Source organism: Streptomyces sp. NPDC002868, from assembly GCF_055563295.1.
In genome coordinates this window covers 1-219,513 of record NZ_JBVHDR010000009.1, presented here as the reverse complement: position 1 = coordinate 219,513, position 219,513 = coordinate 1, and the positions used below count along the sequence as shown (strand labels likewise).

At 69.8% G+C, this 219,513-nt stretch carries 216 protein-coding genes, 1 tRNA gene, 7 pseudogenes and 1 riboswitch (1 of these 225 only partly in view); of the genes and pseudogenes, 116 read left to right on the top strand and 108 right to left on the bottom strand.

All coding sequences use genetic code 11. The features are described 5' to 3' along the window. The 6 genes from ACZ3H8_RS26320 to ACZ3H8_RS26295 form a co-directional block, all read right to left on the bottom strand. Positions 1 to 85 carry the 5' end (the start) of an acyl-CoA dehydrogenase family protein gene (locus ACZ3H8_RS26320; RefSeq protein WP_467405849.1) on the bottom strand. The gene continues 1,046 nt to the left of window position 1, outside the view, so 85 of the gene's 1,131 nt are visible here — the first part of the coding sequence; it begins with the start codon at positions 83 to 85; its stop codon lies off the left edge, out of view. Next, the gene (locus ACZ3H8_RS26315; protein WP_467405847.1) at positions 82 to 2,565 is read right to left on the bottom strand and encodes an acetyl/propionyl/methylcrotonyl-CoA carboxylase subunit alpha; all 2,484 of its coding nucleotides are present in this window, start codon (positions 2,563 to 2,565) and stop codon (positions 82 to 84) included. Before ACZ3H8_RS26315 ends, ACZ3H8_RS26320 begins: the two co-directional genes overlap by 4 nt. Positions 2,566 to 2,575: 10 nt before the next feature. Beyond that, positions 2,576 to 4,174: an acyl-CoA carboxylase subunit beta gene (locus tag ACZ3H8_RS26310; protein ID WP_467405844.1), complete on the bottom strand. Its 1,599-nt coding sequence runs from the start codon at positions 4,172 to 4,174 to the stop codon at positions 2,576 to 2,578. Then, a complete protein-coding gene (locus ACZ3H8_RS26305; protein WP_467405843.1) occupies positions 4,171 to 5,892 on the bottom strand; it encodes an acyclic terpene utilization AtuA family protein in 1,722 nt (573 codons plus the stop codon). The genes ACZ3H8_RS26310 and ACZ3H8_RS26305 overlap by 4 nt, the downstream gene beginning before the upstream one ends. Next, positions 5,889 to 6,683 (bottom strand): TIGR03084 family metal-binding protein, encoded by a 795-nt coding sequence (locus ACZ3H8_RS26300; protein WP_467405840.1) that lies wholly within the window; start codon positions 6,681 to 6,683, stop codon positions 5,889 to 5,891. Before ACZ3H8_RS26300 ends, ACZ3H8_RS26305 begins: the two co-directional genes overlap by 4 nt. Positions 6,684 to 6,760: 77 nt before the next feature. After that, complete coding sequence (locus ACZ3H8_RS26295) at positions 6,761 to 7,723, bottom strand: EamA family transporter (protein ID WP_467405839.1); 963 nt, start codon at positions 7,721 to 7,723, stop codon at positions 6,761 to 6,763. Between the two features lie 110 nt (positions 7,724 to 7,833). On the opposite strand from ACZ3H8_RS26295, the gene ACZ3H8_RS26290 reads away from it, so the two are divergent. The 3 genes and pseudogenes from ACZ3H8_RS26290 to ACZ3H8_RS26280 all read left to right on the top strand — a co-directional run bounded on the left by ACZ3H8_RS26290 (position 7,834) and on the right by ACZ3H8_RS26280 (position 9,506). Further along, positions 7,834 to 8,721, top strand: coding sequence for a LysR family transcriptional regulator (locus tag ACZ3H8_RS26290; protein WP_467405836.1), 888 nt, complete (start codon positions 7,834 to 7,836; stop codon positions 8,719 to 8,721). Positions 8,722 to 8,781: 60 nt separating this feature from the next. Further along, a pseudogene (locus ACZ3H8_RS26285) lies at positions 8,782 to 9,075 on the top strand (hypothetical protein); the annotation flags it as partial. Then, on the top strand, positions 9,072 to 9,506 hold the full coding sequence (locus ACZ3H8_RS26280; RefSeq protein ID WP_467405835.1) for a pyridoxamine 5'-phosphate oxidase family protein: 435 nt from the start codon (positions 9,072 to 9,074) through the stop codon (positions 9,504 to 9,506). The pseudogene ACZ3H8_RS26285 and the gene ACZ3H8_RS26280, both read left to right, overlap by 4 nt. Here ACZ3H8_RS26280 and ACZ3H8_RS26275 read toward each other — a convergent pair. After that, positions 9,493 to 12,345, bottom strand: a complete 2,853-nt coding sequence (locus ACZ3H8_RS26275; RefSeq protein ID WP_467405833.1) for an FAD-binding and (Fe-S)-binding domain-containing protein — start codon at positions 12,343 to 12,345, stop codon at positions 9,493 to 9,495. The genes ACZ3H8_RS26280 and ACZ3H8_RS26275 overlap by 14 nt on opposite strands. A 335-nt stretch (positions 12,346 to 12,680) precedes the next feature. On the opposite strand from ACZ3H8_RS26275, the gene ACZ3H8_RS26270 reads away from it, so the two are divergent. The 3 genes from ACZ3H8_RS26270 (at position 12,681) to ACZ3H8_RS26260 (ending at position 14,951) form a co-directional block, all read left to right on the top strand. Next, positions 12,681 to 13,247, top strand: coding sequence for a GTP-binding protein (locus ACZ3H8_RS26270; RefSeq protein ID WP_467406139.1), 567 nt, complete (start codon positions 12,681 to 12,683; stop codon positions 13,245 to 13,247). Between the two features lie 82 nt (positions 13,248 to 13,329). Further along, complete coding sequence (serC, locus tag ACZ3H8_RS26265) at positions 13,330 to 14,448, top strand: phosphoserine transaminase (RefSeq protein ID WP_467405831.1); 1,119 nt, start codon at positions 13,330 to 13,332, stop codon at positions 14,446 to 14,448. A gap of 113 nt (positions 14,449 to 14,561) precedes the next feature. Then, positions 14,562 to 14,951, top strand: a complete 390-nt coding sequence (locus ACZ3H8_RS26260) for a PPOX class F420-dependent oxidoreductase (RefSeq protein WP_467405829.1) — start codon at positions 14,562 to 14,564, stop codon at positions 14,949 to 14,951. Positions 14,952 to 15,019: 68 nt separating this feature from the next. Here the strand turns inward: ACZ3H8_RS26260 and ACZ3H8_RS26255 are convergent, their stop codons facing one another. Then, entirely contained in the window at positions 15,020 to 15,991 is a 972-nt protein-coding gene (locus ACZ3H8_RS26255; RefSeq protein ID WP_467405827.1) for a WD40 repeat domain-containing protein, read from the bottom strand. A gap of 124 nt (positions 15,992 to 16,115) precedes the next feature. On the opposite strand from ACZ3H8_RS26255, the gene ACZ3H8_RS26250 reads away from it, so the two are divergent. Continuing rightward, positions 16,116 to 16,817, top strand: coding sequence for a GDSL-type esterase/lipase family protein (locus ACZ3H8_RS26250; protein WP_467405825.1), 702 nt, complete (start codon positions 16,116 to 16,118; stop codon positions 16,815 to 16,817). Between the two features lie 68 nt (positions 16,818 to 16,885). Here the strand turns inward: ACZ3H8_RS26250 and ACZ3H8_RS26245 are convergent, their stop codons facing one another. Continuing rightward, a complete protein-coding gene (locus ACZ3H8_RS26245) occupies positions 16,886 to 17,353 on the bottom strand; it encodes a hypothetical protein (protein ID WP_307662713.1) in 468 nt (155 codons plus the stop codon). Positions 17,354 to 17,583: 230 nt separating this feature from the next. Further along, positions 17,584 to 18,096, bottom strand: a complete 513-nt coding sequence (locus ACZ3H8_RS26240) for a carboxymuconolactone decarboxylase family protein (protein ID WP_467405822.1) — start codon at positions 18,094 to 18,096, stop codon at positions 17,584 to 17,586. A 24-nt stretch (positions 18,097 to 18,120) separates the two neighbouring features. Between ACZ3H8_RS26240 and ACZ3H8_RS26235 the strand changes: the two genes are divergently transcribed. The 3 genes from ACZ3H8_RS26235 (at position 18,121) to ACZ3H8_RS26225 (ending at position 20,358) form a co-directional block, all read left to right on the top strand. After that, positions 18,121 to 18,636, top strand: coding sequence for a MarR family winged helix-turn-helix transcriptional regulator (locus tag ACZ3H8_RS26235; RefSeq protein WP_467405819.1), 516 nt, complete (start codon positions 18,121 to 18,123; stop codon positions 18,634 to 18,636). 91 nt (positions 18,637 to 18,727) lie between these two features. Continuing rightward, a complete protein-coding gene (locus ACZ3H8_RS26230) occupies positions 18,728 to 19,318 on the top strand; it encodes a Uma2 family endonuclease (protein ID WP_467405817.1) in 591 nt (196 codons plus the stop codon). A gap of 50 nt (positions 19,319 to 19,368) precedes the next feature. Next, positions 19,369 to 20,358 (top strand): aldo/keto reductase, encoded by a 990-nt coding sequence (locus tag ACZ3H8_RS26225; protein WP_467405815.1) that lies wholly within the window; start codon positions 19,369 to 19,371, stop codon positions 20,356 to 20,358. 139 nt (positions 20,359 to 20,497) lie between these two features. Here the strand turns inward: ACZ3H8_RS26225 and thpR are convergent, their stop codons facing one another. The 3 genes from thpR to ACZ3H8_RS26210 all read right to left on the bottom strand — a co-directional run bounded on the left by thpR (position 20,498) and on the right by ACZ3H8_RS26210 (position 23,001). After that, positions 20,498 to 21,067: an RNA 2',3'-cyclic phosphodiesterase gene (gene thpR / locus ACZ3H8_RS26220; RefSeq protein WP_467405812.1), complete on the bottom strand. Its 570-nt coding sequence runs from the start codon at positions 21,065 to 21,067 to the stop codon at positions 20,498 to 20,500. Positions 21,068 to 21,206: 139 nt separating this feature from the next. Beyond that, positions 21,207 to 22,529 (bottom strand): MFS transporter, encoded by a 1,323-nt coding sequence (locus ACZ3H8_RS26215; RefSeq protein ID WP_467405810.1) that lies wholly within the window; start codon positions 22,527 to 22,529, stop codon positions 21,207 to 21,209. Between the two features lie 28 nt (positions 22,530 to 22,557). After that, positions 22,558 to 23,001: a MarR family winged helix-turn-helix transcriptional regulator gene (locus tag ACZ3H8_RS26210; protein WP_307662706.1), complete on the bottom strand. Its 444-nt coding sequence runs from the start codon at positions 22,999 to 23,001 to the stop codon at positions 22,558 to 22,560. 140 nt (positions 23,002 to 23,141) lie between these two features. On the opposite strand from ACZ3H8_RS26210, the gene ACZ3H8_RS26205 reads away from it, so the two are divergent. Continuing rightward, the gene (locus tag ACZ3H8_RS26205) at positions 23,142 to 23,324 is read left to right on the top strand and encodes a ribbon-helix-helix protein, CopG family (RefSeq protein ID WP_307662705.1); all 183 of its coding nucleotides are present in this window, start codon (positions 23,142 to 23,144) and stop codon (positions 23,322 to 23,324) included. A 24-nt stretch (positions 23,325 to 23,348) separates the two neighbouring features. On the opposite strand, the gene ACZ3H8_RS26200 is transcribed toward ACZ3H8_RS26205, so the two are convergent. Continuing rightward, positions 23,349 to 24,797 (bottom strand): NCS2 family permease, encoded by a 1,449-nt coding sequence (locus tag ACZ3H8_RS26200; protein ID WP_467406137.1) that lies wholly within the window; start codon positions 24,795 to 24,797, stop codon positions 23,349 to 23,351. A 184-nt stretch (positions 24,798 to 24,981) separates the two neighbouring features. Between ACZ3H8_RS26200 and ACZ3H8_RS26195 the strand changes: the two genes are divergently transcribed. Beyond that, positions 24,982 to 25,290: a DUF2530 domain-containing protein gene (locus tag ACZ3H8_RS26195; protein ID WP_467405807.1), complete on the top strand. Its 309-nt coding sequence runs from the start codon at positions 24,982 to 24,984 to the stop codon at positions 25,288 to 25,290. A gap of 117 nt (positions 25,291 to 25,407) precedes the next feature. After that, positions 25,408 to 27,867: an HAD-IC family P-type ATPase gene (locus tag ACZ3H8_RS26190; RefSeq protein WP_467405805.1), complete on the top strand. Its 2,460-nt coding sequence runs from the start codon at positions 25,408 to 25,410 to the stop codon at positions 27,865 to 27,867. Between the two features lie 9 nt (positions 27,868 to 27,876). Here the strand turns inward: ACZ3H8_RS26190 and ACZ3H8_RS26185 are convergent, their stop codons facing one another. After that, positions 27,877 to 28,800 (bottom strand): LysR substrate-binding domain-containing protein, encoded by a 924-nt coding sequence (locus ACZ3H8_RS26185; RefSeq protein ID WP_467405803.1) that lies wholly within the window; start codon positions 28,798 to 28,800, stop codon positions 27,877 to 27,879. 81 nt (positions 28,801 to 28,881) lie between these two features. Here ACZ3H8_RS26185 and ACZ3H8_RS26180 point away from each other — a divergent pair, with 81 nt between their 5' ends. Then, the gene (locus ACZ3H8_RS26180) at positions 28,882 to 29,880 is read left to right on the top strand and encodes a DMT family transporter (RefSeq protein WP_467405801.1); all 999 of its coding nucleotides are present in this window, start codon (positions 28,882 to 28,884) and stop codon (positions 29,878 to 29,880) included. 92 nt (positions 29,881 to 29,972) lie between these two features. Here the strand turns inward: ACZ3H8_RS26180 and ACZ3H8_RS26175 are convergent, their stop codons facing one another. The 3 genes from ACZ3H8_RS26175 to ACZ3H8_RS26165 all read right to left on the bottom strand — a co-directional run bounded on the left by ACZ3H8_RS26175 (position 29,973) and on the right by ACZ3H8_RS26165 (position 35,029). Beyond that, positions 29,973 to 30,623, bottom strand: coding sequence for a formylglycine-generating enzyme family protein (locus ACZ3H8_RS26175; RefSeq protein WP_467405798.1), 651 nt, complete (start codon positions 30,621 to 30,623; stop codon positions 29,973 to 29,975). 97 nt (positions 30,624 to 30,720) lie between these two features. Beyond that, positions 30,721 to 33,879: a sacsin N-terminal ATP-binding-like domain-containing protein gene (locus ACZ3H8_RS26170; RefSeq protein WP_467405796.1), complete on the bottom strand. Its 3,159-nt coding sequence runs from the start codon at positions 33,877 to 33,879 to the stop codon at positions 30,721 to 30,723. 214 nt (positions 33,880 to 34,093) lie between these two features. Further along, positions 34,094 to 35,029 (bottom strand): DUF3027 domain-containing protein, encoded by a 936-nt coding sequence (locus tag ACZ3H8_RS26165; protein ID WP_467405793.1) that lies wholly within the window; start codon positions 35,027 to 35,029, stop codon positions 34,094 to 34,096. Between the two features lie 302 nt (positions 35,030 to 35,331). Here ACZ3H8_RS26165 and ACZ3H8_RS26160 point away from each other — a divergent pair, with 302 nt between their 5' ends. From ACZ3H8_RS26160 to ACZ3H8_RS26145, 4 genes are all read left to right on the top strand, one after another. Further along, entirely contained in the window at positions 35,332 to 36,681 is a 1,350-nt protein-coding gene (locus ACZ3H8_RS26160; RefSeq protein WP_467405792.1) for an MFS transporter, read from the top strand. A gap of 420 nt (positions 36,682 to 37,101) precedes the next feature. After that, a complete protein-coding gene (locus tag ACZ3H8_RS26155; protein ID WP_307662697.1) occupies positions 37,102 to 37,581 on the top strand; it encodes a DUF2771 domain-containing protein in 480 nt (159 codons plus the stop codon). Positions 37,582 to 37,597: 16 nt separating this feature from the next. Beyond that, a complete protein-coding gene (locus tag ACZ3H8_RS26150; protein ID WP_467405789.1) occupies positions 37,598 to 38,290 on the top strand; it encodes a futalosine hydrolase in 693 nt (230 codons plus the stop codon). Beyond that, positions 38,283 to 39,128, top strand: coding sequence for a 1,4-dihydroxy-6-naphthoate synthase (locus tag ACZ3H8_RS26145; protein ID WP_467405788.1), 846 nt, complete (start codon positions 38,283 to 38,285; stop codon positions 39,126 to 39,128). Before ACZ3H8_RS26150 ends, ACZ3H8_RS26145 begins: the two co-directional genes overlap by 8 nt. 3 nt (positions 39,129 to 39,131) lie before the next feature. Here the strand turns inward: ACZ3H8_RS26145 and ACZ3H8_RS26140 are convergent, their stop codons facing one another. Beyond that, positions 39,132 to 39,515, bottom strand: coding sequence for a cold-shock protein (locus ACZ3H8_RS26140; RefSeq protein ID WP_307662694.1), 384 nt, complete (start codon positions 39,513 to 39,515; stop codon positions 39,132 to 39,134). A 180-nt stretch (positions 39,516 to 39,695) separates the two neighbouring features. Here ACZ3H8_RS26140 and ACZ3H8_RS26135 point away from each other — a divergent pair, with 180 nt between their 5' ends. After that, complete coding sequence (locus tag ACZ3H8_RS26135; RefSeq protein ID WP_307662693.1) at positions 39,696 to 39,932, top strand: hypothetical protein; 237 nt, start codon at positions 39,696 to 39,698, stop codon at positions 39,930 to 39,932. Here ACZ3H8_RS26135 and ACZ3H8_RS26130 read toward each other — a convergent pair. Continuing rightward, positions 39,911 to 40,578 (bottom strand): annotated as a pseudogene (locus tag ACZ3H8_RS26130) (HAD family hydrolase). The gene ACZ3H8_RS26135 and the pseudogene ACZ3H8_RS26130 sit on opposite strands and share 22 nt — an antisense overlap. A 97-nt stretch (positions 40,579 to 40,675) precedes the next feature. On the opposite strand from ACZ3H8_RS26130, the gene ACZ3H8_RS26125 reads away from it, so the two are divergent. Genes ACZ3H8_RS26125 through ACZ3H8_RS26110 form a run of 4 tightly spaced genes read left to right on the top strand, consistent with a single transcriptional unit; the run spans position 40,676 to position 44,621 of the window. Further along, positions 40,676 to 41,683 (top strand): FecCD family ABC transporter permease, encoded by a 1,008-nt coding sequence (locus ACZ3H8_RS26125; protein WP_467405785.1) that lies wholly within the window; start codon positions 40,676 to 40,678, stop codon positions 41,681 to 41,683. Beyond that, positions 41,680 to 42,786 (top strand): FecCD family ABC transporter permease, encoded by a 1,107-nt coding sequence (locus ACZ3H8_RS26120; RefSeq protein ID WP_467405782.1) that lies wholly within the window; start codon positions 41,680 to 41,682, stop codon positions 42,784 to 42,786. Before ACZ3H8_RS26125 ends, ACZ3H8_RS26120 begins: the two co-directional genes overlap by 4 nt. Further along, a complete protein-coding gene (locus ACZ3H8_RS26115) occupies positions 42,783 to 43,625 on the top strand; it encodes an ABC transporter ATP-binding protein (RefSeq protein ID WP_467405780.1) in 843 nt (280 codons plus the stop codon). The genes ACZ3H8_RS26120 and ACZ3H8_RS26115 overlap by 4 nt, the downstream gene beginning before the upstream one ends. A 15-nt stretch (positions 43,626 to 43,640) precedes the next feature. Then, positions 43,641 to 44,621 carry an ABC transporter substrate-binding protein gene (locus ACZ3H8_RS26110; RefSeq protein ID WP_467405777.1) on the top strand — a complete coding sequence of 327 codons (981 nt, stop codon included), beginning with the start codon at positions 43,641 to 43,643 and terminating at the stop codon, positions 44,619 to 44,621. Between the two features lie 7 nt (positions 44,622 to 44,628). On the opposite strand, the gene ACZ3H8_RS26105 is transcribed toward ACZ3H8_RS26110, so the two are convergent. Further along, the gene (locus ACZ3H8_RS26105) at positions 44,629 to 45,648 is read right to left on the bottom strand and encodes a hypothetical protein (protein WP_467405775.1); all 1,020 of its coding nucleotides are present in this window, start codon (positions 45,646 to 45,648) and stop codon (positions 44,629 to 44,631) included. 102 nt (positions 45,649 to 45,750) lie between these two features. Between ACZ3H8_RS26105 and ACZ3H8_RS26100 the strand changes: the two genes are divergently transcribed. Further along, the gene (locus ACZ3H8_RS26100) at positions 45,751 to 48,291 is read left to right on the top strand and encodes a helicase-associated domain-containing protein (protein ID WP_467406135.1); all 2,541 of its coding nucleotides are present in this window, start codon (positions 45,751 to 45,753) and stop codon (positions 48,289 to 48,291) included. On the opposite strand, the gene ACZ3H8_RS26095 is transcribed toward ACZ3H8_RS26100, so the two are convergent. After that, positions 48,254 to 48,775 (bottom strand): VanZ family protein, encoded by a 522-nt coding sequence (locus tag ACZ3H8_RS26095; RefSeq protein ID WP_467405772.1) that lies wholly within the window; start codon positions 48,773 to 48,775, stop codon positions 48,254 to 48,256. The two genes, ACZ3H8_RS26100 and ACZ3H8_RS26095, sit on opposite strands and share 38 nt — an antisense overlap. 127 nt (positions 48,776 to 48,902) lie before the next feature. Between ACZ3H8_RS26095 and ACZ3H8_RS26090 the strand changes: the two genes are divergently transcribed. Next, a complete protein-coding gene (locus ACZ3H8_RS26090; protein ID WP_467405771.1) occupies positions 48,903 to 50,546 on the top strand; it encodes a DNA repair helicase XPB in 1,644 nt (547 codons plus the stop codon). 19 nt (positions 50,547 to 50,565) lie between these two features. On the opposite strand, the gene ACZ3H8_RS26085 is transcribed toward ACZ3H8_RS26090, so the two are convergent. From ACZ3H8_RS26085 to ACZ3H8_RS26075, 3 genes are all read right to left on the bottom strand, one after another. Continuing rightward, positions 50,566 to 50,901: a hypothetical protein gene (locus tag ACZ3H8_RS26085; RefSeq protein WP_467405768.1), complete on the bottom strand. Its 336-nt coding sequence runs from the start codon at positions 50,899 to 50,901 to the stop codon at positions 50,566 to 50,568. Between the two features lie 49 nt (positions 50,902 to 50,950). After that, positions 50,951 to 52,057 carry a glycosyltransferase 87 family protein gene (locus tag ACZ3H8_RS26080; protein ID WP_467406133.1) on the bottom strand — a complete coding sequence of 369 codons (1,107 nt, stop codon included), beginning with the start codon at positions 52,055 to 52,057 and terminating at the stop codon, positions 50,951 to 50,953. Between the two features lie 172 nt (positions 52,058 to 52,229). Further along, positions 52,230 to 52,424: a hypothetical protein gene (locus tag ACZ3H8_RS26075; protein ID WP_467405767.1), complete on the bottom strand. Its 195-nt coding sequence runs from the start codon at positions 52,422 to 52,424 to the stop codon at positions 52,230 to 52,232. Between the two features lie 264 nt (positions 52,425 to 52,688). Between ACZ3H8_RS26075 and ACZ3H8_RS26070 the strand changes: the two genes are divergently transcribed. Continuing rightward, positions 52,689 to 54,815: a HelD family protein gene (locus ACZ3H8_RS26070; protein ID WP_467406130.1), complete on the top strand. Its 2,127-nt coding sequence runs from the start codon at positions 52,689 to 52,691 to the stop codon at positions 54,813 to 54,815. 160 nt (positions 54,816 to 54,975) lie between these two features. On the opposite strand, the gene ACZ3H8_RS26065 is transcribed toward ACZ3H8_RS26070, so the two are convergent. Then, positions 54,976 to 55,593, bottom strand: a complete 618-nt coding sequence (locus ACZ3H8_RS26065) for a hypothetical protein (RefSeq protein ID WP_467405764.1) — start codon at positions 55,591 to 55,593, stop codon at positions 54,976 to 54,978. A 313-nt stretch (positions 55,594 to 55,906) separates the two neighbouring features. Next, the gene (locus tag ACZ3H8_RS26060) at positions 55,907 to 56,593 is read right to left on the bottom strand and encodes a copper homeostasis protein CutC (protein WP_467405762.1); all 687 of its coding nucleotides are present in this window, start codon (positions 56,591 to 56,593) and stop codon (positions 55,907 to 55,909) included. Positions 56,594 to 56,735: 142 nt separating this feature from the next. On the opposite strand from ACZ3H8_RS26060, the gene ACZ3H8_RS26055 reads away from it, so the two are divergent. Further along, on the top strand, positions 56,736 to 57,383 hold the full coding sequence (locus ACZ3H8_RS26055) for an HD domain-containing protein (protein ID WP_467405759.1): 648 nt from the start codon (positions 56,736 to 56,738) through the stop codon (positions 57,381 to 57,383). Between the two features lie 5 nt (positions 57,384 to 57,388). Here ACZ3H8_RS26055 and ACZ3H8_RS26050 read toward each other — a convergent pair whose 3' ends face one another. Next, a complete protein-coding gene (locus ACZ3H8_RS26050) occupies positions 57,389 to 57,652 on the bottom strand; it encodes a DUF4031 domain-containing protein (RefSeq protein WP_356225667.1) in 264 nt (87 codons plus the stop codon). Continuing rightward, complete coding sequence (locus tag ACZ3H8_RS26045; protein WP_467405756.1) at positions 57,649 to 58,005, bottom strand: hypothetical protein; 357 nt, start codon at positions 58,003 to 58,005, stop codon at positions 57,649 to 57,651. The genes ACZ3H8_RS26050 and ACZ3H8_RS26045 overlap by 4 nt, the downstream gene beginning before the upstream one ends. Before the next feature lie 80 nt (positions 58,006 to 58,085). Here ACZ3H8_RS26045 and ACZ3H8_RS26040 point away from each other — a divergent pair, with 80 nt between their 5' ends. The 5 genes from ACZ3H8_RS26040 (at position 58,086) to ACZ3H8_RS26020 (ending at position 62,522) form a co-directional block, all read left to right on the top strand. Next, positions 58,086 to 59,003: a MurR/RpiR family transcriptional regulator gene (locus ACZ3H8_RS26040; RefSeq protein WP_467405753.1), complete on the top strand. Its 918-nt coding sequence runs from the start codon at positions 58,086 to 58,088 to the stop codon at positions 59,001 to 59,003. A 44-nt stretch (positions 59,004 to 59,047) separates the two neighbouring features. Next, positions 59,048 to 59,986: an N-acetylmuramic acid 6-phosphate etherase gene (gene murQ / locus ACZ3H8_RS26035; protein ID WP_398987058.1), complete on the top strand. Its 939-nt coding sequence runs from the start codon at positions 59,048 to 59,050 to the stop codon at positions 59,984 to 59,986. Positions 59,987 to 60,017: 31 nt separating this feature from the next. After that, entirely contained in the window at positions 60,018 to 61,565 is a 1,548-nt protein-coding gene (locus tag ACZ3H8_RS26030) for a PTS transporter subunit EIIC (RefSeq protein WP_467405749.1), read from the top strand. 304 nt (positions 61,566 to 61,869) lie between these two features. Continuing rightward, positions 61,870 to 62,190, top strand: a complete 321-nt coding sequence (locus ACZ3H8_RS26025; RefSeq protein ID WP_467406128.1) for a type II toxin-antitoxin system RelE/ParE family toxin — start codon at positions 61,870 to 61,872, stop codon at positions 62,188 to 62,190. Then, positions 62,187 to 62,522, top strand: coding sequence for a helix-turn-helix domain-containing protein (locus ACZ3H8_RS26020; RefSeq protein WP_467405747.1), 336 nt, complete (start codon positions 62,187 to 62,189; stop codon positions 62,520 to 62,522). The genes ACZ3H8_RS26025 and ACZ3H8_RS26020 overlap by 4 nt, the downstream gene beginning before the upstream one ends. Positions 62,523 to 62,746: 224 nt before the next feature. On the opposite strand, the gene ACZ3H8_RS26015 is transcribed toward ACZ3H8_RS26020, so the two are convergent. After that, a complete protein-coding gene (locus ACZ3H8_RS26015) occupies positions 62,747 to 62,950 on the bottom strand; it encodes a hypothetical protein (RefSeq protein WP_467406159.1) in 204 nt (67 codons plus the stop codon). Then, entirely contained in the window at positions 62,947 to 63,165 is a 219-nt protein-coding gene (locus ACZ3H8_RS26010; RefSeq protein ID WP_215094929.1) for a hypothetical protein, read from the bottom strand. Before ACZ3H8_RS26010 ends, ACZ3H8_RS26015 begins: the two co-directional genes overlap by 4 nt. Positions 63,166 to 63,278: 113 nt before the next feature. Between ACZ3H8_RS26010 and ACZ3H8_RS26005 the strand changes: the two genes are divergently transcribed. Continuing rightward, positions 63,279 to 64,121 (top strand): helix-turn-helix domain-containing protein, encoded by an 843-nt coding sequence (locus ACZ3H8_RS26005; RefSeq protein ID WP_467405744.1) that lies wholly within the window; start codon positions 63,279 to 63,281, stop codon positions 64,119 to 64,121. Further along, complete coding sequence (locus ACZ3H8_RS26000; RefSeq protein ID WP_467405741.1) at positions 64,102 to 64,311, top strand: DUF397 domain-containing protein; 210 nt, start codon at positions 64,102 to 64,104, stop codon at positions 64,309 to 64,311. The genes ACZ3H8_RS26005 and ACZ3H8_RS26000 overlap by 20 nt, the downstream gene beginning before the upstream one ends. Here ACZ3H8_RS26000 and ACZ3H8_RS25995 read toward each other — a convergent pair. Beyond that, positions 64,308 to 64,430 (bottom strand): alpha/beta hydrolase, encoded by a 123-nt coding sequence (locus tag ACZ3H8_RS25995; RefSeq protein WP_467405739.1) that lies wholly within the window; start codon positions 64,428 to 64,430, stop codon positions 64,308 to 64,310. The two genes, ACZ3H8_RS26000 and ACZ3H8_RS25995, sit on opposite strands and share 4 nt — an antisense overlap. Before the next feature lie 55 nt (positions 64,431 to 64,485). Here ACZ3H8_RS25995 and ACZ3H8_RS25990 point away from each other — a divergent pair, with 55 nt between their 5' ends. Together ACZ3H8_RS25990 and ACZ3H8_RS25985 are read left to right on the top strand one after the other, a co-directional pair. Beyond that, positions 64,486 to 65,067 (top strand): helix-turn-helix domain-containing protein, encoded by a 582-nt coding sequence (locus ACZ3H8_RS25990; RefSeq protein ID WP_467405738.1) that lies wholly within the window; start codon positions 64,486 to 64,488, stop codon positions 65,065 to 65,067. Continuing rightward, a complete protein-coding gene (locus ACZ3H8_RS25985; protein ID WP_467405735.1) occupies positions 65,064 to 66,398 on the top strand; it encodes an MFS transporter in 1,335 nt (444 codons plus the stop codon). Before ACZ3H8_RS25990 ends, ACZ3H8_RS25985 begins: the two co-directional genes overlap by 4 nt. A 19-nt stretch (positions 66,399 to 66,417) precedes the next feature. On the opposite strand, the gene groL is transcribed toward ACZ3H8_RS25985, so the two are convergent. The 4 genes from groL to thrC all read right to left on the bottom strand — a co-directional run bounded on the left by groL (position 66,418) and on the right by thrC (position 70,614). Beyond that, complete coding sequence (groL, locus tag ACZ3H8_RS25980; protein ID WP_467405734.1) at positions 66,418 to 68,040, bottom strand: chaperonin GroEL; 1,623 nt, start codon at positions 68,038 to 68,040, stop codon at positions 66,418 to 66,420. A gap of 374 nt (positions 68,041 to 68,414) precedes the next feature. Next, positions 68,415 to 68,618 (bottom strand): cold-shock protein, encoded by a 204-nt coding sequence (locus ACZ3H8_RS25975; RefSeq protein ID WP_005315736.1) that lies wholly within the window; start codon positions 68,616 to 68,618, stop codon positions 68,415 to 68,417. 400 nt (positions 68,619 to 69,018) lie between these two features. Next, entirely contained in the window at positions 69,019 to 69,297 is a 279-nt protein-coding gene (locus ACZ3H8_RS25970) for a MoaD/ThiS family protein (RefSeq protein ID WP_307662670.1), read from the bottom strand. A gap of 33 nt (positions 69,298 to 69,330) precedes the next feature. Continuing rightward, positions 69,331 to 70,614 (bottom strand): threonine synthase, encoded by a 1,284-nt coding sequence (gene thrC / locus ACZ3H8_RS25965; protein ID WP_467405731.1) that lies wholly within the window; start codon positions 70,612 to 70,614, stop codon positions 69,331 to 69,333. Positions 70,615 to 70,631: 17 nt separating this feature from the next. Beyond that, a riboswitch (SAM riboswitch) is annotated at positions 70,632 to 70,759 on the bottom strand. Positions 70,760 to 70,902: 143 nt separating this feature from the next. On the opposite strand from thrC, the gene ACZ3H8_RS25960 reads away from it, so the two are divergent. Both ACZ3H8_RS25960 and ACZ3H8_RS25955 read left to right on the top strand, forming a co-directional pair. Continuing rightward, a complete protein-coding gene (locus tag ACZ3H8_RS25960) occupies positions 70,903 to 71,841 on the top strand; it encodes a glucosyl-3-phosphoglycerate synthase (protein WP_467405730.1) in 939 nt (312 codons plus the stop codon). A gap of 129 nt (positions 71,842 to 71,970) precedes the next feature. Further along, positions 71,971 to 73,365 carry an alpha,alpha-trehalose-phosphate synthase (UDP-forming) gene (locus tag ACZ3H8_RS25955; RefSeq protein WP_467405729.1) on the top strand — a complete coding sequence of 465 codons (1,395 nt, stop codon included), beginning with the start codon at positions 71,971 to 71,973 and terminating at the stop codon, positions 73,363 to 73,365. Positions 73,366 to 73,463: 98 nt separating this feature from the next. On the opposite strand, the gene otsB is transcribed toward ACZ3H8_RS25955, so the two are convergent. Genes otsB through ACZ3H8_RS25940 form a run of 3 tightly spaced genes read right to left on the bottom strand, consistent with a single transcriptional unit; the run spans position 73,464 to position 75,859 of the window. Continuing rightward, complete coding sequence (gene otsB / locus ACZ3H8_RS25950) at positions 73,464 to 74,312, bottom strand: trehalose-phosphatase (RefSeq protein WP_467405726.1); 849 nt, start codon at positions 74,310 to 74,312, stop codon at positions 73,464 to 73,466. Between the two features lie 9 nt (positions 74,313 to 74,321). Beyond that, entirely contained in the window at positions 74,322 to 74,594 is a 273-nt protein-coding gene (locus ACZ3H8_RS25945; RefSeq protein WP_467405725.1) for a DUF3263 domain-containing protein, read from the bottom strand. A 41-nt stretch (positions 74,595 to 74,635) separates the two neighbouring features. Continuing rightward, positions 74,636 to 75,859 carry an ABC transporter substrate-binding protein gene (locus tag ACZ3H8_RS25940; protein WP_467406126.1) on the bottom strand — a complete coding sequence of 408 codons (1,224 nt, stop codon included), beginning with the start codon at positions 75,857 to 75,859 and terminating at the stop codon, positions 74,636 to 74,638. Between the two features lie 302 nt (positions 75,860 to 76,161). Between ACZ3H8_RS25940 and ACZ3H8_RS25935 the strand changes: the two genes are divergently transcribed. From ACZ3H8_RS25935 to ACZ3H8_RS25915, 5 genes are all read left to right on the top strand, one after another. Next, a complete protein-coding gene (locus ACZ3H8_RS25935; protein ID WP_467405723.1) occupies positions 76,162 to 77,055 on the top strand; it encodes an SIS domain-containing protein in 894 nt (297 codons plus the stop codon). A 769-nt stretch (positions 77,056 to 77,824) separates the two neighbouring features. After that, entirely contained in the window at positions 77,825 to 78,763 is a 939-nt protein-coding gene (locus ACZ3H8_RS25930; RefSeq protein ID WP_467405721.1) for an ROK family protein, read from the top strand. Then, entirely contained in the window at positions 78,763 to 79,926 is a 1,164-nt protein-coding gene (gene nagA / locus ACZ3H8_RS25925; protein WP_467405719.1) for an N-acetylglucosamine-6-phosphate deacetylase, read from the top strand. The genes ACZ3H8_RS25930 and nagA overlap by 1 nt, the downstream gene beginning before the upstream one ends. A gap of 117 nt (positions 79,927 to 80,043) precedes the next feature. After that, positions 80,044 to 80,970 carry a 1-phosphofructokinase family hexose kinase gene (locus ACZ3H8_RS25920; protein ID WP_467406123.1) on the top strand — a complete coding sequence of 309 codons (927 nt, stop codon included), beginning with the start codon at positions 80,044 to 80,046 and terminating at the stop codon, positions 80,968 to 80,970. A 54-nt stretch (positions 80,971 to 81,024) separates the two neighbouring features. Continuing rightward, positions 81,025 to 81,900, top strand: a complete 876-nt coding sequence (locus tag ACZ3H8_RS25915) for a class II fructose-bisphosphate aldolase (RefSeq protein ID WP_467405717.1) — start codon at positions 81,025 to 81,027, stop codon at positions 81,898 to 81,900. On the opposite strand, the gene ACZ3H8_RS25910 is transcribed toward ACZ3H8_RS25915, so the two are convergent. Both ACZ3H8_RS25910 and cdgB read right to left on the bottom strand, forming a co-directional pair. Further along, positions 81,887 to 82,840 (bottom strand): CBM35 domain-containing protein, encoded by a 954-nt coding sequence (locus ACZ3H8_RS25910; RefSeq protein WP_467405714.1) that lies wholly within the window; start codon positions 82,838 to 82,840, stop codon positions 81,887 to 81,889. The two genes, ACZ3H8_RS25915 and ACZ3H8_RS25910, sit on opposite strands and share 14 nt — an antisense overlap. 88 nt (positions 82,841 to 82,928) lie before the next feature. Beyond that, entirely contained in the window at positions 82,929 to 84,569 is a 1,641-nt protein-coding gene (gene cdgB / locus ACZ3H8_RS25905; protein ID WP_467405712.1) for a diguanylate cyclase CdgB, read from the bottom strand. A gap of 360 nt (positions 84,570 to 84,929) precedes the next feature. Between cdgB and ACZ3H8_RS25900 the strand changes: the two genes are divergently transcribed. Continuing rightward, positions 84,930 to 85,484, top strand: coding sequence for a flavin reductase family protein (locus ACZ3H8_RS25900; protein WP_467405710.1), 555 nt, complete (start codon positions 84,930 to 84,932; stop codon positions 85,482 to 85,484). A 54-nt stretch (positions 85,485 to 85,538) separates the two neighbouring features. Here the strand turns inward: ACZ3H8_RS25900 and arfB are convergent, their stop codons facing one another. Next, positions 85,539 to 85,967 (bottom strand): alternative ribosome rescue aminoacyl-tRNA hydrolase ArfB, encoded by a 429-nt coding sequence (gene arfB, locus ACZ3H8_RS25895; protein ID WP_307662655.1) that lies wholly within the window; start codon positions 85,965 to 85,967, stop codon positions 85,539 to 85,541. Between the two features lie 181 nt (positions 85,968 to 86,148). Between arfB and ACZ3H8_RS25890 the strand changes: the two genes are divergently transcribed. After that, complete coding sequence (locus ACZ3H8_RS25890; protein ID WP_467405707.1) at positions 86,149 to 86,724, top strand: TerD family protein; 576 nt, start codon at positions 86,149 to 86,151, stop codon at positions 86,722 to 86,724. A 72-nt stretch (positions 86,725 to 86,796) separates the two neighbouring features. Here the strand turns inward: ACZ3H8_RS25890 and ACZ3H8_RS25885 are convergent, their stop codons facing one another. Beyond that, entirely contained in the window at positions 86,797 to 88,218 is a 1,422-nt protein-coding gene (locus tag ACZ3H8_RS25885) for a M1 family metallopeptidase (protein ID WP_467405705.1), read from the bottom strand. 116 nt (positions 88,219 to 88,334) lie between these two features. On the opposite strand from ACZ3H8_RS25885, the gene ACZ3H8_RS25880 reads away from it, so the two are divergent. Beyond that, the gene (locus ACZ3H8_RS25880) at positions 88,335 to 88,832 is read left to right on the top strand and encodes a hypothetical protein (RefSeq protein WP_467405703.1); all 498 of its coding nucleotides are present in this window, start codon (positions 88,335 to 88,337) and stop codon (positions 88,830 to 88,832) included. Between the two features lie 111 nt (positions 88,833 to 88,943). Then, the gene (locus ACZ3H8_RS25875; RefSeq protein WP_467405701.1) at positions 88,944 to 89,942 is read left to right on the top strand and encodes a zinc-binding dehydrogenase; all 999 of its coding nucleotides are present in this window, start codon (positions 88,944 to 88,946) and stop codon (positions 89,940 to 89,942) included. A gap of 38 nt (positions 89,943 to 89,980) precedes the next feature. Here the strand turns inward: ACZ3H8_RS25875 and ACZ3H8_RS25870 are convergent, their stop codons facing one another. Both ACZ3H8_RS25870 and ACZ3H8_RS25865 read right to left on the bottom strand, forming a co-directional pair. Continuing rightward, complete coding sequence (locus ACZ3H8_RS25870) at positions 89,981 to 90,451, bottom strand: GNAT family N-acetyltransferase (protein ID WP_467405699.1); 471 nt, start codon at positions 90,449 to 90,451, stop codon at positions 89,981 to 89,983. Between the two features lie 25 nt (positions 90,452 to 90,476). After that, the gene (locus ACZ3H8_RS25865) at positions 90,477 to 91,379 is read right to left on the bottom strand and encodes an aminoglycoside phosphotransferase family protein (protein ID WP_467406121.1); all 903 of its coding nucleotides are present in this window, start codon (positions 91,377 to 91,379) and stop codon (positions 90,477 to 90,479) included. Between the two features lie 112 nt (positions 91,380 to 91,491). Between ACZ3H8_RS25865 and ACZ3H8_RS25860 the strand changes: the two genes are divergently transcribed. Continuing rightward, a complete protein-coding gene (locus ACZ3H8_RS25860) occupies positions 91,492 to 92,889 on the top strand; it encodes an NAD(P)/FAD-dependent oxidoreductase (RefSeq protein WP_467405696.1) in 1,398 nt (465 codons plus the stop codon). Positions 92,890 to 93,045: 156 nt separating this feature from the next. Here ACZ3H8_RS25860 and ACZ3H8_RS25855 read toward each other — a convergent pair whose 3' ends face one another. Next, a complete protein-coding gene (locus ACZ3H8_RS25855; protein ID WP_467405695.1) occupies positions 93,046 to 94,281 on the bottom strand; it encodes an FG-GAP repeat domain-containing protein in 1,236 nt (411 codons plus the stop codon). 403 nt (positions 94,282 to 94,684) lie between these two features. Between ACZ3H8_RS25855 and ACZ3H8_RS25850 the strand changes: the two genes are divergently transcribed. Continuing rightward, positions 94,685 to 96,088, top strand: coding sequence for an MFS transporter (locus ACZ3H8_RS25850; protein WP_467405693.1), 1,404 nt, complete (start codon positions 94,685 to 94,687; stop codon positions 96,086 to 96,088). Positions 96,089 to 96,282: 194 nt separating this feature from the next. On the opposite strand, the gene ACZ3H8_RS25845 is transcribed toward ACZ3H8_RS25850, so the two are convergent. Together ACZ3H8_RS25845 and ACZ3H8_RS25840 are read right to left on the bottom strand one after the other, a co-directional pair. Continuing rightward, positions 96,283 to 96,681, bottom strand: coding sequence for a DUF7489 domain-containing protein (locus ACZ3H8_RS25845; RefSeq protein ID WP_467405690.1), 399 nt, complete (start codon positions 96,679 to 96,681; stop codon positions 96,283 to 96,285). A gap of 439 nt (positions 96,682 to 97,120) precedes the next feature. After that, a complete protein-coding gene (locus ACZ3H8_RS25840) occupies positions 97,121 to 97,390 on the bottom strand; it encodes a hypothetical protein (RefSeq protein ID WP_467405689.1) in 270 nt (89 codons plus the stop codon). 611 nt (positions 97,391 to 98,001) lie between these two features. Here ACZ3H8_RS25840 and ACZ3H8_RS25835 point away from each other — a divergent pair. After that, on the top strand, positions 98,002 to 98,427 hold the full coding sequence (locus ACZ3H8_RS25835) for a hypothetical protein (protein WP_467405687.1): 426 nt from the start codon (positions 98,002 to 98,004) through the stop codon (positions 98,425 to 98,427). 217 nt (positions 98,428 to 98,644) lie between these two features. On the opposite strand, the gene ACZ3H8_RS25830 is transcribed toward ACZ3H8_RS25835, so the two are convergent. Next, positions 98,645 to 99,442 carry an 8-oxoguanine DNA glycosylase OGG fold protein gene (locus ACZ3H8_RS25830; RefSeq protein WP_467405685.1) on the bottom strand — a complete coding sequence of 266 codons (798 nt, stop codon included), beginning with the start codon at positions 99,440 to 99,442 and terminating at the stop codon, positions 98,645 to 98,647. A gap of 802 nt (positions 99,443 to 100,244) precedes the next feature. On the opposite strand from ACZ3H8_RS25830, the gene ACZ3H8_RS25825 reads away from it, so the two are divergent. Further along, positions 100,245 to 101,993, top strand: a complete 1,749-nt coding sequence (locus ACZ3H8_RS25825) for an ATP-dependent nuclease (RefSeq protein WP_467405683.1) — start codon at positions 100,245 to 100,247, stop codon at positions 101,991 to 101,993. A 58-nt stretch (positions 101,994 to 102,051) separates the two neighbouring features. Here the strand turns inward: ACZ3H8_RS25825 and ACZ3H8_RS25820 are convergent, their stop codons facing one another. Continuing rightward, on the bottom strand, positions 102,052 to 102,288 hold the full coding sequence (locus ACZ3H8_RS25820; RefSeq protein WP_467406157.1) for a hypothetical protein: 237 nt from the start codon (positions 102,286 to 102,288) through the stop codon (positions 102,052 to 102,054). Between the two features lie 659 nt (positions 102,289 to 102,947). Between ACZ3H8_RS25820 and ACZ3H8_RS25815 the strand changes: the two genes are divergently transcribed. Both ACZ3H8_RS25815 and ACZ3H8_RS25810 read left to right on the top strand, forming a co-directional pair. Next, a complete protein-coding gene (locus tag ACZ3H8_RS25815) occupies positions 102,948 to 104,747 on the top strand; it encodes an IS481 family transposase (protein ID WP_467406119.1) in 1,800 nt (599 codons plus the stop codon). A gap of 192 nt (positions 104,748 to 104,939) precedes the next feature. Then, positions 104,940 to 105,048 (top strand): annotated as a pseudogene (locus ACZ3H8_RS25810) (helix-turn-helix domain-containing protein); the annotation flags it as partial. A 42-nt stretch (positions 105,049 to 105,090) separates the two neighbouring features. Here ACZ3H8_RS25810 and ACZ3H8_RS25805 read toward each other — a convergent pair. Beyond that, positions 105,091 to 105,639, bottom strand: a complete 549-nt coding sequence (locus tag ACZ3H8_RS25805; protein ID WP_467405680.1) for a tellurite resistance TerB family protein — start codon at positions 105,637 to 105,639, stop codon at positions 105,091 to 105,093. Between the two features lie 99 nt (positions 105,640 to 105,738). On the opposite strand from ACZ3H8_RS25805, the pseudogene ACZ3H8_RS25800 reads away from it, so the two are divergent. Beyond that, positions 105,739 to 106,815 (top strand): annotated as a pseudogene (locus tag ACZ3H8_RS25800) (tyrosine-type recombinase/integrase); the annotation flags it as partial. A 1,851-nt stretch (positions 106,816 to 108,666) separates the two neighbouring features. Here ACZ3H8_RS25800 and ACZ3H8_RS25795 read toward each other — a convergent pair. Further along, positions 108,667 to 110,181 carry a peptide deformylase gene (locus ACZ3H8_RS25795; RefSeq protein WP_467405678.1) on the bottom strand — a complete coding sequence of 505 codons (1,515 nt, stop codon included), beginning with the start codon at positions 110,179 to 110,181 and terminating at the stop codon, positions 108,667 to 108,669. 224 nt (positions 110,182 to 110,405) lie between these two features. Then, a complete protein-coding gene (locus tag ACZ3H8_RS25790) occupies positions 110,406 to 110,783 on the bottom strand; it encodes a GntR family transcriptional regulator (protein WP_467405676.1) in 378 nt (125 codons plus the stop codon). A gap of 166 nt (positions 110,784 to 110,949) precedes the next feature. Between ACZ3H8_RS25790 and ACZ3H8_RS25785 the strand changes: the two genes are divergently transcribed. Genes ACZ3H8_RS25785 through ACZ3H8_RS25765 form a run of 5 tightly spaced genes read left to right on the top strand, consistent with a single transcriptional unit; the run spans position 110,950 to position 114,809 of the window. Beyond that, a complete protein-coding gene (locus ACZ3H8_RS25785) occupies positions 110,950 to 111,327 on the top strand; it encodes a hypothetical protein (RefSeq protein WP_467405674.1) in 378 nt (125 codons plus the stop codon). Continuing rightward, positions 111,324 to 112,055 carry a helix-turn-helix domain-containing protein gene (locus ACZ3H8_RS25780; RefSeq protein WP_467405672.1) on the top strand — a complete coding sequence of 244 codons (732 nt, stop codon included), beginning with the start codon at positions 111,324 to 111,326 and terminating at the stop codon, positions 112,053 to 112,055. The genes ACZ3H8_RS25785 and ACZ3H8_RS25780 overlap by 4 nt, the downstream gene beginning before the upstream one ends. Before the next feature lie 26 nt (positions 112,056 to 112,081). Continuing rightward, entirely contained in the window at positions 112,082 to 113,464 is a 1,383-nt protein-coding gene (gene repSA / locus ACZ3H8_RS25775; protein ID WP_467406117.1) for a replication initiator protein RepSA, read from the top strand. Between the two features lie 2 nt (positions 113,465 to 113,466). Next, positions 113,467 to 113,676 (top strand): helix-turn-helix domain-containing protein, encoded by a 210-nt coding sequence (locus ACZ3H8_RS25770; protein ID WP_467405670.1) that lies wholly within the window; start codon positions 113,467 to 113,469, stop codon positions 113,674 to 113,676. Further along, positions 113,676 to 114,809 (top strand): tyrosine-type recombinase/integrase, encoded by a 1,134-nt coding sequence (locus tag ACZ3H8_RS25765; RefSeq protein ID WP_467405668.1) that lies wholly within the window; start codon positions 113,676 to 113,678, stop codon positions 114,807 to 114,809. The genes ACZ3H8_RS25770 and ACZ3H8_RS25765 overlap by 1 nt, the downstream gene beginning before the upstream one ends. Before the next feature lie 89 nt (positions 114,810 to 114,898). Here the strand turns inward: ACZ3H8_RS25765 and ACZ3H8_RS25760 are convergent. Continuing rightward, a tRNA-Thr gene (locus ACZ3H8_RS25760) sits at positions 114,899 to 114,972 on the bottom strand. 176 nt (positions 114,973 to 115,148) lie between these two features. On the opposite strand from ACZ3H8_RS25760, the gene ACZ3H8_RS25755 reads away from it, so the two are divergent. The 3 genes from ACZ3H8_RS25755 to ACZ3H8_RS25745 all read left to right on the top strand — a co-directional run bounded on the left by ACZ3H8_RS25755 (position 115,149) and on the right by ACZ3H8_RS25745 (position 117,704). Further along, positions 115,149 to 116,285: an ABC transporter ATP-binding protein gene (locus ACZ3H8_RS25755; RefSeq protein ID WP_467405666.1), complete on the top strand. Its 1,137-nt coding sequence runs from the start codon at positions 115,149 to 115,151 to the stop codon at positions 116,283 to 116,285. 211 nt (positions 116,286 to 116,496) lie between these two features. Further along, positions 116,497 to 116,919: a hypothetical protein gene (locus ACZ3H8_RS25750; protein WP_307662627.1), complete on the top strand. Its 423-nt coding sequence runs from the start codon at positions 116,497 to 116,499 to the stop codon at positions 116,917 to 116,919. A gap of 62 nt (positions 116,920 to 116,981) precedes the next feature. Then, entirely contained in the window at positions 116,982 to 117,704 is a 723-nt protein-coding gene (locus ACZ3H8_RS25745; protein ID WP_467405664.1) for a nucleotidyltransferase family protein, read from the top strand. A gap of 103 nt (positions 117,705 to 117,807) precedes the next feature. Here the strand turns inward: ACZ3H8_RS25745 and ACZ3H8_RS25740 are convergent, their stop codons facing one another. The 6 genes from ACZ3H8_RS25740 to ACZ3H8_RS25715 form a co-directional block, all read right to left on the bottom strand. After that, entirely contained in the window at positions 117,808 to 119,598 is a 1,791-nt protein-coding gene (locus ACZ3H8_RS25740) for a DoxX family protein (protein WP_467405662.1), read from the bottom strand. 142 nt (positions 119,599 to 119,740) lie between these two features. Next, complete coding sequence (rlmB, locus tag ACZ3H8_RS25735; protein WP_356228850.1) at positions 119,741 to 120,691, bottom strand: 23S rRNA (guanosine(2251)-2'-O)-methyltransferase RlmB; 951 nt, start codon at positions 120,689 to 120,691, stop codon at positions 119,741 to 119,743. 115 nt (positions 120,692 to 120,806) lie between these two features. Further along, positions 120,807 to 122,207 carry a cysteine--tRNA ligase gene (gene cysS / locus ACZ3H8_RS25730; protein ID WP_467405659.1) on the bottom strand — a complete coding sequence of 467 codons (1,401 nt, stop codon included), beginning with the start codon at positions 122,205 to 122,207 and terminating at the stop codon, positions 120,807 to 120,809. A 150-nt stretch (positions 122,208 to 122,357) separates the two neighbouring features. Then, positions 122,358 to 122,843 (bottom strand): 2-C-methyl-D-erythritol 2,4-cyclodiphosphate synthase, encoded by a 486-nt coding sequence (gene ispF / locus ACZ3H8_RS25725; RefSeq protein ID WP_467405658.1) that lies wholly within the window; start codon positions 122,841 to 122,843, stop codon positions 122,358 to 122,360. Beyond that, positions 122,833 to 123,579 (bottom strand): 2-C-methyl-D-erythritol 4-phosphate cytidylyltransferase, encoded by a 747-nt coding sequence (gene ispD / locus ACZ3H8_RS25720; RefSeq protein WP_467405655.1) that lies wholly within the window; start codon positions 123,577 to 123,579, stop codon positions 122,833 to 122,835. Before ispD ends, ispF begins: the two co-directional genes overlap by 11 nt. A gap of 281 nt (positions 123,580 to 123,860) precedes the next feature. Continuing rightward, positions 123,861 to 124,343 carry a CarD family transcriptional regulator gene (locus ACZ3H8_RS25715; RefSeq protein ID WP_003953493.1) on the bottom strand — a complete coding sequence of 161 codons (483 nt, stop codon included), beginning with the start codon at positions 124,341 to 124,343 and terminating at the stop codon, positions 123,861 to 123,863. A gap of 587 nt (positions 124,344 to 124,930) precedes the next feature. On the opposite strand from ACZ3H8_RS25715, the gene ACZ3H8_RS25710 reads away from it, so the two are divergent. After that, positions 124,931 to 125,620 carry a DUF461 domain-containing protein gene (locus ACZ3H8_RS25710; protein ID WP_467405654.1) on the top strand — a complete coding sequence of 230 codons (690 nt, stop codon included), beginning with the start codon at positions 124,931 to 124,933 and terminating at the stop codon, positions 125,618 to 125,620. A gap of 70 nt (positions 125,621 to 125,690) precedes the next feature. On the opposite strand, the pseudogene ACZ3H8_RS25705 reads toward ACZ3H8_RS25710, so the two are convergent. From ACZ3H8_RS25705 to phoR, 3 genes and pseudogenes are all read right to left on the bottom strand, one after another. Then, positions 125,691 to 125,762, bottom strand: a pseudogene (locus ACZ3H8_RS25705) (DNA-binding response regulator); the annotation flags it as partial. A 110-nt stretch (positions 125,763 to 125,872) separates the two neighbouring features. Then, entirely contained in the window at positions 125,873 to 126,544 is a 672-nt protein-coding gene (gene phoP / locus ACZ3H8_RS25700) for a two-component system response regulator PhoP (RefSeq protein WP_466295925.1), read from the bottom strand. A gap of 5 nt (positions 126,545 to 126,549) precedes the next feature. Continuing rightward, positions 126,550 to 127,824, bottom strand: coding sequence for a two-component system sensor histidine kinase PhoR (gene phoR / locus ACZ3H8_RS25695; protein ID WP_467405651.1), 1,275 nt, complete (start codon positions 127,822 to 127,824; stop codon positions 126,550 to 126,552). 211 nt (positions 127,825 to 128,035) lie between these two features. On the opposite strand from phoR, the gene phoU reads away from it, so the two are divergent. The 3 genes and pseudogenes from phoU to ACZ3H8_RS25680 form a co-directional block, all read left to right on the top strand. After that, positions 128,036 to 128,713: a phosphate signaling complex protein PhoU gene (phoU, locus tag ACZ3H8_RS25690; RefSeq protein WP_356228839.1), complete on the top strand. Its 678-nt coding sequence runs from the start codon at positions 128,036 to 128,038 to the stop codon at positions 128,711 to 128,713. A 114-nt stretch (positions 128,714 to 128,827) separates the two neighbouring features. Beyond that, entirely contained in the window at positions 128,828 to 128,977 is a 150-nt protein-coding gene (locus ACZ3H8_RS25685) for a hypothetical protein (RefSeq protein WP_307662617.1), read from the top strand. A gap of 419 nt (positions 128,978 to 129,396) precedes the next feature. Further along, positions 129,397 to 129,627 (top strand): annotated as a pseudogene (locus ACZ3H8_RS25680) (transposase); the annotation flags it as partial. Positions 129,628 to 129,633: 6 nt separating this feature from the next. Here ACZ3H8_RS25680 and ACZ3H8_RS25675 read toward each other — a convergent pair. The 3 genes from ACZ3H8_RS25675 to ACZ3H8_RS25665 form a co-directional block, all read right to left on the bottom strand. Further along, positions 129,634 to 130,260: a hypothetical protein gene (locus ACZ3H8_RS25675; RefSeq protein ID WP_467405649.1), complete on the bottom strand. Its 627-nt coding sequence runs from the start codon at positions 130,258 to 130,260 to the stop codon at positions 129,634 to 129,636. A gap of 379 nt (positions 130,261 to 130,639) precedes the next feature. Then, complete coding sequence (locus ACZ3H8_RS25670; protein ID WP_467405646.1) at positions 130,640 to 131,212, bottom strand: GNAT family N-acetyltransferase; 573 nt, start codon at positions 131,210 to 131,212, stop codon at positions 130,640 to 130,642. After that, entirely contained in the window at positions 131,209 to 131,982 is a 774-nt protein-coding gene (locus ACZ3H8_RS25665; RefSeq protein WP_467405644.1) for a GntR family transcriptional regulator, read from the bottom strand. Before ACZ3H8_RS25665 ends, ACZ3H8_RS25670 begins: the two co-directional genes overlap by 4 nt. A 469-nt stretch (positions 131,983 to 132,451) precedes the next feature. On the opposite strand from ACZ3H8_RS25665, the gene ACZ3H8_RS25660 reads away from it, so the two are divergent. The 10 genes from ACZ3H8_RS25660 to ACZ3H8_RS25615 all read left to right on the top strand — a co-directional run bounded on the left by ACZ3H8_RS25660 (position 132,452) and on the right by ACZ3H8_RS25615 (position 141,318). After that, positions 132,452 to 132,715 (top strand): DUF6284 family protein, encoded by a 264-nt coding sequence (locus tag ACZ3H8_RS25660; protein ID WP_467405641.1) that lies wholly within the window; start codon positions 132,452 to 132,454, stop codon positions 132,713 to 132,715. Beyond that, positions 132,712 to 133,581, top strand: a complete 870-nt coding sequence (locus ACZ3H8_RS25655) for a DUF2637 domain-containing protein (RefSeq protein WP_467405638.1) — start codon at positions 132,712 to 132,714, stop codon at positions 133,579 to 133,581. Before ACZ3H8_RS25660 ends, ACZ3H8_RS25655 begins: the two co-directional genes overlap by 4 nt. Continuing rightward, a complete protein-coding gene (locus ACZ3H8_RS25650) occupies positions 133,581 to 133,964 on the top strand; it encodes an RRQRL motif-containing zinc-binding protein (protein WP_467405636.1) in 384 nt (127 codons plus the stop codon). Before ACZ3H8_RS25655 ends, ACZ3H8_RS25650 begins: the two co-directional genes overlap by 1 nt. Before the next feature lie 28 nt (positions 133,965 to 133,992). After that, positions 133,993 to 134,232, top strand: coding sequence for a hypothetical protein (locus ACZ3H8_RS25645; protein ID WP_467405633.1), 240 nt, complete (start codon positions 133,993 to 133,995; stop codon positions 134,230 to 134,232). 74 nt (positions 134,233 to 134,306) lie between these two features. Continuing rightward, the gene (locus tag ACZ3H8_RS25640) at positions 134,307 to 134,693 is read left to right on the top strand and encodes a DUF6251 family protein (RefSeq protein WP_467405630.1); all 387 of its coding nucleotides are present in this window, start codon (positions 134,307 to 134,309) and stop codon (positions 134,691 to 134,693) included. A 341-nt stretch (positions 134,694 to 135,034) separates the two neighbouring features. Beyond that, complete coding sequence (locus tag ACZ3H8_RS25635) at positions 135,035 to 136,879, top strand: MarR family transcriptional regulator (RefSeq protein ID WP_467405627.1); 1,845 nt, start codon at positions 135,035 to 135,037, stop codon at positions 136,877 to 136,879. Between the two features lie 89 nt (positions 136,880 to 136,968). Next, positions 136,969 to 137,829 carry a bifunctional DNA primase/polymerase gene (locus ACZ3H8_RS25630; RefSeq protein ID WP_467405625.1) on the top strand — a complete coding sequence of 287 codons (861 nt, stop codon included), beginning with the start codon at positions 136,969 to 136,971 and terminating at the stop codon, positions 137,827 to 137,829. Positions 137,830 to 137,831: 2 nt separating this feature from the next. Beyond that, on the top strand, positions 137,832 to 139,307 hold the full coding sequence (locus tag ACZ3H8_RS25625) for an ATP-binding protein (protein WP_467405622.1): 1,476 nt from the start codon (positions 137,832 to 137,834) through the stop codon (positions 139,305 to 139,307). Positions 139,308 to 139,762: 455 nt separating this feature from the next. Beyond that, positions 139,763 to 140,008, top strand: a complete 246-nt coding sequence (locus tag ACZ3H8_RS25620; protein WP_467405620.1) for a helix-turn-helix transcriptional regulator — start codon at positions 139,763 to 139,765, stop codon at positions 140,006 to 140,008. Positions 140,009 to 140,082: 74 nt separating this feature from the next. Next, positions 140,083 to 141,318: a tyrosine-type recombinase/integrase gene (locus tag ACZ3H8_RS25615; protein ID WP_467405617.1), complete on the top strand. Its 1,236-nt coding sequence runs from the start codon at positions 140,083 to 140,085 to the stop codon at positions 141,316 to 141,318. A 78-nt stretch (positions 141,319 to 141,396) separates the two neighbouring features. On the opposite strand, the gene ACZ3H8_RS25610 is transcribed toward ACZ3H8_RS25615, so the two are convergent. After that, complete coding sequence (locus tag ACZ3H8_RS25610; RefSeq protein ID WP_467405614.1) at positions 141,397 to 142,158, bottom strand: phosphoglyceromutase; 762 nt, start codon at positions 142,156 to 142,158, stop codon at positions 141,397 to 141,399. Between the two features lie 122 nt (positions 142,159 to 142,280). Here ACZ3H8_RS25610 and ACZ3H8_RS25605 point away from each other — a divergent pair, with 122 nt between their 5' ends. Continuing rightward, positions 142,281 to 143,603, top strand: coding sequence for an MDR family MFS transporter (locus ACZ3H8_RS25605; protein ID WP_467405611.1), 1,323 nt, complete (start codon positions 142,281 to 142,283; stop codon positions 143,601 to 143,603). 36 nt (positions 143,604 to 143,639) lie between these two features. Here ACZ3H8_RS25605 and ACZ3H8_RS25600 read toward each other — a convergent pair whose 3' ends face one another. The 3 genes from ACZ3H8_RS25600 to mshA form a co-directional block, all read right to left on the bottom strand. Then, entirely contained in the window at positions 143,640 to 145,334 is a 1,695-nt protein-coding gene (locus ACZ3H8_RS25600) for a glycosyl hydrolase family 28-related protein (RefSeq protein ID WP_467405608.1), read from the bottom strand. Between the two features lie 138 nt (positions 145,335 to 145,472). Beyond that, a complete protein-coding gene (locus ACZ3H8_RS25595) occupies positions 145,473 to 145,988 on the bottom strand; it encodes a type III secretion system chaperone family protein (protein ID WP_307662613.1) in 516 nt (171 codons plus the stop codon). Further along, positions 145,981 to 147,321 carry a D-inositol-3-phosphate glycosyltransferase gene (mshA, locus tag ACZ3H8_RS25590; RefSeq protein ID WP_467405605.1) on the bottom strand — a complete coding sequence of 447 codons (1,341 nt, stop codon included), beginning with the start codon at positions 147,319 to 147,321 and terminating at the stop codon, positions 145,981 to 145,983. Before mshA ends, ACZ3H8_RS25595 begins: the two co-directional genes overlap by 8 nt. A 156-nt stretch (positions 147,322 to 147,477) precedes the next feature. On the opposite strand from mshA, the gene ACZ3H8_RS25585 reads away from it, so the two are divergent. The 3 genes from ACZ3H8_RS25585 (at position 147,478) to ACZ3H8_RS25575 (ending at position 150,999) form a co-directional block, all read left to right on the top strand. Continuing rightward, positions 147,478 to 148,260, top strand: coding sequence for a class I SAM-dependent methyltransferase (locus tag ACZ3H8_RS25585; RefSeq protein WP_467405603.1), 783 nt, complete (start codon positions 147,478 to 147,480; stop codon positions 148,258 to 148,260). Between the two features lie 207 nt (positions 148,261 to 148,467). After that, entirely contained in the window at positions 148,468 to 149,526 is a 1,059-nt protein-coding gene (locus ACZ3H8_RS25580) for a C40 family peptidase (RefSeq protein WP_467405600.1), read from the top strand. A gap of 234 nt (positions 149,527 to 149,760) precedes the next feature. Further along, positions 149,761 to 150,999 carry a PP2C family protein-serine/threonine phosphatase gene (locus tag ACZ3H8_RS25575; protein ID WP_467405597.1) on the top strand — a complete coding sequence of 413 codons (1,239 nt, stop codon included), beginning with the start codon at positions 149,761 to 149,763 and terminating at the stop codon, positions 150,997 to 150,999. 57 nt (positions 151,000 to 151,056) lie between these two features. Here ACZ3H8_RS25575 and ACZ3H8_RS25570 read toward each other — a convergent pair whose 3' ends face one another. From ACZ3H8_RS25570 to ACZ3H8_RS25560, 3 genes are all read right to left on the bottom strand, one after another. Continuing rightward, entirely contained in the window at positions 151,057 to 151,395 is a 339-nt protein-coding gene (locus tag ACZ3H8_RS25570; RefSeq protein WP_398987188.1) for a DUF2516 family protein, read from the bottom strand. A 257-nt stretch (positions 151,396 to 151,652) separates the two neighbouring features. Next, on the bottom strand, positions 151,653 to 152,258 hold the full coding sequence (locus tag ACZ3H8_RS25565; protein WP_467405595.1) for a hypothetical protein: 606 nt from the start codon (positions 152,256 to 152,258) through the stop codon (positions 151,653 to 151,655). 32 nt (positions 152,259 to 152,290) lie between these two features. Then, complete coding sequence (locus tag ACZ3H8_RS25560; RefSeq protein WP_307662606.1) at positions 152,291 to 152,728, bottom strand: helix-turn-helix domain-containing protein; 438 nt, start codon at positions 152,726 to 152,728, stop codon at positions 152,291 to 152,293. A 72-nt stretch (positions 152,729 to 152,800) separates the two neighbouring features. Here ACZ3H8_RS25560 and ACZ3H8_RS25555 point away from each other — a divergent pair. After that, positions 152,801 to 152,944, top strand: a pseudogene (locus ACZ3H8_RS25555) (GNAT family N-acetyltransferase); the annotation flags it as partial. Between the two features lie 60 nt (positions 152,945 to 153,004). Here ACZ3H8_RS25555 and ACZ3H8_RS25550 read toward each other — a convergent pair. Beyond that, entirely contained in the window at positions 153,005 to 154,414 is a 1,410-nt protein-coding gene (locus ACZ3H8_RS25550) for an alpha/beta hydrolase family protein (protein WP_467405592.1), read from the bottom strand. Between the two features lie 158 nt (positions 154,415 to 154,572). Further along, entirely contained in the window at positions 154,573 to 155,223 is a 651-nt protein-coding gene (locus tag ACZ3H8_RS25545; protein WP_467405589.1) for a TMEM175 family protein, read from the bottom strand. Between the two features lie 218 nt (positions 155,224 to 155,441). On the opposite strand from ACZ3H8_RS25545, the gene ACZ3H8_RS25540 reads away from it, so the two are divergent. Then, a complete protein-coding gene (locus tag ACZ3H8_RS25540; RefSeq protein ID WP_467405587.1) occupies positions 155,442 to 156,038 on the top strand; it encodes a dihydrofolate reductase family protein in 597 nt (198 codons plus the stop codon). Between the two features lie 126 nt (positions 156,039 to 156,164). Then, positions 156,165 to 156,521, top strand: a complete 357-nt coding sequence (locus tag ACZ3H8_RS25535; RefSeq protein WP_467405584.1) for a YciI family protein — start codon at positions 156,165 to 156,167, stop codon at positions 156,519 to 156,521. On the opposite strand, the gene ACZ3H8_RS25530 is transcribed toward ACZ3H8_RS25535, so the two are convergent. Then, complete coding sequence (locus ACZ3H8_RS25530; protein WP_467405583.1) at positions 156,522 to 156,683, bottom strand: hypothetical protein; 162 nt, start codon at positions 156,681 to 156,683, stop codon at positions 156,522 to 156,524. It abuts the gene before it with no gap. 31 nt (positions 156,684 to 156,714) lie between these two features. Next, on the bottom strand, positions 156,715 to 157,170 hold the full coding sequence (locus ACZ3H8_RS25525; protein WP_467405581.1) for a carboxymuconolactone decarboxylase family protein: 456 nt from the start codon (positions 157,168 to 157,170) through the stop codon (positions 156,715 to 156,717). Between the two features lie 153 nt (positions 157,171 to 157,323). On the opposite strand from ACZ3H8_RS25525, the gene ACZ3H8_RS25520 reads away from it, so the two are divergent. Beyond that, positions 157,324 to 157,830, top strand: a complete 507-nt coding sequence (locus ACZ3H8_RS25520; RefSeq protein ID WP_467405578.1) for a DinB family protein — start codon at positions 157,324 to 157,326, stop codon at positions 157,828 to 157,830. Positions 157,831 to 157,850: 20 nt separating this feature from the next. Here the strand turns inward: ACZ3H8_RS25520 and ACZ3H8_RS25515 are convergent, their stop codons facing one another. Together ACZ3H8_RS25515 and ACZ3H8_RS25510 are read right to left on the bottom strand one after the other, a co-directional pair. Beyond that, on the bottom strand, positions 157,851 to 159,863 hold the full coding sequence (locus ACZ3H8_RS25515) for a HelD family protein (RefSeq protein ID WP_467405577.1): 2,013 nt from the start codon (positions 159,861 to 159,863) through the stop codon (positions 157,851 to 157,853). 65 nt (positions 159,864 to 159,928) lie between these two features. Further along, a complete protein-coding gene (locus tag ACZ3H8_RS25510; RefSeq protein ID WP_467405574.1) occupies positions 159,929 to 160,537 on the bottom strand; it encodes a TetR family transcriptional regulator in 609 nt (202 codons plus the stop codon). Positions 160,538 to 160,664: 127 nt separating this feature from the next. Between ACZ3H8_RS25510 and ACZ3H8_RS25505 the strand changes: the two genes are divergently transcribed. Continuing rightward, positions 160,665 to 161,636, top strand: a complete 972-nt coding sequence (locus ACZ3H8_RS25505) for a zinc-binding dehydrogenase (protein WP_467405572.1) — start codon at positions 160,665 to 160,667, stop codon at positions 161,634 to 161,636. A gap of 47 nt (positions 161,637 to 161,683) precedes the next feature. On the opposite strand, the gene ACZ3H8_RS25500 is transcribed toward ACZ3H8_RS25505, so the two are convergent. After that, positions 161,684 to 162,535 carry a TetR/AcrR family transcriptional regulator gene (locus tag ACZ3H8_RS25500; protein WP_467405569.1) on the bottom strand — a complete coding sequence of 284 codons (852 nt, stop codon included), beginning with the start codon at positions 162,533 to 162,535 and terminating at the stop codon, positions 161,684 to 161,686. A 114-nt stretch (positions 162,536 to 162,649) separates the two neighbouring features. Here ACZ3H8_RS25500 and ACZ3H8_RS25495 point away from each other — a divergent pair, with 114 nt between their 5' ends. Continuing rightward, on the top strand, positions 162,650 to 163,582 hold the full coding sequence (locus ACZ3H8_RS25495) for an ATP-binding cassette domain-containing protein (protein WP_467405567.1): 933 nt from the start codon (positions 162,650 to 162,652) through the stop codon (positions 163,580 to 163,582). Next, positions 163,575 to 164,330 carry an ABC transporter permease gene (locus ACZ3H8_RS25490; RefSeq protein WP_467405564.1) on the top strand — a complete coding sequence of 252 codons (756 nt, stop codon included), beginning with the start codon at positions 163,575 to 163,577 and terminating at the stop codon, positions 164,328 to 164,330. Before ACZ3H8_RS25495 ends, ACZ3H8_RS25490 begins: the two co-directional genes overlap by 8 nt. A gap of 378 nt (positions 164,331 to 164,708) precedes the next feature. Here ACZ3H8_RS25490 and ACZ3H8_RS25485 read toward each other — a convergent pair whose 3' ends face one another. Then, complete coding sequence (locus tag ACZ3H8_RS25485) at positions 164,709 to 165,611, bottom strand: winged helix-turn-helix domain-containing protein (RefSeq protein ID WP_467405563.1); 903 nt, start codon at positions 165,609 to 165,611, stop codon at positions 164,709 to 164,711. Positions 165,612 to 165,776: 165 nt separating this feature from the next. Continuing rightward, a complete protein-coding gene (locus tag ACZ3H8_RS25480; RefSeq protein WP_467405560.1) occupies positions 165,777 to 166,478 on the bottom strand; it encodes an HAD family hydrolase in 702 nt (233 codons plus the stop codon). Positions 166,479 to 166,552: 74 nt separating this feature from the next. On the opposite strand from ACZ3H8_RS25480, the gene ACZ3H8_RS25475 reads away from it, so the two are divergent. Then, positions 166,553 to 166,741 (top strand): hypothetical protein, encoded by a 189-nt coding sequence (locus ACZ3H8_RS25475; RefSeq protein WP_467405559.1) that lies wholly within the window; start codon positions 166,553 to 166,555, stop codon positions 166,739 to 166,741. A 29-nt stretch (positions 166,742 to 166,770) separates the two neighbouring features. After that, positions 166,771 to 166,947 carry a hypothetical protein gene (locus ACZ3H8_RS25470; RefSeq protein ID WP_467405557.1) on the top strand — a complete coding sequence of 59 codons (177 nt, stop codon included), beginning with the start codon at positions 166,771 to 166,773 and terminating at the stop codon, positions 166,945 to 166,947. Between the two features lie 11 nt (positions 166,948 to 166,958). Here ACZ3H8_RS25470 and ACZ3H8_RS25465 read toward each other — a convergent pair whose 3' ends face one another. From ACZ3H8_RS25465 to ACZ3H8_RS25450, 4 genes are all read right to left on the bottom strand, one after another. Then, a complete protein-coding gene (locus ACZ3H8_RS25465; RefSeq protein ID WP_467405555.1) occupies positions 166,959 to 167,834 on the bottom strand; it encodes a winged helix-turn-helix domain-containing protein in 876 nt (291 codons plus the stop codon). A 50-nt stretch (positions 167,835 to 167,884) separates the two neighbouring features. Continuing rightward, on the bottom strand, positions 167,885 to 169,129 hold the full coding sequence (locus tag ACZ3H8_RS25460; RefSeq protein WP_467405553.1) for a GNAT family N-acetyltransferase: 1,245 nt from the start codon (positions 169,127 to 169,129) through the stop codon (positions 167,885 to 167,887). Between the two features lie 76 nt (positions 169,130 to 169,205). Then, positions 169,206 to 170,171: an asparaginase gene (locus ACZ3H8_RS25455; protein ID WP_467405551.1), complete on the bottom strand. Its 966-nt coding sequence runs from the start codon at positions 170,169 to 170,171 to the stop codon at positions 169,206 to 169,208. Positions 170,172 to 170,233: 62 nt separating this feature from the next. Then, positions 170,234 to 170,875, bottom strand: a complete 642-nt coding sequence (locus ACZ3H8_RS25450; protein WP_467405549.1) for an RsiG family protein — start codon at positions 170,873 to 170,875, stop codon at positions 170,234 to 170,236. A 147-nt stretch (positions 170,876 to 171,022) separates the two neighbouring features. Between ACZ3H8_RS25450 and dtd the strand changes: the two genes are divergently transcribed. Then, the gene (dtd, locus tag ACZ3H8_RS25445) at positions 171,023 to 171,448 is read left to right on the top strand and encodes a D-aminoacyl-tRNA deacylase (protein WP_307662588.1); all 426 of its coding nucleotides are present in this window, start codon (positions 171,023 to 171,025) and stop codon (positions 171,446 to 171,448) included. Positions 171,449 to 171,508: 60 nt separating this feature from the next. Here the strand turns inward: dtd and ygfZ are convergent, their stop codons facing one another. The 3 genes from ygfZ to ACZ3H8_RS25430 all read right to left on the bottom strand — a co-directional run bounded on the left by ygfZ (position 171,509) and on the right by ACZ3H8_RS25430 (position 173,618). Then, the gene (ygfZ, locus tag ACZ3H8_RS25440; RefSeq protein ID WP_467406114.1) at positions 171,509 to 172,474 is read right to left on the bottom strand and encodes a CAF17-like 4Fe-4S cluster assembly/insertion protein YgfZ; all 966 of its coding nucleotides are present in this window, start codon (positions 172,472 to 172,474) and stop codon (positions 171,509 to 171,511) included. 13 nt (positions 172,475 to 172,487) lie between these two features. Next, a complete protein-coding gene (locus ACZ3H8_RS25435; protein ID WP_307662587.1) occupies positions 172,488 to 172,925 on the bottom strand; it encodes a Fur family transcriptional regulator in 438 nt (145 codons plus the stop codon). A 120-nt stretch (positions 172,926 to 173,045) separates the two neighbouring features. Next, complete coding sequence (locus tag ACZ3H8_RS25430; protein ID WP_467405547.1) at positions 173,046 to 173,618, bottom strand: heme-binding beta-barrel domain-containing protein; 573 nt, start codon at positions 173,616 to 173,618, stop codon at positions 173,046 to 173,048. 255 nt (positions 173,619 to 173,873) lie between these two features. On the opposite strand from ACZ3H8_RS25430, the gene ACZ3H8_RS25425 reads away from it, so the two are divergent. After that, the gene (locus tag ACZ3H8_RS25425; RefSeq protein WP_356228625.1) at positions 173,874 to 174,236 is read left to right on the top strand and encodes a DsrE family protein; all 363 of its coding nucleotides are present in this window, start codon (positions 173,874 to 173,876) and stop codon (positions 174,234 to 174,236) included. Between the two features lie 48 nt (positions 174,237 to 174,284). On the opposite strand, the gene ACZ3H8_RS25420 is transcribed toward ACZ3H8_RS25425, so the two are convergent. The 8 genes from ACZ3H8_RS25420 to ACZ3H8_RS25385 all read right to left on the bottom strand — a co-directional run bounded on the left by ACZ3H8_RS25420 (position 174,285) and on the right by ACZ3H8_RS25385 (position 179,427). Next, positions 174,285 to 174,551, bottom strand: a complete 267-nt coding sequence (locus ACZ3H8_RS25420) for a DUF3099 domain-containing protein (protein ID WP_356228627.1) — start codon at positions 174,549 to 174,551, stop codon at positions 174,285 to 174,287. Positions 174,552 to 174,638: 87 nt separating this feature from the next. Further along, positions 174,639 to 174,926, bottom strand: coding sequence for a DUF1416 domain-containing protein (locus ACZ3H8_RS25415; RefSeq protein ID WP_150488563.1), 288 nt, complete (start codon positions 174,924 to 174,926; stop codon positions 174,639 to 174,641). Between the two features lie 31 nt (positions 174,927 to 174,957). Then, complete coding sequence (locus ACZ3H8_RS25410) at positions 174,958 to 175,803, bottom strand: sulfurtransferase (RefSeq protein WP_467405544.1); 846 nt, start codon at positions 175,801 to 175,803, stop codon at positions 174,958 to 174,960. 140 nt (positions 175,804 to 175,943) lie between these two features. Then, on the bottom strand, positions 175,944 to 176,024 hold the full coding sequence (locus tag ACZ3H8_RS25405; RefSeq protein ID WP_355172694.1) for a putative leader peptide: 81 nt from the start codon (positions 176,022 to 176,024) through the stop codon (positions 175,944 to 175,946). A gap of 231 nt (positions 176,025 to 176,255) precedes the next feature. Further along, positions 176,256 to 177,005, bottom strand: coding sequence for an LmeA family phospholipid-binding protein (locus ACZ3H8_RS25400; protein WP_467405541.1), 750 nt, complete (start codon positions 177,003 to 177,005; stop codon positions 176,256 to 176,258). Positions 177,006 to 177,154: 149 nt separating this feature from the next. Then, complete coding sequence (locus tag ACZ3H8_RS25395; RefSeq protein WP_467405539.1) at positions 177,155 to 178,375, bottom strand: hypothetical protein; 1,221 nt, start codon at positions 178,373 to 178,375, stop codon at positions 177,155 to 177,157. Beyond that, entirely contained in the window at positions 178,311 to 178,565 is a 255-nt protein-coding gene (locus ACZ3H8_RS25390) for a MoaD/ThiS family protein (RefSeq protein ID WP_356228634.1), read from the bottom strand. The genes ACZ3H8_RS25395 and ACZ3H8_RS25390 overlap by 65 nt, the downstream gene beginning before the upstream one ends. A 46-nt stretch (positions 178,566 to 178,611) precedes the next feature. Further along, positions 178,612 to 179,427, bottom strand: a complete 816-nt coding sequence (locus ACZ3H8_RS25385) for an alpha/beta hydrolase (protein WP_467405536.1) — start codon at positions 179,425 to 179,427, stop codon at positions 178,612 to 178,614. A 220-nt stretch (positions 179,428 to 179,647) separates the two neighbouring features. Here ACZ3H8_RS25385 and ACZ3H8_RS25380 point away from each other — a divergent pair, with 220 nt between their 5' ends. From ACZ3H8_RS25380 to ACZ3H8_RS25360, 5 genes are all read left to right on the top strand, one after another. Next, the gene (locus ACZ3H8_RS25380; protein WP_467405534.1) at positions 179,648 to 180,430 is read left to right on the top strand and encodes a response regulator transcription factor; all 783 of its coding nucleotides are present in this window, start codon (positions 179,648 to 179,650) and stop codon (positions 180,428 to 180,430) included. A 24-nt stretch (positions 180,431 to 180,454) separates the two neighbouring features. Beyond that, the gene (locus ACZ3H8_RS25375) at positions 180,455 to 181,477 is read left to right on the top strand and encodes a LacI family DNA-binding transcriptional regulator (RefSeq protein ID WP_398987254.1); all 1,023 of its coding nucleotides are present in this window, start codon (positions 180,455 to 180,457) and stop codon (positions 181,475 to 181,477) included. Between the two features lie 933 nt (positions 181,478 to 182,410). Beyond that, positions 182,411 to 183,358 carry a S1C family serine protease gene (locus tag ACZ3H8_RS25370; RefSeq protein ID WP_467405531.1) on the top strand — a complete coding sequence of 316 codons (948 nt, stop codon included), beginning with the start codon at positions 182,411 to 182,413 and terminating at the stop codon, positions 183,356 to 183,358. A 20-nt stretch (positions 183,359 to 183,378) separates the two neighbouring features. Beyond that, the gene (locus ACZ3H8_RS25365; protein WP_215095113.1) at positions 183,379 to 184,101 is read left to right on the top strand and encodes a response regulator transcription factor; all 723 of its coding nucleotides are present in this window, start codon (positions 183,379 to 183,381) and stop codon (positions 184,099 to 184,101) included. Then, positions 184,101 to 185,540 (top strand): sensor histidine kinase, encoded by a 1,440-nt coding sequence (locus tag ACZ3H8_RS25360; RefSeq protein ID WP_467405529.1) that lies wholly within the window; start codon positions 184,101 to 184,103, stop codon positions 185,538 to 185,540. Before ACZ3H8_RS25365 ends, ACZ3H8_RS25360 begins: the two co-directional genes overlap by 1 nt. A gap of 89 nt (positions 185,541 to 185,629) precedes the next feature. Here the strand turns inward: ACZ3H8_RS25360 and ACZ3H8_RS25355 are convergent, their stop codons facing one another. Both ACZ3H8_RS25355 and ACZ3H8_RS25350 read right to left on the bottom strand, forming a co-directional pair. Beyond that, complete coding sequence (locus ACZ3H8_RS25355; RefSeq protein WP_467405526.1) at positions 185,630 to 186,499, bottom strand: phosphatidylinositol-specific phospholipase C; 870 nt, start codon at positions 186,497 to 186,499, stop codon at positions 185,630 to 185,632. A 143-nt stretch (positions 186,500 to 186,642) separates the two neighbouring features. Further along, a complete protein-coding gene (locus ACZ3H8_RS25350) occupies positions 186,643 to 188,463 on the bottom strand; it encodes a bifunctional metallophosphatase/5'-nucleotidase (protein WP_467405525.1) in 1,821 nt (606 codons plus the stop codon). A gap of 195 nt (positions 188,464 to 188,658) precedes the next feature. Here ACZ3H8_RS25350 and mshD point away from each other — a divergent pair, with 195 nt between their 5' ends. The 8 genes from mshD to pstB all read left to right on the top strand — a co-directional run bounded on the left by mshD (position 188,659) and on the right by pstB (position 198,132). Next, entirely contained in the window at positions 188,659 to 189,582 is a 924-nt protein-coding gene (mshD, locus tag ACZ3H8_RS25345; RefSeq protein WP_467405522.1) for a mycothiol synthase, read from the top strand. A gap of 367 nt (positions 189,583 to 189,949) precedes the next feature. Beyond that, a complete protein-coding gene (locus ACZ3H8_RS25340) occupies positions 189,950 to 192,178 on the top strand; it encodes an RNA degradosome polyphosphate kinase (protein ID WP_467405520.1) in 2,229 nt (742 codons plus the stop codon). Continuing rightward, positions 192,165 to 193,364, top strand: coding sequence for a CHAD domain-containing protein (locus ACZ3H8_RS25335; RefSeq protein WP_467405518.1), 1,200 nt, complete (start codon positions 192,165 to 192,167; stop codon positions 193,362 to 193,364). The genes ACZ3H8_RS25340 and ACZ3H8_RS25335 overlap by 14 nt, the downstream gene beginning before the upstream one ends. A gap of 14 nt (positions 193,365 to 193,378) precedes the next feature. Beyond that, complete coding sequence (locus ACZ3H8_RS25330) at positions 193,379 to 193,795, top strand: NUDIX hydrolase (RefSeq protein WP_467405517.1); 417 nt, start codon at positions 193,379 to 193,381, stop codon at positions 193,793 to 193,795. Between the two features lie 226 nt (positions 193,796 to 194,021). Next, a complete protein-coding gene (gene pstS, locus ACZ3H8_RS25325) occupies positions 194,022 to 195,158 on the top strand; it encodes a phosphate ABC transporter substrate-binding protein PstS (RefSeq protein ID WP_467405514.1) in 1,137 nt (378 codons plus the stop codon). A gap of 104 nt (positions 195,159 to 195,262) precedes the next feature. Beyond that, complete coding sequence (gene pstC, locus ACZ3H8_RS25320; protein WP_389191191.1) at positions 195,263 to 196,255, top strand: phosphate ABC transporter permease subunit PstC; 993 nt, start codon at positions 195,263 to 195,265, stop codon at positions 196,253 to 196,255. Next, positions 196,252 to 197,325 (top strand): phosphate ABC transporter permease PstA, encoded by a 1,074-nt coding sequence (gene pstA, locus ACZ3H8_RS25315; protein WP_467405512.1) that lies wholly within the window; start codon positions 196,252 to 196,254, stop codon positions 197,323 to 197,325. Before pstC ends, pstA begins: the two co-directional genes overlap by 4 nt. A gap of 30 nt (positions 197,326 to 197,355) precedes the next feature. Continuing rightward, complete coding sequence (gene pstB / locus ACZ3H8_RS25310; protein WP_389191185.1) at positions 197,356 to 198,132, top strand: phosphate ABC transporter ATP-binding protein PstB; 777 nt, start codon at positions 197,356 to 197,358, stop codon at positions 198,130 to 198,132. Between the two features lie 213 nt (positions 198,133 to 198,345). Here pstB and ACZ3H8_RS25305 read toward each other — a convergent pair whose 3' ends face one another. Both ACZ3H8_RS25305 and ACZ3H8_RS25300 read right to left on the bottom strand, forming a co-directional pair. Continuing rightward, complete coding sequence (locus tag ACZ3H8_RS25305; protein WP_467405509.1) at positions 198,346 to 199,344, bottom strand: inorganic phosphate transporter; 999 nt, start codon at positions 199,342 to 199,344, stop codon at positions 198,346 to 198,348. A 5-nt stretch (positions 199,345 to 199,349) separates the two neighbouring features. Then, on the bottom strand, positions 199,350 to 199,970 hold the full coding sequence (locus ACZ3H8_RS25300) for a DUF47 domain-containing protein (RefSeq protein ID WP_307662564.1): 621 nt from the start codon (positions 199,968 to 199,970) through the stop codon (positions 199,350 to 199,352). A 194-nt stretch (positions 199,971 to 200,164) separates the two neighbouring features. Here ACZ3H8_RS25300 and ACZ3H8_RS25295 point away from each other — a divergent pair, with 194 nt between their 5' ends. After that, on the top strand, positions 200,165 to 200,497 hold the full coding sequence (locus ACZ3H8_RS25295; protein WP_251017580.1) for a metal-sensitive transcriptional regulator: 333 nt from the start codon (positions 200,165 to 200,167) through the stop codon (positions 200,495 to 200,497). A 65-nt stretch (positions 200,498 to 200,562) separates the two neighbouring features. Here the strand turns inward: ACZ3H8_RS25295 and ACZ3H8_RS25290 are convergent, their stop codons facing one another. Then, positions 200,563 to 200,739, bottom strand: a complete 177-nt coding sequence (locus ACZ3H8_RS25290) for a hypothetical protein (RefSeq protein ID WP_467405503.1) — start codon at positions 200,737 to 200,739, stop codon at positions 200,563 to 200,565. 80 nt (positions 200,740 to 200,819) lie between these two features. After that, a complete protein-coding gene (locus ACZ3H8_RS25285; protein ID WP_467406111.1) occupies positions 200,820 to 201,680 on the bottom strand; it encodes an SCO4651 family lipoprotein in 861 nt (286 codons plus the stop codon). 148 nt (positions 201,681 to 201,828) lie between these two features. On the opposite strand from ACZ3H8_RS25285, the gene ACZ3H8_RS25280 reads away from it, so the two are divergent. Further along, positions 201,829 to 202,008, top strand: a complete 180-nt coding sequence (locus ACZ3H8_RS25280) for a hypothetical protein (RefSeq protein ID WP_467405502.1) — start codon at positions 201,829 to 201,831, stop codon at positions 202,006 to 202,008. 123 nt (positions 202,009 to 202,131) lie between these two features. Beyond that, complete coding sequence (locus tag ACZ3H8_RS25275) at positions 202,132 to 203,700, top strand: FAD-binding oxidoreductase (protein ID WP_467405500.1); 1,569 nt, start codon at positions 202,132 to 202,134, stop codon at positions 203,698 to 203,700. Positions 203,701 to 203,808: 108 nt separating this feature from the next. Here the strand turns inward: ACZ3H8_RS25275 and ACZ3H8_RS25270 are convergent, their stop codons facing one another. The 3 genes from ACZ3H8_RS25270 to ACZ3H8_RS25260 all read right to left on the bottom strand — a co-directional run bounded on the left by ACZ3H8_RS25270 (position 203,809) and on the right by ACZ3H8_RS25260 (position 206,702). Further along, complete coding sequence (locus ACZ3H8_RS25270) at positions 203,809 to 204,534, bottom strand: phosphatase PAP2 family protein (RefSeq protein ID WP_467405497.1); 726 nt, start codon at positions 204,532 to 204,534, stop codon at positions 203,809 to 203,811. Positions 204,535 to 204,783: 249 nt separating this feature from the next. After that, complete coding sequence (locus ACZ3H8_RS25265) at positions 204,784 to 205,785, bottom strand: C40 family peptidase (RefSeq protein WP_467406109.1); 1,002 nt, start codon at positions 205,783 to 205,785, stop codon at positions 204,784 to 204,786. A gap of 110 nt (positions 205,786 to 205,895) precedes the next feature. Then, positions 205,896 to 206,702, bottom strand: a complete 807-nt coding sequence (locus ACZ3H8_RS25260; protein WP_467405496.1) for an SAM-dependent methyltransferase — start codon at positions 206,700 to 206,702, stop codon at positions 205,896 to 205,898. Positions 206,703 to 206,927: 225 nt separating this feature from the next. Here ACZ3H8_RS25260 and ACZ3H8_RS25255 point away from each other — a divergent pair, with 225 nt between their 5' ends. The 3 genes from ACZ3H8_RS25255 to ACZ3H8_RS25245 all read left to right on the top strand — a co-directional run bounded on the left by ACZ3H8_RS25255 (position 206,928) and on the right by ACZ3H8_RS25245 (position 209,652). Beyond that, entirely contained in the window at positions 206,928 to 207,353 is a 426-nt protein-coding gene (locus ACZ3H8_RS25255) for a hypothetical protein (RefSeq protein ID WP_467405494.1), read from the top strand. A 6-nt stretch (positions 207,354 to 207,359) separates the two neighbouring features. Continuing rightward, entirely contained in the window at positions 207,360 to 209,156 is a 1,797-nt protein-coding gene (locus tag ACZ3H8_RS25250) for an alpha/beta hydrolase (protein WP_467405492.1), read from the top strand. Positions 209,157 to 209,217: 61 nt separating this feature from the next. Further along, on the top strand, positions 209,218 to 209,652 hold the full coding sequence (locus ACZ3H8_RS25245) for a hypothetical protein (protein ID WP_467405490.1): 435 nt from the start codon (positions 209,218 to 209,220) through the stop codon (positions 209,650 to 209,652). Between the two features lie 538 nt (positions 209,653 to 210,190). On the opposite strand, the gene ACZ3H8_RS25240 is transcribed toward ACZ3H8_RS25245, so the two are convergent. Further along, positions 210,191 to 210,823 carry a hypothetical protein gene (locus tag ACZ3H8_RS25240; RefSeq protein WP_467405489.1) on the bottom strand — a complete coding sequence of 211 codons (633 nt, stop codon included), beginning with the start codon at positions 210,821 to 210,823 and terminating at the stop codon, positions 210,191 to 210,193. Positions 210,824 to 211,466: 643 nt separating this feature from the next. Between ACZ3H8_RS25240 and ACZ3H8_RS25235 the strand changes: the two genes are divergently transcribed. The 6 genes from ACZ3H8_RS25235 (at position 211,467) to ACZ3H8_RS25210 (ending at position 218,805) form a co-directional block, all read left to right on the top strand. Continuing rightward, positions 211,467 to 211,775 carry a hypothetical protein gene (locus ACZ3H8_RS25235; protein ID WP_005315450.1) on the top strand — a complete coding sequence of 103 codons (309 nt, stop codon included), beginning with the start codon at positions 211,467 to 211,469 and terminating at the stop codon, positions 211,773 to 211,775. Positions 211,776 to 211,938: 163 nt separating this feature from the next. Beyond that, the gene (locus ACZ3H8_RS25230) at positions 211,939 to 212,793 is read left to right on the top strand and encodes a hypothetical protein (RefSeq protein WP_467405486.1); all 855 of its coding nucleotides are present in this window, start codon (positions 211,939 to 211,941) and stop codon (positions 212,791 to 212,793) included. Beyond that, positions 212,783 to 214,114, top strand: coding sequence for a hypothetical protein (locus ACZ3H8_RS25225; RefSeq protein ID WP_467405484.1), 1,332 nt, complete (start codon positions 212,783 to 212,785; stop codon positions 214,112 to 214,114). Before ACZ3H8_RS25230 ends, ACZ3H8_RS25225 begins: the two co-directional genes overlap by 11 nt. Beyond that, complete coding sequence (locus ACZ3H8_RS25220; RefSeq protein WP_467405482.1) at positions 214,111 to 215,670, top strand: SCO6880 family protein; 1,560 nt, start codon at positions 214,111 to 214,113, stop codon at positions 215,668 to 215,670. The genes ACZ3H8_RS25225 and ACZ3H8_RS25220 overlap by 4 nt, the downstream gene beginning before the upstream one ends. Positions 215,671 to 215,687: 17 nt before the next feature. After that, positions 215,688 to 217,100, top strand: a complete 1,413-nt coding sequence (locus tag ACZ3H8_RS25215) for an ATP-binding protein (RefSeq protein WP_398987299.1) — start codon at positions 215,688 to 215,690, stop codon at positions 217,098 to 217,100. Position 217,101: 1 nt separating this feature from the next. Next, positions 217,102 to 218,805 carry a type IV secretory system conjugative DNA transfer family protein gene (locus ACZ3H8_RS25210; RefSeq protein WP_467405480.1) on the top strand — a complete coding sequence of 568 codons (1,704 nt, stop codon included), beginning with the start codon at positions 217,102 to 217,104 and terminating at the stop codon, positions 218,803 to 218,805. A 21-nt stretch (positions 218,806 to 218,826) separates the two neighbouring features. Here the strand turns inward: ACZ3H8_RS25210 and ACZ3H8_RS25205 are convergent, their stop codons facing one another. After that, the gene (locus ACZ3H8_RS25205) at positions 218,827 to 219,375 is read right to left on the bottom strand and encodes a GNAT family N-acetyltransferase (RefSeq protein WP_467405477.1); all 549 of its coding nucleotides are present in this window, start codon (positions 219,373 to 219,375) and stop codon (positions 218,827 to 218,829) included. Between the last annotated feature and the right edge of the window lie 138 nt (positions 219,376 to 219,513).

Here is a 219,513-nt window from a genome sequence, read left to right as displayed (position 1 = left end):
GTACGTATCCGCGCCCGTGCCGCTGCCCGAGCGCGGCGACGGCGGCACGCAGTGCGGTGTGCTCCTGGCTCTCTACGGTGCTCATGCTTCCTGTTCCTCCTGTACGTCTGCGTCCTGTACGACGGCGAGCAGCGCGCCGACCTCGACCTGACGGCCGGGCACGGCGTGGAGTGCGGTGAGGGTGCCGGAGGCGGGCGAGAGGATGCGGTGCTCCATCTTCATGGCCTCCAGCCATACGAGCGGCTGCCCCTGGGTGACCCGGACCCCTTCAGCCAGCCCTTCACCGACCCGTACGACGGTCCCGGGCATGGGCGCGAGCAACGACCCGGGCTGGGTCCTTTCCCGGGGTTCGGTGAACCGCGGCCGCACGGGCAGGGCGTACGCGCCGGCGGGGCTGTCGACGTGGACGAACCCGTCGCCGTGATCGGTGACGTCGAAGGGCCGCACGACGCCGTCGATCTCGAGCCGGACGCGGTGGGGGGTGACGTGGACGACGCGCACGCCGGGGTCGTCGACGAGGAGGAACCCGTCCCGGGTGAAGCGGTACCGGACTTCGTGCGGGCCGTAGGCCTTGACCTGCGGCTGGGAAGGGAGGTTCCGCCACCCGCCGAGCCGTGACGCGACGGTCCCGTCGGGGGCTTTCCCCACCCGCCCGCCCGTCTCTGTGGGGGGCGATGCCCCCCACGCCCCCGGCGTGACGCGCCCGGTTGCGGCGGCGAGCGCGGCGGCGATGGCGGCGTACCGCTCTCCGTCACCGGGTGCGGTGAGCGCGTCCAGGTTCCGCTCGTAGAAGCCGGTGTCGAGCTGCGCGCCGGTGAACTCGGGGTGCTCAAGGGACCGTACGAGCAAGGCTCGATTGGTGACGGGCCCGTGCACACGGGCCCGCCGCAACGCGTGGGCGAGCCGCCGCACGGCTTGGTCCCGGGTGGGAGCCCAGACGATGACTTTGGCGATCATGGGGTCGTAGTGCATGCCGATGGAGTCGCCCGCGGCATAACCGGTGTCGACGCGCACCCAAGGGGCGGCATGAGCACCCTCCCCGCCGACGCCCAGCGCCGTGCCGACGGCCGACGGACCGCCCGGGCCATGGGCCACCAGGCCAAGAGCTCCCGGTCCCCCGCCCGCGCGCAGCGCAGGGCCCTGCGAGTCACCCGCCACCCCGCCCGCGCGCAGCGCCGTGCCGACGGCATCGTCGCGGGACACCGGCCCGACGGCTGACGTGCCGTCCGGGCCACGGGCCACCGAGCCAAGAGCCACCGGGCCCAGCGGGCCATCCCCCGCCACCCCGCCCGCGCGCAGCGCCGTGCCGACGGCATCGTCGCGGGACACCGGCCCGACGGCTGACGTGCCGTCCGGGCCATGGGCCACCGAGCCAAGAGCCGCCGGGCCATGGGCCACCGGGCCCGCGCCCGCGCGAAGCGCCGGGCCCTGCGGGCCATCCCCCACACCCCCGCCCGCGCGCAGCGCTGGGCGGACGGGGGCGTGGGGGGTCCCACCCCCCACATTCAGGGGCGGGTGGGTGGGGAAGAACCCCCCTACCTCAAGCGCATGCAGCACCCCCGTCTGCGGCGTCCACCCCTTCGCCGGATCCTCCGCGTACAGCCTTGCCTCCACCGCGTGCCCGCGCCCCACCGGCCGCCCCGGCGGCAGCGCATCGCCCTCCGCCACCCACAGCTGCAGCGCCACCAGGTCGATGCCGAACACCGCCTCCGTGACCGGGTGTTCCACCTGGAGGCGGGTGTTCATCTCGAGGAAGTGGGCCCGGCCCTCCGGGGAGATCAGGAACTCCACCGTTCCCGCGCCCCGGTAGCCCACCGCCCGCGCCGCCGTCACCGCCGACTCGTGCAGCGTCGCGACCAGCGCGTCGGGCAGGCCCGGGGCCGGGGACTCCTCGATCACCTTCTGGTGGCGGCGCTGGAGCGAGCAGTCGCGGGTGCCCAGCGCCCACACCGTGCCGTACGCGTCCGCCAGCACCTGCACTTCCACATGGCGGCCACGCTCGATGTACGGCTCCAGGAACACCTCACCGTCGCCGAACGCCGACGCCGCCTCCGACCGGGCCGCCTCCAACTCGCCGGACAGCGACGCCAGTTCGCGGACGACACGCATGCCACGGCCGCCACCCCCCGCCGCCGCCTTCACCAACAGTGGCAGGTCCGCATCCGTCACCGCCGACGGGTCCAGCGGCGCGCCGCCCATCAGTTGCTTCGCCCGCGTCTTGGACGCCATCGCCTCGATCGCCTCCGGCGGCGGGCCGACCCACACCAGCCCCGCGTCCGTCACCGCCCGCGCGAACTCCGCGTTCTCCGACAGGAAGCCGTACCCCGGATGCACCGCGTCCGCGCCCGCCGCGAGCGCCGCCTTCACGATCAGGTCGCCGCGCAGATACGTGTCCGCCGGCGCCGCCCCCGGCAGCCGTACCGCCGCGTCCGCCTCCCGGACGTGCAGTGCCGACGCGTCCGCGTCGGAGTACACCGCGACCGTCGAGATGCCCAGCTCACGGCAGGTACGAAAGACCCGGCACGCGATCTCGCCCCGGTTCGCGACAAGGACAGAAGTGATCATCGTCAAGCCCTCACATCCGGAAGACGCCGAAGCCGCCGCGCGCGCCCTCGACCGGTGCCGTGTGGATCGCGGACAGGCACAGCCCCAGCACCGTCCGCGTATCGCGCGGGTCGATGAGCCCGTCGTCGTACAGCCGCCCCGAGAGGAACATCGGCAGGGATTCGGACTCGATCTGCTGCTCGACCATGGCGCGCAGCCCCGCGTCCGCCTCATCGTCGTACGGCTGCCCCTTCGCCGCCGCCGAAGCACGGGCGACGATCGAGAGCACGCCCGCCAGCTGCTGCGGGCCCATCACCGCCGACTTCGCGCTCGGCCACGCGAAGAGGAACCTCGGGTCGTACGCCCGACCGCACATCCCGTAGTGCCCAGCTCCGTACGAGGCTCCCATCAGCACCGACAGATGCGGGACCTTGGAGTTCGACACCGCGTTGATCATCATCGCGCCGTGCTTGATGATGCCGCCCTGCTCGTACTCCTTGCCGACCATGTAGCCGGTGGTGTTGTGCAGGAAGACCAGCGGCACATCCCGCTGATTGGCGAGCTGGATGAACTGCGCCGCCTTCTGGGACTCCTCGCTGAACAGCACGCCCTGCGCGTTGGCCAGCACCCCCACCGGGTAGCCGTGCAGCCGCGCCCACCCGGTCACCAGGCTCGGCCCGTACAGCGGCTTGAACTCGTCGAAGTCCGAGCCGTCGACGATCCGCGCCACGACCTCGCGCGGGTCGAAGGGGGTGCGCAGATCCTCGGGCACGATCCCGAGGAGTTCCTCCTCGTCGTACTTGGGCGGCTCGCCGGGCGATGGATCGGCGTGCGCCTTGCGCCAGTTGAGGCGCGCGACCACCCGCCGCGCCTGCCGCAGCGCGTCCGCCTCGTCGAGAGCGAAGTAGTCGGCGAGGCCCGACGTACGCGCGTGCATCTCCGCGCCGCCGAGCGACTCGTCGTCGCTCTCCTCCCCCGTCGCCATCTTCACCAGCGGCGGTCCGCCGAGGAAGACCTTCGACCGTTCCTTGATCATGATGGTGTGGTCGGACATCCCGGGTACGTACGCCCCGCCCGCCGTCGAGTTCCCGAAGACCACCGCGATCGTCGGAATCCCGGCCGCCGACAGCCGGGTGAGGTCCCGGAAGAGTGCCCCGCCGGGGATGAAGATCTCCTTCTGGGACGGCAGATCCGCGCCGCCGGACTCGACAAGTGAGATGCAGGGCAGCCGGTTGGCGTACGCGATCTCATTGGCGCGCAGGGCCTTCTTCAGCGTCCAGGGGTTGGACGCACCGCCCCGCACGGTCGGATCGTTGGCCGTGATCAGGCACTCGACGCCCTCCACCACGCCGATGCCGGTGACCATCGACGCGCCGACCGGATAGTCGCTGCCCCACGCGGCGAGCGGGGACAGCTCCAGAAAGGGCGTGTCGGGGTCGAGCAGCAGCTCGATCCGCTCCCGGGCGAGCAGCTTTCCGCGCCCCCGGTGCCGCGCGACGTACTTCTCGCCGCCGCCCGCGAGCGCCTTGGCGTGCTCGGCGTCCAGCTCGGCGAGCCTGCCGAGCATGGCATCGCGGCGAGCGGCGAATTCGGAACCGGCGGGGTCGACGGCCGAGGCGAACACGGTCACAGCAGAACCTCCGGGATGTCGACGTAGCGCGAACGGAGCCACTCGCCGAGCGCCTTGGCCTGCGGGTCGAACCGGGCCTGCGCGGCGACGCCTTCGCCGAGGATGCCTTCGACGACGAAGTTCAGGGCGCGCAGATTCGGCAGGACATGGCGTGTGACTCTCAGCCCGGCAGTCTCCGGGAGCAGCGCGCGGAAGCGGTCCACGGTCAGCTCGTGGGCGAGCCAGCGCCAGGCGTCGTCGGAACGCGCCCACACCCCGACGTTGGCGTCGCCGCCCTTGTCGCCGCTGCGGGCGCCGGCGACCAGACCGAGGGGCGCGGCGCGACGAGGCCCGTCCGGCAGCACATCCGGCAGCTCGGACCCACTGTCGACCGGTTCGACTTCTTTCGTACGTACGGAAGTCGGCACCGCAATCTTCCCCCAGCCTTCGGCCGGGGGGACCCCCATCTCCCTTCGCTCGCCGTCGGGCAGTACGGCCGTATGCGGAACCTCGGCCGCGTCGACGTGCTCGGCCTCGAAGACCCCGTACGGCGCGCCCTTGCCCGGCGGGGCCGTCACATGGAAGCCCGGGTAGCTCCCGAGCGCCAGCTCGATCGCCGCGCCGCTCACCGCACGCCCGACCCTGTCCGGGTCGCTGTCGCGCACGACGAGGCGCAGATACGCGCTCGCCTGCTCCTCGGTGTCGCCGTCGGGCCGCTCGGTGCGTGCCAGTTCCCACCGCACGTCGGCCGGACGGTGCTTGCCGAGGGTGTCCTCCAACTGGTCCTGCACCAGGCGCGCCTTGGCCTCGATGTCGAGTCCGGTCAGCACGAACACGACCTCGTTGCGCCAGCCGCCGATCCGGTTGAGGCCGACTTTCAGGGTGGGCGGCGGGGCTTCGCCGCGTACGCCGGAGATCCGAACCCGGTCGTGACCGTCCTGCGCCAGCCGTACGGTGTCGAGGCGCGCTGTGACGTCGGGTCCCGCGTACCGCGCGCCCCCGGTCTCGTAGAGCAGCTGTGCGGTGACCGTACCGACGTCGACCAGGCCGCCGGTGCCGTCGTGCTTGGTGATGACGGACGTGCCGTCGGCGTGGATCTCGGCGAGGGGGAAGCCGGGGCGGCGTACGTCGTGCCCGCTGAAGAACGCGTAGTTGCCGCCGGTGGCCTGCGTGCCGCATTCCAGCACGTGCCCGGCGACGACCGCGCCGGCGAGCGCGTCGTAGTCCTCGGGGCTCCACCCGAAGTGCGCGGCCGCGGGGCCGGTGACCAGGGCCGCGTCGGTGACCCGGCCGGTGACGACGACATCGGCGCCGGCGCGCAGGCACTCGGCGATGCCGGCGCCGCCGAGGTAGGCGTTGGCGGTGAGGGCGTCCGGGAAGCGGGCGGCGAGGTCGTCGCCCTCGACGTGGGCGACCTTGACGGGTACGCCGACGCGGTCCGCGATGGCGCGGACGGCGTCGGCGAGGGCCGCCGGGTTGAGCCCGCCGGCGTTGGTGACGATCTTCACGCCGCGTTCGTGGGCGAGACCGAGGGTGTTCTCCAGCTGCCGCAGGAAGGTCTTGGCGTAGCCGAGGCGGGGGTCCTTCTGCCGGTCGCGGCCGAGGATGAGCATGGTCAGCTCGGCGAGATAGTCCCCGGTCAGAACATCCAGCGGCCCGCCGGTGAGCATTTCCCTGACCGCGTCGAAGCGGTCGCCGTAGAAGCCGGACGCGTTCCCGATACGCAGCGGCTCTTTCACGAGCGGGCTCCCTTCGGCGCGCGCCCGGGTCCCGCGGGGCCCGCGAAGGCCTGCGCGATGTCCAGCCACCGGTCGGCGTCCTCCCCTTCGGCCCGTACGGCGAGGTCGGCGCGGTGCGCCCGCTGGGTCACCAGCAGGCAGAAGTCGAGGGCGGGGCCGGTGACGCGGTGGGCGGCGTCCTCGGGTCCGTACGCCCACAGATCGCCGTCCGGCGCGGTCAGTTCGACCCGGAAGGGCGCGGCGGGCGGCGTCAGTCCTCGTACTCCGAAGGCGTAGTCCCGCGCCCGCACGCCGATGTACGCGACGTGCCGCAGCCGCGCGGTCGGTTCGCGTACGACGCCGAGCGCGTCCGCGATGTCCTGCCCGTGCGCCCAGGTCTCCATCAGCCGCCCGGTCGCCATGGACGCGGCGCTCATCGGCGGCCCGTACCAGGGGAAACGGGCGCCGGCCGGGGCGGCACGCAGGGCCAGCTGGAGGCGCTCGCGGCCGTCGCGCCAGCGGGCGAGAAGCCGGTCGGGCGGCAGCGCGGCCCCTTCGTCCGCGCCGTCGTCGACGAAGGAGTCGGGCGCGGCGAGGGCCTTTTCGACCTGGGCGGCGAAGGCGCCGGGGTCGGTGACGGCCAGGAGGGCGGCGGAGTCGGTCCACGCGAGGTGGGCGATCTGGTGCGCGACGCTCCAGCGCTCGGCGGGAGTGGGGCGCGCCCATGCCGCCGGCGCCAACTCGCTCACCAGCCGGTCGAGTTGGTCGCTCTCGCTGAGCAGGTCGTCGAGTACGACGGTTGGGTCGGACACGGTGCGCTCCCTCAGGACACGACGTTGTGTGCCCTGGAGCATGGCAGCGCTCAGGAAAACAAGCAAGCATGCTTGCTTTAGCTCTGGATCTTTTCTGACGACTTTCTGGCCACCTGGGTCCGTACCGCACCCATGCTCGCCGCGATGACCAGCGCGATCGCCAACGCGTCCAGCACGGAAAGGGCTTGATGCAGTACGAGGAACCCGGCCGTCGCCGCGATCGCCGGCTCCAGGCTCATCAGCACCGCGAAGGTCGGGGCGGGCAGCCGGCGCAGTGCGAGCAGCTCCAGCGTGTACGGGAGGACGGACGACATCAGCGCGACGGCGAGGCCGAGCCCGAGGGTGGAGGGCACGATCAGCTTCGACCCGGCCTCGGCGATCCCGAGCGGCAGGCTCAGCACGGCCCCGACACCCATGGCCAGCGCGAGCCCGTCGGCCTGCGGGAACCGCCGCCCGGTGCGGGCGCTGAAGACGATGTACGCGGCCCACATCGCGCCCGCGGACAGAGCGAAGAGAGCGCCCACGGGGTCGAGCCGGTCGAAGCCGCCGCCGCTGAGCAGGACCACGCCGGCGAGCGCGAGGCCCGCCCAGACGAGGTTGATCAGCCGCCGGGACACGATGACCGAGAGCGCGAGCGGCCCGAGGACCTCGAGGGTGACGGCGACGCCGAGCGGGATGCGGTCGACGGCCTGGTAGAAGAGGACGTTCATGGCGGCCATGACGGCGCCGAAGGCGACGACGGTGCTCCAGTCGGCGCGCGAGTGCCCGCGGAGCTTGGGCCGGCAGACGACGAGCAGGACGAGCGCGGCGAGGACGAGCCGGAGGGTGACGACGCCGAGGGCTCCGGCGCGCGGCATGAGCAGTACGGCGACGGCCGCGCCGAACTGGACGGAGAGCGCACCGGAGACGACGAGCGCGACAGGCCCGAGGCTGCCGCGGGAGCCGGGTGTACGGGCGGCGCCCTCCAGGGCGACGGCACCCTCCAGGGCGACGGCGGCTTCCGGCTCGTTGGCGACGACACTGTTGCGAGGCTCGTCCACCGGAAACCTCCCTCGATGCTTCTCAGCGCTTTTCGGCCGACGCCCTCCACGCTACGGGTCTTCGCGCGCTGCGTGAAATGCCGACTGTGCTGCCGTTATGCTCCACGTGCATGAGCATCGAGATACGCCATCTCCGCTGCTTCCTGGCCGTCGCGGAGGAGTCCAGCGTGACCAGGGCGGCTGCCCGGCTGCACCTCACCCAGCCCGCGGTCTCCCGGTCGCTGGCCGCGCTGGAAAAACACCTCGGCACCCGGCTGGTGGACCGATCCACCCATCATCTCGCCCTCACCGCGGAGGGCCTGGTCTTCCGCGACAAGGCGACCGCAGCGGTCGCCGCGTTCGACGAGGCCCTGGACGCGGGCCGGCTGCGCCGCTGGCCGCTGCGGCTCGGCCACGCCTGGTCCGCGCTCGGCCCGTACACCACCCCACTGCTGCGCCGCTGGCAGCAGGAGCACCCGGACACCCCGCTGGAACTCCTGCGCATCGACGACCGCACGGCAGGCCTCGCCCGCGGCGAGGTCGACGCGGCGGTCCTGCGCGGCCCGGTGGACACCCCCGGCCTGATCACCGAGCTCCTCTTCGCGGAACCCCGGGTGGCGGCGGTGACGTCGGACGGCCCCCTGGCGGCGCGCACTTCCTTGGCACTCGCGGACCTGGCGGCGGGACCGGTGATCCTGAACACGGTCTCGGGCCTGACGACGCTGGACCTCTGGCCACCGGAGTCCCGCCCCACAAAGGTGCTCACGGTGGCGAACACGGACGACTGGCTGACGGCGATCGCGGCGGGCCGGGGCGCGGGCGCGTCGGTGGCCTCCACGGCGGAGATGCACCCGCACCCGGGCGTCGCGTACCGCCCGCTGTCGGACGCGCCACCGGCGCCGGTGCTGCTGGCGTGGCGCGAGACGGCGGGGCATCCGGCGATCCCTCAACTGGGGGCGCTGGCACGGGAGGTGGCGACGGCTGAGTCTTCGAGATCATCTATGCCGGAACGGGAATAATCCCAAGTCGGCATGGACGTGGGGAAACACGCTCCGTAGCGTCGATCTCAGGCGGTCCCGCTGGGGGAAGGAACATGGGAGGAGCCGAAGGATGCCGCGGCCTGGCTCGGCGAGCGACTGGCCGAGTACGCGCCCCGCTTCGGCTCCGACTCGGACCGGGACAGCGCTCGCCTGGCCGCGCTGGTCAACTCCACCGCCGGGACACTCCGCTGGGGCGGCGACGTATCCCTCGGCTTCTATCTCGAACGCCCCGCGTTCCTCTCCCTCGCCCTGGTGACGTGCTCACCGAACCGCACCGCGCCCGACCCGGGCTGCCCGCTGCGTCGTCCCGCCCGTGGTAGAGAGGGCCCATGAAGCGCGACGAGCTGATGTGGTTCCTTCGCCGGTACAAGCTCGCCGTCCAGGCGTCCGTCGCCCCGGACGGAGCACCCCAGGCCGCCGTCGTCGGATACGCCGTCAGCGACGAGCTCGAGATCGTGTTCGACACCGTAGAGACCACGCGCAAGTGCCTCAACCTGCACGCCGACCCCCGCATCGCGCTCGTGATCGGCTGGGACGACGCGATCACCGCGCAGATCGAGGGCGTCGCGGACTTCCCCACCGGCTCCGAACTCGAGCGCATTCAGGCGTGCTACTTCACCGCGTACCCGGACGGCCGGGACCGACTCGTCTGGCCGGGCATCACGCATGTGCGGGTCCGGCCGACCTGGGTGCGCTACAGCGACTTCACCCAGGACCCGCCGCTGATCGAAGAACTCACCATCGGAGAGCTCACGACCGGGTGACTCCCAGGCCCTCCGCCAGCACCTCCGCCAGGTGCCTCGCCCGCCTCCCCTCCAGCTGCTCCAGCTGCGTACGGCACGAGAACCCGTCCGCCAGCAGCTCCACCCCCTCCCCCGCCGCCCGCACCGCCGGCAGCAGCTGGTCCTCCGCGCACGCCACCGACACCCCGTAGTGGCCCTTCTCGAAGCCGAAGTTCCCCGCCAGGCCGCAGCAGCCTCCACTCAACTCCCCCACCAGCCCGGACCGTTCACGCAGACGGCGCTCCGCCGCGTCCCCCAGCACCGCATGCTGGTGGCAGTGCGTCTGGCCGGCAACCGCCCGGTCCAGGCGCGGCGGGGCCCAGTCCGGGGCGCACTCCTCCAGCGCCTGGGCGAAGGTCCGGACCGATGCCGCCAAGCGCGCCGCCCGGGGGTCCTCGACCAGCAGTTCCGGCAGGTCCGTCTTGAGCGCCGCCGCGCAGCTCGGCTCCAGGACCACCACCGGGACGGCCAGGTCCAGCAGCGGCTCCACCGTGTCCAGCGTCCGGCGCATCACGGCACGCGCGCGGTCGAGCTGGCCCGTCGAGACGTACGTCAGACCGCAGCAGACCCGGCCCGGTGGCAGCACGATGCCGATGCGCGCCGCCTCCATGACCTTCACCGCCGCCCGGCCGACGGACGGGGACAGGTGGTCGGTGAAGGTGTCCGGCCACAGCACCGCCGTGCGGTTCTTCGCCAGGATCTCCGTCCGGTCACCCATGTGCTCCCGCAGCCAGCGCCGGAAGGTCACCGGTGCGAGCGTGGGAAGTGAACGCTCCGCGGCGATTCCGCCCAAACGCTTCGCGAGCGCCGCCAGCGGGCGGATCCGGGCCACCGCGTTGGCCATCCGGGCAAAGGGAGCAGCCGCCCGCAGCCAGACAGGCAGAAGGCCCATCGCATAGTGCGACGCGGGCCGCGCCCGGCCCGCGTAGTGGTGGTGCAGGAACTCCGCCTTGTACGTGGCCATGTCGACGCCCACCGGGCAGTCGCTGCGGCACCCCTTGCAGGACAGGCACAAATCGAGCGCGTCCCGCACCTCCGTCGAGTGCCAGCCGTCGCGTACCACCTCGCCCGCCAGCATCTCGTGCAGCAGCCGGGCCCGCCCGCGCGTGGAGTGCTGTTCCTCGCCCGTCGCCCGGAAGGACGGGCACATCACACCGCCGCCAGAACCCGCTTCAGTCGTACGGCATTTGGCCACGCCGACACACCTGCGTACCGCCGTCGCGAAGTCTCCGCCGTCGTGCGGATAGCCGAACGCCACCTCCACCGGCTCCTTCGGCAGGACGGAGAAGCGGAGATTGGAGTCGAGCCGGTCGGGGCGGGCGAGTATCCCCGGGTTCATGCCGCCCGCCGGGTCCCACACGTCCTTGAACCGGCCGAAGAGGGCGACCAGTTCGTCGCCGTACATCTTCGGCAGCAGCTCCGCGCGCGCCTGCCCGTCGCCGTGCTCGCCCGACAGCGAACCGCCGTGCGCGACGACGAGTTCCGCGACCTCGACCGAGAACGTCCGGAAGCGGGCCACGCCCTGCTCGCTCATCAGGTCGAAATCGATACGGACATGGATGCAGCCGTCCCCGAAGTGTCCGTACGGCGTGCCGCTCAGACCGTGCTCGGCGAGCAGCGCCCGGAAGTCCCGCAGATACGCCCCCAGCCGGGCCGGCGGCACCGCGCAGTCCTCCCACCCCGGCCAGGCCTCGCCGCCTTCGGCGGTCCGCGTCGCCGTCCCCGCCGCGTCCTCCCGTACCCGCCACAGCGCCCGCATGCCCGCCGGGTCGTCCACCACCGTGCCGTCCAGCGCGTCCGCCGCCCGGACGATGGCGGCCGCGGCGGCCCGCGCCTCGGCCGCCGTGTCGCCGCCCGTCTCCACGAACAGCCAGGCCCCGCCGCGCGGCAGCCCATGCGCGTCCGGCACCAGGTCCTCGGCCATGCCCTCGACGGTCAGCGGCCGGTGCGCCAGCAGCCCGGGCGCCGCGTCGGCCGCCGCGCTCTCGTCCGGGTAACCGAGGACGGCAAGCGCCCGCGCACGCGGCGCGCCGACCAGGCGTACGGCCGCCTCCGTCACCACCCCCAGCGTGCCCTCACTGCCGCAGAAAGCCCGCGCGAGGTCGACGCCCCTCTCGGGCAGCAGGGCGTCCAGCGCGTATCCGGAGATTCTGCGCGGCAGCCCGTCCGGAAACCCTGTCCGCAGCAGCGCCAGATTCCGGCCGACGAGCTCCCGCAGGCCGGTCGGCGCACCGCCCTCCCAGCCCTGGCCAAGGCGGATTTCGTCCCCGCCGTACGTCACGACCGACAGGCCGCGGACGTTGTCGGCGGTCGTCCCCCACGCCACCGAGTGCGCACCGCAGGAGTTGTTGCCGATCATCCCGCCCAGCGTGCAGCGGTTGTGTGTGGACGGATCGGGCCCGAACGTCAGCCCGTCGGGCCGAACGGCGTCGCGCAGCGTGTCCAGTACGACGCCGGGCTGCACCACCGCCGTACGGGCGGCCGTGTCCAGCTCCACCAGCGCGTTCATATGGCGGGTGAAGTCCAGCACCACACCGATGCCGGTGGCCTGCCCGGCGATCGACGTACCGCCGCCGCGCGGCACCACCGGCACCCCGTGCCGCCTGCACACCTCCAGGGCGGCGGCCACGTCCTCCGCGTCGCGCGGCGTCACGACGCCGACCGGGACGCGCCGGTAGTTGGACGCGTCCATGGTCATCAGGGCCCGGGCGGCCGCGGTGAAGTCCACCTCGCCGCGCACCGCCTTCGCGAGCTCCCGCGCCAGCTCGCCGGTCTCGCGCCGGCTCGCCCCGCCTCGCCCCGCCTGTCGCTGTTCAGCCATGTGTCTCAGGATGCCCCTGTCACTCACATCACACCGGCAGGAAACGTGCCGCTTGCGCCCGTTGCGCCGCAGCGCCCGCGAGAAAGCCCAGAGGAACTCCCCAATTGTGATCGCCAACTCTCCTATAGTGACGACCACTTGATCAGGAACAAACGGCTCCAGTTACGCCCTCGCCACCCCGGAAGGCAACACTCGATGACCGGCACTGCCCAGAACCAATGACCCGCGTCACGCGGACGGTCCCCCCGGCGCAGCCCCACCCCGCGCTCCCCGGGACGACCGTCGACGCCCTGAAGATCGTCGTCGTGGGCGGCTTCGGAGTCGGCAAGACGACGATGGTCCGCTCCGTCAGCGAGATCCGCCCGCTGCACACGGAGGAGGTGGTGAACAGCGCGGGCCGCACGCTCGACGACACCAGCCGCGTACGCGCCAAGGGCTCCACCACCGTCGCCTTCGACTTCGGCCGGATCACGATCGACCAGCGCAGCGTCCTGTACCTCTTCGGCGCCCCCGGCCAGGAACGTTTCTGGTTCCTGTGGGACCGCATCTTCGCCGGCACGCTCGGCGCGGTCGTCCTGGTCGACACCCGCTCGCTGCCCGACGCCTGGTACGCACTCGACCGCCTGGAACACCACGGCATGCCCTTCATCGTCGCCGTCAACGACTTCGGCGGCCCGCTGCACAGCGAGGAGCAGATCCGCGAGGCGCTGACGCTGGGGCCGGAGGTGCCTCTGGTGGAGTTCGACGCCCGCGATCACTCCTCCAGCAAGTTCGTACTGATCGCGCTGGTCGAGTATCTGCACGCGCTGTCGCTGGGCGAGGAAGACCGCGAGGAGGACCACAAAGAGGACCGCGCGGAGGACCACAAGGAGGACCACGGTCAGGACCACACGGGCGACTGACGCGCAGGTCAGGACCCGGGGTGCCGTCTCATCGGCCGGACCGCGTATCCGCCGCGTCCCTCGACCGGATACGCTCCGGAACGTGGCTGAGATCCAGATTCCCGCTGACATCAAGCCCGCCGACGGCCGTTTCGGCGCGGGCCCCTCCAAGGTGCGTACGGAGGCGCTGGACGCCCTGGCCGCGACCGGCACATCCCTCCTCGGCACGTCCCACCGCCAGGCCCCGGTCAAGAACCTGGTCGGCGCGGTGCGCGACGGCGTACGCGACCTCTTCCAGCTCCCCGAGGGCTACGAGGTGATCCTGGGCAACGGCGGCTCCACCGCCTTCTGGGACATCGCGACGCACGGCCTGATCGACAACAAGTCCCAGCACCTGTCCTTCGGCGAGTTCTCGTCCAAGTTCGCGAAGGCGTCGAAGCTCGCGCCGTGGCTGGCCGAGCCGACGGTCATCGCCTCGGACCCGGGCACACACCCCGACCCCCAGGCCGAGGCGGGTGTCGACGTCTACGCCTTCACCCACAACGAGACCTCCACGGGCGTCGCGGCCCCGATCAAGCGGGTCGCGGGCGCGGACGAGGGCGCGCTGGTCCTGGTCGACGCCACGTCGGGCGCGGGCGGGCTGCCGGTCGACATCGCCGAGACGGACGTCTACTACTTCGCCCCGCAGAAATCCTTCGCCTCGGACGGCGGCCTGTGGATCGGCGTCTTCTCGCCGGCCGCGCTGGAGCGCGCCGCGCGTATCCACGGCTCGGGCCGCCACGTACCGGAGTTCTTCTCGCTGCCGACGGCGATCGACAACTCGCTCAAGAACCAGACGTACAACACCCCGGCGCTGGCCACGCTCTTCCTCCTGAACGAGCAGCTGACCTGGCTGAACACCCAGGGCGGACTGGACTGGTCGGTCCGCCGCACGGCGACGTCGTCGCGGAACCTGTACGGATGGGCCGAGGCGTCCAAGTACGCGACGCCGTTCGTGGTGGACCCGCAGAAGCGCTCGCAGGTCATCGGCACGATCGACTTCGCGGACGAGATCGACGCGGCGGCGGTGGCGAAGGTGCTGCGCGCGAACGGCATCGTCGACACGGAGCCGTACCGCAAGCTGGGCCGGAACCAGCTGCGGGTGGCGATGTTCCCGGCGATCGACCCGGCGGACGTGCAGGCGCTGACGGCGTGCATCGACTACGTGATCGAGAAGCTCTGAGGGCTCAAGCCCACGAGCGAGGGGCCCGGCGGCATGACGCTGCCGGGCCCCTCGCCGCGTACGGGAGTGCGCGGCGGGGTGACGGCCGGCCCGGGTGGTGCATTGATGGAGGTATGAGCGCGAGTCAGGGGCTCACCCCCTTCGTCGAGCAGTACGCCGTCCTGCTCACCAGCTACAAACGGGACGGCACCGGCGTCGGCACCGCCGTCAGTATCGCCGTCGAGGGCGACCACGCCTACGTCCGCACGTACGCCAAGGCATGGAAGGCCCGGCGGATGCGGAACAACCCGGAGATCGAGCTCGCGCCGTGCACGCTGCGCGGCAGGCCGACGGGGCCGACGATCAAGGCGCGGGTGCGGCTGCTCGACCAGGACAGCGAGGAGTACCGGCACGCGGCGAAGCTGCTGTCGCGGAAGTACCCGTTCGTGCATGGGGCGCTGGTCCCGTTCGCGCACAAGGTGAAGCGGGACAGGACGCTGCAGTACGAAGTGCGGCCGGTGTAGCGACCGCGTCGCCCGCGCGAGTGGCCGCATCCGGGGGCGCCCGCCCGCGTCGGACGCGCCAGGTCGCCTCAGTCGCGGCGCAGCAGCCGCTTCCCCCCGAAGACGAGCGCGGCGGCGCCGACCAGGACGATGAGCCCATACGTAAAGCTGCTCTTGTCGCCGCCGTCGTCGGCGGCCGAACTCCCGCCCTCGGACGGTGACTTGCTTCCCCCGTCCGAGACGGATTCCTTGCCGAGCGGGACCCGCTCCACCTCGCTCTGCTCCCCCTCCGTCCCGAACATCAGCGCCGTGCCGTCAGCGGTGTACGTCACGGACTCGGCCTGCCCCTGAATCGGCGCCGACACCCGGTGGTCGGCCCCGAGACCGCCGTCCTTCCACTCGTACCCGCGCGCGCTGAAGTACGAGCGCAGCACCAGCTCCTTCCCGTCCGGCGAGAAGGCCCCGTCCGTCACCCACGGCACCTCCCCCATCCGCCGGAAGACATTGGTCCGGGTCGGGCTGAGGGTCGCGGGCCCTTCGTACAGCCCGCCGCCGTCCTCGTTCTTCGACGCGATGTAGACGCGGCCGGTCTTGGGATGGACCATCAGCGCCTCGGCGTTCCGCGCGCCGTCCGCGTACTTCACGGTGTACTGCGTCGCGCGGACGGTCATGTCCTTGAGCGCCTTCGGCTCCGTGAAGCGGTAGATCCAGACGTGGTCCCAGCCGCCGTCGAGGTTGTCGCCGATGTCCCCGACGTAGACGTTCCCGTCCGTGCCGACCGAGATGGCCTCCATGTCCCGGGGCTTCCCGACCCCGCTGAGGGTGATCGTCGCGACGGTCTCGCCGGTCTTGGAGTCGACGGCGAAGACGCGCGGCTCGTCCTGGTCGTTGTGCGTCCAGTAGATCCCTGGGTGCACGCGGCTGGCGGCGAGCCCGCTGGACTCCGTTATCCGCGGGTCCTGGATCGTGAACCCGGAGTCGTCGGCGGCGACGGGGGCGGCGGCGAGCACCACGACGGCGGCAGCCGCGGCGGCCCCGGTGACGTACGGAAGCGAACGCATGGCCCCAGCCTGCCACGACGCGATCAGCAGGCACCGTCGACGGCCCGGCCGACCCGGCCGTCCGAGCCGCCCGTGTCCAGCCTCACATCGCAGGTGCGCGGCTTGATCGGCCATGATTGCGCCCATGCGTTTCATGTTCGTCGGCGACTCCATGACCATCGGACGCGCCGGCGACTACACCTGGCGCTACCGCATGTGGCAGCACCTGGCCACGTCCTTCGACGGCCCGTACGAGATCGTCGGCCCGCGCACCGAGCTGTACGACACCGTCGCCAACGCCCCCGTCGGCACCGCGTACGCGGACCCCGCCTTCCCTGCCGACGCCCGCAGGCACCTCGCGGGCTGGGGAGAGGGCTGGCTGCACATGGCCCCGATCGTCCGGGAGACGGTCGCCGCGGAGCAGGCGGACATACTGCTGGTCTCGCTCGGCCTGATAGACCTCGGCTTCTACACGGACAGCACCCAAACCGCCCTGAACGCCCGCCATTTCATCGCCGAGGCCCGCGCGGCCAACCCGCACATCCGGATGGTCCTGCTCCCGGTCATCCCCAACATCCGTGCCCGTACGGACGCCCCCTTCGCGGCGGAGTGCAACCGCTTCAACGAACTGCTGGCGAAGTCGGTCGCGGACCTGGACTCGGCGACCTCGCCGATCCTACTGGCGTCGCGTCCGGAGTCGTACGCCATCAACAGGGACACATACGACGGGACGCACCCGGGCCCGTCGGGCGAACACAAACTGGCGGCGGCGTTCGCGGGGGCGATGCACCAGGCATGGGGCCTGGGCGGGCCGTACAGGTCGGTCAGCCGCGAGTCCGTCAGGTAAGCCAGTCAGGGCGGCGCCACGCGAGTGTGCGTGACGCCGCCCTTTGGCTTTGTGGCTTCCGCCGGCTGTCAGAACACGAACGGGCCGGGAGACTGCGCAGAAGTCGCGGTGCAGTTCGCGGTGATGCCGAAGACCACGACCTCCAGCGACTTCGCCTCCAGGCTGTCGCCCGCGGCGACCGTTCCGTCGAGCGGTCCGGTGGAGACCGCGCCCCCGGCCGGGATCGCCGGGTTGGCGTTGCCGGTGAACGTCGCGGTGCCGGAGCCGTTCTTGGTCAGGGTCAGGGTCGACTTGACCGAGTTCGCCGAGATGGCGATGGGAGACGTAATGGCCGATGTGGACACGCTGATGGTCGCGGCCGTCCCGTCCTGGGTGGCCGTGAGCGTCGCCGTGCCCGAACCGAACGAACCACAGTCGAAGGAGATGGTGGCTGTTTCCGGCGTCACCGCGTTCGCGATGGGCGCCATGGCCAGCGAACCTGCGGCCATCACGCCGATGCCCAGTAATGCGCCGATTCCGAGTCTGCCGTGCCTCATGGGGGTCCCGCTCTCATGTGGGGGGTTACGGGCTGGCGTCGCCGACTGCCACTGCGCGGGCTCGCGGGATCCGTGGGGTGGGGGTGTTGGGGCTGCCCCGGGGCTCGATTCCCGCGCCGACCGCTCTGGGACTGATGGGCAGTCAGTGACAATTGCATTGGGGCACGGGCGCCTCGAGAAGGCAAGGACGTTCGCAGTGAATTTTGGCATGCACCGACCAAATCCGGCCGCTATTCAAGCGGCGCGCGCGTAAGCCGGTTCGCCAGCGTCGACATCGTGTACGTCCCGATGCCCATCACCACCTCCAGCGCGTTCTGCTCCGTATAGCCCCGCGCCAGGAACGCCCCCAGCTCCTCGTCGCCCACCTCCCCTGCCGTACGCAGCACCTCCAGCGTGAACTGCCGTACCGCTTCGAGGCGTTCATCGGCCAGCGGCTTCTGCTCGCACAGCGCGGCGATCAGCCCTTCCCCCGCACCCAGCGCGCGCAGCTTGCCGGTGTGCATCGCCACGCACACATGGCACTCGTTCCGCGCCGCGACCGTCATGACGACCACCTCGCGGGCGACCGGGTCGAGGGTCGTCTGCTCGAACATCGCGCTGAGCTTGAGGAAGCCGTCCAGCAGGTGGGGTGAGGAGGCGAGTCTGGCGACGGCCGGCGGCAGGTGGCCCAGGCGCTTCATCGTCGACTCCATGGCGCGGCGCGAGGCGGCCGGCGCCGATTCCAGAGTGTGTTCAGCGAACATGCGGCGGCTCCTATAATCGACAACGTGGTTGACGACAAAAAGGTAAATCAGGTTGTCGAAGTGCGCAACACCATTGCCGACGTGCCCGGTTACGAGCTGCCCCTGCTGCTCTTCGCCGGGTTCCGCTCCCTCATCGACCGGCTCCACGCGGAACTGGCCGCGCAGGGCCACCCGGACGTACGGCCCGCGCACGGCTTCGCCATGCAGGCCATCGGCGCGCACGGCGCGACCGCCAGCGAGATCGGGCGGCGGCTCGGGGTCTCCAAACAGGCCGCCGGCAAGACGGTCGACCGCCTCGTCGCGCTGGGCTACGCCGAACGCGCCGAGGACCCGGCCGACGCGCGCCGCAAGCTGATCCGGCTGACCGCGCACGGAATGGACGCCCTCGCCCGCTCGGCCGCGATCTTCGACCAGCTGCGCGCGGAGTGGGCGGACGCGCTCGGCGCGGGGCGCGTGGCCGATATCGAGGACGCGCTGCGTACGGTCGTCCCGGCCGAGGCCTTCCGGCTCGACGCCGCGGGCTGGTTCGGCGGCGCGTGACGAGTTCTCGCCACGGCGTGTCATGTCACCGTGCGTATCGTTGTAGTGCGCGGCTGCATGCGATCGAGCGGCAGCAGGGAGGAGCGCCACGATGACCGTCGTAGACACCGACAGGATCGACATGGCCGACGACAACGCCGAGCGCTTGGACGAGTGGTTCGAGAGGCTTGAGCAGATGCCCGTCCCCGAGGGAATGAAGGTTGAGATCGTCGGGGGAAGCGTCTTCATGTCGCCACAGCGGACCGTCCATTGGCAGATCATCCGCAGGATCGTCAGAGCACTGGAAGACAAGTTCGGCATGGATGTCGAGGTGCTGTCGGACGTGCGCATCGATTTCCCCGGCCCGGAGAACGGCTTCTGCCCGGACGTGGCCAAGCTCCGCGACGGAGCGGTGCAGGACAGCCGGGGCCGTTGGCGCTTCGAGGACGTGGAGTTCATCGCCGAGGTTATTTCCAAGGGCACCGCACTCAACGACTACGGCCCGAAGAAGATCGCCTACGCCGTCGCCGAAGTCCCGGTCTTCTTGATCGTCGACCCGTACACCGGTAAGTGCCTCCTCCACACCCAGCCAAAGGACGGGGACTACACGACCGAGACGAAGGTCGCCTTCGGGCAGCCGCTCGACCTCACCAGCACGCCCCTCGGCCTCACCCTCACCACCGGTGAATTCCCCCGCGACTGACCCCGTCCGCCCTTGCCTTGAGCGCGCTCGAAGGCGTTGGCTTGGTACTCATGAAGTACACGCAGCTCGGACGCACCGGACTCAAGGTCAGCCGACTCGTCCTCGGGACGATGAACTTCGGGCCTCTCACCGAAGAGGCCGACAGCCACACCATCATGGACGCCGCGCTCGGCGCGGGGATCAACTTCTTCGACACCGCCAATGTCTACGGCTGGGGCGAGAACAAGGGCCGCACCGAGGAGATCATCGGCAGCTGGTTCGCCAAGGGCAGCGACCGCCGCGACAAGGTCGTGCTCGCCACCAAGGTGTACGCGAACATGGCCGCCGACGGCGACGCCTGGCCCAACCACGACAAGCTGTCCGCACTGAACATCCGCCGCGCCGTCGATGCCAGTCTCAAGCGGCTGCGGACCGACTACATCGACCTCTACCAGTTCCACCACATCGACCGGGACACGCCCGTCGAGGAGATCTGGCAGGCGATCGACGTCCTCATCAAGCAGGGCAAGATCCTTTACGCGGGCTCCAGCAACTTCCCCGGCTGGAAGATCGCGCAGACCAATGAGACCGCCCGCCGCCTCGGCTCGTTCGGCCTGGTCAGCGAGCAGTGTCTGTACAACCTCGCCGAGCGCCGCGCCGAGATGGAGGTCATCCCGGCCGCGCAGGAGTACGGCCTCGGCGTGATTCCGTGGTCGCCGCTGCAGGGCGGGCTGCTCGGCGGAGTCATCAAGAAGGAGACCGAAGGCGGACGGCGTGCCTCCGGGCGGGCCGCGGAAGCCCTCGGCGACGCCGAGACCCGTGCGCAGATCCAGGCGTACGAGGACCTGCTCGACAAGCACGGCCTGGAGCCGGGCGAGACCGCGCTGGCCTGGCTGCTCACCCGGCCGGGGATCACCGGGCCCATCGTCGGGCCGCGTACGGCGGACCAGCTCGCCTCCGCGCTGCGCGCCGTCGAGCTGGAGCTGGGCGACGAGGTGCTGTCCGCGCTGGACGAGATCTTCCCGGGGCCGGGGCCCTCGCCGGAGGCCTTCGCCTGGTAGGGCCTGACAGGCCCGGGACGCGGCCGTGGGTCGGTCAGGGTTACTGACCGACCACGGCCGCCACGGCAACGATCACGAAAATCAGCACGAGTACGCCGGCCATGATCTGGTTTCTGGTCTTGGGGTTCACGCAATGAGGTTAACTCGCCCGTTCGAGCGGCCAGGACCCGACCGTCTCGTACCGCGGCTGCTCGCCCCGTACCCCGCTCACCGGCAGATTGCTGCGTACGAGCGCGAGCTCGGCCACTTCCCAGGGCGTGCCCTCGAAGGTGTCGAGCGCCTCGACGTACGGGCGCAGATCCGCGTCGTCGCGGCTGCGGGCGATCGTGAGATGCGGGTGGTACCGGCGGTGCTCCTCCATGCTGACCCCGGACCGCCGGGCTGCCGCGTCCGCGCGTTCCGCGAGCATGCGCATCTCCTCCAGGCCGCCCGCCACGCCCGCCCACAGCGCCCGCCGGCCGAACCGTCCGCCGCGGTGGAGGCGCAGCCGGAAGGACGCGGTCCGGTGGGCGGCCCGCCCGAGCCGCTCGTGCAGCTCGGGGAGCAGGCCGTCGTCGACCTCGCCCATGAAGGCGAGCGTGAAGTGCCAGCCGTCCCGGCCGGTCCAGCGCAGGCCGTCCGCACCGGGCAGGGTCCTCAACCGGTCGACGGCGAGGGCGAGTTCACCGACGGCCGGGGCCGACGGCAGTACGGCAGCGAAAAGCCTCATGATCCGAGTCTGGCCCAAACGGGGGCGGTACGGGACGGGTGGGACCATGTCATACGGACCGGGGGCCAGAGCCGTACGGACCGCGGGGCCCGACCCCGTACCGACCGCAGGGCCCGGCCCCTACCGACCGTCCGCCCGCTTACGCCGCCGTCGCGAGCTCGTCGCTCGCCCTCGGGACGAACTCCACATGCCTGCGTCCCCGCCGCAGATCTATTTTGAGGCGCAGCCCGCCCACACGGGCGAGCATCACGCCGACTCCGATCGCCGCGACCAGCGCCACCGTGCCACCCGCCGCGAAGCCGATCCGCGGTCCGTACGTGTCGGTGATCCAGCCGACGAGGGGCGCGCCCAGTGGCGTACCGCCCACGAAGACCATCATGAACAGGCTCATCACGCGGCCCCGCATGGCCGGTTCCGTCGCCATCTGAATGCTGGAGTTGGCCGTGACGTTGACCGTCAGACCGAACATCCCGATCGGCACCATCAGCACCGCGAAGATCCAGAACTGCGGCGCGAACGCGGTCACGATCTCCAGGCCGCCGAACAGCACCGCCGCACCCACCAGCACCCGCAGTCGCGAGGTGCCGCGCCGGGCGGCGAGCAGGGCGCCCGCCAGGGAGCCGGCCGCCATCAGGGTGTTGAGCAGGCCGTACGTACTCGCGCCGGAGTGGTAGACGTCGTCCACGAAGGCCGAGAGCCAGATCGGGAAGTTGAAGCCGAAGGTGCCGATGAAGCCGACGAGGACGATCGGCCAGATCAGCTCGGGCCGGCCCGCGACGTACTTCAGCCCTTCCCGCAGCTGCCCCTTGGCGCGCGGTGCGCGCTGGAGCTTGTGCAGCTCGCTGGTGCGCATCAGCAACAGGCCCGCGATGGGCGCGAGGAAGGACAGTCCGTTCAGCAGGAAGGCATAACCGCTGCCGACGGCCGTGATCAGCACACCGGCGACGGCCGGGCCGACCAGCCGCGCGGACTGGAAGTTGGCGGAGTTGAGGCTGACCGCGTTGCCCAGCTGCTCAGGACCGACCATCTCGGCGACGAACGACTGGCGCGCCGGGTTGTCGACGACCGTGACGAGGCCGAGCAGAAAGGCCGTGAGGTAGACGTGCCACACCTGGACATGGCCGCTGAGCGTGAGCACGGCGAGCGCCAGGCCGGTGAGGCCCATCGCGACCTGGGTGGCCAGCAACAGCGGCCGCTTGGGCAGCCGGTCCGCGAGCACGCCGCCGTACAGGCCGAACAGAAGCATGGGCAGGAACTGCAGCGCGATGGTGATGCCGACGGCGGACGCGGATCCGGTCAGCGTCAGTACCAGCCAGTCCTGGGCGATGCGCTGCATCCAGGTGCCGGTGTTGGAGACCACTTGCCCGGTGGCGAAGAGCCGGTAGTTACGGATCTTCAGCGAGCTGAACATGGTTGTAGGGGCGGGTGCGGGTGCGGAGTCTGCTCCGGGTCCCGTACTCAAAAGGGTTCGCCTCCTCAAAGGTGCTTGGTTACAGGTGTGCGAGCTTCTCCAGTACGGGGGCGGCTGCGCGCAGCTTCGCCCATTCGTCCTCGTCCAGACCCTCCGCGAGCGAGGCCAGCCAGGCGTTCCGCTTGCGGCGGCTCTCCTCGAGCATGGCTTCCGCCCGCTCGGTCGGGCTGACCACCTTCTGCCGGCGGTCATCGGGGTGCGGCTCGAGCCGGACCAGTCCCTTGGCCTCGAGCAACGCCACTATCCGGGTCATGGACGGCGGCTGGACATGCTCCTTGCGGGCCAGCTCGCCGGGGGTGGCGGAGCCGCAAAGGGCGAGGGTGCCGAGCACCGACATTTCGGTGGGGCTCAGCGATTCGTCGACGCGCTGATGCTTCAGGCGTCGGCCCAGCCGCATCACGGCCGAGCGGAGAGCGTTCACGGCGGCGACGTCCGCGTCGCTGCCAGGGGACAGGTCAGGCATGTTTGTTAGCATAACTCATTACCCTGCCTAAATACCAGTCGGTGCCACGGCCGGCCAGGAGATAGCTGTGTCACCCATATGAGTGAGACGGATCCGGAAAGTGACACACCGGCCACGGCGGTACGGCAACCCTGGCTGACATGGGATCGACAGTGCTCAGTCTCCGGATAGACGGTGAGCTGCTCGACCGTCTCAGGCACCATGCCGCCAGACGCGGAATGAGCGTCCAGGACTATGTGGTCCGGACGCTCATCCGCGATGACTTCGACGAACGCTTCAAGGCGGCGGTCGACGAGACAGAGAAGTTCTACGGGCGTACGTGAAGCTACGGGCGGACGTGAAGCGCCTTACGTAAGGCCCAGCGCCGGCATCGCGTAGTAGAAGACGAACACCGCAGACACCACGTACATGGCGACGGGCACCTCACGGCCCCTTCCGGCCGCCAGCCGCAGCACGCTGAAGGCGATGAAGCCGATGCCGATGCCGTTGGTGATGGAGTACGTGAACGGCATCATCACCATCGCCAGGAACGCCGGGACGGCGACGGTGAAGTCGTTCCAGTCGATGTCCCGTACCGACCCCGCCAGGATCAGGAAGCCCACCGCCAGCAGCGCGGGCGTCGCCGCCTGGGACGGGACCATCGTGGCGAGCGGCGTGAGGAACAGCGCCACCGAGAACAGCGCACCCGTGACGACGGACGCGAGGCCGGTACGGGCCCCCTCGCCGACGCCCGCCGTGGACTCCACGAAGCATGTCGCGGCGGACGACGAGGTCGCGCCGCCCGAGGCGACCGCGATGCCGTCGATGAAGAGCACCTTGTTGATTCCGGGGAAGTTGCCGTCCTTGTCCATCAGCTTGGCCTCGTCGCCGACGCCGAGGATCGTGCCCATCGCGTCGAAGAAGCAGGACAGCAGCACGGTGAAGACGAACAGCACGCCCGTCAGATAACCGACCTTCCCGAAGCCGCCGAACAGGCTGACCTCGCCCACCAGTCCGAAGTCCGGCGACGCGACCGGATTGCCGGGCCACTTCGGCGTGGTCAGGCCCCAGGACGGGACCGTCGCCACCGCGTTGATGACCATCGCGACGATCGTCATCACGACGATCGAGATGAGGATCGCGCCCGGCACCTTACGGATGATCAGCGCGAGCGTGAACAGCGCCCCGAGGGCGAAGACGAGGACCGGCCAGCCGTCCAGATGGCCGCCCGCGCCCAGCTGGAGCGGGACGGTGGTCATGGCGGCATCCGGGATACGGGAGACGAAACCCGCATCCACCAGGCCGATCAGCATGATGAAGAGGCCGATGCCGATCGCGATGCCCTTGCGCAGGCTGCGCGGCACGGCGTTCATCACGCGCTCGCGCAGACCGGTGGCGACCAGCAGCATCACGACGAAGCCGGCGAGTACGACCATGCCCATCGCGTCCGGCCAGGACATCCGGGGCGCGAGCTGGAGGGCGACGACGGTGTTCACGCCGAGGCCGGCCGCGAGAGCGATCGGGACATTGCCGATGACGCCCATGAGCAGCGTGGAGAAGGCGGCGGTGAGCACGGTGGCGGTGACCAGCTGGCCGCCGTCGAGCTGGTGCCCGTACATGTCCTTCGCGCTGCCGAGGATGATCGGGTTCAGCACGATGATGTAGGCCATCGCGAAAAAGGTGGCGAATCCGCCGCGTACCTCGCGGGCGACCGTGGAGCCGCGCTCCGAGATCTTGAAGAAGCGGTCCAGGTGGTTCTGCGGCTGCTGACCGGGGGCCGGCGGCTGCGGGGCGCCGCCGACCGAGACGGTAGTCATGGGGGACATGCGGAACCTCAGTCGTACCGGGGGGTGGGGGGCTTGGATGTTTGCACGAATAATTCAGGCCAACGGCAAACCGTTTCAGTATGAATGCATATGACGGAGATCGCTATCTCCGCGCGTAGATCCTTGGGACGACCGGCACCCGAACGGCTGGTCGGGTGCCGCCTACACTGTGCGCATGGCGAAGTGGACCCCCAAGCACGAGGCACCCGAGCCCCTGGAGGGGCCCGTCGTCGCCACCATCATCGGCGGCACGATCCTCTGGTTCGTCCTCTTCCTCGTACAGATCCCCTTCTACAGCTGGTTCGACGAGCGCGACCTCATGTGGTGGGTGTGGACATGCCTGGCCGGCGCCGGTCTCGGGCTGATCGGCATCTGGTACGTGCGGGGGCGGGAGGCGGCGCTCAAGCGCTCGCAGGCCGCCGAGGCGGCGGAGGCCAAGGCAGCGGATGACGGTGCGGCTTCCGCAACCGACGAAGGCAAATGACGAAGGTGGGTGACCCTACGGCGCTTGTAGTGCCAGGGGACGATTCGCGTCCTACCCGGGTCTGACTTCGGCGCACTCGGCGGGTGAACCGGTCCTTCCGCCCGTACCGTCGAAACCATGACGCAGCGGGCGAGGATCGACACGGACGGCCCCGAGCCGGGCCAACCCGTCATCGACGCGGGAGCCGAACTCGACCCCGTACACCCGATGAAGCCACCCCCATCAGCGATGGTGCGGCGCTCTTCCGGGCTGACGGCCGCGGAGGTCGCCGAGCGAGTCGCGCGGGGCGAGGTCAACGACGTACCCGTCCGCTCCTCGCGCTCCACCGCCGACATCATCCGCGGCAATGTGTTCACCCGCTTCAACGCCATCATCGGCGTGCTGTGGGTGATCATGTTCTTCGTCGCGCCGATCCAGGACAGCCTCTTCGGCTTTGTGATCATCGCCAACACCGGCATCGGCATCATCCAGGAGCTGCGCGCCAAGAAGACGCTGGACGGGCTCGCGGTCATCGGCGAGGCCAGACCGACGGTGCGACGCGACGGCGTGGCCGCGGAAGTCTCCACCTCCGAGATCGTCCTCGGCGATCTCGTCGAACTCGGGCCCGGCGACAAGGTCGTCGTGGACGGCGAGGTGTCGGAGGCGGACAGCCTGGAGATCGACGAGTCGCTGCTGACGGGTGAGGCCGACCCGGTCGTCAAGCAGCCGGGCGAGAAGGTGATGTCGGGGAGCTTCGTGGTCGCGGGCGGCGGGGCGTTCACGGCGACGAAGGTGGGGCGCGAGGCCTACGCGGCGCAGCTCGCGGAGGAGGCGTCCCGGTTCACGCTCGTCCACTCGGAGCTGCGCAGCGGTATCTCGACGATCCTCAAGTACGTGACCTGGATGATGGTCCCGACCGCGATCGGGCTCATCATCAGCCAGCTGGTCGTCAAGAGCAACAACTTCAAGGACTCGCTGGCCAGGACCGTCGGCGGCATCGTGCCGATGATCCCCGAAGGGCTTGTGCTGCTGACGTCGGTCGCCTTCGCGATCGGCGTCATCCGGCTCGGCCGCAAGCAGTGCCTGGTGCAGGAACTGCCCGCGATCGAGGGGCTCGCGCGGGTCGACGTCGTCTGCCTCGACAAGACGGGCACGCTGACGGAAGGCGGCATGGACGTCACCGAGCTGCGGCCGCTGGGCGACTCGGACGAGACGTACATACGTAAAGTCCTGGGCGCGCTCGGCGAGTCCGACCCCCGGCCCAACGCCTCCCTCCAGGCGATCATCAACGCGTATCCGGACAGCGAGGACTGGCGCTGCACCGAGTCGCTGCCCTTCTCGTCGGCGCGCAAGTACAGCGGCGCCAGCTTCAGCGAAGGCAACGGCGAGAGCTCCACATGGCTGCTGGGCGCGCCCGATGTGCTGCTGTCGACGGGCGATCCGGCCCTGGCCGAGATCGAGCAGCTCAATGAGCAGGGCCTGCGGGTGCTGCTGCTCGCCCGGGCGGCGGGCGAACTGGACGCGCCGGCCGTCGCGGCCGGGGCCGAGTCGGCGGCGCTGGTTGTGCTCGAGCAGCGGCTGCGGCCCGACGCCTCCGACACGCTGCGGTACTTCGCCGACCAGAACGTCGCGGCGAAGGTCATCTCCGGCGACAACGCGGTGTCGGTGAGCGCGGTGGCCGGAAAGCTCGGTCTGCCGGGCGCACAGAACACGGTGGACGCGCGCCGGCTCCCCACGGAGCAGGCAGAGATGGCCACGGCCCTGGACTCCAACTCGGTCTTCGGCCGGGTCACCCCGCGGCAGAAGCGCGACATGGTGGGCGCGCTGCAGTCCCACGGCCACACCGTCGCGATGACGGGCGACGGCGTCAACGACGTCCTGGCCCTGAAGGACGCGGACATCGGCGTCTCGATGGGCTCGGGCTCGGAGGCGACGCGCGCGGTGGCCCAGATCGTGCTGCTCAACAACAGCTTCGCGACGCTGCCTTCGGTGGTGGCGGAGGGGCGCCGGGTCATCGGCAACATCACCCGAGTCGCCACGCTCTTCCTGACCAAGACGGTGTACTCCGTGCTGCTGGCGATCCTGGTGGTCTGCAGCCAGGTCGAATACCCCTTCCTGCCACGGCACTTGACGCTGCTGTCGACGCTGACCATCGGCGTACCGGCATTCTTCCTGGCGCTGGCCCCGAACAAGGAGCGCGCGAAGCCGCACTTCGTACGCAGGGTGATGCGGTACGCGATCCCGGCGGGCGTGATCGCGGCGGCTGCCACCTTTTCCACGTATCTGCTGGCCCGCTCGCACTACAGCGGCCCGGGCGCACTGGACGCGGAAACGAGCGCGGCGACGCTGACGCTGTTCCTGGTCTCTATGTGGGTCCTGGCGATCATCGCCCGCCCGTACACATGGTGGCGGGTGTGCCTGGTGGCGGCGATGGGGGCGTGCTTCCTGATCGTGCTGATCGTGCCGTGGCTGCAGGACTTCTTCGCGCTGAAGCTGGTGGGGACGACGATGCCGTGGGGCGCGGTGGGGATCGCGGCGACAGGGGCGGTCCTGCTGGAGGTGGCGTGGCGGGTGGTGGACAGGAAGTACCCGGCTTAGCCGACCGCCTCAGCGGGCGGGGGCTGCGTCGCTCTCCCCACCCCGAATCGTTGCGGCATCGCGCAGCAGCTGGGTGAGGACAGTCCGGACAGCTCTTCGCGCGGTGCGCTCGGGGCGATGGAGCACGTCGATATGACGTCGAGCATGTACGCCGCCGAGCGGCCTGAGGACCACCGCGGGGTGGGGACGCGCGGTCCAGCGTGGCATCAGGGCGAGTCCCCCGCCGGCAGCGACGACCTCGGCGACCACTGCGAATTCGTTGATGCGGTGACGGATGTCGAGTCGGCGGTTCGCGGCAGCGGCGAGGGCCTCGATGGTGGCCATCAGCGGAAAGCCGTCATGGACGGTGATCCAGGGCTGGTCGGCGACGTCGTGAGGAGTGAGGCGCCGCTTACCGGCCAGCGGGTGATCTTCCGGCATGGCGACGTCGAGCGGTTCGTGCAACAACGCTGTGACGGCCACCGTCTGGGGCCATGGCGGAGCGTGGTCGAGGCGGTGAGCCAGGACCAGGTCGTACTCCCGGGTCAGCGGCGGGAAGTCTTCCTGTGCGACGTCCTCGTCGGCGAGAGTGAGCTGCGGGCACCCCGGCCCGGCGAGGCCGCGTAGCAGGAGCGGTAGGAACGCCGCGGCCGCACTGTGGAATGCCGCCACCGACACACTGCCATCCGGTTCGTCGACGAAGGCGTCAACGGTGCGTCGCGCTCGGGCCAGGGCGGTTTCCACTTCGATCGCCGCGCCGGCCAGGGCTTGCCCGGCAGCGGTGAGTACCAGTCGTCGTCCATCGCGTTCGGTCAACGGGACGGGCATTGAACGTTGCAGCAGCCGTAGCTGCTGGGAGATCGCCGAAGGCGTCACCAACAGCGCCTCGGCGACCGCGGTGACACTTCCCAGCTCGCCGAGTTCACGCAGAACCCGCAACTGTCGCTCATCCATGTTCTCAGTGTAGGGATGCTAAAGATTTACTTGAGGAACTCGTTCTTGGCTTCAGTGTCCGCACGGCGCAGCGTAGAGGCCATGCCCGATTCCCGCCGTACCGACCTGATACTGCTGCTCGTCGCCATCGTCTGGGGTTCCAGCTATCTGTCGGCGAAGACAGCCACCGTAGCCATCCCGGTCCTGGCGATTCTGTTCGCGCGGTACGTGATCTCCGCCCTTGCCTGTATCGCCCTCGTCTCCGCCCGTCGGGGGTCCCGCCACTACACCCGTGACGAGATCAGGTCCGGGTCGCTGCTGGGGGTCACGCAGGCGGCCGTCCTGGTGTTGGAGACATACGGCGTTGCGCACACGAGTGCGGCCAACGCCGGTCTGATCATCAGCCTGACCATTGTGCTCACCCCGCTGTTGGACCGTACGGGCCGCCGAGGCGGACTGCCGCCACGGTTCTTCGTCGCCGCAGGCGTGTGCGTACTGGCTGTCGGACTGCTCATGTCCGGCAGCGGCCTCCACACTCCCGGAGCCGGCGAGCTGCTGATGCTCGCCGCCGCAGCGGTGCGGGCGGTGCACGTCGTGCTCGTTGGACGGCTCACCACAGGCCGCGACCTGCGTCCGCTGCACCTGACAGCCGTGCAGACGGTTGTCGGTTCGGCGCTGTTCGTGTGGCCGGCCGTCGGCCATCTCCCGGTCCTGATGCACGCCGATGCCATGACGTGGACCCAGCTGGTCTACCTCGCCCTGTTCTGCAGCGTGTTCGCCTTCCTCGCCCAGACCTGGGCAGTACAACGCACCTCTGCCAGTCGGGCCAGCCTCCTCCTCGGCACCGAACCCGTCTGGGCCGTCGTGATCGGCATCGGCATCGGCGGCGAACGGCTCACCGTCCTCGCCGCCCTCGGTGCAGTGCTCATGGTCGCCGGGACCTACTGGGGCCAAGCCATCGAACGCGCCCACCGCGCCACCACCAAAGAGAGCCTGGAAAGCCATCGCCACCACCGCCCATACGGTCTTGCCGATGGGGACGCGGGGCATCGCACCCCAGCGACTGGCCAAGGCGTCCACGAGGAGCAGACCGCGGCCTGACGCGTCATCGGGAGAAGGCGTCGACGCATGGGAGGCAGACCAATCCGTCATACGGAGATCCAATCAGGCGGTTCCGGATGGCCTGACGCGGATCAGCGCACGATGGAACGCGCGATGCGGAACCCTACGTCGTCGACCTGGAAGCTCGGGTGGCTGCGGCGCCGCGCGGAGGCCCGGCAGCTCCAGTGCTCGTCGAACCAGCCACCGCCACGGAGCACCCGGTAAGTGCCGTAGACCTCGGCGTCGTAGATGTCCCAGCACCAGTCCCAGACGTTGCCGAGCATGTCGTAAAGGCCCCACGGGTTGGGCTGCTTGCCGCCCACGTCGTGGATTCGCTCGTGCGAGTTGCCGCGGTACCAAGCGATCTCGTCGAGCGGCCCGTAACGCGGTCCGGTCGTCCCGGCACGGCAGGCGTGCTCCCACTCGGCTTCGGTCGGCAGCCGGTACCCGTCGGCGGATGCGTCCCACTCGATGCCTTCGCCGTTGGCATGGAGGTGGTAGGCGGGCGCGAACCCGTCGCGTTGGGACAGGGCGTTGCAGAACCGGACCGCGTCCCACCAGGAAACGCCCTCGACGGGCAACTGGTCCCCATGGGCGGTGCTTGGCCGCCGGCCGGTGATCTGTGCGTACAGCGCCTGGGTGATCGGGAACGCCGCGAGCTGGTAGGGCGCAAGCTCGACCGGCCAGTTGCGCCGAGTCCGCCGGTCCGACAGCGTTACCTGCCCCGGCGGGACAGCGATCATCTCGTTTCCTGCGCTCGCTCCCATGATCAGGAGATGCTACGGGCACCTGCCCGGACGACCGCGCGGCCGGCCTTCCACGCCGCTCACAGCGACCCCGCTACGACGTCGCGTCGAACCAGCGTGCCGTTGCCAGTTCATCCGTGCGCGACGGGTCCTCCAGCAGCGCCGCCACCTCGAAGCGGCGTGGCCACTGGCCCGCCGACCAGGCCAGGCCCGCCGCCACGCCCTCCACCGTCGACGCGTGGATCACGCCGTCCGGGGTGCGGCGCCACTCCAGTTCCGTGCCGGCGGCGATCAGTTCCTCGTGTTCGACGTACGTCGCCGGCGTGGCCGGGCCGAGCAGGACGTGCACCGATTCGGGGACCTCGTGCTCCTCGCCCTCCGTTGTCACCTCCGCCGGGACCGTCTCGCTCAGGCGGCGGACCTGGAACAGTTCCGCCAGTTCCGCCGCCCGCGCGGGGCTCACCGGAAGCAGCGGCATGCCCGCCGTCAGCGGGAGCAGGTCCGGCGCGTCCGCGACCACCGCGTCCGCCGCGTCGACCACGCGGACCTTGCCGTCCACGACCACGCGCAGCTCGTCCGGGAGCGTGACCTGTTCCGGGTCGAGGTCGGCCAGGGCCGTGTACAGCGCGTGGAGTTGGGCCGGGCGCACCGGGCGGTCCGGGTCCGCGAGGCGGCCGAGCAGCTCCGCCGCGCCGCCCGGCTCGTCGAGGAGAGCGGCGACCGAGGTACGTACACCCAGCGCCCGCAGCACCTGCGCGTCGTCGAAGCCCGTCGCGTCCACGGCCTCGTAGAGCCCGGCCAGCAGCGGGTCGCCGCCCGCCGCCCGCAGGCCCGCCGGGCGCCGGCCGTCCAGGACCGGATGGTCCCGCAGCCACCATGCCGTGTACGGGCGCACCGTCTCCGTCGTGCCGTCCGGCAGCAGGATACGTACGGACTGGGTCAGCGCGTCCCGCAGCGGCGGCTGCGCCAGCAGGGCCAGCGCCTGCGGCCAGCAGTCGTCGTCCACCAGGTCCAGGTCGCGGACCGCGACGAGCTCCGTGGCGACCGGCGGCACCGGTGTGTCCGGCAGCCGGTCGAGCACGTCCTCGCACCAGACGTCGATCGCGTCCAGCAGACCCGGGTCGTCGGGCTCGGCGAAGTCCCCGTCGCGGGGCTCCAGTTCGTCGGGGTCGAGAACGACGTCCGTGGTCCGTACGAGCGCGAAGTTCGCCAGCACACCGCACGCGGCGAGCGGCTGCTCGCCCCACCGCTCGGCCAGTTCGGCGTCGCACAGCGCCAGTTCGTCCTCGCGCATCACGGAGGCGAACGGGCTGCCAGGGAGGACCAGTTCACCGGCAGGCGCGAGTTCGCCGTCCTCGTCGGGCAGCGCCAGCGCGCCCAGCCACGGCTCGTCGCCGGGTTCAATGCCCGCGTCCCGTACCAGCGTAAGGACCGTCTCCGCGAGCTCGTCCGCGTCCAGCGCGGCACCGTCCCCGACTCCGTCGTACCAAACCTCGCCCGCGTCCAGCGAGCCCGCGACCGCCATCCGCACTTGCGGCGTCGTCAGCACGGCGCGCGGCGTCGCGGGCAGCGCGCCCAGCTTCTCGAGCAAAGGGTGCGCCGCGTCGGGGTGGACGACCTTCAGGCCGAGGCGGGCCAGCTGCGGCGGAGTCTCGGCCAGCGGCAGCAGCGTCTGGCGCGGCCCGATCGTGGTACGGCCGTCCGCAAGCGGGACGGGAAGCCCGGACAGCCGGTCCGGGTCGACCCCGGCGAGGCTGTCGTACAGCCGCTGCCACCAGCCGGGCTCGCGCTCAAGACCCGCCAGCCGGTCGATCGCCTCGGTCAGCGGCACCCGCGCGACGCCGAGCGTACGCAGCTCGACCCGGCGCTCGAGTCCCGCGGGCAGCAGGCTCGGCATCACTTCGGCCAGCACTTGTACGGTCTCCGCGCCCGCGCCCTCCAGGACCTCCGCCTCGATCGGCCGCAGTCCGGCGGAGATCTCGCGGTCGGGCAGACCGGTGTCCTCGCCGGACGCATCGCGCGGCGCGGCCGCCTCCAGGAACGCCGTGCGCGGCAGCAGCTCCAGGACCGCCGCCCGAAGCGCGCCGTCCAGCTCGCCCTTGCCGAGCGGCCCCGGCACGAGGTCGATGGTGCCGACGCTCACCGGCTGCCAGTTGCCGAGCAGTTCGGCGTACGCGTCCGCCGCCCGCCGCACCAGGAAGTCGGTGAGCGGCCCGGGCGCCGGGTGTCGGCGGGTGGGGTCCAGCGGCAGCGAGGCGATCAACAGCGCGGGCACGCCGAGGGGTTCGTCGGTGGGCGTCGGCGCGTGCACCACCGGGGCGGTGCGCGGCCGGGCGGGCGCGCCCTCGTCGTCCACGGGCACGGCCCAGGTGACGGTCCAGTACGGCCGCAGCCGCTCCTCGACGGGCCGGTCGGCGAGCAGCGCGGGCTCCAGGGAGCCACCGTGGCTGACGACCCGCCAGCGCCGGTCGCCCTGCGTGCTGTCCTCGATGTGTACGTACGCCCCGTGCACGGAGCGCCTCAACTCCCGTACGCCGGACGGGGTTTCGATCACGATCTCGGCGAGCCCGGGCAGCGTGAGCAGCAGCGCGTCGTCGACCCCGGCGAGCAGCCGTTCCACCAGGTCGACCGCGGCGCCGTCCCGCAGCGGCAGGACGACCACGGTGTCGTACCCCTCGGGAGCCGTGCCCTCGGCGGGCAGCGGCAGCCGCAGCAGCGGTACGTGCCCGTCGCGGCGGCGCAGCTCGTCGCCGAGTCCCGGGCTTGCCTGGGCGGCCTGCTGGGTCAGCTCCCTGGCCTCCGCGAGCGACCAGCGCACACCGCCGTGCCGGCCGACGACGGCGGGCTCGTCGCTCACCGCGAGTACGGCCGCGAAGCCGACGCCGAAGCGGCCGACGGCGGACTCGTGGCCCTCGCGTTTGGCCGAAGCGCGCAGGGTGCTCAGGGACTCGACGCCGGTCGCGTCCAGGGGGGCGCCGGTGTTCGCCGCGGCGAGGACGGCCGGCTGATCGCCCGTGGCCGGCCGCAGGGTCAGCCGGAGCCGGCCCGGTACGCCCGCCCGCGCGGCGGCGTCGGCGGCGTTCTGCGCCAGCTCCACGACGAGGCGGTCCCGGTAGCCGCCGAGCGCCAGGTCCTCCTCGGCGTTGGCGTCCTCCCGGAAGCGGGCGGGACTGGCCCCCCACGCGTCGAGCACCCCGCGCCGCAGCCGCGCCGTCCCGAACGGGTCGGCCCACTCGGTCGTCCTGACGCTCACGCTGTGACTCCGCTCTCTCCGGTTGACCCGCGTATGTACCTGTGCGGCCGAAGGTACCCCTGTGCGGGGGGTCGTGGTGAACGCGGGCCGGGGGACGTTGGCAGGACCTGTGCCTCAAACGCCGGACGGGCTTGAAATCAAGCCCGTCCGGCGTTTGAGAACAGATTTCAGAACAGATCCGAGAACTCAGAACAGATCTGAGAGCAGAGAAGACCTAGGAGTGGCCGAGATCCTCCGTGCCGTCCGGCTCCGGGGAGACCGAGCCGCCGTCGCGGACCGGGTGCAGCGGGAACTCGTCCGCGCCCATCGAGTCGAACACCGGCGGCGCGGGCGTGGGCGGCTTCGGCATCACGGCCGCCTCGGAGTGGCCTCCGCAGCCGTACGTCAGGGACACGACGTGCCCGTCGGCCGGGGAGAACTCGTTCGCGCAGACGCCGAAGGCCTGCCGCAGCGAGCCCGCCATCGGGACCAGGAAACCGCAGGTCACACAGGCCGCGGGGGCCGCCTGTGCCATCGGGGTCTTCGCGCCGTGGGACTCCTCCCAGCGGTCGGCCGCGATATGCAGCCCGTACCGGGACAGGACCCTGGCCCGGCGCATGCCGAGCTCCTCGGCGAGCGCCGCGATCGCGCCGCGGCCATTGTCGACGGTGGCGTCGACGGGCCTGCGGTCGGTGAGCTCGGCGTCCTCCGCCTCGACGCGCTCGGCGAGGTCGTGCGACGGCACGGACTCGGCCACCACGGAGTTCGGCGGGGGCGCGTCCTCGCCCGTGAAGCCGGGCTCCAGGCGCAGATCCTCCGCCTCGGTGGGCAGCAGATCGCCGGGGCCCAGGTCACCGGGCCGCAGCCGCTCGCTCCACGGCACCCACTCGGGCGCGAGCAGCGCGTCGGGTCCGGGCAGCAGGACGGTTTCGTCCAGGGTGACGACCTTGGCGCGGGAGGCCCGGGCGACGGTCACCGCCCAGCGCCAGCCCCGGTAGGCGAGTTCCGTGCACTCGAAGAAGTGCGTGACGACGCGGTCTCCCTCCGCGACGAGGGACACATGGTCGCCGACCACTCCCGGGGCCGCGGCCTCCTCGGCCGCCGACCGGGCGAGGTCTACCGCCTCGGCGCACAGGCGGTCAGGGGTACGGCTTCGCGTCGCAGCACTCACAGGTCTCGCTTCTCTCCTACGCCGTCTCACGGGTGCGCCGGCCGATTCACGAGGTACGGGCCGCAGGCGGAGCGGACCAGAGGGCCGCATCGACGTCCGCGCCCAGACCAACCTGTCTCGGGCACACCTACCGTCATCCATTCTGCGGGATGCCGAAGAGGCGCGCGGCCGAGAACAACCGCCGGTGGCGCGCTACGCACGCTACCCCCTCTGTCGCTCCCCGCCCACCTGCCCGCCCCAACAAGGGGCGAACAACACGGCACCTCGGTTCGGCTCGGCGGGGCTTGGGGCACTATGACGGGGTGACAGCCGTGAGGTCGTCAGAGGGAACCGGCCGACTCGGAAGAGCAGGCCGGGCGGTCGGCCGTGCCCTGCATCTTCCGTTCACCGGCACGGCTCGCGGCATCCGCAAGGCGACCCATGCGCACGGCGCGGGCGAGTCGGGCCTGGGCAAACTGATCGAGCTCCACGCGGTGAACGGCGCGGGCGATGTCATGATCACCGTCGCGCTCGCGTCGACGGTTTTCTTCTCCGTGCCGACGGACGAGGCGCGCGGCCGGGTCGCGCTCTATCTCGCCGTCACGATGGCGCCCTTCATTCTGCTGGCCCCCATCATCGGCCCGCTTCTGGACCGCATCCCGCACGGTCGCCGCGCGGCGATGGCGGGCGCGATGCTCACCCGCGCGCTGCTCGCGCTGACGATGTCGGGGGCGGTGGCGACGGGCGGGCTCGAGCTGTACCCGGCGGCGCTGGGCGTGCTCGTCGCGTCGAAGGCGTACGGAGTGGTGCGCAGCGCGGTCGTGCCGCGGCTGCTGCCGCCGGGCTTCTCGCTGGTCAAGGCGAACTCGCGGGTGACGCTGGCGGGGCTGCTGGCGACGGGCATCGCGGCGCCGATCGGGATCGGGCTGCAGCAGATCGGGCCTCAGTGGCCGCTGTACGGGGCGTGCGTGCTGTTCATCCTCGGCGGGTACTGGGCGTTCACGATGCCGCACAAGGTCGACTCGGCGAAGGGCGAGCGCAAGGCACACATGCTCACGCACGGGGAGAAGAAGCCCAGTCTGCGTACGGTCGGGCCGTCCGTACTGCACGGGCTGCAGGCGAACGCGGCGCTCCGTGCGCTGTCCGGGTTCCTGATCTTCTTCCTGGCCTTCCTGCTGCGGGAGCATCCGCTGCCAGGGCAGAGTGCGGCGGTCTCGCTGGGGATAGTGGGCGTCGCGGCGGGCGTGGGCAACGCGCTCGGCACGGCGGTGGGGGCGTGGCTGAAGGCCCGCGGCCCGGAGGTGATCATCGCGACGGTGCAGGCCGTGGTGCTGACCGCGGCGATCACGACGGCGGCGTTCTTCGGCGCGGGCATGGTGGCGGTCCTGGGCGCGACGGCGGGCCTGTGCCAGGCCCTGGCGAAGCTGTCCCTGGACGCGCTGATCCAGCGGGACGTCCCGGAAGAGGTCCGCACGTCGGCGTTCGCGCGCTCGGAGACGCTGCTCCAGATGTCCTGGGTGGCGGGCGGCGCGATCGGCATCGCACTGCCGCTGAACGGCACGCTGGGCATGTCGGTGGCGGCGGGAATCGTGGCACTGGGATTCCTGACGACGATCCGCGGTCTGCTGGTGGCTGCCCGCCACGGCAGCCACCCCCGCCCGCGGATCGCCTAGTCACCGGGTCTTCGCCCCGGAACTCCGATGCGGGTTTGCCGTGGGCCCGGCAGGGACGCGGCGACAGGCTCCGCGCCCGCGCTCGCCTGCGGCGCTTTCCCCCACCCCGCCCTCCCCCAGAGCTTCGCCCGGGTGGGGGTGCCCCCGGCGAAGCCAGGGGGAGTACCCCCATCCCGTAACCGGGGCTCCGCCCCGGACCCTCCCCCTACGCCCTGCGGGCGTAGGGGGAGCCCCACTCCTCAATCGCCGGAGGGGCTGAAATGGTCGGCCCGAACATTCAAGCCCGTTGGGGGTCCCCCCGGACGAAGTCTGGGGGAGATTGAGGACAGACCCGCACGCCGGGACGGCCCGCCCCGGTGTGACGCGCGGGACGGTGACCCCCGCGTGGCGGGAGCCGGTGCGACCGATAGCCTTCGAGCCATGACCGTTGCGTTCTTCTCGGGCAAGCGCCGCCGGGCCGCTGCCGCTCTCGGTGCCGTCTCCGCCGGGCTCCTCGTCCTTTCCGCCTGCGACAAGCCGACCCCGCTCGCGACCGTGACGGTCGGGACGGAATCGGTCCACACCGAGGCGGCCTGCTACAACGACGGCAAGCCGATCAAGGAATCGCTGCTCCAGCGCTGCCTGACCCAGAAGCCCGCGAAGACGGTCAAGGTCGCCTTCGACGACAAGGTCCGCATGGGCGTCGACCCGGAGATCGCCGACAACGGCTGGACCCTGCTCTTCGGTGGCCAGCCCGTCGAGCAGGAGCCGTACAAGAACTCGTACCGGACCATCCCCGGCAACGCCTTCTTCTCCTCGCAGACCGGCGAGCCCACCAGCAAGACCGCGGTCAGCATCATGGAGACCAAGGGCAAGAAGGTCATCGGCATCTGGCACTTCCAGTTCGAGAAGGCCTCCTGACCCGGAGGGTCGTGCCGTGCGCGTACTGGTGGTGACCGCAGTGGCGGCGGAGGCCGACTCTGTCGCCGCGGGGCTCACCGGTCCCGTACTTGATGGCCGACAGCTGCCCGGCGGGTACCCGCTCTCCCGCCACGTCGGCGTCGATGTGCTCATCGCCGGCGTAGGACCCGCGGCCGCCGCCGCGGGCACCGCAACCGCCCTCGCCACCGGTGCGTACGGCCTCGTCGTCTCCGCCGGGATCGGCGGCGGCTTCCCCGCCCACGCCGCCGTCGGCGCCCTCGTCGTCGCCGACGCGATCATCGCCGCCGACCTCGGCGCCGAGACGCCCGACGGCTATCTCCCCGTCGACGAACTCGGCTTCGGCCGCTCCGCGCACCTCCCACCCGCCGAGCTCGCCGCCCGCATCGCCAAGACCCTCGACGCCGTACACGCGCCCGTCCTCACCGTCTCCACCGTCACCGGCACCGCCGCCCGCGCCGCCGAGCTGACCCGCCGTCATCCGCGCGCCGCCGCCGAGGCGATGGAAGGCTTCGGGGTCGCGGAGGCCGCCGCCGCGCACACCGTGCCGGTCGTCGAGATCCGCGCGATCTCCAACCCCGTCGGCCCGCGCGACCGTGCCGCCTGGCGTATCGGCCAGGCGCTGGACTCGCTGCGGTACGCCTTCCAGCAGCTCACCCCCGTCCTCGATGAGGAGCCGACCGATGAGTGACGCCTTGCAGATCGCGTACTCGCCCTGCCCGAACGACACCTTCGTCTTCGACGCGTGGGCGCACGGCCGGGCGCCCGGCGCGCCCGCCATCGATGTGACGTTCGCGGACATCGACATCACCAACGGCATGGCGGAACGCGGCGAGTTCGATGTGCTGAAGGTGTCGTACGCCGTACTGCCCTGGGTCCTCGACGAGTACACGCTGCTGCCCTGCGGCGGCGCGCTCGGCCGCGGCTGCGGTCCGCTCGTACTGACGAAGGAGCCGGGGGCGGACTTGACTGGGCAGACCATCGCCGTGCCGAGTGAGCGCTCGACGGCGTATCTGCTGTTCCGGCTCTGGGCCGCGGACGTCGTCCCGGGAGGCGTCGGCGAGGTCGTCGTGATGCCGTTCCACGAGATCATGCCGGCCGTGCGGGACGGCAAGGTCGACGCCGGACTCGTCATCCACGAGGCGCGGTTCACCTATCAGCAGTACGGGCTGCACTGCCTCGCCGACATGGGCGAGCACTGGGAGTCGACGACCGGGCTCCCGATCCCGCTCGGCGCGATCATCGCGAAGCGGTCGCTGGGCGCCGAGACGCTGAAGCTGCTGGCCGAATCCGCTCGCACGTCGGTGCGCATGGCGTGGGACGACCCGGAGGCCTCCCGTCCGTACGTACTCGAGCACGCCCAGGAAATGGACCCGGCCGTGGCCGACCAGCACATCGCGCTCTACGTCAATGAGTTCACCGCGGACCTCGGCGATGACGGGCTTGCGGCGGTACGGGGACTGCTGACCCGCGCCGCGGCCGAGGGGCTCGTACCGCCCCTCGGCCGCGATGCGCTCAGTTTCGGTTAGCTGCTAGACGTCCAGCTGGTCCGCCACCGCCCGCAGCAGGCCCGCGATCTTCTTGCCCTGCACCTTGTCGGGGTACCGGCCGCGCTCCAGCATCGGCGTGATGTTCTCAAGCAGGGTCGTCAGGTCCTGCACGATGGACGCCAGCTCGTCCGGCTTGCGCCGCTGGGCCGCCGCCACCGAGGGCGTCGGGTCGAGAACTGTCACCGAAAGCGCCTGGTCACCGCGCTGGCCCGCTACCACGCCGAACTCGACGCGCTGGCCGGGCTTTAGCGACTCGACCCCTTCGGGGAGCACCGACGAGTGAACGAAGACGTCGCCGCCGTCGTCGCGGGAGAGAAAGCCGAAGCCCTTCTCGCTGTTGAACCATTTGACCTTGCCGGTAGGCACGTCTGTCCTCGTCCTCGTACTCGTTGGGGCGCTGGGGCACCGGAACTTGGGCACCGAAAAACGGTCCTGGATAGCACTACAGCGGGTCGCCTGACCCGCCACCCCCAAGGCTAATGGTCCCGGGGCTGGTGACAAGACGTCGCCGAACGGTTCCTACGCGCAAGGAACTACCCTGGCCGAATGACTGCTACTCCTCCCGCCCCTGGTGACGGGCTGGTGCGCGTCGGCGTGATCGTCTTCATCGTCGGCGCCGTGGCCACTTTGGTCACCGTGGCCCCGCTGTTCCTGGGGACCGAGCCGTTCCCGTCGGTCGCGTACGCGGTGTGCATGCTGATGGGCGTCGGGTTCCTGATCGCCGCGGCGGGCGTACTGCGCTCGATCGCGGCACAGCGCCGTCAGGCCAAATCCGCACTGTAGGCGCGTAGCCAGGCGGGGAACGCGGTCAGGTCGTCGATGATCACGTCCGCGCCGGCCGCGCGCAGTTCGGCCGCGTCGCACGGCCCGGTCGGCACCGCGACGGAGAGCGCTTCGGCCGTGTGTGCGCCCCGTACGTCTCCGGTGTGGTCACCGACGTACACACTCGCGCCGTGCTCACGCTGGGGGTCCCCCCACCGAAGGTAGGGGGAGCCTCCGCCTTGGCCTCCGCCCACAGCCAGCCGATGACCTCGTCCGGAGCCATCCCGAGATGGGCGAGGTGCAGCTTGGCGTTCGGCTCGTGCTTGGCGGTGACGACGATCGCGCGGCCGCCGAGCTCCTGTACGGCGGTCACGGCCTCGCGGGCACCGGGCAGGGCGAGGGTCGGCTCGATCGCGTATGTGGGATAGATCTCGCGGTACCGGTCACCCATCTCCTGGACCCGCTCGTCGGGGAACCAGTGCGCCAACTCCTCCTCCAGGGGCGGCCCGAGCCTCGTCACAGCCAGGTCGGCATCGATCCAGACACCGGTCTCGGCAGCGAGCGCCCGGTAGGCGGCGTGGATGCCGGGCCGGGAGTCGATGAGCGTCATGTCGAGGTCGAAGCCGATGGTGAGCGGGTGCGTAGCCATAAGGGCCATTGTGCCCATCCGGGCTCCAAGACCCCGCCGTTTAGACTTAGCCAAGCCTTACCAACCATGGGTTTTTTTGTCCTTTTTGTTCTACTTGTTCTTCTGATTGGTCTTCATGTCAGCCAGACGCGCGCTCGTGGTCCGCCGCATCGGCTGGACGGCGGCAGCCGTCGTGGCCCTGCTGCTCGCGATCCTGCTCAGCCTCGCGGTCGGAGCTCGCGCCATCGCGCCGTCCGCCGTCTTCGACGCCCTGCTGCACGGCGGGCACGGTGACGCCGAAGTCGTACGGCAGTTGCGGGTACCGCGCACGCTGATCGGCGTGATGGTCGGGGCGGCGCTGGCCCTCGCCGGCGCGGTCCTGCAGGGCATCACCCGCAACCCGATCGCCGATCCCGGGATTCTCGGCATCAGCCAGGGCGCTTCGGTGGGTGTGGTGCTCGCCATCGCCTTCGCCGGGATCCACACGCTGACGGGGTACGTGTGGTTCGCCTTCGCCGGCGCGGCTTTCGCGTCGGTGGCGGTGTACGCGATCGCGTCGAGCGGCCGCGGCGGCGCGACCCCGGTGAAACTGGCGCTGGGCGGCGCCGCTATCAACGCGCTGCTGGTGTCGGTGACGATGGCGGTGCTGACGACGAAGGCCGCGGCGCTGGACGAGTTCCGCTTCTGGCAGGTCGGCTCGGTGGCCGGGCGCGACGCCGAAGTGGTCGGCCAGATCTGGCCGTTCCTGCTGGTGGGCGTGGTGCTGGTGGTGTCGGTCGCGCGCGGCCTGGACGCACTGGCGCTGGGCGAGGACGTGGCGAAGGGGCTGGGCCAGAAGGTCGCGACGGTACGGATCGTGGGCGGCGTGGGGGCGACGGTCCTGACGGGTGCGGGCGTGGCGGCCGCGGGCCCGATCGCCTTCATCGGCCTGGCGGTCCCCCACATCGCCCGCGCGATCGTGGGCGGCGACCACCGCTGGGTGCTGCCGATGGCGGCGCTCATCGGCCCGGTGATGCTGCTGGTGTCCGATGTGATCGGCCGGGTGATCTTCCCGCCGAGCGAGATCCCGGCGGGCGTGATGACGACGCTGATCGGGGTGCCGTTCCTGGTCACGCTGGTCCGCCGGAAGGCGGTTCCTGCATGAGCGGCATCGGAGCCCACACGGAGATCGTGGACACGGCCGAAGGCCGTACGGGGGCGGTCGCCGTACGGCCGACGGGGTACTCACTCGTGCGGGCAGGGCGCGGGAGCTTCCTCGTGCATCGGCGGGCAGCCGTCGCCGCCGGGGTCCTCGGCGTCGTGCTCGCCGCCGTCTGCGTCGCGTACCTCTGCGTCGGCGAGAGCTTCGTCGCGCCCGGGGAGGTGCTGAAGGTCCTCGCCGGGCAGGACTCGCCCGACGAACTCGTCGTCGGCACCCTGCGGCTGCCCCGCATGGTCACCGGGCTCCTCGTCGGCGCCGCCTTCGGTGTCGCGGGGGCGCTCATCCAGACCGTCGCGCGCAATCCCCTCGCCAGCCCCGACATCATCGGGATCAGCCAGGGCGCGAGCGCCGTCACCGTCGGGGCGATGACCTTCGGGGTCACCTCGTACACCGTGCTGCCGTACCTCTCCGTCGCCGGCGGCATCGCCGCCGCCGCGCTCGTGTACGTCTTCGCCTGGCGCGGCGGGCTGCACGCCACCCGGTTCGTGCTCATCGGCATCGGCTTCGCGATCGCGCTCCGGTCGGTCACCACCCTCTTCATGACCAAGGGCGACTATCTCGTCGCCCAGCAGGCCCAGATCTGGATGACCGGCTCGCTCAACGGCCGCGGCTGGGAGGAGGCGGCCCCGCTCGGCTGGACGCTGCTCGTGCTCGTGCCCGCGGTGCTGTGGGCCGCCCGCGCGCAGCGGACCGTGAGCATGGACGACGACACGGCGACCGCGCTCGGCGTGCGGCTCGGGCGCGTACGGCTCGGGCTCGTGCTCCTCGGAGTCGTCCTGGCGTCCGTGGCGACCGGCGCGGCCGGACCTGTCGACTTCGTGGCGCTGCTCGCTCCGCAGATCGCCCGCCGGATGACCCGTACCGCGCAGATCCCGCTGCTCTGCTCCGCGCTGATGGGCGCCGTCATCGTCGTACTCGCCGACCTGCTTGCGCGAAAGCTCCTGGCGCCCACCGAGCTGCCGGTGGGCGTGCTGACAGCCGCCGTCGGCGCTCCCTATCTGATCTGGCTGATCGTCCGTAGTCGTACCGCTGGAGGCAAGGCGTGAGCAGGCTCACCGCGCGCGAGCTGACGCTCGCCTACGAGGACCACACAGTCGTGCACGAGCTCGACCTGGCCGTCCCTGACGGGCAGGTGACGGTGATCGTCGGCCCGAACGCCTGCGGCAAGTCGACGACCCTGCGCGCCCTCGGGCGACTGCTGAAGCCCCGTGGCGGGGCTGTGCTGCTGGACGGCCAGGAGCTGTCGAAGATCCCCACGAAGAGGATCGCGCAGTCGATCGGGCTGCTGCCGCAGTCCCCCGTCGCCCCCGAGGCGATCACCGTCGCCGACCTCGTCTCCCGCGGCCGCCAGCCCCACCAGCACTGGTGGCAGCAGTGGTCGCAGGAGGACGAGCGCGCGGTCACCGACGCCATGGAGCGTACGGACGTCCATGCGCTCGCCGAGCGGTCGGTGGACGAGCTGTCCGGCGGGCAGCGGCAGCGCGTCTGGATCGCGATGGCGCTCGCGCAGCAGACGGATCTGCTGCTCCTGGACGAGCCGACGACGTATCTCGACATCGCCCACCAGGTCGAAGTGCTGGATCTCGTACGGCAGTTGGCGCATCCGACTCCTCTTGGCTCGCGCGGGCGCACCGTCGTCGCCGTGCTGCACGACCTCAACCAGGCCTCGCGGTACGCCGACCACCTGGTCGCCATGAAGTCCGGCCGGATCGTCGCGGAGGGCCACCCGAAGGAGATAGTCACCGCGGATCTCGTACGCGAGGTCTTCGGCCTTGACTCGGTGGTGGTCCCGGACCCGGTGACGGGGTCGCCGCTGGTCGTGCCGGGCGCGCCGTACTCGCCCTCCCGCGTCGCCGATGTCCCCGCCCCTGCCACCACCCGCTGAAAGGCTCCGCCACCCATGACCGGAAACCTCCGCCGCCATACCCTCGCCGCCGGCTCCGTCGTTCTCGCGGGGGCGCTCGCCCTGACCGCGTGCGGCTCCGGCAACGACAGCAAGGACAGCAAGGACACGTCGCCGGGCGCAGGCGGAACCCACACCGTCAAGACGGCCATGGGCGACGTCCAGGTCCCCGACGCGCCGCAGCGGGTCGTCGTGCTCGACACCGCCGAGCTGGACTCCGCGATCACGCTGGGTGTGAAGCCGGTCGGCGCCGCGCACGCCGACGTCGAGTCGGGCTTCCTCAACTACCTGCCCAAGGACCAGGTCGCGGGCGTCAAGGACGTCGGCGCGATCACCCAGCCCAACCTGGAGGCCGTCGCCGCGCTCAAGCCGGACCTCATCCTCACCAGCAAGGTCCGCGACGGCGACAAGTACGACAAGCTCAGGGCGATCGCTCCGACCGTCATGACCGAGAGCACCGGCCACCCCTGGAAGGAGAACTTCCAGGTGCACGCCGACGCGCTCGGCAAGAAGGACGAGGCCGCGAAGATCGTCTCCGCGTACGCCGCCCACGCGAAGAAGGTCACCGAGGCCCTCGGCGGCAAGGAGAAGGCCGCGGCCACCGAGATCAACGTGGTGCGCTTCGTCGAGGGCGCGGACATCCGCATCTACGGCAAGCAGAACTACATCGCGACGATCCTCGCCGACGTGGGCCTCGGCCGCCCCGCCATCACCGACAAGGCCAAGGACGGCTTCTCGTACGACGTGAGCCCGGAGAAGATCGACCTCGCGGCGGCGGACGTCATCTTCCACTCCACGTACGGCGACCCGAAGAAGGCCAAGCAGACGCAGACCCTCGGCAGCGGTCTGTGGAAGAACCTGCCGGCCGTCAGGAACGGCACGGTCTTCCAGGTCGACGACCAGCTGTGGATCCAGGGCATCGGCTACACCGCGGCCGGCAAGATCCTCGACGAGCTGCGGGCCGACCTCACGAAGTAGGCGCGCCCTAGCGCCTCCGCGCCCGCCACACCAGAAAGAGCGCGGAGGCGACGGCCGCCCCCTTCACCACCCAAGGCCAGGTGCCGGCGAGCGCGTCGCGCATCCCGTCCTGCGGGATCGGCTCGCCCCAGCGCCCGTTGACCCGGCCCCACAGCCAGACGAGTCCGCCCGCCACGACCGCTCCGGGCAGGCCGACGACCGCCCACTTCGCCTCGGTGCGGGACAGCCGGCGCGAGGCGTAGGCGAGGAGCCAGCCGCCGCCGAGGGCGAGCCAGGAGCCGAACACGGCGCCGGCGACCAGCAGAGCGGCGGCGAGCAGCAGGAAGGGGTTGGCGAGGGCGGGGCTCGGCGCGGCCTCTTCGGTACGGCGGCGAAGCCGCGGGCGCCACCGGCGCGGTGCGGCGTCCGCCTCCACCGCGTCGACGCCCTCGCCCTCGCCCTCGTCCTCGTACTCCTCGTCCGGATCCTCCGCCTCGGCGGCCGCGGCCAAGTCCTCCTTGGACGGCGGGGGTTTGAGTATTTCGGGGATCTCCACGCCGCCGACGAACCCGGCCACGCTCTCGCCCGCCCCGAACGGTCCCGGCTCGATCCGCCACCAGTCGGGCTCACTGCCGGAGGGGCCGAGCTCGTCCATCCCCGCGAGGTGCGGGGGCGACGCGCCGGTGGCAGCTCGTGGGGCATCGGGCTGCCCGGGAGCCGCGGACTTGCGCGGCCGCGGGATCCGGCGGCGTACGCGCTGTTCGGGCACGGCGGCCCGCGGCGGCGCCGGTACAGGTGCCTGTGATCCGGCGGAAGGTCCGTCCTCGGACGCGGACGCCACGACCTCGTCCGGCGTACCGAGCCGCCCGAGAATCCGGCGTACCGCCGCCGGGCTGTCCGAGCCGAACTTCGCCCGCTGCCGGTCGATCTCGTTCCGCAGCGACGAGACCAGCCTCATCCGGGTGTTGGACGGCAGCTGATGCTGCTGGGCCAGGTCGCCGACCCGGCTCAGATAGTCGTAGATGAGCTGATCGCTCTCGATCCCCACCGGCGTTTCCCCTGACGTTCCTGCCCGGCCGCCCTGTCTCCCCGGGCCCGCCCTGTCCCCGACCGTAGCGCTCCAGGGACTAACGTGGGGCGGATGGGGACCATGCCCGAAGGAAGCAGTCCGAGCACTCCGCGCACGCTCGCCGAAGCGCTGCGCGCCCGCGGTGACGAGGATCTGGCCGCACTGCTGCGCGCCCGCCCCGACCTGCTGAGCCCCGTGCCGAACGATCTGACGCAGCTCGCCACGCGGGCGGGCACGCGTGCCTCCGTCGTACGGGCGCTGGAACGGCTCGACCGGTTCACGCTGCAGACCGCCGAGGCGCTGGCGGTGGCCCCCGACCCCGCCCCGTACGCGACGCTCCTCGCACTGCTGACCGGCGAGGAGGGCGACCCGGCTATCGAGGAGGCCCTGCCGCGGGCGGTGGACATGCTGCGCGGGCAGGCGCTGGTGTGGGGCGGCGACGACCGGCTGCGGCTGGTGCGCACCGCGCGCGAACTCCTCGCCCCGTCGCCGACCCGTCCGTCCCCGACCGGCCTCGGCCCGACCGTCGCCGAGGCCACGGCCGGGATGTCGCCGGGCCGGCTGCAGGAGATCCTCGCGGCGGCCGGGCTGCCGACCACGCACGATCCGGTCTCCGCGGTCGCCGCGCTGACCTCGTTGTTCACCGACCGCTCGCGGATGGCGGCACTGCTCGACACCGCCCCGTCCGAGGCGCTGACGGTGCTCGACCGGCTGGTCTGGGGCCCTCCGTACGGAGAGGTCACGGCGAACCCCGCGCCGCCCGTGCAGTGGCTGCGCGACCGCGGGCTGCTGCTGCCCACGTCGCTGCGGACGGTCGTGCTGCCGCGCGAGGCGGCGCTGCATCTGCGCGGCGGCCGCGCCCACCGCGCGCCGGAGCCGGAGCCGCCCGCGGTCAGGCCGGCCGCGACGGCGTCGATGACCGAGGGCCGTCCACAGGTTGTGGACAGTACGGCGGCGGGCCAGGCCTTCACCGCGCTGTCGACGGTCGAGGACCTGCTGAAGGACTGGCACGAGGGCGGGCCTGCGGTGCTGCGCTCGGGCGGCCTTTCTGTACGTGACCTCAAGCGCACCGCGGCCGCGCTGGACACAACCGAGCAGATGGCCGCGTTCTGGCTCGAACTCGCTTATGCGGCGGGCCTGTTGGCGGCGGACGGCGAGGCGGACGAACGGTACGCGCCGACGCCGGCGTACGACGACTGGCTCACGCTTCCGGCGGCCGACCGGTGGGCGCGGCTCGCCGCCGCCTGGCTCACCGCGACGCGCACGGCTGGCCTGGTCGGCGGCCAGGACACGAAGGGCCGTACGCTCTCGGCCCTCGGCCCCGACCTGGACCGCTCAGCCGCGATCGAGGTCCGCCGCCGCGTCCTCGACCTGCTCACCGGGCTCCCCGCGGGCACGGCCCCCGACCCGGAATCGGTCCTTGCCCGCCTCCGCTGGGAACGCCCCCTCCGCGGCACCGGAACACAGGACCTGGACACGAACGCGGCCCGGAACGCGGCGACCGGCGTCACGACAGACCTGCGCTCCCGCATCGCGGCCTGGACCCTGACCGAGGCGGAGGTCCTGGGCGTGACGGGCCGCGGGGCCCTGTCGACGCACGGGCGCGCGCTGCTGGGGCGCGCGCAGTACGGTCTCGACGCCCAAGCCGCCTCCGCGGGGAATGGAGAACCCGCCGCGGGCGCCCAAGCCGCCTCCGCCGCCGCGCTCGCGCCTCTTCTCCCCGAGCCCCTCGATCACATCCTTCTCCAGGCCGACCTCACCGCCGTCGCCCCCGGCCCCCTTCAGCGCCCGCTCGCCGAGACCCTCGCCGTGCTCGCCGACATCGAGTCCAAGGGCGGCGCCACCGTCTACCGCTTCACACCCGCCTCCGTGCGCCGCGCGCTCGACGCCGGAAAATCCGCCTCCGACCTGCACACCTTCCTGGCCACGCACTCCCGCACACCCGTGCCGCAGCCGCTCAGCTATCTCGTCGACGACGTGGCCCGCCGCCACGGCCATCTGCGGATCGGCTCCGCGTCCGCCTACGTACGCTGCGACGACGACGCGCTGCTCGGCGAGATCCTCGCCGACAAACGGTCCCAGGGCCTGCGGCTGCGCCGCCTCGCCCCCACCGTCCTGGCCGCCCAGGCCGACCCGGCGACGCTGCTGGAAGGGCTGCGCACCATGGGGTACGCGCCCGCCGCCGAGTCCGCGGAGGGCGACGTCCTGATCACCCGCGCCCACGCCCGCCGCACCCCGCCCCGTACCGCGCCCGTCCCGGTCCCGGACGGCCCGCCGGTGCCGGACGGGACGCTGCTCGGCGCGGCGGTGAAGGCGATCCGCGCGGGCGACATGGCCGCCACCGTCGTACGCAAGCCAGTCCCGGAGCCCGCGAGGAACGGCGAACTCCCCCGCACCACGTCCGCCGAGACGCTGGCCACCGTGCAGGCCGCGGCGATGACCGGCGCCGCCCTCTGGATCGGCTACGTCAACGCGGACGGCGCGGCCAGCCAGCGCGTCATCGCGCCGGTGCGCGTGGAGGGCGGCTTCGTGACGGCGTACGACCACACGGCGGACGAGGTCCGCACATACCCCCTGCACCGCATCACCGGCGTCGCCGAACTCGCGGACGACCCCGCCTGACGGCCTTCACGGGCCTGACGGCTGTCGCGTGCGCGAACCGGCGCCCCAGCAGCAGATAGCCGAGCAGCGCTCCCGACGTGTTGAGGATCACATCGTCCACGTCGAAGGCCCGCCCCTGCACCACCGCGCCCTGCGCCAGCTCCACCAGCGCCATCACCACCACGGTGAGCGCGATCACCCGCACCAGCCGCATCGACCGCGGTACGAAGACGGGCAGCAGCACCCCGAAGGGCACACCGAGCAGAAGATTGCCGCCGACCTGCTTGCACGCCGCGAGGAAGGTGTATTCCTCGGCGTACTGCCGCAGCGACGAGCCCGGGCGGAGGTTGGCCGTGGCGATGTCCGCGGAGGCGTGCGAAGGGGCGAGGGTCAGCCGGGCCAGTACGGCCGAGAAGGCGACCAGGGCCACAAACGCCACCACCATGGCGCACACGCGCAATGCTGTTCTGCCCCTCGCCGTACGGGGCTGTGCTCCCGTTGTCATGGACGTGCGGGTACCCCCGCCGCCCCCCGACAGGCCCGTACGTCGCCGGTGAACAGCGCCACACCTGGCCTGCGAGACCGCTCGATGCGGCAGACTGGAGGTTTGGCCTCACCGAAAGGGCGCAGGTGTGAACGGACCCCTCATCGTCCAGAGCGACAAGACTCTCCTCCTCGAAGTCGACCACGAGCAGGCGGACGCCTGCCGTCGCGCCATCGCGCCCTTCGCGGAACTGGAACGCGCCCCGGAGCACATCCACACCTACCGGGTCACCCCGCTCGGCCTGTGGAACGCCCGGGCCGCCGGGCACGACGCCGAGCAGGTCGTCGACGCGCTCGTGGCGTACTCCCGCTACCCCGTCCCGCACGCCCTCCTCGTCGACGTCGCCGAGACGATGGCCCGCTACGGCCGGCTGACCCTGAGCAAGCACCCCACCCACGGGCTGGTGCTCACCACCACCGACCGCCCCGTCCTGGAGGAGATCCTCCGGTCCAGGAAGGTCCAGCCGCTGGTCGGGGCCCGGATCGACCGGGACACGGTCGCCGTGCACCCCTCCGAGCGCGGGCAGATCAAGCAGACGCTGCTGAAGCTGGGCTGGCCCGCCGAGGACCTCGCCGGGTACGTCGACGGCGAGGCGCACCGTATCGAGCTCGACGAGACCGGCTGGGCCCTGCGCCCGTACCAGAAGCAGGCCGTCGAGGGCTTCTGGCACGGCGGCTCGGGCGTGGTCGTGCTGCCCTGCGGCGCCGGCAAGACGCTCGTCGGGGCCGGTGCGATGGCACAGGCGAAGGCCACGACGCTGATCCTGGTCACCAACACCGTCTCGGCCCGCCAGTGGAAGCACGAGCTGGTGAAGCGGACGTCACTGACCGAGGACGAGATCGGCGAGTACAGCGGTACGCGGAAGGAGATCCGCCCCGTCACCATCGCCACCTACCAGGTGCTGACGACGAAGCGGAAGGGGATCTATCCCCACCTGGAGCTCTTCGACTCGCGGGACTGGGGCCTGGTCGTCTACGACGAGGTTCATCTGCTGCCCGCGCCGGTCTTCAAGTTCACCGCCGATTTGCAGGCCCGCCGGCGGCTGGGGCTCACCGCCACGCTCGTACGGGAGGACGGCCGCGAGTCGGACGTCTTCTCGCTCATCGGGCCGAAGCGATTCGACGCGCCCTGGAAGGAGATTGAGGCTCAGGGGTACATCGCGCCCGCGGACTGTGTGGAGGTACGGGTCAACCTCACCGACTCGGAGCGGCTCGCGTATGCGACGGCCGAGACGGAGGAGAAGTACCGCTACTGCGCGACGACCGAGACCAAGCGGAAGGTGACCGAGGCGCTGGTCGCCAAGCACCGCGGCGAACAGACGCTGGTCATCGGCCAGTACATCGACCAGCTCGACGAGCTGGGCGAGCATCTGGACGCGCCGGTCATCAAGGGCGAGACGTCCAACGCACAGCGCGAGAAGCTCTTCGAGGCGTTCCGGCAGGGCGAGATCTCCGTGCTCGTCGTGTCGAAGGTGGCGAACTTCTCGATCGACCTGCCGGAGGCGACCGTCGCCATCCAGGTGTCGGGCACCTTCGGGTCCCGCCAGGAGGAGGCCCAGCGCCTCGGGCGCGTGCTGCGGCCGAAGGCGGACGGGCACGAGGCACGGTTCTACTCGGTGGTGGCGCGCGACACGATCGACCAGGACTTCGCGGCGCACCGCCAGCGGTTCCTGGCGGAGCAGGGGTACGCGTACCGGATCGTGGACGCGGACGAGTTCCTGAGCCCGAAGTAGCGCCGGGCGGAAGCACGCCCTAGTCGAGGCCGACCAGCACCGGGCCCAGCACCGCAAGCACGTACTGCACCTTCACGGTGTGGGCCCGGGCCGCGCGGGTCATCGCGCTCTGCGGGACGAATACGCCGGCGAGGCCGGTGAGGCCGGACAGGGCGAGCGACCACATGCCGGCGTTGAACAGCACTCCGGCGCGGCCGTCGCCCTCGACCGCGTCGATCAAGGCGAGTACGAGGCAGAACGCGAAGGCGAAGAAGAGCAGGACGAGCCCGATGCCGGCGCCGAAGCGGACGGAGCGGCTGGAAGGGGCGAAGGGGTCGTCCTGGGTCTGTGCGTCGAGTACGGGCGTCGTCGTCATGCTCTCCATCCAAGGGGGCGGGGTAGGGCCGGGGCCTGGGCGGACGTACTCAGACCGCGCCCGTGCGCGTACTCACGTCGCGCTCGCTCAAGCCCTTCGCGGCAGTAACGCGCGGGCCAGACGCGAGAACCGGCGTCGGCGACACTCGCCCGTGCCGCACGGCCAGTGCCAGCAGCACCAGCCCGAGCAGCGGATATGGCGACGCCAACGCCTGCTGCCACCAGGGGAGTTGGAGGTCGGCAGCGCCCTGGTGCGGAACCAGCCACAGGGTGCGGGCCAGGAAGACCGCGGCGACGGCAGCCGCCGTGCGGTGCCGGCCCTCCGCGATCAGCACCGCCAGCAGCGGTACGCACCACACCCAGTGGTGCGACCAGCTGATCGGCGAGACGAGCAGCGCGGTGAGCGCGGTGACCAGGACGCCCCGGGCCCCGCTCGCGGCGCGGCGGGCGATCCACAGGCCGGCAACGGCGGTGAGGGCGGCGGCCAGTGCCCAAAGTGGCCCCGGCTCCGGGGTGTGCAGCGCCCGGGCGAACAGTCCCTGCAGCGACTGGTTGTCGACGATCCACGCCTTGCCCACACGCCCGGTTTCGAAGATGCGCCGGGTCCAGAAGTCGACGCTGGCGTGCGGGAGTACGAGCGCGCCCAGCAGCATGGTGCCGATGAAGGAGGCGAGGGCGGTGAGCCCGGCCCGTACCCGCCCGGTGATCAGCAGATAGAGGATGAACACGGCGGGCGTGAGCTTGACGCCGGCCGCCACGCCGAGCGCGAAGCCCTTGCCGATGGCTTCCTCGTCCCGGGACAGGTCCCACAGGACGAGGCAGACGAGGGCGAGGTTGATCTGCCCGAAGAGGAGCGTCTGGAAGACCGGTTCGAGCCAGAGGCCCGCGGCGACGGCGGCCATGACCAGCGGCGGGCGCGCGGGCAGTCCGGCGAACCGGCAGGAGAGCCGCACCAGCAGGGCGAGCAGAGCCACGTTCCCGACGACGAAGACCACCTTGAGCGCCGGGACGGGCAGCCAGGTGGTCGGTACGAAGAGGATGGCCGCGAAGGGCGGATACGTGGCGGGCAGTTGCCACTCGGTGACGGTGAATCCGTAGAGATCGGTGCCGTTCGCGACGGCTGCCCCCTCGGCCCGGTACACGAGGGTGTCGGCCATCGGGATGCGCTGGCCGATGCAGAGAGCGGCGAGCGCGGTGAACGAGAGGGCGAGAGCGAGGGCGGTTACTGCGGTGAGTAAACGCGTGATCACGTTCCGGTACTTCACGGCCGCGACCCTACTAGGGGGGCGGTGGATCCGGTGTCAGCACCAGGGGTCGGTGGATCCGGTGTCAGCGGCGGCGGACGCCTGCCTCCTCGGCGTACTCCCCAAGGACGGCGACGCTGAACACGGCGCCTGCAAAGACCTTGACGGCGCGCAGTGCGTTGCCGACGAGGTGCGGGGAGTGCGGAGTGGAGCCGGTGGCGGTCGCTCCGTGGTGTGGGTGGGGGATGTGGGTGCCTGGGGTGAAGGTTGCTGTGCTCATGTCTCCATGATGGGCTCCGGGCCTGCTGAGCACATCGATCTGCGGACTGAACCGGGCGCCTGCCCGCGTACGACTCCAGGCATAGGCCGTCCCCTACGGGGAGGACGCGGGGGTGGGCCCGCGGAAAAAATCATTCGCCCGCCACCGGCCCGCTGACTAGAATCGCCGCTCTTGCCCGCCTCCCCCGAGGAGCGCCGCCGCCCGGACGGAAACCGGCCGGTCCGCCATGTCGTGATCCACGCAGCACCCGCCGGAGGCAAACCCGTGCCCGCGCACGCCCCAGACCCTGCCCCACCCGTCCCTGACCCACCCGTCCCTGCCCCACCCGTCCCTGCCCCACCCGTCCCTGACCCACCCGTCCCTGACCCACCCGTCCCTGACCCGCTCGCGCGCGAGCGTGCCCATCTCACCGCCTCGCGTGCCGCGCTCCGTGCGATGCGCGAGGACGTCCAGGCCCTCGACATCCGCGACGTCACGGCGAACTGGGTCAACGCCGCCGTCCTGCAGGCGCAGATCGAGGGGCGCATCCAGGCGCTGGCCGACCTCTCCCACACCCCGCTCTTCTTCGGCCGCCTCGACTATCTGCACACCACCCAGGAAGGGCAGGGCTTCTACATCGGCCGTCGGCACGTCCACGACGCGGACGGCGACCCGATGGTCATCGACTGGCGCGCACCCGTCTCGCAGCCCTTCTACCGGGCCTCCAGGAAAGACCCGCTGGACGTCGGTCTGCGCCGGCGCTTCGGTTACACGGGCGGCGACCTCACGGCGTACGAGGACGAGCATCTGACCGACCCCGCGGAGCAGAACCGGACCAGCAAGCTGCTCCAGGCGGAGATCGAGCGCCCGCGCGTGGGCCCGATGCGGGACATCGTCGCCACCATCCAGCCGGAGCAGGACGAGATCGTACGGTCGGGCCTGTCCGGGACGGTGTGCGTGCAGGGCGGCCCGGGCACCGGAAAGACGGCGGTGGGCCTGCACCGGGTCGCGTATCTGCTGTACGCGCACCGGGAGCGGCTGGCCAGGACGGGCACGCTGGTCATCGGCCCGAACAAGTCCTTCCTGCACTACATCGAGCAAGTGCTGCCCGCGCTGGGCGAGTTGGAGGTGAAGCAGGCCACGGTCGACGACCTGGTCGCGCATGTGGAGGTCCGGGGCGCGGACGAGGCAGCGACGGCGGTCGTCAAGGGCGACGCAAGGATGGCGGAGGTGCTCCGGCGGGCGGTTCGTTCGCATGTGACGATGCCTGCGGAGCCGCTGATGGTGGTGCGGGGATCGCGGCGCTGGCGGGTTCCGGCGTACGAACTCGAAGAGATCGTACGGGAATTGCTCGACCGGGACATCCGCTACGGCGCGGCCCGCGACGCCCTTCCGCAACGTATCGCGCACTCGGTGCTGGTCCGGATGGAACAGGCGGGCGAGGCGCCGGACGACCGGGTGCAGGACGCGGTGGCGCGCAACCCCGCGGTGAAGACGGCGGTGAAGGCCATCTGGCCACCGGTGGACCCGCCGAAACTGGTGCTCCGATTGCTGTCCGACCCCGACTTTCTCGCCACACACGCCGAGGGCGTCCTGAGCCCGGACGAGCAGAAGACGATCCTGTGGACGAAGCCGGCGCGCGGTGTCCGGTCGGCCAAGTGGTCCTCGGCGGACGCGGTGTTGATCGACGAGGCGAACGACCTGGTGCAGCGCACGCACTCGCTGGGCCATGTCGTGATCGACGAGGCGCAGGACCTGTCCCCGATGCAGTACCGCGCGGTGGGCCGCCGCTGCACGACCGGCTCGGCGACGGTCCTGGGCGACCTGGCGCAGGGCACAACCCCGTGGGCGACGGCGAGTTGGCCGGAGGCCCTGTCCCACCTGGGCAAGCCGGACGCGACGGTCGAGGAGCTCACAGCAGGCTTCCGAGTCCCCCGCGAGGTGATCGCGTATGCGTCGCGGCTGTTGCCGCACATGTCACCGGGCCTGGCGGAGGTGAAGTCGGTCCGCGAGTCGCCGGGCTCGCTGTCGGTCCGCGAGGTCGAGGCCACGGACCTGACCGCGGCGGTCCTCGCCGCGTGCGCCGAGTCGCTGGACAACGAGGGCTCCATCGGCCTGATCGCGGCGGACGCCCGCATCCCGTCGCTGGCCGAGGCCCTGACGTCGGCGGGCCACTCGTATCTCGCCCCCGGCGAGGAAACAACGGCCGAGTCCCGCCTCACTCTGGTCCCGGCGTCGCTCGCCAAGGGCCTGGAATACGACTACGTAGTGCTGGACGAGCCCGCGGCGGTCGTCGACGGCGAGCCCGACGAGCGGACCGGTCTGCGCCGGCTGTATGTCGCCCTCACCCGAGCCGTATCAGGACTGATCCTGCTGCACGCTGCCCCGCTGCCCGCCCAACTGGGCCGGTAGGGGCGGCTCGTGCCGCGGGCGGCGGGGCTGTGCGGGTCGGCCGCTGCGTGCTGTTACGCGTTGCACGAGTGTCGTGCCCGGCACCTGGCAGGTACCGGGCACGACACTTGACTTCAGGCTTCCGACGGAGGGTTTCCCGGCCGTCGGGTCATCTCGCGCCTCAGGCGGGCTGCGGGACGATCAAGGTCCAAGGATCGTTGCAGTCGATGTCTGGGGTTGCTACGTCTACGTCACAGATCGTCTGCCACACATCCCCAGTCGTGGTCGTGACCTCGATGAATGCCTCGGCCCCCATCGTCTCGATCGTGGCATCGCAGGCGCCCGTGATCGTGACCGGGGGAGTACCGAGTGTGGTGATGTTGTCCCAGTCAGTGGTGCCGGGAGGCGCGGGGTCGAGGTCCCTGATACCAGAGAAGATTTGCCCGGCATCGACCACTGCGAAGAGCTGCAGATCTCCCATGAGCGCGGAGTGGATGCTGTTGCACGTCGCGGCACCGGTCGCGCCGGTCGCACCCGTCGCGCCGGTCGCACCCGTCGCACCCGTCGCGCCGGTCGCACCCGTCGCGCCGGTCGCGCCCTTCTTGCCGTTCTTGCCGTTCTTGCCGTCCTTTCCGTCCCTTCCGTCATGGCCGTCCCGGCCGTCCAGGCCGTCCAGGCCCTCAGGCCCGAGCTCGTCCGTCGCGGAAATGACGTGGGACTGCCCATGTGAGACGGCGTGGACGGGGAACGAGATCCCTCCCAGCGTGGCGGTCAGCAGCGCAAGCATGCTGCCCGTCACCAACCCGCGCCTCTTACGAAGAAACGCGCGCGAGCTCCTGTTACCAGGAATCATGCAACTCTCCTTAGTCCTTGGCGGAGACATGTTGAGGTCGATCCGCTACACCCTGGCAAATCGGGCAGGGAGGCATAAACCTTGAACTTTCATCTCGGTTTATCACCTGGTCGGCCCATGTACTTGCGCCAAAAATGCCGCTGGATGGGGGATCGGCGTCAGCAGACTCGCGATGCGGGCGCCGCGGCATCCGGGGAGCAGTCCGGCGTCCGTCTCCGCCGCCAAGGCGGGCGGACCGACCGCCTGAGAACCGGCTACATCAGGCGAGCGCCTCGCGCCACTCCGCCACCGCCGCCGGGTCCACCGGGCCGTCCCAGCCGCCCGGGCGGGCCGCCCCACCGATGTGGAACCCGTCGATGCCCGCGGCCCGGAGCGCGGGCAGGTGGTCGAGGCGGAGGCCGCCACCCACCAGAATCCGCGGGCCGTAGCCGGGCTCGTCCCGCCGCGCAACCTCGGCCAGCAGCGTGGGCAGGCCGTCGTCCACACCCTGTGCGGAGCCGGCGGTCAGATAGGTGTCCAGGCCCGGCAGGTCCGCGAGCTCCTTGCGCAGCGCATCGCGGTCCGCCGCCCGGTCGATCGCCCGGTGGAACGTCCACCGGCATCCACCGAGCGCCGCCACGACCCGTTCCACCGTCACCAGATCCGGGTTCCCGTCCTCGTCCAGGAACCCGAGTACGAACTCGTCCGCGCCCTCCGCCCGCAGCTCCCCCGCCGCCCGCACCAGCGCGTCGACGTCGCCCGCCGCGAACCCGTCGGACTGGCGCAGCATCACGCGCAGCGGGATGTCGACGTTCGCCCGGATCCGGGCGAACGTCTCCCTCGACGGCGTCAGCCCGTCCGCCGCCATGTCGGTGACCAGCTCGAGTCGGTCCGCCCCTCCGGACTGGGCCGCGACCGCGTCCTCCGCGTCGAGAGCGATCACCTCCAGGACTGCACGGTTGCTCATGTGACCCCATTCCTTCAGGAAGACGACTACAGGCCTTACAGGTCTAGTCCAATACCCAGCCTAATGCGCATGTACCGCGAAGGCATCAGTGCGACCCCGCCCGCCCTGCCCCCTGCGCGGAGCAGCTCATAGAGTCAGCTGTATGACCGACGACTCCGCGGAGCTGCGCGCCCGCTGGTCCCAGACGCTGCTCGCCGCCCGCGACGGAGCGAGCGGGCCGGACCCGCTGCCGTACGCCGAGAATCTGCTGGCCCGCTGGTCGGAGCCGCAGCGCCGGTACCACACGGTCGACCACCTGGCGGCGGTCCTGAGCCACATCGACGTACTGGAGGAGTACGCCACCGCCCCGGACCTGGTCCGCCTCGCGGCCTGGTTCCACGACGCGGTCTACCTCCCCGACCGCTCGGAGAACGAGGAACGCTCCGCCCGCCTGGCCGAACTCGCCCTCCCCGAGGCGGGCCTGCCCCCCGCGCATACCGCGGAAGTCGCCCGTCTGGTCCGCCTGACGATCACCCACGCGCCCGATCCGGGCGACGCCAACGGCCAGGTCCTGTGCGACGCGGACCTGGCGATCCTGGCGTCGGGCCCGGAGCGGTATGCGGCGTACACGGCGGCGGTACGGGAGGAGTACGGCTTCGTCCCGGACGAAGCCTTCCGCGAGGGCCGCGCGGCGGTGCTGCGCCAACTGCTCGACCTGCCACGGCTGTTCCGCACGCCGTACGGGGAGCGGGAGTGGGAGTCAGCTGCCCGTCAGAACCTGTCACTGGAACTGGAGTTGCTCACGCGCTGACGGGGCTACGGTGACCCCTTGCGTCTGCGCAGCCCCGCCTTCGTCAGCAGTTCGACCACCTCGCGGCTCGACACCTGCACCGCGCCCGCCGCCACCGCGTCCCCGTACCGGTGCGACGGCACGTCGTAGTGGTCCCGCTCGAAGGCGCGCGGCGGACAGCCGATCGACGCCGCGAACGCGTGCAGTTCCTCGTACGAGACATCGCTGACCAGGTGCGACCACATCCGGCCATGGCCCGGCCAGGTCGGCGGGTCGATGTAGACAGTCACGAAAGGCCGCCTACGGGGGCCACCACGACGCCCGCCTTCGAACAGACCCAGTGCGGGTCCGGCCCCAACTCCGGTTCGACGTCCAAAGCGTGCGGGTCGCCGGCGTCGCAGACCGGGCACAGCGGCCACCGGCCGTACCGCTCCAGCAGCGCGTCCTGGACGTCCTGGGCGACCAGGCCCGCGACGTACTCGACGCCCTCCGGCCACTGCTCGACCCACCAGCGGCGGTGCGTCACCGCCTCCTCGACCAGCGACACGACTCCGGCGTCCGCCACATCGCGGGCGGCCAGATCGGCGAGGACCAGGGAGCGCGCCGCGTGCAGAGCCTGCTCCAGGGGGTTCGCGTCGTCCATGGAGCAATTGTCACCCCATGCGCCACGGCTGTGACCGCAGGGGGTTGACGATGAACGAAGGGCGAAAATATCTTTCAAGGGTGACCAATCCAGTGAAGGAAATTTTCAGCGGCGACGCCCCGCCCGCCCCCGCCGCCCTCGCGGCCAAGGTGCGCACCCTCGCGCCGTCCATGACCCGCTCCATGCAGCGGGTCGCCGAAGCCGTCGCCGACGATCCGGCCGGCTGCGCGGCCCTCACGGTCACCGGTCTCGCCGAGCTCACCGGCACCAGCGAGGCCACCGTGGTCCGCACCGCTCGCCTCCTCGGCTACCCCGGCTACCGCGATCTGCGCCTCGCGCTCGCCGGGCTCGCCGCCCACCAGCAGTCCGGCCGGGCCCCCGCCGTCACCGCCGACATCGCCGTCGACGACCCCATCGCGGATGTGGTCGCCAAGCTCGCGTACGACGAGCAGCAGACCCTCGCCGACACGGCCGCGGGGCTCGACACCGTACAGCTGGGCGCGGCCGTCACCGCCGCCTCGACCGCCCGCCGCATCGACATCTACGGCGTCGGCGCGTCCTGTCTCGTCGGCATGGACCTCGCCCAGAAGCTGCTGCGCATCGGCCTGATCGCGCACGCCCATGCCGACCCCCACCTCGCCGTCACCAACGCCGTGCAGCTCCGCTCCGGCGACGTCGCCATCGCCATCACCCACTCCGGCTCGACGGGCGACGTGATCGAGCCGCTGCGCGTCGCCTTCGACCGCGGCGCGACGACGATAGCGATCACCGGCCGCCCGGACGGGCCGGTGTCGCAGTACGCCGACCATGTGCTGACCACCTCCACCGCGCGGGAGAGCGAGCTGCGCCCGGCCGCGATGTCGTCCCGCACCAGCCAACTCCTCGTCGTCGACTGCCTGTTCATAGGCATCGCGCAGCGTACGTACGAGACGGCGGCGCCTGCCCTCGCCGCTTCGTACGAGGCCCTCGCGCACCGGCACAGCCCCCGCACCCGCTAAGGCGCTCCAACCCCCCACGGACCGAGAAAGCAGAGCCGCTTTTCATGACCTCCACCCAGGACTACTCCAAGCTGCGCGCTCAGCTGGCCACCCTCACCACCGAGGCGTTCCGGCCCGAGCTCGCCGACATCGACCAGTTCCCCACCCTCGAGATCGCCCGGATCATGAACGGCGAGGACGAGACCGTCCCCGCCGCCGTCGCCGCGCAGCTGCCGCGGATCGCCGCCGCGATCGACGGCACCGCCGAGCGGATGTCCCGCGGCGGCCGGCTGATCTACGCGGGCGCGGGCACGGCGGGGCGGCTCGGTGTACTGGACGCGAGCGAGTGCCCGCCCACCTTCAACACCGATCCGGACGAGGTCGTGGGCCTGATCGCGGGCGGCCCCTCCGCCATGGTCAAGTCGGTCGAGGGCGCGGAGGACAGCAAGGAGCTGGCCGCCGCCGACCTGGACGCGCTGGAACTGACCGCGGACGACACGGTGGTCGGGATCTCCGCGTCGGGCCGCACGCCGTACGCCATAGGCGCGGTCGAGCACGCCCGCGCCCGTGGCGCGCTCACCATCGGCCTGTCCTGCAACGCGGACAGCGCGCTCGGCGCGGCCGCCGACCACGGCATCGAGGTAGTCGTCGGACCCGAACTTCTCACCGGATCAACGCGGTTGAAGGCCGGTACGGCGCAGAAGCTGGTCCTCAACATGATCTCGACGATCACGATGATCCGGCTCGGCAAGACGTACGGAAACCTGATGGTGGACGTCCGCGCCTCCAACGAGAAGCTGCGCGCCCGCTCGCGGCGGATCGTCGCGCTCGCCACCGGCGCGTCGGACGAGGAGATCGAAGCCGCGCTCGCCGCCACCGACGGTGAGGTGAAGAACGCGATCCTGACCATCCTCGGTTCGGTCGACGGCCCCACGGCGGCCGACCTGCTGGCCAAGTCTCACGGCCACCTGCGCGCGGCGCTGCAGTCAGCCCGTACGCATTGAACTTCCCCCCACAGCAAGGCACCCCCCACCCATGGCATCAGACTCCGCAGACAAGCACAGCGCAGACAAGAACAGCGCCACCGCCGCCGCGATCCTTCCCCTCGTCGGCGGCGCCGGGAACATCTCCTCAGTAGCCCACTGCATGACCCGCCTCCGCCTCGGCCTGCACGACCGTTCCCTCGTACAGGACGAGGCGCTCAAGGCCCTCCCGGCCGTCATGGGCGTGGTCGATGACGACACGTACCAGATCGTGCTGGGCCCGGGCACGGTCGCCCGGGTCACCCCGGAGTTCGAGGCGCTGGTGGCGGCGGCCGCCGTGACCGCGCCCGGGACCGCCCGTGCGGCCCGGGACGTGACCGCCCCCGGGACCGCCGAGGACCTTGCCGCCCAGGGCGCCGCCATCAAGGCGGCCCGGAAGGCGAAGAACTCAACGCCCTTCAAGCTCTTCCTGCGCCGTATCGCGCACATCTTCGTGCCGCTGATCCCGGCCCTCATCGGCTGCGGCATCATCGCCGGTCTGGCCGGGTTGCTGACCAACCTCGGTCTGCTGCCGACCGTGGTCCCCGCGCTCGCCGCGATGGCGTCCGGCTTCATGTCGCTGATCGCGGTCTTCGTCGGCTACAACACGGCGAAGGAGTTCGGCGGTACGCCGATCCTGGGTGGCGCGGTCGCCGCGATCATCGTCTTCCCGGGCGTCGCGAACATCGAGGCGTTCGGCCAGAAGCTCTCCCCGGGCCAGGGCGGCGTGCTCGGCGCGCTGGGCGCGGCGGTGCTCGCGGTGTACGTGGAGAAGTGGTGCCGTCGCTGGGTCCCGGAATCCCTGGACGTCCTCGTCACGCCGACCCTCACGGTCCTCTTCTCCGGCCTGGTCACCATCTTCGGCCTGATGTTCATCGCGGGTGAGGTCTCCACCGCGATCGGCGACTTCGCGAACTGGCTGCTGGCCAACGGCGGCGCGGGCGCGGGCTTCGTACTCGGCGGCCTCTTCCTCCCGCTGGTCATGCTCGGCCTGCACCAGGCGCTGATCCCGATCCACACCACGCTGATCGAGCAGCAGGGGTTCACGGTCCTGCTGCCGATCCTCGCGATGGCGGGCGCGGGCCAGGTCGGCGCGGCGGCCGCGGTCTATCTGCGGCTCCCCCGCAACACCTCGATCCGCAACACCATCAAGTCCGCGCTCCCGGCCGGTTTCCTGGGCGTGGGCGAGCCGCTGATCTACGGCGTCTCGCTCCCGCTGGGCCGCCCGTTCGTCACGGCCTGCGTCGGCGGGGCGTTCGGCGGCGGATTCGTCGGCCTGTTCAACATGCTGGGCGACAAGGTCGGTTCCACGGCGATCGGCCCTTCGGGCTGGGCCCTGTTCCCGCTGCTCAACGGCAACAGGGGGCTGGGCGAGACGATCGCGGTGTACGCGGGCGGGCTGCTGGTGGGCTACGCGGTGGGGTTCGTCGCGACGTACTGGTTCGGCTTTACGAAGCGGATGCTGGATGAGTTCAACGGCGCGGCTGCCGCGGAGGACAACCAGGGCTCCGCCCCAGCCCCCGCCCCTCAAACGCCGGCGAGGCTGACCATTCGGCCCTGACCGGGGCTCCGCCCCGGACCCCGCTCCTCAATCGCCGGAGGGGCTTGATTTCGCCCGGGCGGACTTGAAGTTCCCGCCGGACGGGCTCCATTGGAGCCCGTTGGGGGTCCCCCCGGACGAAGTCTGGGGGAGATTGAGGACACGGCCGGAGGCCGTACGGGGGGTGTGGGGGCTTGCCCCCAGTTCAGGAAGGGGCGGGGTGGGGGCAAGCCCGCCGCAGGCGCAACCCGCCGCACCGCCACGCCCTACGCCGCCCCCGCCGCCCTCTCCGTAATCGTCACCCGCCCCTTCCGGATCACCGCCGATCGCGACGGCGGACAGCGGGGACGCCGCCGCCTACGCCGAGCTGCTGGCGGACTTGGGCACCCAAACGCCCATGCCCTTCGCCCGCCCCCTGAGGGACGGGGTGTACGAGCTCCGACCCACTCTGGACGGAGACGACACGAGGATCACGTACTGGTTCGCGCCAGAGGGTCGCATCGTGCTCCTGACGGTCTTCCGCAAGACCAGGATGCGGGAGACAGCTCAGGTCGCCCGCGCGGTGAGCGCCCGTATGGTGTGCGGCATCGAGCACAAACCGGCCCACACCACGTACAGCCGCTGCGAGAAAGGGGATGCACAATGAGCCACACGCGTTGGAGGCTGGCCCGCGAGCGGACGCTCACTGAGGGGTACGCCGAATCGCCGGAGGTTACAGCGGAGCGCGCGGAGGCCCGGCTGGCGATGGCCTTCGCCGAAGCCGTGTACGACCGCCGCAAAGAGCTCGGGCTGTCCCAGGCCGAGGTCGCCGAGCGCGCCGGTCTCACCCAGGCGAAAGTCTCCCGCATCGAAGGCGCCGACGCCGTCCCTACGCTCCTCCTGCTGCGCCGCCTGGCTCAGGCGCTCGACGCCTCGCTGAACATCGCCCTCGACAGCGACCACGAAGAGGTCACCTTCACCGCCCACCCGGCGGCGTGACGCCAGTACGCATAAACCGCACCAGATCGGCCACGCTGTACCCGAGCCGAGGCCCGCGCTCGCCAGCCATCAGCAGCAGCAGCTGCCCGACGATCTCCGCGCCCCAGCCGTCGGTGCCGTCCTCGGACCACTCGTCCAGCTTCTCAATGTCACGGTCCTGGCCCCGTCGTCATCGAAGGCCTCATGGCGCTACGGTTCCACCCGCCACTGACAACTGCCGCACGTCACGGCAATCGCCCCTGGGCGTTGATCTCCCGCACCCTCGCCCGCAGCACTTCGCCCGGCGGAGCCGGCTGCACGTCCTCGGGCGGGCAGTCCCACTCCATGCCCCCGCCCGGCGGTCTCAGCTGTACGTATCCGCCTTCGCGCCCCATCACCTGCCCGACCCGTCCGTTGCGTACGTCGACGGCGTACGTCCCGGGCCTCACGCGCTGTCCAGTCCGTGGAGCACGGCGGCGAGCCGCAGCGCCGTGTCCAGGTTGCAGCACCCCAGGTCCACCAGCGGATAGGGCGCCTCACTCGCGAGCGACACCACGTCGACCCGCAACGACGGCAGGGTCACTGCCACCACACCGAGCCCGTCCCGGAGTTGAGCCACTACCTCTTCGGCAGCCCGCAGACGCTCCGCCGATCGCACCACCATGACCAGGCACCTCCACACTGAGTGTTCTCTTTCCTCACCCAGCGTGTCCGGCACGGGCTAGCCTGAACAGTGGCGGCAGCCCAACAACCCCACCTGTCAACCAGGGAGTTGCCATGCCCGGACCCAAGGATCTCGATCCCTCCACCTCCCCTCGCGCCCTGATGGGCGCGGAACTACGCCACGCGCGCGACCAGGCGGGCCTCACCCAGGACGAGTTGGGGCGGCCCCTCTTCGTCAGCGGCTCGTACATCGGCCAGATGGAGGCGGGCACACGCCGGATGCTGCCTGAGTACGCACGCCAGATAGACGAGATCCTCGGTACGAACGGCTTCTTCACCCGCAACTGCGAGGTGTCGAACAAGTCGCGCTATCCCGACCACTTCGCCGAGGCGGCGGAGGCGGAGGCAGCCGCGACGACGATCAAGGAGTACGCGCCGCTGCTGGTACCGGGCCTGTTGCAGACGGAGGCGTATGCGCGCGCAGTGTTCCGGGCGTATCAGCCGACGGCGACGGAGGAGGTCATCGACGAGCTGGTCGAGGCACGGCTGGATCGCGCGCGACTGCTGTCCGATCCAACAAAGCCGTTGTTGTGGGCGGTTCTGGACGAGGCTGTGTTACGCCGGAAGGTCGGCGGGGCGGGGGTGATGACGGAGGCGCTGGAGCATGTGGCGGCGCTCGCCAGGAGGCACCGGATCATTGTTCAGGTGCTGCCGTTCGAGGCGGGGGCGCACATGGCACTTGGCGGCCCGCTCAAGCTGATGAACTTCCCGGATGCCCCTCCGCTCGCGTACGTAACCGGATTGGAAACAGGACGGCTGGAGGACGATCCCGCCACGGTCGCCCGCCATGACCTGACTTACGATCTGGTCGGGGCCAGTGCACTGTCACCAAAAACGTCCTTGGCCCTGATCTCATCAGTGGCGGAGGATTACGCACATGAAGATCAGCAGCCCTGAGTACGACCTGACTACAGCCACCTGGCGCAAGTCCACGCACAGTGCCGGCGACGGCGGCGACTGCCTTGAAGTCACCGACATCCACCCCGGCATCGTGCCCGTACGCGACTCCAAGAACCCCGACGGCCCGAAGCTCCTGTTCCGGGCCGTCGCCTGGTCCGCCTTCGTCACCGGCCTGAAGCGCGACTAGCAGGACGCGTCACGGGCCGGGCGCTCGCCGGTGAGCAGGAAGTCGGTCACGGCATCGTCCCCACAGGCGTTGCCGTTGGCGCGGTAGGCGCCGTGCCCTGCACTGCGGCCCTTTCCCAAATAAGTTTTGCAAAATTACTTTGGGGAAGTCCCCGATCCGCCTTACCCTCCCCTCATGGTCAGCGAAGATCGGAAACGCGTCCTCGACCCCGAGCGGGACGCAGCGGCCCTGAAGGCCCTCACACACCCGTTGCGCATCCGGCTGCTCGGGCTGCTGCGCCAGGACGGCCCCGCCACCGCGAGCGAACTCGCGGTCAGGACCGGGGAGTCGTCCGCCTCCACCAGCTACCACCTGCGGGTCCTCGCCAAGTACGCGTTCGTCGCGGAGGCCCAGCAGCGCGACGGGCGGGAGCGGCGCTGGCAGGCGGTGCACTCCGTCACCGCGTGGAGCAACGCGGCGATGGAGGGCTCGCCCGGCAGCCGCGCCTTCGTCAACGTCTCGCGCCGGGTTCAGATCGAGCACCTGGAGCGTTCCCTCGGCCGGCACGAGGCGGATGTCGCGGCAGGCCGGCTCGGCCAGGAGTGGGTGGAGCCGTCGGGCATCACCGATCTGGTCCTGCGGCTGACCCCCGAGTCGCTCACCGAGCTGTGGGAGGTGTTCGACCGCGCGGCGGAGGAACTGGCAGCTCGCGACGAGGGTGATCCCCGCGCCGAGCAGGTCGTACTCGTGGCCGCCGGACTCCCCCTCGCGTCATGACCCGGCCCCTGGACCCCCGTACCGCACGCCGCCGCTTCGTCGCCGTCAACTTCCTCTTCTGGCTGCCAGTTGGCCTGTACATACCCTCGCAGGTGCTGCTCCTCACCGAGCGCGGCATGAGCCTCGCGGTCGTCGCCGGACTCTTCGCCGTGCACTCCCTCACCGTCTCCGCCCTGGAACTGCCCACCGGCGGCCTGTCCGACGTCATCGGCCGCCGCACCGTGCTCGCCGCCGCGGGCGTGCTCAACCTGGGCGCCCTAGTCCTCCTGGCCCTGGGCACCACCGTCTGGGCGCTCGGCATCGCCATGGCCCTGATGGGCTCCGGCCGCGCCCTGTCGAGCGGACCCGCCGAGGCCTGGTACGTCGACACCGTGCAGGCCCACTCCGGCCCCGGCGCAGAACTGCGCACCGGACTGGCCCGCGGCGGCACCGCCTCCGCGGCCGCGCTCGCCGTCGGCACCCTGCTCGGGGGCAGTCTGCCCCTGCTGCTCGGCCTCGGTCCGGACCTGGGCGCACGGCTGACCGCCGCCACCTCCGGACTGGTGCTGCCACTCTCCGTCCCCGCGCTGCTCGGCGCGGGCGTCGGACTCGTCTTCGTGGCGTACGTGTTGACCGCCCTGCCCGAGCCGCCCCGGCCCCGGGCCACCCTGCGCGATGTGCTGCGAGGCGTCCCGGCCACGATGCTCGACGGACTGCGCCTGGGCGCGCGGGACTTCTTGATCCGCCGAGTGCTGCTGACGGCCGGCGCGACGGGCGCGGCCCTGGCCACCATCGAACTGCTCACGCCAGGACGCGCCGCCGACCTGACCGGCACCCCCGAGTCGGGCGCGGTGCTCTTCGCCTCGCTCGCCTGCGCCGGCTTTGTCTGCACCGCTCTCGGCAACCACTGCGCACCACTGGCCGCACGGCTGACGGGCAGCGGCGAACGCGCCGTCATGGCGGGCATCGGACTGAGCGCGACGGGGCTGCTGCTGCTCGGCCTGACCGTCCTGTGGAACGGCCCGGCCGCACTCACCCTCGCGGCCACCGGCTACGCCCTGGTGTACTTCGGACTCGGCGCGGCGGGCCCGAACAAGAACGACCTGCTGCACCGCCGCGTCGACAGCACGGGCCGGGCCACCGCCCTGTCCGTACAGTCCCTCGCCCTGCAATCGTCCGGCGCCCTGGCCGGCCTGGTCGCCGGTGCCCTGCCGGCCGGCCCCCTGCCCTGGCTGCCCGGCGCCGCACTTCTGCTGGCCGGTGCCCTGCTGTGGGTCCGCCGCGCTGGGCAAAAGCCCGAGGGCGGCACCCCCCTGGGAGTGGGGGTACCGCCCTCGGTCCGTACAGCGTGAACCGCCGATCCGCGCAGGATCAGAAGTCCATGTCACCGCCCGGCATGCCGCCCGGAGCGGCCGCAGAGGCCTTCTCCGGCTTGTCGGCGATGACGGCCTCGGTGGTCAGGAACAGCGCGGCGATCGACGCGGCGTTCTGCAGCGCGGAGCGCGTGACCTTCGCCGGGTCGATGATGCCCTCGGCGATCATGTCGACGTACTCGCCGGTCGCGGCGTTCAGACCGTGGCCGACAGCCAGGTTGCGCACCTTCTCGACGATGACGCCGCCCTCGAGACCACCGTTGACGGCGATCTGCTTCAGCGGGGCCTCCAGCGCGAGCCTCACGGCGTTGGCGCCGGTCGCCTCGTCACCCTCGAGGTCGAGCTTCTCGAAGACCGAGGAAGCCTGGAGCAGGGCCACGCCACCACCGGCGACGATGCCCTCCTCGACGGCGGCCTTGGCGTTGCGCACCGCGTCCTCGATGCGGTGCTTGCGCTCCTTGAGCTCGACCTCGGTCGCGGCGCCGGCCTTGATGACGGCCACGCCGCCGGCCAGCTTCGCGAGGCGCTCCTGGAGCTTCTCGCGGTCGTAGTCCGAGTCGCTGTTCTCGATCTCGGCACGGATCTGGTTCACGCGACCGGCAACCTGGTCGCTCTCACCGGCACCGTCGACGATCGTGGTCTCGTCCTTGGTGATGACGACCTTGCGGGCGCGGCCCAGCAGGTCCAGGCCGGCGTTCTCGAGCTTGAGGCCGACCTCCTCGGAGATGACCGTGCCACCGGTGAGGATGGCGATGTCGTTCAGCATCGCCTTGCGGCGGTCGCCGAAGCCCGGAGCCTTGACGGCAACGGACTTGAAGGTGCCGCGGATCTTGTTGACGACCAGGGTCGACAGGGCCTCGCCCTCGACGTCCTCGGCGATGATCAGCAGCGGCTTGCCCGACTGCATGACCTTCTCCAGCAGCGGAAGGAGGTCCTTCACGTTGCTGACCTTGGAGTTGACGATCAGGATGTACGGGTCGTCGAGCGACGCCTCCATACGCTCCATGTCGGTGGCGAAGTACGCCGAGATGTAGCCCTTGTCGAAGCGCATACCCTCGGTGAGCTCCAGCTCCAGACCGAAGGTCTGGGACTCCTCGACGGTGATGACGCCTTCCTTGCCGACCTTGTCCATGGCCTCGGCGATGAGCTCGCCGATCTGGGTGTCGGCGGCGGAGATGGAGGCCGTCGAAGCGATCTGCTCCTTGGTCTCCACGTCCTTGGCCTGCTCGAGCAGGGCGCCGGAGACGGCCTCGACGGCCTTCTCGATGCCGCGCTTGAGGGCCATGGGGTTGGCGCCGGCCGCCACGTTGCGCAGGCCCTCGCGGACGAGCGCCTGGGCGAGGACGGTCGCGGTGGTCGTACCGTCACCGGCGACGTCGTCCGTCTTCTTGGCGACTTCCTTGACCAGCTCGGCGCCGATCTTCTCGTACGGGTCCTCGAGCTCGATCTCCTTGGCGATGGAAACACCATCGTTGGTGATCGTGGGGGCGCCCCACTTCTTCTCGAGGACGACGTTCCGGCCCTTGGGGCCAAGGGTGACCTTGACGGCGTCGGCGAGCTGGTTCATCCCGCGCTCGAGACCGCGCCGTGCCTCCTCGTCGAACGCGATGATCTTGGCCATGTGAAGTGGTCCTCCCGGACTGGGGTGGATTCTCCGGACCGCGCTGGCGCCCGCGACGGACGGCCTGCAAGCCCTGTGGTTCCTTGCCCCACCTGGCCTGCGGACCTCACCGGCCCGGTCCTCGTTGTCACTCTCACTGTCAGAGTGCTAACGCAATGATTAGCACTCGACCCCCGAGAGTGCAAGCGCCTTCGAAGAAGCCTCGACGAGGGGTGGTGGTCGGTGGGGGCACCTCCCAGCGGTAGTTGGGGGAGGGAGGGCGCAGCGGCTTCGAAGGAGCCTCGACGCGAGGGCGCAGACGCACGAGGGGCCCGCATCCCTCGTGGGATGCGGGCCCCTCGGCGTGAGTGCGTCGGTGGCCGATCGCGCCGAGATCAGACGGCGAGCTTGACCATGTCCGCCTGCGGACCCTTCTGGCCCTGCGAGATCTCGAATTCAACTCGCTGACCCTCTTCAAGGGTGCGGTACCCGTCCATCTGGATCGCGCTGTAGTGGACGAAAACATCCGCACCACCGTCGACCGCGATGAAGCCGTACCCCTTCTCCGCGTTGAACCACTTGACGGTGCCCTGAGCCATGCCTAACTCCCCTATTACTGGCCCTTGCGCAGGACCGCACTTCGCGGACCCGGGTCAGACCTCCACCCCATGGGTGTGCGCCGGAACGCGTCGACCGCGGCTGAATGTATCTGTCCAACTGCCGTCTGCAACAGGTCAATCGGACGAGAAATCTGCGCAAGCCCGAACGGATAATTCATGTGAATTCTGTGAATTCCGGGGCAAGTCGGGCCCGACAAAAGGCGCCTACGCGACAATTCGATCGACCACTTTGGCTGACTCTTGTCGCGCGGCGACGCATTCTCATATGCGTCCGGCACAAGCAGCGGAGGGGGCTTCCCAAAGCCTACCGCGCTCAACCCTATGGAATTGCCCCCTCCGCTTCTCTTGCGGAGGGGGCAATAGCGGTAACTCTGCGAAGTCAGCAGCCGCCGGCGACAGCCGGAATGATCGAGACGCCCGCGCCGTCCGGTGTCGCGGTCTCCAGACCCTGTTCGAAACGGACGTCGTCGTCGTTCACGTACACGTTGACGAAGCGGCGCAGCTTGCCCTGGTCGTCCAGGACACGCGCGGCGATGCCGGTGTGGTTCTTCTCCAGGTCGGCGATCACCTCGGAGAGGGTCGCGCCCTGAGCCGAAACCTCGGCCTGGCCGCCCGTATACGTACGGAGAATGGTGGGAATGCGGACGTTGACGCTCATGCTGCGTGCCTTCCTTGAGTCTCGGGTGGTCGGTCAGCCGGCCAGGCCGGCGTCGCGAAACGCGTCCAGGCTCGGGCGGATCGTCGCGGTCGGGCCGGTCGTCGGCGCCACCGCGTCCAGCGTCTTGAGACCGTCACCGGTGTTGAGGACGACGGTGGTGAGCGCCGGGTCGAGCACGCCCTCCTCGATCAGCTTCCTCGTGACACCCACGGTCACGCCACCCGCGGTCTCCGCAAAGATGCCTTCCGTACGGGCGAGCAGCTTGATGGCGTCGACGATCTGATCGTCGTTGACGTCCTCGACCGCCCCGCCGGTGCGGCGCGCGATGTCCAGCACGTAGGGGCCGTCCGCCGGGTTGCCGATCGCCAGCGACTTGGCGATGGTGTCCGGCTTCTGCGGGCGTACGACGTCATGCCCCGCCTTGAAGGCCGTCGACACCGGCGAGCAGCCCTCCGCCTGGGCACCGAAGATCTTGTACGGCTTGTCCTCGACCAGACCGAGCTTGATCAGCTCCTGCAGCCCCTTGTCGATCTTCGTGAGCTGCGAGCCCGAGGCGATCGGGACCACGATCTGGTCGGGCAGCCGCCAGCCGAGCTGCTCGCAGATCTCGTACGCCAGCGTCTTGGAGCCCTCGCCGTAGTACGGGCGGAGGTTGACGTTGACGAAGCCCCAGCCCTCGCCCAGCGGGTCGCCGATGAGCTCGGAGCAGAAACGGTTGACGTCGTCGTAGTTGCCCTCGATGCCGACCAGCTCTCCGCCGTACACCGCGGCCATGACGACCTTGCCCTGCTCCAGGTCGTGCGGGATGAACACGCAGGAGCGGAAGCCGGCCCGCGCGGCGGCGGCGCCGACCGCGCCCGCCAGGTTGCCGGTGGACGAGCAGGACAGGGTGGTGAAGCCGAAGGCACGCGCGGCCTCGACGGCGATGGCCACGACGCGGTCCTTGAAGGAGTGCGTCGGGTTGCCGGAGTCGTCCTTGATGTACAGGCCGCCGGTGACGCCCAGCTCACGGGCGAGATTGTCGGCCTTGACGAGCTTGGTGAAGCCGGGGTTGATGTTCGGCTTGTCGGCCACGTCGGCGGGGACGGGCAGCAGCGGGGCGTACCGCCAGATGTTGTTCGGACCCGCTTCGATCCGCTTCTTCAGCGCCTCGGGGTCTTCGCCGGGGAGGTCGTACGCGACCTCGAGCGGCCCGAAACAGGACGCGCAGGCGAAGATCGGGCCGAGCCCGAAACGCTCTCCGCACTCGCGGCACGCGAGCGCCGCGGCGGGTCCGAGGTTCACGGGAGTGGTGCTTGCGACAGTCTGCACAGCCATGGAGGCGAGGCCCTTTCTCCTCATCTTCCCCGTGGCGCATTTCGCCACGAGACGGAATTGGCACCTTCCCCACCGTGACCTCGCGGTCGGCGGGAGGGTTGCCGGGGCTTCAACGGGCCGTTCCCTCTGCCCCTCTGGATGAGCGGTATTCGATTGTCAGCGTGACGACCCCCGACATGCGACGGTCATCCGCGTTGTTCAAGACTGTAACCGAAGGCCCGGATGGTTGAGATAGTCGTCCGAACCTCGAGATGGACCATCCGACCGGAAGTCTAGGGAGACGCGCACGTGCTCGATGAGGTGGAGCGCTGGCTGGCCCGGCGGTCCTGGGCCGCGGCCGACCGCCCACTTGACCTGCTGCTTACCGCCAAACGCTCGACGACGGTCAGCGTGGTGCTCCCCGCCCTGAACGAAGAGGCGACGGTCGGCGAGATCGTCACCGTGATCCGCCGCGAGCTGATGGAGGCCGTGCCGCTCGTCGACGAGCTGGTCGTCGTCGACTCGGGCTCGAGCGACCGTACGACCGAGGTGGCCGCGGCGGCAGGCGCGCGCGTGGTGCACCGGGACGCGATCCTGCCCCGGATACCCGCGGTCCCCGGCAAGGGCGAGGTGCTGTGGCGCTCGCTGCTGGCGACCAGCGGCGACATCGTGTGCTTCGTCGACGCGGATCTGCGGGAGTTCTCCGCGGACTTCGTCTCCGGGATCGTGGGCCCGCTGCTGACCGACCCCGATGTGCACTTCGTCAAGGCGATGTACGACCGGCCGCTCGGCGACCACGCAGGTCAGGGCGGCCGGGTGACCGAGCTGGTGGCGCGTCCGCTGCTGAATCTGCACTGGCCGCAGCTGGCCGGGTTCGTCCAGCCGCTGGGCGGGGAGTACGCGGCGCGGCGCTCGCTGCTGGAGCGGCTGCCCTTCCCCGTCGGTTACGGAGTGGAGCTCGGCCTGCTCGTCGACGCGCTGCACACGGTGGGCCTGGACGCGCTGGCGCAGGTGGACGTCGGCTCGCGCAAGCACCGCCACCAGGACGGGCAGGCGCTGGGCCGGATGGCCGCGGCGATCTACCGTACGGCTCAACTCCGGCTCTCCCGCGGCCACTTGGTCCGTCCTGCGCTCACGCAGTTCGAGCGGGCCGAGGGCGGCTTCGAGCCGCGGACGTACCCGGTGGACACGGAGGAGCGGCCGCCGATGCGCGAGATCGGTGAGTACGCGGCGCGTCGCGCGGCATAAGCATGGATCGCTGGTCGCTTTGTCTACATTTCCCAGTTATGGGCATGAGAGACGTACGACACACGAGGACGGCACGACCAATGACGTACGCACGTTTGAGCGTTTGTGGGACGGGCTAGGTTTCGCGACATGGTCTCCGAGCACGCTGCTGCCCAGGTCCTCGTCGCGTCGAACCGCGGCCCGGTCACATACACGCTGAGCGAGGACGGTTCGCTCGACGCGCGCCGCGGCGGGGGCGGGCTGGTCTCCGGCCTGTCGGCCATCGGCTCCGAGGCGGCGGCGCTGTGGGTGTGCGCCGCGCTCGGTGACGGCGACCGCGAGGCGGTGCGGCGCGGGGTCGGCGAGCCCGGGGTACTGATGCTCGACATCGACGAGGCCGTCCACTCCGACGCGTACAACGGCATCGCCAATTCCGTGCTGTGGTTCGTCCACCACATGCTGTACCAGACGCCGCTGGAGCCGGTCTTCGATCAGGAGTTCCGCCGGCAGTGGGCGTCGTACGAGACCTACAACCGGGCCTTCGCGGACGCGCTCGCGGCACAGGCCGCCGAGGGGGCGGCCGTCCTGGTGCAGGACTACCACCTGGCGCTGGTGCCCGGCATGCTCCGCGAGCTCCGTCCCGATCTGCGGATCGGGCACTTCACGCACACGCCGTGGGCGCCCGTCGACTACTTCCGGATGCTGCCCGACGACATCGCGGAGCAGTTGCTGCGCGGCCTGCTCGGCGCGGACCGCGCCTGTTTCCTGACCCGGCGGTGGGCCGATGCCTTCGTCTCCTGCTGTACGGAGCTGTTGGGCGGCACCGGCAGCACGACGATCGGGGTGCACGGGCTGGGCGCGGACGCGGACTTCCTGCGGGAGCGGGCGCACCGGCCGGACGTGGACGAACGGCTGGCCACGCTGCGCGAGCAGGTCGGCCCGGGGCGCAAGACCATCGTGCGCGTCGACCGCACCGAGCTGTCCAAGAACATCGTGCGCGGGCTGCTGGCGTACCGGCAGCTGCTGGAAACCCGTCCCGAATGGCGCGAGCGCGTGGTCCATGTCGCCTTCGCCTACCCCTCCCGGCAGGACCTGGCGGTCTACCGCGACTACACGGCGGAGGTCCAGCGCCTGGCGGACGAGATCAACTCGGCGTACGGGACGGAGACTTGGAGCCCGGTCGAGCTCCATGTGAAGGACGACTTCGCGCGCTCGCTCGCCGCGTACCGGCTGGCGGACGTGGCTCTGGTCAACCCGATCCGGGACGGCATGAACCTGGTCGCCAAGGAGATCCCGGTCGTCTCGGACGAGGGCTGCGCGCTGGTGCTTTCGCGGGAGGCAGGGGCGTACGAGGAACTGCGCGAGGACGCGGTGACGGTGAATCCGTACGACGTGACGGGCACGGCAGACGCGCTCCACGTGGCGCTGACGATGCCGGACGACGAGCGGTCCCGGCACACCAAGCGGCTGGCGGCAGCGGCAACCGCGCTGCCGCCGCAGAAGTGGTTCCTGGACCAGCTGCGGGCGCTGCGCGAGGGCGCGTAGGAGGCCCGGGTCCGGCGCGCCTTGCGCGAGGGCGCGTAGGAGGCCCTGGCACGCACAAAGCCCGGACCGGCGCGAGCGCGACCGGCTGCCCGGGCCGACTACAGGTGCTGGGCCAGCGAGCCCAGGAACTCCACCACCGCAGGCGGTCCCGGCAGCAGCAGGTCGGCGCGGTCCGCGAGTTCCGGGACCTCCGTGCTGCCGCTGCACACCAGCAGGCCGGGCACGCCGTCCGAGCGGAGCTTCTCGACGGCCGCGAAGGCAGGCAGATCACCGAGGTCGTCACCGGCGTACAGCACCGCCTCGGCTTTCACCTCGCGTACGTACTCCGCCAGGGCCACGCCCTTGTCCATGCCGGGCGGGCGCAGCTCCAGGACCATGCGGCCCGGCTCCAGGATCAGTCCGTGACGCGCGGCGAGCTCGGCGAGCGGGCCCCGCAGCGCCTCGAACGCCGCCTGCGGGTCGGACGCGCGGCGCGTGTGGACCGCGACCGCCTGGCCCTTCTCCTCGATCCAGGTGCCCTGCCAGGCTCCGGCTTTGTCCAGGACACCGGGCAGTTCGGCGCGGGCAGCCGCGACCCCGGGGTGCGGGGCGGGCGTTTTGACCGTGCCGCTGACGGCGTCCCAGCGCTCGGCGCCGTAGTGACCGAGGACGACCAGGTGGTCCAGGCCCGGCACTCCGGCGAAGCCGCCGTACCGGACCGCCACACCCGCGGGCCGTCCGGTGACGACAGCGACAGAGGCGACCCGTGGCGCGAGCGCGGCGAGCGCGGGGACGGCGCCGGGGTGGGCTCGGGCCTGTTCGGGGTCGGGCACGATCTCGGCGAGCGTGCCGTCGAAGTCGAGGCCGACGACTGCCTTCCGCGGCCGGGCGAGAACCGCGGCCAGGCCGTCGCGGCCGGCGGGGGTGGACGGCGTTGGCAGGGGATGCGCGTGCGAGGAGCTGCCCATGCCCCGACCCTATCGGCGACTTCGCCTGTCGTCCCTGACACGGCGGAGCCGATTGACGGTCACCGGGTCATGGGCGAGGGCGCGCTCGTCGTCGATCAGGGCGTTGAGGAGCTGGTAGTAGCGGACCGGGGAGATGCCGAGCTGCTCCCTGATGGCGCGTTCCTTCGCGCCGGGCCCCGGCCAGGAGGTGTGCTCCATGGCCAGGACGGCACGGTCGCGCTCGGAGAGCACCTCGCGCGCCCCCCGCGTCTCGATCGCCTCGATCGCCTCGTCGTCGGTCATACGATCCAACATATCGGCGGCGCGGCACCCCGGCGGGCCGCCTACTCCGCGTTCTCCGCGAGGGTGGCGTCCCGGCCGATCTTGCCGAGGACGGATGCCGGGACGCCTTGAGGCTCGACGGCCTGGCCGATGTTCTTCTTGATGTTCTCGCTGACCGCCGCCCACGACGTCTTGCCGACCGGCGGAAGCACCGAGGTGGGGAGCTCGTCCAGGAACTCCTTGAGGTCCTGGTGCTCCGGGTCCTTCTCCATCGCCTCTGACGCGGAGACCGTCACCGGCAGCAGATCGTTCTGACCGGCGAAGTCGAGGACGTTCTTGTCGCTGAAGACGAAGTCCAGGAACTTGCCGACCTCGGCCCGGTGGCCGTTCTGCTTGAAGCCCATGATCCAGTCGGCGACGCCCATCGCGGCCTTCGGCTTGCCGTTGCGGCCGGGCATGGCCACCTTGCCGACCTCGATGTTGGCCTTCTCCGCTTCCTGCATCAGGGAGGGGTGGCCGTTGAGCATGCCGACCTCGCCGCGGGTGAAGGCGGCGAACGCGTCCTTGCGGTTCAGCTTGGCGGGGGCGACCGGGCCGGTGAGCCCGGCGTCGACGAGGTTCGTCTTCAGCCACGTGAAGGTGGCTATGTTCTGCGCGGAGTCGATGGAGTACTTGCCGACCGGGTCGGTGTATCCGTCGCCGCCGCCGAGCAGCCACATCATGGTCTCGGCCTGGGCCTCCTCGGGCCCCAGCGGCAGGGCGAAGGGGTACTTCGCGTCTGTGTTCGCCTTCAGCTTCTCCGCGTCTTTCCTGAGGTCGTCCCAGGTCTTCGGGTCCTCCTTGATCCCGGCCTCTTTGAAGAGCTTCTTGTTGTAGAAGAGCAGCCGGGTGGAGGCGACGAACGGCAGACCGTACTGCACGCGCTTCATCTCGCCCGCGTCGGTGAGCGGGGTGAGGAAGTTGGACTGTACGGGGATGGAGAGCAACTGGTCGGCGGAGTACAGCTTGCCGGCCGCTGCGTAGTCGGCGTACGCGCCGATCTGGGCGATGTCGGGGGCCTTGCCTGCCTTGACCATCTCGGCGACCTTGCGGTCGACGTCGTTCCAGGACTCGATCTGGACGTCGATCTTGATGCCGGGGTTCGTGGACTCGAACTCGGTGGCGAGGTCGGCCCAGTACTTCTTGCTGCTCTGGCCGCCGGCCACGTCGTAGTCGGCCGCCACCAGTTTGAGGGTGACATCGCCGGAACCGCTGGAGCTGCCACAGCCCGAGAGGGCCACCGCCATGCCAAGTGCGGCGATCGCCGCGGTCAGACCCGAGAAGCGACGCTGCACCGCTCTTCCCCACCCTCTGCTGTTGCGTGCCCGTGTGGTCCCAGTCGGTCCCCCGTGATGTCGTCTGAGATGAGCTGCGATTTTCCACCATGCGGACTGATGAGGTCTACTCCAATGCATATCACTTCTACAACGCCTGTCCCTGGGCCGGCGGGCATTGCCCGGGTGCGCCGCGGCCTGCTAAGCACGTGGCGGCACGAAGTGGTCGGTGTGCCGGTCCCGAGTTACGCGTACGTCGCTAGGAGCCTTGCCGCATGTCCCGTACCGCAGCAGAGATAGCCACCCAGCCCGCCTGCTGGCGCCGAGCAGCCGAAGCCGCCGCCGCCTTCGAAGGACTGCCGGAGCCGGGTGAGCGGGTCGCCGTCACCGGGTGTGGGACGTCCTGGTTCATGGCGATCGCGTACGCGGCGCTGCGGGAGGCGGCGGGGCAGGGCGAGACGGACGCCTTCGCCTCGTCGGAGTTCCCGTCGGGGCGTACGTACGACCGCGTCGTCGCGATCACCCGCTCGGGGACGACGACGGAGGTCCTGGACCTGCTGACCGAACTGCGCGGCAAGGTGCCGACGCTGGCGCTGACCGCGGACCCGAAGACGCCGGTGATGGACGCGGCGGACGCGGTGGCGGTGCTGGACTGGGCGGACGAGGAGTCGGTGGTCCAGACCCGTTTCGCCACGACCGCGCTGGCCTTCCTGCGGGCCGGTCTGGGTGACGTCCCCGGGGTGAAGTCGGTCGCCGAGGCGGCGGTCGACGCGGAGCTCGCGCTCACGGAGCCGCTGCCGGAGGCGGTGGTCGGGGCGGAGCAGTGGACGTTCCTGGGGCGGGGCTGGACGTACGGGCTTGCGCTGGAGGCGGGCCTGAAGATGCGCGAGGCGGCGGGCGCGTGGACGGAGTCGTACCCGGCGATGGAGTACCGCCACGGCCCGATCTCGATCACCGGCCCGGGCCGGGTGGCGTGGGTCTTCGGCGCGCTCCCGGAGGGCCTGTCCCTGGACGTCGCGCGGGTCGGCGGCACGCTGGTGGCCCGCCAGGAGGCGGACCCCCTGGCGGACCTGATCCGCGCGCAGCGGCTCGCGGTGACGCTGGCGGAGTCGCGGGGCTTCGACCCGGACCGGCCGAGGAACCTGACGCGCAGCGTGATCTTGAGCTGATGGAGTGGGGTGCGGGGGTCCGTTGCCCGGATCGCGGGGCCTGGGGGCGCTGCCCCCAGGCCCCCTGGCGCGAAGGGGTACGGGGGGTGCGGGCGCGGACTTTTCCCCCACCCCGCCCCTTCCCGGCTGTGTCAATTTGCGGCTCCGCCGCGCGGGGGGGGCGCTGCCCCCAGGCCCCTGCGGGGGGAAAGAGTACGTGGGGGCTGACGCCCCCACACCCCCGTGCCACTCCGGCGGCTTCGCCGCGGAGCCCAGAAAAGCGGGGGCTAGCCCCCGGCCACTCCGGCGGCTTCGCCGCAGAGCCCGCGAAGGCGGGGCTGACGGACCCGCATCCCCGGCCGCTCGGGGCGGCTTCGCCGCGGTGCCCACAAGGCGGGGGCTGAGGCGTCCACCCCTCGGGCGGGCCCGTACCGGGGGTGCCTCCCGGTGGGGAGGGGCCGTGCAGGGTCGTCCCCGCAGGGGATCGGCGGCCGGACCCGGTGATCAACACGAACCCCTTCACGCCGCCGACCCCGAGGAGTCGAGCCCGGAGGGGCCCCGGAACCCGCACCCCACGACACCGGACAACCCCACGACCCGCACCGCGGAACCCCGCACCCCACGACCCGCGCAACGCACGCCCGCACCCCACGACACCGGGCACCCCGCACCGCGGACCCCGCAGCCCGCACCGCGGACCCCCGCACCCCATGCCGCCGTTTGTATGGCGGCGCAACAATCCGGCGTAGTGGACTAGACCTGTCGCCCGTCCACCCTTCAGACTGTCCACGTGAGACACGTCATCGCCCTCGATGTGGGCGGCACCGGCATGAAAGCCGCCCTGGTCGGGGTGGACGGCACCCTCCTGCATGAGGCCCGTCGCCCCACCGGGCGCGAGCGCGGGCCGGACGCCGTCGTCGAGTCCATCCTCCGCTTCGCCGCAGAGCTCCGCGCGTACGGCCAGGAGCACCTCGGCCAGAGCGCGCTCGCCGCCGGCGTCGCCGTCCCCGGGATCGTCGACGCCGACCGCGGCATCGCCGTCTACGCCGCCAACCTCGGCTGGCGCGACGTACCCCTGCGCGCCCTCGTCGCCGGCCGCATCGGCGGCGTCCCCGTCGCGCTCGGGCACGACGTCAGGACCGGCGGGCTCGCCGAGGGACGGATCGGGGCCGGCAAGGGCGCCGACCGGTTCCTGTTCGTGCCGCTCGGCACCGGGATCGCCGGCGCCATCGGCATCGCCGGGCGGATCGAGGCCGGCGCCCACGGATACGCCGGCGAGATCGGCCACATCGTCGTCCGCCCCGACGGCCCCGACTGCGGCTGCGGCCAGCGCGGCTGCCTCGAGACGCTCGCATCCGCCGCCGCGGTGACCCGCGCCTGGGCCGAGGCGAGCGGCGACCCCGACGCAGACGCCGCCGACTGCGCGAAGGCCGTCGAGTCCGGTGACCAGCGGGCCGTACGCGTCTGGCAAGACGCCGTCGACGCCCTCGCCGCCGGCCTAGTCACCGCGCTCACCCTGCTGGACCCCCGCACACTGATCATCGGTGGCGGTCTCGCCGAGGCGGGGGAAACCTTGTTCACACCACTGAGGGTCGCTGTCGAGGAGCGAGTGACGTTCCAGAAGCTGCCCGCCATCGTCCCGGCAGCCCTCGGGGACACCGCCGGATGCCTGGGCGCGGGGCTGCTCGCCTGGGATCTGCTCGCCACCGACTCGGAGGTAACCGCCTAATGGCCGCACGCGCCGCACGCGCCGAAAGCACCGTTCTCGCCGGCGCCCGGGTGGTCCTGCCGACCGGGACCGTCGAGAACGGACGGCTCATCGTCGAGGGCACGAAGATCGTCGGCGCCGCGCCCGCGGACGCACCTGCCATCGACCTGACCGGCCACTGGGTAGTCCCCGGCTTCGTCGACATCCACAACCACGGCGGCGGCGGCGCCTCCTTCACCTCCGGCAGCGCCGAGGACGTGCTGAAGGGCGTACGGACCCACCGCGAGCACGGCACGACCACGCTCGTCGCGTCCACCGTGACCGGCGAGATGGACTTCCTCGCCCACCGCGCCGGCTTCCTCTCCGAACTCGTCGAGCAGGGCGACCTCGCCGGCATCCACTTCGAGGGGCCCTTCATCTCCCCGTGCCGCAAGGGCGCCCACAGCGAGGAGCTGCTGCGCGACCCCGACCCGGCGGAGGTGCGCAAGCTGATCGACGCGGCACGCGGCACCGCGAAGATGGTCACGCTCGCCACCGAACTGCCCGGCGGCATCGACTCCGTACGGCTGCTCGCCGAGCACGGCGTGATCGCCGCGATCGGCCACACGGACGCGACGTACGAGCAGACCGTCGAGGCGATCGAGGCGGGAGCGACCGTGGCGACGCACCTCTTCAACGCGATGCCCGGCCTCGGCCACCGCGCTCCGGGCCCGATCGCCGCGCTCCTGGAGGACGAACGGATCACGGTCGAGCTGATCAACGACGGCACGCATCTGCACCCCGCCGCCCTGGAGCTCGCCTTCCACCGCGCGGGCGCGGGCCGCGTCGCCTTCATCACGGACGCCATGGACGCGGCGGGCTTCGGCGACGGCCGCTACCAGCTCGGCCCGCTCGCCGTCGACGTCAAGGACGGGGTCGCCCGGCTGGTCGACGGCGGCTCGATCGCCGGCTCTACGCTCACCCTGGACACCGCGTTCAGGCGCGCGGCGACCATCGACAGGCTGCCGGTGGAGGAGGTCGTCCAGGCCATCTCGGCCAACCCCGCGAAGCTGCTCGGCGTGTACGACAAGGTCGGCTCGCTGGAGCCGGGCAAGGACGCCGACCTGGTGGTGCTCGACGCGGAGTTCACGCTCAAGGGCGTGATGCGTAAGGGCGAATGGGTGGTTGAGCCCCAAGTGGGGTGATTTCTACGTAACTTATGGCACGGCGGTTGGCCCAGGGGGCTGGGCCAACCGCCTTCCGTTTGGCATGATCAGGGCCCGTACGAACACGGCAAGCGCGTTCTGTGGGGGGTGACACAGGTGATCCTGACGGTCACGCTCAACACCGCCCTGGACATCACATACTCGGTCCCCGCGCTGACCCCGCATGCCAGCCACCGCGTCGGCGAGGTCCGCGAACGCCCCGGCGGCAAGGGCCTCAACGTCGCCCGCGTGCTGGCCGCGCTGGGCCACGAGAGCGTCGTGACCGGCTTCGTGGGCGGCCCCGTCGGAGCCGTACTGCGCGATCTGCTGGCCCGGCTCGCGCCGCACGACGCGCTCGTCCCGATCGCCGGGACCACCCGCCGCACGCTCGCCGTCGTGGACGACGCGAGCGGCGACACCACCCAGCTGAACGAGGCGGGCCCCACGGTCAGCCCCGCCGAATGGGCCACGTTCCTCTCCTCGTACGACTCTCTCCTGCGAGAGGCCCGGGCCGTCGCCCTGTGCGGCAGCCTGCCGCCGGGCATCCATGTGGGCGCGTACGCCCAACTGATCCGCCTGGCCCGCGCCGCCGACGTCCCCGTACTCCTCGACACCAGCGGCGAACCGCTGCGCCGCGGCATCGCCGCCCGCCCCGACCTGGTCAAGCCGAACGCCGACGAGCTCGCCCAGCTCACCGGCTCCCGCGAGCCGCTGCGCGCCGCCCGCGACGCCCGCCGCCGCGGCGCGCACACGGTGGTCGCCTCGCTCGGCCCGGACGGCGTGCTCGCGGCCACCCCCGAAGGCGTCTGGCAGGCGATCCCGCCCGCCCCGGTGAAGGGCAACCCGACGGGCGCGGGCGACTCGGCGGTCGCCGGACTGCTCTCCGGGCTCGTGGAGCGGCTGCCGTGGCCGGACCGGCTGGCCCGCGCGGTCGCCCTGTCCGCGGCGACCGTGCTGGCCCCGGCGGCGGGCGAGTTCGATGCCGTGGCGTACGAGGACCTGCTGCCGCGCATAGCGGTGACCGAGCGCGCGGCCGCGGCGTGAAACCCCACAGCGAGCGCACAATCGGGCACAGCCGCCCGGGAATTGGGGGGCACCATGCCACTCGTCAGCACCGGTGAACTCGTCTTGGCCGCCGCGGCCGGCGGCCACGGCACAGCCGCCTTCAACGTCATCACCCTGGAGCACGCGGAGGCGATCGCCGCCGGGGCCGAGCAGGCCGGAGCGCCCGCGATCCTGCAGATATCCGAGAACGCGGTGAAGTTCCACGGCGGAAGGCTCTCCGCGATCGCCGCCGCCGCATCCGCCGTCGCCCGCGCGTCCACCGCCCCGCTCGCCCTCCACCTCGACCATGTCGTCTCCGCGGACCTGCTGCGGGCGGCGGCCGACGAGGGCTTCAGCTCGGTGATGTTCGACGCCTCGAAGCTGCCGTACGACGAGAACGTCAAGGCCACGGCGGACGCGGTGCGCTGGGGCCACGAGCACGGCATCTGGATCGAGGCGGAGCTCGGCAGGGTCGGCGGCAAGGAGGGCGAGCCCCCGCTCGACGCCCACGCCCCGGGCGTCCGCACCGCCCCGTCCGAGGCCGCGGCCTACGTCGCCGACACGGGCGTGGACGCGCTGGCCGTAGCGGTCGGCTCGTCCCACGCGATGACGCAGCGCACGGCGTCCCTGGACCACACACTGATCACCGACCTGCGGGACGCGGTCCCGGTCCCCCTGGTCCTGCACGGCTCCTCCGGCGTCCCGGACGCGGAGATCCGCCGCGCGGTCGCCGCCGGCATGGTCAAGATCAACGTCGGCACGGCGCTCAACACGGCGTTCACCGGCGCGGTCCGGGCCTTCCTGGAGGCCAACCCGTCGACGGTGGACCCCCGGAAATACCTCGTCCCGGCTCGCGAAGCGATGGCCGGGACGGTGGCGGGTTTCCTGCGGACGATCCGAGCGGATCCGAACGTGATCAGCCGTTCCTGACCTCGAGCCAGTCGAGAATGGCGTTGCACTGGTTGCCCTGCTCGCAGGAAATCTTGATCTCGTTCTCGCCCTGCTTCAAGGTGACCGGCGCCCACGTGGTCTGCCAGTTCTTGTCCCAGGCCGGGTCCGTGGACTTGATGAAGTTCTTCAGCCCCAGCGGGTTGCTGTTCGCCTTGCCGTTGACGGTCAGCGTGGCGTTGGCGTCCTGCGCCGGGATGGCGTAGCGCACATACAGCTTGTACGCGCCGGGCGACGTGACTTTCGCCTTCCAAGTGACCGAGGCGCCCACCGAGTTGAAGCCGGTCACAAACGCACCGCCCGCACCCTCCGCGCCCTCGATGTCCTTCGCAAGCGCGGCAGGCGCTCCGAGCTGCAATGTCGCCGCATCCTGCTTCGGCAGCGGCTCCTGCACGTCCTCCGACGCGGACGGCTCATCGCTCGGCTTCACGGACTGGCCCGCCGTCGCGCCGCCGTTCCCGCCCGACCGGTCGCCCGCCTTGTCGTCCTCGCCGCCGGCCGACATCAGCGCCACGCCGATGGCGATCACCACGACCGCGACCACTGCGATCGCGCCGATCAGCAGGCCCTTGGTGTTGGGGCCGCCGGCGCGGCCGCCACCGTGGCCGCCGCCGTGCTGCTGGGGCACGGTCTGGCGGGTGGGGGCGCCGCCGGGGTACGTCTCGGGCGCCGCGTACTGCGCGGTCGGCTGGCCCTGCGGTGCGTGCGCCTGCTGCGGCACCTGGCCGTACTGGCGCTCGCCGACCGTCCGTACCTGGTTGTACGAGGTTCTGGGGACCCCGGGCTGCGCGGCCGGACCCGGATAGCCGTAGCCGCGGCCCTGGCCGGGCGGTGTCGCGCCCGCTGCCCGTCCGTCCTCGTACAGGTAGCCGAACGGATCGTCGTCCTCGGGCGTGCTCGCGCCGCTGTTCCCGGCCGTCATCCCTAGTCACTCCTCACCATGTCGTCAGCACATCGCCGACGCGGGCGAGCCTACCCGGTTCGGAGTAACCCAGAGGGTGTCGTTGCCCTCAGCCGGCCCGCCGGTGCACCTTCGCCCGCGACCGCTTCTCGATGTACATCCGCTGGTCAGCTGATTGCAGGACCTCTTCCACGGACATCCCGCAGCTCGCCCAGCCGATCCCGAAGCTCGCCCCGACGCGGACCCCCCTGCCGCCGACCCGGATCGGCAGGATGATCGCGTTCCGCAGGCGAACGGCCAGGTCGGCGGCGTCCGCCGCGCCCAGGCCGTCGGCGAGGACGACGAATTCGTCACCGCCGAGCCGGGCGACTGTGTCGTTGTCGCGTACGAGGTTGGTGAGCCGGCGCGCGACCTCGACCAGCACCGCGTCACCCGTCTGGTGCCCGAACCGGTCGTTGATCGACTTGAAGCCGTCCAGGTCGCAGAAAAGGACCGCGAGCCCCTTCGTCCCGTCGTCGATCTCGCTGTCGGGCGCGATCGCGTGCACATGGTGGTCGTACGGCACGCCCGTCGTCTCGAAATCGAAGCCGTCACCGCCGAAGATGTGCTCCGTGTCGGACTCGTAGGCGGCGTCGAGCGCCTCGATGGCCGTCTCCCGCGCCGCGTGCGGCCGCTCGCACAGCCGGGAGCTGAGCCGGGCGCGCAGCTCGGCGCTGTTGGGCAGGCCGGTGAGCGAGTCGTGCGAGGCGCGGTGGGCGAGCTGCAGCTCGTGGCGCTTGCGCTCCTCTATGTCCTCGACATGGGTGAGCAGAAAACGGGGCCCGTCCGCGGTGTCGGCGACGACGGAGTTACGCAGCGAGACCCAGATGTACGTCCCGTCCCGGCGGCCGAGACGCAGCTCGGCGCGGCCGCCCTCCGCGGACGTACGCAGCAGAGTGCCGACGTCCTCGGGGTGGACGAGATCGGCGAAGGAGTACCGGCGCATCGCGGCCGCCGGGCGGCCGAGCAGCCGGCACAGGGCGTCATTGGTGCGCAGCAGCCGGCCGTGCTGGTCGCCGCCCATCTCGGCGATGGCCATGCCGCTCGGCGCGTACTCGAAGGCCTGCCGGAAGGACTCCTCGCTGGCGCGCAGGGCCTGCTGCTCGCGCTCGAGTCTGACCAGGGCGCGCTGCATGTTTGCTCGCAGCCGGGCGTTGCTGATCGCAATGGCCGCCTGGGACGCGTACATCTGGAGCGCTTCCTGGCCCCAGGGTCCGGGGCGTCGTCCATTGCGCGGCCGGTCGACGGAGATGACGCCGAGGAGCTCACGGCCGCCGCCCGATGCGTACATGGGGGCGTACAGCCGGTCCTGCGGGTGCCACTCGTCCTCGAAGCGGGGATCGGGGCCTTCGGTGTGCCACTGCGGGACGTCGTCCTCTATGAGCACCCAGCCCTCGGTGTGCGGGATGAAGCGGAGCTCGCCCCAGGCCTCACCCATGGACAGCCGCCGCTCCCAGGAGGGGCGCGAGCCGACCCGCCCGGTGATCAGGGCTTCCGCGGCGGCGCTGCCGGCGAACGCGGCAACGACGAGGTCACCGTCGGGGCGTACGAGATTGACGCAGGCCAGTTCGTAGCCGAGTCCTGCGACGATGCCGTCGGCGACGGTCTGCAGAGTGTCGGCCAAGCTCCGGGCCGTGTTGAGGTCCGCGACGACCTGGTGCAGCTGCCGCAGGGTCGCAAGACGGACGTAGGGCTCCGACTCGGTCTCCATCGCTCGCTCTCCCCGAGACCTCGACAGCAAACTCCAGGGTTCTCATCGGCTTTCTTGTTGCGGTATCACGGCCACTGAATCACAGCGAGCTGTCCACTCGGTACACAGGGTCAACAATTACTGCACTCTGTGACTCAAGTCACATCAGATGATGAAGGGTTGCAAGTGGGGGGTTGGAGCGCTCCATGCCTTTCTTGAAAGCAAATTCGGTTACGCCGGTCATGCGCCCGGCGTGCGCCGTTCCCGCGCCGTCGTGTCTCGGTCCCGCGCCGTCGTGCACCGGTCCTCCGTCTGGGTCCTAGGACTTGGCTGGTCCCCTGGGCCGATGCGGGGCCGGGCGGCCGAGGTTAGCGTTCTCGTGTGTTGCAGACGACCCCTACTTCCGCCGCTGATGCCATCCCCCATGCTGAGGGGGTGAGCAACGAGGAGTTCCGCGCCGCCATGTCCCGGCTGGCCGCGGGTGTGGTGCTGGTGACCGCGCACGACCCCGACGACGGCCCGCGCGGCGAGGACGTCGGCATGACCGCGACTGCCTTCATGTCGGTGTCGCTGGACCCCCCGCTGGTGCTGGTGAGCCTGCGCAACGGCTCGCGCATGGACGACTTGCTCGCTGAGCAGCCGCTGTGGGGGGTGTCGGTGCTCTCGGAGAGCCAGCGGCACGTCGCCGGGCGGTTCGCGATGAAGGGGCGGGTCAGCGACCGACTGCTGTTCGAGGACATTCCGTACACGCGGGGCGAGGTGAGCGGAGGGCTGTTGGTCCGGGGCGCGCTGGCGACGCTGGAATGCCGTACGGAACAACGGATCGAGGCGGGCGACCACACGCTGGTGATCGGCCGGGTGCTGGCGGCGTCGCTGCCGAGCGGGGACGGGGGGCCGCTGCTGTATTTCCGTGGCCGGTACCACCAGTTGGGCTGAGGCGGCTTTCCCCCACCCCACCCCTTCCCGGCCCCACTCCTAGTGCCGGGCTTCCTAGTCCCAGGCGCGGCCCGTGCGGCCCCGTTTCGTTTCTGCGCGTTGCTTCTTCTCGCGCAGGCGGCGCTCATTGATGCCGCGCGGGATCTTCGTCGCACGGCGGGGCCGCGGTGGCGGCGCCGTCGCCTCCGCGAGCAGCGTCGCAAGGCGGACCGCCGCCGTCTCGCGGTTGCGCCACTGCGAGCGGTGTTCCGACGCGCGTACGGCGATCACCCCGCCGACCAACCGGCCCGCGAGCCGCTCCAGCGCGCGGTCCTTCCAGACCTGCGGCAGCGCCTCGGTCTTCGCGAGGTCGAAACGGAGCTCCACCTGCGAGTCGCTGGTGTTGACGTGCTGGCCACCCGGTCCCGACGACCGCGAGAAACGCCACATGAGCTCGGCCTCCGGCAGGGAGACCGAACCGCGGATGATGTAGGGCCCGGACATGCCTCCATGGTCGCGTGCCCGCGCCGTTCGCGTCACCCGCTTTTCCGCGACTCGGCAAGGACGAGCACAGCAAATAAAGAAAGGCGGGTGGAACTTGGCAGTCCCCTGCCTGCGTTATGACGGGTGACGGTAGCTTCGGGAGCGCTCGAAGCCCGCACACCACCACGAAGGGGACTTCCCAATGGCAGTAAGCCTGTCCAAGGGCGGCAACGTCTCGCTCACCAAGGAGGCACCGGGCCTGACCGCCGTCACGGTCGGCCTTGGCTGGGACGTCCGCACCACCACCGGCACCGACTTCGACCTCGACGCCTCCGCCATCGGCGTCAACCCCGGTGGCAAGGTCGCCTCCGACGCCCACTTCGTCTTCTTCAACAACAAGGCGACGCCCGACCAGACCATCGTCCACACCGGTGACAACCGCACCGGCGAGGGCGGCGGCGACGACGAGCAGATCAACGTCAACCTGGCGGGTCTGCCGGCCGACGTCGACAAGATCGTCTTCCCGGTCTCGATCTACGACGCCGTCAGCCGCAGCCAGAACTTCGGCCAGGTGCGCAACGCCTACATCCGCATCGTCAACCAGGCCGGCGGCACCGAGATCGCGCGCTACGACCTGAGCGAGGACGCCGCCACCGAGACCGCGATGGTCTTCGGCGAGCTCTACCGCAATGGCGCCGAGTGGAAGTTCCGCGCGGTCGGCCAGGGTTACGCCTCGGGGCTTGAGGGCATCGCCCGCGACTTCGGCGTCAACCTCTGACGTTCACCGCAGTGTTCAGGGAGCCCCCGGCCGCGCGGCCGGGGGCTCCCTGCGCTCCCCGCGCGCGCTCTGCTACGGCCGCGCCGGCTTCTCCGTGCCGTACAGCCAGGTGTCCCACACCTCCTCCCTCAGGTCCTTGCCGGACACCTCCTCCACGTAGGCGGTGAAGTCGGCGGTCGAGGCGTTGCCGTGTTGGTGCGCCTTCGCCCAGCCCCGCACGATCTTGTAGAACATGTCCCTGCCCACCGCCTGGCGGATCTTGTGGATGACCATCGCGCCCCGCCCGTACACCGGCGGGTCGGAGACCTCGGCCGCGGACGGCGGATCGGCAGGCGGGAAAGCCCAGTTGTCCTCGTCGGCGAAGGCCTCCTCGAAGCTCTCCTGGGCCGGGGTTTCCTCGAAGTCCTCCGCCCAGATCCACTCCGCGTACGTGGCCAAGCCCTCGTTGAGCCACATGTCCTTCCAGGACTCGGGTGTCACGGAGTTGCCGTACCACTGGTGCGCGATCTCGTGGACGAGCGTCCCGACGTCGAATTGTTCCGCCGGGAAGACGGGCCTGGTCTGGGTCTCCAGGGCGTACTGGACCTCCTTCGTCGGGACGACGATCGCGCCGATGGAGGAGAAGGGGTACGGACCGAAGTTCTCCGTAGCCCACTTCATGATCTCGGGGATGCGGGCGAGCAGGTCCGCGCTCTCGTCGGCCACAGTCGGGTCGACGGCGGTGAGGACGGACAGGCCGGAGGGGGTGCGGGAGCGCTTCACGTCGTACGCGCCGATGGCGAGCGTGGCGAGGTAACTGGCCATCGGATCCTTCGACTTCCAGGCGAAGGTGATGCGGCCGCCGGTGGTGCGCTCGCTCATCAACTCCCCGTTGGAGATGGCCTTCAGCCGCTCGGGGACGGTGACCGTGATGTCGTACGCGGCCTTGTCGCTCGGGTGGTTGTTGCTGGGGAACCACGCCATCGACCCGGTGGGCTCGCCGACCGCGAGCGTGCCGTCCGTGGTCCTCAGCCAGCCTTCCGCGTCGCCGTCCTCCTCGTCGCCGCCTTCGTTGATGATCTTCTGCGGCTCTCCGGAGTAGCGGACGACGGTACGGAAGGTCTTGCCCTTGTCGATGTCGCGGTGCGGGCGCAGCGTCAGCTCGTCGCCCGCCTGGTTGGCGGCGGCCTTCTTGCCGTCGACGGTGGCACTGTCGACGGTCAGCGCGTGGAGGTCGAGATTGAAGGCGCTCAGGTCCTGGGTGGCGCGGGCGGTGATCTCGGCGGTGCCCTTGAGGCGGCCGGTCTCCGGCTCGTAGTCGAGGTTCAGGGCATAGTGCTGGACGTCGTAGCCGCCGTTGCCGAGATCGCGGAAGAGCGGGTCGCGTACGCCTGATGCGCCCGGCTTGCCGTGCACGGCCGCGCCGCCGTCGGTGCAACCCGCGAGGAGGAGCAGGGCGACGACGGGCGTCAGGGTACGCAGCGTCAGGGTGCGTAAGCGAGTTCGCTGATCCACGCAGTTGATCCTACGGGGGCCGGTGTGAACAGCGATTGCTGCCGTAGCCCGGCGGGGCGGGCGGGCCGGGGGCGGGCGGGCTCGGGGTGGGGCGCCCCCCATGACACCATCACCCCGTGCTCGACATCGGCTACTCCCTCTCCCGTCGCTTCCCCGACCCCCCGCAGACCGACTACCGCCGTGCGGACGTCCAGGCCCTGCGGCACGACCTGTTCTGCGGGGACGTCTATCTCGCCGACTCCAAAGAGGACCGCGAGGTCTCCACAGCCTGGGGATGGGTGCCGGTTCTCGACTTCGCCTGGGCGTTGTGCGACATCGTCGAGCAGCTCGACCGCGACCCGCTCGGCAGCCGCGCCGCGAAACCCCAGTACGCCGAACTGGACTTCACCGAGTCCGCCGACCGGATGCTCTTCGAGCGGCGCTTCGGCTGGGTCGATGTGGAGGCCGACTGGATGCCGGGCGACGAGCCGCCCCTCACCTTCGGCCACGCCGAGCTGCGCCGCGAGGCCCGCGACTTCTTGCACGATCTGATCGCGGATCTGTCCGACATGCACGAGGGACTCGACGACAACCCCGTCGTCTGGGACCTCCAGGCCCGTTTCCCGCGCCTGTAGCCAGGCGCCCAGGCGGACAACAGCGGCTCTTGACCTCAAGCGGGCTTGAGGTTGAAGGGTGTTCCCCGTAACCACCGAGTCAGCTCACGAGTCAGCTCAGGGGAGCCCGCCATGCACGCCATCCGCCTCCACGCCTTCGGCCCCGCCGAGAACCTTCGCTACGAGCGGACCGAAGACCCTGTCCCCGGCCCCGGCCAGGTGCGGATCGCCGTCGCCGCGGCCGGCGTTCATCTCCTCGACACCGCCCTGCGCGAGGGCATGACCGGCCCCTACCCCGCCCCCGCCGAACTGCCCACCATCCCCGGCCGCGAGGTCGCGGGCGTGGTCGAGTCGCTCGGTGACGGGACCGACCCGGGCTGGCTCGGCAAGCGGGTCGTCGTCCACCTCGGCATGGCCCCCGGAGGCTACGCGGAGCTCGCCGTCGCCGACGCCGCCCGGCTGCACGAGATCCCGGGCAACCTCGACGAGGCCGAGGCCGTCGCGATGATCGGGACGGGCCGTACGACGATGGGCATCCTGCAGTTCACCGAGCTCGGCCCCGACGACATCGCGATCGTCCCGGCCGCGGCCGGTGGCATCGGCACGCTCCTCGTGCAGTACGCGAAAAACGCCGGCGCCCTCGTCATCGGACTCGCGGGCGGCTCCGCCAAGGTCTCCCGGGTCGTCGAGAACGGCGCCGACCTGGCCGTCGACTACAAGGAGGCCCACTGGCCCGACCAGGTCCGCGGCTACCTCGGCGAGCGCCGCGCGACCGTCGTGTTCGACTCGGTGGGCGGGGCGACCGCCCGCGCCGCCGTCGACCTCCTCGGCAAGGGCGGCAAGCACATCGTCTTCGGCTGGTCGGGCGAGGGCCTGCACGACGGTGCGCCGCTGACCTTCACGGACGAGGAGCTGGCGGAGCGCGGCATCACCTCCGAGGGCGTGCTCGGCCCGGTGATGACCCAGAAGGCGGGCGGCGACGTACGCGCTCTGGAAGAGCGGTCCCTCGCCGAGGCCGCGTCGGGCCGGCTGCGTCCCGCCGTGCAGCGCTTCCCGCTCGCCGAGGCGGCCGCGGCCCACCGCGCGCTGGAGACCAGGGGCACGATGGGCAAGGTCGTCCTGATCCCGTAAACGCCATGAAGCCCGTAAACGCCATGAACCGAGAACGCCTATGAACCGAGCTTGGTGAGCGCCTCGTCGGTCAGCCGGTAGACCGTCCACTCGTCCTGCGGCTCCGCACCCAGTGCGCGGTAGAAGTCGATCGACGGGGTGTTCCAGTTCAGCACGGACCACTCCAGACGCTCGTAGCCGCGCTCCACACAGATGCGCGCCAGCTCGGCCAGCAGCGCCTTGCCGTATCCGCCGCCGCGCAGCCCCGGCCGTACGTACAGATCCTCCAGATAGATGCCGTGCACCCCGCGCCACGTCGAGAAGTTGAGGAACCAGAGCGAGTAGCCCGCGATCTCCCCGTCCGCCGTCTCCGCGATATGCGCGAAGGCGGCGGGGCGGTCGCCGAACAGCGCCTCGTGCAGCTGCTCCTCGCTCGCCCTTGCCTCTTCCAGGGCCTTCTCGTACTCGGCGAGTTCGCGGACCATGCGGTGGATCTCGGGGACATCGGCGGGTGTGGCGTGACGAATCATGCGGTCAGGATGGATGCCGACCCGGCTACCGTGCCAGCAGCTTCCGACCGATGGACACCTGTTGCTCCTGGAGACGGATCTCTCCGCCCTTCACGTCCCACAGGCTGTTCTGCAGTACGCGCCCGAGCGTCCAGGCCCGCGCCCGCTCGCGGTCGAGGCCCAGCACCTCCGTCATCAGATCGAAGCGCCACAGCACCTCGGCCGGGTCGAAGCGGTTGCCGAGGGCGGGCAGCAGGTCGAAGCCCGGATCGCCGGCGAGCGGCTTGGGGTCGATGGCGAGCCATGGTTCACGCGCGGATCCGGGGTGCGCGGCCAGCACGTTGTCGTAGTGCAGATCCCAGTGCAGCAGCCGGTCGCCGGGCTCGTCGGCGACCTCCCGTACCGCCGCGGCGCAGTCGTTCAGCAGCCGCCGCTCGTCCTCGTCCGCGAGGGCCCTCAGCGCGCGCGGCACGCCGTCGAGCATCCGGGCCGCGATGTCACCGAGCCGCCGCAGCCCGTCCGGCGCCGGTACGGACGTCAGCCGGGCCAGCAGCTCGGCGAGGATCCGCACCGCCTCCCGGCTGTCGGCCACCACAGACAGATGACGCGACGCGTCCAGCCGCTCCAGCAGCATCGTGCCGGTCTGCTGCTCGTACTCCAGCAGCCGTACGGCCCCGTCCCCGTCCCAGGTCCGCAGCGCGAGCGGCTCCGCCTCGCTTTCCTCGTCGACGGCCTGGAGCTTGAGCGCGGCGGGCATACCGTCCGCGCGTTCCACCGGCAGGACGAGCGCGCACCAGCCGTGCATGGGGCGGCCGGTCTGCTTCAGGTCCCAGCACTCCAGGAAGTCGGCGGCCCGCCGCGGCAGCGCGGCAAGGAAAGCACGGCCCGCGTCGCCGCCGTACTTGATCTGCGTGGCCGCCAGCTCTTCCGGAATGTCGATCACGTCCAGATCCTACGGACGCGCGGTTCGGCCGGTCCCGGTGTTCTCGAGGGCGACCGCCGAGGCCGACCGCCGGGGCCGTCGGTCGCCGGCCCGCGGCACTGCCGGTACCCTCCCGCCCATGAGCACGAGCACCGTCAACGGCGGCATAGCGTTCTGGTACGCGCAGGAGGGCACCCCCGTCCCCCGGGAGCCCCTCCCCGGCGACGCCACCGCGGACGTCTGCATCGTCGGCGGCGGATACACCGGTCTGTGGACGGCCTACTACCTCAAGAAGGCCGTGCCCTTCTTGAACATCACGGTCCTTGAGGGCAAGTTCTGCGGCTACGGCGCCTCCGGCCGCAACGGCGGCTGGCTCTACAACGGCATCGCCGGCCGCGACCGCTACGCCCGGCTCCACGGCCACGACGCCGCCGTGCGCCTCCAGCAGGCCATGAACGACACCGTCGGCGAGGTGGTGCGCGTCGCCGCTGAAGAGGGCATCGACGCCGACATCCACCAGGGCGGCGTACTCGAAGTCGCCCGCACCCCCGCCCAGTTGACCCGCCTCAAGGCCTTCCACGCCGTCGAGATCGCCTTCGGCGAGAAGGACCGCGTACTGCTCGGCGCCCGCGAGACCGCCGAACGCGTACGCGTCACCGGAGCCGTCGCCTCCACCTGGACCCCGCACGGCGCCCGCCTGCACCCCGTGAAGCTCGTCAAGGGCCTGGCGGCGGCCGTCGAAGCAATTGGCGTCACCATCCACGAGTCGACGCCCGTCACAGAGATCAAGCCCAAGCACGCCATCACGCCGTACGGCACGGTCCGCGCCCCGTACATCCTGCGCTGCACCGAGGGCTTCACCGCGAACCTCAAGGGCCAGAAGCGCGACTGGCTCCCCATGAACTCCTCCATGATCGCGACGGAACCCCTCCCCCGGTCCGTCTGGGACACCATCGGCTGGGACGGCCGCGAGAACCTCGGCGACATGGCCCACGCCTACATGTACGCGCAGCGCACCGCGGACGACCGCATCGCCCTGGGCGGCCGGGGCGTCCCGTACCGCTTCGGCTCGAAGACCGACAACGACGGCCGCACCCAGCCCGCCGCGATCGAAGCCCTCCGCGAGATCCTGGTCCGCTTCTTCCCGACCACCGCGGGCGTCCGCATCGACCACGCCTGGTCGGGCGTTCTAGGCGTCCCCCGCGACTGGTGCGCCACGGTCACCCTGGACCGCTCCACCGGCCTCGGCTGGGCGGGCGGCTACGTCGGCTCCGGCGTGGCCACCACCAACCTCGCGGCCCGGACCCTGCGCGACCTGATCCAGCAGGACTCGGGCCAGGCGGGCGGCACCGAACTCACCTCGCTGCCCTGGGTGAACCACAAGGTCCGCAAGTGGGAGCCGGAGCCGCTGCGCTGGCTGGGCGTGCAGGGCATGTACGCGGCCTACCGCGCGGCGGACCGCCGCGAGGCGGGGGCGCGCACGGCGGAGACCGACGGCATCGCCCGGGTGGCGGACCGGATCGCGGGCCGGCGCTAGGGAGTTGCCCGGCCGCCTGGCCGGACACGGCCGGCCCGACATGGCGTTGTAGCCGCCCCAGCCGCTCCCGACCCTGGTCCGCGCGTAGCGGTTGGCGCTGTTCGCAGGGCCCCCGGCGATCCGCCAGGGGCCCCGTCCACCACCGACTGCCTGCGGCTACGTCAGCGCGTCGAACCGGTCCCAGTCCCTGGCGGCCTGGGCCCGCGCCTTGAACGGCAGTGCCGCGTCACCCGTGCCCATGTACATCCACATCACCCCGGCCGCGTCCCGGGCTACCAGCTCCGGATGCCCGTCGGCGTTGATGTCGCCGAGCGGCACCAGCGAGTTGTAGATGTTCCAGCCGCTGCCGATCTTCGTACGCGGCTTGAGCGGCAGGGATCCGTCCCCCGTGCCCTGGTACAGCCACAGGTCACCGGCGCTGTCCCGTGCGATCAGATCCGGCTTTCCGTCGCCCGACACATCGATGCCGCCGGTCAGCGAGGTGTAGATGTTCCACCCGGTCCCGATCTGCACCCGCGCGGCGAACGGCGTGGCCCAGCTGCCCGTGCCCTTGTAGAGCCAGAGCGCACCCGAGCCGTCCCGCGCGATCAGATCTGCCTGGCCATCGCCGTTGAGATCACCGGCGCCGCGCAGCAGGCTGTACGCATTCCAGCCGCTGCCGACCCGTACCTCCATTCGCATGGGGGTGTTCATGTCCAGACCGGGCATCTGGTAGTGCCAGAGCACGCCCTCCTTGTCCCGGGCGACGACGCCGCCGCCGAGGAACCACTCCTTGATCGGGGAGAGCTTGGTGAACGCGTTGTACTTGTCCCAGCCGTTCAGGCGCCAGAAGTAGCGCTCGACGTCGAGGCCGTGCACTCCGTACGCGCCATGCATGGTGAGAGCGCCGGTGCCCTTGTCCCGGCCGAGGACGAGGTAGTCGTCGGCGACCGGGACGGAGCTCTGGACCGCGAAGTCGCTGGTCGTCGTGGCCAGGATGTCCGAGCCCACGCTGAAGCCGAGGTGAGCGGTGAGCTTCCAGGCCGGAGTGTTCGCCGCCGCCTTCACGGTGTACGCCACGGTGGTGGTGCCCTCGGGGAGCCTGCAGTGCAGGGACTCCTCCACGACGTCCGACGGGTAGGAGCAGTCCGCGGTCGACCCGTCGACGGCGGCGACGCTGAGCCCGGTGCCCCACCGGTCCTCCTCCCGCCAGGAGCGCTGTCCCTTCTCCGTGGTGAACCGCAGGTCCAGATCGCCCGCGATCGTGGTCCGCACGGTCACCCGGTGGGTGACCGTGCCACCGGCCGCGACGTCCGGTGCCTCCACCGTGAACTCGGCCGATTCGTCCTCCACCGTCGACGCGGCCGCCGTTCCTGCCAGTCCGGCGACCAGCAGCGCCACCGCCCCCGCCATGGCGGCAAGGCGTCGTCCGCCCCCGCCTAAGAATCCACGCGCCGTACGCACAGAACGTCCCCCTGTCGCTCCCCGATGGGCGGCATCCCCTGCCGCTCCTGCACCAGGTGTCCCCCGGCGCACATATGAACGTATACGGGAAAGTCCCGGAGCGCGGTTCACTCCGGGACTTTCCTGCGCGTAAGCACCGTCTGACGAGCGTGGGTCGTTGACGGGATTGGTGAGGGCGAGCTGTATAGGGTCTTGGCAACCGTCCCCCTCGGCGAGGCCCGCCCGCCCCGAATCAGACGGACTTTCCGGCAGGCCGTAAGCGCAGACTTGACCGATCGTCAGGAGTGCTGCCGTGCGACCCATAGAGACATCATCTGAGCCCGGCGGCCTCGGTTGGAACCGTGAGACAACGATGCTGGCGCTCCTGTCCTTCGCCATGCTGATCGTTTCGCTCGACCAGTACATCGTGGTCGTGGCACTCCCCGACATCGCACGCGACCTTGGCTATTCCGCGCAGACGCTCCAGTCGGTCATCAGCGCCTATGCAGTGGCCTCGGCCGGCTTCCTGCTGTTCGGCGGGCGTGCCGCCGACCTGCTCGGACGACGCCGCATCCTGGCCACCGGCCTCGCACTCTATGCCGCGGCATCGCTCGCGGGAGGATTCGCGACCGGCCCCGGAATGCTCCTCGCCGCCCGCGCATTCCAAGGTCTCGGCGGAGCCCTCGTCTTCCCCACCACCCTGGCACTCATCAACACCACCTTCGTCGAAGGCCGCGCCCGCAACCGCGCATTGGGAATCTGGGGAGGGTCAGGCGCGGCAGGACTCGTCATCGGTGTGCTGCTCGGCGGTCTGCTGACGCAGGCGTTCGGCTGGGAAGCGGTCTTCCTCGTCAACGTCGCCCTGGCCGGCCCTGCGCTGCTGTTTGCCTTCGTATTGATCCCCCGAGACGGTGAACGCGAAAAGGGCCGCAAGTTCGACCTACCCGGTGCGCTCAGCGTCACTCTCGGCGTCACACTCATCGTGTTCGCCCTCGTGCAAGGCCCCGGATTGGGCTGGCTTTCGCCGGGCATCCTGGTCAGCGCAGCGGCGGGCCTACTTCTGCTCGGAGCTTTCGTCATCATCGAGCGGCGCAGCCACGACCCGCTCATGCCACCCCGGCTGCTCTCCAACCCCAACCTGATCACCGGCGTCGTCATCGCGTTCATGTTCATGGCGACCTTCGGCTCCGTGCTCTACTTCCTGTCCATTTACTTCCAGGAGATTCTGGGCTACGACGCTTTGCAGACCGGCGCCGGCTTCCTCATCCCCACGGCAGTGGTGGTGGCCGGTTCGACGACCGCAGGCAAGCTCGTGACGCGGTTCGGTCTCAGGCGTGCGTTGGCCGCCGCCCTCGCCGTCGGTGCGCTCGGTGCGGTCGCACTCGGCCTCGCGATCTCGCCGAACGGCACATACATCGAACTCATCCCCGGCCTCGTGGCGCTCGGCATCGGCGACGGGGTGGTCTTCACCACCATGTTCATCGCCGCCGCCACCGGAATCTCCGACCGACAACAAGGCATCGCCTCCGGCATTGCCTCCACCGGCTCAGGCGCGGGCGCAGCTGTCGGCCTCGCCCTCCTCGTCCTGGTAGCGACTGCCGGCCTCGATGGCCTCTCCGGTGAACAGCTTCGAATCGCCACCGCAGAGGGGATCGGCACCACGCTCTTCGTCGTGGCAGGCGGAATCGTGCTGACCTTCCTCGTCGCCTTGAGCAGGTGCCCGACACCGCCCGAACCGGTACCCGCCCCCGTGCCGTACCAGACCCGTCGCTGCTGACAGCGTCCAGGACCTGCCTGGACGAGGAAAGCGGCTCTCAGCGACTCCGACAGTCGGTCGCTGCGAACAGCTGCGCAAGTTGTCAACGTTGGTCGCCCCTGATTGCCTTCGGACGGCCCAGGAACAGCCCAGCTTCAGCCACCGAGCGCCGACCGGGATGCAGACGTGCCGGATACGCGGGTGGCCCGCCGACGCTATGCCGCCTTCCTGGGCCAGCGTGCCCCTGCCGGCTTGACGATACGGTCACCGACAGCGAACAAGGCGTACACGTCGTCTTTCACCTGCAAGGTGAACTGCCGGCCGTCGTCAGCACGGATCGTCAGCAGGTAGTCGGTGCGCATGCCGGTGGTCAGCGTGACGCGCTGGACCGAAAGGGCGATCACCTCACCGGCGAACTGGCTGTCCACCTGCTCGTTCACTTGTCCCGCGAAGATCCACAGGAGCAGAGCCATGGGCAGCAAACCCAGTACGAAGAAGATCCACATAACTGCCCCCGCCTGCCGCCCACGGCGGGGATGACCGCCGCGTGGGTTGAACGTAACGCCGATATGCATCGCCGCCCAGGTACGGGAGGCTTTCATCGGCGCGCCCACTGGGGCCAGGTGAATCCACCTGAGCGGGCAGCTGAGGCCGAGTCCTAGCGGGCATGTGGCACGTGTGTGGCACGGCCGCGATCACGTGAAAGGGCCAGTTCGTAGGGCTCAACCCTCCGAACTGGCCCTTCGTCGTGAGCCTCCTGTCGGGTTCGAACCGACAACCCCCGCATTACAAGTTCGATCGGGCGCCGATGTGGCCCAGGCATCCGCCGTCATGACGACCGGACAGGGGCGCCCATGTACGCCCCTGTCCGGCGTCGTTGACGTCAGCAGTGGATGTCAGAGATTTCCTGATCCGTAGCTCTAGCCGGATCGGTCAGCGGCGGGAATTCCGGCCGCCATGAGGCCCTGGAGGGACGGTAGCGGACGGGGGCGGTTGTTGAGGTTGCGGTACTTCGCTGCTGTACGCCCGCCGCAGACTACTTGCCCGCTAGGACTAGCCGCAGATCTTCGCGAATGTCGGCGCGGGGGCTATCTTGGTCGATCCGTTCACCGTGAGGTGCACGGAGTTGTGGTAGGTGATGTTGCAGGGAACGGTGATAGTGGGCCCGAAACAGCCACGCTGGAAGCCAGGGTTGAGGACCGAGTCGGCGCAGGTGACGTTGCTGCCGAACTGAGACGAGGTCCAACCGCCGATGTTGACGGCCTTGGGGCCCTGGTTGTTGACCACCAGAACAGCTTGTGCGTCTCCGTTCTGGTTGGCCACGACGCAGCCCTGGAATTTCACCTGAGGATACGTTGCGTGGGCGATGGTGGCCTCACACCGCCAGTTCGAGTTCGGGCTGATCTCCTTCCAGTTGACTGTCGCAGCCGACGCGGGAGCAGTGCCTGTAGCTAAAGCGGCTACGGCCGCTACAGCAATGCCTGCTCCGCGAACAATCTGACGAAGTGTCATTTTCCATCCAAAATGAGTGCCATCGCGACCCCCAGTGACGTCCGAGGCATACCTGACGTCCGAGGCTTACGCTAGGTAGACGTCGCGAGCGGAGCGGAATGTTGCATCCCACTTCAGGCGGGCCCGACCGGGGTGGCCCATCCACCCGTTTCAGGAGCCGAACCCTGATGAAGGGGCGTGGCTGATCCAGGTCGGCGGAGTCTCAATCCATCTGTTCAAGTGGCTCCGCGCTAACACGCAGCCCTTCGTGGCCGGCGTCGATACCTACACGCTCACGTCAGAGGCCGGCAGCATGAGCGTCCTGGTGGTCGACGTCCCGGCGAGCGCGATGGCACCGCACTTCATCCTGGGCAGCACACCACGTGAGAAGGAGCTCCGGGCGTTCGCAGTGCCCTACCGGTATTCGGACCACACTGGATGGCTTGCAGAGCACGAAATCGATCGCGCGTACCGCGACCGCTTCGCCAGGCTGGCAGCAGCTGACCAGGCCCCAGGATGCCTACACGCCGGTGGAAACCAGGGCGGTACAGGTCGGTGCGTGCGAAGTGGTCGCCCTCTCGCACGAATCTCGGCGCGTGCGGCGTATTGACAGCAGCACCGATCTGGCGGCCGCGCTCGTCTCAGTGGAGAAGTCACCTGCGCCCGGCTTGCCCTTCCCTGGGTATGCGCCAGTCATCGAGAACCACGGCTTCCTGGATGTTCCCTCAACCGCCCGGTGCCCGAAGAAGATCCTGCGAGTGGGCTCAGAGTTGCCTCCCGCCGCCGACCGAACGGCACTGCGGGACTGTGCTCAGTCCCTCGCTTCTGGGCTGCTGAACCAGTTCGGCCTGGAGTCGATTTTTCCGTAACGCTCTGGGCGCAGGTGTTGCCGGACCTCATCACCCGCCGTCGTCTGAGACCTCATATGAGGCACCCCTGGTACAACGCGCCCCAGCACTGGGAGGTGTCCCACCTATGGGTGGGGGCGGTTGTCCGGCCGCGATCGGGGATGGAGCCAGGCACGGTCCGCTGTAGCGCGGTCGCGCGCTTCGAAGGGTCGGCGACCGAACCAACCCTGTGATGCGGTCATTCAGGGTCCCAAGCGGCGCTGAAGAGGGCTAGTTCGAGGACGTCCGGGGCTGCGGGCCAGTTGATCAAGGCGGCTGTCAGTCGCTCATTGGCTGCGTACATCCACCGGAGATACATGCCGTATCGGTGGGAAGACCAATTGCTGTCCCGCCAGATCCGATTCGCGATCGCCTCGGACCACTCGTAGCCAACCGCACGTCCGATCTTCGTGGCGTGCCGACGGAGAACCCCGGCGAGCACGCTGTCGAGGATGAGCGGGCGCGGTCCCTTTACCTCTGGCAGCGCCAGGCCTGCGAAGTAGATGAACTTGGTGAGGAACGCTGGCCCAAGGCCATCTAGCGTGTTCAGCCTGTCGTAGGCTGCCATCGCGCCTTCGTCCACGAGCAGGGACACCGCTTCTGCGATGGCGGCCTCAGCGTTGGGCTGGGCAAGTACCTGGCCCGTGCGGTACGGGCCGTACCCCGCGACACCGTAACCCCACACCTGGCTGGCAACGAAAGCCTCTGCCCACCGCTCTGATTGTTTCGCGGCCCTGACCATGGCCACGACGTCGGCCCGGCTTACGGAGGCCGAATTGGCTGCCGCTCGGTCGGCAAGGGTGGTGGGCCAGGGGGCTATGGCCACCCAACTGGAGGGCTTATACACAATGGTGTGAGGGCCACTGCCATTCGCGTACTGCAAGCCCCTCTCCGGGGCGGCCAGCCAACTGCCCAGTGACTCCACTGCGTCTTCCGGCAGCAGCAGTTCGAACATCGTCGCGTCGAGCTTGTTCGCAAGGCTCTGGTCAAACCTCATGGAAACGCCGCTCCTCCTTGCGTGCCATGTCTGGCCACGGTGAGCCAGTCTGCTGCAAAGCAGATGGCGATCGTCGCAGTGCAGCTTTTGGCTCCTACCCCCTGGCACGAGGCGGCGCTCACGCTCACTGCGCCCGCCGCGTGTGCCACTGGACTCCGGGATAGGCGCGGCGCAGGGACCGGAGAGCGGCTGAGGCAAGGCCGCAGCGCGTACCACGTACTCGACCTCGAAAGCCAGATCGGATCCGAAGTATGCCGCTCGGATGCGCCAACCCGTCCGGAAGCTGTGGACATCTAGGCCCCGTTCTGGTGGCTGACCCGGTCGAACGACCCCGTCGATGGTCTCCGCCGTCGCGGTTGCTTTCACCGTGATTCTCCGCTGGTCACCACTCGATCTGGTCCGCTTGTGGTGCGTCCTGTCTCCGCATCCCACCGCTCAACAGGTCCCCGTAGCTGCCTGGACAGGGCTCCGGTCGCCGTAGCGGCGGTGAGCCCTGAGCTTGGGAATCGCCGGGCGATCAATCCCTCAACCCGGCCTGAGCTGCGGAAACTCAAGCCTGGTGGATGCTGCCCAGTCTCTCGCTGAGCCCGCGGTTCACCAGGGTCCCCCCGGCATCGGGCACGCAACGGGCACGGGTCACGCTCATGCCGGCAGCCCCAACGGCACCGACCCGCTGTTGCCGGGAACCCCTGGGTGAAGTTGGGACGCGCTGGCAGCATGTCCTTACACCTTGCGACCGCCGCGCGGCACCGGAATCACACAACTAGCCCTCCAATCCTCGTGCGGGCCCTACGCTGGTTGAGTGCTAAAGAAGCTGACCCTGTCGCATTTTAAGGGATTTTCTAAGTTCGATATCCAATTCGGCAAGCAGTCTGTCCTTGTCGGCCCGAACAATGCTGGAAAGAGCACGATTATTTCAGCCCTACGGCTAGCCGCTGAACAAGTCAACTACTCCCGTAGGCGAAATAGCACCGACAGATTCAACCTTGATGGCAATGCCTGGGCGAAAGGGCATGTACTCTCCAGTACTATTGGGAACCCTTCGGGGTTTATTGGTGAGAACATTAGGCATGAATTTCGCGAAGCCGAGAGTCGAATGGTGGTCGAATTTGATTCAGGAACCACTCTCAGATCGGTTTGGCCGGTCGAGGAGCTACCATTCTTCTGCCTCAGTAAGCCGGATGGCTCCTTTGTTACTACTGCTTCATCGGCTCGGTCGGTGAGTCCGATAATTGGCGTCGTTCCCACACTGACACCTGTTCAGCATCGCGAGGCCATGCTTACCGAAAAACATGTGAGGGAGAATCAGTCGACTCGCTTGGCGAGTTCGCACTTCAGGAACCACCTCTACCACTTGAGAAATTCTGATCGTGATTCATTTGAGGAGCTCATTGACTTCATCGTTGACAACACCCCGGAAATTCAGAGCCTCAGTCTGGCCACTAGCCCAGGCGAAAAGGCAACTGAGCTAGACCTATTCTTCATGGAAACCGCTACTCGGTCAGAGAAGGAAGTGTTCTGGGCGGGAGATGGATTGCAGATCTGGCTCCAGGTTCTGACGCATCTTTTCAGGCATCGGACCGCCAAGACAGTCGTGCTCGATGAACCTGATGTCTTCCTGCATCCGGATCTACAGCGTCGACTGATCAACGTCCTCGAGGAACGCCCTCAGCAGTGGATCATGGCAACGCACGCCCCGGAGGTGCTCGCAGAGTCGCGGCGGGACTCGGTCATCTGGGTGGACCGAACCAGAACGAGAGCAAAGTCCCTAAGGGATTCACGATCCTTTGACCAGGCCAGTCAGCAACTAGGTTCGGGGTTCAATCTCGGAGTCGCTCGCGCCCTTCGCTCTAAGGTTGCGCTCTTCGTTGAAGGCCAGGACATGAAGATCCTCAGAAACGTCGCTCGCAAAGTGGGTGCAGTCAAGCTTGCAGGTGAAAAGGGTGTTGCGGTGATCCCGCTTGGGGGTTTCGATAACTGGACTCACGTCGGCGCCTTCGCCTGGCTCAATGACAATCTGCTGGATAAGGCCGTTTCTACATACGTGATCTTGGACCGTGACAATCGTACGGATCAGCAAGTTTTCGACGTGCTTAACGAGTTGTCGTCTGCTGGAATCCATGGTCACGTATGGGAAAATAAAGAGCTTGAAAGCTACTTCTTGATAACGTCTGTCATTTCTCGCCTTTCGGGGGCGAGCCTCGAAGTAACGGAACGGATGCTGGCCGAGGCGATCGAAGAGCAGAAGGTTGACACGCAGGCGCAGTTCGTCCATCGCAGGCAGACGTCCATGGTCTCCGCAAGCATGCACTTGATGGATGTATACCGGATGGCTCTGCCTCAGTTCGAGAATCTTTGGGGAAACGAATTGGAGCGTGGCAAAATGTGCCCGCCCAAAAAAGTGATGTCAAGTCTGAACAGAAAGCTCGCATCATCCGGGCATAAAACCGTCTCGGCCCGGTCAATTTCCCACAATATGCGGGCGGAAGAAGTCACAGCCGAACTCAGAGACCTGCTCCTGGGGATCGAGTCTGCCATCTCAGGCGCTTAAGTCCTGGTCGGTGGAGTCTTCCTGACCGAGTCAAGGGGCCCTGCTGGCCTCGGGGCTGTCAGAGGTCTTCGCTGGCAGCCTCGAGTAGTTCCATCGCCTGGTTGTGGAACTGGCGCTCGGCCTGGCGGCAGGGGGCGGCGAAGAACACGCGTTGAGCCTCCGGAAGACCGCAATCCAAGAGGCCCATGGTGACGAGCAGGGCCTCGGCACCGTGGCAGTTGTGGTCCATCAGCCATTGCTGAAGCGCGTCTGTGTCACGCGTTGCTTCCCAGGCCGGTCGGACCGATTCGAGCATGGCTGCGATGCGTGCTGTTCGTTCTGGTCCCACGCTCACTGGCTTTGCCTCCCGGTCGACCGCAGGTTACCGGTGAAGCCAGTGGGGTGCTGGTGCCGTGGTCAGGCAGGACGGACGAGTTGTGGTTGGGCGGTGAAGAGCCTCCGTCCCGGAGCAGTGCCCAGAGCACGTTGACGCGTCGGCGGGCGAAGGCGATCACGGCTTGGACGTGCCGCGCCTTGGCGCGCACCTCTGATCTCTGATCAGACTGCTACCGCAGTTCAGGAGATCGGGAATGCAGACGTTCGATGCGTCAACTGTGGTGTTCTCCCTAGCGTCAGCCTCCCCCCGGGCCTGGTGCGCTGGTGTCGTTGGCGTCTTCTGGGGGCCACTCGGGTGCATGGCGGGCGTGGGACAGGGCCGGTCCCGTGTGGCTGGTCTGCGCTGGCGGCTGGGTTGGCAATGATCCACTCACGGCCCGAACGCCAGTCGGACAGCGAGCGCAGCGAGCCTTGATGATGTAGGGAAACTCTGTCCGCGTGCTCCGCCGGAACCGATGTCCGGTCCCGGTAGATGCTTGACACTCCAGTCCCAGCTGATGGTTGACGGTGGCCGTGATCGGCTATGTCGTGCGCGTCCTTGTGGCGCGTTGCGGGAGGCCGGGATTGGCTCTGGTGGAGTTGTCGGTCGTCGAGCAGAGGTATCGGGCCGTGCTTGCGGTGCTGGCCGGGGCGTCGGTGACGGAGGTCGCGGCTCAGTTGGGGGTGTCGCGGCAGACTGTCAGTTCGTGGAAGTCCCGTTATGCCGTTGGTGGGTTGGCCGCTTTGGCGGATCGTTCCCGGCGGCCGGTCTCGTGTCCCCATCAGGCATCTGCGGAGGTGGAGGCGGCGGTGTGTGACCTGCGGCGCAAGCATCCGGGGTGGGGGCCGCGGCGGATCGCGCATGTGCTGGAGCGGTCAGGAGTGGTGTCCCCGGCCCCGTCCCGAATGACCGTCTATCGGATCTTGGTGCGGCATGGGCTGGTGGAGCCGCGGGTGCGGCGCCGGAAGCGGTCGGATTACAAACGCTGGCAGCGTGATGCGCCGATGCAGTTGTGGCAGATGGACATCGTCGGCGGGGTGATGCTGGTCGATGAGGTGACCGGGGAGCTGACCGAGGCGAAGATCGTGACCGGGGTGGGTGATCACTCCCGGTATTGCGTGGTCGCGTCGGTGGTGGCGCGGGCGACCGGGCGGGCGGTGTGTGCGGCGTTCGCGGGCGCGTTGCGGGAGTTCGGGGTTCCGCAGGAAGTGCTGACCGATAACGGCAAGCAGTTCACCGACCGGTTCGGGCAGGGTGGCGAGGTGTTGTTCGACCGGATCTGCCGGGAGAACGGGATCGCGCATCGGCTGACCCAGCCGGCATCGCCGACCACGACGGGCAAGGTCGAGCGGTTTCATCAGACCCTGCGGCGTGGACTCCTCGATGACTGTGGGCCGTTCACCAGCGTTGCCCTGGCGCAGCAGGCGCTGGATGTATGGGTGGCGGAATACAACACCGAGCGGCCCCACCAGGCCTTGGAGATGCAGGCTCCGGTGGAGCGGTTCGTGCCGGTGCCTGAGACGGAGCGGGCTCTGCTGGGGCTGCGGGTGCCCGCAGTGTTGGCGGTTGTTCCTGTGCCCAGGACCGCACCGGTTGCGGACACGCATGCGGGCTCGGTCCCGGACGTCCAGGTGGGAGCGGCAGTTGCCCTGCCGGCAGTGCAGCCGGGCGGGGCGGTGGAGTTCGAGCGGGTGGTGCCGCCGAGCGGGAATCTGCAGGTTGCGGGCAAGCAGTTCTGGCTGGGCCCGGCCCGATCAGGGCTGACGGTGACGTTCTGGGCCGACACGGCCGTGATCCATCTGCTGGTTGCCGGAGCACGGATCAAGACCGTGCGCTCGCACCTGTCGGTGGCGGATCTGGCGCAGCTGGCCGCTCGGGGTGGGCGTGCGGCCGGTCCGTCTCCGCTGCCGTCCGGCGATGGGTGCGCGTTCGAAGTGGACCGGGTTGTGAACAACAGTGGGCTGGTGGGCCTGGGCCGACACCAGGTGCTGGCGGCGGAGATCCTGGGCGGCCGTCGGGTCTCGATCCGGATCGACGAGGCCACGCTGTCGTTCTTCGACCCGGCCTCGCGAGAGCTGCTGAGGGTGCGACCCAACCCGCTCAGTGGAGAGGAAGTCCGCCGCCTGCGCGGCCTCCGGCCGGCCGGACCGCTGCCACGACCGTCTGTCGAGCCGGTCCGGGTTCAGCGGCGGATCAGCTCGACCGGCACGATCATGGTCTGCCGGCAGGTCGTCTCGCTCGGGCGGACGTACGCGGGACAGACCGTGACCGTTCATGTCGCGGACTCGACGATCACCGTCGAGCTGGACGGCCAGGCCCGCGTCATCCAGCGCACCACCGACACACCAGTCCGCAACGTGAAAGCGAACAAACCCTACGAAGCTTCCGATGTTGTCTAGGCCCACCGTCAAGCATCACCTGGGACCAAAACGTCGGGCATCAACTGGGACTAGACACTCCGCCGGAACCGATGTCCGGTCTCGGTTGATGCTTGACGCGGTGGCTTCACCTGATGCTTGACACCGCTTTCCTCGGCTTGGCTGTGCGCCTGGGTTGGGCGCATGGGGAGGGCCGGGGCCGTGCTGGTGGAGTTGAGCGTGGCCGAGCACCGGTATCACGCGGTCATGGGGGGCCGCAGGAATTCCGGTCACTCAGGTCGCAGCACGGTATGGGGTCTCAAGGCAGTCGGTGCACTCCTGGACTCCGCTGGCCGACGGCGACAGGCGGTGCGGTGGCAGGTGGTCAGATGCCGAACTCCTGCGGGGACAGGCCGAGCACAGAGCATGCTTCTCGCAGGACCTGCTCTTCGGCCGACGCGACGAATCCGTCCGCACCGGCGACGACGAAGCCGGTCTGCACGACCGCCCTGGCCTCCGTCGGCTTCTTCGCCGCCTTGGCGATTTCCTGCATGACCTCCGCCTTGCCCTGCTGGAAGTTGAACGCCAGCTGGTCGACGTGCTTGTTGAACCGCTGCCGCAGCTGGTCGGAGGGGAAGTTCTGCAGGACGTCGTTGTTCAGGATCAGCGACTCCACATGCTGCCGCTCGGCGGGGTCGACATGCCCGTCGGCGGCCGCGACCAGGGCGCACATCGCCATGCTGGCGTCCCGGTAGGCGCCGCTCTTCAGCTCCGCCTTGAGGGAGGTGAGCTGGGACTTGAGCGTGTTCACCAGTTGAGCCCGCGATCCGCCGGCGGACCCCGCACCCGGCCGCCCGTGGCCGCCAGAGCCCCGCGTCCCCTGCGACTGCTGCAGATTCTTGGCCTGGTCCTTGATCCGATCCCACATCGCCACTCGTGCCACCTCGGCTTCTGCCCGTGTCGTTCCGGTCGTCCGCGCGCTTTCCGCCCGGCCTCGTGCCAACGCCTCCCGGCCCCCCGAAGTTCCGCGGCCGCGGTCTACGTCCTCCAGCCGGACGGCACCCGCGCCCGGAAGTTCGCCTACGGCAAGACCTGGGCCGAATGCGACGCGAAACGCCATGACTAGCTCGACAAGGTGGCAAGCGGCACCCCCCTTGTGCCCAGTCGATCCGCCAAGCTCTCGGAGTGGCTGTCGTACTGGCTGGACGATGTGGTCAAGCCGCGCCGCAAGCTCAGCACGTACGACAAGTACGAGGCACACGTGCGCCTCTGCCTCACCCCGACTCGGTACGAAGCGGCTGGAGTCGCTGAGCGTCCCGGACGTTCGGCGCTTCCTCCTCCGGCACGAGAAGCAGACCACCGCGGCGACCGCCATGGAATCTCACCGCGTGCTGCGTACGGCCCTCTCCGCGGCCTGCCGCGAGGAGCTGATCACCCGGAACGTGGCCAAGCTCGTAGGGCCTCCACGAGCCGCCGCACGGGAGCTTAGCCCTGGTCCCTCGACGAGACCCTGGACTTCCTCGCAGCGGCTTGCGGGGACCCGCTGTACGCCGCGTTCGTGCTCGCCATCGCCATGGGTCTCCGGCGCGGGGAGAGCGTTGGTCTGCGCTGGCAGGACATCGACCTTGAGAACCGCGTGCTCCTGGTGCGGCAGCAAGTGCAGCGCCGCCGCGGTGTCCTCTACAACGACGAGACCAAGGGGCGTCGCGCCCGCGCCGTGCCGCTGCCCGCGATGTGTATCGCTCCCCTGCGCCGGCACCGGATGCGGCAGCGCGCGGTGTACGAGGGCGCCGGGATCGACTGGACCGGCACGGGCTACGTCTGCACGACGCGGACCGGCCGACCTATCGAGCCGCGGAACCTGCACCGGTCCTTCGTCCGCGTCAGCGAAGTGGCCGGCCTCCGGCTCGTCCGGCTGCACGACGCCCGGCACGGCTGCGCCACGCTGCTGACCGCCGCTGGCGTCGCTCCCCGTGTGGTGATGGAGATCCTTGGGCACAGTCAGATCAGTCTCACCATGGATGTCTACACGCATGTGGTGCAGGACACACAGCGCGAGGCCATCAGTCACATGGACCGACTGCTCAAGCGTCGCCCGCGCCGTGAGTGATCAGGGCCGTTGATGTCACATTTGGATGTCAAAGACCCCCAGCCTTGATCGGCTGGGGGTCTTTTCGCTGGAGCCTCCTGTCGGGTTCGAACCGACGACCCCCGCTTTACAAGCGAGGTGGGGCGAATTTGGTGCTCACCTGGGTAACGCTGGCTTCGGCGCCTGCGACATCTGAGCTCCGCTGGTAGCCGCCGTTCCCCGTGAGTCCCCGCTCCATCTGGCACGCCTGTGGCACGGGCTGACCCTCTGGTCTGCTCGGCTGGTCAGTCGGTCGTCTGAGGCCGATGCCGGTCGGATGCGGTCGCGGTGGTTGCTGTACCTCGCTGCTGTACAGCACAGCGGGCTGACCACGGCCTTAGGAGTTCGCTCAGGCGATCGTCACGGCGAGCAGTACACGATGGCAGTAACAGTGGTAGACACGCCGTCGGTTCGAGTGTTTTGGGCCTCAACAGCCCAGGTGTCGACGTCTTCCCGCTGGTCGACAACCGGGAAAGTGGAGGCGCTCGCGACGAAACCGCCGGAGATCGCCGTCTGACCGGTAGCACAGTCGGCACGGGACGTGCTGGAACCGCCCGCAGGCACCGTGGCGGGTTCGCCGGTTACTGCAGTGAGGGTGACGGTGCCGGGCGGGCCCGTTGGTCCGGTCGGACCCGTCGGGCCGGTGTCACCCTGCGTGCCCGGCGTGCCCGGCGTGCCCGGGTCGCCCTGCGGCCCCGTCGGACCCGTCGGGCCGGTGGCACCGGCCGGGCCAGTGGCACCGGTCGGGCCCGTCCCTCCCCTGCAGTGGTCCCTGTCGCCGAGGATCGACACGCCCTCGCACTTATCGTCTCCGCCGCCCGGGCCGCTCGACGCGCTCACGCGTTCACCCATGCTCTGAGCCGCGGCCGCGACCGGACTGACCACCCCGGCGGCCAGGACCAGCGTGAGCGAGACGATCGTGCCGCGGGCCTTCCACTTGTCTCGACGGGGCACAGGCCCCAGCGGGGACGCTGTCCTAATGTCAGGACTCATGTACTTACTCCCTGTTTCAGTCGGTTTGTCCGAACTCAGAGCTGAGCTTGACCCGTGGGCAGCCGATCGATCGTCCCGCTCGACAGGAACGCGCCGATTGTCGGCAGATCGGAGTAATCGACCTGTCCAGATAGGTGCCTTTCGTCCGCCGATACGCACTCGGGGGCGCCCGGCCAATCGGGCTGAGCGTCCAACTTCGTGAGGTCGGTGGAGCGGCTTTGGCCGGTGTCCTGCCCGGTTTGGGGTCGAGCATGATCAGGGGGCCGTACGCTTGCCGGCTACTCGGGCAGGCTTCACCCCTGCCCGCAATGTGTCCGAGTGGCCCCCTGGTCTTGCTCGACGCGGGACCCGAATCGGGGAGTGTGGGTAAAGCCGTGGAGCCGACCGTCCCCACCCCCGGCCTGGTTCTTTTCGCCCCCTTTGTGGGCGCGGGCGGGCGACGACGTGCGGCCCCGGTGGCGTAGACATGGAGGGGCAAGCGCGGCGGCGTCCGGCCGGCGCCGCCGCGCCTTGGCGCGGCACCTCTGATCGCTGCATCAGACTGCTACCGCAGTTCAGGAGGCCGGGAAAGCAGACGCCCCAAGCGTCAACTGTGGTGTTCTCCCGAGCCTCCACCGCGGTATCCCGGTGCTGGGTGGCCTGGTGTGCTGCTGCCTTCTGGGGACCACTCGGGTGCATGAGGGGGCAGGGGACAGGGCCGTGCGCGTGTGGCTGGACTGCGGTGCGGAGACTGGATTGGCAATGCCCTCGCTCGCTGACCGAGCACCGGTCGGGCAGCGAGCGAAGCGAGCACTTGATGAGGTAGAGAAACCTGTAACAGGCCTGCGGCTGCTGGTCCGGTCAGGAGGTGGCGTTGTCAGGCTGGTAGGTCCATGTGTGGCCTGTGCCTCGGTACTCAGAGACCGGGATGGGCACTGCATCGGGTCGCATGCGGGACGTGTACAGGACGCCGTTCAAGTGATCGATTTCGTGGGCCACGAGACGCGCCACTGCATCCTCGAAGATCGTGATGCCTCGGTTCCCGTCGATGTCTTGGTGCTCCACGCTGATGCTGCGCGGGCGCGGGACCATGCCCCGGACGTCGAAGAAACTCCAGCATCCTTCGTAGTGCTCATCCTCCTCGCTGGACTCCTCCACAACCCTCGGGTTCAGAAGAGTGATGGCCTCCCCCGCTGCCGTGCGGACGATTGCGGCTGCCCGGTCAATGCCAAGCTGCGGTGCGGCCACACCCATGCCCTTGCTGAACTGATGAATCCCTGCCGCTCGTTCCGCGGCGGAGTTCAGCTCGGCGACGACTCGGCGCGCATCTTCCGCCTCGCCAGGCAGGTCGAACGCTCTCGCCTGCGTGGTGAGGATGGGGTCGCCAGCTTGAACAACTCCGATGGACCGCATCTTTTCGCTCGCGCTCTTCGGCATGGTCGGAGTGGTCTCCTCGTGCTCAGGTCGGGCTCGGAACTTCCACTCCAACCGGTATCGGGCGTGCAGCGGCGGCTCGTCAGTGGTCCACGAGTAGATGCGTCGATCGTCGGCCGCATTTTGGTGAATCGCTGTTCGGAAGGGAAAGGCTGCTGCGGTCATCGTCGTCTCGGTGCCCCAGACGGCTGGGTCCAAGTCGGCTGGGAAGTTCAGGCGAACGCTCATGCGCTCAGTCGGCAGACGTACCGCACGCTGGAACCAGGTGCCCCACTTGTCGTCTCTGACGGTGTACGAGTACTCGATCCACGTCGTCTCACCGGGGTAGAGCGGGTAGCGACCGTCTTCGTTCTCGAAGAGAAGCCAGAGCTCTTTGAAGGAATCACGGTCGTGCTGGACGCGCCATCCGATCGGCTCGCTGCCCACCTTCGCCTTGAGGCTGATCTCTTCCCACGTAAGTGGGTTCTCTCGGTACAACCGATTGGAACGCTCAGGGTTGCCTGGGTAGCGATCGACTGAGATCCGGATGAGGTACCGCGCGATTGGGTCGGGGCTGGCGTTGTAGAGCTGCCGTCGCTGGGTTGCCCGGTAGGTGTTGCCGTCGTAGTACAGCTCCGCGTCGTCGTGTTTCACGATCACGCTTGCGGGCTGGCTATCGGTTGGCGCGAACTCAGACCCATGCTGCTGAGGGACTGTCTCAGCGCGCGACGGGGTCGCGATCTCAGAGAACGCCCGCCGAAGTGCCCCGCCCGCGTGTAAGACGCGATCGGCCTGCTCGGCAAAGGCTCGTGCCGGCCGCTGTTGTCCGCCCTCGACCTTGGAGACGTAAGAGGGCGTGTAGCCAACGGCCTTGGCCAGCGCAGATTGGGACAGTCCCCTGACGTCTCTCCACCGCTTGAGCTCCGCGATGAACGGCTCGGCTGCTGGCGTCTCGTGGGACATCTCGCCTCCGCTGAGGGCTGTGCCTATGAGTGATCTGTGAGTGATCGGCTCTCAGCCTGTAATCACTGCCGTGACCTGCGTTTCGCTGGATTTGCCAGGACGGAAGCTACAGGACTGAGAGGGGTCGGCGAACATGACGCCGGAAGAAGTAGCCAGCATTTTGGAGCAGTTGGAGCGAGTCACAGTCGAGGTGGACCACCTCGCTCAGCGGCTCCGTGCGTTGACTACGAAGGACGGGTCCGGTCTGCGGCCAGCTCCTCAAGCTCCGCCACGCGCTCCGAAAGATCCCTGACCGTTGCCTGCAAGGCATTGAGGTGCTTCGTGATCTCGACAAAATCAGCAGATCCCTGGGGCTCCTCATCGACCGCAGGCAACTCCGCGCGTACAAAGCTTCCCCGGCCCGGGCTCGTGTAGATCAAGCCCTCGGATCGCAAGATCTCAACGGCGCTCTGCGCGGTCATTACCGCAACGCCGTACTGCTCAGCCAGCTTTCGCACAGAGGGGATCTTCGCGCCGGGTGCCAAGTCCCCTGAGTGGATCTCAGTGCGAATGGCGCTCGCTACCTGGCGCGAGGCGGGTTCGGAGTCGGGGCTGAGGCTCATTCGCTGAGCGTATCGCCGAATCCGTCCTAGGGCACCCAGGACTCTTGCCACACTTGGAAATCCGTGTACTGTGACACCTAGGACACGCAATACAGATCGGAGGGCGGCGCTCCTACCGCCAAGCAGTTTCGCCGCCCTCCTTCGTCCCTGGAAGGGAGCTTCCATCATGCCCGCGACGCTCACTGCTTCGCACTCTGTTCTGTCCCCGGCCACGGTGGCTGAACTGCCGTACGTCTCGTTGATCCTCGCGCTGTACGCCTCGGACTACGACCGGGACCGTCACGCAGCCCCCGACAAGATCGCCGCGTTCATCATCGAGGGCGCGAACCGTTGGGGCCTGGAAGAGCTGATCGTGCGGACATGCCGCCTGGTGACCTTCTGGCAGTACTGCGACGACCGGGTAGCAACGTCCGAGACGTGGTCCGCTCACCAGTCCTTGTTCGACGGCGACCGGATCATTCGTTGCTCCGGCGTCCTGGAGGCTCGTCCGCGAGCTATCCGCCGGGCCCTGGCCGCGCTGGCCGCTGAGGCGGTGACCGCGTGACTACCGCGACGATGACAGCGAACGAGCGGCTGCGTGGTGCGCTGGTCGCGGCGAACGTGACGATTGAGGGTCTGTCTCGTCGGCTCGGTGTTGATCCCAAGTCGGTGGAGCGGTGGATCACTTCGGACCGGACTCCGCATGCGAGGAACGCGCACGCTGCGGCGAAGGTCCTCGGCGCTGATCCGTATCACCTGTGGCCGCGTCTGGAGGAGCGTCACCGCTCGACTCCGGCACCGCGGGATGAACTGGTGGCCTGCTACCCGACGCGTGGCGCTGTCCCCTACGCGCTGTGGCGCTCGACCCTCGCTGGGGCAACGGCCGTGATCGATCTCGCGGTGGCCAATCCGCTGTTCTTCGTGGACGCGGTGTGGGACCTGTCCGCGCTGCTGGCCGACAAGGCCGCGTCCGGCGTCCGGATCCGCATCATCACCCCTGCCGAAGGGGCTGCGTCGATCGCGACCCTGACTGAGGTGTTTCCCGGGCTGGCCGACGCGCCCGGTCTTCGGCTGGCCATGCATACGGGCTTACGGGCCGATCTGCTGCGCGCCGATGACGACCTGATGGTCGCCACCCCTGTGGACGGTCTCACCCCGGCTCTGGCTCCGGTGCTGCATCTGCGCCGTCTGGGTCCGGCTCCGCTGACGAGCGGCTACCTCACCGCCCTCGATCACCTCTTCGCGACCGGCACCCCGATCACGGCTCCCCGGCTTCGGGCGGTGGCTGCGTGAACCAACTCGCTGTTTCCCCGGCGGCCGTGGCTGATGTCGCGGCCGCTGTGGGCACTGACCCGATCACCCTTGCGGACATGCTGCGGGTCGCCAGTGACCCAGACTTCGACCGCTGGCAGCACCAGGTGCGCCGCACAGGCGGATGCGCCAACCCCATCCATCTGACCGGCTGGACCGTCACGCAGGACAAGGCGACAGGCCAAACCCTGCACAGCTACTCCACCGGAGACGAACCTGGGGGCCGTCTGCGGATCGCCTGCGGCAACCGCCGTGCCTCCCGCTGCCCCTCTTGCGCCTGGACTTACGCGGGGGACACCTATCACCTGATCATGGCCGGTCTGGTGGGCGGCAAGGGCGTCCCCAACACCGTTGCCGAGCGTCCCCGTGTCTTCGCGACGCTGACGGCTCCGTCATTCGGACCGGTCCACAATCGCCCCGCCTCCGGCTGCTGCCGCTGCGGCACTGCCCATGGCGAGGACGATCCCGCCCTGGGAACGGCGCTCGATCCCGAGCGCTACGACTACGCCGGGGCGGTGCTGTGGAACAACCACGCGGGCGCACTGTGGCAGCGCTTCACCATCTACCTCCGCCGCGAAGTCGCTGCTCGTGCGGGGCTCACCCAGGCCGCGTTTCGGGACCATGCCCGGGTCTCGTTCGGGAAGGTCGCAGAGTTCCAAAAGCGCGGAGCGGTGCACTTCCACGCCATCATCCGCATCGATGGACCAGAGGGCCCGGACACCCCGGCCCCGGCCTGGGCCACGGTGCAACTTCTCGATGACGCGATCCGTGCCGCCGCATCGCGGGCCACGGTTCCGGTGCCTGGTGCCGGCCGCTTCCCCGCGCGGACGCTGCACTGGGGAACACAGCTCGATGTCCAGCCCATCGGAGCCCTGGAAGACCAGGCCGACGTCACCGAACAGGCCGTGGGCGCGTACGTGGCCAAGTACGCCACCAAAGCGGCAGAGACGACCGGCACCCTGGACCGTCGCATTGGGGAACTGCATGAACTGGACCGGCACACCGAACTGCCCAACCACACGCGGCGTCTGATCGAGGCCTGTTGGGACCTGGACGCGCACTATCCGGAACGGCTACTCGCGCACTGGTCCCACATGCTCGGATTCCGCGGTCACTTCTCGACCAAGACCCCCCGCTACTCCACCACCCTCGGAGCCCTGCGCGGAGCACGAGCCGACTGGCGCGCACAGGAAGAACGACGCGGACGCGAACTGCCCCAGCTCGACCAGGACGACGACACCACCCTCGTGCTTGCGCACTGGGAGTACGCCGGACAGGGCCACACCCCCGGCGAATCCTGGCTCGCCGCCTCCATCGCCCGAGAGCTCAAGGAGAACCGCGACCTCGGCCGTGAGATGAGGGCGGAAGCTGAAGCCGAAGGGGAGTGGTGACCATGGATCGACTGCTCACCGTGGACCAGGTCGCCGAACTCCTCGGCACCACGGTCCGATTCCCTCGGCGGCTGATCGAGGAACGGCGCATCACGTACGTGAAGGTCGGTCGACACGTCCGCATCCCCGAAAGTGCCGTCACTGCCTTCGTCGCGGCGAACACGATTGAGCCGGTGACGGTACTCCCTCCCAACCTGCGGAGGGCTGCCTGATGGCCAATAAGAAGGGCAACCGACGGCGGTTCGGCTCGGTTCGACAGCTCAAGTCGGGGCGGTGGCAGGCGCGGTATCGAGACCCCGCCACGGGGCAACTCCGCAGCGCGGAACAGACTTACGCGACCAAGACGGACGCTGAGGTAGCGCTGACACACATCGAGGCTGATATCTCGCGTGGGCAGTGGGCTGACCCGGACAAGGCAGCTGTGCCGTTCGCTAAGTACGCGGACGCTTGGCTGCGGGATCGCAAGCTGGCCGGCCGCAGCAGGGAGCGCAATGAAGCAGTGATGCGCCTGCACATCAAGCCGACGTTCGGTGCCGGGACGCTGGCCGATGTCACCACGTCGCGTGTGCGGGCCTGGCGCGGGAATCTGCTCGCCGCTGGCGTGGGGGAGCCGACCGTCGTCAAGGCGTATCAGATCTTGCGCGCCATGATGAACACGGCCGTTGACGACGAACTGATCCGCCGCAACCCCTGCCGGGTCAAGGGAGCCGACCGATACGACGTGCCCGAACGGCCGGTGTTGACGGTGGCCGAGGTGTACGCCGTCGCTGATGCCATTGCCCCGCGGTACCGCCTGCTTGTCCTGCTTGCAGCCTTCACCACTCTGCGGTTCGGTGAGCTGGCGTCACTGCGGCGCCGGGACATCGACGTGACCGGGTGCGTGGTCCTGGTCCAGCGGGCTCAAGCGGAGATGCAGGACGGGAAGCTGTTCGACAAGGCTCCTAAGTCGGCGGCTGGCGTTCGTTCCGTCGCATTCCCGGGCGAGATCCTGGCGGACGTGGCTGAGCACCTGGAGCGCTACGCGGGTGCCGGTCGAGATGGCCACGTCTTCCTCGGTCCCCTGGGCGGCCGACTCCGCCGCAGCAACTTCCGGGACGACTGGATCAAGGCGCGCATCAAGGCGGGCATCACTGCTGACGTCCACTTCCATGACCTGAGGCATACGGGGAACACCTTGGTCGCCGCCGGGGCGAGCACCCGGGAGCTGATGACGCGGATGGGGCACAGCAGCACGCGGGCCGCGCTGATCTACCAGCACATGACCGCCGACCGCGACCGCGCCCTCGCCGACCGTCTGGGAGCCATGATCCGCGAAACCAGCGGGACAGCGGAGGCCGAGTCCTAGCGGGCATGTGGCACGTGTGTGGCACGGCCGCGATCATGCGAAAGGGCCAGTTCGTAGGGATCAACCCTCTGAACTGGCCCTTCGTCGTGAGCCTCCTGTCGGGTTCGAACCGACGACCCCCGCTTTACAAGAGCGGTGCTCTGGCCAGCTGAGCTAAGGAGGCAGCCGTAGCAGTGTAACCAACGCCCGCACCGCCCCGGTCGAAAATTTCATCGCCCCCCACCTACTGACAGACCGGGCACCGCCAGGTAGCGTCACGGCAGGTCCACACAGGTGGACTACACCACTCCCTTACTCGGATCGTCCGGCACGTTCCTGCCGGTGAAGGAGAACATCACCATGGCCACTGTCACGTTCGACAAGGCAACCCGGATCTACCCGGGCACCGAGAAGCCCGCCGTCGACCAGCTCGAGATCGAGACCCAGGACGGCGAATTCCTCGTCCTCGTCGGCCCCTCCGGCTGCGGCAAGTCGACCTCCCTGCGCATGCTCGCCGGTCTCGAGGACGTCAACGCCGGTTCCATCCGCATCGGTGACCGCGACGTCACGCACCTGCCGCCCAAGGACCGGGACATCGCCATGGTGTTCCAGAACTACGCGCTCTACCCGCACATGTCCGTCGCCGACAACATGGGCTTCGCCCTCAAGATCGCCGGCGTCAACAAGAGCGAGATCCGCAAGAAGGTCGAAGAGGCCGCGAAGATCCTCGACCTCAGCGAGTACCTCGACCGCAAGCCCAAGGCGCTCTCCGGCGGTCAGCGCCAGCGTGTCGCCATGGGCCGGGCCATCGTCCGTGAGCCGCAGGTCTTCCTCATGGACGAGCCGCTGTCGAACCTCGACGCCAAGCTCCGCGTCTCCACCCGTACGCAGATCGCGAGCCTGCAGCGCCGCCTCGGCATCACCACGGTGTACGTCACCCACGACCAGGTCGAGGCCATGACCATGGGCGACCGGGTGGCCGTCCTCAAGGACGGTCTGCTCCAGCAGGTCGACTCGCCACGCAACATGTACGACCGCCCGGCCAACCTCTTCGTCGCCGGCTTCATCGGCTCCCCGGCCATGAACCTCGTCGAGGTCCCGATCACCGACGGCGGCGTGAAGTTCGGCAACAGCGTCGTCCCGGTCTCCCGCGACGCCCTGACCGCCGCCGCCGACAGGGGCGACACCACCGTCACGGTCGGCGTCCGCCCCGAGCACTTCGACGTGGTCGAGCACAACGGCTCCGCCGCCAAGGCCCTCACCAAGGACAGCGAGGACGCCCCGGCCGGCCTCGCCGTCTCGGTGAACGTCGTCGAGGAGCTCGGCGCCGACGGCTACGTGTACGGCTCCGCCCAGGTCGGCGGCCAGCACAAGGACCTCGTCGTCCGCGTCGGCGGCCGCTCCGTCCCGGACAAGGGTGCCGAGCTGCACGTCGTCCCGCGGCCGGGCGAGATCCACGTCTTCGCGACCTCGACGGGCGAGCGCCTCAGCGACTGACCCGACTCACCCCACCCCAATTCCGGAGAACGGCCCCGCACTTCACCGCGGGGCCGTTTTTCGTATGTCGACAAATACCCCGGCACATCGGTCATTTCACGGTCATTTCGATCCCGTACGTCAACGCCTGATTCGAAAAACATCATCGAACCATCCCCCGGCCGGGTGACTAAATGTCGCCAAATCATTACTGACCGCTACGCTCGCTCGCGTGACCCACACAGCCCGCCGAATCGGCCGCACTCTCGCTCTCGTTCTGCCCGTCGTCCTGGTGCTCTCCGGAACCCTCGCGGTCACCAGCGTCCCGTGGGCAGGCCGGAGCACCGAGTCGCAGATGCTCACCGCCTCATCGGAGAACGTCTCCGTACGCGCCAAGTCCCGCGCCCCGCAGGACGTTCTGCGCGACCAGCTCCTCACCGAACTCCAGGAGAAGGACGCGGGCACCGCCCTCACCCACCTCCAGCGCGCGGTCGAGGAGCGCCCCTCGCTCGCCAGGCACTGCATGGCGCTGGCCCGCGCGCTCGGCCGCGCCGCCGTCGACCGGTACGGCCCCACCCGCGCCCAGACCTTCTCCCGCCCCGTCTGCGACACCTCCTTCGCCTCCGGCGTCTCCCAGCAGACCCAGGGCAGCTGAGCAGGCAACTGACGGGGGAGCTGACCGGCGGGTCCCGGCCCGCGCCGCATATCGTTCACGGCATGCATACGCCTACGTTTCCGACGCAGGCCGTGGTCCTGGCGGGCGGCCAGGGCTCGCGGCTGCGCCCGTACACCGACGACCGCCCCAAGCCGATGGTCGAGATCCCGGGAACCGGGACCCCGATCATCGGCCATCAGCTTGCCTGGCTGGCTGCCGAGGGCGTGAGAGACGCCGTCGTCTCCTGCGGCCATCTCGCCGAAGTCCTCCAGCAGTGGCTGGAGACCGCCGACCTGCCGCTGCGGGTCACCACCGTCGTCGAGACGGAGCCGCTCGGCCGCGGCGGCGGCCTCAAGTACGCCGCCGCCAGCCTCCCGCACCCGGACCAGCCCTGGTACGCCACCAACGGCGACATCTGGACCCGCTTCTCGCTGCGCGACATGGCCGCCTTCCACGCCGAGCGGGACGCCATAGCCACCCTCGCCCTGGCCCGCCCCAGGATCCCCTGGGGAGCCGTGGAGACGGACGCCTTCGGCCACATCACGGACTTCATCGAGTCCCCGCCGTCGCCGTATCTCATCAACGCGGGTGTGTACGTCTTCTCCTCGGCCTTCACCGCGCTGCTGCCCGACCTGGGCGACCATGAGCGCACCACCTTCCCCCGTCTCGCCCGCGAGCGCCGGCTGGCCGGCTTCCCGCTGCCGAACGGCGCGTACTGGCGGGCGATCGACACCGCCAAGGACCTCACCGAGGCCGCCAAGGAGCTCGCCGCGCAAGCACGTTGACGGCTCCCCGGCGCTCCCGGCGCTCCCGGCTCACAGGGATCCACGCCGAAGGGGCGGCCACCGCACACCGCGGTGGCCGCCCCTTCTCGCTGCGTACTCAGCCTCAGCCGAGCAGGCCGCCGATCACCCGGCCGCCGCTCGAGCCGCCGTTGTCGCCCCCGCCGGAACCGCCCTCGCTGCCACCCGAGCCGCCGCCCGAGCCGCCAGCGCTGCCCGTGCCGCCGCTGGACGAGGGACCGGAGCTGCTGGACGGCGGCTGGACCGGCTGCGACTGTCCGGGCGGCTGCTGGCCCGTGCCCTGCGTATGGCTGGGCTGTCCGCCGATCTGGCCGGTCTCGCGGACCGTGTCCTCGGAGGGCGTGGGCTCCTCGTCCTTCGGGCTGTCGGAACGGGTCGCGGACGGCGACGGACTGCCGTCGTCACCGCTGGCGCCCGAGGAGCTGCGTTCGCCGCTGGGCTCCTGCGGCAGCGGGGACCCGGGAAGATGGTTGGTCGGGTCCTGGTTCGGCCCCGGGACCGTCACCATGTCCGTCGAGCGCACCGCCCCGCCGAGCATCGAGCCGATCAGCAGCGTGAGGCCGACCACGACGGCGGCGACGACGCTGCCGCGTCGCAGCACGCGCCGCCGCAGGTCCCACAGCTCCGAACGCGGCCCGAGCTTGCGCCATGCCTCGCCCGCGAGCCGCCCGTCGATCGAGTAGACCGGGGCGCCCGCGATGATCAGCGGGGACCAGGCGGCGAGATAGATGATGTCGGGCGCGTCGTACGCCGGCACGGTCTTCCAGCTCACCGTGAGGATCAGCGCCGCCGACAGCAGCGCGCCGATGACCGCGGCCACCCGCTGCCAGAGCCCGAGGACCGTGAGCACGCCGACTACGACCTGGAGGAAGGCGACGGTGAGGCCGGCACCCACCGGGTGGGACAGCGCGAAGTCACGCAGCGGCTCGGCGAGCGCCCACGGGTGCAGGGAGTTCAGCCACTTCACCATCGAGCCGCGCTCGCCGCCGTCGAAGTAGACGGGGTCGCAGAGCTTGCCCATCCCGGCGTAGATGGAGATGAAGCCGAGGAACACCCGCAGCGGCAGCACCACCACTCCGAGGTTCATCCGCCGCCCGGGGTAGTACGCGTGGCGGACGCCCCCCGCGTCAGCCGCTGATGTTCCCGTGGCGCCGCGGCGATGCGAGTGCGGCGGCTCGTTGCCGGTCCGCTCGAAGCTGCCGGTCCGTTCCGGGCTGCCAGTCCGCTCGAAGCTGCCGGTCCGCTCGAAGCTGCCGGTCCGCTCGAAGCTGCCGGTCCGCTCGAAGCTGCCGGTCCGCTCGAAGCAGTCGGTCCGCTCGAAGCCGCCCGTCCGCTCCGGGCTGCCAGTCCGCTCGAAGCTGTCGGTCCGCTCGAAGCAGTCGGTCCGCTCGAAGCAGTCGGTCCGCTGGAAGCTGCTGGTCCGCTCGAACTCCTCGCCCTCGTACGGCTCCTGGCCGTAGGAGTGGTACGAGTCGTACGCGCCGACCGCCTTCCGCATCGGCGGCAGCAGCGGCCTGTCCCGGTCGCGGGGAGAGCCTGGCGAGTCGTACGCGCCGACGGTGGGCGTCTGCGCGGTGTCGGCGGCCAGGTCGATCCGCGGGATGACCTGCGTGGCGCCGGTGTCGAAGGGGTCGTGCTCCGCGGTGGAGTTGCGCACGGCCTGCAGCAGGCCGGTCGCCCCGACGTCACCGGGCGCCGACTTGCCACTCCACACAACGGGCGCCCGCCGCCGCATGCCCGTCCCGGCACCGCCGAGGACAGGGATGCGCGCGGTGTCCGCCAGGGCACGTGCGGGGCGCGGTCTCTGGGCAAGCTGCACCCGGAAGCTGGCGTGGTTCACGATGACCTGCGCGGGATCGCAGTCCACCTTGACCATGCTCAGCGCAGGCTGATCATCAAACCCGGACCGGGGCGTTCTGGTGTCCACACTCATCTAACCGAGTGACTTGTGATTAGGACACTGCCCTGACTGGCCCAATCTGTCCGAGACCCGTCAAGCCCTGCCAATGCCCCCTATTTCAGACCCGGCGCTTGGCCGCCTCGTACAGCACGACACCAGCGGCGACGCCCGCGTTCAGGGACTCCGCACCGCCCGGCATGGGGATCCGGACCAGGTAGTCGCACGTCTCGCCGACCAGGCGGGACAGACCCTTGCCCTCGCTGCCGACGACGATCACGACCGGGCCGCCCAGCGCCTCGAGGTCGCCGACCTCGTGCTCACCGTCCGCCGCGAGGCCGACCACCGTGAGGCCCGCCTTCTGGTACGACTCCAGGGCCCGCGTCAGATTGGTCGCGCGGGCGACCGGGGTGCGGGCCGCCGTGCCGGCCGAGGTCTTCCAGGCGCCCGCCGTCATGCCCGCCGCCCGGCGCTCGGGGACGACCACGCCGTGGCCGCCGAACGCCGACACCGACCGGACGACGGCGCCCAGGTTGCGCGGGTCGGTCACACCGTCGAGCGCGACGATCAGCGGGTCCTCGTGGTCGTCGAAGGCCGCGGCCGCGAGGTCCTCGGGGTGCGCGTACTCGTACGGCGGGACCTGCAGCACCAGGCCCTGGTGGTTGAGCCCGTTCGTCATCCGGTCGAGCTCGGGGCGCGGCGCCTCCATGATGTTGATGTTGCCGCGGCCGGTGGCGAGCTGGAGCGCCTCGCGCACCCGCTCGTCGTTGTCGATGAACTGCTGGACGTAGAGCGTGGAGGCGGGCACGCCGTCACGCAGCGCCTCGAAGACGGGGTTGCGGCCGACGACCATCTCGGACGTGCCCTTGCCGCCGCGCCGGGCGACGGGGCGGCGCGTGGCCTGCTTTGCCTGGGCGTTGGCGATGCGGTTCTTCTTGTGCCCCTTACGGGCGGAAGCGGGCGGCGTCGGGCCCTTGCCCTCGAGGCCACGGCGTCGCTGGCCACCGCTGCCGACCTTCGCGCCCTTCTTGTTGGACGTGCGGCGGTTCCTGCGCTGGCTGTTCCCGGCCATGACTACCTGTTTCCTGAAGCTTCGAATGCGTACGTATGTAGAAAGTGTGCCCCCGGGAGTCCGGGCGGGCTGTTTTTGTCCCGGGGGACACCCCTGGACCCCCGGCTGCCGCCGGTCAGCTGGCTCCGAGGGTCCAGCGCGGCCCGTCAGGACCGTCCTCGATGACCAGGCCCGTCTGCTGCAGCTGGTCGCGGATGGCGTCGGCGGTCGCCCAGTCCTTGCGGGCGCGGGCCGCCTCACGTTGCTGCAGCACCAGCCAGACCAGGGTGTCGACGACGCCGTGGAGGTCTTGGCCGCGGCCGGTCTCGCCCGCCCAGTGCTCGTCCAGCGGGTCCAGGCCGAGGACGCCGAGCATGGCCCGCACCTCGGCGAGCCGGGCGACGGCGGCTTCCTTGTCGTCGGCGGCCAGTGCGGAGTTCCCCTGGCGGACCGTGGTGTGGACGATGGCGAGCGCCTGCGGGACGCCCAGGTCGTCGTCCATCGCCTCGGCGAAGGCGGGCGGGACCTCGGGCGCGGCGTCGACCGGGCCCCCGGCCTTCTCGACGACGCGCTGCACGAAGCCCTCGATCCGCGCGAACGCGGACTCGGCCTCGCGCAGGGCCTCCTCGCTGTACTCGATCATCGAGCGGTAGTGCGGCGTACCGAGGTAGTAGCGCAGCACGATGGGCCGCCAGCGCTTGACCATCTCGGAGACGAGCACCGAATTGCCGAGCGACTTCGACATCTTCTCGCCGCTCATCGTGACCCAGGCGTTGTGCACCCAGTACTTCGCGAACTCGTCGCCGAAGGCCTTGGCCTGGGCGATCTCGTTCTCGTGGTGCGGGAAGATCAGGTCGATCCCGCCGCCGTGGATGTCGAATGCCTCGCCCAGGTACTTGTGCGCCATCGCCGAGCACTCGAGGTGCCAGCCGGGGCGGCCGCGGCCCCACGGGGTCTCCCAGGAGGGCTCGCCGGGCTTGGCCGCCTTCCACATGGCGAAGTCGCGGGGGTCCCGCTTGCCGGTCTCGCCCTCGCTCTCCGGCTGCAGCAGGTTGTCCAGCTCCTGGTTGGACAGCTCCAGATAGCCCTCGAAGGAGCGCACATCGAAGTAGACGTTGCCGTCCGCCTCGTAGGCGTGCCCGCGCTCGATGAGGCCGCGCATCATCTCGACCATCTCGGTGATGTGGCCGGTGGCGCGCGGTTCGTACGTGGGCGGCAGGCAGCCGAGGGCGTCGTAGCCGTCGTTGAAGGCGCGCTCGTTCTCGTACCCGATCGACCACCAGGCTCGGTTCTGCTCCGCCGACTTCTTGATGATCTTGTCGTCGATGTCCGTCACATTGCGCACGAAAGTCACGTCATAGCCGCGGTACTCGAACCAGCGGCGCATGATGTCGAAATTCAGACCCGACCTGATGTGCCCGATGTGCGGGGCAGCCTGCACCGTAGCGCCGCACAGGTAGATCGAGACACAACCCGGCAGAAGCGGGGTGAAGTCACGGATCTGCCGGGCGCTGGTGTCGTACAGGCGAATAGTCACGCATCAAGGGTAGTGGCCCGATGCCAGTGCCCCGCGCCCCTTCTGGGCCACGGGGACAACTTTGTGACTATGTCCGACCGGAATACGAGCCGCCCCCGGGGTTCCCTGTCCACAACTCGCCCCCCCGTACCGGGTATTTCACGCCGGGATTCAGCCGGCCGTCCGGAACACCAATGCCGTGGCAATCGCGGCCAGTCCCTCGGCGCGACCGGTAAGCCCGAGCCCGTCCGTCGTGGTGCCCGACACGGAGACGGGCGCGCCGACCGCCTCGCCCAGCGCCTTCTGGGCCTCGTCACGCCGCTTGCCGATCTTCGGGCGTACGCCGATGACCTGGACGGCGACATTGCCGATCTCGAAGCCCTCGGCCCGTACGATCCGCGCCGCCTCGGCGAGCAGCGTGACACCGGAGGCACCGGACCACTCGGGGCGGTCCGTGCCGAAGTGGGCGCCGAGGTCGCCGACGCCGGCCGCGGAGAAGAGCGCGTCGCACGCGGCGTGGGCGGCCACGTCGCCGTCGGAGTGCCCGGCGAGCCCGTCCTCGCCCTCCCACAGCAGTCCGACGCACCACAGTTCGCGCCCCGCCTCGAAGGCGTGGACGTCGGTCCCGATGCCGATCTGGGGCACCTTAAAAGCCATCGTTGGCCCTCCTCCGGGCGAGGACCGCCTCGGCGAGTACGAGATCGAGGGGGCGGGTCACCTTGAACGCCTCCTCGTGGCCGGGTACGACCACGACGGGCTCGCCGAGCTGCTCGACCATGCCCGCATCGTCCGTCGCACCCTCGCCGTTCAGCGCGACCGTCTCGTGCGCGCGTACGAGCGTGTCCCGGTCGAAGCCCTGCGGGGTCTGTACGGAGCGCAGCCGGGCCCGCGGGGGCGTGGCGACGACCGGCTCGGGCGCGCCCTTCTCGCCCGGCTCGACCTCCTTGACGGTGTCCGCGAGCGGCAGCGCGGGCACGACGGCCGGGGCCCCGTCCCGTACCGCCTCGATGACGGCGTCCACGGTGTCGACGGGAACCAGCGGGCGGGCGGCGTCATGGACGAGGACGATGCTGATGTTGTCCGGGAGCGCGTCGAGTCCGAGGCGTACGGACTCCTGGCGGGTGTCACCGCCCGGCACGACCAGGTAGTCGGTCCTCTGGGGCAGGGCGTGCTCGTCGAGGAGGTTCTTGACCTCGGGTGCGCCCTCGGGCGGGGCCACCACGACGACGAGCGACACGGCCCGGGACGCGGCCATGGCGCGTACCGCGTGGATGAGCATGGGCGTGCCGTTCAGCGTACGGAGCGCTTTGGGGGCGCCCGGGCCGAGCCGTACTCCCCGGCCGGCCGCCGGGATCACCGCTGCGGTGCGGTACGGGCGCGATTCGTCTGACATCGGTTGCACTCCGGCAGGTTTGTTTCCTCGGCCGACATGGGTATGGCCACAGCGTGCCGGGCGCGACGCCTTGACCGGACCCTTCCGTGACAACTGGTCTGCGCCAGCCGCCCGGGCCCGGCACACCAAAGGGTCGGGGTGTTGTGCGTGCTGTGAGCGGCGGCGAGCAGAGACACGTCAAGCAGAGACACATGGAGATGGACATGCCGCAGCGCCCGGCGACAGGACTGTAGTCACAGCATGTCAGCGGGCACCGCGGCATTTTTGGTGCGTTGTGTGCGTCAGGACGCGAGGACCTCGTCGAGCAGAGCCTCGGCCTTGTCTTCGTTGGTGTTCTCCGCGAGGGCGAGCTCGCTCACCAGGATCTGGCGCGCCTTGGCGAGCATCCGCTTCTCACCTGCGGAGAGCCCACGCTCACGCTCACGACGCCACAGGTCACGCACCACTTCGGCGACCTTGATGACATCGCCGGAGGCGAGCTTCTCGAGATTTGCCTTGTAGCGACGGGACCAGTTCGTCGGCTCTTCTGCATACGGTGCGCGCAGCACCTCGAAGACCCGGTCGAGCCCGTCCTGACCGACCACATCGCGTACGCCTACGAACTCCGCATTGTCCGCCGGCACGCGAACCGTCAAGTCGCCTTGGGCGACCTTGAGCACCAAGTAGGTCTTGTCCACGCCTTTGATCTGGCGAGTTTCGATGGCCTCGATCAGCGCGGCCCCGTGATGGGGATAGACCACGGTGTCGCCAACCTTGAACGTCATGTGACAGGTACCCCTTCCGTGGCTATCCAGAGTAACACGAGAACCGCTTCTTCTGAATGGCGTTTTCGCAGGTCAGGGCATATCTCGGGGCTTGACAACTGCAACACGAACGTGCTGCGGACGACTTGTGGAGGGGGGTATTCGCAGGTCGGAGCGGCTCTGCGGGCGGAGAGAAACGCGCACGTTACACACAGCAGGACCCCCCTCAGGGGGTATGAACGTCCCGATTTGCCTGGTTCTCAGTGGTGAACTTCCCGTACTCCGTTCGGCGGTCGGTCACCCGTACGGACGGATCTGCGCCGAATCCGGAATTGATCACCGGCGGGTATTCGGTAAGAAATGTGTGGCGGCCCGGGGAATTGATCACCGCTGTTATGTGAACGGAGTACGAAACGGCGAGAGCGCGGGGCGGCGGACCGGCCGGGGCGGGCGAAGGGGCGGGTCGGGTGCGGGGCGGGCACGGGCGATCGGTAACCTAAGCGCGAACTGACACAGGCTTGGCGATCTGCGGGCCGGTTGACATGCCAGTTCACCAGCCCGTCCCCAGCCAGTCAGTCCGTCCGTACGTCCAAGGAGATGCCGCCGCCGTGAGCCGCAGCCTTCGACGCGGTGCCCTCGCCGCCACTGCCGTCGTGTTCTCGATCGCCTCGCTCGCCGCCTGCGGTGCGGGCAACAACGCGGAGACCCTCCAGGTCAAGCCGGACAATGCCGCGACGGCGGTCGACACCATCGAGATCCAGAACGCGACGGTGATCACTCAGCCGAAGGTGGACGCCGAAGGCCCTGCGGCCGTCTCCGCGACGGTCTTCAACAACGGTTCCAAGCAGCAGACGCTCGACACGATCACGCTGCCGGGTTCGAACACCGCGGTGAAGCTGTCCCCGGCCCAGGGCTCGGGCCCGATCACGGTTCCGGCGCAGGGCTCGGTGATCATCGGCGGCGCGGGCAACGCGTCCGCGGTGATCGAGAACGGCCAGGAGGTGGCGAAGAACGCGGGCGGCGTCCAGGAGGTCGCCTTCCGCTTCAGCGAGACGGGCGACGTGAAGTTGCAGGCGTTCGTGGTCCCGGCGACAAGCTTCTTTGCGAGCTACGGCCCCAGCTCGCTGCCGAAGCCGCCGGCGCAGGAGGGCGAGCCCTCCGGCGCCCCGTCCACGACGCCGTCCGGCACCCCGTCCCAGACGGCCACGGGCCATGCGGGCACGCCGGGCAACGGCGAATCGGGCGAACCTGGCACCCCGTCGGACTCGTCGTCGGCGTCCCACGACGCGGGCCACTGAGACAGCAGTACGCATACGAGGGCGCCCCGCCGGAAGCCTGGCGGGGCGCCCTCGTATGTTCCGGGCCGGTTTACGGCTCGAACTTGTAGCCCAGACCACGCACCGTCACCAGGTACCGCGGCGCCCCCGGGTCCGGCTCGAGCCCCATCCCACGTGCGCCCCTCGCACCGCTCGGCGCCAGGGGCGCCTCACGGGCTTCGGAGCGCTGTGCCGGACTCCGTCCGGCCGACCGGCACCTCGGCCCGGGCCGGTTTACGGCTCGAACTTGTAGCCCAGACCACGCACCGTCACCAGGTACCGCGGCGCCCCCGGGTCCGGCTCGATCTTGGCGCGGAGGCGCTTGACGTGGACGTCCAGCGTCTTGGTGTCGCCCACGTAGTCCGCGCCCCAGACGCGGTCGATCAGCTGCATACGGGTCAGCACCCGGCCCGCGTTGCGCAGCAACATCTCCAGCAGGTCGAACTCCTTCAGCGGGAGGTCGACCTTCCCGCCCGAGACCGTGACGACGTGGCGGTCCACGTCCATCCGGACCGGGCCGGCCTCCAGGGCCGCCGGGGTGACCTCCTCCGGCTCTCCGCGGCGGCGCAGGACCGCGCGGATGCGGGCGACCAGCTCCCGCGAGGAGAAGGGCTTGGTGACGTAGTCATCGGCTCCTATTTCCAGCCCGACGACCTTGTCGATCTCGCTGTCCTTGGCGGTCACCATGATGACCGGGACGTTCGAGCGGCCGCGCAGCTGGCGGCACACCTCGGTGCCCGGCAGCCCGGGCAGCATCAGGTCGAGGAGGACGAGGTCGGCGCCATTGCGCTCGAACTCGTCGAGTCCCTCGGGCCCCGTGGTCGCGATGGCGACCTCGAAGCCCTCCTTGCGGAGCATGTAGGACAGGGCGTCGCTGAATGATTCCTCATCCTCGACGACGAGCACTCGGGTCACGGAAGGACCTCCGGGGCAGGGATTTCGGCGTTCGGATCGGTGTCGTAAGGCCGGTCGTCGTCCTCGTCGACGCGATCCGGTCCGTTGGGTGAGCGTTCCCGGCCGGCGCCCGCTTCGGGCAGCCGCAGGGTGAATGTGGAGCCCTGGCCCTCGGAGCTCCACACAGTGACCTCCCCGCCGTGCGAGGCGGCCACATGCTTGACGATGGCCAGGCCCAGGCCGGTGCCCCCGGTGGCCCGGGAGCGGGCGGGGTCGACGCGGTAGAACCGCTCGAAGACCCGCTCGCGGTCCTTTTCGGAGATGCCGATGCCCTGGTCGGTGACGGAGATCTCGATGAGATCCCCACCGGGCGCGGAGACTCGGCGCGCGGATACGCCGACACGGGTGCGGGCCGGCGAGTAGTTGACGGCGTTCTCGACCAGGTTGCCGAGTGCCGCGGCGAGCTGACCGCGATTGCCCCAGATGTGCAGGTCGGCGGTGGCTCCCCCAGGGCCTCCGCCCCCAACGGCCATCGTGATCTGTTTGGTGGACGCGGGGTGCCGGGAACGGTCGATGGCCTCGGCGACCAGTTCGTCCACGCGTACCGGTTCGGCGTCCTCCAGCGGGTCGTCGTTCTGCACCCGGGAGAGGTCGATGAGCTCCTGTACGAGATTGGTGAGCCGGGTCGCCTCGATCTGCATCCGGCCGGCGAAGCGGGTGACCGCCTCGGGGTCGTCCGAGGCGTCCATGACCGCCTCGGAGAGCAGGGAGAGCGCACCGACCGGGGTCTTGAGCTCATGGCTGACGTTCGCGACGAAGTCCCGCCGTACCGCTTCGATCCGGCGGGCCTCTGTGAGGTCCTCGACCAGCAGAAGGACGAGCCGGGAGCCGAGGGGGGCCACCCGGGCGGAGACGGCGAGGGCCTCGCCGCGGCCGGTGCCGCGCCGTGGCAGGTCCAGTTCCACCTGCCGTATCTCGCCGTCTCGACGGGTGTCGCGGGCCATGTGCAGCATCGGCTCGACGGCGAGCTTTCCGCCGCGGACCAGACCGAGGGCGTACGCCGCGGAGCTGGCCTTGACGACGGAGTCGCTCTCGTCGAGTACGACAGCGGAGGAGCGGAGCACGGACAGGACCGTGTCGACGCCGGGCGGCAGCACGGCGTCGGTGTGCAGGGAAGTGCGAGTGGGTCTCGCCTGGTCGCGTTCGCTCCAGCGGAACGCCAGCATGGCGATGACACCGGTACACAACCCGGCGATCGCTGCCGCTGCGGCGACCGCCGCGTTCACGTCCATGCATCCAGGTTATGCGTGGTCGGCGAGATGCTCCCAGCCATTCGGGTGGCACCTCGAACAGTCGTCGCCCAGAGTTCACCAAGGGGATAGTGCCGGTTCATTTGCGAGGGAGACTCCGGACGCGTAACGGACAGAACGTGGGAGCGTGGTGGTCCGAGGGGCACCCCCTGACCCCACCCGGACCCCGGTCACATCTAGAGAGGGACACCCCATGCGGGACGCGTACCACGAGGAACTGGACTCGATCGGCGAGGGCCTGGTCGAAATGGCCCGGCTGGTCGGGTCGGCGATCGGGCGCGCCACCACGGCCATGCTCGACGCCGATCTCAAGCTCGCCGAGAGTGTGATCGCCGCCGACCAGAAGGTCGACGATCTGCAGCACGACCTGGAGGCACGGGCGATCGCCCTGCTGGCCCGGCAGCAGCCGGTCGCGACGGACCTGCGGATCGTGGTGACCTCGCTGCGGATGAGCGCGGACCTGGAGCGCTCGGGCGACCTGGCCCAGCATGTGGCCAAGCTGGCCCGGCTGCGCTTCCCCGACAAGGCCGTGCCGAACGACCTGCACGCCACCATCCTGGAGATGGGGCAGCTGGCGCAGCGGCTGATGGCCAAGGCGGCGGAGGTCATCATCACCAAGGACGTCGACCTGGCGCTGCAGCTGGAGACGGACGACGACGAGATGGACCTGCTGCACCGCACGCTCTTCCAGCACCTGATCGACGACCGCTGGAAGCACGGCATCGAGACGGCGGTGGACGTGACGCTGCTCGGCCGCTACTACGAGCGCTTCGCCGACCACGCGGTGTCGGTGGCGAAGCGGGTTGTGTACCTGGTCACGGGCGAGCACGCGGACGAGCTCCAGCCGCCGACGCAGGTCGAGGGCGCGTAGCCGCCGCGGGGGCACGGCGGGCGGGCCATGCCTCCGCGCGCTGTTGATGCGCCCGCCGCAGTGGGCATGGGATGGGCAGTGGCGGCACATCTCGTACGCCCATGAGGAGGGACCATGGCCGAATCCCCCACGACCGAACTTCAGCAGGACACACCTGTTGAAGTGGTGTTCCTGCCCGTCCTCGGCGCCTGCGGCTGCGGCTCGGGCTGCGGCTGCGGCTGCCAGTCGGGCGCGCCCTGCCAGTGCGGCGGCTGCTGCGGCTAGCCGAACCTTCGTACGGCATCGTACGCATACGAGAGGGCCCCGTCCTCAACGGACGGGGCCCTCTCGCGTACGTACCGCGCTACTTCTTCTTGCCCTGGGTCTGATGGGCCCGTTTCTCGGCCCTGGTCAGAGACGTGGGCACCCCAACTGACCTGCGGTCGGGTGGCCATTACTGGTCGTTGTTGGCCGTTGCTTGTCATCCCCGGAGGGCCCAGAGAGGGCCCAGAGAGAGAGATCCCGGCAGAGCCGGCCAAGACTGCTTATTAAGAGGAGCACGACCCGCGTGCGCGTGCACCGACTGACGACAACCGTCCTCGAAGTAGCTGTCATGGGGTTGGCAGGCCCCTACGAGGGACGCGACCCTCCTGCTGGCCGGGCTGAACGCTGCCTCGCGGCTGGACTGGTCTCGTTGCGTGGTCGACTCCTCCCACGTCAGGGCCCCGGTCCACGCTCGCGGCATCGTGCCCGCGATCGCCCGTCGCGGCACAGGACTGGGAACCTACCGCTGGGTCGTGGAGAGGACCTTCGCGTGGCTGCACGGCTTCCGACGCCTGCGGATCCGCTGGGAACGGCGAGCAGACATCCATGAAGCGTTCCTCAAACTCGCCTGCTGCCTCATCACCCACCGACAACTCGGCTCATTGTGTTAGCCGCTGTTAAAGCCGGGGGCTCCTTTCACCTGGCTCGGGTGGGGGAGTTCGCGGAGGCAATCGGGCCTTCGAATTTAGGGCGAGGCATCTCCTGCGAAGATACGCAGCGAGGAAGGCAAACCCCGCGATACCGAACGGTAGAAATACTACGTCCTCGTAATGCATATATTCGCCACCAGGTGTTAACCACTTTGCCCACTCGCGGACAGAGGCGACCGTGTACGCGTTTAGCCAGGCGAAGGAGATCCAGTAGAGCACTCGCATCGTTTGCGCCCGAAGCCCGGTCAGGGGCTGCAAGACGAGGAGACGCCGGAGCCCTGCATGTTGGGGCTTAGCTGCAGTTTCCTTGCCGGCTTCTTCGGCCGACTGGTAGCAGCGTTCGAGCCAGGCTTCGGTTGCTTGCGTGGCACCAACTTTGGGCCCGAGCAGCTTTCTGGCCTGGATCCAGTTTGTGATGAACTGAACTTCTGAGTTGGCTTTTTCGAGTTGCGCCTTGTATCGCTGCTCGAAGTCCCTTCTTCTTCGATAGTCCTTGAGTGTGAGCCCGATGCCGCCGATCAGGGCCGTAACGACGGCGGTGGTGACGGGAACCACGAGCTCACGAAGCTGCTCGCTCAGGTCGATTGCAGGCATAGCCTGACTTTGGGACTGCGGGTTGCCTCGAGGCCGGTATCGACACCGGGTCTATCGCTCGAAAGTAAAGAAAAAAGGTTTCGGTACTCCTGCCGGAGGCCGTACCGGAGGTGCGGCGCCGCCGCTGGAGGCCCGACGGCACCAGTAAACGTGGACCAGCTTCGGCGCCACCTGCAACCAGCGGGCGAGGCCTCGGGCATCCACCCGCGTGACCAGTCCCATTCCAGCCCCCATCAGGCAGGAACCGCCACCAGCGCAGCAAGTCCGTGCCGTACGAGCGAACCGTCGACGCGGGCCATCCACATGCCTGAGCCTCACCAAAGAACGCGTCAACCGACTCCAGCAGACCCCGTCCGCGTTCCAGCAGCAGTCCGGGGTCTCACTCACGAAGGAGGAAGTTTTCGCCCAGACTGCAAGTCTCATCGGTGAATCCGTGCTCTGCGGGACGGGCTAGGCGCTGAGCAAGCCAGCCAGATACCCGAGGACCGCCGTTCACGGCCACTCCCTCAAGGACTGTCCGAACATGCTCGAAGCCTTGCCGAAGGTAGTACGCCTGAAGCCCCTCGTTTGTCGTCCACGCGTCCAGACGGAGCCACTTGGCTCCGGCCTGGTAAGCCCGATCCCCCGCCCAATCGAGCAGGCGCCCCCCGACATTCGCCCCGGCATGCGTGCGCGCCACAGTGAGCTTGTTGATGAACAGAGAAGGCTCCGAGAGTTCCTGCTCTGTCCAGAGCCCTGCCTCTGCATCAGGAGTCAGAGTGATGGTCGCAACCGTCGCATCGCCGTCCAGAGCCATGAAGACAGTCCCTGCCTCGATGGTCTCCAGCAGCTTGTCAGCGGGATAGGGGCGTCGCCACTGGTCGGTGCCGAGACGGGAAAGCCAAGCTGCGGCCTCCTCGCGGAAGGCCACCAGCCTGGAGACGTCGTCTGGGCGGGCGGGGATGATTCTCACTGAGGCTCGTTCTCGCTTCGGGCGGTCAGGTCGCCGATCTCGTAGTTCATCCGGTTGAGGTCGCCCCGGAACGTGGTGATGGTGCACCGGATGGGCCGGTCCTCGGAGTAGCCGGTACGCGTCCAAAGCAGTACCGGAACTCCAGCGCCGATCTCCAACAATCGCGCCTCGTCCGGTGTCGGCATGCGCGCGGCGATCTCGTCGAAGTACCCGATCTGCTCAATGCCTTGAGCCGCTAGGTACCGCGTGGTTCCCTCGTCGATGTCTCCTGGCTCGGCAAGTCGCGGCGACGCGTCGACCAGCCACGATGGATAGTAGGTCGCTTGCATCGACCAAGGGACGTCGTCCACATAGCGATGACAAAACCGCAATACCGCCTTCGTACCTGTCGTGATGTTCAGGCGCTGGGCGATCTCCTCCGGCGCCGGCAGCATCTCGACTCGGAACGTCTGGTGCGGCCGTCGGCCCGCGTTGGTGACGTCGGTGCTGTACGAGTCCCCGTTCTGCGGGAAGTTCAGATTCTCGAACCGGGACGCGTTGAGTTCGAACACCTCGTGAGACTTGACCTCGTAGCCGAGTCCCTGGCTGGACGTCAGCAATCCCTCGCTGACCAGCAGGCTCAGCCCGTTGCGGACGGTGTTCCGCGACGCGTCGAACCGCTGCTGTAGGTCGTTCTCGGAGGGCAGCCGCGACCCCGGCGGGAACGTGCCGTTGTCGATCTCGCGGCGCAGGGCATCGGCGACTTGCCGGTACTTCGGCTGCTTGTTCATGCCCTCATCATGACGCACTCGCGCAACTTGTTGGTACATGTAGGCCAACCCCCTTGACGACTCACTGTCCGTGGGTGCAGCATCACTGCATCAGCTTGTACCAACAAGCTGAACGGGTGGTGCAACACCCTCAAGTTTGGCCCTACCTGCACTGTCAGCGCCCGGAGGAAAGCCCGCAGGGGTGAGTACGAAGGAAGCGCCCGTCGGTTGAGAACTCAACAGAGTGTCGAAGCAAGACCACCGCCCCACCGCTGTGAGCGAGTGGGCGGGCGCGTACGGGTTCGTCCCGTGCGCGGTACAGCACGACCGACCCCGCAGCGGTTCTGCGGCCGGTTGCCTCCGCTGCTCGTCTCGTACGAGCAGCGCTGAGGGGAGCCGGATCTACCGACTTCAACGGCGCGCGCCCCCGGAGCTGGCGCTCCGGGGGCGCTGTTCGGGCCGTTGCCACCTGCTAGGGAGAACACGACCCATGAACCACATCGTCACTGTTCAGGACGCTGTTACCGCGTTCGCCGACTTCATGGAGCCGACGGATGCGGAGCTGGACGCCATCGAGCGTGAGATGCCCGTCATCCGCGCGGAGCTGGACCTGCTGGACGCACAGATCATCGTTATCGACCGCACGCCGACCGAGCTGGACGAGCGGCGCATCCGCCGGGCCCGCCGCCGGGTGCTGGCCGCTCACCGCGACCAGGTCAACGGCAACGCCGGGCAGTCGGGCGGTGCGGCATGAACCTTCACCGCAAAGGGCGGGCCTCCCTCGTACTGGCCCTGATCGCCGTGGTCGCCATGGCCTTCCGGGTCTCCTGGAACGCCCTGCGCGACATCGCCAACGCCGTGGGCGCGGACACCACCGCCGCGACCCTGTACCCGTTCGTGGTCGACGGTCTGATGGCCCTGGCGCTGGTCGCGACCCTGGTACTGGCCGGACGGGATCGGACGTTCGCGCTGCGGGTGCTGGGCACCTACACGCTCGCCTCGCTGGTCCTCAACTACGTCCACGGCCTCGTCCCGGAACTCCACGGCGGGACGGTCGACTGGGGCCGACTGGCCGACTGGGACCCGGCAAACTGGGCGCTCGTGCTGCTGGCGACGTCGCTTCCGGTCGGGTCGATCTACTTCGGCTCGGACCTCGTGGCGAAGGTCCTGCACCACCGACCCGACACCACCACAGATGCGGAGAAAACGACTCAGATCGAAGCAGAACGGTCTACCTCTGACCTGGCCGAGTCGACTCCCGCACCCCTCGCGCCGGTCGCCGAACTGCCCGTCATCGAGGCAGCCGACCCAGCCTCAACACCCCGTGAGCGGGTGCTCGAACAGCTCGGTCTGCCAACCGAGCCGACCGCACCGGTCGGGCCAGCACCGAGGCGACCGACCGGCCCCGTACCGGAGTCCGCCCGCAGTCCGCGGCCGAACCGCACGGCGGACCAACTGCTTGATGAGGCCCGCACGGGCACGGCCGACTGGCCTGATGAGGCGCTGACGGCCGAGGCGATCCGTAAGTCGGTCCGCACGTCGTCCGCCAACGGCCGCACCCTGCGCGACGCGCTTCGCGCTGAGCGTGCGGCGGGCGGGCCGGTTGAGGTGGCCGCCTGATGTCCCCGGCGTTCGGTAAGTGCTACGACCCGAACGGCGCCCACTACGGCATCCCAACCTTCCCGTGGCGGCTCGCGCCGGACGGCTACGCCACCCGACGTCAGCTCCGGGCCCAAGGATTACGCCCCGGGCAGCCAGTTGCCGCGCAGGTCATGCGCCGCTGTCGGGGCAGCAAGTCCGGGGTCCTGGTGGCCTATCTCTACCGCGTCGACCTCGCGAAACCGGTGCGGCCGATGACACCGGCGAAATGGGCTGCGCTCGCCAAGGCGATGACCGCCCGCCGCACCTGCCCTTCCTGCCGCACGGATGCCGGGTACTGCATCCCGGTCTCGCTCGGTATGTGCGTGACCTGCGCCTACCCCTCCTTACAGCGCGCTGCCTGAACACCCAATCCCGTCAAGGAGATTCGCTGTGACCAGCCAGACCGCCACCACGTGGCCCATCGATGCGCTCTTCCGGTTCTTGACCATCGTCGGCGCGACCGTCGACGTCGTGCCGCAGCCGACCACAGCTCTGCCGGACCGCCACGCGGCCATCTGCCGGGGATGCGAAGCGTCCTACATCAACCACGTCGGCGTGAGCTACGACCTCAAGGACTGGGCTCAGACCCACTCCGAGAGCTGCCGCGCTCTTCCGCGCCCCACCGCCTGACCTGGCACTTCACGACCGTGCGTTGCCGGAGCGTGCGTTCCCTGCGCCGGTTCCAACTGACTGGGAGATCCCCGATGGACTCCGAACACCTGCCCGTTCCCGGCGTCGTCCGCCTCCCGGACGGCCGATTCGTCTACAACGACAGCCCCGCCCACCTGGTGCCCACCGAGCCGCAGCACGCGGCCCCGGCGCCGATGGTGGTGCAGCACATTCACCACGCTCCGCCGGACCGGACCGTGCAGCGCATCGCGCTCGGCTCCGGAGTCGGGGCCGGCACGGTGGCAGCCGGGGTCTACTTCGGCCCGCTGCTGGTCGGCGTGCTGACCGCGATGGCTGCCAACCTCGCACTACTCGCCCTGATCGCCGCTGTCTGCGCCTGGGGCATCGTCACCGTCGTCCGCTCCGTGGGCGGCAACGACGGCAAGGCCGCCGCCAAACGGCTTGGCCGCAAGGGACGTTGACCCTTCCGCCCGTCCAGCGAGAGGCGGAAGCCGTAGGCGACCCGTACAGCGTCCGACCCCCCTCGCGTGTGGGTTGAGATCCCCCGGGCCGTGAACGGCCGTTCAGTGCCTCGCGAGGGGGTTGCACGGCCGGTTTTTCCGCCGCTCTACGCGCGCGTGCGCGTAGGACCCCCACCCCTCCCCACCGCTCAACTCTGCAACATCGCAGGTCAGATGTGGTTGCAGGGGTTCAACCGGTGCTGTCGACGCAACCGACAGCGCCGCCCCCGGCAACTCGGGCGGGCCGGTGACGCCACGCAACGGCGCACCGGCCCTCATCCACGGTCTTGGAGGACCCTTTCGTGGACTGGAAGCAAGCATGGTCGACCACCACCAACACCACCAACAGCGCGCTGGATTCACTCGCCCCGGTGTGCGTGCCGTTCGCGGCCCGCTGGGACCTTGAGGCAGACCGGCGTAACAAGCTGCGCACCCCGGAACACCTCAAGGCGCTCATGGCCGCGCAGAAGGATCACAACGCCGCGCGGTCCACGCACGCCACCGCCAAGTCGCAGCAACTCACCGCGCGCGCCGCGTCCCGCAATCCGCTGGCGGCCGGTCGCCGCGCCGCTCGTGTCGCGAGCAAGGCAGCCGCACGGCACGAGCGTGACACCCGCGCCAAACTCAAGGCCGCACGGGTGAACTACCCGAGCACCCTCAAGGCCCGCGCGATCCAGGCGCATTCGCTGCACGCCGTGCCCAGCGTGATCACGTCCGCGCTCATGTCCACCTCGCACCTGACCATCTGGCCCACCACCACGTCGGCCGTGCTCATCGGCGCGAACGTGGCAGCCCTCGCGCTCGGGCGGCGCAGGCTGCGCGTGCCGGTGGATGAGTCGCTGTCGCTGGAAGAGCGTCAGCTCATGGAGCGCCTTGACCCGTCGTACTGGGTCGAGCACGCCCCTGATCGTGGCCTGTCCGGCACGGTCACCACGCCCCCGGCCATCGAGCCGGGCGGCATCCGGTGCGAGGTCCGACTTGACGGGACGTGGACGGTCAAGACGCTCGCGGACAAGGCGGACTCGGTCCGTGCGCTGCTCGGTGCCCGCACCGCGCTGCGCATACGGATCACGTCCGCCTCACGGGGCGGGTGGGCCGTTCTGACCCTGGCCACCCGGTCAGCAGCCGCGGGAGTTTCCTCGCTGTGGACTCCGGACCGCATCCCGTCCGATCCGATGATGATGAGCCTGGGTCTGGACACGGAGACCGGTGATGAGGTCCTGGTCCCCTTCGACGAGCGGCTGTTGGTGTCCGGCGCGTCCGGCACCGGCAAGTCCTGGTCGTTCCGTCCGCTCATGGCGACCGCGCACCTGCGCGGTGACCTTCTGCTGATCGACGGCAAGGGCGAAGAGGCCAACATCTGGGAGCCGGTCTGCCGCGTCGCCGTGGAACGGGACGACATCACGGACGCCGTGGACGATGCGCACGCGGAGATGACCCGCCGCAAGGTCGACATGAAAAAGCGCGGCATCAGCGTGTGGGACGGCCGTCAGCTCACCGTCGTCGTGGACGAGGGACAGGTGATCCTGGCCCTGATCACCAAGGACAAGGACCGGCTGCAACGCCTGATCGAACTGTCCTCGCTCGGTCGCTCGCGCGGGGTCGTCCTGTGGTGGGCGACGCAGTACCCGCTGACCGATGGTGGTGCGCCGGGTGTGCACAAGCTGATCGCGCCGAACCTCCTCACGCGGTTCTCGCTTCGGGTGGCCGGTACGACACAGGCCCAGGTGGCGCTGGACGACTGCGCGCACTACGCGCCGCACCAGATCCCGGACGGCCGCGAGTACCGGGGGCACGGATACCTCAAGGGCTACGGGCCGCGCATGCTCCGCACTTGGACCCTTGACGACGCGGGCGTACGCGCGCTGCCCAAGTCGATCTGGACCCCTGCGCAGACCACGAGTGGCCAGGGACCGCGCATGCCGCTGCACCTGGTCAAGGAGACGGCCGCACCGTCCGGGGCGGCGTCCAACCGGGACAAGGTGCTGGCCGCTGTGCAGTCCGGGGCTCGGACCGCCAAGGACGTGGCCGACCGGACCGGCCTCAACAAGGGCACCGTCTCCCGCGAGATCAAGACCCTTACCGCCAGCGGAGCCCTGGACAGGACCGCAGACGGCAGGCTCCTGCCCGGCCAGCAAGCGGCCTGACCACGCACCAAAGCCAAGGGCGGCCCCGTCTCGCCAAAGCCGGGCCGCCCTTGTGATCCAGCACGCCACACGAACTGGAGGACTCCAGCATGACCCAACCCGCCCCCATTGGGGGAGAGCACCTGCACACCGCTCTCTCCCTGGCAGCCTCCGGCCTGCCCGCACTGCCGTTACGAGCCGGGAAGGTGCCGTTCGGCAACTGCCGGGCCTGCACCGACAACGCGTGCGGTGGCCGGCCGAACATGAAGACGCCGGGGCCGTGCGCCTGCCCCGGGCCCTGCCACGCCTGGGCCGCCGCGACCACCGACCCGGACGTCATCAGCTCCGGCCCCTGGCGCCGCGCATGGCTGTACGCGAGCGCGGTCGCATACCACCCGGGCGGAGCTGGGCTCACCGTCGTGGACCTCGACAACGCCGACGCGATCGCGTGGGCCCGCGAGAACCTGCCCGCCACGCAGACCGTCCCCACCACCCGGGGTGAGCACTGGCTCTACCTCGGGGCCATGTCGTCCGCGAACGCGGTCCGCCCCGGGGTGGATATCAAGTCCTCGATGGCCTACGCCCGGTGGCTCGGGTTCGGCAGCGGCACGATGGCCTACCTGCCGGATGCCGTGCTCGCGCTCGCCGTGAGGAAGCCCGCCCCGGCTCGGTCCGCGCCGCAGGCCGTCACGGTGCCCGCACCTTCCGGGGGCGGGGAGTGCCGTCATCGCACGCCCGCGTTCCTGGAGCGCGGCATGGCCATGGCGGAGCAGCGCATCACCGGGGCGAGCGAGGCAGTGCACACGACCGTCTACCGGACGTTCCTGGCCGTGCTCTCCACGCACGGCCGGTGCGGCTGCCTCACCGACGCCCACATCAGCAGGCTGTTCACCGCCGCCCAGGCCAAGGGCGAAACGGCCCGGCACTGCACCGACGCGTGGACCAACGCCCTGACCAGGTTGGGACTGTAGCCATGGCAGACGACGAGAAGACCCCCGCCCGCGAGGTCATCACCGACTACGCCCAAGCGCACTTCCGGTACTTCCGCACCCCCGACGGCACCGTGTACGCACAGAAGAAGGGCCACCCCGTGGCCCGCCCCATCCGCTCCCAGGGCACCACGGGCAGCCACCGCCAGGAACTCATGGTCGGCCTGTTCCGCGACGGGCGCGGCGTGTTCAACGGGACCGCGCTCAAGGAAGCGTTGGACCTGATCGAAGCACTCGCGCTGTCCGAGGACGTCCAGCCGGTCCACATCCGCGTCGCCCCGGGATTCGACAGGGCAACGTGGCTGGACCTGGGCCGCGATGACGGGCAGTCCGTGCGCATCCACCCCACCGGCTGGGACATTGCCATCCCCGACCCGCGCGAGGTGTGCTGGCGACGCACACAGCTCACCGGGGAACTGCCCCTGCCGGCCAAGGACACCAACGGCAAGGGCATCGACCTGCTGCTGCGGCTGTGCAACTTCGCCAACGCGGAGACCGAGTGCCTGGCCATCGCCTGGCTGATCGGCTGCCTCGGCCCGTCCGTTCCCGTCCCCGCACCGTTCCTCACCGGACCGCAAGGTGCGGGCAAGTCCACAGGCGGCCGGATGCTCATCAGGATCGTGGAGGGCATGGGCGGGGACCTGCGGCGGGCCCCGAAGGATGAGGAGAACCTGATCGCTGCGGTGGCTGCCGGGTGGGTCACCGCCCTGGACAACCTCTCCCACATGACCCCGGACCTGTCCGACGCCATGTGCTGCATCGTGACCGGAGCCGAGAGCGTCAAGCGCGCCCTGTTCACCGACGGGGACGTGTTCCGCGTCGGCTACCGGCGTCCCCTGCTCCTGACCGGTATCGACGTGGGCGTCATTCGGCCCGACCTCGCGGAACGGCTCCTGCCTCTGCGTCTGGAGCGGCCCCGCGTCCGGCGCACCGAGGCGGAACTGTGGGCGGACTACGCGGAGGTTCTGCCCGTCATTCTCGGCTCGCTCCTGGACCTCACGGTCAAGGTCCGCGCGGTGGAGGCGGAGACTCCCACTGATCTGCGGATGGCGGACTTCGCGCACCTGTGCGCGCAGCTCGATGCCGCGACCGGGCTTGGGGCGCTCACCGCGTACCGGGCCAGTCTGGACGACCTGAACGACGACGTGATCGAGGGTGACCTCCTCGCGCAGACGGTCCTCAGGCATGCCGACACGATCGCTCCGGGCGCGGCGCAGCGGATGACCTCTACTGAGTGGCTGCACCTCCTTATCGGCCTCTACAGCAGCGACGAGCCGCGTCCCCTGCCCAAGGGCTGGCCGACCACGGGCAAAGTCCTCTCCGACCGGCTCAAGCGCCTCCAACCGACGCTTGCCGCCCGGGGTGTCCTCATCGACTCGGGGCGCACCAGCACGGGCCGCTACCTCGAAATGACCCGCCTGGCCACCCCGCCCCCGCAGGAGCAGAAGCGCATGTTCTGACCCGCGACCGCACGACCGGACAAGCAAGAAGAGCACCACTCGCCAGGCGTGCTCCTCTTGCTGTTCGGCGCAACGCGCCGCCCAAAGGACGCGCCGCGAAGCGGCTCCTTCTTCACGCTGTGAGGCGCCACCACACCACAACAGACACCCCCTCTTTTGTCCTAAGAGGGAAGACGCTGCGTCATCTGCGTCACGCGCGACGCTAAACGGCCCCTGACCTGCGGCGAAAGCCATGACGCAGACGCCGGGCTCTGCGTCATCCTGCGTCATCTGCGTCACCCAATGACGAAGCCCTTGACGCACGCATGACGCACCCCATGACCGCTGCGTCAAGCAAAGCCGCAGGTCAGAAGCTCATGTGTCGCTGATGACGCAATGACGCAGAAATCCGAGCCTCGGACACACGCGGCCGCACGAAGCCTCGAACGCCGACACGACTCCCTGACGAGGACCCCATGAGCCGAACCCGTTCCGCTCAACCCGACCCCCGCGCCACCCTCCGAGGCAGCCTGCCCGATCGGTACCTCACCGCCGACGACATCGCCGAGATCTTCGGCGTCCCCCGAGAAACCGTCTACCAGTGGCGCAAGAAGCGCACCGGCCCTCCCGGCTTCCGCGTCGGCAAGCACGTCCGTTACGACCCGAGCGAAGTCGGTGTCTACGTCGCGCAGCTCAAGAACGCCGACCGTACGTCGGTCTGAAACAACCTGACACGCACGCAGGGCTGGCCGGCACGGCCAGCCCTGCTCTATGTCGAGAAGGGACTCCGCCGAAGATGGCTGGGAGCATCCAAGACCGCTGGTTCAAAACCATCACAGATGACGACGGTAAGACCGCCCGCGTCAAGACCGACCGCCACGGCAAGGGCATGCGCTACCGGGCCCGCTACTTCACGCCCGACGGACAGCGGAAGGCCAAGTCCTTCCCCGACGGACAGAAGAGGCTCGCTGAGCAGTGGCTGAGCAGCATCACGGCGGACGTCGCTCGTGGCGACTTCATCGACCCGAACGCGTCCCGCATCACGTTCCAAGAGTTCGCTGAGAAGTGGCTCGCGAGCCAGAGCGGCGACCCGAACACCCGCGCCTCGATGGACTCTCAGCTCAGGCTGCATGCCTTCCCGCGCATCGGGGGACGTCAGCTCGGAGGGTTCCAGCCCACCCACATCCGCGAGCTCGTGACCCAGCTCGAAGCATCCGGCATGTCCGGCGCGTACGCCCGCGTCATCTTCTCCAACGTCCGCGCCGTGCTCTCCGCCGCCGTAGAGGACGGTTGCCTACGCCGGAACCCCTGCCACTCACGCACAGTGACGCTGCCCGCGATGGGCGCGCGCCGTGTCGTCCCGTGGGAGCCTGAGCGCGTATTCGCCATGCGCACGGCCATGGTCGAGCGCTTCCGGCCCATGGTCGACGTGGGCGCCGGATGCGGCCTGCGGCAAGGTGGGATTCTCGGCCTGTGCGTGGAGGACATCGACTTCGAGAGCGGCACCCTGCACGTGGTGCAGCAACTCAAGCTAAGCCTGAGCAAGGCCGTGTTCGCGCCCCCGAAGGGGGGCAAGCTCCGTGACGTGCCGCTGCCTGATCCCGTCGCGGAGGCTCTACAGGAACACATGAAGCGCTTCCCGCCGGTCGAGATCGAACTTCCGTGGATGCGGGCGAACGGCCAGCCCGTGACCAGGCGGCTCATCTTCAGCGGGCCCAACGGCGGGCACGTCTGGCGTACCTCGCTCAATGAGGACCACTGGAAACCCGCGCTCGCCAAGGTGGGTGTCATCCCCAAGGCCAAGAGCCGCGAGCACGCCGCCGCCCGCGAGCACGGCATGCACGCGCTTCGGCACTTCTACGCGTCCGTGCTCCTGGACGCCGGAGAGAGCATCAAGGCCCTTGCCGAGTACCTCGGACACTCCGACCCGGGCCTGACGCTCAAGGTGTACGCGCATCTCATGCCGAGCAGTAGGGACCGGGCTCGGAAGGCGCTCGGGCGTGCCCTCCGGCCGCAGGACCCGGAGGGCTGAGGGCCCAGAGTGGTCCCAGGCCGTGAAAATGCCCCTGAGTCGCGCCGTATGCGCAGCTCAGGGGCATGATCACCATTCCTACTTCTTCTTGCCCTGGTTCTTGACCGCCTCGATCGCCGCCGCCGCGGCGTCCGGGTCGAGGTAGGTGCCACCCGGCTTGAGCGGGTTGAAGTCCCCGTCGAGCTCGTAGACCAGCGGGATGCCGGTGGGAATGTTCAGGCCCGTGATGTCGGCGTCCGAGATGCCGTCGAGGTGCTTGACCAGTCCGCGCAGGCTGTTGCCGTGGGCGGCGACCAGAACCGTGCGGCCGGTCAGCAGGTCCGGGACGATGCCGTCGTACCAGTACGGCAGCATCCGCTCGACTACGTCCTTGAGGCACTCGGTGCGCGGGCGCAGCTCGCTCGGGATCGTCGTGTAGCGCGGGTCGTCGCTCTGCGAGAACTCCGTGCCGTCCTCGAGGGCCGGCGGCGGGGTGTCGTACGAACGGCGCCACAGCATGAACTGCTCCTCGCCGAACTCGGCCAGGGTCTGCGCCTTGTCCTTGCCCTGCAGCGCGCCGTAGTGACGCTCGTTCAGTCGCCAGGAGCGGTGGACCGGGATCCAGTGGCGGTCCGCGGCCTCCAGCGCCAGCTGCGCCGTGCGGATGGCGCGCTTCTGCAGTGAGGTGTGCAGTACGTCGGGGAGCAGACCGGCGTCCTTCAGCAGCTCACCGCCGCGGACTGCCTCCTTCTCGCCCTTCTCCGTCAGGTTGACGTCCACCCAGCCGGTGAACAGATTCTTCGCGTTCCATTCGCTCTCGCCGTGGCGGAGGAGGATCAGCTTGTACGGTGCGTCGGCCATGTGTCCGAGCCTAATAGACGCCGCCGAGGGTTGACGGCCCGCGTCAATTGGCTGGCGGCCGGGGCCCGGCGTATGTAACTTGCGGATGCGCACTAAGCCACTTACACCCGGGGGGAATCCGTATGTCAGTCGCCGGTCTGAGGCGTGCCGCGCGAGAGAGCGTCTCGGGGCTCCCCCGTGAGTTCTGGTGGCTGTGGACGAGCACTCTGGTCAACCGACTTGGGGCTTTTGTCGCCACGTTTATGGTGCTCTATCTGACTTTGGACCGGGGCTATTCGGCCTCGTACGCGGGGCTGGTCGTCGCCCTCCACGGGCTCGGCGGCGTCGTCTCCTCCCTCGGCGCGGGCGTCATGGCCGACCGGCTCGGGCGGCGGCCGACCCTCCTGATCTCGCAGAGTTCGACAGCCGTCTCGGTGGCCGTACTCGGCTTCATGCAGGACCCCGCCGCCATCGCCGCCGTTGCCTTTGTGGTGGGCATGGCGAGCAACGCCTCCCGGCCCGCCGTGCAGGCGATGATGGCCGACATCGTCAGGCCCGAGGACCGGGTGCGGGCCTTCTCGCTCAACTACTGGGCGATCAACCTGGGGTTCGCCGTCTCGTCGGCCGCCGCGGGCTTCATCGCCGAGTACAGCTACCTCGCAGGCTTCCTGGGCGAGGCCGCCATGACGCTGATCTGCGCGGTCGTCGTCTTCGTCAAGCTTCCGGAGTCGCGGCCCGAGCGGGCGAAGGCGACGGCGGCGGGGCCCGCGGCGCCGGAGATCAGCCTGGGGACCGTGCTGCGCGACGGGCGGTTCATGAGCGTCGTCGGGCTTTCGTTCCTCATCGCGCTGATCTTTATGCAGGGGCCTGTCGGACTGCCGCTGGCAATGGGCGCGGACGGCTTCTCCAGCTCGGACTTCGGCATGGCGATCGCCGTCAACGGCGTGCTGATCGTCGCCCTGCAGATCCCGGTCACCCGCCTCATCGAGCACCGCGATCCGCGCCGGCTGCTGATCATCTCCTCGCTGCTTGCGGGCTACGGCTTCGGGCTCACCGCCTTCGCCGGGTCGATCGCCGTGTACGCGCTCACCGTCTGCGTCTGGACGCTGGCCGAGATCGTCAACGCGCCCACCCAGACGGGACTTGTGGTGCGGCTGTCGCCGGTGCACGCCCGCGGCCGCTACCAGGGCATGCACACCATGTCCTGGTCGGTGGCGGCGCTGGTCGCCCCGCTGCTGGCCGGCTTTGTCATCGACCGGTTCGGCGCGGAGTGGCTGTGGGGCGTGTGCGCGGTGCTGGGGACGGTGGCCGGGCTCGGGTACTGGCTGCTGATGCGCGGGCTGCCTGCGGAGGACGAGTACGCGAAGGACGAGGAAGCGGAAGACGAGGATGTGGCGGCCAAGGACGTGGCGGCCGAGGACAAGCCGGTGCGGGACACGGTCACTCCGCCTGCTGCCGTTCAGTAGGCGCCGCCTCCTGCTGCACCCGCGCCCGGCGATCGCTCAGGTGCGCAGCGCCCGCTGGGCCTCGTACAGATTGCGGGGGCGTACGGCGCCGGGTGCGCCGTACGCCTCCAGGCGGGAGTTGAGGCTCCCCTTGAAGTCGGGGACGTCGATCTGGTCGAACTCGCGGACCGTGGAAATGGCCACGGTCGCGCTGTACGGGGCGATCTCGTCGATCTTGATCAGTCCGGCGCGCTCATTGGCGACCGTCACATTCCAGTGGGTGAAGCGAGCGCCATAGAGGGGGCCGGCGGAGGCGTCGCCGCCGTGGCGGCCGTTGTTGTCCACGGTGATCTCGGTGCGGACGTTGGCGAACGGCATCCCTCGGTGGGTGTCGAAGGTGCCCATCTCCATCCGGCCGCGCGACCAGACGTTGTAGCTGGACAGGCCTTCCACATTGATGCCGTGGAGCTGTGTGTTCGCGGGCGCCGCGACGGTGCGCTGCGCGATGGTGAAGTCCTCGATGAGGTTGTCGTGCGAGCCCTCGCGGCAGAAGTACGGGTGGTGCGAGCCGCGGCCCTCGACGCGGGTGCGGCGCAGCGTGCAGGCGGAGGCCGCGACCAGGCCGAAGCCGTTGTCGACGTGGCGGACGGTGATGTCGTCGGCCCAGCAGTCGTACGCGCACTGGAAGGTGACGCCGTTGTACCCCTTGTCGAGGAGGTGCTGGGACTGCGGGGTCTCGACGGCTTCCAGAGTGAGCCCTTCGACGCCGGAGCCGGTGAGCGGGGTGACGAGGGTGGTGATTCTCGGGTCCCATTCGGGGCGTACGTCGAGCGGCAGCGGCCGCTCGAAGGTGACCGTGTTCCGCTTGACGGCCCTGATGCGGACGGGCCATTCGTAGGGGACGTACGAGGTCAGCTTGGTCTTGTCGTCCCAGACGTACGCCTCGGGGCCCGCGCCGCCGCCCGCCATGTGCTCGAGCAGGGTGTGGCCGGCGTCGTCGGCGAGGCGGAGCAGGACGAGCTGTCCGCGGCGGAGCCGGGAGGCGTCGGGGACGGTGACGGACCAGTCGCCGCGGCTCGCGGGCCGGACGGTGGCGAGGGTGCGCCACTCGTCGCGCTTGTTGCCGGTCCAGCCCTCGAAGGGCCAGGCCTTGGCCTTGATGGCGTCGGTGAGGCTGTTCCAACGCGCTTGCGGGCAGAGCCAGATGAGGCCGCCGGCCCAGGACCAGGAGGACTTGTCGCCGCCGTAGCGGCTGCCGTACGGGCCGATGAGCTCGGTGAGATTCTTTGTGGCGTATAGCGTGGTGCGGGCGCTGCCCGCGCCACGGAGGACGACGTTGCTGTGGCCGATGCGGATGACGTCGTCGATGCGGTAGGTGCCGGCGGGTATGTGGACCGTGCCGCCGCCGCGTTCGCCAACAGCGGCGACGGCACGGTTGATCGCGGGGGCGGCGTCGGCGGAACCGTCCGGTTTCGCCCCGTACGCAAGGATGTTGGCGACGACGGGCCGACGGGGGAAGTTCTTGGCACCGCCTCGCTGTCCGGCCTGTCCCACGTACGGGATCTGGGGGTGGTTGTAGGGCGCGCGGCGGAACTCTGTCCACAGGGGGGAGGTGGCTTTCCTCTCACCGGCGACCGCGGTTCCGACGCCCGTGATGCCGCCCGTGATCCCGCCCGCGACGCAGGCCGCCGCGACGGCTGTGGCACTGCCGAGCAGACTCCGTCTGCTGATGGCGCGTTGACCGGTCTCCATGAGCCTCTCCATGAGTCCGCCTTCCATGGATGTGAACTACGTTCAGGTGTGCGTCGGCGGTGAGCATGCCACGCGCCCGCGGCGCACGGAAGGGGTCGTGCAGCGGGGAACGGTAAGGCAACCGGGTCTGGATCCGGCTCAGTTGGCCGGGCGCTGAGTCAGATGTGTGAACGCGTCAAGGTTCCGCGTCGACTCGCCCCGCGACACCCGCCACGCGTACTCCTTGCGGATCGCGCTCGCGAAGCCCAGCTCCAGCAGTGTGTTGAAGGAGCCGTCCGCCGCTTCAAGGACCGTGCCCAGCAGGCGGTCCAGCTCCTCCGGGGTGACGACGGACAGCGGGAGCCTGCCGACCAGGTAGATGTCGCCGAGCCGGTCGATCGCGTAACTCACCCCGTACAGGCGGAGGTTGCGCTCGAGCAGCCAGCGGTGGACCGCCGCGTCGTTCTCGTCCGGGTGGCGGATCACAAAGGCGTTGATGGACAGCGAGTGCTTGCCGACAAGCAGCGAGCAGGTCGTCGACAGCTTGCGGGTGCCGGGGAGTTTGACCACGTACGAGCCGGGTTCCGGGCTCTCCCAGTCGAGCTCTGCGTCCTTGAGGGTGCGCTCGATGACCTGCGCGGCCTGCTGTACCGCGGCCTGCTGTACGTCAGCCATGGTGCGAGCGTACCCGTCGGCGGTGTTCGGACATCGCCGCCGTGTAGACGTCCGCCGTCGCCGATGCCGCCGTGTCCCAGCCGAAGGACTCGGCGTGCCGGGCGGCCGCCGCGCCCATGCGGGCGGCGCGGGCCGGGTCGGCGAGGAAGCGGTGCAGGGCGGCCGCGTAGTCCGCCGGGTTGTGGCCCTGGACCAGGATGCCGGTCAGCTCGTCGCGTACCGCCACCGGAAGGCCTCCGACGGCGGCCGCCACCACGGGTGTGCCGGTCGCCTGCGCCTCGATCGCCACCAGGCCGAAGGATTCGCTGTACGAGGGCATGACCAGCGTGGACGCGGCCCGGAACCAGTCGGCGAGCTGGTCCTGGCCGACCGGCGGCTTGAAATGGACGAGGTCCGCGATGCCGAGGTGGGCGGCCAGTTTCTGCAGGCCCTCCGGCTTGGCGAGGCCGCTGCCGCTCGGGCCGCCGACGATCGGCACGTAGAGCCGCGAGCGCAGCGAGGGGTCCTGCTCCAGCAGCAGCGCGACCGCGCGGAGCAGGATGTCGGGGGCCTTCAGGGGCTGGATGCGGCCCGCGAAGAGGGGCACGAAGGCGTCCTGGGGCACGCCGAGCCGGGCCCGCGCGGCGGCGCGCCCGTCAGCCGGACGGAAGCGGTCCAGGTTCACGCCGGGGTGCACGACGGCGACCTTCGCCGGGTCGGCGTCGTAGAAGCGGACGAGCTCGTCGGCCTCCTCCGCGGTATTCGCGATCAGCCGGTCCGCGGCGCTGACGATCTGCGTCTCGCCGATGACGCGGGACGCCGGCTCCGGTGTGTCGCCCTCGGCGAGCGCGGCGTTCTTGACCTTGGCCATGGTGTGCATGGCGTGCACGAGCGGGACGCCCCACCGCTCGGCCGCGAGCCAGCCGACATGGCCGGAGAGCCAGTAGTGGGAGTGGACCAGGTCGTAGTGGCCGGGGCGGTGGCCCGCCCACGCCTGCATCACGCCGTGTGTGAAGGCGCACAGCTGGGCGGGGAGGTCCTCCTTGGCGAGGCCTTCGTAGGGCCCGGCGTCGACATGGCGTACGAGTACGCCGGGAGCCAGCTCCACGACCGGCGGCAGCCCGCCCGCGGTCGCCCGCGTGAAGATCTCGACCTCGATGTTGATGGCGGCCAGGCGCTTGGCGAGTTCGACGATGTAGACGTTCATGCCGCCCGCGTCGCCCGTCCCCGGCTGGTGCAGCGGGGAGGTGTGGACGCTGAGCATGGCGATCCGGCGCGGCTTGCGATGGCCACCGGGGAACCTGATGCGCGGAGCCACGAGACCGCTGCCGAGGCGGGAGACGTACTGGCTCACGTCGAAGGTCCTCCTCGTTCCGGGCACGGCAAGCTGCGGAAGCAGCCCCTCCACCAGCTGACAACAGCGGACTCCGCCCTTCCATTTCCCGCCCTCTCCCGCTTTGCCAAATCATTACCTTCGGGCCGCCGTGTCGCGAACGCATACCCTCGCTCCATGACCCGCCCCGTAGGCACCGCGACCCGCGGGACGACCAACCCCAACCGGCTGCGCCGCATGGACCGCTGGATCGCGGCCACCCACGGCCCCGCACTGCGCCGCAGCGAGGCGCCCATCGCCGTCGATCTCGGCTACGGCGCCGCCCCCTGGACCGCCCTGGAACTGCTCCAGCGGCTGCGCACCGCCGACCCCCGCTGCGAGGTCGTCGGCATCGAGATCGACCCGGCGCGAGTTGCGGCAGCGAAGCCGTACGAGCGCGAGGGGCTCAGCTTCCGGCACGGCGGCTTCGAGGTCCCCCTCCCGGCGCGGCCGACGCTGATCCGGGCCGCCAATGTGCTGCGGCAGTACGAAGAGGGCGAGGTCGCCGCCGTCTGGGCGCGGCTCTGCGCGCGCCTCGCACCCGGCGGGCTGCTGGTCGAGGGCACGTGCGACGAGATCGGGCGGCGGCACGTCTGGGTGGCGCTCGGCCCACAGGGGCCGCGGACGGTCACCTTCGCGACCCGGCTCGGTTCGCTGGAGCGACCGTCCGACCTGGCGGAACGCCTCCCCAAGGCGCTGATCCACCGCAATGTGCCGGGCGAGCCGGTGCACGCCTTCCTGCGGGACTTCGACCGGGCGTGGGCGGCGGCGGCTCCGTACGCCTCGCTGGGCGCCCGGCAGCGCTGGATCAAGGCCGTGGGGGACCTGGCGGGCGACTGGCCGCTGACGGACGGCCGACGGCGGTGGCGGCAGGGGGAAGTCACAGTGAACTGGGCCGCGCTCGCGCCCAATTCTGTCTGAACAGGCGCGAACGGGGGAACGCAGAGGGCGCGTTGTTCGTCCCTGACGGGTGGGATTGATCGGCCGATCGGCAGCGATCTGCCGGGAGACCCTGTCACTTTTGCGGACGTCGTGGCACCATCTCGACGTCATCCGTAAGTTACTGACGGTAAATCATATTTAGGTGTTCTGGCGCTCGTACGGAGTCCGGAGACCGGAGGGGAAGTCGTGAACCGACGCCGCTGTGCCACTGCCGCGATCACTTTGGTCTGCGCACTGACTGTGCTGGCGTCACCCGGCCAGGCGTTCGCGGCTCCCGAGCCGCCGCCGGCAGCCGGCCCGGGCGCGCCGAAGAAGTCGCTGGAAGAGGTACGCCTGGAGCTCGACGGCCTCTACCGCAAGGCGTCGTCCGCGACCGACGCGTACAACCTCGCCGAGGAGCAGGCCGACAAGCAGTCGGCCGAGATCGTCAAGCTGGCGCAGGAAATCGTGAAGGGCCAGGCCCGTATCGAGGAGTTGAAGAACCGCGCCGGCGCCGCCGCCCGCGCCCAGTACCGCGACGGCGGACTGCCGCCAGAGGCGCAGTTGGTGCTGACCGACGACCCGCAGCTCTTCCTCGACGGGGCCGGCAGGATCCAGCAGGGGCAGAAGGCGACCAAGGACCTCCTGGGCGAACTGACCAGGACGCAGGCCGACTTGGCGTCGTACACCAAGGACGCGAGCGCCCACTGGCAGAAGCTGGAAGCCAACCGCGTCAAGCAGGCCAAGGCCAAGAAGGAGATCAACGACCGGATCGCCGCGGCCAAGAAGATAGAGGACCGGCTGGAGAAGGAGGAGCGCAAGTGGCTGCTCCAGCTGGAGCAGCAGGCGCAGTACAAGGCGCAGACGGCCTGGTTGAGTTCCGGCGCACTCAAGGACGTCAACAGCAAGTCGAGCGCGCAGGGCAAGAAGGCGATCCGGTTCGCGACGGCGCAGATCGGCAAGCCGTATGTGTGGGGCGCGGAGGGCCCGGGGTCGTACGACTGCTCGGGGCTCACGTCACAGGCATGGGCGGCCGCGGGGCGCGGCATCCCGCGCACCTCGCAGGAGCAGTGGCGGCTGCTTCCCCGGATCGCCATCAAGGACATGCGGCCGGGCGACTTGATCATCTACTGGGCGGACGCCAGCCATGTAGGGATGTACATCGGCGACGGCGCAATCGTGCACGCCCCGCGGCCGGGGCGGAATGTGACGATTGCGGGCGCGGGCTCGATGACGATTCTCGGAGTCGTACGCCCCGACAAGTGACGCATATGACCCGCGTGATGTTCGTCATGGCCGCCTTCAGGTGATGTTCGTCATGGCGGTCTTCAGGGACGAAGGGGCAAGTACCGCCCCATGCGCGGCATATGACAGTGACTCTTTGCGGTACGCGTGTCGTACGCCATTCCGCTCCGCTGCCGGTACCGCTAGTGTCCTCGTCCGGTGGGGCGTCGAACGTCGCTCGACCGCCCTCGGGGGGAGGGAAGGAAGACCAGTCAGATGCCCGTACCTGTACCGCGACAGAGGAGCGCCTCCGTCGCGGCCCCCGCCCATGGGAGCACCAATGGCGGCGACCTCACCCTCCTGGTGATCGAGGACGACCCGGCGGGCACCTTCACCGTCCCCGAGCTGCTCGACGCGGCCGGGACCCGGGTCCGTATCCGCACCGCCCGCAACCTCACCGAGGCGGAGCGGCTGCTCACGGACGACGTCCACTGCATCCTCGTCGACCTGGCGCTGCCCGGCGCCGGCGAGGACGAGCTCGCTCCGCTCAAACACGTGCTGCGGCTCGCGCCGCGCCACGCGGTCCTCGCCCTGACCACATCGGGGGACGCCGAGCGCGCCGCGGAAGCGGTACGTGTGGGTGCCCAGGACCATCTGTTCCGCGACGAACTCGACGGACGGCTGCTGAGCCGCGCCATCCGCTACGCCGTCGAGCGCAAGCGCGCCGATGTGACCCAGGTCAAACTCGCCGAGTCCCGGATGCGCGCCCAGGAGAACGCCCGCCTGGAGCGCGGACTGCTGCCCACCCCGCTGCTCGAGGGCTCGAACCTGCGGTTCGCGGCGCGCTACCGGCCGGGCCGCTCGCGGGCGCTGCTCGGCGGCGACTTCTACGACACGGTCCGCACCGCGGACGGCACGGTCCACGCGATGATCGGCGACGTCTGCGGGCACGGCCCGGACGAGGCGGCGCTCGGCGTCGAGCTGCGCATCGCCTGGCGGGCCCTGACGTTCGCGGGCCTGTGCGGGGACGAGCTGCTCTCCACGCTCCAGCAGGTCCTGGAGCACGAGCGGGAGAACGAGGAGATCTTCGCGACGCTCTGCACGGTCGACATCGCGCCGGACGGCCGACGGGCGGGCCTGTGCCTGGCGGGCCATCCCGCGCCGCTGATCGCCCGGCAGGGGCGCGCGGCGCAGCTGCTCCCGTACGACGACGGCGGCCCGGCGCTCGGCCTGCTGCCGCGTGCCCGCTGGCCGCGCCGCCAGGTGGAGCTGGGCGGCGCCTGGAGCCTGATGATGTACACGGACGGGCTGATCGAGGGCCGTCTGGGGCCGGGCGCGAAGCAGCGGCTCGGCCAGGACGGGATGGTCGAGATGATCAACCGGCAGCTGGCGGCGGGGCTGGACGGCGAGGCGCTGCTGGAGTCGGCGGTCGCGGAGGTGCGCGAGCTGAACGGCGGGGAGCTGACGGACGACGTGGCCGTGCTGCTGCTCAGCAGAAACGGTTCGCGGAGCTAGCGCGCCCGGGCCTGGGGGCCTGGGCCTGGGGGCCTGAGCCTCGGCGCCTCGGCCTGGCTACCGGCCGCCGTTGTACGGACCGTACGGACCGTCGCTGCTGGAACCGCCGCCCTTGCGGCCGCCGCCGGAGACCTGCTTGAGGGCGGGCCGTACGTCCACGAAGAAGACGATCGTGGCGATCAGCCCGGCGATCGACAGGAACAGCACGGAGACGAACAGGTTCAACGCGACCGTGACGCCCAGGATGATCAGCCAGAAGGACTTCTTCTGCTTGTCGGCGGCGCGGTAGGCGTCTTCGCGGGCCAGGGCAGCCATGACGAGAGCGGTCACGGAGGAGACGAGGAAGACCAGGTCGAGGATCAGCCAGAGACCGAAGTCGAATCCCGCACGCAACATGCTGAGCACCGCCTAAGAAGTGGTTTCGTAGCGCCTCGCGGCCAAGGTACCGGGAGAACGCGCCGGGCACCCCAAAGGTGCCCGGCCCGTCCGCTCGGTACTGCTGGCCTACCCAGACCTGGCCTACCCAGACCTGGCCTGCCCAGACCTGGCGTGCTTGGCGCTGGCCTACTGGCGCTTGGCCTGCTCGCGCTGGGCCTGCTGGCGCTTGGCCTGCTCGCGCTGGGCTGCCAGGCGCTGGGCTGCCGGCGCTTGGCCTACTTGGCCGGCGGGGTGGCCTTCTTCGCCGCGGGCTTGCGCGACGGCGGGGCCTTGCGGGCGGCCGGAGGAGCGGGCTTCTTCGCCTCGGCCTTGGGCTCGGCCTTGGCCTCGGTCTTCGCCTCGACCTTCGGCTCCGCCTTCACCTCGGCCGCGGGCTCGACGGCGACAGCGATCTCGGCGATCTCGTCGGCCGCCTCGCCGCGCCACGCCCGCACGGTCTGCTCGCCGTGCTCGGCGACCTTCTCGTACGCCTCACGGGCCTTGACGGCGTACTCGGCAGCCACGCCGACGCTGCGCAGCGCCAGGTCCTGAGCGCTCTCGCCCAGCTTCTTCAGGTCGGTGTCGAAGGTCTCGAGCACCTCGGTGACCTTGGCCTGAACGGTGGCCTGTGCCTCCTTGGCCTGGATGGTCACCTTCTCCTGGACGGCCTTGGGGTCGGTGTTGCGTACGGCGTCGATACGGCTCGGGGCCTCGGCCTTGAGCTGCTCGATCAGCGCGGGGACCTTCTTCGCCTGCTGAACGGCGAGGTCGGCCGTGCCGGCCGCGAAGTAGAGGGGGGTCGGGTCGGTGAGGGTCTTACGCAGGTCATCGGTGATGGCCATGACTGTGGTCCTCCCGGATCGCAAGTCGGTGTTCAGGCTGAGGGTTTGTCGGCATCACTGCCGTCGGCCGTGCGGGGGCCGTCATCGTCGGCATCCATTCCATGTGCATCCGTGCCGCTCACATCTATGCCGTTTTCCCTGCGGAAGGACTCGTAGATCTGCAGCAGCACTTGCTTCTGCCGCTCGTTGATCGAGGGGTCGGCGAGGATGACGGCGCGCGTCTCCAGCTCGTCCCGCTCCCGCTCGTCGAGAATCCCGGCCCGCACGTACAGCGTCTCGGCGGAGATCCGCAGGGCCTTGGCGACCTGCTGCAGCACTTCCGCGCTCGGCTTGCGCAGCCCGCGCTCGATCTGGCTCAGATACGGATTGGACACCCCGGCGGCGTCGGCGAGCTGCCGGAGCGAGAGCTGCGCGGTGCGCCGCTGCTCGCGCAGGTACTCGCCGAGATTGCCGACGTTGAGTGATGCCATGCCTTGATGGTGCACCAGGCGTGCTAACTATTGCAAGCACATGCTTGCAATAGTGTTCCAAGGCACATGTGACTGAGCACTTCCAGCGGCTACGAGTCCTGCGCCAAGTTCGGCCACTACCGCTTCGATGAGCTCTGCCGCTGCTACGCCAAGCCGCCGGCAGCCGCCGCCACCGAGCCCGCGCCCGCCACCGCCCCTGCGGGCAGGGCGAGGTGACGCCGGATGAGGCCAACCGCAGGGTGGGCCGGCAGGTGGTCCAGGAGGTCGCCGCAGAAGTCAGCTGCCTGACAGCTTCTCCTGCAGCCAGTCGAAGACGACCTCGCAGTGCTGCTGCGGGGCCATCGGGGAGCAGTGCAGCTGCGCGCCGGTGGCCGTGGTGAGCTTCACGTAGTCCTTGGGAGCCGTCAGCTTGTCGAACATCTGGCGCGGCTGGCCGGGATAGAACTGCTCGTAGTCGTAGTCGAGGACCAGCGTGGGCATCTTGATGCGGCCCACGACGTTCGTGATGTCCAGCGACGCGATGAGTTTGGCGGGGGTGTAGAAGTCGGTGAACATTTTGCCCTCGCGGGCGTCGAGCATCGCCGGCACGGAGAAGGGCTCGATGCGCTTCTTCATCGTCGCGGCCGCGGACGGAGGCAGCTCGGGGACGACCTCCTTGTTCCAGATGTTGTTGGTCTCCTCCTTGTCCGGGGTGAGGATCTCCCGGAGCTCCGGAGGAAAGCCCAGCCACGGCGACAGCGTGCCGGGCATCGCCACCAGAGCGGCGATCCTGTTCTCGAAGGCCGCGGCCCGGGGGGCCAGGTCCCCGGCCATGCTCAGCCCGGTCAGGGCGATCTTGTCCGTGTCCACGTCCGAGCGGGCGGCCAGCCAGTCGACGAGCGGCGTGACCACGGTCTCCCAACGCGGCGTGAAGACCACCCGGTCCACGAAGAGCAGCTGCCCCTGGCCGGGCCCGTCGTACACGAGTGCGTTCCAGCCGCGCTCCAGAGCGGCCGAGACGCCGTAGGTCCACATGTCGACGTTCTGTCCGTCGCTGCCATTGGTGAGGATCACGGTGGGGCGCCGCCCGCCGGAGTCGGCCGGCCGGAAGAACCACACAGGCAGCGGGGTCTTCCCGTACGGGACGTTCGCCGTCACCGGTGCCGGGTCGCACAGCTCACAGAACTTGTCCCAGGCGCCGCGCCCGGCCTTGTACAGCTTTTCCTCGCTGCCGGGATCGTCGGAGCCGAGGACGAAGAACAGCGCCTGGCCGTAGTACTGCGCGGCCCGCAGCGCACGGAAGCGTGTGGTCTCCGTCCCGGCCTTGCTGCCCTGGGGCGCCTCCATCAGCTGATCGCCGAGTTTCCTGAAGGTCTCGGTGTACGTCTGCGCGGAGAGACCGGCCTTGTTGATCGCGTTCACGGCGGTGAGCACCTCGCCCACCTCACTGGCGCCGTAACCGGACCCGCCGAGCGCGAGGAGCCCGTTGAAGTTGAAGGCGGGGTCCTTGAAGAGCGTCATCACCCCCGGCGTGGGACCGCCCGCCGAGGCGGGGGCCGACGCCGTGCGACTCGCAGTGGGCGCATTCGCAGGCGCCGCGCCCGACGGGGTGCACCCAGCGGCCAGCATGGCCGCCCCGGCCCCACCGACGAGAAGCGCGGTGCGGCGGGTGGGGTCGGATGCGCGATCACTCGATACGTACGTCATGCCAACCGAACGTACGAGCCGCGCCTCCCGGCCCCTCTCCGCGACACCCACCGCTCCCCCGAACGGCGCTTCACACAGTCCCTGGGTGCCTCAACCGCGCGGAGGCAGGTGTCTTTCCTCGACCCGCCCGGCGCGTCCCACGCCGACCTGACGGAGTTCTACTGGGCGCCGGACCGCTGGGCGGCCGCGCGCAGGCGCTTGCCCCGCCTGCCCGTCACCGACTTGACGGGGATCAGCACCGCCCACCACAGCTTCGCGCCCGTCGGGGAGACGAAGGCGAGCGGCACGGCGACGGCGAAGACCAGCACGGTCGCCGCCAGATCGGCCACATCATTGCGTGCGACGGGATCGGGCAGCGCCGCGCTACCCAGCCACGGGCGCTTCCACAGTGCGACCGCCAGCGCGAGCTGTGTGGCACCCATGGCCGCGACGGCGCCGGAGTAGACGGCCACCGACTGCGACAGGTCCCCGTACTCGGCCAGCAGGGTGGTAGGGAAGGGCATCAGGGCGACCAGCCCCAGGCTCAGCAGCCCGAGCCTGATGACCGTCCCATCCACCTCCCGCACGTACCGGAAGATCTGGTGGTGGCCCCGCCAGAACGCCGCGATGACCAGAAAGCTGAGGGCGTACGCCCACACGTTGGGCATCACATCCCCGAGCGCGTGCTCGAAACCGGCGGGGTCCAGCCCGGCGGGCAGCGTGAGGTCCAGCGCCAGCAGCGTCATCGCGATGGCGAACACGCCGTCCGACAGCGCGAGAAGTCGGGCCGCGCTCCCCTCGTCGTCCCGCACCCGCTGGTGGCCGTTCACAACCCCCCACCCTAGGGTCAAATGACACCTAATCCTCCGATTGATCCCATGCCGACGGCACACTGCCGCCATTGGAGCGGCTGCACGGAGGCGGTCGCTGACGTCCGGAGAGACGGCCCCGGACTCCTGTCTCGGACCCCGGCCGGGCGCGATGATTTTGGCGCGGCGCGACAGTCTCCATCGCCGTACCCCCGGAGCGAGAAAGAGGAGCGAGTCCCATGCGCATCGTGATCAGTGAGTTCATGAGCTTGGACGGCGTCGTGCAGGCGCCGGGCGGACCCGACGAGGACACCGACGGTGGCTTTGCCCACGGCGGCTGGTCGCACCCGTTCTTCGATCCGGAGGTGGTGGGCGGTGCCTTCGACGACGCGTTGACCAAGGCCGATGCGCTGCTGTTCGGGCGCCGCACGTGGCAGTCGATGGCCGCGGCGTGGCCCGAGCGGGCCGGTGACCCGTTCGCCGACCGGATGAACGCCATCCCGAAGTACGTCGTGTCCCAGACGCTGGGCGACAACGAGCTGACGTGGGACAACACCACGCGCATCCCCGGCGACAAGGCCGTCGCCCGCATCCGGGAGCTGCACGAGACCGAAGGCGGCGACCTGTTGGTCATGGGGAGCCCCACCCTCGCGCGCACCCTCCTGAGCGAGGGCCTGGTCGACGAGCTCCGGCTCATGATCGAGCCGGTGATCCTCGGCGGCGGCAAGACGATCTTCCCCAACGACGGTGCGCTACGCACGCTCGAGCTGGTCTCCACCGTCACCAGCGGCACGGGCGTGCACGTGTGCACCTACCGCCCGGTCGCCGAGGAGTAGGCCGGGGCGCCGGGGCCCGGAGAATTCTCAGAAGAATTCCGGGGGAGCTGTCGATCCGGCCGTCTGCCGTTCGACGCATGGGTGAGAGGCGGGGAAAGCCCCCGTCGTCCCGACCGAGGAGTCGCCATGCCGCGTTACCTGACGGTGATCCACATCGAGGAGCAGAACGCCCCCGCCGAGGCCAACGGCCCCGAGTTCGATGAGCGCATGGGCGCACTGTTCGAGGAGATCACCAAGGCCGGGGTCATGCTGGACACGGCCGGGCTCGCCCCGACGTCCGAGGGCACCCGCGTCACCTGGTCGGGCGGCAAGCTCCGCTACACCGACGGGCCCTTCACCGAGAGCAAGGAAGTCATCGGCGGTTACTCCATCATCCAGGCCAAGGACAAGGCCGAGGCTGTGGAGTGGGCCAAGCGGTTCCTGCAGGTCCATCCGGAGCACTGGACCGTCACCGCCGAGGTCCGCGAGATCGCCGAGGGCTGATCAGGCCGGGCTTGCCCCGCCCCCGTACGGCTGAATCCGGCGCAGCAGCCGCGACGTGACCGGCGGCGACAGCGCCGTCTCGCCCGCCGCGGCCGTGCGCAGCGCCTGGAACAGCTCCTCGGGCGGCGAGTCCTTCAGACATGGCGAAGGGCGGCTGGTCACCACGACAGCTCGCGGTGACCGCGCCGCCCGACTACCAGGTCGCGCCCGCGGGCTGCCTCGTCGTGACGTTGAGACGGTTGAAGAAGTTGGTCACGCCGATCATCAGGATGATGGCCGCGAGCTGCTGCTCGTCGTAGTGATCGGCGGCGTCGTCCCAGATCTGGTCCGGTACCGCGTCGGGCCGGTCGGCCAGCCGGGTGGCGGCCTCCGTGAGCGCGAGCGCGGCGCGCTCGGCGTCGTTGAAGAACGGCGCCTCGCGCCAGGCCGCGACCGCATGCAGCCGCTCATCGGTCTCGCCCCCCTTCTTCGCACTGGCCACGCCCCCGACCACGCAGTAGCTGCATCCGTTGATCTGGCTGGCGCGCAGGTGGACCAGCTCGAGCGTCGACTCCGGCACACCGCCCTTCCGCGTCGTCTTCAACAGGTCGAGGATGGTAGGCAGGGCCTCGGGAATGATCGTTGCGGGGTTGTTCATCCGTGCCTGCATGATTGCTCTCCCTCAGGAAGTTCGTCGTCACTACACCGACGGAACGCGACGGGAGAATGTGACAGGCGCCCACAACGACTTGCCGGCGGGGGCAGTTTGCCCGCGCTGTACCGTCCCGGTCACCGTTGCCGTTGCCGTTGAAAGGAATCCGCCGTGACCGTCGAACGCGTAGGCCCGCCCCTGACCGCAGGCGAGCGCGAGACGCTGCGCGCCTTCCTCGACTACCACCGCGCGACGCTCGCCATGAAGACCGAAGGCCTCTCCGACGAGCAACTGCGCCGGCAGTCGATGCCGCCCTCCACGCTCTCCCTGCTCGGTCTGGTGCGGCACATGGCCGAGGTGGAGCGCGCCTGGTTCCGCCGGGTGATCAACGGGGAGGACATCCCGTACGTCTGGTCGGACGAGGGCGACTACCAAGTGGCGTACGACGCGAGCGAGTCCACGCGCGCGGAGGCGTTCGAGGCCTGGCAGACGGAGGTCGAGCACGCCCGCCGGATCGAGGAGCGGGCCGAGTCGCTCGACGTGACCGGCTACCAGGCCAAGTGGGGCGAGGACGTGTCGCTCCGGCTGGTGATGCTGCACCTGATCCACGAGTACGCCCGCCACAACGGCCACGCCGACTTCCTCCGCGAGGGAATCGACGGGACGGTCGGCGCCTGACGGGCTGAGGCCAACTCGCCCTATTCCAGTCCGAATTCGGGCGGCAGCGGGCGCCTGTGCAGCACGTCCAGCCGGGAGACGGCCCGGGTGAGGACGACGTACAGCCGGTGCAGGCCACGCACCTCGGCCGCGGCGATCGCCGCCGGTTCGGCGACGACGACATGGTCGTACTCCAGACCCTTGGCTACCGTCGCGGGCAGGACGGTGACGCGCGCCTCGGCGGCGATGTCGTCGGCGGCCGCGGTCGCGATGCCTGCCGCCGCGAGCGCGGTGCGCAGCCGGTGCGTCTCCGGCTCGTCCGCGATCACCCCGACCGAGCCCTCGTGGGCGAGCGCCGCCCGTACCGCGTCGACTGTGGCCGCGGCCAGATCGTCGACCCTACGAATCGTCAACTCGCCGTCCCGGCGCAGGGACCGGCCGAGCGGCACGTCGACGCCAAGCGCGGGGACCAGCCGGTTGGCGAGGCGCACAATCACCGCCGGGACCCGGAACCCGGTCGTCAGCGGGACCACCACCGCCTGTTCCTTGCCAAGGTGCACCAGCTGCTCGGGCCAGCTGCGGGCGGCCCACGGTGTGGTGCCCTGGGCGAGGTCGCCGAGCACCGTCAGCGAACCGAATCCTGCCCGGCGGGCGATCGCGCGGCACTGCATCGGGGAGAGGTCCTGCGCCTCGTCGACGACGATATGGCCGTAGCCCTCGGGGCGTTCGATCAGGCCCGCGAGTTCGTCGAGGAGCACGAGGTCGGCCGCCGTCCACTTCGCCGACCTGTACGAGCGCGGGGGCTTCGTCCAGCGGATCGCGTCCCGCTCCTGCGGCGCGAGCAGCGGGTCGGCGGGGTCGGTGAGCAGTGCCGCCAGCACCTCCTCCGGCTGTGTACGCGGCCAGACAGCGTCGACGAAGGCGGAGACCGCGCGGGCCCTGCCGACCTTCTGCACCCAGGTGTTGCTCACCGGCCCGGCACGGCGCTCCGCCTGGAGCTGGATGGCGCGCACGGCGCGGGTGCGGACGCGTTCGCGCCCGACGGCGTACGGCGGGGCTTCCGCGCGCACTTCGGCGACGATCCGCTCCAGCTCGTCGAGCGGAATGCGCCAGCGGTACGAGCCGTCGGGGACGGCGACCGGTTCGGCGGGCGGCGCGACCCTCGCGTACAGCGCGCGGTGCAGCACGGCGGCCATCCGAGCGTCGTGCTTGACGGCCGCGGCGGCGCCGCTGTCCCGCGCCCGCACCTCGTGGCGGGCGATCTCGTCGTCGACGGTCGACTGCCGGATGCCGATCTCGCCGAGCGAGGGCAGCACTTCGGCGATGTACGAGAGGAAGGTGCGGTTGGGGCCGAGGATCAGCAGTCCGCCGCGCTGGATTCGCTGGGGGTAGGTGTAGAGGAGGTAGGCGGCGCGGTGCAGGCCGACCGCGGTCTTGCCGGTGCCGGGGGCGCCCTGCACACAGACGGATTCGGCGAGTTCGGACCGTACGAGATCGTCCTGCTCGGGCTGGATGGTGGCGGCGATGTCACGCATCGGGCCGACGCGGGGGCGCTCGATCTCTCCGGCCAGGATGGCGCTCGCGGCCGACTCCCCGGCGGCCAGGCGTTCGTCCTCCAGGCTGGTGAGGTCGCCGGGGTCGCCCTTGCTGAACGGGGCCCAGCCGAAGCGGCGGCGGACGGCGACGCCCTGCGGGTCGCGGGCGCTCGCCTGGTAGAAGGTGCGCGAGACGGGGGCGCGCCAGTCGACGACGAGGGGCGGGGCGGAGGGGTGTTCGGTAATGCGGCGGCGACCGATGTGGTAGCTCTGGCCGTCCTGGTGGTCGAGGCGGCCGAAGAAGAGCGGGATGTCCGGCTCCTCGGCCAACTCCTTGGCCCAGCTGCGGAGTTGGAAACCGAGGACTTCGGCGTCGGCACCGGAGGCGAAGGCGTTCTCGCCGGTGACGACGCGGGTGGCCGCGGCGTCGACCATGCCGGTGAGGGCGGCGCGGCAAGCCTCGTGGTAGGTCCGTTCCTGGTTCAGATCCTGACTGAGGTCATCGTCGAGTGCCGTCATTCCATCGAGAATAACGCAACCGAGTCACATATGTAACCGAGGCCCGTTAGTGAGTCTGTTGGTGACTATGCGAGGCCTTCGCGCAGCTGGTCGAAGGCGAGCCGAGCAGCAGCCACGGCGCCCGGCCGGACCGCGTCGGCGCTCTCCCCCGCCGCGATCCGCCGCCAGTTCTCCTCGGCGAGGATCCGCTGTACGGCGACGATCTGACCGGCGGCCAGCCGCGCGCGAAGGCCGCCGCCGAGGGCCGCGGTCAGCGCATCCTCCGACCTGCCCTGGTACGCGTACAGCCGAGCGACCAGACTCGGCGTCCCGTACAGCAGGCGGTGATAGGCGAGTACACCCTCGTCGTCACTGAGCCCGGTCACCGGGTCGGACCGCTCCAGGCCGTCGAGGAAGTGCCGGTGCAGGGCGTCCAGCGGGGAAATCCCGGGCGGCCGGGCGGCGACGACGCGGGCCGCCTCGTCCTCGTGGTCGGCGAACCGGTGCAGCGCGAGGTCCTCCTTGGTGGGGAAGTACCGGAAGAGGGTGGGCTTGGAGACGTCGGCGGCGGCCGCGACCTCGGCGACGGAGACCCGGTCGAAGCCCTTCTTGAGGAAGAGGGCGATCGCCGCGTCCGAGATCGCTTGGTACGTCTGCCGCTTCTTGCGTTCCCGGAGGCCGATCTCACCGCTCATGACTCCGAGCGTACGCACCCACAGCCGACCGGCGGCCAGTTGGCCGGCTGGTCAGCCGGCCGGTTGACCTCAACCACGCTTGAGGTTTCAGACTTCCAGCAAGCTATCGAATTGAGGAGTGGACGGCATGCGGGTGGCACAGGTCAAGGAGTTCGGCGGCCCGGAGGTACTGGTCACGGCCGAGGTCCCGGATCCGGTGGCGGGTCCGAGCGAGGCGGTCGTCGCCGTCTCCGCGGTGGACACGATTTTCGTGGAGACGCAGATCCGGTCCGGCAGCTTCGGCGAGCACTTCCCGGTCCGGCCGCCGTACGTGCCGGGCGGCGGCATCGCCGGCACAGTGCGGGCAGTCGGCGAGGGGGTGGACGAGGCGTGGATCGGCCGCCGCGTGATCACTTCGCTCGGTTTCAGCGGCGGCTACGCGGAGCAGGCGGTGGCCTCCGCGGCCAAGCTGGTCCCCGTCCCGGACAGCCTGGGACTGCGCGAGGCGGCGGCCCTGGTGCACGACGGCGTAACCGCGACGGCGCTCCTGGAGTCCACCGGCCCGGTGGCGGGCGACCGGGTGCTGATCCTGGGCGCCTCGGGCGGCATGGGCACGCTGCTGGTCCAACTGGCGAAGGCCGTGGGTGCGGAGGTCTTCGGGGTGGCGCGGGGCGAGCTGAAGACGTCCCTGGTACGGGAGTTGGGCGCCGACGCGGTGGTGGACGCCACGTCCCCCGACTGGGTCGCCCACGCCCGTACAGCCCTCGGCCCGTCGGGCGCCGACGTGGTTCTGGACGGTGTCGGCGGCGACCTGGGCCTGGCGGCCTTCCCCCTGACGGCGGACGGCGGACGCTTCTCGGCCCACGGCGCGCCGACGGGCGACTTCGCCCCGGTGGACGCGGCGGAGGCGGAGCGCCGGGGCATCAAACTGCTCGGCATCGGCGACGTCCAGCTGTCGGACGAGGAGTACGTCCGCCTGGCGGCCAAGGCCCTGACGGAGGCAGCGTCGGGCCGCCTGTACCCGGTGATCGGCGGCGAGTTCCCCCTGGAACGCGCATCGGAGGCACACGCGGCGATCGAGGGGCGGGGGTTGCGGGGGAAGGTGCTGCTGACGACGTGAGCGGGTGGAGGTGAGGGGGCAGGGAGGGAGCGGGCAACCCCCGCCCCTCACCCCCGCCGCTTGCGGATCAGGACCTCGATCCCGTCCAGCACCCGGTCCAGGCCGAAGCCGAACTCGAAGTCCGGCTCGTCCGGTTCGTACATCACCTCGGACTCCAGCATCCGCGCCACCGCCGGATAGCGGGCCGGGTCCGCCAGGCGCTTCAGGGTGGTCGCGTACCGGCGCATGACCTCCTCCGGCGAGCCGCCGCTCGCCTCGATCGCCGCGCCCAGGTCCGCCATCAGCAGCGCCTCGTTCCGTACGAAGCCGCTGACCAGCAGGATCATCGAGATCTTCTCGCCCTCACTCAGCCCCGTCTCCTCCAGCGCGGCGAGGCCCCGCTCCCACCAGGCCACCGAGTTGGGTGTGGCGGGCGGGCCGGAGACCGGGATACGCAGCACCCACAGGTTCCGGTGGAACACCTCGCGCTGCGCCCAGGCCCAGGCCGCGAGCGCCTCCCGCCAGCCCGTGCCGGGGTCTGGCGGGGCCGGCGGCAGGCCCATCACGGCCTCCTGCATCAGGATGTAGAGCTCGTCCTTCGCGGCGACGTACCGGTACAGCGACATCGTCGAGACGCCCAACTCCTTGGCGACCCGCCCCATGGAGACCGCCGCGAGCCCTTCCGTCGCCGCGACGCCCACCGCCGCCTCGACGATCCGGTCCAGGCTGAGCCCCGGCTTCGGCCCTTTCGCGGGGCGTTCGCGCAGGCCCCACGCGGCTTCGATACTGGCGGGCAGGCCGGTCTCGCCGCGAGTACCGCCCGCACGGCCCGTACCGCTCTTGCCGCCCGTACCGCGCTCGCTGCCCGTGCCGCTCTTACCGCCGCTGCTGCCGCTGCCCCCGCCGCCGTGCGCCGCCATCGCTCTCCGCCTTCTCCCGCCCTCCAGCGTCTCCCGCTTGACGCACATCCTAGTAATGCGTAACCCTTACACAGTAACGCGTATGCCATACGCAGAAGGAGGGTGCGGCAACCCATGACCCAGTCACCGGCCATCGAGGCCACCGGTCTCGCCAAGGCCTACGGGAAAGTCAGCGTCCTCGACGGCATCGACCTGCGCGTCGAGCGCGGCGCCGTCTTCGCCCTGCTCGGCCCGAACGGCGCAGGCAAGACCACGACCGTGCGGATCCTCGCCACCCTCACCACCGCCGACGCGGGCAACGCGCGCGTCGCCGGGTACGACGTCATCCACGACCGCGCCCGGGTACGCCGCGCCATCAGCCTGACCGGCCAGTTCGCCGCGGTCGACGAGAAGCAGACGGGCGAGGAGAACCTCCGCATGATGGCCCGCCTCAGCGGCCTGTCCCGCGCGGCCGCCCGCCGCCGCGCCGCCGAACTTCTCGAACGGTTCGACCTCACCGACGCGAGCCGCCGCCGGACCGGGACGTACTCCGGCGGGATGCGCCGCCGCCTCGACCTCGCGGCCGGCCTGGTCGGCGACCCGGAAGTCGTCTTCCTGGACGAGCCGACGACCGGCCTCGACCCGCGCAGCCGTCAGGAGCTCTGGCAGGTGGTACGCGGCCTCTCCGCGAGCAGCGCCACCGTCTTCCTCACCACCCAGTATCTGGAGGAGGCCGACCGCCTGGCGGACCGCATCGCGGTCGTGGACGGCGGCCGGCTGGTGGCGGAGGGCACGGCGGACGAACTCAAGGCCCGGGTCGCGGGCCACCGCCTCGACCTCGTACTCAACGACACGGCGGCGTACTGGCGGCTCGAGTCACACGCGGTCCACCGCTCCCCCGAGACGCTCACCCTCGGCCTCCCGACGGACGGCACGGCGGCCCAGGTCCGGGCACTGCTGGACGAGGTCGACCCCGAGCGCCGCGACGTGGCGCGCTTCTCGGTCCAAAGGGCCACGCTCGACGACGTCTTCCTCGCCCTGACCGACAAGGAACCCGCCCATGTCTGATGTCCTCACGCCCGCGCTCACGATGGCCGGGCGCAGCATCCGGCTCTCCCGCCGCAACATCGACGCCGTCATCACCTCGATGATGCTGCCGCTCATGCTGATGCTGGTCTTCATCTACTTCTTCGGCGGGGCCATCAACACCGGTACGAAGTACGTGACCTACGTGATCCCCGGCATCCTCATCCTCTGCGCCGCCTTCGGGGCGTCCTCCACCGCGGTGAGCGTGAGCGAGGACATGAAGGGAGGGATCATCGACCGCTTCCGCTCGCTCGACGTGGGCGGCACGGCGATCCTGGCCGGCCATGTCGCCGCCAGCACCGTACGCAACCTGTTCTCGACGACGCTCGTCCTCGGCGTCGGCCTCCTCATCGGCTTCCGCCCGTCGGCGACGCCGCTCGGCTGGCTCGCGGCCGCGGGCATCCTGATCGCCTTCCTCCTGGCGATCTCATGGCTCTCCGCAGCGGTCGGACTGCTCGCCAAGACCCCTGACGCGGCGGCCGGGTTCACCTTCTTCATGATGTTCCTGCCCTACCCGAGCAGCGCTTTCGTCCCGATCGAGACGATGCCGAGCTGGCTCCACGGCTTCGCCGACCACCAGCCGGTGACGCCGCTTATCGAGTCCCTGCGCGGGCTTCTGCTGGCCCAGCCGGTGGGGACGGCACCGTGGACGGCGCTGGCGTGGTGCGGGGGGATTCTGGCGGTGGCGGTCGCACTGTCGGGGGTCTTCTTCAGGATCCGGACGGCGTGAACGCTCGAACGTCCAACTGGCCTACGTCGTCAGCGCGCGGACCGAGCCGCCGACGGCTGCTCGGCAGGGAGCGGCAATGCGTATGTCTCATGGTGGTGGCGCCTGAGCGGCCCGGTGATCCCCCCGTCGTCGCCGCTCAGTCTGCGGCTCGCCGCCCAGCCTCGGATACCAACTCGACAGTCATGGAACGTGTCCTCGGTGCTCCGCCCGCCCACTGACCGAAGAAGCCGTCTGTGGAGCCGCATCCGTGACGACCACATGCGAGCCGCGGCCGTCGGCATCGATCGGATTCGTCCAGCTGGTCATCGGGGTACGGCAGCCGCAAGCAGGTGCGGTCACATCGTCGCGGACGGCCTGAAGCAGCCGTTCCGGGGGGCCTCAGCTCCCTTCGGGCACACCAAGATTCTCCCAGTACGAGTCGAACCATTTCTGTGCCGAGGCGACGAAGAGCGACCCCTGCGCGTCGGCGTCACCGGTCTTCTCGTAGTGGAAAAGCGTCGACTGGAGCCCGAGGACGTCCAGCGCCTGGACCTCGGTGCCATCCGACAAGGGCATCGTGCGACGCTCCACCACGTAGAGGCCGTGCAGTGCCGAAGTCCGGTTGAGCAGATAGAGCTTGTGGGTCGGGGTGAGCGGCGCCCGGCGGACGTCAACGTCGACAGTGGAGACCAGCCCGCCGCGATGCAGCGCAACAAGCTTCTCGCGCAACCGCCCGGTGTGGAACTCGACCATGGTGGCCCAGCGTTCGTGCGGGCGCGCGTCCGCTTGGTCATCGGCCGCTGCCGGGAATGCGGGCCTCGGTTCGCGACTGGGCAGGAGCAGTCTCAGGCTGATGCTCCGAGGGCTCACTTCACGACGGGCCACCCGGTCGGCCTGCACGCCGACATGGTCGGTCAGGGACTCGGTGGTCAGGCAGAAGGCGTCGAGTGAGACTTCCTCCGCCTCGAAGGCTTCCGAGATGAGTGGACCGAGACCGACGGGCACCGGCTGGCCGGCCCTCGCCTTGGGGGTGTGGATCCGCCGGGCCCGGATCACCCGTGATCCGCTGCCCTGCCGTGACTCGATCCAGCCCTCGGTCTGAAGTTCGCGCATCGCCCGTTGGATGGTGTCCCTGGACACCCCGAACTCCGCCATGAGTTCGCGCTGCGTGGGCAGCAGCTGCCCGAGCCGGTACTCCCCTCGGTCGATCCGTGAGCGCAGTTCGCCAGCGATCTGCTGTGCCGTCCGTGCGCCCTCTTGCGGTGTTGCGCCCTCACTGGCGCCTGGGCGTTCAGTGGCCATAGCTCGACCGTACAACTTGACCGGGCCACGCACATCAGTTTCAGCCAAGTTAGCTAATTGGACTGCCGATCACGCTAGTTGTTCTGGCTTACTGTCAAATAAGCAGCATCCCAGTCCAATTGGACTGCATCCCCACGAAGGTGCCGGGAGGTGAACATGGCCGGGTCAGCCTCGGTCCGCATCACGCGCGGCCGTCAGCACAGCCTCCAGCGAATCGACGATGACCTGGGCCCCCGCCTGCTCCAAGGCAGCCAGCTTGCGCGCGTTGCGCGCATAGCCCAGGAAAGCGACACCTGCCGCTCGCGCCGCATGCAAATCGGCAGGGGAGTCCCCGAGCAGGACCACCTCCGAGGCATTCATCCCGGTACCTGCCAGAGCTCGCAGCACGCAGTCCGGGTCCGGCTTGAGGCGTGCCACGTCGCGTGTACGCCCGTAAATATGACTGCCGAAGCACTCCGCGAGATCACGGCGTTCGAGGTAACGCCGCACCGCCGCGGGCGCGTTGTTCGTCGTCACGGCGAGCTGGAGCCCGAGCGTGCGGAACGTCCGGATCAAGAGGTCCGCGTAGTCAGTGGGCCGGGAGCTCTTCGCCGCGATCATCTCCTCACGGGTGATCAGCTCTTCGAGCTCCGCCATCAGGGGACTGCCGGGGACGGCGTTGGCGTACGCGCGGAGGACGGCCTGCGGATCGTCCGTCGCCAGCGCCTCGGACGGGATCACGCTCTCGTCGCCGGTGCCCGCGATCAGCTCCCGCAGCCGATGGGCCACCTCACTCGCCGGGTGTCCGGCGAAGAGCCGGCAGATCGGCCCGTCGAAGTCGAAGAAGACGCACTTGGCTGCAGAGAGCAGATCACGAAGGTCGGCCACACACGCACGCTACAGCGCCCCCATGAGGCGCTGTTGAGCTCCCCGGCACCCGCACTGAGGAAGGAAGCAGCCCCATGGAACTGATCACCTTCACCGGCACTCTGCTCGATCTCGGCCTGGGCGAGCTCATGGCCTGGCGGTACGGGGCCGGGGGCCTCGTCGGTCTTGCCCTGCTCGGCCTGGGCATCAAGGCACGCCGCCACGGGTGTGCGTGCGCAGGAGCCGTCATCTTGTCCCTGCTCCTGGTGCCTCCAGGAGCGTGACCGCCACACCCGCAAAGGACGGACCCGTCATGCCACTCATCGCCCTTGTCGCCGCCACCCTGGCCGTCGGCTTCGAGACGCTCGTGGAGAGCCGCTTCGGTCCGATGGGAATCATCGCGCTGCTGCTGCTCAGCATCGGCGTGAAGGCCAGGAACGCCGCGTGCACCGGAATCGGCGCGATCATCCTGGTGATGCTCGTCGCGTGACGTCGGCCGAGTCAGCCGAGTGTCAGATCCAAGGAGCTCGTGTCCCACAGCCCGTCGAACCACGCCTGCGACTGCGCCACAAAGGCATCGTCCCGCTCGCCTCGGCCCGATTCGAAGGGGAAGAGCGTCGAATCCATGCCGAGCATGTCGTAGATCTCGACCGGCCCGTCGTCGATCTGCACCTCGTGCCGCTTGACGGTGTAGTAGGCGAAAAGCGCCTCCGAGCCGTTCAGCAGATAGAGCTTCACGGGCGGGGTGAAAGGCAGGGCGCGGAAGGCGACATTGACATCGCAGCCTATCGTCGCGCGAAGAGACAGGAGGTTGTGGCGCAGCACCTGCCCCTGTGCGTTGCGCTGCGCCAGCCAGCGCTGGTGAAGCCGTTGATCGTCCTCCGGGGCGCCGAGGGGGGACGGGAAGGCAAGGTCGTTGTCCCGGTCGGGCAGCAGGATGCGGACTTCCACCGTGGACGGTCTGACCCGGCCTGTGTGGATCATGAGCAGCGGCTCCCCGAGCGCGAGCAACAAGGATTCCGCCGTCAGGCAGACGGCGTCGATACGGACCTCGCGGGCCGAGAACGCCTCCGCGAGGCGGGTTCCCAGGTCCACCTTGACCGGCTCGGGTGCGTCACCGCCTCGTACGGCCTCGGGCGGCGCGACGCGGGGCGGGCTGCCTTTGGTCAGATCGGCGAGCAGCCCCTCGTCATGCAGGCTCCGCAGGGCCTGCCGGACGGTGCCACGCTCCACACCGAACTCTTCAGCCAGCTGGGCCTGTGTCGGCATCCTCTCGCCGACCCGCAGTTCACCCGTGCGGATGCGTTCGCGCAGCACGTCCGCCACGCTCTGGATGGAGTGTCGCCCGGTGTTGTGTGCCGTACCATCGCCGTCCACACACCAACGCTACAACTCAACCTCCTCCCAGGGCAGTTGTGTGGCAGACGTCAGAAGACGTCCGGGCACCACGGCCGCCTCGGCGTACGGAGCACCCCGTCCGCCACCCCCGCCGCCCCCGGCGTCCCCTCCTCCACCAGGCCCAGCGCCGCCAGCCGGACCGCCGACTCGTCGCCCAGGTAGAGCGCACCCAACTCCCGTACGCCCAAGGTCAGATCGGGCGACTCGGTCGACGGCGCGCAGACCGCGCCCTCCGGCGAGGCGTCCAGGCGGAAGCGGCCGCCCGCCAGGCCGGCAGAGTCCCGGACGTCCAGGATCAGGGTCGCGGATGTCGCGTAGGTACGCGCCTCCAGCGCCCGCACCACATCCAGGATCCGCACCCACAAGAAGTCCGCCTGCGTCAGGATCCTCGCCGCCCGCGGGTCCGGGAGCAGCAGCGGGAGCAGGTCGTCCGGAGCGCGGTAGCCCGACTTGACCGTGGTGATCCAGTCCACCGAGCAGACGTAGTGCCACAGCGCACGCTCCGCCGTCGGCGTCAGCGCGAGCATCTCGCGTACCGTCGCCGTGTTCAGCGGCTGCTTGGCGTCGCCCCACTTGTCGTCCGACTGATAGGCGAGCAGGCCCTCGACCTCGCCGGACGCCGAGCGGTAGACCGCGTAGAACGGCTCCGTCCATGGCTGGCTCGCCAACTGCGCCTGGCCCGTGTTGAGCTGCCACCAGCGCTCGTCGCGGCTCACCACGCCCGGCTGCCTGGCCGCCAGGCGTGCATGCAGTTCCGGGCCGAGTTTGCGTACGTCCGTGGCGTCCACCAGGTCGATACGGCCGCCATCGTCAGGGCCCGACCAGCGCCGGTCGAGGCCCGTGCGCGGGACGTCGACCGCCCACTCGGTGATCCAGGCGGCGGGACCGTAGCCGTACCGCCCGTAGATCGGGTACTCCGCGGCGATCAGCGTGGACACGATGTCGCCGCGCTCCTTCGCCTCGGCGAGGTCGGCGGTGATCATGCGGCTGAGCACTCCGCGGCGGCGGTGTGTGGGCGAGACCGTCACATTGGAGACGGCGCTCGCGGGGAGCGCGGCGCCCCCAACCGCCGTGAGCTGCTGCGCGAACGAGCGGTACGTCGCCACACAACGGCCGTCGTCGAACGCGCCGCGCACCCGCGCAAGGTCGGTGTGCGCTCTGCGCGAGTTGACCTCTTCCGCCGAGACCACCGGCGGCCGCAGAAATCCGGTGTTCAGGGCCCGCAGCCAGTCGGGGTACTCGGACTCGGTGATGACGCGGGTCTCGACGCTCATGCGGCCCACGCTAGGCCGAACGCCGACCGGCCCGCATCCGAGTTTCGACCCGGGGATTTCGACCAGGGGAAATACCTCAGAAGGCCGCGCGGATCGCTCCCACCTCCACGCCGCCCCCCAGCAGCGGCACGTGCCCGATCCGGCCCACCACCGGCGAGTCCACTCCCATCACCTCGAGCGCACGGCCCAGCACCGGGCCCAGCACCCGCGTCGCGCCGTCGTCCACCTTGAAGGCCAGCGCACGGCCGTCCGCCAGCGCCACCGCCTGGACCGCCTCCGCGCCCATCTTGGAGAGCGCGCCCGGCACCTCGCGCATGAGCCAGGTGTCGGGACGGCGGGTGCCCGCCACGTACTCGGGGTGGGCGCGCATCGCGTCCGCGACCCGTCGCTCGGCCGAGCCCGGCTCGGCGAGCACGAGGTGGCGGAAGGCGCGCGCGAGGCCGGTCAGGCTGATCGCCATCAGGGGTGCGCCGCAGCCGTCCGTGCCGACGGCCGCGACCCGCTCGCCGGACGTGTCCTCGACCACCGCGTGGACCAGCTGCTGGAGCGGGTGCGCCGGGTCCAGGTAGTTCGTCCGGTCCCACCCGTTCAGCGCGCAGGCCGCGAGCATCGCCGCGTGCTTTCCGGAGCAGTTCATGGCCACCCGGTCCCGGACCTGGCCCCCGGCGAGATACGCCTCCGCCTCGACCGGGTCGAGCGGCAGGTCCGGCGGGGTCTGCAGTTCGTGCGCGGACAGCCCGTGCTCGGCGAGCATCTTGCGTACGAGATCGAGGTGAAAGCTTTCGCCCGAGTGGCTCGCCGCGGCCAGCGCCAGGCGCTCGCCGGAGAGGGCGAGCCCGGCCCGCAGTACGGCCGCGGCCTGCAGGGGCTTGTTGCTGGAGCGAGGGAAGACCGGCGCGTACGGGTCACCGAGCGCGAGTTCCACAGTGCCGTCCGCCGCCAGGACGACGAGCGATCCGCGGTGATGGCCCTCGGCAAAGCCGGAACGTACGACTTCGGCGAGGACCGGGGGTATGGCGGTGCTGTCGGCGGTGGAGCTCATCGTCGGCCTTCCGGGGCAGGGGCCCGCTCCCGGAAGGATCGGTTCGAGGAGTCGGAATCGCTTCAGGTGAGCAGGTCGTCTACTTGTGCTTCGCCTTCACGGTACCTGCGGGCGATCTCGGCGCTGCAGTCGTCGGCCGTCCGCTGCAGCAGCTGACGGCGGCGCGAGACCTGCTGCTCATAGCGGATCAGCCGTCCCATGGCCGCGTGCAGTTCCTCGTCCGTACGGGCGTCCAGGTCGGAGAGCTCGACCTCGGAGAGCATGTCGGCGGCCAGCCGCCGGTACTCCTCGCTGTGCGGCGTGGAGAGCGTCACATGGCGGGCGGACGAGCGGTGCCGCGACGGAGCGTCGGCCAGAATCTCCGACAGACGGTCGACGACCGTGGCCTCCGGGAGGACCGGGGTCTGAGGGTCCGTACGCCGGGCCAGCTCGGCCCGCAGGATGTCGATCCGGCCCTGCAGCAGCCGCCGTACATAGCTGAGGTCCGCCTCGTCGCGGTGCGAGTCCCGGCGCAGCGTGCGCAGCTCCGGCAGCCGCAGGGTCGGGAGGTCGTGCTGCGGCGGCTCCGGCAGGGCGCCCGTGCTGCGCTGCTGGGGCGGTCGCTCGGCACAGGCCATGGGTGCCGGGAAGGTGGGAATCGACGTGGAAGCCGATGCGGGAATCGATACGGGACCGGGCGGCTGCCCGGCGCCAGATGTACTCATGTGCGTTGTCCGTCCCCTCGACCGGTGCATGGGGTCTCCCCAGGCCCCAAGGGCCGAGGGGAAGCACCGCCTTGTTGCATCGTGCCACCCCGGAACCTCCCGACGCAGGTGCTCTGCACCCGTTCAGCCCCAGATAGGTTGGTCTGTATGCGTGCAGTGGTGCAGAGGGTCGACGGCGCGAGCGTCGTCGTGGCGGGCGAGACGGTCGGCGAGATCGTCGGCGAAGGGCTGTGTGTCCTGGTGGGAGTCACCCACGAGGACACCAGGGAGAAGGCGGCGCAGCTGGCCCGCAAGCTCTGGTCGGTCCGGATTCTGGAGGGTGAGAAGTCCTGCTCGGATGTGAATGCGCCCTTGCTGGTGATTTCGCAGTTCACTCTCTACGGGGACGCCCGCAAGGGCCGCCGCCCCACCTGGAACGCGGCGGCACCCGGCGATGTGGCCGAGCCGCTGGTCGACGAGGTCGTTGCGCAGCTGCGGGCACTGGGGGCGCGGGTGGAGACGGGCCGCTTCGGGGCGGAGATGCGGGTCTCGCTCACCAACCACGGCCCGTTCACGGTGATCGTGGAGATCTAGCGCTCGGCGACTGGCTCAAGGGTCTCGGCTCAACGACCGGCTCGAAGCTCCACGCCCGGCTCACGGCTCGACGACCGGCTCCTGCGCCGCCGCCGTGTCGCCCGCCAGCAGCTCCGCGTCCACCGGCACATTGCGCTTGATCAGCGCCAGCGCGATCGGGCCGAGCTCGTGGTGGCGGGCGGACGTGGTCACAAAGCCCAGAGGGCGGCCCTCCGCACCCTCCGACGCGAGCCGGATCGGGGTGCCGTGGCCCGGCAGATGCACCTCGCTGCCGTCCAGGTGCAGAAAGACCAGCCGGCGCGGCGGCTTCCCCAGGTTGTGGACGCGCGCGACGGTCTCCTGGCCGCGATAGCAGCCCTTCTCGAGGTGAACAGCCGTGCCGATCCAGCCCAGTTCGTGCGGGATGGTGCGGTGGTCGGTCTCGAAGCCGACACGGGGGCGGTGGGTCTCGATGCGCAGTGCTTCGTACGCGAGGATTCCGGCGACCGGGCCGTTCTCGGCGGCGTACGACTCGAGGTCGGCGCGCGGCAGAAACAGATCGCGGCCGTGCGGGGTCTCCCGTACGACAACGCCGTCCGGCACCTGGGCGATGGAGCCCGCCGGCAGGTGCACGACCGCGAACTCCTCGGTACGGTCGGCCACTTCGACCTGGTAGAAGAACTTCATCGACTCCAGGTAGCCGATCAGCGCCTCCTGCGTGCCCGGCTCGACGTGCGCCCAGACCGTCTCGCCGTCGTCGACGAGATACAGGGCGTGCTCGATGTGGCCGTGCGCGGAGAGGATCAGCGCCTCGGTGGCCTGGCCCGCCGGGAGGTCGCTCACATGCTGGGTGAGCAGCAGATGCAGCCAGCTCAGCCGGTCGTCGCCGGTGACAGTGACAACGCCGCGGTGGGAGAGGTCGACAAGGCCGGAGCCGTCCGCGAGGGCGCGCTGTTCTCGGAACAGATCGCCGTAGTGCGCGGCGACTCCTTCGTCTCGTCCTTCGGCGGCGACCGCACCGGGCAGGGACAGCAGAGGGCTCTTCATCATGGGCACAAGCCTACGACTCGGTAGTTGAAGCCTCAGCGGCGCATTTCTTGCAGCGGCCGAAGATCGCGAAGTGCTTCATGTCCGTCTCGAAGCCGAAGGTCTTGCGCAGCTTCGCGGTGAAGTCGGCGGCGACCGCGACATCCGCCTCGATCACATTCGTACAGTCCCGGCAGACCAGGTGGATGTGGTGGTGGCGGTCCGCGAGGTGGTAGGTGGGGGCGCCGTGGCCGAGGTGGGCGTGGGAGACCAGGCCGAGCTCTTCGAGGAGCTCCAGGGTGCGGTAAACGGTGGAGATGTTCACACCGGACGCGGTCTTGCGCACCTCGGAGAGGATGTCGTCGGGCGTCGCGTGCTCAAGGGTGTCGACGGCTTCGAGGACAAGCTGGCGCTGCGGGGTCAGCCGGTAGCCGCGCTGCCGCAGATCGCTCTTCCAGTCGGTGCTCACCACGCGTCCAGTGTAGGCGGGGCCTGGGCCATGGGGGCCCGAACTGACGCTCGGCCCCCATGGCCACCCGCCTCACCCATGGCTACCCGTCGTACCTCGAAGAAGCCCGAGAACGGCTTCGGGTCACTTGAAGAAGGCGATGCCGTCGTCGGGGAGGTCGCCGAGGTCCTTGGCCCACGCCTCGACCTGCTCCGGTGAGACGACCTTCTTCAGATGCGCCGACATGTACGGCCGCAGCGGGACCTCCGGAGTGGACTTCTCGCCCACCCACATCAGGTCGCCCTTCACATAGCCGTAGAGCCGCTTGCCACCGCTGTACGGGCCCGAGGCCGCGGTGCGCGCCACCGCGTCCGTCACCAGGTCGATCTGCGGCTTCTGGTCGGCGAGCTCGCCGTACCAGATCTCGACGATGCCCTGGTCACGGGCCATGACGACTTCGATCTTGCGGTCGGAGTCGATACGCCAGTAGCCGGACTCGGACTCCAGCGGGCGGACCTTGTTGCCCTCGGCGTCGAGCACCCACGTGTGCGAGACGTATTCGACGAAGTCCCGGCCGTCGTGGCTGAAGGTGACCTCCTGGCCGAAGTTGCACTTCTCGGCGCCGGGGAAGTCGGATACGCCCACGCCTTCCCAGTTGCCGAGGAGGAAGGCGAGGGGGACGAGGTCCGGGTTCAGGTCGGACGGAATCTCGATCATGAGGAGCTCTGGCGATCTGTAGAGATACGAGTGTGACTAGCGCTGACCCTGGTACAGCTTCTTCACCGTCAGACCGGCGAAGGCGGCGACGCCGACGCAGACCAGAACCAGCAGGGCTTCGAAGAATGCCACAAGCACGGGGTGCTCCTCGGTATGAGCGGTGGGCGGTAAAAGGGCCGTGGCCCAGCCTAATGGGTTGGTGCCGCGCCCTCGCTGCGAGGTGTCCGTGACGGGCCGCCCATTAGAGTTCGGTGCATGGCGAAGAAGCTCGTGATCAAGGTGACCGCCGGCGCGGACGCGCCCGAGCGCTGCTCGCAGGCCTTCACGGTGGCGGCGGTCGCCGTGGCCAGCGGGGTGGAGGTGTCGCTCTGGCTGACCGGCGAGTCCGCGTGGTTCGCGCTGCCGGGCCGGGCGGCGGAGTTCGAACTGCCGCATGCGGCGCCGCTGCCGGATCTGATCGAGTCGATCAAGGCAGCGGGGCAGATCACGCTGTGCACGCAGTGCGCGGCGCGACGCGACATCACGGAGAAGGATGTGCTCGACGGCGTACGGATCGCGGGCGCCCAGGTCTTCGTCAGCGAGATCATGCCGGACGGGGTCCAGGCCCTCGTCTACTGACGGCCCTCATTTACCGACGGCTGCTGACGGCTCATTTACTGACGGCGCTCATTGGTTGTTCCGGCGCTTCTTGCCGTCCAGCTCGTCCCACCACTCGTCGGACTTGGGGTCCCCGGACGGGTCGTCCCACCAGCGGTCCTCGGGCCCGCGCCGGTTCGCGACCATCGCGGCGAACGGCGGGATGACCATGGCGACGACGCACATGCCGACGGCGACGGGAACGGACCACAGGCGCACCACGGCCCAGGCGGAGACGAAGAGCGCCAGGCACGTCCCCATCAGCAGAAAGTAGGCGTGGCGACGTCGCGCGTACATGCTTCCAGCGTACGACCGAAGGGCCGCACCCCGTTCCAGTGGCGTCCAACCCCCTGGGGTGCGGCCCTTCGGCCGGTACATGGTGAATCAGACGGCGATGGCTACCTCAGCCAGGCCGCCGGTCTGCGCGACGACCGTGCGGTCCGCCGTGCCACCCGGAACGAGAGCGCGCACCGTCCACGTGCCCTCTGCCGCGTAGAAGCGGAACTGTCCGGTCGCCGAGGTCGGGACCTCGGCAGTGAACTCGCCGGTCGAGTCCAGCAGGCGGACATAGCCGGTGACGGGCTCGCCGTCACGGGTCACGCTGCCCTGGATGGTCGTCTCACCGGGCTTGATCGTCGAAGCGTCGGGGCCGCCGGCCTGTGCTCCACACATAGGGGTTGTCCTTCAGGGTCGGAGGAGAGGGTTACTTGTTGGCGCCGAGCTCGATCGGCACGCCGACGAGGGAGCCGTACTCGGTCCACGAGCCGTCGTAGTTCTTGACGTTTTCGATACCGAGCAGCTCGTGCAGCACGAACCAGGTGAGCGCGGAGCGCTCACCGATGCGGCAGTACGCGATGGTGTCCTTCGCCAGGTCCACCTGCTCCTCGGCGTAGAGCTCCTTGAGCTCGTCGTCCGACTTGAAGGTGCCGTCGTCGTTGGCGTTCTTGGACCACGGGATGTTGCGGGCGCTCGGGATGTGACCCGGGCGCTGCGACTGCTCCTGCGGGAGGTGCGCCGGGGCGAGCAGCTTGCCGCTGAACTCGTCGGGCGAGCGCACGTCCACCAGGTTCTGGTTGCCGATCGCGGCGACGGCTTCGTCGCGGAAGGCGCGGATCGAGGTGTTCTGGGCCTTGGCCTTGTACTCGGTCGCGGCGCGCTCGGGCACCTCAGCGCCGTCGACCAGGTCGCGGGAGTCCAGCTCCCACTTCTTGCGGCCGCCGTCGAGGAGCTTGACGCTGTCGTGGCCGTAGAGCTTGAAGTACCAGTACGCGTACGAAGCGAACCAGTTGTTGTTGCCGCCGTAGAGGACGACGGTGTCGTCGTTGGCGATGCCCTTCGCGGACAGGAGCTTCTCGAAGCCCTCCTGGTCGACGAAGTCACGGCGGACCGGGTCCTGGAGGTCGGACTTCCAGTCGATCCGGACGGCGTTCTTGATGTGGTTCTTGTCGTACGCGGAGGTGTCCTCGTCGACCTCGACGATGACGACCTTCGGGTCGGCGATGTGGGCCTCGACCCAGTCGGCGTCTACCAGGACGTCGCTGCGGCTCATGCTCTTTCTCCTCCGGGGCAGTGTGCGGCGGGTGATGCGAAGAGAGGGGTGTGCGGATACGCGGACGCGCGGCGTACGGCACAGGGTTTGGCCCTGACAACTGTCAATGGGCCCGGGGGATACGGGAGTCGAGCTCCCGCTCAGAAAGCGCGACAGAGCATGGCGGCGACGCGGCACAGGTCTACTGCCCGCCGCTTCGTGAGATCCGCCTGTCGCTTCATGGGTCCGATCGTAGGGACGAGTCGGCCACCATGTCACCGGTGTGTCGGATGTTGAGACGCGATCATCCACTATGCGGGACAGGAGGGAGCCCCGGACGCTCCCTGCCCGTCTCCGGGGCGGATTGGGCCTGCCCGCCTTCTACCCAGCGGACAGGGCCGTCTCACCATACGGCCGGGTGGGTGAGGGTACGGCGGAAATCGCCCTCTCCGCCCTTCAGCGAGGGGTGTGGTCTAGCCGGCCAGTGAGACGTTCGTACCCGTACCCGAGAACCGCAGTCCGGCGTCCGTCGCCGCGACCTTGTCGAGCTTGATGCCCGACGGCATCCCGGCGATCTTCAGGTCGTAGTCGATGGCCTTGCGCAGCTTCTCGTCGAAGCCCGGGACCGGCAGCTTCGGCAGCTCCTCGGCCCTCAGCTGGACCGTGCTGCCGCCCTTGAGCACGACCGTGCTGTACGCGCTGACCGTGCGGCCCTTGAGCAGTCGCTCCACCGCGCCGGGGACCGGAACGCCCGCACCCTCGAGCAGGTCGGAGAGCGGTCCGGTGACCTTGACCTGGCCCTTCGCCGCCCGGTCGGGTCCCGCGTAGCTGATCGTGGCGCCCTTCGGCGCGGCCTTCGTCAGGTCGGCGTAGGAGATCCGGGCGGAGCCGTCGGCGCGGTCCGCGACGGCGGAGGAGAAGCTGCTGTCGATCCGTACGCTGCGCAGCTCGGCCCTGACCTCGGTGACGTTGACCGAGTGGCCGCCCGCGGTGGCGGTGATGCCGGACAGGCTGACGTCCACCTCGTCGAGCTCCTTGCCCACCACCTGGGTGAGGAAGGGGAAGCCCTTGATGGAGATCTCCGGGGTCGAGCTCAGCCCCTGGCTGCTCTTGATCTTGTCGGCGGCCTCGGACTCCGCCATGTTGACCGCGATCCGGTCGGCGGCGACGAAGATGCCCCCGATGATCACGGCGATGATCAGCAGTATTCGCAGTGCGCGCATTGCTCGGTGTCCCCCACCCTCGTCCGTCTGGCCCCCCGTGACGCCCGCGAGCCTAACCAGTCCGGACGACGCCATGCCTTGAATGATCGACGTTTGGGTGGGGTCCTTTGGTTCCGGCCGACGGCACGGGGCCCGTCACACCGGGGTCCTCACACCAGGGCGCGGCCGATCAAGTAGACGGCGGGGGCCGCGGCGGTCAGCGGCAGAGCCACGCCGGCCGTCATATGGACGAAGCGGGACGGGTAGTCGTAGCTCGCGACCCGCAGCCCGATCAGCGCGCAGCCACCAGCTGCCAGGCCTAGCAGCGCGCCCTTGGCGCCCATGTCGGTGAGACTGCCGGCCGCGATGCCCGCACCGGCCGCGGCCAGCAGCGCCACGGCGACGGACGCGACGCCCGGCAACGGCAGCGCACGGGCCAGAACGGCCACGGCGACCGCGATCCCGCCGATCACCACGGCATCGTCAGGGCCCGCGAGATGCCCGGTCGCGAGGATCGCGAGGGCGGTGGATGCCACCGTCGCCATCAGGCCGTACATCCTCTCGTCGGCGCCGGCGTGGCTGCGCAGCTGCAGTACGAGGGTGAGCAGCACCCAGACGCCGAGGGTGCCGATGATCGCGGCGGGGGCGTTCTCCCGGCCGACGGAGAGCAGCACGGCGTCGGCGGCGAGGCCGCCGGCGAAGGCGAGCGCGATGCCCTGGCGGGCGGGCCACATGCCGTTCAGCCGGAACCAGCCGGCCGCGGTGACGGCCTGCAGCAGGACGAGCGGCACGAGCAGGGCGTACGGGCCGATGGCCGCGCCGCCGGCGAGCAGCAGTCCGAGGGCGGCGGTCAGCCCGGCGGGCTGCATGCCCGGCGCGATGACCGGCGAGCGTCCCTCGGCGCGGGCGCGCTGGGCGTCGGTGATCCGGGCGTTCCCGATGGTGGTGGGGGCGCTGTATCCGGCGTCGGCGGCCGGGTCGGCCGGGGGCTCGTACACGGCCGGTCCGGGCGCCGGGAGCGGGGCCTCGGGCGGCAGCGGGTACGCCGCCTGCGGCGGCAGATACGCGGTGTCCGGGGCGGCGGCGGCCTGCGTGGGCTGTACGACCGGCTGGTACTGCGTGTCCCAGGTCTCGGCCTGCCAGGTCTGGGCCGTGCCGGGGTCGCGCTGCTCCGGGTAGCCGGGCTCCTGGTAGGGCGGCGCCTGATACGGCTGCTGCTGATGATGCTGGTGCTGCTGACCGGCGTACTGGCCCTGGTGCGGCTGCGGCTGCTGCTGCTGCTGCTGTCCGTACGGATACTGCTGATCGCTGCTCATGATGTGCGGTTCACCCTCCTGCGAACGGCGGGAGCACCTCGACCGTGCCGCCCTCGGCAAGCCGTACGGTCTCATGGCCGCGGGTCCCGACGGGGTCACCGTCGACGAGGAACGAACACCGTTGCAGTACGCGCGTCAGCTCGCCCGGGTGCCGCTCGCGCACCGCGTCGAGCGCCTCGGCGAGCGTTCCCGCCGCGTACGGCTCCTCCGCGATCCCGGCCGCTGCCTTGGCCGCGGCCCAGTAGCGGATCGTTCCCGCTGCCATAGCGGCACTCCTTTCGTCGGCTTCCATGATGGGCTACGCGGATGAGCTACTCGGCGACGAGCCAGTCTGCGAGGCGACCGAGCAGCTCATCGTCCGCGGCGTTCTCGGCATGTCCCATGCCCGGCTCCAGCCACAACTCGGCCGTTCCTTCCCTGGCGGCGGCCGCGAGCATGCGCGGGTGGTCCAGGGGGAAGTACGAGTCGCGGTCGCCGTGCACGATCAGCAGCGGGGTCGGGGCGATGAGCGGCACGGACTCGACCGGGGAGAGAGGGACGGGGCTCCAGTCCTCGGGGTGGATCCGGGTGCCGAGGCCGTAGCGGCCGACGAGCCGGCCGAGGGGCCGGGTGACGACCCAGTGCAGCCGCCGCATCGGGGCCGTACCGCGGTAGTACCAGCGTGCGGGGGCGCTGACGGCGGCGACCGCGTCCGTACGCGCCTCAGTGCGCCCCCTGTGCATCGCAGCGTGCCGCAGTACCACCGAGCCGCCCATGGAGAACCCGACCGTCACCACGCGACTGTGACCGAAGGCACGCGCCCACTCCACCGCGGCCGCCAGATCGAGCACCTCGCGGTCGCCGACCGTGGAGCGGCCGCCGGATGCTCCGTGCCCCCGGAACGAGAAAGTGACCACGGCCGCACGCTGCGCGAACGCCCGCGCCGCCCGGCGCACCGCGGGCCGGTCCACCGACCCCGTGAAACCGTGCGCGACAACGATCGCGGTGTCCGTGACACCTGCCGTACACGGCTCGTACACGGCCTCAATTCGGACCCCGTCTTCCGTAAGGAGGATCTTGCGACGCGGCCCCCGGGTGAGCGAAGGAATAATTGATCTGCGGAAAGACCCCTCTGCCTCGGAACGCATGTGGGTTATTCTGCTTGGCAGAGGACTCGGGCAACGTAGCCCCCGGGTCCTTTTGTGTTTTCCCGCCGTTGTTACAGGCAGGTGAACAATGGCTCCCAGGGCGCGGGAGCCATCGTACGAAGCAGATGCCGCAACGTCCTCGCAGGGACCGAGGAGGAACCGACGTTATGGGCGAGCGAACCGTGCACGACCGCAAGACGACCCGGGCAGGTGGGGCGCGATGAGCTCTCTGCTGCTCCTGACCAATGCCCTCCAGCCGTCGACGGAGGTGCTTCCCGCCCTCGGACTGCTTCTGCACAACGTACGGGTGGCCCCCGCCGAGGGCCCGGCCCTCGTCGACACCCCCGGTGCCGACGTGATCCTTGTCGACGGCCGCCGCGATCTGCCGCAGGTGCGGTCGCTGTGCCAGCTGCTGCGCTCCACCGGGCCCGGCTGTCCGCTGATCCTCGTCGTCACGGAGGGCGGTCTCGCGGCCGTCACCGCGGACTGGGGCATCGACGACGTGCTGCTCGACACGGCGGGTCCCGCCGAGGTCGAGGCGAGGCTGCGCCTCGCGATGGGCCGCCAGCACATCACCTCGGACGACTCTCCGATGGAAATCCGCAACGGCGATCTTTCGGTCGACGAGGCGACGTACAGCGCGAAGCTGAAGGGGCGGGTCCTGGACCTGACCTTCAAGGAGTTCGAGCTGCTGAAGTACCTCGCGCAGCACCCGGGGCGGGTCTTCACCCGCGCGCAGCTGCTCCAGGAGGTCTGGGGCTACGACTACTTCGGTGGTACGCGCACGGTCGACGTGCATGTACGGCGGCTGCGGGCGAAACTCGGCCCCGAGCACGAGTCGCTGATCGGGACCGTACGGAACGTCGGCTACCGCTTCGTCGCGCCGGAGAAGGTCGAGCGCGCGGCCGAGGAAGCCAAGGCGAAGGCGGCGGCGGCTCCGGTCGCCCGTACGGAGGATCCGGCGGAGGTGCAGGAAGCCGCCGTACGCCCTGCCCAGAGGTAGGTCACCCCGCGTAGACTGCCGCGCGTGGCCAAGGTGACGCGGGACGATGTAGCGAGACTGGCGGGTACGTCGACCGCGGTCGTCAGCTACGTCATCAACAACGGACCCCGGCCGGTTGCTCCGGCCACGCGCGAGCGGGTGCTCGCCGCGATCAAGGAGCTGGGTTACCGGCCGGACCGGGTTGCCCAGGCGATGGCTTCGCGGCGCACCGACCTCATAGGCATGATCGTGCCGGACGCGCGGCAGCCGTTCTTCGCGGAGATGGCGCACGCGGTGGAACAGGCCGCGGCGGACCGCGGGAAAATGGTGCTCGTCGGGAACTCCGACTACCGCGACGAGCGCGAGGTCCACTATCTGCGGGCCTTCCTCGGGATGCGGGTCTCCGGGCTGATCCTGGTCAGCCAGGGCCCGAGCGAACGGGCCGCGGCGGAGATCGAGGCGTGGGACGCGCGGGTCGTCCTCCTCCATGAACGCCCCGAGGCGATCGACGATGTCGCGGTCGTCACGGACGACATCGGCGGCGCGCAGCTGGCGACGCGGCATCTGCTGGAGCACGGGCATCCGTATGTGGCCTGCCTCGGCGGCATGGAGTCGACCCCGGCGGTCGGCGACCCGGTGGCGGACCACGTCGAGGGCTGGCGCCGGGCGATGCTGGAGTCCGGCCGCTCGGTGGAGGGCCGGCTGTTTCAGGCCCCGTACAACCGCTACGACGCGTATCTCGTCGCCCTGAAGCTCCTCTCGGGCCCGGAGCGTCCGCCGGCGATCTTCTGCTCGACGGACGACCAGGCGATCGGCGTCCTGCGTGCGGCGCGTGAACTGCGCATAGACGTCCCGGGCGAGCTGGCGGTGGCAGGCTTCGACGACGTCAAGGAGGCGGCGCTGACGGACCCCCCGCTGACGACGATCTCCTCGGACCGCCCGGCGATGGCACGGGCGGCGGTGGACCTGGTCCTGGACGACGCCCTGAGGGTGGCGGGTTCGCGCCGGGAGAGGGTGAAGCAGTTCCCATCGGGCTTGGTAATCCGCCGCTCGTGCGGCTGCGGTTAGCCTCCGGCGGGTGTGCGTTGGGGGGTGCGGCCGTCCGCGGTGCGGGGTGCCCGGTGTCGTGGGGTGCGGGCGTGCGTTGCGCGGGTCGTGGGGTGCGGGGTTCCGCGGGGCGGTCGTGGGGTTGTCCGGTGTCGTGGGGTGCGGGTTCCGGGGCCCCTCCGGGCTCGACTCCTCGGGGTCGGCGGCGTGAAGGGGTTCGTGTTGATCACCGGGTCCGGCCGCCGATCCCCTGCGGGGACGACCCTGCACGGCCCCTCCCCACCGGGAGGCACCCCCCGGTACGGGCCCGCCCGAGGGGTGGACGCCTCACCCCCCCCCGCCTTGTGGGCACCGCGGCGAAGCCACCCGAGCGGCCGGGGATGCGGGTCCGTCAGCCCCGCCCCGTTTCCCTCGGGCTCCGCGGCGAAGCCGCCAGAGCGGCCGGGGGCTAGCCCCGTCTTCCGGGGCTCCGCGGCGAAGCCGCCCGAGCGGCCGGGGATGCGGGTCCGTCAGCCCCGCCTTCGCGGGCTCTGCGGCGAAGCCGCCAGAGCGGCCGGGGTGTCGGCCCGCCTTCCTGGGCGGCGCGAAGCTGCCGCGTGGCAGGGGCGTAGGGCGCCAGCCCGCTTTTCTGGGCTCCGGGGCGAAGCCGCCGGAGTGGCACGGGGGTGTGGGGGCGTCAGCCCCCACGTACTCTTTCCCCCCGCAGAGGCCTGGGGGCAGCGCCCCCCACGCGGCGGAGCCGCAAATTGACACAGCCGGGAAGGGGCGGGGTGGGGGAAAAGTCCGCGCCCGCACCCCCCGTACCCCTTCGCGCCAGGGGGCGGCAGCGCCCCCCAGGCCCCGCCATCCGGGCAACGGACCCCCGTGCCCCCTGACCTCGGGCACGCACCGTTCTGCCCGGCTTCTCAGCGCCGCCTCAGACTGCTCTCATGTACGGCCCCCAGAGTCATCCCCATGACGGACTACTACCGCTACCCGCAGCCGCAGCCGTACAACACCGGCGCCTACCCCCCGCCCCCGCCCCCACCGCACCGCGCCAACGCCAAGCGGCCCGTCGCGCTCATCGTCGCCGTTGCCGTCGCCGCCGCGGTCATCGGCGGCGGGGCCTCCGCGCTCGTCGGGCAGTTCGTCGGCGGCGACAAGAGCAGCGGCACCGGCGTGACCGGTACCAATGTTTCGCGGAGCAGCACCGGCACCGTCTCCGGCGTCGCCCAGGCCGTCTCGCCGAGCATCGTGGAGATCAGCGCGACCTCCTCCGCCGGGCAGTCCACCGGCTCCGGCGTGATCATCACCGCCGACGGTGAGGTCATCACCAACAACCACGTCGTCTCCGGCGCCGACACCGTCAAGGTGAAGCTCAGCGACGGCAAGACGTACACCGCCAAGGTCGTCGGCACCGACCCCGACAAGGATCTCGCTCTCATCAAGCTGGAGGGCGCGAGAGGCCTCAAGGCGGCTTCCCTCGGCGACTCCAGCAAGGTCAAGGTCGGCGACGAGGTCGTCGCGATCGGCTCGCCCGAGGGCCTGACCGGCACCGTCACCAGCGGGATCGTCTCCGCGCTCAACCGCGATGTGACCGTCGCGAAGGACCAGGACCAGGGCCGGCAGCAACAGCAGGGCGGCGGCTGGCCCTTCGAATTCGGCGGGCAGCAGTTCAACGGCGACACCGGCGACTCCAAGACCACCTACAAGGCCATCCAGACCGACGCCTCGCTCAACCCCGGCAACTCCGGCGGCGCGCTCATCAACATGAACGGCGAGATCATCGGCATCAACTCCGCGATGTACTCGCCCAGTTCGGCCACCGGCTCCACCGCCGGCAGCGTCGGCCTCGGCTTCGCCATCCCCATCGACACCGTCAAGGCCGACCTCGACGACCTGCGCTCCGGCGGCAACAGCTGACCCCGTGCGAGGCTGATGTCATGACTACCCCCCGTGAAGGCGACCGCATCCTCATCGTCGACGACGAGCCTGCCGTCCGTGAGGCGCTCCAGCGGTCTCTCGCCTTCGAGGGGTACGGGACCGAGGTCGCCGTCGACGGCGTGGACGCCCTCGCCCGGGCGGAGGCGTACGCGCCCGATCTGATTGTGCTCGACATCCAGATGCCCCGGATGGACGGCCTGACCGCCGCCCGTCGGCTGCGCGCCGCCGGGTCGACCACGCCGATCCTGATGCTGACCGCGCGGGACACGGTCGGCGACCGGGTGACCGGGCTGGACGCGGGCGCGGACGACTATCTGGTCAAGCCGTTCGAGCTGGACGAGCTGTTCGCCCGGATCCGCGCGCTGCTGCGGCGCAGCTCGTATGCGACGACCGCGGGCGCGGCTCCCGACGACGACGTGCTGGCCTTCGCCGATCTGCGGATGGACCTGGCGACGCGCGAGGTCCACCGCGGCACGCGCCGGGTGGAGCTGACCCGTACGGAGTTCACGCTGCTGGAGATGTTTCTCGCGCATCCGCGCCAGGTGCTGACCCGGGAGCAGATTCTCAAGGCGGTCTGGGGCTTCGACTTCGAGCCCAGCTCCAATTCGCTGGATGTGTATGTGATGTATCTGCGACGCAAGACGGAGGCGGCCGGCGAGCCGCGCCTGGTCCACACGGTGCGCGGCGTGGGGTACGCGCTGCGGTCGGGCGGCCCGGAGTGATGAGAAGGTTCCGTGCGCTGCCCCTGCGGTCGCGGCTGGCGCTGCTGGTGGCGGTCGCGGTGGCGGTCGCGGTCGCGGCCGTCTCCACCACCTGCTGGTTCGTCGTGCGCGGCAAGCTGTACGACGAGATCGACTCCAAGCTGAAAGCCGCGAGCGCGCCCCTGCGTACCGAAGAAATCGCCGCCGCACTGCGCAGCTGCTCCCAGACTCCCGCCGCCCGGACCGGCTACGGCCCCAAGCCCGTCTTCTACCTCCAGCTCGTCCAGGCCGACAGCGACAAACCGTGCGTCGCCGCCGGCTCAGCCGGCACCATCCAGGTCGACAGCAGTGACCAGAAGGTGGCGCAGAACGCGGATCCAGCCGTCTGGACGTTCCGCAACGGCCGGGACACCGACGGGAAGGACGTCCGCGTACTCACCGCCGCGGCCGTCGTCCAGGGCCCGGCGAGCGGGGTCGTGACAGACACCGCGGTGATGATCGCGTACCCGCTCAAGGAGACAGAGGGCACCCTCAACGATCTGGCGCTCCTGCTGCTCATCGTGTCCGGCGTCGGCGTCCTGGGCGCGGGCGCGGCCGGGCTGTGGGTCGCGCGGGCCGGGCTCAAACCGGTCGACCGGCTCACCGGGGCCGTCGAGCACGTCGCCCGCACCGAGGATCTGACCGTACGCATCCCGGTCGAGGGCGAGGACGAGATCGCCCGGCTGTCCCGCTCCTTCAACTCGATGACCGCCGCGCTCGCCTCCTCCCAGGACCGGCAGGCCCAGCTGATCGTGGACGCCGGGCACGAGCTGCGCACGCCGCTGACCTCGCTGCGTACGAATATCGAGCTGCTGGCCCGCAGCGAGGAGACGGGCCGGGCGATCCCGCCCGCGGACCGTACGGCGCTGATGGCCTCTGTCAAGGCGCAGATGACCGAACTGGCCGCCCTCATCGGCGACTTGCAGGAGCTGTCGCGGCCCGACGCGGTGGACCGGGGGCCACTGAAGGTGGTCGCCCTGCACGAGATCGCCGAGGCCGCGCTGGAGCGGGCCCGGCTGCGCGGGCCTGAGCTGACCTTCGCGGCGGACCTGGCGCCCTGGTACGTACGGGCGGAGCCGGCCGCGCTGGAGCGGGCGCTGGTCAACGTCCTGGACAACGCGGTGAAGTTCTCGCCGCCGGGCGGGACGGTCGAGGTGGCTCTCAAGGGCGGCGGGCTGACGGTACGAGACCACGGTCCCGGCATCCCCGCCGATGAACTCCCTTACGTCTTCGAGAGGTTCTGGCGCTCGCCGTCGGCGCGGAGTCTGCCCGGCTCGGGTCTTGGGCTGTCGATCGTGGCCCGTACGGTCCAGCAGTTGGGCGGCGAGGTTTCGATCGAGCCCGCTGCGGGCGGCGGTACGCGCGCGGTGATCCGGCTGCCGGGCGCGGCGACGCCACCGCCCGCCGAGGGCGTGTTTTAGAAGTCCCTCCCCCAGAGCTTCGTCTGGGAGGTGCCCCCAGCCCCGCGACGCCTGGCACGCCCTAGCCCTGACGCCGCCCAGCGCGCCGCCTAGTTGCGCCGCAGGAGCGAATCGACGAGTCCCGAGCGGGTGTTGGGGTAGTCCATCGGCACAATGCCGAGGCCCTTCCAGCCGCTCGCCTCTGAGCCGTTGATGAAGGAGTGGACCTTCGGGTTGAGGTTGTCGGAGTTCCAGCGCGGCGGCAGGTACGCGGAGGTGCTGACGAAGTTGATGAACAGCTTTCCGGGCTGCTGGGCCGCCTTACGGAACTGTGCCTCGATCTTGGGGTACTTGGCGTTCGGCGCGGCGTTCCAGTCGTCCTGGATGTCGAACACCGCGCTGTCCCACCATTTGACGCCGGGCAGTCCGCCGTTGTCGGCGATGAGGACGACCTTGCCGCGGGCCTCGCCCAGCGACGGCAGCCCGTCGCCGATGCGGAACAGCGGACGCCAGCCCTTGCCGTCGAGGTAGGTGTCGAATACGCGGCGGAAGGTCGCGTCGCTCTCCTCCGAGTACTCCTGCTTGACGCGCATGAGAACCGTCTCGGACGGGTGGGCGTTCAGGAAGTCCCGGCAGGCGATGAGCACATCGCCGAACATCAGGTTCTGGTAGTAGGCCCCGTGGTGGATGGCGAAGGAGTCCCCGGTGACCCGGCAGCGGACGTCCAGGAAGCGGATGCCGCTGTTCAACTGGTCGGCGACGGTGGTGTTCTGGCACTCGGTCCAGAGCCCGCCGAAGCGCGCGCCCGAGTCGTGTGTGCCGGGGATCGTCAGCCGCGCGAGGGCGGTGCTGTCCGCGGAGCCCGCCATCCAGTCCTGCGCGGACAGGGTGCGGCGGGGTGCGGCGAAGGCGGGGGGTGCGCCGATGAGGGCGGTTGCGGAGACGGCTGCCGCGCCCGCGAGAAAGCTCCGTCGGTCCATGGTCCGGGATTATGGCGTGGTCACGTCAAGAAGCACCAGAGCCAGGACTGGCCAGTAACCAACGGCTGAATCAAGCCTCTTCCGTGAACGCCGGTGGGGCGGCAGCCCCGTGGCCCGCCGCCCCACCGTCCCGCCGAGTAGCGCTACTTCACGACCGTGATCCGGCCGGTGGCCGGCGGCGCGAGCGGCGCGCTCGCGCTGGAGTGCGCGGCCAGATAGGCGTTGAGGATGTCCAGGTCGGACGCGCCGACCAGCTTGTTCTTGTGCTCCTTCAGGACGGCGAAGCCGTCGCCGCCGCCCGCCAGGAACTCATTCATCGCGACCCGGTAGGTCTTCGCCGGGTCGATCGCCTCGCCCTTCAGCCTGACCGAGCCGGCCACGATCCGGTCGGCTCCGGTCTTCGTCAGATCCAGGGTGTAGGTGAAGCCGTCCGACACCTGGAGGATCTTCGGGGAAGCCTGGTTCGCGCCACTGACCTGCTGCTGGAGTGCAGTGATCAACTGAGCGCCGGTCAGGTCGACGACGGTCATCATGTTGGTGAACGGCTGCACGGTGAACGCCTCGCCGTAGGTCACGACACCGTCGCCCTCACTGCCGGACGCCTTGTGGACGAGGCCCGCGCGGATTCCGCCCGGGTTCATCAGCGCGAGCTGCGCCCCGCCCTTGTCCGCCGGGGCGAGACCCTCCAGCTGCGCGTCCGCGATCAGATTGCCGAGCGGCTTCTCGGGCGCGTCGAAGGGGTTGTCGATGTCGGCGGAGATATAGCCGACGGGCCGGCTCGCGACCGGCGCGGCCAGCGTGTTCCAGCGCGCGATCAGCGAGGTCATGTCCTCGGCCTTCGGCACGTCGCGGGTGACCACGTGGTTCGCGGAGGCGACGGACGTACGGACGATGTCCTTGGTGCGACGGTCGTAGGTGAGCGTCGTGTCGGTGTACAGCTTGCCGAACGAGGCCGCCGATGTGACCGTACGCGGCCGGCCGGACGGGTCCGGGACGGTGCACGCGTACGCCTGGTGGGTGTGGCCGGTGACCAGGGCGTCGACCTGCGGGCTGATCTTCTTGGCGATGTCGACGATCGGGCCGGAGACACCGTCGCCGGGGCCCGGGCTGTCGCAGTTGTAGTTGTACGAGGAGGAGGCCGGCGCCCCGCCCTCGTGGATCAGAGCGACGATCGACTTGACGCCCTTGCGCTCCAGCACCTTGGTGTACTTGTTGATCGTCTCGACCTCGTCGGCGAACGTGAGGCCCTTGACGCCCTCGGCGCTGACGATGTTCGGCGTGCCCTCCAGGGTCACCCCGATGAAGCCGATCTTGACGCCGTCCTTCTTCCAGATGAAGTACGGATCGAGCAGCGGCCTGCCGGTCTTGTCGTCCGCCACATTCGCGGCGAGGTACGGGAAGTCCGCGCCCGTGAACTTCCTGCCCTGCTCGAAGCAGCCGGCGGTGGGGTGACAGCCGCCGTTCTGCATCCGGGCCAGTTCCTTGGCACCCTCGTCGAACTCGTGGTTGCCGACGGAGGAGACATCGAGCTTCAGCGCGTTCAGCGCCTCGATGGTCGGCTCGTCGTGGAAGAGCCCGGAGAGCAGCGGCGATGCGCCGATCATGTCACCGGCCGCGGCCGTCACCGAGTACTTATTGCCCTCGCGGGCCTGGCGCAGGTGCGTGGCGAGGTACTCGGCGCCGCCCGCATTGATCTTCTCGGTGGTGCCGTCCGCACGGGTGTGGGTGACCTGACCGGCCGAGCCGGCGGGCGGCTCCAGGTTTCCGTGCAGGTCGTTGAAGGACAACAGCTGCACGTCGACGGTGCGCGGCTTGTGGTGACGGTCGCCGCTGCTCCCCTCGTCGACGGCGGCACCGGCCGGCATCGCGGCGAAGAGCGCGCCGACGGTGGCCAGTCCGGCGGCCGCGGCGAGAACCCGACGGCTCCGGCGGGCCGCACGGTGTTTGTTCGGTGTCGCTGACATCTGTCCCCTTGTCAGTTCAGCGTGGCGTGAGGGTTGCGAGCGGCAGCCTAGAGTCAACGCGCGTAGCGCGACAGGGGGGTAGGGGTTACGACCTGGTTGCCTTTGTTCGTCATCGGGCGGTTCCTCGCGTATCACCCGTACGCAGGGCCCGTCCCGTATCGCCGACAAGGTGCTGTCCAGCCGTACCCTCGTCCCATGAGCATTGATGCTGTGATTCCGGAGCCCGGCCGGCAGATCGAGACCGTTGACGAGCTCAGCCCCGAGCAGGCTCAGGCCGTGCTCGGCATGCTCGGCGAGGCCGCCCGCGCGGACGGGATGCAGGCCGTCTCCGAGCAGGGGCGACTGCAGCTGCGCGGCGGGAAGCGGGAGGGCGTACGGCATCTCCTGCTCACCGTCGGCGGCGAGCTGATCGGGTACGCGCAGCTGGAGGACACCGACCCCATCGAGGCTCCGGCCGCCGAGCTCGTCGTGCACCCCGCGCACCGCGGGCGCGGCCACGGGCGGGCCCTCGGGAGTGCGTTGCTGGGCGCGTCCGGGAAGCGGCTGCGGGTGTGGGCGCACGGCGGGAAGTCCGCCGCGCGGCATCTGGCTCAGGTCCTCGGGCTCACCCTCTTCCGTGAACTGCGCCAGCTGCGGCGGCCGTTGAGCCCGCTGAACATTCCCGAGCCGGTGTTCCCGGCGGGCGTCACCGTACGCAGCTTCGTGCCCGGGCAGGACGACGCGGCCTGGCTCGCCGTGAACGCCGCCGCCTTCGCGCACCACCCCGAGCAGGGCTCCGTCACCCAGCGGGACCTCGACGACCGCAAGGCCGAGCCGTGGTTCGACCCCAAGGGCTTCTTCCTGGCCGAGCGGGGCGGGGAGCTCATCGGCTTCCACTGGACGAAGGTGCACGCCGCGGAGCACCTCGGCGAGGTGTACGTCATCGGCATCCGGCCCGACGCGCAGGGCGGCGGCCTCGGCAAGGCGCTGACCGCGATCGGGCTGCGGCATCTCGCCGCGCAAGGGGTGCCGACCGCGATGCTCTACGTCGACGCGGACAATCCGGCGGCGCTGCGGGTGTACGAAGGCCTCGGCTTCGTCACGCACGAGGTGGACCTGATGTACCGCACCGAGTCCTGACGGACCGCCCCCGGGCGGCCACTGCTCGGTAACGCATCGGGACCGGCATCGCGCCGGCTCTTGCCGACGCCGCCACCGCCGCCCCATTCTGGCTGCTGCACCCGCGCACACCGCCCGAGCAGGGCCCGCGTAGGGCCGCACAAGGCCGCACAGAGCCCCATACGCCGTACAGGACCCCCCGCGACCGACCCCGGGGGGTCCCGCCACGCTTTCCCTCACGTCATGTCGTCGTTACCGGGCATTCAGACGCCCTTGCGACCCTCACTCAATGCAGCCCGCTGTACCCTCCTCCCCGAACGGGAAGATCCCCCTCACCCCGGCCCTCTCCGACGCGCCCATCAGGCCCTCGACGCGGAAGAATGGGTTCATGAGCCAGCAGCCCGCCGAGGTACCGGTCCAGCACCCCCAGCCGTCCGTCGGTTCCATAGCCGCGCACCGGCCGCACACCGTCGCCGCCACGGTCTCCGACCTGGAACCCGATCTCGACGCCGACCTCGATTCGTACGAGGAAGATCACGAGGGAGACGGCGCCGAATTGCCTCAGGGGCGGTTCCTCGACCGCGAGCGCAGCTGGCTCGCGTTCAACGAGCGCGTCCTGGAGCTCGCCGAGGACCCGGCCACCCCGCTCCTCGAACGGGCCAACTTCCTGGCAATCTTCGCGTCCAACCTGGACGAGTTCTTCATGGTCCGCGTCGCCGGCCTGAAGCGCCGCATCGCGACCGGTGTCGCCACCCGGTCCGCGTCCGGCCTGCAGCCCCGCGAAGTGCTGGACCTGATCTGGAACCGCTCCCGCGAGCTCATGGCCCGGCACGCCGCCTGCTACCAGCAGGACATCGCCCCGGCGCTCGCCGAGGAGGGCATCCACCTCATCCGCTGGCCGGACCTCACCGAGAAGGAGCAGGCACGCCTGTTCACTCTCTTCCGGCAGCAGATCTTCCCGGTCCTGACCCCGCTGGCCGTGGACCCCGCACACCCCTTCCCGTACATCTCGGGCCTCTCGCTGAACCTCGCCGTGGTGGTACGGAACCCGGTCAGCGGCCACCGCCACTTCGCCCGCGTCAAGGTCCCGCCGCTGCTGTCCCGCTTCCTGGAGGCCTCGCCGCAGCGGTACGTCCCCCTCGAGGACGTCATCGCCGCGCACCTCGAAGAGCTCTTCCCCGGCATGGAGGTGCTCGCGCACCACATGTTCCGGGTGACCAGGAACGAGGACCTGGAGGTCGAGGAGGACGACGCCGAGAACCTTCTGCAGGCCCTGGAGAAGGAGCTCATGCGGCGCCGCTTCGGCCCGCCGGTGCGGCTCGAGGTCGAGGAGTCCATCGACCCGTACGTCCTGGACCTGCTGGTCCGCGAGCTGAAGATGTCCGACGCCGAGCTCTTCCCGCTGCCCGGGCCGCTGGACCTGACCGGCCTCTTCGGGATCGCGGCGCTGGACCGCCCCGAGCTGAAGTACCCGAAGTTCGTCGCCGGCACCCACCGGGACCTCTCCGAGGTCGAGTCGGCATCCGCGCCCGACATCTTCATGGCGCTGCGTGAGCGGGACGTACTGCTGCACCATCCGTACGACTCGTTCTCGACGTCCGTCCAGGCCTTCCTGGAGCAGGCCGCGGCCGACCCGGACGTGCTGACCATCAAGCAGACGCTGTACCGCACCAGCGGCGAATCCCCCATAGTGGACGCGCTGATCGACGCCGCCGAGTCGGGCAAGCAGGTCCTCGTACTCGTAGAGATCAAGGCCCGCTTCGACGAACAGGCCAACATCAAGTGGGCGCGGAAGCTGGAGGAGTCCGGCTGCCATGTCGTCTACGGGCTCGTGGGGCTCAAGACGCACTGCAAGCTGTCTCTGGTGGTCCGCCAGGAGGGGGAGACGCTGCGCCGCTACTCCCACGTCGGGACCGGCAACTACCACCCGAAGACCGCCAGGCTGTACGAGGACCTGGGGCTGCTGACCGCGGACCCGCAGGTCGGCGCCGACCTCTCGGACCTGTTCAACCGGCTGTCGGGATACTCCCGCCGCGAGACCTACCGCCGGCTCCTGGTCGCCCCCAAGTCCCTGCGCGACGGACTGATTTCGCGAATCAACAAGGAAGCCGCGCACCACCGCAGCGGCCGGCCCGCCTACGTCCGCATCAAGGTCAACTCGATGGTGGACGAGGCGGTCATCGACTCCTGCTACCGGGCCGCCATGGCGGGTGTGCCGGTGGACATCTGGGTGCGCGGCATCTGCGCGATACGCCCCGGAGTCGCCGGCCTCTCCGAGAACATCCGGGTGCGCTCGATCCTCGGCCGCTTCCTCGAGCACTCCCGGATCTTCGCCTTCGGCAACGGCGGCGAGCCCGAAGTGTGGTTCGGCAGCGCCGACATGATGCACCGCAACCTCGACCGCCGTATCGAGGCTCTGGTCCGGGTCACCGACCCGGCCCACCGCGCGGCTCTGACCCGTCTCCTGGAGACCGGCATGTCCGACAGCACGTCCTCCTGGCACCTCGGCCCGGACGGCGCCTGGACCCGGCATGCGACGGACCCGGAAGGCCAGCCGCTGCGGAATCTACAGGAGATGCTCATAGACGCCCGGAGGCGCCGGCGTGCACAGCCCTGATCTCTCCCGGCCTGCCGCTGTCCCGGCCGGTCCCCCCACCGCGGTCACGGCCGGCGAGGCGCTGGCCCGGTACCTCCATGCGCAGGCAGGTGGCTTCCTGCGCAGTCTGCGACTGCACAGCGAGAGCGGCGCGGACACGGCGGGCGTGGCGGAGGCCGCCGCCGCGCTGCGTCAGATGTCCCGCCGTATCAGCGGGACACTGCACACCTTCCGGCCGCTGCTCGACCCCGCCTGGGCGGACGATCTGCGCACCGAACTGGCCTGGCTCTCCGCGACACTGGCCCAGGAACATGCCTGCACCTCACGGCTCGGGCGGCTGCTCGACGCGCTGGCACGGCTGTCGGGGGCGAGTCCGCTGCCGCCGGCGAGGGGGGAATCGCGCACGCTCAGCCCCGGCGACCGGGCTGCCGCTCCCGGCGAACGCGGCCCGTCGGCCGGTCCCGGCGCACCGACCGGCTCCGTCTCCGTCACGTTGGCCGGTCCCGGCTCCGGCGATCTTGGCAGTCCCGCCGACGGCGCCGTCGGCCCGGCCGGCAACGCGGACGCTCCGCGCGCCACCGGTTCCCTGACCGTCGGGGCCGCGCGGGCAGGCGCACTGCTGGAGCGACAGCTCACCCTCGCCCGGACCCGGGCCCACTCCGCCGCGCTCCAGGCACTCGGCTCCTCCCGCTTCCACGCGGTCGCCGACTCCGTCGCCGTACTCGCATCCGAACTGCCGCTCGGCCCGATGGCCGGCGCCCCGGCCGCCGAGGCCCTGGCGCTGCCCGTGGAGCTCGCCGAGCGGCGGCTGCTGGAAGCGGTGGCCGCGCTGCCGCTGGGCCGGGCCGCGCACCCGTACAACGCGGAGGCCCTGGTGCACGGCCTCGCCACCACATCGGCCGGGGAGGCGCAGGACGCCCCCTGGCACCAAGTGCGGCTGCTGCTGCGGCTGCACCGGTACGCACAGGAGGTGCTGCACCCGGAGGCGGACCCGGTGCTGCGCCACGCGGGCCTGGTCCTCGACCGTCACCGCGACGCGGCCGAGGCCGCCGCTGCCGCCGCAAACGCTGCCCGCACTCCGCGCATCGCCCCGGCCACCGCGTACGCCCTGGGGGTACTCCACGCCGACCAGCGGCACGAGGTGGAGGCCGCCCGGTTCGCCTTCCAGCAGGTGTGGCAGAGGGCCACGGCGGTGACGGCCCCATGAGCGGGGGCCCGACGATGGGGGACGACACGGTACTGGCCGCGGGCTGTGTGCTCTGGCGGCGTTCCCCGCACAGCGACGAGGGCATCGAGATCTGCCTCGTACACAGGCCCAAGTACGACGACTGGTCGTTCCCGAAAGGCAAGCTGAAGCGCGGCGAGGACGCCCTCGCCGGCGCGGTGCGCGAGGTGCTGGAGGAGACGGGGTACCAGTGCGTTCCGGGGGCCCGGCTGCCCTCCGCGTACTACCTTGCGAATGGACGTCCGAAGCAGGTCAGCTACTGGGCGGCTGAAGCGACGACGGGTTCGTTCGCCGCCAACGAGGAGGTGGACCGCATCCTGTGGCTTCCACCGGCGGAAGCCCGCAACCGCCTCACCCAGCCCCGCGACCGCGTTCTGGTAGACGCTCTGCTCGAGGCTCTTCACTCGGCGTGAGGTGTCGGCGGGGGCCGGCAAGCGTCCCGCGCGGCTGGCACTTAGCTGCCCGACACGGTTCACCTTCCGTTCACCCTCTCCCGTCGGCGGCTTCACCTCATCTGCCTAATTTCGGCCCTACACGGTGACCGGTGCAGTGCCGGTCCCCCCCACCCCGACACACGCCGCCATAGAACGTGTCAGACATCAGTCAGCGTCCGGCGGCTCTTGGAAGGAACACCCGAAAGTGAAGCTTCAGCGCAAGAACGGGCTTCGCGCCACCGCGCTCGGCGCGCTCGCCATCTCCGGCGCCCTGGTCCTCACGGCGTGTGGTTCGGACGACAACGCGGGCAGCACCGGCGGCAGTGGCGAGAAGACCAACGCCGCGTCGAACGTCAAGTGCGACGGCGCCAAGGGCCAGCTGCTCTCCGCCGGCTCGACCGCCCAGAAGAACGCCATGGACCTCTGGGTGAAGAACTTCCAGGCCGCCTGCTCCGGCGTGGAGATCAACTACCAGGCCATCGGCTCCGGTGGTGGCATCACCAAGTTCAACCAGGGCCAGGTCGCCTTCGCCGGCTCCGACTCGGCGCTCAAGCCCGAAGAGGTCACCGAGTCGAAGAAGATCTGCAAGACCGGCCAGGGCATCAACCTGCCCATGGTCGGCGGCCCGATCGCCATCGGCTACAAGCTCACCGGCGTGGACAACCTGGTCCTGGACGCCCCGACCCTCGCCAAGATCTTCGACTCGAAGATCACCAAGTGGGACGACGCGGCGATCAAGAAGCTGAACCCGGACGCCAAGCTGCCCAGCACCGCGATCCAGGCCTTCCACCGCTCGGACGAGTCCGGCACCACGCAGAACCTCGGCAAGTACCTCAGCGAGGCCGCCCCGGCCGACTGGAAGTACGACCCGAAGACGAAGTCCTGGCCGGCCAAGGGTGGCCAGGCCGCCAACGGCTCCTCCAGCGTCGCCAGCTCCGTCAAGGACACCGAGGGCGCGATCGGCTACTTCGAGCTGTCGTACGCGACCGCCAGCAAGATGAGCACCGTCAAGCTGAACACCGGTGCCGCGGCCCCGGTCGAGGCGACGACCGAGAACGCCTCCAAGGCCATCGGCGCCGCCAAGATCAAGGGCACCGGCAACGACCTCGCCCTCTCGCTCGACTACAAGACCAAGGTCGACGGCGCGTACCCGATCGTCCTGGTCACGTACGAGATCGCCTGCGACAAGGGCAACAAGGCGGAGACCCTGCCGACCCTCAAGGCGTTCCTGAACTACGCGGTCAGCGAGGAGGGCCAGAAGGTCCTCGCCGACGCCGACTACGCCCCGCTCCCGGCCGAGATCGCGGCCAAGGTCCGCGAGATCGTCCCGACCCTGTCCTGATTCCGACCGAGGCCGGTCCGTGCCGCAGCACGGGCTCGGACCGGCCTCGGTATCCGGTGCACCGCCGCCAGGAGCCCACCGGCTCCGCAGACCGGAGAGTCCCGATGGTTACCACAACACCCACCGAAACTCCGCCGCCCGCCCGCGGCGACATACGCACGTCCAGGGGCAGCACCCGCCCCGGCGACCGGATCTTCCTGGGCCTGTCCCGCGGATCCGGGATCACCCTGCTGGTGATCATGGCCGCCATCGCGGGGTTCCTCACCTACCGAGCCGTCCTCGCCATCTCGAAGGACGACGCGAACTTCCTCACCACCTCCGAGTGGAACCCGGCCGGCAGCCCGCCAGTCTTCGGCATCGCCGTACTGGCCTTCGGCACGGTCGTCAGCTCGGTCATCGCGATGCTCATCGCCGTGCCGATCGCGATCGGCATCGCGCTGTTCATCTCGCACTACGCGCCGCGCAAGCTGGCCGCTCCGATCTCTTACGTCGTCGACCTGCTCGCCGCCGTACCGAGCATCATCTACGGCCTCTGGGGCGCCATCTTCCTGGTCCCCTACCTCGACGGTCTCAACAAGTGGCTGAACGAGTACTTCGCCTGGACGTACATCTTCGCCAAGGCCAGTGACGGCGTCGCCCGCAACCTCTTCACCGTGGGCATCCTGCTGGCGATCATGATCCTGCCGATCATCACCAACGTCACCCGTGAGGTCTTCCTCCAGGTGCCGAAGATGCATGAAGAGGCCGCTCTGGCCCTCGGCGCCACGCGCTGGGAGGTCATCCGGATGTCGGTGCTCCCCTTCGGCCGCTCCGGCATCATCAGCGCCTCGATGCTCGGCCTCGGCCGTGCGCTCGGCGAGACGATGGCCGTGGCCGTGGTGCTCTCCCCGAGCTTCATCATCTCCGGCCATCTCCTCGACCCGGGTGGCGGCACCTTCGCCCAGAACATCGCGGCGAAGTTCAACGAGGCGAACGAGTTCGGCCGGGATGCTCTGATCGCCTCCGGTCTGGTGCTCTTCTTCATCACGCTGCTGGTCAACGGCGCGGCACGGTGGATCATCGCGCGCCGCAAGGAGTACTCGGGGGCCAACGCATGAGCAACGTCGTCCAGGACAAGCGGCCGGTTGCGCCCCTGCGCCCCGCCGCCCTGTCCCACGCCCGCCTCCCCCGCTGGGCGCCGGCCGCCATCGCCGTCGCGTCCATCGCCGCAGGCTGCGCACTCGGCCTCGCCGCCGGCTGGCAGAGCAGGGTCCAGTGGGGCCTGCTGGCCGCGCTCTTCTTCGTGGTCTCCAGCTACCTGATCACCACCAAGGTCGAGGGCAGCCGCCAGGCCAAGGACCGGTTCGCCACCAGCGTCGTCTGGGTCTGCTTCCTCCTCGCCGTGATCCCGCTGCTTTCGCTGGCCTGGGTCACGATCAGCAAGGGCGTCAAGGTCCTCGACGGGTACTTCCTGAGTCACTCGATGGGCGGCGTGCTCGACGCCGATGCCGGCGGCGGTATCTACCACGCGCTGCTCGGCACCATCGAGCAGGTCCTCATCGCGACCGTCATCGCCGCCCCCATCGGCATGCTGACCGCGATCTACCTGGTCGAGTACGGCCGCGGCAAGCTCGCGAAGGCCGTCACCTTCTTCGTCGACGTCATGACGGGCATCCCGTCGATCGTCGCGGGCCTGTTCATCCTGGCCACCTGGAACCTGATGCTGGGCTTCGGGCCCTCCGGGTTCGCCGGCTCGATGGCGCTCGCCATCCTGATGATGCCGGTGGTCGTCCGCTCCACCGAGGAGATGCTCAAGCTCGTCCCGAACGAGCTGCGCGAGGCCTCCCTCGCCCTGGGCATCCCCAAGTGGCGCACGATCCTCAAGGTGGTCCTGCCCACAGCGATCGGCGGCATCACGACCGGTGTCATGCTCGCGGTTGCCCGTATCACCGGCGAAACGGCCCCCGTGCTGCTGCTCGTCTTCGGTACGAAGCTGATCAACAACAACCCCTTCGAAGGCGCCCAGTCCTCGCTGCCGCTGTATGTGTACGAGCAGTACGCCGTCGGCACCGACGCAGCGGTCGACCGCGCCTGGGCTGCCGCCCTGGTGCTGATCGCCTTCGTCATGATCCTCAACCTGGTGGCCCGCGGCATCGCCCGCTGGAAGGCCCCGAAGACCGGTCGCTGACCGCGGCCTTCTGAAAGCGAAGTGATTCACATGGCCAAGCGCATCGACGTCAGCGGCCTCAGCGCCTTCTACGGCTCCCACAAGGCGATCGAGGACATCTCGATGACCGTGGAGCCCCGCTCCGTGACGGCCTTCATCGGCCCGTCCGGCTGCGGCAAGTCCACGTTCCTGCGCACCCTGAACCGGATGCACGAGGTCACCCCCGGTGGCCGCGTCGAGGGCAAGGTGCTGCTGGACGACGAGAACCTGTACGCCTCCGCCGTGGACCCCGTCGCCGTACGCCGTACGGTCGGCATGGTCTTCCAGCGGCCGAACCCCTTCCCGACGATGTCGATCTTCGACAATGTCGCGGCGGGCCTGCGGCTGAACGGCTCGTACAAGAAGAACCAGCTGGCAGAGGTTGTCGAGAAGTCCCTCAAGGGCGCGAACCTCTGGAACGAGGTCAAGGACCGGCTGAACAAGCCCGGCTCCGGCCTCTCCGGCGGCCAGCAGCAGCGTCTGTGCATCGCCCGCGCGATCGCGGTCGAGCCGGATGTGCTGCTGATGGACGAGCCGTGCTCGGCGCTGGACCCGATCTCGACCCTTGCGATCGAGGACCTGATCGGTGAGCTGAAGGAGCGCTTCACGATTGTCATCGTGACGCACAACATGCAGCAGGCGGCGCGCGTCTCGGACCGTACGGCGTTCTTCAACCTGTCCGCGGTCGGCCAGCCCGGCAAGCTGATCGAGATCGACGAGACGGAGCGCATCTTCGCGAACCCGTCGGTGCAGGCGACCGAGGACTACATCTCGGGCCGCTTCGGCTAGGCCGGAACCCATAGACGTCCTGCGGTGCTGCATGGCGGTGCCACCGCAAGGCGAAGGGCCCGCCCCCTCTCCCAGGGGGGCGGGCCCGCTCATTTCAGTTACCCGAGTCCGTGGTGGCCGTGGGCCGGGGGCGTTGACGGTTGCTGCCGGTGGTGGGTTTCGCCGGGAGACTGGCCCTACCGCAGGTCGGGCTGACCAGGGCTGTCGCAGCCGTCAGCCGAAGACCAGGTAGACCACGCCATAGCTCAGCGCAGCGACAATCGCGGCCGCCGGCATTGTGATGAACCACCCCATGACGATGTTCTTGGCGACCCCCCAGCGGACCGCGTTCACCCGCTTCGTCGCCCCCACGCCCATGATCGCCGAGGTGATCACATGCGTCGTCGAGATCGGGGCATGGAACAGGAACGCCGATCCGAACATGATCGAGGCCCCCGTCGTCTCCGCCGCGAACCCCTGCGGCGGATCCAGTTCGATGATCTTGCGGCCGAGCGTCCGCATGATGCGCCAGCCACCCGCGTACGTACCGAGCGAGAGCATCATCGCGCAAGCGATCTTGACCCAGACCGGAATGGTGTCGCCCTGGTTCTCCACATCGGCGATGACCAGCGCCATCACCACGATGCCCATCGTCTTCTGCGCGTCCTGCAGACCGTGGCCGAGCGCCATGGCAGCCGCCGAGACGGTCTGCGCTATGCGGAAGCCGCGTTTGGCCTTGGCCGGATTGGACCTCCGGAACATCCACATGATCGCGACCATCACCAGATAGCCGCAGATCAGACCGACGACCGGCGAGACGAACATCGGGATGACGATCTTCTCGAGCACACCGGTCCAGATGACCTCGGTCCCGCCCGCCAGCGCCGCGCCGACCATGCCGCCGAACAGCGCGTGGGACGAGGACGACGGCAGTCCGAAGTACCAGGTGACCAGGTTCCATACGATCGCGCCGACCAGTGCCGCGAAGAGGATGCCCATGCCCTGCGAGCCCTGGGGCGTCTCGATGATGCCCTCGCTGACGGTCTTGGCGACGCCCTGCCCCAGGAAAGCACCGGCGAGGTTCATCACCGCGGCCATCGCCAGCGCCGCGCGCGGCGTCAGCGCGCGTGTGGAGACCGAGGTCGCGATCGCGTTCGCGGAGTCGTGAAAGCCGTTGGTGTACGTGAATCCGAGCGCGACACCAATGGTCACGATCAGCGCAAAGGTGTCCACGAAGCTCAGGACTCCTTGACCGCGATGGTCTCCACGGTGTTCGCAACATGCTCGAAGGCGTCCGCGGCCTCTTCCAGCACATCCACGATCTGCTTGAGCTTGAGTACCTCGATGGCGTCGTACTTACCGTTGAAGAGCGTCGCAAGGAGCTTGCGGTGAATCTGGTCGGCCTGGTTCTCGAGGCGGTTGACCTCGATCCAGTACTCGGTGAGGTTGTCCATGGTCCGCAGATGCGGCATGGCCTCCGCCGTCAGCTCGGCCGCCCGCGCCAGAACCTCGATCTGCTGCTCCACACCCTTGGGCAGCTCCTCGACCTGGTACAGCACGACCAGGTCGACGGCCTCCTCCATGAAGTCCATGATGTCGTCGAGCGACGAAGCGAGTTTGTAGATGTCCTCGCGGTCGAACGGCGTGATGAAAGAGGAGTTCAGCTGGTGGAAGATCGCATGCGTGGCGTCGTCTCCCGCATGCTCCGCTGCCCGCATCCGCTCCGCGATCTCAGCCCGGCCGGAGGCGTCCGCTCCGAGCAGTTCCATCAGGAGCTTGGAGCCCGTGACGATGTTGTCCGCGGATGCGGCAAACATGTCATAGAAGCTCGTCTCCCTGGGGGTCAGACGAAAGCGCACGTGGGGTCCTCGGGGTGCTCTGGATTTGGTCAGGCTGATGGTAGGCGCATCATCCGGCCACGGCTAACCGGCGTTCCTCAGTGTCGCCCATCGAGCAGCGTGATCAGCACGGGCCCCCGGTCCCGATCCGGCACGATTCGTTACGATATACCCACGAGGGGTATCCACACCCCTGTGGACAGCGGGAGGACGCGATGACGACCACCGAGGCGGCCGGCCCCCCGGTCACGGACCACGACCACGGCGTGCACGGCTACCACAAGCAGAAGGACGAGCACCTGAAGCGGCTGCGCCGGATCGAGGGCCAGATCCGCGGGCTGCAGCGGATGGTCGACGAGGACGTGTACTGCATCGACATACTCACGCAGGTCTCCGCGTCCACCAAAGCGCTGCAGTCCTTCGCGCTCCAACTGCTCGAGGAGCATCTGCGGCACTGCGTCGCAGATGCGGCGGTCAAGGGCGGCGAGGAGATCGACGCGAAGGTCGAGGAGGCGACGAAGGCGATCGCACGCCTTCTTCGTACCTGAGGCGCCCAGTCATTCCTGCCCGGTCATTCCTGCCCGGTCATTCCTGCCGGGTCATTCCTGCCGGGTCATTCCGGCCGGGGGAGCGCAGACCGTTCCGCTGCCACCTTCAGCACCTCGTCGATACGGTCCGGGCTGAGCCGCTCCTCGTCCGCGGCCGACGCCGCGATGATCAACTCGCCACACAGCTCGATCTCGGCGAGGGCCACGTGGTCCTGGACGGTCGTCGTACTGGGAGGAGCCACGTGCTTCACCTCTTCCTGCCGGTATCGACTTCCTAGCGTAGGGAGTGATGCACGCACTGCGCATGGCACGTCCGGACCATTTAGGCCCTGATCTTCCCTGCGTAAATGTCCCGTTGGTCGGGCAGACGCACGGCGACCGGCGTCCCGAAGTCGTACAGCAGAGTGGTCGAAGTGACGGCGACCGTGCCGGTCTCATTGGTGAAGCTGAAGCGGTGGCGCACCTTGCGCAGCCGGCCCTCGTCGTCGAGATACGCGTCGAACGGCACGGTGTCCATGGCGAACCCTTTCGCCGCGGCGGCCAGCGAGGCGCGCGCATGCGGTTCGGCGATCCGTGCGGCCTGGGCGATGTCCGTGATGCCGCGGTAGTGCCGCACCTTCGCCCCGGCGAGCTTCTCTTCGCCGACGTACGTCACGTCCCGCGCGCTGCGCAGCAGTTCGGCGGCGGCGAGCGGATCGGTGGCGCCGCCGGTGACCAGGTTCCCGTCCTCGAGGGTGGTCGTGTCGACTCGTACCCATTTGTCCGTCGGCACGCCCGCGCCGCGGTTCTTCATGTACAGCGCGCCGGGGGCCAGCAGCTCGGTGACCGGACGATGTTCGTCCGCGCCGGCCGGCCCCTTGGGCAGCACGACGGTGAGCTGCCCCATCCGCCGCACGAAGTCGTAGCCGCCCTCGCCCCGGATGGTCACCCGGGTCCCGCCGGTGGCCGTCTCCATGGACGTACGGGCCTTGGCACTCCTTGCCCCGGCGAGCACATCCGCGGCCTTGCGCACCTCGTCGACCCGCGTCTCGTCGGCCCGCGCCAGACCGGCCTGCCCGCCGCCCTGCCGGTCGTCGGCGACGGCGCCCCCGCCGCCGGAGCAGCCGCTGGTCGCCACCGCCCCCAGTACGGCGGCCGCGACGGCGAAAGCCCCGCCCTTGCGCCTGTGCTGCTGCACCACCATCGCCTGCCAACCCCCAACACGGGACCGCTGCTTGTACGAGACGCCCACCCGCCCCGCATAACGACGGCCCGGTCCCCTCGTCACGCCGCTGCCCATGGCCTCTCCTTGCCGCGCCTCGTATTCCACCCGGCCCCAGTACTGTGGAGAAGTGCCTCAGCAAGCCCCACCCGGCGATGCCCCGGCCCCGCACCACACCTCCACCACCGAGCGCGGCTCGTTCGCCGTCGCCCGGTGCTCCTGCGGCTGGGCCGGCCCGGCTCGCCGCTCCCGTGAACGGGCGCGGACGGACGCCGGGTTGCACACATCGGTCCTGACGGAGGGGCACTGACGCATCCCCCGGAGCATCACGCCGCATCGGGCCCGCATCCTCGGCCGCATCACGGACAGCGAAAAACCACCCGCGCCCGGAACCCCCCACCCCGCACAGCCGTCTCGTCCTCCAGGAGGCCCCATGGACCGGCGCGCGCTGCTCACCACCGCTGTTGCTCTGACCGCCGCTGCCTGCACAGGCAACCGCGGCGACGGAGCGACCGCGGCCACCACGACCGCACCCACCCGCAGCGCCTCGCAAGGGAGACCGGCGACCACCTCCGCTGCCGCCGCGCCCGACTGGAACGCGCTCGCGCGCGGGCTCGACGGGAAGCTCGTACGCCCCGGGGACGCCGCCTACCCGACCGCGCGGCAGCTCTACAACACCCGGTTCGACTCGCTGAAGCCGGCGGCCGTCGCGTACGTCGCGGGCGAGGACGACGTCAAGGAGTGCCTGGCCTACGCCAGGGCCCACCGCACGCCCGTATCCATCCGCAACGGCGGACATTCCTATGCCGGTTGGTCGTCCGGCAACGGCCGGCTCGTCATCGACGTGTCCGCCCTGAACCGCGTCGCTCCCGACGGCTCCATAGGCGCGGGCGCCAAGCTGATCGACGTGTACACCGCCCTCGCCCGCAGCGGCCGCACCATCCCCGCGGGCTCCTGCCCCTCGGTCGGCGTGTCCGGGCTCACGCTCGGCGGCGGGCACGGCGTCACCTCCCGTGCGTACGGTCTGACCTGCGACAGCCTCACCTCCGCGACGATCGTCACGGCCGACGGCAAGGTGCTGACCACGAGCGCGAAGGAGAACAAGGAGCTGTTCTGGGCGCTGCGCGGTGCGGGCAACGGCAACTTCGGAGTGGTGACCCGGCTCCGTTTCCGTACGCATCCCACCCCGCCGTCCGTCACCGCCTATCTCACCTGGCCCTGGTCGAAGGCCGCGGCCGTCCTCGCCGCCTGGCAGAAGTGGGGACCTGCCCAGCCGGACGAGATCTGGTCGTCGGCGCATCTCGCGGCCGGTCCCGGCGGCCGCACGCCCACGCTCTCGGTCGCCGCGTTCTCGCTCGGCAGCGAGAGCGACCTGCGCAACGCACTCGACCGCCTCGCCGACCGGGTCGGCTCGCCCGCCCGCTCGGTCTCGGTGCGCCGCCGCAGTTACCAGGACGCGATGCTCGGCTACGCGGGCTGCTCCACTCTCAGCCAGGCCCAGTGCCATCTGCCCGGCACCACTCCGGGCCGTACGAAACAGGGCGCGCTCCAGCGTGAGACGTACGCGGCGGCCTCCGACTTCTTCGACCGCGAGCTCTCACCGGCCGGGCTGCGCGCGCTGATCGCCGCGACCGAGGCGTTCACCCGGATCACGCCCGGCCAGGGCGGGGGCGGCGGCTCCATCGCGCTGACCGCGCTCGGCGGGGCGATCAACCGGGTTGACCCGCTGGCGACGTCGTTCGTGCACCGGCGGTCCAGGGTGCTCGCCCAGTACATCGGAGCGTGGCGTCCCGGCACCCCGGGCTCCGCCCAGCAGGCGTGGCTGAAAAACGCCCATGCGTCGATGCGCCGCTATGCGTCCGGGGCCGCCTACCAGAACTACGTCGATCCCACGCTGACCAACTGGCGCCAGGCCTACTACGGGCCGGCCGCGGACCGCCTCACCCGGCTGAAGAAGCAGTACGACCCGGAGAGGCTCTTCAACTTCCCGCAGGCGCTGTAGGACGTTCGGTTCGCGCGGCCCGTGCGGGGCGCGGCAGCCCATGCAGCCGTGCGGGCTGCGCGGTCCGCGCGGCCCTACGGCCGGTGCCGCCCGGGCGCGCCTGTGGCGTCAGGCCGCGAGATCGTTCTCCCCGGACCCTGGCCCCTCGGTACTCGGCTCCGGAATGTCGAGCGTTTCGTGCCGGTCCGCCGAACCGGCAGCGGGCACCCGCCTCGACCGTACGAGCCGGCCGGTCCGGTCCGATCCGGCGACCGCCGACACCACCGGCGTAAGAAGCGCCAGCGCGAGGGGCGCGAGCAGCAGGGCCACCGCCGTGCCGAGCGCGAAGCCGCCGACCACGTCGGAGGGGTAGTGCACGCCCATGTAGACCCGGCAGAAGCCCTCCGCCAGCGCCAGACCGATCGCGGCGAAGCCGAACTTCCGGTGTGCGACGAAGAGTCCGGCCGCGAGTGCCATCGCCATCGTGGCGTGGTCACTGACGAAGGAGTAGTCGGTCTTGCCGGCCACCAGGACCTCGATGCCCCGGTGGTCCACGAACGGCCGCGGTCGCTCCACGAAGCCGCGGATCGGAATGTTGACCAGCAGCGCGATCCCGGCGGCCAGTGGCGCCCAGATCAGTCCCGCGACCGCCACGGCCGAGTCCTCGGCGGTGCCGCGCCGGCGCACGCTCCACCAGCACCAGAGCACCACCAGGACCATCGCGAGCATGATTCCGTACTCGCCGGTGAACTCCATGGTGCGGTCGAGCCACGACGGGGCGTCCTTGGCCAGGCCGTTGATGTCGCGGAGCAGGCTGAGATCGGGGTTCAAGCCGTCCGACGCGAGTCCAGCCATCTGCTGCGGCCCCTTGCCTTGTCGCCTGGCGCGGCGCACCTGCCGAGTGCGCCGCCTCTACCAACCCCCGCGGTCATTACGGTGTCTGCTGCATGGTCAGTGCCGCTGTCCCTGTCCAGGGAACGGCCTGTTCCCTGTGTACGTTCCACTCTCCACCGAACGATCACCATGACGTTATCGAAGAGTGACACATCGTCGCAGCTCAGGGCCTTGGCTTAGCGGAGAGTTCCGGCCACGTACACCGCTTCGTCATGCTTCCGGGAGGTGCGTGGGCAGCGCTTTCGCGCCATCCTCGGTGACTCTCGTCGCGCCGAAGTAGTCCGGGGTGTCGATCTTGTCGAAGCGGATCACAGCTCCGGTGTACGGCGCGTTGATCATGTACCCGCCGCCGACATAGAGCCCGACGTGCCGGATCGCCCGCGAGTTGGTGAGGTCGTCCGAGAAGAAGACCAGGTCGCCGGGGAGCAGTTCGTCGCGCGAGGGATGCGGACCGGCGTTGTACTGATCGTTCGCGACCCGAGGCAGCTCGATACCCACCGTCTGGTACGCGGCCTGGGTCAGCCCGGAACAGTCGAAACGTCCACCCTGCTCAGGGGTGCCGTTGCCGCCCCACAGGTACTTCGTGCCCAGCCTCTGCTGCGCGAAGTAGATCGCGCCGGCCGCCTGCCGCGACGGCTCGACCCTTCCGACGGGCCGGGCGAAGCTCTTCTCCAGGGTGCGGATGACCTTCACATAGTTCTGCGTCTCGCGGTACGGAGGGACGCCGCCGTGCTTGATGACGGCGTACGCGCCCGCGTTGTACGCCGCGAGCATGTTGTCGGTCGGGTCGCCGGGCGCCTTTTTGACGTATCCGGCCAATTCACAGTCGTACGAGGCGGCAGACGGAATCGCGTCCGCCGGATCCCAGACGTCGCGGTCCCCGTCCTTGTCCCCGTCGACGCCGTGCGTCGCCCAGGTACCGGGGATGAACTGCGCGATGCCCTGGGCCGCGGCCGGGCTCTGCGCTCTGGGGTTCCAGCCGCTCTCCTGGTACAGCTGGGCGGCCAGCAGCGCGGGGTTGATGGCCGGGCAGAGATTGCCCCACTTCTGTACGAGCGGCTGATAGAGCGCGGGCACGGCTCCCTTGGCAAGCCCGACCGCCCGCCCGCCGCTGCCGTTCGCGCCCATGAGCCCGGCGGCCGCGGAGTAGGTCCCGACGACGAGCAGCGCGACGAAGCTCAGGCAGAGCCCGATCCCGACCCCACTGGCCATCCAGACTTTTCGCACGCCCTCAACCCTCTCCCATCCGAGCCGCGTTCCAGCCAGTTTCGGCCCGCGCCTACGGTTCGCGTTCTACGGTTCGCGTTCTACCCGTCTACGTTCTACGACTTGCGCCCGACGCCGCCGAACATGGCGACCTCGTCGGGCTCTTCGCCACCGGCGGCCTCAGGCCGCCAGCGCGAACACGACACCAGACCGGGCTCCAGCATGTCGAGCCCGTCGAAGTACCGCGTCAGCTCCTGCGGGGTGCGCTGTGTGAGCCGGGGCGTGCCGTGCTCGTTCCAGAACGCGACGGCGGCGTCCACATCGGGCACCGCCGGGCTGGTGATGGTGTGGGAGAGAACGAGATGACTGCCGGCGGGCAGCGCGTCCATGAGGCGGCGGACGATTCCGTACGACTCCTCGTCGTCCTCGATGAAGATCACCACCCCGAGCAGCATCAGCGCGACGGGCCGCGAGAAGTCGAGCGTGGCGGCGGCGCGTTCCAGGACGGTGTCGACGTCGCGCAGATCGGCATCGAGGTAGTCGGTCCGCCCCTCGGGCGTACCGACGAGCAGAGCGCGGGCCTGCGCGAGGACGAGAGGGTCGTTGTCCACGTACACGATCCGCGCCTCGGGCGCCGCCCGCTGAGCCACCTCATGGGTGTTGTTGGCGCTGGGCAGCCCGGTCCCGATGTCGAGGAACTGCCGGATGCCGACATCGGAGGCCAGATGGTGCACGGCCCGCCCCAGGAACAGCCGGTCGGCGAGGGCGTAGTCAACGATGCCGGGGTGGAGCTGGCGAATCTGGTCCCCGGCTTCGCGGTCGACGAGGTAGTTGTCCTTGCCGCCGGTCCAGTAGTTCCAGATACGGGCGGTGTGGGGGCGCGAGGTGTCGATCCTGGCCTGTAAGTGCGCGTTGTCGGTCACACCGTCCAAGATATCCAACTCTGCGTAGGGCAGCTGGTGTTGAGGCAGGCGGTTTTGCCGCCCTGGCCGGGCAGTCCGCCCGGAGGCGTACCGGTCTGGTCACCACCCGGTACGCCTACTCACCCCGTATCCGCGTTCGTACTCATCTGTGGCCCCTGCCCTCGTTCGGCTCCCCCACCTGTTGTTAGGTTCGCGGGAGCAATCGGGCGACCACGGGGGCAGCACATGGCACTCAATGCGAAGTGGGAGGAGCTGTTCGGCGGAGACAGCTCTGGAACAAGAATGGCTCTGGCGTCCACTGACGCGCCCGGAGGAGGCGGCAAGGGCGGCCCCGACCTCAAGGCCGACCAGGACCCCTGGACCACCGCCGGCGGGGTGGCGGGCGCGCTGCGCACCTCCACCGTCTCTGCCCTGACGGAGCTCGACACAGCGAGCGACGGCGTGGCGGGCGGCATGGCAGGCTTCACCGCCACGGCCGCACCGACGGAGGTCCGCACGTCCTGGAAGGGCCGCATCACCTCCGTACGCGACGAATGCGGACGGCTCGACGGCGCCCTCAAGAGCGCGGGCAAGGACTTCGGCGAGCGGGAGACCTTCATCAAGCAGAAGATCAAGTCCGCCGGACCGCAGACGCCGAAGAACTGGGGCTGATCCGTCATGCCCACATGGCAGCAACTGCTCGATGCGAAGCTCTGGGAGTACGAGGACGAGGCGGACGGCTGGGGCAGGGTCAGCTCTAGCGCGAACAGCGCCAAGGACCGCGTCGACAACGAGATGCTGGGCAAGATCATGGACACCCAGAAGGGCCTCACCGCAGGCAAGGCAATCGCCGACCTGCAGCAACTCAGCCGCAACTACCAGTACCTGCACACCGAGTGCGGACTGATCCGCACCGCTCTGAACGGACTCGCCGCCGAACTCGCAGGCGTCCAGGGCAAGCTGAAGCGCGCGCTCGCAGAAGTCCCCAAGACATTCACGGTGAACCCCGACGGCTCCGTCGAGTACCCGGTCTCCCCTATGGCCCTGGCACCGCCCGCCTCCGGCGCCGGGACGGCCACCCCCGGCGCCCCCATCCCTCTCCTCCCCGGCAAGGCCGAGGGCGGCAGCGATCCCAACAAGGCCTTGGCCGAGCAGATTGCCGAAGACATCGCCGCCGCCGTCCGGGAAGCCAACGAGATCGACGGCCGGTACGCGGGCGTGCTGCGCAAGCTCAAGACCAGTGCCGGACTCACAGTCGACGAGAAGACACTCATGGACGCCGCGCAGGACACCGAGGCAGTCCAGAAAGCGGCAGGTAAGTACGCCGACGACGCCAAGATCCCCAAGGGCAAGTCGCCCGAAGGGAACGCCGAATGGTGGAAGGGCCTGTCCCAGGAAAGGCGCGACGAGTACGCGACGCTCTACCCGGCCTCGATCGGCGCCCTCGACGGCCTTCCGTCCGCGGTACGGGACGATGCGAACCGCATGGTGTTCGCCGAGACGAGGGCGAAGTACCAGCTGGAGCTGAGCTCGATTCCTGCGGAGCCATCGCCCAAGTTGGTCAGTTATGGGGCTCGCGGAGGCATGGTGTACAGCGAAAAGTGGCTGGAGTGGAAGGAAAAGTACAGCGACCGGAAAGAGCACCTGCAGGGTGTCATGAATGGTATGGCGGCCGTCCAGGCCCGCTTCGACCGCACAGGAGTGAACGGCCTTCCCGAGGCGTACCTGCTGGGCTTCGATCCCGAGAGCAGAGGCGACGGCAAGGTGATCATCGCCAACGGAAATCCGGATACGGCCGACCACACCGCCGTGTACGTTCCCGGCACTTACTCCGATCTCCCGACGATCGGCGGCGAAGACGGCGACGAGACCAACGGAGATCTCGGGCGCAGCGAAAGACTGTGGGCCCAGGGCAACCGCCTCGCTCCCAGCCAGAGCATTTCCACCATTACGTGGCTCGACTACAACGCCCCTGACAACATCACCCCCCAGGCCACGCGTGGCTCGTACGCGGAAGAGGGCGGCCCGGTACTCCATCAGTTCATGGGTGGTCTCGAGACCGCTCAGGGCGGTGCCGACAAGAGTCACACGACGGTCATCGGCCACAGCTACGGCAGCACGGTCGTCGGCGTCGCGACCCAGTCCGGCAGCTGGAAGGACGGCCCGATGGCCGACGACATCCTCGTCGCGGGAAGCCCCGGCATGCAGGTGGATCACGCGGCGGACCTAGGCGTTCGCCCCAACCACGTGTGGGCCATGGGCGCTCCCTACAGTGACGACTCGGTCGTCCGGCAAGGGGGCCGCTTCATGGGCCTCGGCGACAACTGGACCATCCCCACGGACGAATCGTTCGGCGGAAACATCATGAAGAACGACTCGGCCGATCACGGCGGATTCTGGGATGAGGACTCCCAGAGCCTACGGAACCAGGCAGCCGTCGTAACCGGGCAATATGGCAAGGTGGATTTTGAATAGACGACTCGCAGCAGTGTGCACTATCGCAATGTGTGCACTCCTACTAGGAGGATGCTCGCAGATGAACCATGCAGACGTAGCAACTCGCAGCAGCGACAAGGTACGGGAGGAAACCAACCAGGCATCCAGCCGAATTCTGGAGATCATAAACCTGAAGGGGAAGGTTACCGAGCCAGGGGCGATGACTCAGCGATGCTCCGACTACGCTCCCGAGGAGAACATCTACAGAGCCAGTCACCCCTGGAGCATGTACGACGTACCGATCGCGGACATGGAAAAAGCCATGGAACGACTACGCCGCGAGTTGCCCAAGGACGGCTGGAAAATTGTCAAGGACGGCCCCGACAGCAGCCAGGGCAAGTCGCCGCAGATCATCGCGGACTCGGTCAATGGCGAACTCTCCGCTGATATCAGGCTGCACGACAGCAGCAAGCAGCCCAATCAAAAACCACTGCTTGAGGTCACCGTCGCGTCCTCCTGCTACCGGAGCAAATAGGAAAGCCGATGTCCGCTGACGAGCGTTACGGGCAGCCTCGGCCGAATCGCTTTCACTATTCACCCGCTGACGCCCGTTATCGCGGTCACCAGCCGACGGTGATCGATTCGGACGGGCAATCGGGCCAGGAATGGGCTGGGGAGGTCCGACAGCGTCATATTGGTGGGATCTGCTGGCGGCCTCGGGACAGCTGGCCAGGCGTACACATCGCCGCGACAGCGGACGCCGTCGAACTCACTGAGAGCTCGGACCCCGGCGCGTCAGGCTCACCACCACCCACAGAGCTTCGCAGACGTCGTGCGGACCCTCAGAGGAACGCGCGGCGCGCGAGTCCGCCCCGGGATCGATGTCGCCCAGAGGGATGGGGGCCTGGTCCGCCTCCAAGAGATCAGCGCCTGGGCACCATAGTGACCACGCGCAGCAGAATGGGACGGCCTTGTCCTCGGCGTACGCGCGGGCGAGTTCGACCACTTCGCCGAAGGGTCAGGCGCCGCCGCCCTCGTCCTACGGCGTCTACTTTCACCGGTTGAGAACGGACCTAGGCCAGCGGGAGTTTCCAGATGGCATGGTCGCGGTAACCCTCCGAGACGCTGGTCCTGAAGGTCAGGAACTTCGTGCCCGCGGGGACATTGAAACGAAGGGGTACGGTCACACGCTCGCCCGGCGCCAGGCTCTCGGGGAACCACTCCTCCCCCGAGCGGGGTGCCTTCCCGTCGATGGCCGGCTCGGCCATGACCGCATCCATGCCGTAGCCCGCTTCGACCTCTTCGTAGGCGTCCACGTCGAACACCTTGTCCGAGCCATTGATGTACGTCACCGCGAACTCGTACGTCAGGTCGCCGGGCTCCCGCCGGTCGTCGTTGGGCACCGGGGCGATCCGGTGGGCAGGGCTCACCTTGGCCCGCACGCCGTCGTTGTACCGGGCCGTGCCGTCCGGGGCGAGCGGCGAGCCGTAACTGCCACCGGAGGTAAGGCTGGGGGCGGCCTTCGCCCGCGCGTCCGCCGCCCCCGCCATCCCCAGCACGACGGCGCCAAACACGTACGGGAGGACAACCACGGCCGCCATGAGCCCGACCGCCAGGCCGAGCACCTTGGACACCGACCAGGTGGCGCCGCCTCCGGCGACGGAAGTCCGGTCCGGCCACACCCTGTGCTGCTGATCGCGCTTCATAGCCCCGAAACTAGTCGCCACCCCTGGGTGACGGCGTGCGTCAGACCGCTCAAGTAGCCGTAGGTACAACTACTCAAGCAGCCGCTGTCACGGGGTCCGGGTAGTAGGTTCTGTCCGGCGGCGGAGCTGACGTCTACGCGCACCCTGGTCCGCAGTCCCCGTTGATGAGCATCCTGGTCATCAGTTTTCTCGCGGCAGGGTTCTCGAATCGTGGTGCATCCGTCCAGCTCTCTCCGGCAGCTGCCCTCCGGGAACGCATGGCGCTCCTCGCCGCCCCGGAGGAGCGAGTGCAGCTTTCGACGGAACTCCAGGTGGGCGTTGTTGTCGCCGCCGTCCTGACCGTGGCCTCGGGCGGGGCACGACCAGGACGAGACAGCGTGTTCAGCGCCCCCCAAGGGTGGCACAACGACAGTCATTGCCCGGAGTCACCCTCCGTGATACACAGAGTGACCATAGGCACCCATCGCGCCGAACCGGTCCGCGCCGCCGCAGGTCAGGACGGTGAGATCGGTCATACGTGCGGAGATCGGGTAAAGAGACCCGCCAAGTCGGCTTACGCGGGCGATTTCATCAGCGAAGATAGAACGACGGCCCGTGCCGAGGGGCAGGGGCACTGAACAACCCAACAGGGGCGGTGAGTTACATGATCCTGGCAGCCGAAAAGGGCGACATCACCACCATCATCGGCGGAATCGCCCCGAACTGGGGGCCTTTCGGGAGCCTGGGGAACGAGGCCCGAGTGATGATCGAGGTGGTGATGGCCATTGCCATCCTCCTCTGCCTCGGCATCGCGATCTGGGGCGCGGCCAAACAGCGCATCGGCGCGACGGCACTTCGCGACACCTTCAGCGCCGAGCAGGGCAAGGGCCTGATCGTCGCCGGGCTGACCGGCGTCTTCATCATCGGGTCACTGGGGACCTTGTTCACCATCGTGTACGGGATGGCTGTCTGACCCGCCCGTCCGTCCTCTCCGAGCGTGCCCGGCCCACCCTTTGAGGTTGCGTCTCCCTGATGTCGAGTCACCACACCGCGCCCGCGCGGGAAGCAGCACGACTACCGTCGTACTACGTGTCGTACGACGTGGAACTGCGAACGGTTGAGGGGGCATACGCGAGATGAGCCTCGGTGACGAGCACGGCTACGGCGGCGAGCCGGGCGGCCGCACGGACGAGGGCTTCGGCGGCACAGGGCAGACGCGTACGCGTCTGCCGGGCGGCGGCGACACGGACATCTACGGCGGCGCGCGCAGACCGGTGCGGAGCTCACGCTCCCTGATCACGGTGGTGGGCGTCGTAGTGCTGCTGATCGCGGCTATCGCGTTCGCGAACCAGGGCGGGGGTGACGACAACTCGTCAACGACCGACGCGAAGGGCACGGGGACGGCACCGACGGCGGCGACGGGGGTGCGGCCGGTAACGGGGAAGAACGGGGAGATTCCGTCGGGGTTCGCGAAGGACGAGCAGGGGGCACAGAGCGCGGCGGCGAACTACGCGGCTGCCCTTGGTTCTGACGGCATGTTCAACAAGGCGCGCCGACAAGACATCGTGAAGTCCATCGCCGACTCCAGCACGCTGGACAAGCTTCAGTCCGGGTTCGACGCCGACTACTCTCCCGCGTTCCTCGCGAAGATCGGGCTCAATGCCGAAGGCGCCGCCCCGGCAGGCTCCACGTTCGTCAACCGGACCCTTCCCGCCGGCACCAAAGTCAAAGACTTCGCGGGCGCGACCGCCGACGTCGACGTCTGGTGCATGGGCCTGTTCGGGCTGACGGGCGAGAAGTCCACCAAGCCGGTGACGAGCGGCTGGTTCACGGTAAGCGTCAAGCTGAAGTGGAACGGGTCCGACTGGAAGGTACTGGCGACCAGTCAGAAGACAGGCCCGACACCGGTCACGGGTGACAACCCCGTGTCCGGGTCCGACGAAATCGCCGCCGCGGTCAACGAATTCGGAGGGTTTACGTATGCCCGTTAACCCTCATCCTCGTATGCGCTCCATCGTGACCGCCTTGACGGCCGTCCAAACGGCGGCGTTCCTGTTTGCGGTCCGGGCCGCCGCAGCGCCCACACCGAAGCCCACCCCGAGCCAGAGCAGCAACCCGTGCGAGCTCATCGCCGGCCCCGCGCGGGACTACTGCGACAACGGCGACCCCGGCGGCGCCGCCCGCACCGGCCCCCCCGACCCCACCACCGCCCTAGACCCCCTCGCCTCCCTCGCCCGCGGCTGCGCCGACGCCGCCGTGAAAATCGTCGATGTCCTCTCCAACGCCGTGAAGTCCACCGCCGAGGTCGACTTCACCAACTCCGCCTTCCTCGCCCGCTACGCCATCGTCTTCGCCGCCGCCACCATCCTCACCCTCATCCTCTGGCTCCTCGCCGTCGCCAAGCGCGCCATCCGCGGCGTCCCCCTCACCACCGCCATCGGCGAAGCCATCGGCTTCCTATGGCTCACCGTCCTCGCCTCCGCCTTCACGCCGCTGATCCTCTACACCCTCGTTTCCGCCACCGACGCCGTCACCGAGGTCATCGCCTCCGGCACCGGCCAGCAGACCGACGTCTTCTTCGGGAGTTTCAAGGAGGCCCTCCAGAAGGGCGACAGCATCGGCGGCGGACCGATCATGCTGATCGTCGTCTCGCTCGTCACCGTTCTCGCCGCCGGCGTCCTCTACCTCGAGCTCTTCATCCGCGCCGTCCTCCTCTACGTCGGCGCCCTCCTCGGCGTCGTCGTCTACGCCGGACTCGTCGACAAGAACATGTGGGGGCACGTACGCCGCTGGGCCGGGATCATGATCGCCGTCATCCTGGTCAAGCCGGTCATCGTCATCGTCCTCGGACTCGCCGGCGCCCTCGCCGCGGACAAGGGCCCCGACTCCTTCTCCGCCGTCGTCTCCGGACTCGCGATCATCCTGCTCGCCATCTTCGCCTCCGCGATGATCTACCGCTTCGTCCCCGGCTTCGGCGACGAGATCGCCGCCTCCCGCAACAACCGCCTGCAGAACGGCGCCGAGAACGCCGCAGCCGCCGTCATCAGCTCCCCCGCCGCCCTCGTCTCGCAAGGCATCAAGACCCACAGCAGCCGCGGCAACCAGGGCGGCGGCGACAGCAACGGCAGCGCCCCACGCCCGGCCAACCCCCTCAGCGGAGGCGTCGCCGCGCACAGCAGCCGCAACCCCGGCTCGGGCGGCGGGGGCGGGGGCGGCGGACCTGCACCCGCCGCGCCCCCGCCCCGTAGCAGCACACCCGGCACCAGCACCCCGCACAGCAACCGCAAGAGCACAGGAGGTGGAGGGCGTTGACCACCCAGTCCCATCCGATCACGCCCCGCCGTACGTATCTCATCGGCCGGGCCCGGCCGAACGCGATCGTCGGCAAGAACCGCGAGACCGGCGAGATCGCGCTGATCATCGCCGGCGCGTTCCTCGGCATGATGAGCGGGCTGCTGGTCCCCGTCCTGTCCCTGCGGATCGTGCTCCTGATGGGCTTCCCGCTCCTCGCCCTCGCCGCCGTGTACGTCCCGTACAAACACCGCACCTTCTACAAGTGGTTCGAGATCAACCGCAGTTACAAGCGCACCCTGCGCAGCGGCACCCTCTACCGCTCCACCGCCGCCGAGGCCGGCATCCGGCTCGACGGCCGTGAGATCGAGGTCGGCCCGCCCCCGGGCATCGGCCGGATCAACTGGCTCGCGGCCCCCTTCGGCCCGGACGAGATCGCCGTGCTGCTGCACGCCGACCGCCGTACGGTCACCGCCGCCATCGAGATCGAGGGCCCGGGCGTCGGACTTCGCGACAGCGAGGACCAGGAGGCCCTCGTCGACCGCTTCGGCACGCTGCTGAAGCATGTGGCCAACGGCGACGGCTTTGTGACCCGCCTTCAGATGCTGGCCCGTACGCTGCCCGCCGACCCCGACGCGCACGCCAAGGACGTCGCCCAGCGCGGCGACCAGCAGTCGCCCGGCTGGCTGCGCGACTCGTACGACCAGCTCCAGTCGATGGTCTCCACCTCCAGCGAGCAGCACCGCGCGTACCTCGTCGCCTGCATGCACTACACCCGCGAGCTGGCCGCCGAGGCGCACGCCATGGCCCGCGCCGCCCGCCACGCCACAGGTTCCAACTCGCGGAAACTCGACAAGGACGCGGGCCTCGCAGTCGTCATGGCCCGCGAGCTCACGGACATCTGCGCGCGCCTCGCCGAGGCCGACATCCGGGTCCGCCAGCCGCTCGGACAGGGCCGGCTCGCCTCCCTCGTCCACTCGATGTACGACCCCGACCACCCCATCGACCACATCCAGGCGATGACGAAACGCAACGCCTGGCCCGCCGAGCTGGACGCCATGGAGCCCACCTACCTCCAGGCGAAGACCCGCGAGTCGTCCACCCGCGCGCCCTGGTGCCACTCCACCGCCTGGGTGAAGGAGTGGCCGATGACCCCGGTCGGCGTCAACTTCCTTGCGCCACTGCTCGTCCACACCCCCGATGTGATCCGTACGGTCGCGGTCTGCATGGATCTGGAGCCCACCGAGGTAGCCATCGAGCGGATGCTGACCGAGAAGACCAACGACGAGGCGGACGCCAGCCGCGCCGCCAAGATGAACCGGACCGTCGACCCGCGCGACATCGCCGCGCACGGGCGACTCGACCAGAGGGGTGAAGATCTCGCCAGCGGTGCGGCGGGGGTGAACCTTGTCGGGTACATCACAGTGTCTTCGCGGTCGCCGGAGGCGTTGGCCCGCGACAAGCGGACGATCAGGGCCTCGGCCGGCAAGTCGTATCTGAAGCTGGAGTGGTGCGACCGCGAGCACCACCGTGCCTTTGTGAACACCTTGCCGTTCGCGACCGGCATCCGACGCTGACGAGAGGGCACTCCGCCATGCGAGATCCGCTGTCCGTCTTCACGGATGCCTTCACCTCCTTCCTGTTCGGGAAGGTCGAGACGACCCGGCTTCCGGTGCGTACGTCCACGGGCCAGGCACAGGCCGTCTACCTGCCCACCGCCGCGCCGGGCCTCGGCGACTCGGGCGTGATCATCGGCCGCGAGGTGTACAGCGGAAAGGGCTATATCTACGACCCCTTCCAGCTGTACGGCCAGCAGCTGCCGGCGCCACACTGGCTGGTGCTCGGCGAGTCCGGGAACGGCAAGTCGGCGCTGGAGAAGACGTACGTGCTGCGGCAGTTGCGCTTCCGCGACCGCCAGGTGGTGGTGCTGGACGCGCAGGGCGAGGACGGGGTCGGCGAGTGGAACCTCGTCGCCCAGGAGCTGGGGATAACCCCCATCCGGCTCGACCCGATGACGGCGCTGGACGGCGGGATCCGTTTGAACCCGCTGGACCCGGCGATCACCACGACCGGCCAGCTCGCGCTCTTGAGGACCATCATCGAGGTCGCCATGGGGCACGGCCTGGACGAGCGGTCCGGGTTCGCGCTGAAGGTGGCGCATGCGTACGTCAACGAGACGATCGTCGACCGGCAGCCGGTGCTGACCGACATCGTGGACCAGCTGCGGCACCCCGAGCCGGAGTCCGCCGAGGCGATGAACGTCGACATAGACGACGTACGCGCGTGGGGTCTGGACGTGGCGCTGGTGCTGGACCGGCTGGTCGACGGTGACCTGCGGGGCATGTTCGACGGCCCGACGACGGTCGGGATCGACCTCGACGCGCCTCTGATCGTTTTCGATCTCTCCCACATCGACCGCAACTCCATCGCCATGCCGATCCTGATGGCGATCGTGGGTGTGTGGCTGGAGCACACCTGGATCCGTCCCGACCGGAAGAAACGGATCTTCCTGGTCGAGGAGGCCTGGCACATCATCAACAGCCCGTTTGTCGCCCAGCTCTTCCAGCGCCTGCTGAAGTTCGGCCGCCGCCTTGGCCTTTCCTTCGTGGCCGTGGTCCACCACCTCTCGGACGTGGTCGACGGCGCGGCGGCCCGGGAGGCGGCGGCGATCCTGAAGATGGCGTCGACACGGACGATCTACGCGCAGAAGGCGGACGAGGCGAGAGCGACGGGGCGGGTGCTGGGCCTGCCGCGGTGGGCGGTCGAAATCATTCCTACGCTCACTCCCGGCATCGCGGTCTGGGACGTCAACGGCAATGTCCAGGTGGTCAAACACCTGGTGACGGAGGCGGAGAGACCACTGGTCTTCACGGACCGGGCGATGACGGAATCCTCGGGGCCCGCGCTGCCCGAGGACGTAGCGGCCGCGGAGTGGGAGGCGGAGCAGCGTGCGGCCCTCATCGAGCAGCAGCAACTGGGCGCGTCCTCCGAGTCGACGGTGGCATGACATGCGCAACCGGCACCACCGGCACCACCGGCACCACCGGCCAGAGGACGAACGCGGCATCCCGGACGGCCTGTTGGTGGGCCTGCTCGGCTTCCTGCTCGGCCTGACGCTGCTGGTCTGGACGGCAACGGGTCTGGCGGGCGTACTGGCGCGCGGTGCGTGGCCGAAGGGCGTCACGTTCACCAACACGCCGTTGGCGATGCGCGCGCTGGCGTCGAACCCCCACGACCTCCCGGCGGCGTGGCCACAGACACCGACCGCGGAGCTTTCCGGCTACGGCCTGTTCTGGGGCCTGGCGATCGGCGAGTTGATGGTGCTGGTGGTCCTGACGGTATTCACCCTGGGCACGCTGGCCCGCTGGCGAGCAGTCCGCGCGGGGCAAGTGCGGGGTGCGGCGGCGAAGAGGAGCGGTGCTGCGCCGGGCAGGCGCTTGGGGACGGGACCCAACCGGGGCGAGGAACAGGTCACGGGCGGCTGGAAAACCACCCCGGCGGGCCATGACGAGGCCGCCGGCCCGAACCCGGCGCAGCCGGTTGAGGTAACCCCCACGGGCAGCAGCACAGCCACAGCCCCCAACCCCCTTGCGGGGCAAGGCGCGGGCGGGCGGGACCCCAACCCCACCCACGGCCCCGACCCGGCGCAGCCGGGTAACGGCCGCCCCCAACCGCAGGTTGCAGCCCAAGCAGGGGACAGCCGGGAAACCACCCCCGCGGGGGCCGCAGGCCGCAACCCCCTTGCGGGGCAAGGGCCCGGCGGGTGGGAAACCCCCGTCCCCGCGCCCCGCACCCCCCGCCTCCTCTACGGCGACCCCGCCACCCGTCGCCCCACCACCGTCCAGGCCGTCCTCGACGCCGACGGCCCCGCCCTCGTCGTCACCTCCGACCCCACCGTGTGGGCCGAGACCAAAGACGCCCGGGCCAAGCTCGGCCCCGTACTCGTCTACGACCCCGGGCACCTCTGCGACACCCCCGCCCGCCTCCACTGGTCCCCCACCGCACACTGCGAAGACCCCGCCACCGCCCAGGCACGCGCCACCGCCCTCCTCGCCCCCGTACGCCCCCGCGCCCTCCTCGACGCGGCCATGGCCGACACCGCCGAAACGCTCCTGCGCTGCTGGCTGCACGCCGCCGCCGTGGACGGACGCCCGTTCAAACAGCTCCACCGCTGGGCGCTCGGCAGTGGCGCCCATGACGCCGTACGCATCCTCCGTACGCATCCCAAAGCCACCGCCGGACTCGCCGGCCTCCTCGAGTCGGCGCTCACCGCGCACCCCGAACGCCGAGAGATCGCCCAGCAGTTGGTGGTACGCGCCCTCTCCGCCCTCTCCTCGATCCACATCCGCGAGGCCTGTACCCCGAACCGAACGGATTCGCTCACCCTGGAATCTTTTGTCGACGAAGGGGGCACGCTCTACCTGGTTGGGGAGCCCATTGAGGACCCCCGAACCCACCCCGGCGCAATGCCTCTGCTCACCGCACTGGCCTCAGACGTGGTCGAGCACGGCCGCCGCATGGCCGCACGGTCATCCGACGGTCGGCTCGACCCACCAATGACGCTCGTCCTGGACGACGTCGCCGCCGTGGCTCCGCTTCCTCGGCTTCCGGAGCTGCTGGCCACCGGTCAGAGCCAGGGACTGCCGACCCTGGTCCTGCTCCGCTCCGCCGAACAGGCGCGCGCCCGCTGGCCCGAGCCACTCGGCCAGTAGCGCAAACGGACCTGAAGCCCTCTAACGCAGGACCTCGAGTTCCAGCTCCCGCGCCGCGGAATCACCCGGCACGGGCACGGTGTCCCCACTCGCCACGAACCCCATCCGCCGGTAGAACGCCGCGGCCCGCGCATTGCGCTCGTGCACATACAGCCGAACCCGCTTCACCGGCGGCCCGGCCAACCCCCACGACCACTCCATGGCCGCGCGGAACAGCGCCTCCGCGACACCCGCACCACGTGCCTCGGGCCGTACGAACACCGCGACCACATGCGTCTGGTCGACCTTCGCCGCCTCCCCGAACCGCACCTCGCCCGCCGGCCGCTCGACCAGCACGGTGACCGTGCCTGCCCACTGCCCGTCCGTCGCCTCGGCGATGAACTGCCGCCCCACGACCCCCTCGGCGGCTCTGGATGTGCGCTCCTGCCAAAATCCGTCGGGCCGCTCGACGGCCTGCTCGTACGTCTCCAGGAAGGCGATGGGTGCGGCGGGATCACGCAGTGCGGCGAGCCGGATCTCCCGGGCCTTGGCCCACTCCTCCGCGAGTACGGGTCGAATGACATAGTCCATCTCCCGATACTGACCGCGTCACGCACCTCTGAGCAACGCGGTTCTGAACGCAAAAATGCCTCAGTCCCCGGACAGGGTCCGGGGACTGAGGCTAAAAATTGTTCGGCGGCGTCCTACTCTCCCACAGGGTCCCCCCTG

Excerpts from the sequence above, each read along its gene's own strand:
- ACZ3H8_RS25870 (WP_467405699.1), bottom strand. The coding sequence starts at position 90,451 with ATGATTCGTCACGCCACACCCGCCGATGTCCCCGAGATCCACCGCATG.
- ACZ3H8_RS25600 (WP_467405608.1), bottom strand. The coding sequence starts at position 145,334 with ATGGAGACCGGTCAACGCGCCATCAGCAGACGGAGTCTGCTCGGCAGT.
- ACZ3H8_RS25605 (WP_467405611.1), top strand. The coding sequence starts at position 142,281 with ATGTCAGTCGCCGGTCTGAGGCGTGCCGCGCGAGAGAGCGTCTCGGGG.
- ACZ3H8_RS26030 (WP_467405749.1), top strand. The coding sequence starts at position 60,018 with ATGGCATCAGACTCCGCAGACAAGCACAGCGCAGACAAGAACAGCGCC.
- ACZ3H8_RS25985 (WP_467405735.1), top strand. The coding sequence starts at position 65,064 with ATGACCCGGCCCCTGGACCCCCGTACCGCACGCCGCCGCTTCGTCGCC.
- ACZ3H8_RS25765 (WP_467405668.1), top strand. The coding sequence starts at position 113,676 with ATGGCCAATAAGAAGGGCAACCGACGGCGGTTCGGCTCGGTTCGACAG.
- ACZ3H8_RS25875 (WP_467405701.1), top strand. The coding sequence starts at position 88,944 with ATGCACGCCATCCGCCTCCACGCCTTCGGCCCCGCCGAGAACCTTCGC.
- ACZ3H8_RS26000 (WP_467405741.1), top strand. The coding sequence starts at position 64,102 with ATGAAGATCAGCAGCCCTGAGTACGACCTGACTACAGCCACCTGGCGC.
- ACZ3H8_RS25430 (WP_467405547.1), bottom strand. The coding sequence starts at position 173,618 with ATGATCGAGATTCCGTCCGACCTGAACCCGGACCTCGTCCCCCTCGCC.
- mshD (WP_467405522.1), top strand. The coding sequence starts at position 188,659 with ATGAGCATTGATGCTGTGATTCCGGAGCCCGGCCGGCAGATCGAGACC.
- ACZ3H8_RS25485 (WP_467405563.1), bottom strand. The coding sequence starts at position 165,611 with ATGGCCACTGAACGCCCAGGCGCCAGTGAGGGCGCAACACCGCAAGAG.
- ACZ3H8_RS25515 (WP_467405577.1), bottom strand. The coding sequence starts at position 159,863 with ATGACGGCACTCGACGATGACCTCAGTCAGGATCTGAACCAGGAACGG.
- ACZ3H8_RS26020 (WP_467405747.1), top strand. The coding sequence starts at position 62,187 with ATGAGCCACACGCGTTGGAGGCTGGCCCGCGAGCGGACGCTCACTGAG.
- ACZ3H8_RS25410 (WP_467405544.1), bottom strand. The coding sequence starts at position 175,803 with ATGAGCCGCAGCGACGTCCTGGTAGACGCCGACTGGGTCGAGGCCCAC.
- ACZ3H8_RS25495 (WP_467405567.1), top strand. The coding sequence starts at position 162,650 with ATGACCCAGTCACCGGCCATCGAGGCCACCGGTCTCGCCAAGGCCTAC.
- ACZ3H8_RS25460 (WP_467405553.1), bottom strand. The coding sequence starts at position 169,129 with ATGAGCGTCGAGACCCGCGTCATCACCGAGTCCGAGTACCCCGACTGG.
- otsB (WP_467405726.1), bottom strand. The coding sequence starts at position 74,312 with ATGGGCAGCTCCTCGCACGCGCATCCCCTGCCAACGCCGTCCACCCCC.
- thpR (WP_467405812.1), bottom strand. The coding sequence starts at position 21,067 with ATGAGGCTTTTCGCTGCCGTACTGCCGTCGGCCCCGGCCGTCGGTGAA.
- ACZ3H8_RS25380 (WP_467405534.1), top strand. The coding sequence starts at position 179,648 with ATGAGCTCTCTGCTGCTCCTGACCAATGCCCTCCAGCCGTCGACGGAG.
- ACZ3H8_RS25655 (WP_467405638.1), top strand. The coding sequence starts at position 132,712 with ATGAACCTTCACCGCAAAGGGCGGGCCTCCCTCGTACTGGCCCTGATC.
- ACZ3H8_RS25400 (WP_467405541.1), bottom strand. The coding sequence starts at position 177,005 with ATGCGCGCACTGCGAATACTGCTGATCATCGCCGTGATCATCGGGGGC.
- ACZ3H8_RS25210 (WP_467405480.1), top strand. The coding sequence starts at position 217,102 with ATGCGCAACCGGCACCACCGGCACCACCGGCACCACCGGCCAGAGGAC.
- ACZ3H8_RS25250 (WP_467405492.1), top strand. The coding sequence starts at position 207,360 with ATGCCCACATGGCAGCAACTGCTCGATGCGAAGCTCTGGGAGTACGAG.
- ACZ3H8_RS26010 (WP_215094929.1), bottom strand. The coding sequence starts at position 63,165 with ATGGTGGTGCGATCGGCGGAGCGTCTGCGGGCTGCCGAAGAGGTAGTG.
- ispF (WP_467405658.1), bottom strand. The coding sequence starts at position 122,843 with ATGGCTTTTAAGGTGCCCCAGATCGGCATCGGGACCGACGTCCACGCC.
- ACZ3H8_RS25770 (WP_467405670.1), top strand. The coding sequence starts at position 113,467 with ATGGATCGACTGCTCACCGTGGACCAGGTCGCCGAACTCCTCGGCACC.
- ACZ3H8_RS25665 (WP_467405644.1), bottom strand. The coding sequence starts at position 131,982 with ATGAACAAGCAGCCGAAGTACCGGCAAGTCGCCGATGCCCTGCGCCGC.
- ACZ3H8_RS25785 (WP_467405674.1), top strand. The coding sequence starts at position 110,950 with ATGCCCGCGACGCTCACTGCTTCGCACTCTGTTCTGTCCCCGGCCACG.
- ACZ3H8_RS25910 (WP_467405714.1), bottom strand. The coding sequence starts at position 82,840 with ATGACGGCCGGGAACAGCGGCGCGAGCACGCCCGAGGACGACGATCCG.
- ACZ3H8_RS25475 (WP_467405559.1), top strand. The coding sequence starts at position 166,553 with ATGGAACTGATCACCTTCACCGGCACTCTGCTCGATCTCGGCCTGGGC.
- ACZ3H8_RS25685 (WP_307662617.1), top strand. The coding sequence starts at position 128,828 with ATGGCCGAATCCCCCACGACCGAACTTCAGCAGGACACACCTGTTGAA.
- ACZ3H8_RS25975 (WP_005315736.1), bottom strand. The coding sequence starts at position 68,618 with ATGGCTCAGGGCACCGTCAAGTGGTTCAACGCGGAGAAGGGGTACGGC.
- ACZ3H8_RS26290 (WP_467405836.1), top strand. The coding sequence starts at position 7,834 with ATGAGCATCGAGATACGCCATCTCCGCTGCTTCCTGGCCGTCGCGGAG.
- ACZ3H8_RS25215 (WP_398987299.1), top strand. The coding sequence starts at position 215,688 with ATGCGAGATCCGCTGTCCGTCTTCACGGATGCCTTCACCTCCTTCCTG.
- ACZ3H8_RS25660 (WP_467405641.1), top strand. The coding sequence starts at position 132,452 with ATGAACCACATCGTCACTGTTCAGGACGCTGTTACCGCGTTCGCCGAC.
- ACZ3H8_RS25565 (WP_467405595.1), bottom strand. The coding sequence starts at position 152,258 with ATGGCCATCACCGATGACCTGCGTAAGACCCTCACCGACCCGACCCCC.
- ACZ3H8_RS25385 (WP_467405536.1), bottom strand. The coding sequence starts at position 179,427 with ATGCGTTCCGAGGCAGAGGGGTCTTTCCGCAGATCAATTATTCCTTCG.
- ACZ3H8_RS25450 (WP_467405549.1), bottom strand. The coding sequence starts at position 170,875 with ATGAGTACATCTGGCGCCGGGCAGCCGCCCGGTCCCGTATCGATTCCC.
- nagA (WP_467405719.1), top strand. The coding sequence starts at position 78,763 with ATGGCCGCACGCGCCGCACGCGCCGAAAGCACCGTTCTCGCCGGCGCC.
- ACZ3H8_RS26135 (WP_307662693.1), top strand. The coding sequence starts at position 39,696 with ATGACTGCTACTCCTCCCGCCCCTGGTGACGGGCTGGTGCGCGTCGGC.
- ACZ3H8_RS25560 (WP_307662606.1), bottom strand. The coding sequence starts at position 152,728 with ATGGCATCACTCAACGTCGGCAATCTCGGCGAGTACCTGCGCGAGCAG.
- ACZ3H8_RS25615 (WP_467405617.1), top strand. The coding sequence starts at position 140,083 with ATGGCTGGGAGCATCCAAGACCGCTGGTTCAAAACCATCACAGATGAC.
- ACZ3H8_RS26270 (WP_467406139.1), top strand. The coding sequence starts at position 12,681 with ATGGTCCGCTCCGTCAGCGAGATCCGCCCGCTGCACACGGAGGAGGTG.
- ACZ3H8_RS26205 (WP_307662705.1), top strand. The coding sequence starts at position 23,142 with ATGGGATCGACAGTGCTCAGTCTCCGGATAGACGGTGAGCTGCTCGAC.
- phoU (WP_356228839.1), top strand. The coding sequence starts at position 128,036 with ATGCGGGACGCGTACCACGAGGAACTGGACTCGATCGGCGAGGGCCTG.
- rlmB (WP_356228850.1), bottom strand. The coding sequence starts at position 120,691 with ATGGCCGGGAACAGCCAGCGCAGGAACCGCCGCACGTCCAACAAGAAG.
- ACZ3H8_RS25340 (WP_467405520.1), top strand. The coding sequence starts at position 189,950 with ATGAGCCAGCAGCCCGCCGAGGTACCGGTCCAGCACCCCCAGCCGTCC.
- ACZ3H8_RS25640 (WP_467405630.1), top strand. The coding sequence starts at position 134,307 with ATGGACTCCGAACACCTGCCCGTTCCCGGCGTCGTCCGCCTCCCGGAC.
- ACZ3H8_RS26180 (WP_467405801.1), top strand. The coding sequence starts at position 28,882 with ATGCCCGATTCCCGCCGTACCGACCTGATACTGCTGCTCGTCGCCATC.
- ACZ3H8_RS26280 (WP_467405835.1), top strand. The coding sequence starts at position 9,072 with ATGAAGCGCGACGAGCTGATGTGGTTCCTTCGCCGGTACAAGCTCGCC.
- ACZ3H8_RS25795 (WP_467405678.1), bottom strand. The coding sequence starts at position 110,181 with ATGTCCCACGAGACGCCAGCAGCCGAGCCGTTCATCGCGGAGCTCAAG.
- ACZ3H8_RS25365 (WP_215095113.1), top strand. The coding sequence starts at position 183,379 with ATGACTACCCCCCGTGAAGGCGACCGCATCCTCATCGTCGACGACGAG.
- ACZ3H8_RS25455 (WP_467405551.1), bottom strand. The coding sequence starts at position 170,171 with ATGAGCTCCACCGCCGACAGCACCGCCATACCCCCGGTCCTCGCCGAA.
- ACZ3H8_RS25405 (WP_355172694.1), bottom strand. The coding sequence starts at position 176,024 with ATGAAGCGACAGGCGGATCTCACGAAGCGGCGGGCAGTAGACCTGTGC.
- groL (WP_467405734.1), bottom strand. The coding sequence starts at position 68,040 with ATGGCCAAGATCATCGCGTTCGACGAGGAGGCACGGCGCGGTCTCGAG.
- ACZ3H8_RS26120 (WP_467405782.1), top strand. The coding sequence starts at position 41,680 with ATGAGCGGCATCGGAGCCCACACGGAGATCGTGGACACGGCCGAAGGC.
- ACZ3H8_RS26200 (WP_467406137.1), bottom strand. The coding sequence starts at position 24,797 with ATGACTACCGTCTCGGTCGGCGGCGCCCCGCAGCCGCCGGCCCCCGGT.
- ACZ3H8_RS25425 (WP_356228625.1), top strand. The coding sequence starts at position 173,874 with ATGGCGAAGAAGCTCGTGATCAAGGTGACCGCCGGCGCGGACGCGCCC.
- ACZ3H8_RS25595 (WP_307662613.1), bottom strand. The coding sequence starts at position 145,988 with ATGGCTGACGTACAGCAGGCCGCGGTACAGCAGGCCGCGCAGGTCATC.
- ACZ3H8_RS25820 (WP_467406157.1), bottom strand. The coding sequence starts at position 102,288 with ATGCTCGAATCGGTCCGACCGGCCTGGGAAGCAACGCGTGACACAGAC.
- ACZ3H8_RS26095 (WP_467405772.1), bottom strand. The coding sequence starts at position 48,775 with ATGACAACGGGAGCACAGCCCCGTACGGCGAGGGGCAGAACAGCATTG.
- ACZ3H8_RS25715 (WP_003953493.1), bottom strand. The coding sequence starts at position 124,343 with ATGACGTTCAAGGTTGGCGACACCGTGGTCTATCCCCATCACGGGGCC.
- ACZ3H8_RS26185 (WP_467405803.1), bottom strand. The coding sequence starts at position 28,800 with ATGGATGAGCGACAGTTGCGGGTTCTGCGTGAACTCGGCGAGCTGGGA.
- ACZ3H8_RS25370 (WP_467405531.1), top strand. The coding sequence starts at position 182,411 with ATGACGGACTACTACCGCTACCCGCAGCCGCAGCCGTACAACACCGGC.
- ACZ3H8_RS25525 (WP_467405581.1), bottom strand. The coding sequence starts at position 157,170 with ATGCAGGCACGGATGAACAACCCCGCAACGATCATTCCCGAGGCCCTG.
- ACZ3H8_RS25285 (WP_467406111.1), bottom strand. The coding sequence starts at position 201,680 with ATGGTGGTGCAGCAGCACAGGCGCAAGGGCGGGGCTTTCGCCGTCGCG.
- ACZ3H8_RS25355 (WP_467405526.1), bottom strand. The coding sequence starts at position 186,499 with ATGGACCGACGGAGCTTTCTCGCGGGCGCGGCAGCCGTCTCCGCAACC.
- ACZ3H8_RS25675 (WP_467405649.1), bottom strand. The coding sequence starts at position 130,260 with ATGCCTGCAATCGACCTGAGCGAGCAGCTTCGTGAGCTCGTGGTTCCC.
- ACZ3H8_RS26005 (WP_467405744.1), top strand. The coding sequence starts at position 63,279 with ATGCCCGGACCCAAGGATCTCGATCCCTCCACCTCCCCTCGCGCCCTG.
- ACZ3H8_RS25740 (WP_467405662.1), bottom strand. The coding sequence starts at position 119,598 with ATGGTCAAGGTGGACTGCGATCCCGCGCAGGTCATCGTGAACCACGCC.
- ACZ3H8_RS25860 (WP_467405696.1), top strand. The coding sequence starts at position 91,492 with ATGAGCACGAGCACCGTCAACGGCGGCATAGCGTTCTGGTACGCGCAG.
- ACZ3H8_RS25970 (WP_307662670.1), bottom strand. The coding sequence starts at position 69,297 with ATGAGCGTCAACGTCCGCATTCCCACCATTCTCCGTACGTATACGGGC.
- ACZ3H8_RS26125 (WP_467405785.1), top strand. The coding sequence starts at position 40,676 with ATGTCAGCCAGACGCGCGCTCGTGGTCCGCCGCATCGGCTGGACGGCG.
- ACZ3H8_RS25415 (WP_150488563.1), bottom strand. The coding sequence starts at position 174,926 with ATGTGTGGAGCACAGGCCGGCGGCCCCGACGCTTCGACGATCAAGCCC.
- ACZ3H8_RS26275 (WP_467405833.1), bottom strand. The coding sequence starts at position 12,345 with ATGGCTGAACAGCGACAGGCGGGGCGAGGCGGGGCGAGCCGGCGCGAG.
- arfB (WP_307662655.1), bottom strand. The coding sequence starts at position 85,967 with ATGTCCGGGCCCTACATCATCCGCGGTTCGGTCTCCCTGCCGGAGGCC.
- ACZ3H8_RS25235 (WP_005315450.1), top strand. The coding sequence starts at position 211,467 with ATGATCCTGGCAGCCGAAAAGGGCGACATCACCACCATCATCGGCGGA.
- ACZ3H8_RS25295 (WP_251017580.1), top strand. The coding sequence starts at position 200,165 with ATGACGACCACCGAGGCGGCCGGCCCCCCGGTCACGGACCACGACCAC.
- ACZ3H8_RS26110 (WP_467405777.1), top strand. The coding sequence starts at position 43,641 with ATGACCGGAAACCTCCGCCGCCATACCCTCGCCGCCGGCTCCGTCGTT.
- murQ (WP_398987058.1), top strand. The coding sequence starts at position 59,048 with ATGACCTCCACCCAGGACTACTCCAAGCTGCGCGCTCAGCTGGCCACC.
- ACZ3H8_RS26145 (WP_467405788.1), top strand. The coding sequence starts at position 38,283 with ATGAGTGACGCCTTGCAGATCGCGTACTCGCCCTGCCCGAACGACACC.
- thrC (WP_467405731.1), bottom strand. The coding sequence starts at position 70,614 with ATGGCTGTGCAGACTGTCGCAAGCACCACTCCCGTGAACCTCGGACCC.
- ACZ3H8_RS25755 (WP_467405666.1), top strand. The coding sequence starts at position 115,149 with ATGGCCACTGTCACGTTCGACAAGGCAACCCGGATCTACCCGGGCACC.
- ACZ3H8_RS26045 (WP_467405756.1), bottom strand. The coding sequence starts at position 58,005 with ATGGACGACGCGAACCCCCTGGAGCAGGCTCTGCACGCGGCGCGCTCC.
- ACZ3H8_RS25915 (WP_467405717.1), top strand. The coding sequence starts at position 81,025 with ATGCCACTCGTCAGCACCGGTGAACTCGTCTTGGCCGCCGCGGCCGGC.
- ACZ3H8_RS25500 (WP_467405569.1), bottom strand. The coding sequence starts at position 162,535 with ATGGCGGCGCACGGCGGCGGGGGCAGCGGCAGCAGCGGCGGTAAGAGC.
- ACZ3H8_RS25230 (WP_467405486.1), top strand. The coding sequence starts at position 211,939 with ATGAGCCTCGGTGACGAGCACGGCTACGGCGGCGAGCCGGGCGGCCGC.
- ACZ3H8_RS25940 (WP_467406126.1), bottom strand. The coding sequence starts at position 75,859 with ATGGCGGTGGCCCTCTCGGGCTGTGGCAGCTCCAGCGGTTCCGGCGAT.
- ACZ3H8_RS25510 (WP_467405574.1), bottom strand. The coding sequence starts at position 160,537 with ATGAGCGGTGAGATCGGCCTCCGGGAACGCAAGAAGCGGCAGACGTAC.
- ACZ3H8_RS26210 (WP_307662706.1), bottom strand. The coding sequence starts at position 23,001 with ATGCCTGACCTGTCCCCTGGCAGCGACGCGGACGTCGCCGCCGTGAAC.
- ACZ3H8_RS25540 (WP_467405587.1), top strand. The coding sequence starts at position 155,442 with ATGCGCATCGTGATCAGTGAGTTCATGAGCTTGGACGGCGTCGTGCAG.
- ACZ3H8_RS26055 (WP_467405759.1), top strand. The coding sequence starts at position 56,736 with ATGACCGACGACTCCGCGGAGCTGCGCGCCCGCTGGTCCCAGACGCTG.
- ACZ3H8_RS26245 (WP_307662713.1), bottom strand. The coding sequence starts at position 17,353 with ATGAGGCACGGCAGACTCGGAATCGGCGCATTACTGGGCATCGGCGTG.
- ACZ3H8_RS26075 (WP_467405767.1), bottom strand. The coding sequence starts at position 52,424 with ATGAGCACAGCAACCTTCACCCCAGGCACCCACATCCCCCACCCACAC.
- ACZ3H8_RS25890 (WP_467405707.1), top strand. The coding sequence starts at position 86,149 with ATGGCAGTAAGCCTGTCCAAGGGCGGCAACGTCTCGCTCACCAAGGAG.
- ACZ3H8_RS25610 (WP_467405614.1), bottom strand. The coding sequence starts at position 142,158 with ATGGCCGACGCACCGTACAAGCTGATCCTCCTCCGCCACGGCGAGAGC.
- ACZ3H8_RS25990 (WP_467405738.1), top strand. The coding sequence starts at position 64,486 with ATGGTCAGCGAAGATCGGAAACGCGTCCTCGACCCCGAGCGGGACGCA.
- ACZ3H8_RS25570 (WP_398987188.1), bottom strand. The coding sequence starts at position 151,395 with ATGTTGCGTGCGGGATTCGACTTCGGTCTCTGGCTGATCCTCGACCTG.
- pstB (WP_389191185.1), top strand. The coding sequence starts at position 197,356 with ATGGCCAAGCGCATCGACGTCAGCGGCCTCAGCGCCTTCTACGGCTCC.
- ACZ3H8_RS25390 (WP_356228634.1), bottom strand. The coding sequence starts at position 178,565 with ATGGCAGCGGGAACGATCCGCTACTGGGCCGCGGCCAAGGCAGCGGCC.
- ACZ3H8_RS25575 (WP_467405597.1), top strand. The coding sequence starts at position 149,761 with ATGCCCGTACCTGTACCGCGACAGAGGAGCGCCTCCGTCGCGGCCCCC.
- ACZ3H8_RS25855 (WP_467405695.1), bottom strand. The coding sequence starts at position 94,281 with ATGGCGGGGGCGGTGGCGCTGCTGGTCGCCGGACTGGCAGGAACGGCG.
- ACZ3H8_RS25395 (WP_467405539.1), bottom strand. The coding sequence starts at position 178,375 with ATGAGACCGTACGGCTTGCCGAGGGCGGCACGGTCGAGGTGCTCCCGC.
- ACZ3H8_RS26100 (WP_467406135.1), top strand. The coding sequence starts at position 45,751 with ATGCCCGAAGGAAGCAGTCCGAGCACTCCGCGCACGCTCGCCGAAGCG.
- ACZ3H8_RS25205 (WP_467405477.1), bottom strand. The coding sequence starts at position 219,375 with ATGGACTATGTCATTCGACCCGTACTCGCGGAGGAGTGGGCCAAGGCC.
- ACZ3H8_RS26225 (WP_467405815.1), top strand. The coding sequence starts at position 19,369 with ATGAAGTACACGCAGCTCGGACGCACCGGACTCAAGGTCAGCCGACTC.
- ACZ3H8_RS25420 (WP_356228627.1), bottom strand. The coding sequence starts at position 174,551 with ATGTACGCGCGACGTCGCCACGCCTACTTTCTGCTGATGGGGACGTGC.
- ACZ3H8_RS26080 (WP_467406133.1), bottom strand. The coding sequence starts at position 52,057 with ATGGCCGACACCCTCGTGTACCGGGCCGAGGGGGCAGCCGTCGCGAAC.
- ACZ3H8_RS25745 (WP_467405664.1), top strand. The coding sequence starts at position 116,982 with ATGCATACGCCTACGTTTCCGACGCAGGCCGTGGTCCTGGCGGGCGGC.
- ACZ3H8_RS25955 (WP_467405729.1), top strand. The coding sequence starts at position 71,971 with ATGGTCTCCGAGCACGCTGCTGCCCAGGTCCTCGTCGCGTCGAACCGC.
- ACZ3H8_RS25240 (WP_467405489.1), bottom strand. The coding sequence starts at position 210,823 with ATGAAGCGCGATCAGCAGCACAGGGTGTGGCCGGACCGGACTTCCGTC.
- ACZ3H8_RS25550 (WP_467405592.1), bottom strand. The coding sequence starts at position 154,414 with ATGACGTACGTATCGAGTGATCGCGCATCCGACCCCACCCGCCGCACC.
- ACZ3H8_RS25625 (WP_467405622.1), top strand. The coding sequence starts at position 137,832 with ATGGCAGACGACGAGAAGACCCCCGCCCGCGAGGTCATCACCGACTAC.
- ACZ3H8_RS26190 (WP_467405805.1), top strand. The coding sequence starts at position 25,408 with ATGACGCAGCGGGCGAGGATCGACACGGACGGCCCCGAGCCGGGCCAA.
- ACZ3H8_RS25850 (WP_467405693.1), top strand. The coding sequence starts at position 94,685 with ATGCTGGCGCTCCTGTCCTTCGCCATGCTGATCGTTTCGCTCGACCAG.
- ACZ3H8_RS25505 (WP_467405572.1), top strand. The coding sequence starts at position 160,665 with ATGCGGGTGGCACAGGTCAAGGAGTTCGGCGGCCCGGAGGTACTGGTC.
- ACZ3H8_RS25790 (WP_467405676.1), bottom strand. The coding sequence starts at position 110,783 with ATGAGCCTCAGCCCCGACTCCGAACCCGCCTCGCGCCAGGTAGCGAGC.
- ACZ3H8_RS25360 (WP_467405529.1), top strand. The coding sequence starts at position 184,101 with ATGAGAAGGTTCCGTGCGCTGCCCCTGCGGTCGCGGCTGGCGCTGCTG.
- dtd (WP_307662588.1), top strand. The coding sequence starts at position 171,023 with ATGCGTGCAGTGGTGCAGAGGGTCGACGGCGCGAGCGTCGTCGTGGCG.
- ACZ3H8_RS26240 (WP_467405822.1), bottom strand. The coding sequence starts at position 18,096 with ATGTTCGCTGAACACACTCTGGAATCGGCGCCGGCCGCCTCGCGCCGC.
- ACZ3H8_RS26195 (WP_467405807.1), top strand. The coding sequence starts at position 24,982 with ATGGCGAAGTGGACCCCCAAGCACGAGGCACCCGAGCCCCTGGAGGGG.
- ACZ3H8_RS25245 (WP_467405490.1), top strand. The coding sequence starts at position 209,218 with ATGAACCATGCAGACGTAGCAACTCGCAGCAGCGACAAGGTACGGGAG.
- ACZ3H8_RS26175 (WP_467405798.1), bottom strand. The coding sequence starts at position 30,623 with ATGATCGCTGTCCCGCCGGGGCAGGTAACGCTGTCGGACCGGCGGACT.
- ispD (WP_467405655.1), bottom strand. The coding sequence starts at position 123,579 with ATGTCAGACGAATCGCGCCCGTACCGCACCGCAGCGGTGATCCCGGCG.
- ACZ3H8_RS25490 (WP_467405564.1), top strand. The coding sequence starts at position 163,575 with ATGTCTGATGTCCTCACGCCCGCGCTCACGATGGCCGGGCGCAGCATC.
- ygfZ (WP_467406114.1), bottom strand. The coding sequence starts at position 172,474 with ATGAAGAGCCCTCTGCTGTCCCTGCCCGGTGCGGTCGCCGCCGAAGGA.
- ACZ3H8_RS25330 (WP_467405517.1), top strand. The coding sequence starts at position 193,379 with ATGGGGGACGACACGGTACTGGCCGCGGGCTGTGTGCTCTGGCGGCGT.
- ACZ3H8_RS25350 (WP_467405525.1), bottom strand. The coding sequence starts at position 188,463 with ATGTCAGCGACACCGAACAAACACCGTGCGGCCCGCCGGAGCCGTCGG.
- cdgB (WP_467405712.1), bottom strand. The coding sequence starts at position 84,569 with ATGGAGACCGAGTCGGAGCCCTACGTCCGTCTTGCGACCCTGCGGCAG.
- ACZ3H8_RS25630 (WP_467405625.1), top strand. The coding sequence starts at position 136,969 with ATGACCCAACCCGCCCCCATTGGGGGAGAGCACCTGCACACCGCTCTC.
- ACZ3H8_RS26155 (WP_307662697.1), top strand. The coding sequence starts at position 37,102 with ATGACCGTTGCGTTCTTCTCGGGCAAGCGCCGCCGGGCCGCTGCCGCT.
- ACZ3H8_RS25620 (WP_467405620.1), top strand. The coding sequence starts at position 139,763 with ATGAGCCGAACCCGTTCCGCTCAACCCGACCCCCGCGCCACCCTCCGA.
- phoR (WP_467405651.1), bottom strand. The coding sequence starts at position 127,824 with ATGGACGTGAACGCGGCGGTCGCCGCAGCGGCAGCGATCGCCGGGTTG.
- ACZ3H8_RS25470 (WP_467405557.1), top strand. The coding sequence starts at position 166,771 with ATGCCACTCATCGCCCTTGTCGCCGCCACCCTGGCCGTCGGCTTCGAG.
- ACZ3H8_RS26315 (WP_467405847.1), bottom strand. The coding sequence starts at position 2,565 with ATGATCACTTCTGTCCTTGTCGCGAACCGGGGCGAGATCGCGTGCCGG.
- ACZ3H8_RS25535 (WP_467405584.1), top strand. The coding sequence starts at position 156,165 with ATGCCGCGTTACCTGACGGTGATCCACATCGAGGAGCAGAACGCCCCC.
- ACZ3H8_RS25265 (WP_467406109.1), bottom strand. The coding sequence starts at position 205,785 with ATGGCCAGTGGGGTCGGGATCGGGCTCTGCCTGAGCTTCGTCGCGCTG.
- ACZ3H8_RS25270 (WP_467405497.1), bottom strand. The coding sequence starts at position 204,534 with ATGGCTGGACTCGCGTCGGACGGCTTGAACCCCGATCTCAGCCTGCTC.
- ACZ3H8_RS26250 (WP_467405825.1), top strand. The coding sequence starts at position 16,116 with ATGCGTTTCATGTTCGTCGGCGACTCCATGACCATCGGACGCGCCGGC.
- pstA (WP_467405512.1), top strand. The coding sequence starts at position 196,252 with ATGAGCAACGTCGTCCAGGACAAGCGGCCGGTTGCGCCCCTGCGCCCC.
- ACZ3H8_RS25585 (WP_467405603.1), top strand. The coding sequence starts at position 147,478 with ATGACCCGCCCCGTAGGCACCGCGACCCGCGGGACGACCAACCCCAAC.
- ACZ3H8_RS25275 (WP_467405500.1), top strand. The coding sequence starts at position 202,132 with ATGGACCGGCGCGCGCTGCTCACCACCGCTGTTGCTCTGACCGCCGCT.
- ACZ3H8_RS25225 (WP_467405484.1), top strand. The coding sequence starts at position 212,783 with ATGCCCGTTAACCCTCATCCTCGTATGCGCTCCATCGTGACCGCCTTG.
- ACZ3H8_RS26060 (WP_467405762.1), bottom strand. The coding sequence starts at position 56,593 with ATGAGCAACCGTGCAGTCCTGGAGGTGATCGCTCTCGACGCGGAGGAC.
- ACZ3H8_RS26085 (WP_467405768.1), bottom strand. The coding sequence starts at position 50,901 with ATGACGACGACGCCCGTACTCGACGCACAGACCCAGGACGACCCCTTC.
- ACZ3H8_RS26255 (WP_467405827.1), bottom strand. The coding sequence starts at position 15,991 with ATGCGTTCGCTTCCGTACGTCACCGGGGCCGCCGCGGCTGCCGCCGTC.
- ACZ3H8_RS25830 (WP_467405685.1), bottom strand. The coding sequence starts at position 99,442 with ATGAGGTTTGACCAGAGCCTTGCGAACAAGCTCGACGCGACGATGTTC.
- ACZ3H8_RS26260 (WP_467405829.1), top strand. The coding sequence starts at position 14,562 with ATGAGCGCGAGTCAGGGGCTCACCCCCTTCGTCGAGCAGTACGCCGTC.
- ACZ3H8_RS25935 (WP_467405723.1), top strand. The coding sequence starts at position 76,162 with ATGTCCCGTACCGCAGCAGAGATAGCCACCCAGCCCGCCTGCTGGCGC.
- ACZ3H8_RS25650 (WP_467405636.1), top strand. The coding sequence starts at position 133,581 with ATGTCCCCGGCGTTCGGTAAGTGCTACGACCCGAACGGCGCCCACTAC.
- pstC (WP_389191191.1), top strand. The coding sequence starts at position 195,263 with ATGGTTACCACAACACCCACCGAAACTCCGCCGCCCGCCCGCGGCGAC.
- ACZ3H8_RS25945 (WP_467405725.1), bottom strand. The coding sequence starts at position 74,594 with ATGACCGACGACGAGGCGATCGAGGCGATCGAGACGCGGGGGGCGCGC.
- ACZ3H8_RS26230 (WP_467405817.1), top strand. The coding sequence starts at position 18,728 with ATGACCGTCGTAGACACCGACAGGATCGACATGGCCGACGACAACGCC.
- ACZ3H8_RS25255 (WP_467405494.1), top strand. The coding sequence starts at position 206,928 with ATGGCACTCAATGCGAAGTGGGAGGAGCTGTTCGGCGGAGACAGCTCT.